Origin of the sequence: Pseudomonas soli, assembly GCF_021283165.2 — a bacterium.
Taxonomy (GTDB): domain Bacteria; phylum Pseudomonadota; class Gammaproteobacteria; order Pseudomonadales; family Pseudomonadaceae; genus Aquipseudomonas; species Aquipseudomonas soli.
Genome location: NZ_CP128543.1, coordinates 1294907 through 1519212, shown reverse-complemented (window position 1 = coordinate 1519212; position 224306 = coordinate 1294907). Strand labels below are relative to the sequence as shown.

Annotated in this window: 233 protein-coding genes, 6 tRNA genes and 3 pseudogenes (1 of these 242 cut by a window edge); 103 read left to right on the top strand and 139 right to left on the bottom strand. The window is 62.3% G+C overall.

What is annotated here, in order from left to right:
• The 5 genes in view from LU688_RS07115 to phnC are tightly spaced (at most 8 nt apart) and all read right to left on the bottom strand, a layout consistent with a single transcriptional unit that may run on beyond the window.
• A protein-coding gene (locus LU688_RS07115) for a LysR family transcriptional regulator (RefSeq protein ID WP_010466239.1) crosses the window boundary here: on the bottom strand, nt 1-626 show its 5' portion. It extends 244 nt beyond the left edge of the window; the window shows 626 of its 870 coding nt (coding positions 1-626); it begins with the start codon at nt 624-626; the stop codon falls past the left edge of the window.
• Complete coding sequence (gene ptxD, locus LU688_RS07110) at nt 620-1630, bottom strand: phosphonate dehydrogenase PtxD (RefSeq protein WP_094867759.1); 1011 nt, start codon at nt 1628-1630, stop codon at nt 620-622. Before ptxD ends, LU688_RS07115 begins: the two co-directional genes overlap by 7 nt.
• An 8-nt stretch (nt 1631-1638) precedes the next feature.
• Nucleotides 1639-2466 carry a phosphonate ABC transporter, permease protein PhnE gene (phnE, locus tag LU688_RS07105; RefSeq protein WP_003118430.1) on the bottom strand — a complete coding sequence of 276 codons (828 nt, stop codon included), beginning with the start codon at nt 2464-2466 and terminating at the stop codon, nt 1639-1641.
• Between the two features lie 8 nt (nt 2467-2474).
• On the bottom strand, nt 2475-3338 hold the full coding sequence (gene phnD / locus LU688_RS07100; RefSeq protein WP_070087027.1) for a phosphate/phosphite/phosphonate ABC transporter substrate-binding protein: 864 nt from the start codon (nt 3336-3338) through the stop codon (nt 2475-2477).
• Nucleotides 3335-4162, bottom strand: coding sequence for a phosphonate ABC transporter ATP-binding protein (gene phnC, locus LU688_RS07095; RefSeq protein WP_070087028.1), 828 nt, complete (start codon nt 4160-4162; stop codon nt 3335-3337). Before phnC ends, phnD begins: the two co-directional genes overlap by 4 nt.
• A gap of 427 nt (nt 4163-4589) precedes the next feature.
• On the opposite strand from phnC, the gene LU688_RS07090 reads away from it, so the two are divergent.
• The 8 genes and pseudogenes from LU688_RS07090 (at nt 4590) to LU688_RS07060 (ending at nt 11763) form a co-directional block, all read left to right on the top strand.
• Nucleotides 4590-4826 (top strand): hypothetical protein, encoded by a 237-nt coding sequence (locus tag LU688_RS07090; RefSeq protein WP_070087029.1) that lies wholly within the window; start codon nt 4590-4592, stop codon nt 4824-4826.
• A 58-nt stretch (nt 4827-4884) separates the two neighbouring features.
• Nucleotides 4885-5319, top strand: a complete 435-nt coding sequence (locus LU688_RS07085) for a LexA family protein (RefSeq protein WP_070087030.1) — start codon at nt 4885-4887, stop codon at nt 5317-5319.
• A pseudogene (locus LU688_RS27765) lies at nt 5300-5431 on the top strand (Y-family DNA polymerase); the annotation flags it as partial. The gene LU688_RS07085 and the pseudogene LU688_RS27765, both read left to right, overlap by 20 nt.
• Nucleotides 5432-5550: 119 nt before the next feature.
• On the top strand, nt 5551-6708 hold the full coding sequence (locus LU688_RS07080) for a tyrosine-type recombinase/integrase (RefSeq protein WP_028692960.1): 1158 nt from the start codon (nt 5551-5553) through the stop codon (nt 6706-6708).
• A 10-nt stretch (nt 6709-6718) separates the two neighbouring features.
• The gene (locus LU688_RS07075; protein WP_070087031.1) at nt 6719-8326 is read left to right on the top strand and encodes a site-specific integrase; all 1608 of its coding nucleotides are present in this window, start codon (nt 6719-6721) and stop codon (nt 8324-8326) included.
• Between the two features lie 161 nt (nt 8327-8487).
• Nucleotides 8488-9471 (top strand): IS5 family transposase, encoded by a 984-nt coding sequence (locus tag LU688_RS07070; protein ID WP_061552510.1) that lies wholly within the window; start codon nt 8488-8490, stop codon nt 9469-9471.
• Between the two features lie 143 nt (nt 9472-9614).
• Nucleotides 9615-11354 (top strand): tyrosine-type recombinase/integrase, encoded by a 1740-nt coding sequence (locus LU688_RS07065; RefSeq protein WP_223271185.1) that lies wholly within the window; start codon nt 9615-9617, stop codon nt 11352-11354.
• Complete coding sequence (locus LU688_RS07060) at nt 11347-11763, top strand: TetR family transcriptional regulator (RefSeq protein WP_079384160.1); 417 nt, start codon at nt 11347-11349, stop codon at nt 11761-11763. The genes LU688_RS07065 and LU688_RS07060 overlap by 8 nt, the downstream gene beginning before the upstream one ends.
• Before the next feature lie 89 nt (nt 11764-11852).
• Here the strand turns inward: LU688_RS07060 and LU688_RS07055 are convergent, their stop codons facing one another.
• Genes LU688_RS07055 through LU688_RS07040 form a run of 4 tightly spaced genes read right to left on the bottom strand, consistent with a single transcriptional unit; the run spans nt 11853 to nt 15573 of the window.
• Nucleotides 11853-12815: an SdiA-regulated domain-containing protein gene (locus LU688_RS07055; RefSeq protein ID WP_028692954.1), complete on the bottom strand. Its 963-nt coding sequence runs from the start codon at nt 12813-12815 to the stop codon at nt 11853-11855.
• A 45-nt stretch (nt 12816-12860) separates the two neighbouring features.
• Nucleotides 12861-13214 carry a TraR/DksA family transcriptional regulator gene (locus LU688_RS07050; protein WP_028692953.1) on the bottom strand — a complete coding sequence of 118 codons (354 nt, stop codon included), beginning with the start codon at nt 13212-13214 and terminating at the stop codon, nt 12861-12863.
• 5 nt (nt 13215-13219) lie between these two features.
• Nucleotides 13220-14071, bottom strand: coding sequence for a universal stress protein (locus tag LU688_RS07045; RefSeq protein ID WP_028692952.1), 852 nt, complete (start codon nt 14069-14071; stop codon nt 13220-13222).
• Between the two features lie 14 nt (nt 14072-14085).
• Entirely contained in the window at nt 14086-15573 is a 1488-nt protein-coding gene (locus tag LU688_RS07040; protein WP_028692951.1) for a SulP family inorganic anion transporter, read from the bottom strand.
• 448 nt (nt 15574-16021) lie between these two features.
• Here LU688_RS07040 and umuC (LU688_RS07035) point away from each other — a divergent pair.
• The 23 genes and pseudogenes from umuC (LU688_RS07035) to LU688_RS06925 form a co-directional block, all read left to right on the top strand.
• Nucleotides 16022-17189, top strand: a pseudogene (gene umuC, locus LU688_RS07035) (translesion error-prone DNA polymerase V subunit UmuC); the annotation flags it as partial.
• Nucleotides 17190-17322: 133 nt separating this feature from the next.
• Complete coding sequence (locus LU688_RS07030; RefSeq protein ID WP_023628656.1) at nt 17323-18429, top strand: SEC-C domain-containing protein; 1107 nt, start codon at nt 17323-17325, stop codon at nt 18427-18429.
• 263 nt (nt 18430-18692) lie between these two features.
• Complete coding sequence (locus LU688_RS07025) at nt 18693-19388, top strand: hypothetical protein (protein ID WP_028690565.1); 696 nt, start codon at nt 18693-18695, stop codon at nt 19386-19388.
• A gap of 10 nt (nt 19389-19398) precedes the next feature.
• Nucleotides 19399-20157 (top strand): TIGR03759 family integrating conjugative element protein, encoded by a 759-nt coding sequence (locus LU688_RS07020; protein ID WP_023628657.1) that lies wholly within the window; start codon nt 19399-19401, stop codon nt 20155-20157.
• Entirely contained in the window at nt 20142-20702 is a 561-nt protein-coding gene (locus tag LU688_RS07015; protein ID WP_023628658.1) for a lysozyme family protein, read from the top strand. Before LU688_RS07020 ends, LU688_RS07015 begins: the two co-directional genes overlap by 16 nt.
• A complete protein-coding gene (locus tag LU688_RS07010; RefSeq protein WP_051555665.1) occupies nt 20699-21229 on the top strand; it encodes an integrating conjugative element protein in 531 nt (176 codons plus the stop codon). Before LU688_RS07015 ends, LU688_RS07010 begins: the two co-directional genes overlap by 4 nt.
• A gap of 83 nt (nt 21230-21312) precedes the next feature.
• The gene (locus tag LU688_RS07005) at nt 21313-21483 is read left to right on the top strand and encodes a hypothetical protein (protein ID WP_152955717.1); all 171 of its coding nucleotides are present in this window, start codon (nt 21313-21315) and stop codon (nt 21481-21483) included.
• A 1-nt stretch (nt 21484) separates the two neighbouring features.
• Nucleotides 21485-23701: a type IV conjugative transfer system coupling protein TraD gene (traD, locus tag LU688_RS07000; protein ID WP_028690567.1), complete on the top strand. Its 2217-nt coding sequence runs from the start codon at nt 21485-21487 to the stop codon at nt 23699-23701.
• Between the two features lie 10 nt (nt 23702-23711).
• Nucleotides 23712-24461, top strand: coding sequence for a TIGR03747 family integrating conjugative element membrane protein (locus tag LU688_RS06995; protein WP_023628661.1), 750 nt, complete (start codon nt 23712-23714; stop codon nt 24459-24461).
• Nucleotides 24462-24472: 11 nt separating this feature from the next.
• On the top strand, nt 24473-25942 hold the full coding sequence (locus LU688_RS06990; protein WP_023628662.1) for a UvrD-helicase domain-containing protein: 1470 nt from the start codon (nt 24473-24475) through the stop codon (nt 25940-25942).
• 18 nt (nt 25943-25960) lie between these two features.
• A complete protein-coding gene (locus LU688_RS06985) occupies nt 25961-26269 on the top strand; it encodes a DUF4177 domain-containing protein (RefSeq protein WP_023628663.1) in 309 nt (102 codons plus the stop codon).
• Between the two features lie 503 nt (nt 26270-26772).
• Entirely contained in the window at nt 26773-27090 is a 318-nt protein-coding gene (locus LU688_RS06980; RefSeq protein WP_232888110.1) for an integrative conjugative element protein, RAQPRD family, read from the top strand.
• Nucleotides 27091-27092: 2 nt separating this feature from the next.
• Nucleotides 27093-27326: a TIGR03758 family integrating conjugative element protein gene (locus LU688_RS06975; RefSeq protein ID WP_371040110.1), complete on the top strand. Its 234-nt coding sequence runs from the start codon at nt 27093-27095 to the stop codon at nt 27324-27326.
• A gap of 66 nt (nt 27327-27392) precedes the next feature.
• Nucleotides 27393-27692 (top strand): TIGR03745 family integrating conjugative element membrane protein, encoded by a 300-nt coding sequence (locus LU688_RS06970; RefSeq protein ID WP_230852930.1) that lies wholly within the window; start codon nt 27393-27395, stop codon nt 27690-27692.
• A gap of 13 nt (nt 27693-27705) precedes the next feature.
• Complete coding sequence (locus tag LU688_RS06965) at nt 27706-28089, top strand: TIGR03750 family conjugal transfer protein (protein ID WP_023628668.1); 384 nt, start codon at nt 27706-27708, stop codon at nt 28087-28089.
• Between the two features lie 8 nt (nt 28090-28097).
• The gene (locus tag LU688_RS06960) at nt 28098-28748 is read left to right on the top strand and encodes a PFL_4703 family integrating conjugative element protein (RefSeq protein WP_023628669.1); all 651 of its coding nucleotides are present in this window, start codon (nt 28098-28100) and stop codon (nt 28746-28748) included.
• Nucleotides 28745-29641 (top strand): TIGR03749 family integrating conjugative element protein, encoded by an 897-nt coding sequence (locus tag LU688_RS06955; RefSeq protein WP_023628670.1) that lies wholly within the window; start codon nt 28745-28747, stop codon nt 29639-29641. Before LU688_RS06960 ends, LU688_RS06955 begins: the two co-directional genes overlap by 4 nt.
• Nucleotides 29622-31121: a TIGR03752 family integrating conjugative element protein gene (locus LU688_RS06950; protein WP_023628671.1), complete on the top strand. Its 1500-nt coding sequence runs from the start codon at nt 29622-29624 to the stop codon at nt 31119-31121. Before LU688_RS06955 ends, LU688_RS06950 begins: the two co-directional genes overlap by 20 nt.
• Nucleotides 31099-31548 carry a TIGR03751 family conjugal transfer lipoprotein gene (locus tag LU688_RS06945; protein ID WP_023628672.1) on the top strand — a complete coding sequence of 150 codons (450 nt, stop codon included), beginning with the start codon at nt 31099-31101 and terminating at the stop codon, nt 31546-31548. The genes LU688_RS06950 and LU688_RS06945 overlap by 23 nt, the downstream gene beginning before the upstream one ends.
• A complete protein-coding gene (locus LU688_RS06940) occupies nt 31548-34541 on the top strand; it encodes a conjugative transfer ATPase (protein ID WP_371858383.1) in 2994 nt (997 codons plus the stop codon). The genes LU688_RS06945 and LU688_RS06940 overlap by 1 nt, the downstream gene beginning before the upstream one ends.
• The gene (locus LU688_RS06935) at nt 34538-34843 is read left to right on the top strand and encodes a hypothetical protein (RefSeq protein WP_023628673.1); all 306 of its coding nucleotides are present in this window, start codon (nt 34538-34540) and stop codon (nt 34841-34843) included. The genes LU688_RS06940 and LU688_RS06935 overlap by 4 nt, the downstream gene beginning before the upstream one ends.
• Entirely contained in the window at nt 34836-35480 is a 645-nt protein-coding gene (locus LU688_RS06930; protein WP_052062247.1) for a DsbA family protein, read from the top strand. The genes LU688_RS06935 and LU688_RS06930 overlap by 8 nt, the downstream gene beginning before the upstream one ends.
• Nucleotides 35481-35488: 8 nt before the next feature.
• On the top strand, nt 35489-35812 hold the full coding sequence (locus tag LU688_RS06925; protein WP_023628675.1) for a hypothetical protein: 324 nt from the start codon (nt 35489-35491) through the stop codon (nt 35810-35812).
• A gap of 316 nt (nt 35813-36128) precedes the next feature.
• Here LU688_RS06925 and LU688_RS06920 read toward each other — a convergent pair whose 3' ends face one another.
• Nucleotides 36129-36353: a hypothetical protein gene (locus LU688_RS06920; protein ID WP_038705586.1), complete on the bottom strand. Its 225-nt coding sequence runs from the start codon at nt 36351-36353 to the stop codon at nt 36129-36131.
• Nucleotides 36354-36420: 67 nt separating this feature from the next.
• Nucleotides 36421-36702 (bottom strand): hypothetical protein, encoded by a 282-nt coding sequence (locus LU688_RS06915; RefSeq protein ID WP_023628677.1) that lies wholly within the window; start codon nt 36700-36702, stop codon nt 36421-36423.
• Nucleotides 36703-36894: 192 nt separating this feature from the next.
• Between LU688_RS06915 and LU688_RS06910 the strand changes: the two genes are divergently transcribed.
• Genes LU688_RS06910 through LU688_RS06890 form a run of 5 tightly spaced genes read left to right on the top strand, consistent with a single transcriptional unit; the run spans nt 36895 to nt 41516 of the window.
• Nucleotides 36895-37314: a TIGR03757 family integrating conjugative element protein gene (locus LU688_RS06910; protein ID WP_023628678.1), complete on the top strand. Its 420-nt coding sequence runs from the start codon at nt 36895-36897 to the stop codon at nt 37312-37314.
• The gene (locus LU688_RS06905; protein WP_038707443.1) at nt 37314-38249 is read left to right on the top strand and encodes a TIGR03756 family integrating conjugative element protein; all 936 of its coding nucleotides are present in this window, start codon (nt 37314-37316) and stop codon (nt 38247-38249) included. The genes LU688_RS06910 and LU688_RS06905 overlap by 1 nt, the downstream gene beginning before the upstream one ends.
• 20 nt (nt 38250-38269) lie before the next feature.
• On the top strand, nt 38270-39631 hold the full coding sequence (locus tag LU688_RS06900; RefSeq protein ID WP_023628680.1) for an integrating conjugative element protein: 1362 nt from the start codon (nt 38270-38272) through the stop codon (nt 39629-39631).
• A 2-nt stretch (nt 39632-39633) separates the two neighbouring features.
• Complete coding sequence (locus LU688_RS06895) at nt 39634-39990, top strand: hypothetical protein (RefSeq protein ID WP_023628681.1); 357 nt, start codon at nt 39634-39636, stop codon at nt 39988-39990.
• Complete coding sequence (locus tag LU688_RS06890) at nt 39987-41516, top strand: conjugal transfer protein TraG N-terminal domain-containing protein (protein ID WP_023628682.1); 1530 nt, start codon at nt 39987-39989, stop codon at nt 41514-41516. The genes LU688_RS06895 and LU688_RS06890 overlap by 4 nt, the downstream gene beginning before the upstream one ends.
• A 39-nt stretch (nt 41517-41555) precedes the next feature.
• On the opposite strand, the gene LU688_RS06885 is transcribed toward LU688_RS06890, so the two are convergent.
• Nucleotides 41556-41906 (bottom strand): hypothetical protein, encoded by a 351-nt coding sequence (locus LU688_RS06885; RefSeq protein ID WP_023628683.1) that lies wholly within the window; start codon nt 41904-41906, stop codon nt 41556-41558.
• A gap of 113 nt (nt 41907-42019) precedes the next feature.
• Between LU688_RS06885 and LU688_RS06880 the strand changes: the two genes are divergently transcribed.
• From LU688_RS06880 to LU688_RS06860, 5 genes are all read left to right on the top strand, one after another.
• A complete protein-coding gene (locus LU688_RS06880) occupies nt 42020-42301 on the top strand; it encodes a type II toxin-antitoxin system ParD family antitoxin (RefSeq protein WP_070086529.1) in 282 nt (93 codons plus the stop codon).
• Entirely contained in the window at nt 42228-42659 is a 432-nt protein-coding gene (locus tag LU688_RS06875; RefSeq protein WP_306277862.1) for a type II toxin-antitoxin system RelE/ParE family toxin, read from the top strand. The genes LU688_RS06880 and LU688_RS06875 overlap by 74 nt, the downstream gene beginning before the upstream one ends.
• Nucleotides 42660-42772: 113 nt before the next feature.
• Complete coding sequence (locus LU688_RS06870; protein WP_023628686.1) at nt 42773-43720, top strand: hypothetical protein; 948 nt, start codon at nt 42773-42775, stop codon at nt 43718-43720.
• A gap of 94 nt (nt 43721-43814) precedes the next feature.
• The gene (mobH, locus tag LU688_RS06865; RefSeq protein WP_028690576.1) at nt 43815-45710 is read left to right on the top strand and encodes a MobH family relaxase; all 1896 of its coding nucleotides are present in this window, start codon (nt 43815-43817) and stop codon (nt 45708-45710) included.
• The gene (locus LU688_RS06860) at nt 45707-46960 is read left to right on the top strand and encodes a site-specific integrase (RefSeq protein ID WP_023628688.1); all 1254 of its coding nucleotides are present in this window, start codon (nt 45707-45709) and stop codon (nt 46958-46960) included. The genes mobH and LU688_RS06860 overlap by 4 nt, the downstream gene beginning before the upstream one ends.
• A 338-nt stretch (nt 46961-47298) precedes the next feature.
• On the opposite strand, the gene LU688_RS06855 is transcribed toward LU688_RS06860, so the two are convergent.
• The 18 genes from LU688_RS06855 to LU688_RS06770 all read right to left on the bottom strand — a co-directional run bounded on the left by LU688_RS06855 (nt 47299) and on the right by LU688_RS06770 (nt 60880).
• A tRNA-Lys gene (locus tag LU688_RS06855) sits at nt 47299-47374 on the bottom strand.
• Between the two features lie 61 nt (nt 47375-47435).
• Entirely contained in the window at nt 47436-48110 is a 675-nt protein-coding gene (queC, locus tag LU688_RS06850; protein ID WP_050704481.1) for a 7-cyano-7-deazaguanine synthase QueC, read from the bottom strand.
• 10 nt (nt 48111-48120) lie between these two features.
• Nucleotides 48121-48768, bottom strand: a complete 648-nt coding sequence (gene queE, locus LU688_RS06845) for a 7-carboxy-7-deazaguanine synthase QueE (RefSeq protein ID WP_094010354.1) — start codon at nt 48766-48768, stop codon at nt 48121-48123.
• Between the two features lie 160 nt (nt 48769-48928).
• Nucleotides 48929-49738 (bottom strand): tol-pal system protein YbgF, encoded by an 810-nt coding sequence (ybgF, locus tag LU688_RS06840; protein ID WP_023628691.1) that lies wholly within the window; start codon nt 49736-49738, stop codon nt 48929-48931.
• A gap of 6 nt (nt 49739-49744) precedes the next feature.
• On the bottom strand, nt 49745-50242 hold the full coding sequence (pal, locus tag LU688_RS06835) for a peptidoglycan-associated lipoprotein Pal (protein ID WP_008090230.1): 498 nt from the start codon (nt 50240-50242) through the stop codon (nt 49745-49747).
• A gap of 54 nt (nt 50243-50296) precedes the next feature.
• A complete protein-coding gene (gene tolB / locus LU688_RS06830) occupies nt 50297-51547 on the bottom strand; it encodes a Tol-Pal system beta propeller repeat protein TolB (protein WP_201754910.1) in 1251 nt (416 codons plus the stop codon).
• A 47-nt stretch (nt 51548-51594) separates the two neighbouring features.
• Nucleotides 51595-52671: a cell envelope integrity protein TolA gene (gene tolA, locus LU688_RS06825; RefSeq protein ID WP_094010089.1), complete on the bottom strand. Its 1077-nt coding sequence runs from the start codon at nt 52669-52671 to the stop codon at nt 51595-51597.
• Nucleotides 52671-53123: a protein TolR gene (tolR, locus tag LU688_RS06820; protein ID WP_023628694.1), complete on the bottom strand. Its 453-nt coding sequence runs from the start codon at nt 53121-53123 to the stop codon at nt 52671-52673. The genes tolA and tolR overlap by 1 nt, the downstream gene beginning before the upstream one ends.
• A gap of 14 nt (nt 53124-53137) precedes the next feature.
• Complete coding sequence (gene tolQ / locus LU688_RS06815) at nt 53138-53833, bottom strand: protein TolQ (protein WP_023628695.1); 696 nt, start codon at nt 53831-53833, stop codon at nt 53138-53140.
• 2 nt (nt 53834-53835) lie between these two features.
• Complete coding sequence (ybgC, locus tag LU688_RS06810) at nt 53836-54288, bottom strand: tol-pal system-associated acyl-CoA thioesterase (protein WP_023628696.1); 453 nt, start codon at nt 54286-54288, stop codon at nt 53836-53838.
• A gap of 125 nt (nt 54289-54413) precedes the next feature.
• Nucleotides 54414-55460 carry a Holliday junction branch migration DNA helicase RuvB gene (gene ruvB, locus LU688_RS06805; RefSeq protein WP_023628697.1) on the bottom strand — a complete coding sequence of 349 codons (1047 nt, stop codon included), beginning with the start codon at nt 55458-55460 and terminating at the stop codon, nt 54414-54416.
• Nucleotides 55457-56074 carry a Holliday junction branch migration protein RuvA gene (gene ruvA / locus LU688_RS06800; protein WP_023628698.1) on the bottom strand — a complete coding sequence of 206 codons (618 nt, stop codon included), beginning with the start codon at nt 56072-56074 and terminating at the stop codon, nt 55457-55459. The genes ruvB and ruvA overlap by 4 nt, the downstream gene beginning before the upstream one ends.
• Before the next feature lie 108 nt (nt 56075-56182).
• Nucleotides 56183-56707: a crossover junction endodeoxyribonuclease RuvC gene (gene ruvC, locus LU688_RS06795; RefSeq protein ID WP_023628699.1), complete on the bottom strand. Its 525-nt coding sequence runs from the start codon at nt 56705-56707 to the stop codon at nt 56183-56185.
• A gap of 133 nt (nt 56708-56840) precedes the next feature.
• Nucleotides 56841-57593 (bottom strand): YebC/PmpR family DNA-binding transcriptional regulator, encoded by a 753-nt coding sequence (locus LU688_RS06790; RefSeq protein ID WP_023628700.1) that lies wholly within the window; start codon nt 57591-57593, stop codon nt 56841-56843.
• Nucleotides 57594-57703: 110 nt separating this feature from the next.
• Nucleotides 57704-59479 carry an aspartate--tRNA ligase gene (aspS, locus tag LU688_RS06785; RefSeq protein ID WP_094010090.1) on the bottom strand — a complete coding sequence of 592 codons (1776 nt, stop codon included), beginning with the start codon at nt 59477-59479 and terminating at the stop codon, nt 57704-57706.
• Nucleotides 59480-59573: 94 nt separating this feature from the next.
• Nucleotides 59574-59795: an FmdB family zinc ribbon protein gene (locus LU688_RS06780; RefSeq protein WP_046856766.1), complete on the bottom strand. Its 222-nt coding sequence runs from the start codon at nt 59793-59795 to the stop codon at nt 59574-59576.
• 88 nt (nt 59796-59883) lie between these two features.
• Nucleotides 59884-60210 carry a ribbon-helix-helix domain-containing protein gene (locus LU688_RS06775; RefSeq protein WP_052062246.1) on the bottom strand — a complete coding sequence of 109 codons (327 nt, stop codon included), beginning with the start codon at nt 60208-60210 and terminating at the stop codon, nt 59884-59886.
• Between the two features lie 196 nt (nt 60211-60406).
• Nucleotides 60407-60880, bottom strand: coding sequence for a Dps family protein (locus LU688_RS06770; protein WP_028690591.1), 474 nt, complete (start codon nt 60878-60880; stop codon nt 60407-60409).
• Between the two features lie 280 nt (nt 60881-61160).
• Here LU688_RS06770 and LU688_RS06765 point away from each other — a divergent pair, with 280 nt between their 5' ends.
• Nucleotides 61161-61754 (top strand): cold-shock protein, encoded by a 594-nt coding sequence (locus LU688_RS06765; protein ID WP_023628702.1) that lies wholly within the window; start codon nt 61161-61163, stop codon nt 61752-61754.
• A gap of 19 nt (nt 61755-61773) precedes the next feature.
• On the opposite strand, the gene LU688_RS06760 is transcribed toward LU688_RS06765, so the two are convergent.
• Entirely contained in the window at nt 61774-61986 is a 213-nt protein-coding gene (locus LU688_RS06760) for a SlyX family protein (RefSeq protein WP_232888061.1), read from the bottom strand.
• Nucleotides 61987-61988: 2 nt separating this feature from the next.
• Complete coding sequence (locus tag LU688_RS06755) at nt 61989-62408, bottom strand: HIT family protein (protein ID WP_104444364.1); 420 nt, start codon at nt 62406-62408, stop codon at nt 61989-61991.
• 762 nt (nt 62409-63170) lie between these two features.
• On the opposite strand from LU688_RS06755, the gene LU688_RS06750 reads away from it, so the two are divergent.
• The 3 genes from LU688_RS06750 (at nt 63171) to LU688_RS06740 (ending at nt 67322) form a co-directional block, all read left to right on the top strand.
• Nucleotides 63171-64475, top strand: a complete 1305-nt coding sequence (locus LU688_RS06750; protein WP_094010092.1) for an OprD family porin — start codon at nt 63171-63173, stop codon at nt 64473-64475.
• 156 nt (nt 64476-64631) lie between these two features.
• The gene (locus LU688_RS06745; protein WP_038705582.1) at nt 64632-66347 is read left to right on the top strand and encodes a proline--tRNA ligase; all 1716 of its coding nucleotides are present in this window, start codon (nt 64632-64634) and stop codon (nt 66345-66347) included.
• A 21-nt stretch (nt 66348-66368) separates the two neighbouring features.
• Complete coding sequence (locus tag LU688_RS06740) at nt 66369-67322, top strand: hypothetical protein (protein ID WP_031314425.1); 954 nt, start codon at nt 66369-66371, stop codon at nt 67320-67322.
• Nucleotides 67323-67357: 35 nt separating this feature from the next.
• Here the strand turns inward: LU688_RS06740 and dinB are convergent, their stop codons facing one another.
• Nucleotides 67358-68416 carry a DNA polymerase IV gene (gene dinB / locus LU688_RS06735; RefSeq protein ID WP_167335925.1) on the bottom strand — a complete coding sequence of 353 codons (1059 nt, stop codon included), beginning with the start codon at nt 68414-68416 and terminating at the stop codon, nt 67358-67360.
• Nucleotides 68417-68626: 210 nt separating this feature from the next.
• On the opposite strand from dinB, the gene LU688_RS06730 reads away from it, so the two are divergent.
• The 5 genes from LU688_RS06730 (at nt 68627) to LU688_RS06710 (ending at nt 73299) form a co-directional block, all read left to right on the top strand.
• A tRNA-Met gene (locus LU688_RS06730) sits at nt 68627-68703 on the top strand.
• 136 nt (nt 68704-68839) lie between these two features.
• Nucleotides 68840-68916, top strand: a tRNA-Met gene (locus tag LU688_RS06725).
• A gap of 123 nt (nt 68917-69039) precedes the next feature.
• Nucleotides 69040-69116, top strand: a tRNA-Met gene (locus LU688_RS06720).
• A 248-nt stretch (nt 69117-69364) separates the two neighbouring features.
• Nucleotides 69365-72007 carry a bifunctional lysylphosphatidylglycerol flippase/synthetase MprF gene (mprF, locus tag LU688_RS06715; protein WP_160290797.1) on the top strand — a complete coding sequence of 881 codons (2643 nt, stop codon included), beginning with the start codon at nt 69365-69367 and terminating at the stop codon, nt 72005-72007.
• Entirely contained in the window at nt 72007-73299 is a 1293-nt protein-coding gene (locus tag LU688_RS06710; protein WP_094010095.1) for a virulence factor family protein, read from the top strand. The genes mprF and LU688_RS06710 overlap by 1 nt, the downstream gene beginning before the upstream one ends.
• Nucleotides 73300-73401: 102 nt before the next feature.
• Here the strand turns inward: LU688_RS06710 and LU688_RS06705 are convergent, their stop codons facing one another.
• Nucleotides 73402-75312 carry a potassium transporter Kup gene (locus LU688_RS06705; RefSeq protein WP_023631037.1) on the bottom strand — a complete coding sequence of 637 codons (1911 nt, stop codon included), beginning with the start codon at nt 75310-75312 and terminating at the stop codon, nt 73402-73404.
• 235 nt (nt 75313-75547) lie between these two features.
• Here LU688_RS06705 and rimO point away from each other — a divergent pair, with 235 nt between their 5' ends.
• The 5 genes from rimO (at nt 75548) to tsaA (ending at nt 79466) form a co-directional block, all read left to right on the top strand.
• Nucleotides 75548-76879 carry a 30S ribosomal protein S12 methylthiotransferase RimO gene (rimO, locus tag LU688_RS06700; protein ID WP_031315328.1) on the top strand — a complete coding sequence of 444 codons (1332 nt, stop codon included), beginning with the start codon at nt 75548-75550 and terminating at the stop codon, nt 76877-76879.
• An 85-nt stretch (nt 76880-76964) separates the two neighbouring features.
• The gene (locus tag LU688_RS06695; RefSeq protein WP_160290798.1) at nt 76965-77423 is read left to right on the top strand and encodes a GNAT family N-acetyltransferase; all 459 of its coding nucleotides are present in this window, start codon (nt 76965-76967) and stop codon (nt 77421-77423) included.
• Nucleotides 77424-77544: 121 nt separating this feature from the next.
• A complete protein-coding gene (locus LU688_RS06690; protein ID WP_160290799.1) occupies nt 77545-78255 on the top strand; it encodes an rRNA pseudouridine synthase in 711 nt (236 codons plus the stop codon).
• A gap of 50 nt (nt 78256-78305) precedes the next feature.
• Complete coding sequence (locus LU688_RS06685; protein WP_094010097.1) at nt 78306-78767, top strand: YehS family protein; 462 nt, start codon at nt 78306-78308, stop codon at nt 78765-78767.
• A gap of 6 nt (nt 78768-78773) precedes the next feature.
• Nucleotides 78774-79466, top strand: a complete 693-nt coding sequence (gene tsaA / locus LU688_RS06680; protein ID WP_094010098.1) for a tRNA (N6-threonylcarbamoyladenosine(37)-N6)-methyltransferase TrmO — start codon at nt 78774-78776, stop codon at nt 79464-79466.
• Nucleotides 79467-79544: 78 nt separating this feature from the next.
• Here the strand turns inward: tsaA and fpr are convergent, their stop codons facing one another.
• Nucleotides 79545-80324, bottom strand: coding sequence for a ferredoxin-NADP reductase (gene fpr / locus LU688_RS06675; RefSeq protein WP_011535180.1), 780 nt, complete (start codon nt 80322-80324; stop codon nt 79545-79547).
• 120 nt (nt 80325-80444) lie between these two features.
• Between fpr and finR the strand changes: the two genes are divergently transcribed.
• Nucleotides 80445-81371 carry a LysR family transcriptional regulator FinR gene (gene finR, locus LU688_RS06670; RefSeq protein WP_023631043.1) on the top strand — a complete coding sequence of 309 codons (927 nt, stop codon included), beginning with the start codon at nt 80445-80447 and terminating at the stop codon, nt 81369-81371.
• A 3-nt stretch (nt 81372-81374) separates the two neighbouring features.
• On the opposite strand, the gene LU688_RS06665 is transcribed toward finR, so the two are convergent.
• The 3 genes from LU688_RS06665 to LU688_RS06655 all read right to left on the bottom strand — a co-directional run bounded on the left by LU688_RS06665 (nt 81375) and on the right by LU688_RS06655 (nt 83436).
• On the bottom strand, nt 81375-81740 hold the full coding sequence (locus LU688_RS06665; protein ID WP_023631044.1) for a diacylglycerol kinase: 366 nt from the start codon (nt 81738-81740) through the stop codon (nt 81375-81377).
• A 77-nt stretch (nt 81741-81817) separates the two neighbouring features.
• The gene (gene erdR / locus LU688_RS06660; protein ID WP_023631045.1) at nt 81818-82468 is read right to left on the bottom strand and encodes a response regulator transcription factor ErdR; all 651 of its coding nucleotides are present in this window, start codon (nt 82466-82468) and stop codon (nt 81818-81820) included.
• Between the two features lie 257 nt (nt 82469-82725).
• A complete protein-coding gene (locus LU688_RS06655; RefSeq protein ID WP_094010099.1) occupies nt 82726-83436 on the bottom strand; it encodes a tRNA-uridine aminocarboxypropyltransferase in 711 nt (236 codons plus the stop codon).
• A gap of 214 nt (nt 83437-83650) precedes the next feature.
• Between LU688_RS06655 and LU688_RS06650 the strand changes: the two genes are divergently transcribed.
• Nucleotides 83651-84070, top strand: a complete 420-nt coding sequence (locus LU688_RS06650) for a quorum-sensing-regulated virulence factor family protein (protein WP_023631047.1) — start codon at nt 83651-83653, stop codon at nt 84068-84070.
• Nucleotide 84071: 1 nt separating this feature from the next.
• On the opposite strand, the gene LU688_RS06645 is transcribed toward LU688_RS06650, so the two are convergent.
• Nucleotides 84072-84278, bottom strand: a complete 207-nt coding sequence (locus LU688_RS06645; protein WP_031315330.1) for a hypothetical protein — start codon at nt 84276-84278, stop codon at nt 84072-84074.
• A 304-nt stretch (nt 84279-84582) separates the two neighbouring features.
• Between LU688_RS06645 and LU688_RS06640 the strand changes: the two genes are divergently transcribed.
• A complete protein-coding gene (locus tag LU688_RS06640) occupies nt 84583-85701 on the top strand; it encodes an LOG family protein (RefSeq protein ID WP_160290800.1) in 1119 nt (372 codons plus the stop codon).
• A 69-nt stretch (nt 85702-85770) separates the two neighbouring features.
• Here LU688_RS06640 and recX read toward each other — a convergent pair whose 3' ends face one another.
• The 25 genes from recX to LU688_RS06515 all read right to left on the bottom strand — a co-directional run bounded on the left by recX (nt 85771) and on the right by LU688_RS06515 (nt 104324).
• On the bottom strand, nt 85771-86241 hold the full coding sequence (gene recX, locus LU688_RS06635; protein WP_094010101.1) for a recombination regulator RecX: 471 nt from the start codon (nt 86239-86241) through the stop codon (nt 85771-85773).
• A 9-nt stretch (nt 86242-86250) separates the two neighbouring features.
• The gene (gene recA / locus LU688_RS06630) at nt 86251-87327 is read right to left on the bottom strand and encodes a recombinase RecA (RefSeq protein ID WP_028690616.1); all 1077 of its coding nucleotides are present in this window, start codon (nt 87325-87327) and stop codon (nt 86251-86253) included.
• Nucleotides 87328-87431: 104 nt separating this feature from the next.
• Nucleotides 87432-87914 carry a CinA family protein gene (locus tag LU688_RS06625; protein ID WP_038705579.1) on the bottom strand — a complete coding sequence of 161 codons (483 nt, stop codon included), beginning with the start codon at nt 87912-87914 and terminating at the stop codon, nt 87432-87434.
• Between the two features lie 59 nt (nt 87915-87973).
• Complete coding sequence (locus LU688_RS06620) at nt 87974-88435, bottom strand: lysis system i-spanin subunit Rz (protein ID WP_232888111.1); 462 nt, start codon at nt 88433-88435, stop codon at nt 87974-87976.
• Nucleotides 88436-88467: 32 nt separating this feature from the next.
• Nucleotides 88468-89019: a glycoside hydrolase family 19 protein gene (locus LU688_RS06615; RefSeq protein WP_094010102.1), complete on the bottom strand. Its 552-nt coding sequence runs from the start codon at nt 89017-89019 to the stop codon at nt 88468-88470.
• Entirely contained in the window at nt 89006-89215 is a 210-nt protein-coding gene (locus LU688_RS06610; RefSeq protein ID WP_023632757.1) for a Com family DNA-binding transcriptional regulator, read from the bottom strand. Before LU688_RS06610 ends, LU688_RS06615 begins: the two co-directional genes overlap by 14 nt.
• A gap of 93 nt (nt 89216-89308) precedes the next feature.
• On the bottom strand, nt 89309-90343 hold the full coding sequence (locus LU688_RS06605) for a phage late control D family protein (RefSeq protein WP_094010103.1): 1035 nt from the start codon (nt 90341-90343) through the stop codon (nt 89309-89311).
• Between the two features lie 16 nt (nt 90344-90359).
• A complete protein-coding gene (locus tag LU688_RS06600) occupies nt 90360-90566 on the bottom strand; it encodes a tail protein X (RefSeq protein WP_023628890.1) in 207 nt (68 codons plus the stop codon).
• Nucleotides 90541-91386: a phage tail protein gene (locus LU688_RS06595; RefSeq protein ID WP_094010104.1), complete on the bottom strand. Its 846-nt coding sequence runs from the start codon at nt 91384-91386 to the stop codon at nt 90541-90543. The genes LU688_RS06600 and LU688_RS06595 overlap by 26 nt, the downstream gene beginning before the upstream one ends.
• An 11-nt stretch (nt 91387-91397) precedes the next feature.
• Nucleotides 91398-93152 (bottom strand): hypothetical protein, encoded by a 1755-nt coding sequence (locus LU688_RS06590; RefSeq protein WP_143067512.1) that lies wholly within the window; start codon nt 93150-93152, stop codon nt 91398-91400.
• A gap of 336 nt (nt 93153-93488) precedes the next feature.
• Nucleotides 93489-93791 (bottom strand): phage tail assembly protein, encoded by a 303-nt coding sequence (locus tag LU688_RS06585; protein ID WP_094010106.1) that lies wholly within the window; start codon nt 93789-93791, stop codon nt 93489-93491.
• A gap of 12 nt (nt 93792-93803) precedes the next feature.
• Nucleotides 93804-94313 carry a phage major tail tube protein gene (locus LU688_RS06580; RefSeq protein ID WP_023628885.1) on the bottom strand — a complete coding sequence of 170 codons (510 nt, stop codon included), beginning with the start codon at nt 94311-94313 and terminating at the stop codon, nt 93804-93806.
• Between the two features lie 13 nt (nt 94314-94326).
• On the bottom strand, nt 94327-95493 hold the full coding sequence (locus LU688_RS06575) for a phage tail sheath subtilisin-like domain-containing protein (protein ID WP_232888062.1): 1167 nt from the start codon (nt 95491-95493) through the stop codon (nt 94327-94329).
• Between the two features lie 102 nt (nt 95494-95595).
• Entirely contained in the window at nt 95596-96303 is a 708-nt protein-coding gene (locus LU688_RS06570) for a tail fiber assembly protein (RefSeq protein WP_094010108.1), read from the bottom strand.
• 8 nt (nt 96304-96311) lie between these two features.
• Entirely contained in the window at nt 96312-97946 is a 1635-nt protein-coding gene (locus tag LU688_RS06565; RefSeq protein ID WP_094010109.1) for a phage tail-collar fiber domain-containing protein, read from the bottom strand.
• The gene (locus LU688_RS06560) at nt 97939-98547 is read right to left on the bottom strand and encodes a phage tail protein I (protein WP_094010110.1); all 609 of its coding nucleotides are present in this window, start codon (nt 98545-98547) and stop codon (nt 97939-97941) included. The genes LU688_RS06565 and LU688_RS06560 overlap by 8 nt, the downstream gene beginning before the upstream one ends.
• 1 nt (nt 98548) lies before the next feature.
• Nucleotides 98549-99430 carry a baseplate assembly protein gene (locus LU688_RS06555; RefSeq protein WP_094010111.1) on the bottom strand — a complete coding sequence of 294 codons (882 nt, stop codon included), beginning with the start codon at nt 99428-99430 and terminating at the stop codon, nt 98549-98551.
• Complete coding sequence (locus LU688_RS06550; RefSeq protein ID WP_094010112.1) at nt 99427-99753, bottom strand: GPW/gp25 family protein; 327 nt, start codon at nt 99751-99753, stop codon at nt 99427-99429. Before LU688_RS06550 ends, LU688_RS06555 begins: the two co-directional genes overlap by 4 nt.
• A 176-nt stretch (nt 99754-99929) precedes the next feature.
• On the bottom strand, nt 99930-100574 hold the full coding sequence (locus tag LU688_RS06545; RefSeq protein ID WP_094010113.1) for a hypothetical protein: 645 nt from the start codon (nt 100572-100574) through the stop codon (nt 99930-99932).
• A gap of 19 nt (nt 100575-100593) precedes the next feature.
• Nucleotides 100594-101154 carry a phage baseplate assembly protein V gene (locus tag LU688_RS06540; protein WP_038705573.1) on the bottom strand — a complete coding sequence of 187 codons (561 nt, stop codon included), beginning with the start codon at nt 101152-101154 and terminating at the stop codon, nt 100594-100596.
• A complete protein-coding gene (locus LU688_RS06535) occupies nt 101151-101648 on the bottom strand; it encodes a hypothetical protein (protein ID WP_094010114.1) in 498 nt (165 codons plus the stop codon). The genes LU688_RS06540 and LU688_RS06535 overlap by 4 nt, the downstream gene beginning before the upstream one ends.
• 62 nt (nt 101649-101710) lie before the next feature.
• The gene (locus LU688_RS06530; protein ID WP_232888063.1) at nt 101711-102541 is read right to left on the bottom strand and encodes a putidacin L1 family lectin-like bacteriocin; all 831 of its coding nucleotides are present in this window, start codon (nt 102539-102541) and stop codon (nt 101711-101713) included.
• Between the two features lie 10 nt (nt 102542-102551).
• Nucleotides 102552-102740, bottom strand: coding sequence for a Com family DNA-binding transcriptional regulator (locus tag LU688_RS06525; protein ID WP_023631957.1), 189 nt, complete (start codon nt 102738-102740; stop codon nt 102552-102554).
• A gap of 24 nt (nt 102741-102764) precedes the next feature.
• A complete protein-coding gene (locus LU688_RS06520) occupies nt 102765-103112 on the bottom strand; it encodes a phage holin family protein (RefSeq protein ID WP_038705571.1) in 348 nt (115 codons plus the stop codon).
• Nucleotides 103113-103577: 465 nt separating this feature from the next.
• Nucleotides 103578-104324, bottom strand: coding sequence for a LexA family transcriptional regulator (locus tag LU688_RS06515; protein ID WP_046856822.1), 747 nt, complete (start codon nt 104322-104324; stop codon nt 103578-103580).
• 113 nt (nt 104325-104437) lie between these two features.
• Between LU688_RS06515 and LU688_RS06510 the strand changes: the two genes are divergently transcribed.
• Nucleotides 104438-104641: a hypothetical protein gene (locus LU688_RS06510; RefSeq protein WP_094010115.1), complete on the top strand. Its 204-nt coding sequence runs from the start codon at nt 104438-104440 to the stop codon at nt 104639-104641.
• Nucleotides 104642-104947: 306 nt separating this feature from the next.
• On the opposite strand, the gene umuC (LU688_RS06505) is transcribed toward LU688_RS06510, so the two are convergent.
• Together umuC (LU688_RS06505) and LU688_RS06500 are read right to left on the bottom strand one after the other, a co-directional pair.
• On the bottom strand, nt 104948-106219 hold the full coding sequence (umuC, locus tag LU688_RS06505; protein ID WP_232888064.1) for a translesion error-prone DNA polymerase V subunit UmuC: 1272 nt from the start codon (nt 106217-106219) through the stop codon (nt 104948-104950).
• Entirely contained in the window at nt 106209-106637 is a 429-nt protein-coding gene (locus tag LU688_RS06500; protein ID WP_050704511.1) for a LexA family protein, read from the bottom strand. The genes umuC (LU688_RS06505) and LU688_RS06500 overlap by 11 nt, the downstream gene beginning before the upstream one ends.
• A 106-nt stretch (nt 106638-106743) precedes the next feature.
• Here LU688_RS06500 and LU688_RS06495 point away from each other — a divergent pair.
• Nucleotides 106744-107439 (top strand): annotated as a pseudogene (locus LU688_RS06495) (SOS response-associated peptidase family protein).
• Nucleotides 107440-108050: 611 nt separating this feature from the next.
• On the opposite strand, the gene LU688_RS06490 reads toward LU688_RS06495, so the two are convergent.
• The gene (locus tag LU688_RS06490) at nt 108051-108845 is read right to left on the bottom strand and encodes a DNA adenine methylase (RefSeq protein ID WP_232888065.1); all 795 of its coding nucleotides are present in this window, start codon (nt 108843-108845) and stop codon (nt 108051-108053) included.
• Between the two features lie 179 nt (nt 108846-109024).
• On the opposite strand from LU688_RS06490, the gene LU688_RS06485 reads away from it, so the two are divergent.
• Complete coding sequence (locus LU688_RS06485; protein ID WP_232888066.1) at nt 109025-109600, top strand: hypothetical protein; 576 nt, start codon at nt 109025-109027, stop codon at nt 109598-109600.
• A gap of 38 nt (nt 109601-109638) precedes the next feature.
• On the opposite strand, the gene LU688_RS27895 is transcribed toward LU688_RS06485, so the two are convergent.
• From LU688_RS27895 to LU688_RS06320, 33 genes are all read right to left on the bottom strand, one after another.
• On the bottom strand, nt 109639-109863 hold the full coding sequence (locus LU688_RS27895) for a hypothetical protein (RefSeq protein ID WP_434784945.1): 225 nt from the start codon (nt 109861-109863) through the stop codon (nt 109639-109641).
• Between the two features lie 270 nt (nt 109864-110133).
• Nucleotides 110134-110685, bottom strand: a complete 552-nt coding sequence (locus tag LU688_RS06475; RefSeq protein WP_232888068.1) for a glycoside hydrolase family 19 protein — start codon at nt 110683-110685, stop codon at nt 110134-110136.
• A 23-nt stretch (nt 110686-110708) separates the two neighbouring features.
• On the bottom strand, nt 110709-111773 hold the full coding sequence (locus LU688_RS06470) for a phage late control D family protein (RefSeq protein WP_232888069.1): 1065 nt from the start codon (nt 111771-111773) through the stop codon (nt 110709-110711).
• 57 nt (nt 111774-111830) lie between these two features.
• Nucleotides 111831-112037 carry a tail protein X gene (locus tag LU688_RS06465; protein ID WP_186713635.1) on the bottom strand — a complete coding sequence of 69 codons (207 nt, stop codon included), beginning with the start codon at nt 112035-112037 and terminating at the stop codon, nt 111831-111833.
• Nucleotides 112012-112854 carry a phage tail protein gene (locus tag LU688_RS06460; RefSeq protein ID WP_232888070.1) on the bottom strand — a complete coding sequence of 281 codons (843 nt, stop codon included), beginning with the start codon at nt 112852-112854 and terminating at the stop codon, nt 112012-112014. Before LU688_RS06460 ends, LU688_RS06465 begins: the two co-directional genes overlap by 26 nt.
• Before the next feature lie 9 nt (nt 112855-112863).
• Nucleotides 112864-115470, bottom strand: a complete 2607-nt coding sequence (locus tag LU688_RS06455) for a phage tail tape measure protein (protein ID WP_232888071.1) — start codon at nt 115468-115470, stop codon at nt 112864-112866.
• A 131-nt stretch (nt 115471-115601) separates the two neighbouring features.
• The gene (locus LU688_RS06450; protein WP_232888072.1) at nt 115602-115898 is read right to left on the bottom strand and encodes a phage tail assembly protein; all 297 of its coding nucleotides are present in this window, start codon (nt 115896-115898) and stop codon (nt 115602-115604) included.
• A gap of 27 nt (nt 115899-115925) precedes the next feature.
• Nucleotides 115926-116435: a phage major tail tube protein gene (locus LU688_RS06445; RefSeq protein WP_232888073.1), complete on the bottom strand. Its 510-nt coding sequence runs from the start codon at nt 116433-116435 to the stop codon at nt 115926-115928.
• A gap of 12 nt (nt 116436-116447) precedes the next feature.
• Entirely contained in the window at nt 116448-117614 is a 1167-nt protein-coding gene (locus tag LU688_RS06440) for a phage tail sheath subtilisin-like domain-containing protein (RefSeq protein ID WP_232888074.1), read from the bottom strand.
• Nucleotides 117615-117688: 74 nt separating this feature from the next.
• Nucleotides 117689-118096 carry a tail fiber assembly protein gene (locus LU688_RS06435; protein ID WP_232888075.1) on the bottom strand — a complete coding sequence of 136 codons (408 nt, stop codon included), beginning with the start codon at nt 118094-118096 and terminating at the stop codon, nt 117689-117691.
• Nucleotides 118096-119715, bottom strand: coding sequence for a phage tail protein (locus tag LU688_RS06430; RefSeq protein ID WP_232888076.1), 1620 nt, complete (start codon nt 119713-119715; stop codon nt 118096-118098). Before LU688_RS06430 ends, LU688_RS06435 begins: the two co-directional genes overlap by 1 nt.
• Complete coding sequence (locus LU688_RS06425; protein WP_232888077.1) at nt 119712-120317, bottom strand: phage tail protein I; 606 nt, start codon at nt 120315-120317, stop codon at nt 119712-119714. The genes LU688_RS06430 and LU688_RS06425 overlap by 4 nt, the downstream gene beginning before the upstream one ends.
• A 1-nt stretch (nt 120318) precedes the next feature.
• On the bottom strand, nt 120319-121200 hold the full coding sequence (locus LU688_RS06420; protein WP_232888078.1) for a baseplate assembly protein: 882 nt from the start codon (nt 121198-121200) through the stop codon (nt 120319-120321).
• On the bottom strand, nt 121197-121523 hold the full coding sequence (locus tag LU688_RS06415; RefSeq protein WP_197865800.1) for a GPW/gp25 family protein: 327 nt from the start codon (nt 121521-121523) through the stop codon (nt 121197-121199). Before LU688_RS06415 ends, LU688_RS06420 begins: the two co-directional genes overlap by 4 nt.
• Nucleotides 121524-121525: 2 nt before the next feature.
• On the bottom strand, nt 121526-121741 hold the full coding sequence (locus LU688_RS06410; protein ID WP_232888079.1) for a hypothetical protein: 216 nt from the start codon (nt 121739-121741) through the stop codon (nt 121526-121528).
• 44 nt (nt 121742-121785) lie between these two features.
• The gene (locus LU688_RS06405; protein ID WP_232888080.1) at nt 121786-122367 is read right to left on the bottom strand and encodes a phage baseplate assembly protein V; all 582 of its coding nucleotides are present in this window, start codon (nt 122365-122367) and stop codon (nt 121786-121788) included.
• Nucleotides 122364-122879 carry a hypothetical protein gene (locus tag LU688_RS06400; protein WP_232888081.1) on the bottom strand — a complete coding sequence of 172 codons (516 nt, stop codon included), beginning with the start codon at nt 122877-122879 and terminating at the stop codon, nt 122364-122366. Before LU688_RS06400 ends, LU688_RS06405 begins: the two co-directional genes overlap by 4 nt.
• Nucleotides 122872-123534: a hypothetical protein gene (locus LU688_RS06395; RefSeq protein ID WP_232888082.1), complete on the bottom strand. Its 663-nt coding sequence runs from the start codon at nt 123532-123534 to the stop codon at nt 122872-122874. The genes LU688_RS06400 and LU688_RS06395 overlap by 8 nt, the downstream gene beginning before the upstream one ends.
• Nucleotides 123531-123851, bottom strand: a complete 321-nt coding sequence (locus LU688_RS06390) for a head-tail joining protein (protein ID WP_232888083.1) — start codon at nt 123849-123851, stop codon at nt 123531-123533. Before LU688_RS06390 ends, LU688_RS06395 begins: the two co-directional genes overlap by 4 nt.
• A gap of 2 nt (nt 123852-123853) precedes the next feature.
• Nucleotides 123854-124033: a hypothetical protein gene (locus LU688_RS06385; RefSeq protein ID WP_232888084.1), complete on the bottom strand. Its 180-nt coding sequence runs from the start codon at nt 124031-124033 to the stop codon at nt 123854-123856.
• Between the two features lies 1 nt (nt 124034).
• Nucleotides 124035-125066, bottom strand: coding sequence for a major capsid protein (locus LU688_RS06380; protein WP_232888085.1), 1032 nt, complete (start codon nt 125064-125066; stop codon nt 124035-124037).
• A gap of 10 nt (nt 125067-125076) precedes the next feature.
• The gene (locus LU688_RS06375; protein WP_232888086.1) at nt 125077-125427 is read right to left on the bottom strand and encodes a head decoration protein; all 351 of its coding nucleotides are present in this window, start codon (nt 125425-125427) and stop codon (nt 125077-125079) included.
• A gap of 13 nt (nt 125428-125440) precedes the next feature.
• Nucleotides 125441-126661: a S49 family peptidase gene (locus LU688_RS06370; protein WP_232888087.1), complete on the bottom strand. Its 1221-nt coding sequence runs from the start codon at nt 126659-126661 to the stop codon at nt 125441-125443.
• A 2-nt stretch (nt 126662-126663) separates the two neighbouring features.
• Nucleotides 126664-128271, bottom strand: coding sequence for a phage portal protein (locus LU688_RS06365; RefSeq protein ID WP_232888088.1), 1608 nt, complete (start codon nt 128269-128271; stop codon nt 126664-126666).
• A gap of 2 nt (nt 128272-128273) precedes the next feature.
• Nucleotides 128274-128489 carry a hypothetical protein gene (locus LU688_RS06360; protein ID WP_232888089.1) on the bottom strand — a complete coding sequence of 72 codons (216 nt, stop codon included), beginning with the start codon at nt 128487-128489 and terminating at the stop codon, nt 128274-128276.
• 11 nt (nt 128490-128500) lie between these two features.
• A complete protein-coding gene (locus LU688_RS06355; protein WP_353511531.1) occupies nt 128501-130432 on the bottom strand; it encodes a phage terminase large subunit family protein in 1932 nt (643 codons plus the stop codon).
• 4 nt (nt 130433-130436) lie between these two features.
• The gene (locus LU688_RS06350; protein ID WP_232888090.1) at nt 130437-130958 is read right to left on the bottom strand and encodes a DUF1441 family protein; all 522 of its coding nucleotides are present in this window, start codon (nt 130956-130958) and stop codon (nt 130437-130439) included.
• 136 nt (nt 130959-131094) lie between these two features.
• Nucleotides 131095-131442, bottom strand: a complete 348-nt coding sequence (locus LU688_RS06345; protein ID WP_232888091.1) for a phage holin family protein — start codon at nt 131440-131442, stop codon at nt 131095-131097.
• Between the two features lie 207 nt (nt 131443-131649).
• The gene (locus LU688_RS06340) at nt 131650-132198 is read right to left on the bottom strand and encodes a hypothetical protein (RefSeq protein WP_232888092.1); all 549 of its coding nucleotides are present in this window, start codon (nt 132196-132198) and stop codon (nt 131650-131652) included.
• A 325-nt stretch (nt 132199-132523) separates the two neighbouring features.
• Nucleotides 132524-135274: a bifunctional DNA primase/polymerase gene (locus tag LU688_RS06335; RefSeq protein ID WP_232888093.1), complete on the bottom strand. Its 2751-nt coding sequence runs from the start codon at nt 135272-135274 to the stop codon at nt 132524-132526.
• Complete coding sequence (locus tag LU688_RS06330) at nt 135271-135474, bottom strand: TraR/DksA C4-type zinc finger protein (protein WP_046856368.1); 204 nt, start codon at nt 135472-135474, stop codon at nt 135271-135273. Before LU688_RS06330 ends, LU688_RS06335 begins: the two co-directional genes overlap by 4 nt.
• Nucleotides 135467-135955, bottom strand: a complete 489-nt coding sequence (locus LU688_RS06325) for a phage regulatory CII family protein (protein WP_197865784.1) — start codon at nt 135953-135955, stop codon at nt 135467-135469. The genes LU688_RS06330 and LU688_RS06325 overlap by 8 nt, the downstream gene beginning before the upstream one ends.
• A gap of 215 nt (nt 135956-136170) precedes the next feature.
• Complete coding sequence (locus LU688_RS06320) at nt 136171-136395, bottom strand: transcriptional regulator (RefSeq protein ID WP_232888094.1); 225 nt, start codon at nt 136393-136395, stop codon at nt 136171-136173.
• Nucleotides 136396-136492: 97 nt separating this feature from the next.
• Here LU688_RS06320 and LU688_RS06315 point away from each other — a divergent pair, with 97 nt between their 5' ends.
• The 11 genes from LU688_RS06315 (at nt 136493) to LU688_RS06260 (ending at nt 144409) form a co-directional block, all read left to right on the top strand.
• Entirely contained in the window at nt 136493-137197 is a 705-nt protein-coding gene (locus LU688_RS06315) for a LexA family transcriptional regulator (protein WP_197865782.1), read from the top strand.
• 301 nt (nt 137198-137498) lie between these two features.
• Entirely contained in the window at nt 137499-138008 is a 510-nt protein-coding gene (locus tag LU688_RS06310) for a hypothetical protein (protein ID WP_232888095.1), read from the top strand.
• On the top strand, nt 138005-138250 hold the full coding sequence (locus LU688_RS06305) for a pyocin activator PrtN family protein (RefSeq protein ID WP_232888096.1): 246 nt from the start codon (nt 138005-138007) through the stop codon (nt 138248-138250). The genes LU688_RS06310 and LU688_RS06305 overlap by 4 nt, the downstream gene beginning before the upstream one ends.
• A gap of 85 nt (nt 138251-138335) precedes the next feature.
• Nucleotides 138336-138836, top strand: a complete 501-nt coding sequence (locus LU688_RS06300; RefSeq protein WP_232888097.1) for a hypothetical protein — start codon at nt 138336-138338, stop codon at nt 138834-138836.
• Entirely contained in the window at nt 138833-140512 is a 1680-nt protein-coding gene (locus tag LU688_RS06295) for a DNA cytosine methyltransferase (protein ID WP_232888098.1), read from the top strand. The genes LU688_RS06300 and LU688_RS06295 overlap by 4 nt, the downstream gene beginning before the upstream one ends.
• Entirely contained in the window at nt 140512-141561 is a 1050-nt protein-coding gene (locus tag LU688_RS06290; protein ID WP_232888099.1) for a phosphoadenosine phosphosulfate reductase domain-containing protein, read from the top strand. Before LU688_RS06295 ends, LU688_RS06290 begins: the two co-directional genes overlap by 1 nt.
• 285 nt (nt 141562-141846) lie before the next feature.
• Nucleotides 141847-142047 (top strand): hypothetical protein, encoded by a 201-nt coding sequence (locus LU688_RS06285; protein WP_232888100.1) that lies wholly within the window; start codon nt 141847-141849, stop codon nt 142045-142047.
• Nucleotides 142044-142229 (top strand): hypothetical protein, encoded by a 186-nt coding sequence (locus LU688_RS06280; RefSeq protein ID WP_232888101.1) that lies wholly within the window; start codon nt 142044-142046, stop codon nt 142227-142229. The genes LU688_RS06285 and LU688_RS06280 overlap by 4 nt, the downstream gene beginning before the upstream one ends.
• The gene (locus tag LU688_RS06275) at nt 142226-142789 is read left to right on the top strand and encodes a DUF551 domain-containing protein (RefSeq protein ID WP_232888102.1); all 564 of its coding nucleotides are present in this window, start codon (nt 142226-142228) and stop codon (nt 142787-142789) included. Before LU688_RS06280 ends, LU688_RS06275 begins: the two co-directional genes overlap by 4 nt.
• A gap of 190 nt (nt 142790-142979) precedes the next feature.
• Nucleotides 142980-143174 (top strand): excisionase family protein, encoded by a 195-nt coding sequence (gene xisR / locus LU688_RS06265; protein ID WP_182323024.1) that lies wholly within the window; start codon nt 142980-142982, stop codon nt 143172-143174.
• Complete coding sequence (locus tag LU688_RS06260) at nt 143144-144409, top strand: site-specific integrase (protein WP_232888104.1); 1266 nt, start codon at nt 143144-143146, stop codon at nt 144407-144409. Before xisR ends, LU688_RS06260 begins: the two co-directional genes overlap by 31 nt.
• A 186-nt stretch (nt 144410-144595) precedes the next feature.
• Here the strand turns inward: LU688_RS06260 and LU688_RS06255 are convergent, their stop codons facing one another.
• Both LU688_RS06255 and LU688_RS06250 read right to left on the bottom strand, forming a co-directional pair.
• Entirely contained in the window at nt 144596-144907 is a 312-nt protein-coding gene (locus LU688_RS06255) for an STAS-like domain-containing protein (protein ID WP_232888105.1), read from the bottom strand.
• Between the two features lie 88 nt (nt 144908-144995).
• Nucleotides 144996-145985 carry an ATP-binding protein gene (locus LU688_RS06250; protein WP_232888106.1) on the bottom strand — a complete coding sequence of 330 codons (990 nt, stop codon included), beginning with the start codon at nt 145983-145985 and terminating at the stop codon, nt 144996-144998.
• Nucleotides 145986-146330: 345 nt separating this feature from the next.
• Between LU688_RS06250 and mutS the strand changes: the two genes are divergently transcribed.
• Both mutS and fdxA read left to right on the top strand, forming a co-directional pair.
• Nucleotides 146331-148904, top strand: coding sequence for a DNA mismatch repair protein MutS (mutS, locus tag LU688_RS06245; RefSeq protein WP_232888113.1), 2574 nt, complete (start codon nt 146331-146333; stop codon nt 148902-148904).
• Nucleotides 148905-149043: 139 nt separating this feature from the next.
• Nucleotides 149044-149367, top strand: coding sequence for a ferredoxin FdxA (gene fdxA / locus LU688_RS06240; RefSeq protein ID WP_023629582.1), 324 nt, complete (start codon nt 149044-149046; stop codon nt 149365-149367).
• A 440-nt stretch (nt 149368-149807) separates the two neighbouring features.
• On the opposite strand, the gene LU688_RS06235 is transcribed toward fdxA, so the two are convergent.
• Complete coding sequence (locus LU688_RS06235; RefSeq protein ID WP_094010117.1) at nt 149808-150434, bottom strand: Pr6Pr family membrane protein; 627 nt, start codon at nt 150432-150434, stop codon at nt 149808-149810.
• On the bottom strand, nt 150434-150655 hold the full coding sequence (locus LU688_RS06230) for a VF530 family protein (RefSeq protein ID WP_046856826.1): 222 nt from the start codon (nt 150653-150655) through the stop codon (nt 150434-150436). Before LU688_RS06230 ends, LU688_RS06235 begins: the two co-directional genes overlap by 1 nt.
• Nucleotides 150656-150848: 193 nt before the next feature.
• Between LU688_RS06230 and LU688_RS06225 the strand changes: the two genes are divergently transcribed.
• The 7 genes from LU688_RS06225 (at nt 150849) to cmoB (ending at nt 161847) form a co-directional block, all read left to right on the top strand.
• Nucleotides 150849-152891 (top strand): TonB-dependent receptor, encoded by a 2043-nt coding sequence (locus tag LU688_RS06225; RefSeq protein WP_232888107.1) that lies wholly within the window; start codon nt 150849-150851, stop codon nt 152889-152891.
• A gap of 245 nt (nt 152892-153136) precedes the next feature.
• A complete protein-coding gene (locus LU688_RS06220; protein WP_094010119.1) occupies nt 153137-154483 on the top strand; it encodes a carbohydrate porin in 1347 nt (448 codons plus the stop codon).
• Between the two features lie 31 nt (nt 154484-154514).
• Nucleotides 154515-156926, top strand: a complete 2412-nt coding sequence (locus tag LU688_RS06215) for a glucose/quinate/shikimate family membrane-bound PQQ-dependent dehydrogenase (protein ID WP_094010120.1) — start codon at nt 154515-154517, stop codon at nt 156924-156926.
• 153 nt (nt 156927-157079) lie between these two features.
• Nucleotides 157080-159500 carry an endopeptidase La gene (gene lon, locus LU688_RS06210; protein WP_038705567.1) on the top strand — a complete coding sequence of 807 codons (2421 nt, stop codon included), beginning with the start codon at nt 157080-157082 and terminating at the stop codon, nt 159498-159500.
• A gap of 168 nt (nt 159501-159668) precedes the next feature.
• A complete protein-coding gene (locus LU688_RS06205) occupies nt 159669-160061 on the top strand; it encodes a protease inhibitor I42 family protein (protein ID WP_023631860.1) in 393 nt (130 codons plus the stop codon).
• Between the two features lie 89 nt (nt 160062-160150).
• Nucleotides 160151-160894, top strand: coding sequence for a carboxy-S-adenosyl-L-methionine synthase CmoA (gene cmoA / locus LU688_RS06200; RefSeq protein WP_094010121.1), 744 nt, complete (start codon nt 160151-160153; stop codon nt 160892-160894).
• Complete coding sequence (gene cmoB, locus LU688_RS06195) at nt 160891-161847, top strand: tRNA 5-methoxyuridine(34)/uridine 5-oxyacetic acid(34) synthase CmoB (protein ID WP_038705566.1); 957 nt, start codon at nt 160891-160893, stop codon at nt 161845-161847. Before cmoA ends, cmoB begins: the two co-directional genes overlap by 4 nt.
• A 70-nt stretch (nt 161848-161917) precedes the next feature.
• Here cmoB and LU688_RS06190 read toward each other — a convergent pair whose 3' ends face one another.
• Entirely contained in the window at nt 161918-162121 is a 204-nt protein-coding gene (locus LU688_RS06190) for a hypothetical protein (protein WP_094010122.1), read from the bottom strand.
• Between the two features lie 276 nt (nt 162122-162397).
• Here LU688_RS06190 and LU688_RS06185 point away from each other — a divergent pair, with 276 nt between their 5' ends.
• Together LU688_RS06185 and LU688_RS06180 are read left to right on the top strand one after the other, a co-directional pair.
• Entirely contained in the window at nt 162398-163072 is a 675-nt protein-coding gene (locus tag LU688_RS06185) for a heavy metal response regulator transcription factor (protein ID WP_023631995.1), read from the top strand.
• Nucleotides 163069-164454 (top strand): heavy metal sensor histidine kinase, encoded by a 1386-nt coding sequence (locus tag LU688_RS06180; protein ID WP_094010123.1) that lies wholly within the window; start codon nt 163069-163071, stop codon nt 164452-164454. Before LU688_RS06185 ends, LU688_RS06180 begins: the two co-directional genes overlap by 4 nt.
• Before the next feature lie 128 nt (nt 164455-164582).
• Here the strand turns inward: LU688_RS06180 and pdxJ are convergent, their stop codons facing one another.
• The 10 genes from pdxJ to rpoE form a co-directional block, all read right to left on the bottom strand.
• Nucleotides 164583-165305, bottom strand: a complete 723-nt coding sequence (gene pdxJ / locus LU688_RS06175; protein WP_201754923.1) for a pyridoxine 5'-phosphate synthase — start codon at nt 165303-165305, stop codon at nt 164583-164585.
• A gap of 62 nt (nt 165306-165367) precedes the next feature.
• Nucleotides 165368-166051, bottom strand: coding sequence for a DNA repair protein RecO (gene recO, locus LU688_RS06170; RefSeq protein WP_104444404.1), 684 nt, complete (start codon nt 166049-166051; stop codon nt 165368-165370).
• Nucleotides 166052-166186: 135 nt separating this feature from the next.
• Nucleotides 166187-167089, bottom strand: a complete 903-nt coding sequence (gene era, locus LU688_RS06165) for a GTPase Era (protein ID WP_031315023.1) — start codon at nt 167087-167089, stop codon at nt 166187-166189.
• Nucleotides 167082-167771, bottom strand: a complete 690-nt coding sequence (gene rnc / locus LU688_RS06160; RefSeq protein WP_023630413.1) for a ribonuclease III — start codon at nt 167769-167771, stop codon at nt 167082-167084. Before rnc ends, era begins: the two co-directional genes overlap by 8 nt.
• A 160-nt stretch (nt 167772-167931) precedes the next feature.
• The gene (gene lepB / locus LU688_RS06155; RefSeq protein WP_094010125.1) at nt 167932-168786 is read right to left on the bottom strand and encodes a signal peptidase I; all 855 of its coding nucleotides are present in this window, start codon (nt 168784-168786) and stop codon (nt 167932-167934) included.
• 5 nt (nt 168787-168791) lie between these two features.
• Complete coding sequence (gene lepA, locus LU688_RS06150; protein WP_038705563.1) at nt 168792-170591, bottom strand: translation elongation factor 4; 1800 nt, start codon at nt 170589-170591, stop codon at nt 168792-168794.
• 201 nt (nt 170592-170792) lie between these two features.
• A complete protein-coding gene (locus LU688_RS06145; protein ID WP_371041504.1) occupies nt 170793-172199 on the bottom strand; it encodes a DegQ family serine endoprotease in 1407 nt (468 codons plus the stop codon).
• Between the two features lie 201 nt (nt 172200-172400).
• On the bottom strand, nt 172401-173366 hold the full coding sequence (locus LU688_RS06140; RefSeq protein ID WP_094010127.1) for a MucB/RseB C-terminal domain-containing protein: 966 nt from the start codon (nt 173364-173366) through the stop codon (nt 172401-172403).
• Between the two features lie 12 nt (nt 173367-173378).
• Nucleotides 173379-173969, bottom strand: a complete 591-nt coding sequence (locus tag LU688_RS06135; protein WP_094010128.1) for a sigma-E factor negative regulatory protein — start codon at nt 173967-173969, stop codon at nt 173379-173381.
• 31 nt (nt 173970-174000) lie between these two features.
• Nucleotides 174001-174582, bottom strand: a complete 582-nt coding sequence (rpoE, locus tag LU688_RS06130; protein ID WP_010220971.1) for an RNA polymerase sigma factor RpoE/AlgU — start codon at nt 174580-174582, stop codon at nt 174001-174003.
• Between the two features lie 436 nt (nt 174583-175018).
• Here rpoE and nadB point away from each other — a divergent pair, with 436 nt between their 5' ends.
• Nucleotides 175019-176632 carry an L-aspartate oxidase gene (nadB, locus tag LU688_RS06125; protein ID WP_094010129.1) on the top strand — a complete coding sequence of 538 codons (1614 nt, stop codon included), beginning with the start codon at nt 175019-175021 and terminating at the stop codon, nt 176630-176632.
• A gap of 89 nt (nt 176633-176721) precedes the next feature.
• Here nadB and LU688_RS06120 read toward each other — a convergent pair whose 3' ends face one another.
• The gene (locus LU688_RS06120; RefSeq protein WP_160290802.1) at nt 176722-177684 is read right to left on the bottom strand and encodes an NAD(P)H-quinone oxidoreductase; all 963 of its coding nucleotides are present in this window, start codon (nt 177682-177684) and stop codon (nt 176722-176724) included.
• Between the two features lie 144 nt (nt 177685-177828).
• Here LU688_RS06120 and LU688_RS06115 point away from each other — a divergent pair, with 144 nt between their 5' ends.
• Nucleotides 177829-179910 carry a carboxy terminal-processing peptidase gene (locus LU688_RS06115; protein ID WP_031314804.1) on the top strand — a complete coding sequence of 694 codons (2082 nt, stop codon included), beginning with the start codon at nt 177829-177831 and terminating at the stop codon, nt 179908-179910.
• A gap of 108 nt (nt 179911-180018) precedes the next feature.
• Entirely contained in the window at nt 180019-181776 is a 1758-nt protein-coding gene (locus tag LU688_RS06110) for a bifunctional diguanylate cyclase/phosphodiesterase (protein WP_094010131.1), read from the top strand.
• A 55-nt stretch (nt 181777-181831) separates the two neighbouring features.
• Here LU688_RS06110 and LU688_RS06105 read toward each other — a convergent pair whose 3' ends face one another.
• From LU688_RS06105 to LU688_RS06050, 12 genes are all read right to left on the bottom strand, one after another.
• Entirely contained in the window at nt 181832-182200 is a 369-nt protein-coding gene (locus tag LU688_RS06105) for a hypothetical protein (RefSeq protein WP_023629774.1), read from the bottom strand.
• On the bottom strand, nt 182197-182541 hold the full coding sequence (locus tag LU688_RS06100; RefSeq protein ID WP_038705561.1) for a helix-turn-helix domain-containing protein: 345 nt from the start codon (nt 182539-182541) through the stop codon (nt 182197-182199). The genes LU688_RS06105 and LU688_RS06100 overlap by 4 nt, the downstream gene beginning before the upstream one ends.
• Nucleotides 182542-182631: 90 nt before the next feature.
• Entirely contained in the window at nt 182632-183072 is a 441-nt protein-coding gene (locus LU688_RS06095; RefSeq protein ID WP_160290804.1) for a YkvA family protein, read from the bottom strand.
• A gap of 281 nt (nt 183073-183353) precedes the next feature.
• Nucleotides 183354-184076 (bottom strand): BamJ family beta-barrel-assembly machinery protein, encoded by a 723-nt coding sequence (gene bamJ / locus LU688_RS06090; protein WP_038705560.1) that lies wholly within the window; start codon nt 184074-184076, stop codon nt 183354-183356.
• 284 nt (nt 184077-184360) lie between these two features.
• Nucleotides 184361-185365 (bottom strand): response regulator, encoded by a 1005-nt coding sequence (locus LU688_RS06085; protein ID WP_038705559.1) that lies wholly within the window; start codon nt 185363-185365, stop codon nt 184361-184363.
• 51 nt (nt 185366-185416) lie between these two features.
• On the bottom strand, nt 185417-186430 hold the full coding sequence (locus LU688_RS06080) for a chemotaxis response regulator protein-glutamate methylesterase (RefSeq protein ID WP_038705558.1): 1014 nt from the start codon (nt 186428-186430) through the stop codon (nt 185417-185419).
• Nucleotides 186427-188727, bottom strand: coding sequence for a hybrid sensor histidine kinase/response regulator (locus LU688_RS06075; protein WP_160290805.1), 2301 nt, complete (start codon nt 188725-188727; stop codon nt 186427-186429). The genes LU688_RS06080 and LU688_RS06075 overlap by 4 nt, the downstream gene beginning before the upstream one ends.
• On the bottom strand, nt 188724-189389 hold the full coding sequence (locus LU688_RS06070) for a chemotaxis protein CheW (protein ID WP_232888108.1): 666 nt from the start codon (nt 189387-189389) through the stop codon (nt 188724-188726). The genes LU688_RS06075 and LU688_RS06070 overlap by 4 nt, the downstream gene beginning before the upstream one ends.
• The gene (locus LU688_RS06065) at nt 189386-190633 is read right to left on the bottom strand and encodes a CheR family methyltransferase (protein WP_094010134.1); all 1248 of its coding nucleotides are present in this window, start codon (nt 190631-190633) and stop codon (nt 189386-189388) included. Before LU688_RS06065 ends, LU688_RS06070 begins: the two co-directional genes overlap by 4 nt.
• Nucleotides 190630-191151 carry a chemotaxis protein CheW gene (locus tag LU688_RS06060; protein ID WP_160290806.1) on the bottom strand — a complete coding sequence of 174 codons (522 nt, stop codon included), beginning with the start codon at nt 191149-191151 and terminating at the stop codon, nt 190630-190632. Before LU688_RS06060 ends, LU688_RS06065 begins: the two co-directional genes overlap by 4 nt.
• 5 nt (nt 191152-191156) lie before the next feature.
• Nucleotides 191157-192779 carry a methyl-accepting chemotaxis protein gene (locus LU688_RS06055; RefSeq protein WP_038705554.1) on the bottom strand — a complete coding sequence of 541 codons (1623 nt, stop codon included), beginning with the start codon at nt 192777-192779 and terminating at the stop codon, nt 191157-191159.
• 128 nt (nt 192780-192907) lie between these two features.
• Complete coding sequence (locus LU688_RS06050; protein ID WP_160290807.1) at nt 192908-193591, bottom strand: tellurite resistance TerB family protein; 684 nt, start codon at nt 193589-193591, stop codon at nt 192908-192910.
• A gap of 183 nt (nt 193592-193774) precedes the next feature.
• On the opposite strand from LU688_RS06050, the gene LU688_RS06045 reads away from it, so the two are divergent.
• The 3 genes from LU688_RS06045 (at nt 193775) to LU688_RS06035 (ending at nt 195917) form a co-directional block, all read left to right on the top strand.
• Complete coding sequence (locus LU688_RS06045; RefSeq protein WP_038705552.1) at nt 193775-195199, top strand: gamma-aminobutyraldehyde dehydrogenase; 1425 nt, start codon at nt 193775-193777, stop codon at nt 195197-195199.
• A gap of 137 nt (nt 195200-195336) precedes the next feature.
• Nucleotides 195337-195588 (top strand): type II toxin-antitoxin system HicA family toxin, encoded by a 252-nt coding sequence (locus tag LU688_RS06040; RefSeq protein ID WP_094010357.1) that lies wholly within the window; start codon nt 195337-195339, stop codon nt 195586-195588.
• Complete coding sequence (locus LU688_RS06035) at nt 195585-195917, top strand: type II toxin-antitoxin system HicB family antitoxin (RefSeq protein ID WP_023631076.1); 333 nt, start codon at nt 195585-195587, stop codon at nt 195915-195917. Before LU688_RS06040 ends, LU688_RS06035 begins: the two co-directional genes overlap by 4 nt.
• Before the next feature lies 1 nt (nt 195918).
• Here the strand turns inward: LU688_RS06035 and LU688_RS06030 are convergent, their stop codons facing one another.
• From LU688_RS06030 to LU688_RS06020, 3 genes are all read right to left on the bottom strand, one after another.
• Nucleotides 195919-197025, bottom strand: a complete 1107-nt coding sequence (locus LU688_RS06030) for an NADH:flavin oxidoreductase/NADH oxidase (RefSeq protein ID WP_094010137.1) — start codon at nt 197023-197025, stop codon at nt 195919-195921.
• Nucleotides 197026-197104: 79 nt separating this feature from the next.
• Nucleotides 197105-197917 (bottom strand): type I methionyl aminopeptidase, encoded by an 813-nt coding sequence (map, locus tag LU688_RS06025; protein WP_094010138.1) that lies wholly within the window; start codon nt 197915-197917, stop codon nt 197105-197107.
• The gene (locus tag LU688_RS06020) at nt 197914-198117 is read right to left on the bottom strand and encodes a ParD-like family protein (protein WP_023632596.1); all 204 of its coding nucleotides are present in this window, start codon (nt 198115-198117) and stop codon (nt 197914-197916) included. Before LU688_RS06020 ends, map begins: the two co-directional genes overlap by 4 nt.
• A 289-nt stretch (nt 198118-198406) precedes the next feature.
• On the opposite strand from LU688_RS06020, the gene LU688_RS06015 reads away from it, so the two are divergent.
• The 6 genes from LU688_RS06015 (at nt 198407) to LU688_RS05990 (ending at nt 209959) form a co-directional block, all read left to right on the top strand.
• The gene (locus LU688_RS06015) at nt 198407-202384 is read left to right on the top strand and encodes a bifunctional nitrate reductase/sulfite reductase flavoprotein subunit alpha (protein ID WP_160290808.1); all 3978 of its coding nucleotides are present in this window, start codon (nt 198407-198409) and stop codon (nt 202382-202384) included.
• 273 nt (nt 202385-202657) lie between these two features.
• On the top strand, nt 202658-205210 hold the full coding sequence (nirB, locus tag LU688_RS06010) for a nitrite reductase large subunit NirB (RefSeq protein ID WP_094010140.1): 2553 nt from the start codon (nt 202658-202660) through the stop codon (nt 205208-205210).
• Nucleotides 205210-205572 carry a nitrite reductase small subunit NirD gene (gene nirD, locus LU688_RS06005; RefSeq protein WP_094010141.1) on the top strand — a complete coding sequence of 121 codons (363 nt, stop codon included), beginning with the start codon at nt 205210-205212 and terminating at the stop codon, nt 205570-205572. The genes nirB and nirD overlap by 1 nt, the downstream gene beginning before the upstream one ends.
• 58 nt (nt 205573-205630) lie before the next feature.
• Entirely contained in the window at nt 205631-206563 is a 933-nt protein-coding gene (pcaQ, locus tag LU688_RS06000; RefSeq protein ID WP_038705547.1) for a pca operon transcription factor PcaQ, read from the top strand.
• A gap of 61 nt (nt 206564-206624) precedes the next feature.
• Entirely contained in the window at nt 206625-207317 is a 693-nt protein-coding gene (locus LU688_RS05995) for a DUF1266 domain-containing protein (protein WP_038705546.1), read from the top strand.
• Nucleotides 207314-209959 carry a DUF805 domain-containing protein gene (locus LU688_RS05990; RefSeq protein ID WP_160290809.1) on the top strand — a complete coding sequence of 882 codons (2646 nt, stop codon included), beginning with the start codon at nt 207314-207316 and terminating at the stop codon, nt 209957-209959. The genes LU688_RS05995 and LU688_RS05990 overlap by 4 nt, the downstream gene beginning before the upstream one ends.
• Here the strand turns inward: LU688_RS05990 and LU688_RS05985 are convergent.
• From LU688_RS05985 to LU688_RS05975, 3 genes are all read right to left on the bottom strand, one after another.
• Nucleotides 209953-211659 (bottom strand): molecular chaperone HscC, encoded by a 1707-nt coding sequence (locus LU688_RS05985; RefSeq protein ID WP_094010143.1) that lies wholly within the window; start codon nt 211657-211659, stop codon nt 209953-209955. The genes LU688_RS05990 and LU688_RS05985 overlap by 7 nt on opposite strands.
• Before the next feature lie 157 nt (nt 211660-211816).
• Nucleotides 211817-211893: transfer RNA gene (locus LU688_RS05980), tRNA-Asp, on the bottom strand.
• A gap of 13 nt (nt 211894-211906) precedes the next feature.
• Nucleotides 211907-211982 (bottom strand) — tRNA-Val (locus tag LU688_RS05975).
• A gap of 216 nt (nt 211983-212198) precedes the next feature.
• Here LU688_RS05975 and rdgC point away from each other — a divergent pair.
• Entirely contained in the window at nt 212199-213119 is a 921-nt protein-coding gene (gene rdgC / locus LU688_RS05970; RefSeq protein ID WP_023631647.1) for a recombination-associated protein RdgC, read from the top strand.
• A gap of 4 nt (nt 213120-213123) precedes the next feature.
• Here the strand turns inward: rdgC and LU688_RS05965 are convergent, their stop codons facing one another.
• A complete protein-coding gene (locus tag LU688_RS05965; protein WP_094010144.1) occupies nt 213124-213576 on the bottom strand; it encodes a protein YgfX in 453 nt (150 codons plus the stop codon).
• Complete coding sequence (locus LU688_RS05960; protein WP_023631750.1) at nt 213560-213814, bottom strand: FAD assembly factor SdhE; 255 nt, start codon at nt 213812-213814, stop codon at nt 213560-213562. The genes LU688_RS05965 and LU688_RS05960 overlap by 17 nt, the downstream gene beginning before the upstream one ends.
• Nucleotides 213815-213947: 133 nt before the next feature.
• Between LU688_RS05960 and ygfZ the strand changes: the two genes are divergently transcribed.
• Nucleotides 213948-214889, top strand: coding sequence for a CAF17-like 4Fe-4S cluster assembly/insertion protein YgfZ (gene ygfZ / locus LU688_RS05955; RefSeq protein WP_094010145.1), 942 nt, complete (start codon nt 213948-213950; stop codon nt 214887-214889).
• 55 nt (nt 214890-214944) lie between these two features.
• The gene (locus LU688_RS05950) at nt 214945-215751 is read left to right on the top strand and encodes an HDOD domain-containing protein (protein ID WP_023632685.1); all 807 of its coding nucleotides are present in this window, start codon (nt 214945-214947) and stop codon (nt 215749-215751) included.
• 43 nt (nt 215752-215794) lie between these two features.
• Here LU688_RS05950 and LU688_RS05945 read toward each other — a convergent pair whose 3' ends face one another.
• Nucleotides 215795-217174 carry a sensor histidine kinase gene (locus LU688_RS05945; protein WP_094010146.1) on the bottom strand — a complete coding sequence of 460 codons (1380 nt, stop codon included), beginning with the start codon at nt 217172-217174 and terminating at the stop codon, nt 215795-215797.
• Nucleotides 217167-217838 (bottom strand): response regulator, encoded by a 672-nt coding sequence (locus tag LU688_RS05940; protein WP_038705540.1) that lies wholly within the window; start codon nt 217836-217838, stop codon nt 217167-217169. The genes LU688_RS05945 and LU688_RS05940 overlap by 8 nt, the downstream gene beginning before the upstream one ends.
• Before the next feature lie 200 nt (nt 217839-218038).
• On the opposite strand from LU688_RS05940, the gene LU688_RS05935 reads away from it, so the two are divergent.
• The 5 genes from LU688_RS05935 (at nt 218039) to LU688_RS05915 (ending at nt 223495) form a co-directional block, all read left to right on the top strand.
• Nucleotides 218039-219328 (top strand): OprD family porin, encoded by a 1290-nt coding sequence (locus LU688_RS05935; protein ID WP_038705539.1) that lies wholly within the window; start codon nt 218039-218041, stop codon nt 219326-219328.
• A 31-nt stretch (nt 219329-219359) separates the two neighbouring features.
• Nucleotides 219360-220340 carry a Bug family tripartite tricarboxylate transporter substrate binding protein gene (locus LU688_RS05930; protein ID WP_160290810.1) on the top strand — a complete coding sequence of 327 codons (981 nt, stop codon included), beginning with the start codon at nt 219360-219362 and terminating at the stop codon, nt 220338-220340.
• Between the two features lie 160 nt (nt 220341-220500).
• On the top strand, nt 220501-220959 hold the full coding sequence (locus LU688_RS05925; RefSeq protein ID WP_023632081.1) for a tripartite tricarboxylate transporter TctB family protein: 459 nt from the start codon (nt 220501-220503) through the stop codon (nt 220957-220959).
• 3 nt (nt 220960-220962) lie between these two features.
• Nucleotides 220963-222477: a tripartite tricarboxylate transporter permease gene (locus LU688_RS05920; protein ID WP_094010148.1), complete on the top strand. Its 1515-nt coding sequence runs from the start codon at nt 220963-220965 to the stop codon at nt 222475-222477.
• The gene (locus LU688_RS05915) at nt 222470-223495 is read left to right on the top strand and encodes an AbrB family transcriptional regulator (RefSeq protein ID WP_038705536.1); all 1026 of its coding nucleotides are present in this window, start codon (nt 222470-222472) and stop codon (nt 223493-223495) included. Before LU688_RS05920 ends, LU688_RS05915 begins: the two co-directional genes overlap by 8 nt.
• Before the next feature lie 33 nt (nt 223496-223528).
• Here the strand turns inward: LU688_RS05915 and ung are convergent, their stop codons facing one another.
• Nucleotides 223529-224221, bottom strand: coding sequence for a uracil-DNA glycosylase (gene ung, locus LU688_RS05910; RefSeq protein ID WP_094010149.1), 693 nt, complete (start codon nt 224219-224221; stop codon nt 223529-223531).
• Between the last annotated feature and the right edge of the window lie 85 nt (nt 224222-224306).

The window sequence follows — 224306 nt, the reverse complement described above, 5'->3', positions numbered from 1 at the left end:
ACGCCCAGTTCGCCAAAGTATTCGGTCAGAAGCCGTCCGGTACCGCTACCCGGTTCACCTCCCAGCATCGGCAGGTCCACCAGACGATCACGTTCTATGCACCCTGCTTCAGCCAGCGCATGGTCGGGGCTGACGATAAGCACCAGCGGCTCGACCCGCCAGAGGCGGTGTTCGAAGTCGGGGTGAGGTAGCCACCATTCCATGATCGCGGCGTCGAGCTGGCCCGCCAGTAGCTGGTCGGCCACATCCGGGTTGGCGGCGATGCGCAGATCCACCTCGCCCCTCTCATTTGCGGTCGTCAGATAGTTGCGCACGAATGGCTGGAGAAGGTAGGTGCCGATGTTGGAGCTGGCCCCGACGCGCTCACGATTGCCATGCAGGGCTTCTAGCGCCCGGGCGTGCATGTCGAGCAAGGCGGTCGCATGCGGCATGAAGGCCAGCGCCCGTGTGGTAGGCTGGCAGCCGCTACGACTGCGCTGCACCAGCGTTACGCCGACCTGCTCTTCAAGCTTCTGCAAGTGCTGCGACACCGTCGGCTGGGCCAGCCCCAACGCCCTCGCCGCGCTCTGAAAACTGCCTGTTTGAACGATCGCTACCAGGCTCTTCAGCCAGACCGGATTCAACATGCGGCAGGCTCGGCCTTGGGCAGACGGTTCGCAGCGTTGATTGGGCGCGCACCTGCCAATACCTGGATGATGTTCTGCGCTGCACAACGTTCAATCTCCAGGCGCACCGCGCGCACTGCCGACCCTATGTGCGGAGTGAACAGCGTATTCGGATGCGCGAGCAGCGCAGGATCGATCAGCCGCGGCCGGTCCGCGCGAGCCCAGTCTTCCATTTCGAATACATCCGCCGCATACCCGCCGAGCTGGCCTCGCTCAAGCGCCGCGAGCACGGCGGCTTCATCCACTACCGAACCACGACAGGGGTTTACAAGCAGAGCGCCCGGCCGTACGAGGGCAAGCAGCTCGGCGTTGACCAGATGCTGGGTATCGGCATTCAAGGGAAGCGCCAGCAGGATGAAGTCCGAGCTGGCGAAGAGTTCGCTGCACGCCACCTGGCGCAGGCCGAGCCGTTGCTCGGTTTGTGTATCCAGAGCCTTCGCCTCGTGGTACTGCAGGGTCGCGCCCCATCCCTGCAAGCGATCAGCCATGGCCAGTCCGATGGCGCCCATGCCAAGGATGCCGACCGTAGCGTTATCCAGCCCCGTGCCGTAGAACTGTGGTTGCCAGCCCTGGAACTCGCCAGAGCGGACGAACGCATCTGCTGCCCGCAGATGCCGCCCCAGCCCCACCGCCAGTCCGATCGCCAGCTCGGCAGTCGGGACGGTCAACAGATCAGGCACGAAGGTCAGCCAGACCCCGCGGGCAGTACAGGCGTCCACATCGAAATTGTCGAAGCCCTTGAGCGCGCAGCCGACTACACGCAGCTCAGGGCAGGCTTGAAGAAAGTCTGCATCGACCCGATCGGGCATGAACACCATCATCGCCTGAGCATCGCGGCAGCGGCGCAGAATTTCCTCGCGCGTCAGCGTGCTGTCGGTCTGGTTGGTCATCAGCTCGCAATGTGGCGCCAGCAGTTGCAGGATCTCATCGTGTACTCGGTGAGTTATAACGAGTTTCGGCAGCATGGTTTGTCCTATTTGAAATGTTTGCGCAGCACGCCACTGAAGGCGTCTACTAGCGTGACCATGGCCAGGATGACCAGCAGGATTGCTGCAACCTCCTGGTACTGCATGATGCGCAGCGAGCCCATGAGTTCGAAGCCGATACCGCCGGCGCCAACCATGCCCATCACGGTGGAGGCGCGAAAGTTGTATTCCCAGCGGTAGATCGCCACGTCGGCGAACTGCGGCGTCACCTGTGGCAAAACCGCGTGCAGCAGCACTTGCATCGGCGTAGCCCCCGCCGCCCGAGCGGCTTCCACCGGCGCTTCGTCGACGTGCTCGATGGCCTCGGCGAAGAACTTGCCGACCATGCCGACCGAATGCAGACCCAGGGCAAGCACGCCCGGCAAGGCGCCGAACCCTACGGCTGCAACGAAGATGATGCCCATGATCAGCTCCGGCACCGACCGCAGGGCATTGAGCAGCACCCGGGCAACACCGAACACAAGGGGGTGCGGCGCCGTATTGCGCGCTGCAACGAAGGCCACCACCAGCGAGAACACCACTGCGATGGCCGTACCGGCGATGCTCATCGCCAAGGTGTCGATCAAGGGGCGAATCCAGCTTCGATAGCCCGAAAAGTCTGGCGGCATGGCCTCGCCTGCCAGGGTCGCGATGGAGGGCAGCCCGTTCAGCAGCGTGGTGGCATCGAGCAGCCCCACGTACCAGCAGGCCAACAGCACCACTCCGAATACAATCGCCACCTGCCCCAGCTGGCGCCACCAACCGAGGCCAAAGCCTCGAAGGATGTGCTCGCGTTGCTCTGCAGGCAGCGCCTGCACGTCGTAATGAGAAGACATATCGGTGCTCACATCGTGGCGAAGTCGAGGCCGAGCAGCGATCCCATGTTGCGGATCACATCGTAGTCGGCGTCGGTGATTGGCGCGAAGGCCTCGGCCTTGAAGTTGCGCAGCACTTCGGGATCGTCGATACCGACGAATACATCCCGCACCTTGGTTTTCAGCTCGGGGCTCAGGTTCGAACGCATCGCCCAGGGGTACTGGGGGTATTCGCCGCTGTAACCAAGTACTTTCACCTTGCTCGGATCGATCAGGCCACGTTCGGCTGCGTGATTGAAAATTACCTCCGACAGCCCACCCGCATCGGCGTTGCCGTTCGCCACGTTGACGGCAACGGCGTCATGCGTGCCCACAAAATGTTGTTCGTAGTCCTGCCCACCCGTCAAATCGGCCGTCTCAAGAAGCACGGTTTTGGGAATCAAATGGCTGGACGTCGATGCCCGGTCACCATAGGCCATTCTCTTGCCCTTAAGGTCGGCATACTCATTCACGCCTGACGCCACATTGGCGATAATCACCGAGCGATAGGTCGGCTTGCCGTCGATGACCATGGCAGCGAAGGGCTCGATGTCGCTTTTGCTTTTGGCCATGACGTAGGACAGCGGACCGAAATACGCCAGGTCGATACGGCCAAAGCGCAGCGCCTCAATCATCGAGGAATAGTCGGTGGTTACGATCAGCTGCACCTTCTTGTCCAGATGCTCTTCCAGATAATCCTTCAGCGGCTGGTTACGCTTGATCAGCTCGGAGGCGTTTTCGTCCGGCAGCAGGGCAACCTTTAGCACATCCGGATCGGCATCGGCCGCTAGGGCGGACAAACTTGAAACAGCGGACAGCAAGCAAGTCAATAAGAGCGCGGATAAGCGTTTCATCGGGACATCTCCTGTGAAGGTTCGAGCATGACAGGTGGTTCAGCCGGAGCATTCGCTGGCTGAGTCGTAGAGCGGCCTGCATAGATGCGCTCAAGCTGCGCATCGGTGAGTTCCGAGGGCGCGGCATCGAAAACGATCTGAGAATCGGCCAGCCCGACGACGCGATCGGCGAAGCGGCGGGCATATTCGAGTTGATGCAGCGAAACGATGGCGGTGATGCCGTCTTCCTTGCAGATGTCGCGCAGCAATCCGAGAACACGGACCGAAGTGGCCGGGTCGAGACTGGCTACCGGCTCATCGGCCAGAATGATCGCCGGCTGTTGCGCTAGCGCACGCGCGATGCCTACCCGCTGCTGCTGGCCACCGGACAGTTTGTCCACCCGGCTTAGCGCCTTGTCTGCCAGACCGACCCGAGCGAGGCAACTGAGCGCAATCTCCTGATCGGCACGCGGCAGAGGAAACAGCGAGCGGAGCGTGTTGTGAAAGGCCAGCCGACCGGTCAGCACATTAGCCAGTGCGCTTTGACGTTCGATTAGCTGGTGGTGCTGAAAGATCATGGCGGTACGCCGACGATGCTGACGCAAGGCCGAGCCGCTGCCGAGTTCACCGAGTTCGCTGGTGACACTGCCGCCAGTGGGCGTGACGAGTCGATTGAGACTACGGAGCAAGGTCGACTTGCCTGCGCCCGAGAGACCAAGCAGCACGGTGAACTCACCACGCCGAAATGCAATCGAGGTATCGCGTAGGGCTGTCACGCCGCCTGGATAGACGACGCTCAACCGGTCGACCCGCAGCACGGCGTCCTGTATCGGATGGGGCGTCATTTGTTCACCTTTCGCAATATTGCTGGCCGCACAATTGCGGTTCGCGATGCAAAGGGTAGAAATTCCTTGTTACCGCACTGCTTCTAAAGGATGACATTTCGATGAATACTTCGAATCTGCCGTAGCGGGGCGGCAAGCGAAGCCGTGGAAGAACGGGCGCAACGTAGCGTCTTTCTTCACGCGGGATACAGGAGGCTTTGATTGATACTGCTGCGGATTCGCTACAGTAACGTTGGGCCAGAACGTAATGCCATCCAAGCAAGAGAGCGCACACTAGGGAAACTCTGAAGAAGACTTCCAGATTTTGGCAAAATACCCGGATTCCACCCACCGAGTTTCCCGATGAAGCAGATGACCTTCGCCGACGCCGAGTACGCCGCGTCGGATTGGTTCTGCAGCTTCTAATCAAGCTTCGCCAGGACAAGCCATGGCGACGACATTGATCGAGGAGCTGGCCATTTGGGATGTAGAGATTGAGCAGCTGACCTCGGCCGGCGACATAGCATTCCGCTATGGCGCGCTCCGTGCGCATCTCGACACCCTCTATCGCCTTGATCTCATTGACGACGCGGAGCGCCGGGAAAGACAGGAGCTGGCCGACGCCGCTTATGCTTATGCAATCGATACGGCGCTGAGCCCTGGATCCGGAGACCGAATGCTCTAGAAATTTGAGTGCCGGGCGCGTTACTGTATATGCGTACAGTTACAGTGAAGTGCCGTTTATGCGTCTCCGAAGGTGTACCGACGTCGAAACAAACATTCTGGTAAGCGTCCTTTCCGGAACGGTCCAGGGAGGCTTCCCAAGCCCTGCTGCGGACTACTACGAACCACCGATATCGCTCGACGTGCTGCTGAACCTCCGAGCCCCTCATATCTGGTTGGCCGAGACCGAAGGCGACAGCATGTCCGGTATTGGCATCTACCACGGCACATTGCTCGTGATCGACCGGTCACTCGACGCAGAGGTGGGCGACATCGTCGTCGTTTATGTGAACAACCAGCCGATCGTTAAGCGATTAGATCTGGTCAACGGCTGCAAGGTCTTGTCTTCGGAGAATCCCCTGTACCCCCCTATCACTGTCGGTGAGTTCGAAGAGGTCGACACCTTCGGCATCGTCATCTGGAGTTTCAACCGTCATGGTCGACGTAGCCGGTAAACCCCGCCCCTCCTTTGCGCTTATCGACTGTAATAACTGCTTTGCCTCGGTGGAGGTGCTTTTCCGGCCAGAGCTTAGGGGACGGCCTGTCGTCGTTTTATCCAATAACGATCTGAGGGGTGGGAATCGTTAGTAAATCCTGTAGAGTCCGCGCCACCTTCTGAACCCCTCTGGAACAGCAGTTTCCAGGCTTCATAAGGCAATCCATTGGAAGTGTTTTAGGGCAGCGGCATGAGGCTGGTATTCGCAACAAAAGACCTAGCATTAGCAGGTCGATCCTTTGAAGGCTTTCCGTTGCTGATTGGGTCAGAGGGATGGCCAGTCGAGCCAGCTCAATCCTTCCTTTGGCACACGCTTATCGAGTCAGGTGAGGCCCTAAGCGATTTGACTTGGGAAGCCTATGGACGGCGTCTGTATGATTACTTTGCCTTCCTGGAAGCCAATGGATTGGGCTGGGACGAGGAAAGCCCGGCTCACGGTCTGAGTGCTCTGTCGAGGTACAGGGATTGGTCGAGCGGAGAATTAGCACTTGATCCCGGCACGGTGAACAATCGTCTGGCCTTGATCGTGAGGTTCTACCGATGGGCTAAGCAGCGCAACCTGATAACTGTGCTGCCCTTCGGTGAGAAAAGGGTAAGAGTTGCCCAACATTCCGGTCTTCTCAGTCATATCGCTCTGCCCGGAGCCGAGAGCACGAAAGTTTCGGTGATGGTTCGCGACCGAAAGCGCTTGACCAAATTCCTGACCAAGGATCAAGTCAAGGTATGCCTTGCCCTGGATACCGATCCAAGCCACCAGATATTGTTCCACCTCATGGTGCGTACCGGCCTTCGCTCCTGTGAAGCGAGGTCTTTTCCTCTCAAATATGTGTTCAACCCCAGGTTGAAGAAGGGACTGCGCCCAAGGCAAATGATCAGTGTTGCTCTTGATCCTTCAGACATGCATATCAAGTACGACCGGCCTAGAACTATCGACGTGCCATGGTCGTTGATGGAGAGCATGTGGTCTTACTCCCTTCACCAACGAGAGGTTCGTAAGTCCAATGGTGATGGACGTGTTACCGCGCTGCTGCTGACTAATGAAGGCAGGCATTATTCAAAAGATTCCGTAGTGGACGTTATGAAGTCCTATGAAAGAAAGTGCGGTTTCTATGTTCGGGCCCACATGCTACGCCACACCTATGGGACTTATACCTTGCTTGCTCTTCGAAAAAGCAAAGAGTTTGAAGGTGAGCCATTGTTGTATGTCCGAGATAGGCTGGGGCATTCAGATGTGCAAACAACTATGATCTATTTGCATCTCATAAACCAGCTTGAAGCCCAATCCGTCCTTGCTCACGAGGACGAAATTGACATGATGTTTATGACTGATTCGGTTTCGCGTATTTGAGGTAGCACCATTGGCTCGGCAAAAAAGCTACAAGGCGGTTATGCGGTCGGTTACAAAAGGATTCGAGGCTGTCGAAGATGATATCAAGATTGACCTGCCGAGAAACCCGAGAAACCACAGGCAACTCGATCATACGAAATATTTAGGCTTGGGCTTCGACGCTTGGGCAATTCAAAGTCTTCACGTTATCAAAGCTTTGCTACAAGGAGGAAACTTCTCAGTGACGACCTTGATTGGTTACTCTACGAACGGGCTGAGATTTTTTATAAATTTCTTGAGTGGAGGTTCGGTCAAGTCGCCACCTGCAACGCCAAACAGTCTTACCAAAAGCCACTTGGATCGATACATCTCTTGGCTGAGGCTAAAATACCCTAACGGCTCGACAGCCAAGAATTACTATACTAGCTTCAAGTCGTTAGTTGTTGTTTTGGCTGAATATGGATTTATTGAAGTTAATCTTGACGATCTTTTGCCCCTCAATCCATTTCCTAATAATTCGCAGAGCACTAAAGATGCAGATCCGCTCACCTTGGGTGAAATGCAAAGGCTGATTGGCGCTTTGAAGTCAGATCTTATTGCCATCCATAAGGGTACATTCCTTGGAAATGGCGCGGAGGCGATGGCTGTATTGCTACTAATTACTGCGGCAAGGTCTGGAATCAATACTACGCCGCTCTTGGAGATGAAAAGGGATGCCCTACAGCCTCACCCATTTATTCCTAATCTCAGGTTGATTACTACCGTCAAACGTCGAGGTAAAGGCGCACAGAGCAAAACAATCCGTCAGACTAATCTGCTAGATGAGTACAGTGCTATTCCCCTGGATGGGGTGGCAGTCCTCAATAAGGCGCTGGAGATTTCTAAGCCACTCGTAGCACTGGCACCTGATGAAATATCTTCATGTGTGTGGTTATATCGCTCGGGCCAGCCTGGCCGCTCGAACGACATCGTTACCCTTACACCCGGTGCTTTATATGTCACGGCAAAAAGCATTTGTGAGCGTCATGCGCTTCAGGATGATCAAGGCAATCGGCTAAATGTCACGCTTAGTCGGCTGCGAAAGACTATGGAAAGCCGTTTGTGGAAACTGAGCGGTGGCGACATTATAGAAGTTTCCTCCGTTATGGGTCATACCCCTGGTGTCGCCGATAATCACTATTTGAAAATCAACGATGAGATCAAGGTCGACGGGGCGACATTTGTTGGGGAGGCTTTTCCGGACAAACTACGTGGCATAAACGTTATACCAACCCCACCAGGCGGCTGCAAAGATAGCCTTTACGGTAGTCTGGCACCAAAGGATGGCGTCAATCATTGTTCTGAATTCATCCACTGCCTCGGTTGCCCTAGCTATGCAATTGTAGGCACCTTGGAGGACTTATACCGGCTGTTCAGCTACCAACAATTCTTGTATGCAGAAGTCGAATACTTTCTCACGGACGAGTGGGGCGCATGGCGCAAGCGTCAGTTTGACTATATTCGATTGATAGATGATTTCACCCAGAAGTTTGATCTTGCATTGGTTTCGCAAGCAAGGGCTCAGGCTGAGTCATCTCCGCACTTGTTCTGGGCTAAAAAAATCGAGTTCATGAAGAAAAAATTGGGCGGCGAAATTTGAGCATAAGAACCACGAATGCGGTGTTAAAGGCATATGATGTCCTCATCGCACAGCCAGTTTCAGCGAATGGTCTAAGGATTCTCCGATCAAGTCAGCACAGGCCATCTGACCTGTGCTGAAATAGCCCTCCGTCCAACTGCCCTCTACAAGCCCGCCATCCCATGAGCCAGATGAGCTTTTCCGATTTCGAGTACGCCGGTAAGCGCAAGCAAACCCGTCGCGAGCGTTTCCTGGCCGAGATGGAACAGGTGGTGCCGTGGAGCGGGTTGGTGGCGTTGATCGAGCCGCATTACCCTAAGGCTGGCGGTGGCCGCAAGCCGTATCCACTGGAAACCATGCTGCGCATTCACCTGTTGCAGAACTGGTTCTCGTTGAGTGATCCAGCCATGGAAGAGGCGCTGTACGAGATTACTTCGATGCGCCAGTTTGCTCGTCTGACGCTCAGCGCTCCGATCCCCGAAGACACGACGATCATGAACTTCCGGCACCTGCTGGAGAAGCATCAGTTGGCGGCGGGCATTTTGGAAACCATAAACAATTATCTGCGAGACAAGGGCCTGTCGTTGCGCCAGGGCACCATTGTCGACGCTACTATCATCCACGCACCCAGTTCGACCAAGAACAAGGAAGGCAAACGCGATCCTGAAATGCACCAGACGAAGAAAGGCAACCAGTACTTCTTCGGCATGAAAGCGCATATCGGAGCCGACGCAGAATCGGGCCTGGTACATCATGTCCATGGCACAGCCGCCAACGTGGCTGACGTGACGGAAGTTGCCCATCTGTTGCACGGTGGCGAGAACGTTGTCTGTGCTGACGCCGGTTACACCGGCGTAGAGAAACGGCCTGAGCACGACGGTCGGCAAGTGATCTGGCAGATCGCTGCGCGACGCAGCACCTACAAGCATTTGAGCAAACGCAGTGCGCTGTACAAGGCCAGGCGCAAGATCGAGAAGGCCAAAGCCCAGGTACGTGCGAAGGTCGAACATCCGTTTCGGGTGATCAAGCGTCAGTTCGGTTATGTGAAGACCCGCTTCCGTGGCCTGGCCAAGAATACGGCGCAATTGACCACACTGTTCGCGCTGTCGAATCTGTGGATGGTGCGCCGGCAATTATTGCCTGCTGCGGGAGAGGTGCGCCCGTGAGGGCAGAAAACCAAGGCTATGCCTTGGTTTTCCAATAATCAGCGGCTGAAAATCGGGGTTTTCGGCATCTCCAAGCCGTCCATTTGCGGCTGGTGGGTAACTTGTTCGGAGAATCCCTAAGTCCCGCAGAGCGGGATGCAATCGTGATCAGCGCTATCGTTAATGAAGATGGAGAAACCTTCGTTCTTAGCAGGTTTGGCGATGCACAGTGGGATCTTCGCCCGTTTTTTGATCAGGCCAATATTGCTCATTCTTATAAATTCATCAACTGGGATATGGGCATGCCTCGGGCGCTTATTGATGACTGCAAAGCTGTTGCTTATGCTTGGTTTAAAAGAGGAATGCCTAGATCCAAACCTCCTATCGCACGGGGCATTACTACTTTCGCCGTCGTCAGCGTGATGCCTTTTGTTCGCTGGTTAAACAATCTAGGAGTTTCAAGCTTTGCAGATGTCCGTCCGATCCATGTCAGCAATTACGTTCATCATTGCAAATATGAATTGAAGTTAAGGCCTCTCCCGCTGTATGGGCGATTACGGGTTATTGATTTTCTTTGGGTGTTTTCTGTCGACACGATGTTTCCCATTCAGAGTTATCCTTGGGGTAATTCGACATTGTGGCGGATTTGTGGGGTCGCGAATGTAAAAGGGTTGGGTGCTGCCACTAAAAACGTCGGGCGAACAGATATCATTCCTCATGATGAACAATCTAGGATTTTCAACTATTGCGAAAGCATTGTCCGGGAGATGAAGGCCGAATTGGCAGTCAATGGTATTGGATATCATCCTAGTGATGAACGGATGGCAATTCGTTGCAGAGATGCTGTTCTGTATATAGTTTCAATCACTAGCGGCATGCGCAATGACGAGGCAATTGGAATTGAGGTTGGCGCTTGGCGCAAAGAGTTAAGAAATGGAATTAATTTTTGCTGGGTGACCACAGTCGAGCACAAGACAGGTAAAGGCCAAGTCGAATATCTTGTGCCAGAACTAACGATTGAAGCTTTAAGTCTTTTGGCAAAATATTCAGCACCCATCAGAAAAGAGCTGGATGAAGAGATTAGACAGCTTGCAAGCAATCGGGATTTTTCGTATTCAACTGAACATCTCCTTAGGCTCGAAAAAGCCCGAAAAGACGCGAATAAACTATTTTTGGGACGAAACACACAAGGAGGGAAAGTTCAGGAAAGCCATCATGTTGAGGCTCTCAGCGGGCAAGCATCCAATGCTGCGTTTGACCGTATAGCTAAAGCCGCTGGAAGCGATTGGCCGTTGAGGACGCATCAATGCAGGCGAACATATGCAAGATGCTTTGTAGAATCCCGTATGGGCCGCACTTCATTGATCTACCTCAAATGGCAGTTCAAACACAGCAGCATGAGTATGACCCAACTCTATGCATCCAATCCGCAGCAAGACCTGACTCTCTTTGATGAGATCTTCCAGCAGATGACAGAGTTTAAAATTGACCTGATCGAATCATGGCTCGATGATCAGCCACTGGCAGGGGGCGCTGGCGAAAAGATTGTGGAATTGCGGGCAATTCCAATCAAGGATAGAGCTGCTTTGCTTGCCCAGACCGCCCCACATGCCAACATTCGTGCGACTGGACACGGCTGGTGCATCGCCACAGAGCGGGGCTGCGGAGGTGCTGGTCTATACGAAGCCACACGGTGTCCAGGGTGCAAAAATTCGGTGATCGATGAAGTCTTCGCCAGCACTTGGCAGGACATCTACATTCAACAGCGAGAGCTGATAAAAATTGAGGATGCAGGCCCGGCTGTTAGGCAGCGCGCAGAACGCGACTTGCAGGTTGCACTAGATGTAATTACCAGCCTTGGCCTTTCTCCAGTTGAGGAAATGGAGGAGGCGGCAAATGACTAGACAGGCGGTGGGCCCTGACTCTCCTATTCGCTCCAGGTCGAAGACACTCGCCGCGCTCAACAAGGTCGTCGACGATCTCATTGCTGGTGACGGAAAGCTTTCCATCACATCCGTTGCCCGTGCCGCAGGTGTGACTCCGGGACTCATCCATAACACTTACCCAAGCATAGCGGAAAGGATTCGCAACATCGTTGGCAAGTCGGTGCGAGCCCAGCGAGACTCTAAGCATCAAGCGTTGATGAGCGAGAAAGAAAAGAACAGGGTGCTCCGTGCAGAGAATGATCAGCTTTTAGCGGAGGTAGCTCGGCTGGCTTCGGTTAACCAGCGACTAATATTCGAGATGATTCAGCTGAAGGCGGTTGCCAACGGTAAGGTCACCGCACTCCCTCTGAAACCAGGGCCCAACTAGGCCCTGATGGGGAACCCGCAGAATTCGTAAAAATCGCACGCTAACAGTTCAAGCGTCCCGGCCACGCCTGACTGTAGCTTGTTGACTGGTCAGTCTGTCTCGCGGGTAAAGCGATAGAACAAGTTCGGCTCGCTGACCACGTACAAATACCCTTCATCGTCGATGGTTACGCCTTCGGCTTGGGGTATGCCTTTCAGCAAACCAGCAAACCCCCTCGCCAAGGAGCGGAAACTCACCACCTTGCCCTCATCGGTGATTTCAATCAGCAGTTTCGACTCGTCGCTGAGCAATATCAGGTGGCCACTCTGTTGATCGAAGACGACCGAAGACAAGTCAGTGGCAAATACCTTGTCCTTTACCAAGTTGGACAGGTCGCGCACGTGCAGGGAAAAACCTCCTGCCAGGCTGGCACGAAGGCCGCCCACTTCCAGCAATTGGCGAGGGTCACGCTCCTTGGTCACAAACAAGCGATCACCTTTCAGGTCGTAGGCGAGCCCTTCAAGGCCTTTGTTGTCCGCCTTGCCAAGTGCCAAGGTCAGAGCTGGATACTGGTCTCGGCTCAATGAGCGACCGGGAGAAAGCTTACTGCCTTCGGCGAGGGGGACATCCACGATAACAAGGCTCTGCCGGCGCTCCTCGGCGATTACCAGTTGGCCGTTGCCGGCATAGGACACCGCCTCCACATCGTGGAAACCGTCCAGGCTATAGCGCCTTTCCACGTCACCGTCACGACTGAGGGCCAATAGTTCGTTTGGGCCGTTGGTAACCGCCCATAGCAGGTTCAGGTCAGGGTCGAAGGTCAGGCCCGAAAGGTTGTTGTCCACACCGGGAACCGGCTTAGCATCGAGCTCAACCCGATAGTCAGGCAGCCACACAGAGCGCTCCTGCCAATCGTCGGTGTGCCAGTGGGTCTTGATCCAGAAGTACAACCGATCATCAAGGTGATGGGTGCGGACTTGGAATACGGTAAGCAATACAAAGCACAGCAGTGCCCACATCCAGGCACTTGTTTTCTGTGTTCGGCCCAACCAGTTTTTAGCCATCAAATACATTAGAAGCCTCGTTAATTGGGACTGACGTCACGAGCTGTCATGGTTTCAATCCGACTCGGCGCGGCTCGCACAGGTGATGCACAACGGCGTGGCCGGATCGAATTCCAGGCGGCCCGAGGCGATCAACTCGCCGCATTGGTTACACCAGCCATACTCGCCCTCGTGCCAACGCTTGAGGGCCAGCTGGAGGCGGACGCGTTCATGCTGCGCCCGACTGCGGATGGCATCGTTCATCGCTTGCTGCTGGAGTGCGTCCATCCTCGACAGACGCCCTACCTTGCTTTGATCCAACTCCACCGATTGCGAGCGAGACTCAGCGTCTTCCAGCAACCGATCCAGCTCGGCAGCCCGCTGTTCCAGTAGGGTCTTGAAATGGGCAAGATCGAGGGCGTCGTCCATGGCCGTTAGCGCAGCAGCAACAGTGGGCCAGTGGTGGTGCGCAGCATGCTGGTCGTGGTGCTGCCGACCAGAAACTGACGGATGCGCGAATGACCGTAGGCCCCCATCACCAGCAGGTCGATGCCGTGCTCTTTCTGATAGGCGTGCAAGGTAGGCTCTATCTCGCCGTTCAGGGTCTCGGCGCGAACAGTGAATCCGACGTTGAGCAGCACTTTCTGCGCCCAGTCCAGCTGCGCGGACGATTCGTCGTTCACTGGCCCAACCATCACCAGGTGGATCGGCAGCCCCTTCAGCAGGGGGCTGGCCGCCAGCATCTCCACACCCTTGCGGGTAGTAGCGCTGCCATCGAAGGCCAGCATCGCGCTCTCGGGCTTTTGGAAGTTGGCCGGGGTGACCAGGATTGGCCGGTGCATGATACGAATCACGCTCTCCAGCTGGCTTCCGACATGCTGACTCAGACCGCCGCTAGACTCGCCTTGGCGACCGATGACCAATAGGCGCGTTTCGCTTTCCAGCTCTTGCAGGTTTTCCAGCAGATCGCCATGACGTTGCTTGGACTCCGGCGCGGTCACACCATCCGTCATGGCCCGCTCTTTCGCGGCCGTTAACATGATCCGCCCCTGCTCCAGGGCCAACTTACCGCGCTGTTCATCCAGGGAAGCAAGCTCATCGAGCAGATGCTCGCGGCTGCCAAGGCCGATATTGCCACTCAAGTCGGCCGCAACAGGGTACTGGCGCTGATCCAGCACATGCAAGAAGGTCAGCGGGGCTTCCAGGCTCAGACTGGCCCAGGCTGCGTAGTCGCACACAGCTGGAGCCGAGGTGGAACCGTCGATACAGGCAATTACTTGGGTCATCGTTGTTCTCCTTCTCAGTGGCCCATGAGTTGATCAATGGCGTCGGGTTTATCGTGAACTCCGAATCGATCCACGATAGTGGCGCTCGCTTCGTTGAGACCTAACACTTCAACTTCGGTGCCTTCGCGGCGGAACTTGATAACCACCTTGTCCAGGGCAGCAACTGCGGTGATATCCCAGAAGTGGGCGCGATTCAGGTCGATGGTTACCTTGTTCAGGGCTTCTTTGAAGTCGAAGGCCGCGACGAACTTGTCTGCCGAGCTGAAGAACACCTGGCCAGTGACGTTATAGCTACGATGCTCGCCGGATTCGTCCAGCGAAGAACTGATCGCCATGTAATGGCCAACCTTGTTGGCGAAGAACATCGCGGCCAGCAGCACGCCGGCCAACACGCCGAAGGCAAGGTTGTGGGTGGCCACCACGACCACAACGGTGACGACCATGACAATGTTGGTCGACAACGGGTGCTTCTTCAGGTTGCGCAGCGAATCCCAACTGAAGGTGCCGATGGACACCATGATCATCACTGCCACCAGCGCAGCCATCGGGATCTGCTTCAGCCAGTCGCCGAGGAACACCACCATCAGCAGCAGGAATACACCTGCGGCCAGGGAGGACAGACGAGAACGACCGCCGGATTTCACGTTGATGATCGACTGACCAATCATCGCGCAGCCGGCCATACCGCCGATCAGACCCGAAGCAATGTTGGCCACGCCCTGGCCCTTGCACTCGCGGTTCTTGTCGCTGGGGGTGTCGGTCAGGTCGTCGACAATAGTCGCGGTCATCATCGACTCCAGCAGACCGACCACGGCCAGCGCTGCCGAGTAAGGGAAGATGATGGCCAACGTCTCGAACGTCAGCGGCACGTCAGGCCAGAGAAAGATTGGCAGCGTATCCGGCAGTTCCCCCATATCACCGACCGTGCGGATATCCAGCCCAACCGACATGGCGACTGCGGTCAGCACGATGATGCACACCAGTGGCGATGGGATGAGCTTGCCGATCCTGGGGATATAGGGAAATAGGTAGATGATGCCGAGGCCTGCGGCTGTCATGGCGTAGACGTGCCAGGTGACATTGGTCAGCTCGGGCAGCTGAGCCATGAAAATCAGGATCGCCAGTGCATTGACGAAGCCGGTCACCACCGAGCGCGAAACGAAGCGCATCAGCGAGCCGAGCTTCAGGTAGCCAGCACCAATTTGCAACACGCCACACAGCAGCGTGGCGGCCAGCAGATATTCAAGACCATGGTTCTTGACCAGGGTCACCATCAGCAGTGCCATGGCCCCTGTCGCGGCTGAAATCATGCCTGGGCGGCCACCGACAAAGGCGATCACCACGGCGATACAGAATGAGGCGTAGAGACCAACTTTGGGGTCGACGCCCGCAATGATAGAGAAAGCGATGGCTTCAGGGATCAGCGCAAGTGCGACGACGATCCCCGCGAGCACGTCGCCACGGACGTTGGAAAACCACGTTTGTTTGAGTGTTTGTAGCATCAGAATATCCAAAGCAATGCACCGCACGCATGCCAGGAAAATGGCGAGCGCGTCGATACGAATTCAAATTGTGAGGATTATTTTGCTGTGCGCTTTGGGTGTAAGAACCGGGCATACAGCAGTACGCAGCCGCCAGCGAAACTGGCGGAGGCGAGGTTGTTGCGAGGGGGCGTAGCGCTAAGGCGGCGTAGGCTGCCAGTAGAGCGTTTGGAGTACAGTCATGCTGGTGTTCCTGTAGCTCAAGGGGTATGCGGAGCCAAAAGTATACAGTGAAGCTATCGTCGATTGCGATCCGCCGCCCTGCTTTGCGAAGCCACGTCTGAAATAGGCTTAGTCGAGGAGTATCGCCATCAGGAACGAAGGAAAATAATCAAAAAAATGTTAGGGAGTTAATTTGCTTATAAATCAATATCTTACACTCAACTAACTGTTAGGGTCATTCAGATATAACGACGGCTGTGTAATCGCCAGGTCATACGACGCCAAGCCGTACGTGAAGATGGGCGAGCCCTATTTCCAGGCCAAGGAGAAGTTGCGGCGGCATGGCATCGTGGCATTTTCGTCCAACTATGCGCTGTATGGCGACATGAGCGAGCGGGTTATGTCGCTGATCGAATCGATGGTGCCTGCGGCCGAGGTCTACTCGATCGATAAAATGCTTCGCTGATCTCACTGGCGTGCAGGGGAGTCTGACCCAATTCGGCCGGGAGGTACGCGCCAAGGTGCTGCGCTGCACTGGCATCCCTGTCGGTGTGGGGATCGCCCGAACCAAGACTCTGGCGAAGCTCGCCAACCACACCGCGAAGCGGCTGCAGGCGCATACGGGTGGGGTGGTCGACATCACTGATGATTTCAAGCGCGACTGGGTACTGCGCAACACTGAGGTGAAAGAGGTCTGGGGCATTGGCCGGCGGATGACGGCACACCTCGAGGCGATGGGCATCTGCAGGGCCATGGACCTAGCGAAGGCAGATCCGCGGATGCTGCGTGACAAGTTCAGCGTGGTGGTGGAAAAGACAGCGCGCGAGCTCGCCGGCACGCCGTGCCTCGAACTGGATGAGGCTGATCCGCCGAAGAAGGAGATCTGCTGCAGCCGGATGTTCGGTAAGAAAATGACCGAACTGACACCAATCAAGCAGGCGGTAGCGACCTATGCAGCGCGAGCAGCCGAAAAGCTGCGCGCCCAGGGATCGGTGTGCAAGCGCATGCGAGTGTCGATCCGCACAGGCATGTTCAATCCCAACGAACTGCATTTGGCGAAAGGGGCGCTGGTTGAACTGCCTTACCCCACGAGCGACACTCTATTGCTCACGCGGGCAGCGACTGAGGCTGTGGAGAAGGTCTACCAGGACGGGTACCGCTACAGCAAAGCCGAGGTGCTGCTGCTCGATCTACGGCAACCAGGTGAATTCACTGACGATCTGTTCGCGTCAACGCAGCCAGTTGCCTGCGATCGCCTGATGTCGGTTATGGATGGCATAAACCTTCGGTACGGCAAAGGCACACTGAGGTCTGCCAACGTCCCCCGAAGCCCAGAGTGGGGTATGCGTCGAGAGCTCTTGAGCCAGTCGTTCACAACAAGGTTGGATGAGCTGTGGCGGGTTTACTGTAAGTGAATAACTAGTTAAGGTCTGGGAGAGCACACGCGCATACTTAATTGGCATTGCCAACTGGATAAATTAGCATCCAGTGTATATGCTCTCAAAAAATTCATCACCAACACGGCATACTAGATCAATAAGGAATTCCATGAAACTTCCAGGGCGAAATGAACGTTGCTGGTGCAAATCTGGGAAGAAGTTTAAACACTGCCACCTAGACATTGATCGCCAACCACCTGTAGCAGCACACACTGTCTTGCAAACCCTTGGCTCTTTCAAGAAAAATAAAAAATGTAGCGTACCGCAATCATTGCAGCACGAGTGCTCAGGCGGGATAATAAATGCCCACACCGTCTCAAAAAGCTCATCTCTGAAGGCGATAGCTAGAAACGGGCACGTATTAAAAATATCGATAGAACTAAAAGTTAATATCCCGCCAAAAATAAAATTGAGCGAGGTGGGTATAAATAGCGCCTCGACTTTTACAGGCTTCTGTGCCAGCCATGATAAAAAATTATTCTCAACAATCGAAGACCAACCGTTCAAGCCTGTACCATCACACTGCTTCCTGATTATGTACAGAGGCATTTCCAGAGAGATCTTCAGCAAAGAGTACGCCTCAAAAACCTTTGATTTCATGAGGATCCTAGACAGGGGAAAGAGCCTGGCTGAACAGGTCGTAATCCAGAATGCATCAGCCTTACTCGGGAATAATAACTCCTTAACAACAAGCGACCTAAAACACATAAAATCAAAGCTAGACACTATGTTAGTCACGGGCGACTACAGCGACTTAAACTACGCCGTATTCACACTTGAATCCCCACCACCGATAATGGGAAGTGCTATAGTTGGCCCGACATTCGACTTTGATGGATATGAAGCCCAGAAGATAACAAGCATTCCTGGCGACATGCCGGACTACATGACCATTAATTCATTCGCTAGTGACGGCAAAGGCTTCATTGTTTTATCCTGGCTTTCAGAACACTCTTTGACCTGCAACAAACTGATAAGACAATTCTTGGACAAGAAACTAACAGCCGACAGCCTGGCGGCCTTTATGGTGTTACTAATAGAGAACTTCTACATTTCACCAAGCTGGTGGGAATCACTGGATAACGGCACACAAGCCCTGATAAAAAATATGTACTCGCAAGGTGTAGAAACCCACACCGATGGCAACTCGATAAACATCGACCGCCCACTGCACTTCCCTGCAATAATAAATGTATCAATGAACCCCACGCTTTAGATCCAGCCATCATAAACTGAGCAGATGGAACCCGCGGCTGCCAGGACTTTGAAGGATCGGCGTATTCCATGATGCTCATTGTGAGCGCACGAGGGCGGCAGAGGGCGCTGGACTGTACGAGGGGCTTTTCAGTCCCGGCGCTCGCCAACAGAGGGTTTGCCCTTCGACATCGATCGAGAAATTCCACGCCGGCGGGCTAAGTATTTTCTGCTGAATCAGGATCATGGTTGCGCGAGGGTGTACTCGGCTTCGAGAGGACACCCATGAAACTGCCGATCCGAAAACACCTGCCCCTTGCTATGGGCCTGCTCATCCTGGGCGCCATCATCGCGTTCCAGCAGTACCAGCTGTCGACTCTGTCTCGCGCCGTGAATGGAGCAGCAGAAAAAGTCTCGATCGATGCACTCCAGAACAGGGTGAGCGCGATCGACGATCGGCTCGACAATGTGTCAGGCAAACCCCTGGTCACGATGGAAGACTTCCGTATAAGCCAGCAAGCGCTCTCGAGCCGGATCGATGCTGTGCAGGCCACAGCATCGCAGGCCCACGAGGCTGCAGCTGAAGCCACTCGCTCTTCCGCGACTGCGGGCGATCTCCTAGTACTGAAAGCCGACCTTGAGTCGCTCGACGGCAAACTGCAGAAAATGAGCAAGCCTCAGGCTCAGGCGACTGCACCAGCCCCCAAAACCTCCTCCAAACCGAAGGCGAAGCCCGCACCGGTTAAAGCCCCACCAATCCCGCAAGATCCTCCGCCCTTTCAGATGGTCGGCCTCGAATACCGAGGCGGAGAGCGTTTCCTGTCTGTTGCCCCCACTGGTAGCACGCGGCTGAGCCAGATCTACCTGATTCGGCCTGGCGAAGTGGTCAGCGGCAGCAACTGGCGCCTCAGGGCTGTAGATGAACGGACCGCAACCTTCGACGCCGGCGGAACAACCCGAACCCTGAGCATCCAGCCATGAGTAAAGCACCATGAATCTACCGATCGTTCGAGCCATCGCCTGCGCCTGCGCGTTTACCGCAATTGGCATTGAGGCCGCGCCGCTTCCTTCCGCCGCTGGAGGGGCCGCCTCCAGTGTTCAACAGCTCACCAGCGAAAGCACCCTGTCCCAGAACAAGCTCGATGATAGAGCCGCGCAGGAGTGGGGACTGACCCCCAAGGAGTACGAACGATATCAAGAGGTAATGCAGGGACCCCGGGGGGTGTATTCGCCAGGGCTTGACCCTCTCACCGCGCTGGGAATCGAGGCCCGATCAGAGAGCGAACGACGCCGGTTCGCCGAGCTGCAGGTCCAAGCAGAGCGCCAACGAGTCGATCGGGAGCTCGCCTACCAGCGAGCCTACGACGAGGCGTACCAGCGCATGTTCCCAGGCATCAAAGCCATTGAGATTTCGACCACCCCTTCGGGCCAGGCCGGATCCGGGAGCGGCCCAGCTCTGGAGGGCAACGGGCGCATGGCACTCTTCGTCAAAGACGACTGCCTACCCTGTATCAACCAGGTCAAACGGCTGCAGGCGTCACAGACGCCGTTTGATCTGTATTTCGTCGGCAGCCAGCAAGACGATGAAAGGATCCGCCGCTGGGCAATTCTCGCGGGTATTGACCCGTCCAGCGTTAAAAGCCGTCTGATCACACTGAATCATGACCAGGGCCGCTGGGTTCGCCTCGGGCTCGGTGGCTCGCTGCCAGCCGCCGTAACACAGGTGAATGGATCATGGCGTCGTCAGTGAGCGGGTGGCGGCTCTACGTTCTGTCGGTGGTTCTGCTCGCCGGCAACGCATGGGGTGTAGAAGATCCGCCAGCAGCTTACAAGGCGATCGGCATCAGACACGGGGTCCCGCCCGTTGTGCTCTATTCGGTGGCACTGCAGGAAAGCGGGACGCGATTGCGCGGGCAGCTTGTGCCGTGGCCCTGGACGTTGAATGTTGCCGGAACCGGCTACCGCTTCGCCACACGAGCAGACGCTTGCCAAGCTCTGATGATAGCGATTGTTAAGGCTGGACCCGCTCGAGTCGACGTGGGGCTGGGACAAACAAATATTCGCTTCAACGGGCATCGCTACCGCTATCCCTGCGAAGGCCTGGATCCATACAAGAACCTGGCGGTGACCGCTCAGATCCTGGCTGAACAAAAGGCTAAGGGTGGAACCTGGATCGATGCTGCGGGGCGGTATCACCGCCCTGCCGGGGGGGCGCCGGCCGCGAAGTACCGTAGCTATTTCACGAAACATCTTAGCCGGGTCACCGGCATCAAATTCGAGGTAGTGACCCCATGACATATCCCCACGCCCGGCGATCACACGCCGTGCAGGCCCTGGCCCTCGCGATCGTGAGCAGCCTGGCTCTGCCCTGCAATGCTGATCAGCAAGCGGTGCTCACCGTGGTGGAGGACCGTGGCGGCTCATCCGCACTGTCCTACTACCAAGACATTGATCCCGAGCCTACGCACACCACCCCAGTTGTGACTGGCGTCCGGGCGGGCGGGGCATTTCCGGTGTCGACTCCAGAACTGAGCCCCGGCCCAGTACATGGACGAGTGATCAACGCAGCAGGTCTGCAGCCGATGTTCATCGTTGGGGATGATCCAACGTCGCAGGCCTGGCTCAAGCAGAAGCTGTCGGCACTTCAAGGCCTGCAGGCAGTAGGCCTTGCTGTGAATGTCAGCAACGCTGCACGACTGCAAGAGATCCGCCGCTGGGCACCTGGGTTGCAGGTGATGCCTGTACCTGCCAGCGATATTGCTGGTCGCCTGGGGCTGCAGCACTACCCGGTGCTGATCACAGCTACAACCCTTCAGCAGTGAGAACCGGGATGCGCCCAACACGACTATCGCCAGTGTTCACACTGATCATCAGCCATCCCCTACACCGGCCCGGCCGGGAGCAAATGATTGAGCAGGTTCGCCATGTGAGCGAGCTGTACGGTGCTCGCTTGACAGGAATCTCCGAGCTCAACGAACACGCATTCGCCCAGCGCCTGGCCGAACGGCTGACACCGGACCAGGTTGAGCAAGCGCGTGCGGAAGTCGACGCCATGACATACACCGCGAGGACCTGAGATGGCGACATACACCCTTGAATCTCTGCTCCGGCCGCCGGTAGAGCTTTTCACTACTGCGGTCTGCTATGTGGCAGCTTCGCTTTGCATTTGCGCGCCCTGGGCTTTTGCGCTGACCCCACTATTTGGAATTGTCGCCGCGCTGGGTTTTATCTACCTGGGCACCATTCGGCTGCTGCAGGCGCGGAGGGTCCTAAGGTATCAGGCGAACCTCAGGCGACTTCCCCACTACACCATGACCAGCGCTGAAATGCCGATCAGCAACGAGCGCCTGTTCATCGGACGCGGGTTCCGGTGGACTCAGAAGCACACACAGCGCCTGGCCGACACCTACCTCCCTCAGTTCGCGGCATACGTCGAACCGACGAACCTTTATGAACGGGCGCGCTGGCTGGAGGAACGCCTAGAGTTCGCCCCCTTCCCACTGAAACTGATCACAAAACTCACTGGTTGGGATTCCAACTGGAACCCCGCTCGGCCTCTCCCACCAGTGGGTGGCCTGCCCAGATTGCACGGGATCGAACCAGATGAGCAGAATGTCAGTCTCCCTCTGGGTGAGCGCGTGGGCCACACACTGGTCCTGGGCACCACACGGGTAGGCAAGACTCGCCTGGCGGAAGTGTTCATCACCCAGGACATTCGCCGAACGCATCGCCGCGGGCCGCGAGTCCGCATGGGGCGACGGAGCCAAACCTCCCATCGATGGAGCCGGCGCCGGCGAGTAGAGGAACAGGCCGACCACGAGGTCGTGATCGTTTTCGATCCGAAGGGCGATGCCGACCTGCTCAAGCGCATGTACGTCGAGTGCAAGCGCGCCGGGCGCCTCGACGAGTTCTACGTGTTTCATCTGGGATGGCCGGATATCTCCGCTCGCTACAACGCCATCGGCCGCTTCGGCCGAATCAGCGAGGTGGCCACTCGCATCGCTGGTCAGCTCTCCGGCGAGGGTAACTCTGCAGCATTTCGGGAGTTCGCTTGGCGGTTCGTCAATATCATCGCCCAGTCGCTTGTCGCGCTCGGCCGTCGCCCTGACTACGAGCAGATCCGCCGGCACGTCATCAATATCGACGAGCTGTTCATTGAGTACGCACAGAAGTACTTCGCTGAACATGATCCGAAGGCCTGGCAAACCATTGTCGAGCTTGAAGGCAAGATCGATCGCAAGAACCTGTCTTTCGCCATGAAAGACCGCCCGCTGCGCGTGGTGGCCATCGACATGTACCTGACCCAGAAGCGCATCAACGATTCGGTTATGGATGGCCTGCGCAGCGCTGTCCGCTACGACAAGACCTATTTCGACAAGATCGTCGCATCGTTGCTGCCACTCCTGGAAAAGCTCACCACTGGGCGTATCGCTGAACTGCTTGCCCCCGACTACCTGGACCTCGCCGATGAGCGTCCCATCTTCGACTGGATGCAAGTGATCCGAAAACGCGCCGTGGTATATGTTGGCCTCGATGCACTATCCGACACCGAAGTCAGTGCGGCCGTGGGCAACTCGATGTTCAGTGACTTGGTCTCTGTTGCAGGCCACATTTACAAGCACGGCATCGACGACGGCCTGCCGGGGCATATGGCTGGGGGCAAGGTACGCATCAACCTCCACGCTGACGAGTTCAACGAGCTCATCGGGGACGAATTCATCCCGATGGTGAATAAGGCCGGTGGTGCCGGCATCCAGGTCACCGCCTACACCCAGACGATGAGTGACATCGAAGCGAAGATCGGCTCGAAGGCGAAAGCCGGCCAGGTGATCGGTAACTTCAACAACCTATTCATGTTGCGTGTTCGAGAAACCGCGACCGCTGAGCTGCTGACCAACCAGCTACCAAAAGTGCAGATCTACAACAGCACGCCGGCGAGCAGCGCGAACGACTCGGTCAACGGCAAAACCGCGTTCACCTCAAGCTCGCACGACCAGGTGCAGCTGGCGAGTGTGCCGATGATTGAGCCGGCCCACGTGGTGGGACTGCCGAAGGGACAGGCCTTCGCGCTCATCGAAGGTGGGAATCTGTGGAAAATCCGCATGCCGCTCCCCGCGAACGACCCAGATGAGGTCATGCCCGGCAACCTGCAGGAGCTGGCCGCCGGCATGCGGCGATCGGCAGCGTCCTCGAACGATTGGTGGGAAGCCCCTGGCTATCAAGAGCTGAAATCAGCTTTGCCCGAAGACCTGGTTGAAGATTTCCGCCAGGTGGCCACCGATGATGCAGCTTGAGGTGTAGCCAATGGCAGATGACGTATCAAAGAAGGCCGAACAGCAGCAAGAGCGACAGGAATCGCTGTTCAGCAAGATCTTCTGGTTCCCGATTACCTTCATCGGCGTAATGTTCAGCTCGCTGTTCCTCGCCATCGTGGTCGACTGGGTATGCCTGTACTTCTTCTGGCCAGAGGCCGGGTGGCGGCACGGTCAGCAAATGCTGGTCAGCGAGGTCGGCTGGTTGTCCAAGGGGCTGGTCCATAGCGCTGTCGTCCAAGAACCCGGGCGCACCGCGACCTGGCTGGTCACTGAAGCTTACGACTGGCTGGTCGTGAAGACCGGGATGCTTAGCTGGGTCCAGAGCATGGAGTCGATCGCTCAAGCCGGTCCCCGTAACGAGCTGGACATGCGCTATTGGGCCGCGCAGAGCGTCACAACGGTACAGAACTATGCCCTGGCTGCCCTCTTTACCGTCCTGGTGTTTTGCGTCCGCCTGGTCGTGCTGCTGATGACGGTACCGCTTTTTGCCATGGCTGCACTCACAGGCCTGGTCGACGGGCTGGTGCGGCGAGACCTCCGTAAATTTGGTGCCGGCCGAGAGTCCAGCTACCTGTACCACAAGGCCCGGGCAACGATGTTGCCGTTGGCCATTTTCCCCTGGACTTTCTACTTGGCGCTCCCGATCAGCATCAGCCCACTGCTGGTACTACTCCCCTGCGCTGCCTTACTCGGGGTGTCCGTGAGCATTACGGCCGCGAGCTTCAAGAAGTATTTGTGAGGAAGAGAACGATGCAATGGACACACGAGCAGTCGCCAATCATCCAGTCGGAAGCCCCGAAACTCCTTATCCAGGCCGGCGCTGGCAGTGGCAAGACCACAACGCTGGTGGGCTACGCGCAACACCACACCCGTCTGCGGATTCTCTATCTCTGTTACAACAAGTCGGTCGAGATCGCCGCGCGTGGCCGATTTCCGCGCAACGTGGTGAACAAAACTGCGCACGGCCTGGCCTACGCCGTCTATGGCACACAGTTCAGCCATAAGCAGACCAACAACTTGCGACTGACCGATATCGCCCGAGCGCTTGATACGCAGGACTGGGAGCTGGTCAGGGACGTGCTAACCACCCTCAACAACTATATGGCCAGCGCCGACGACCTGATCGAGCGCTGCCACTTTCCACGGTTCCGTGACCGCCCGATGCTTACCTCCGCCCAGGAGCGCTACCTGAACCAGGCGCTGGTAGCAGCGATGAGCATCTGGAAGCGCATGACTGACCTGCAGGACACAGCGGTGCAGATCACGCATGACGGATACCTGAAGCTGTACCAGTTGAGCAAACCCGACCTGAGCCAGCGCTTCGACTGTGTCCTGCTCGATGAGGGACAGGACGTAAACCCCGTCATCGCTGACATTGTGCGCATTCAGCGTATTCGCAAGGTGGCCGTGGGTGATCGTCATCAGCAGATCTATCGCTTTCGAGGGGCGGAAGACGCTCTAAATGCCAGCTGGATGGCCGGGGCGGAGAAGCACTACCTGACCCAGAGCTTCAGATTTGGGCCTGCAGTCGCCCATGTCGCCAACATCATCCTGTCCTACAAGGGAGAAACCAGGAAGCTGCAGGGACTGGGCGAGAAGACATTGGTGAAGAAGGCGTTGCCGGCCGGGCTGCCGCACAGGACATACATTCATCGGACCGTTATCGGGGTGATTGAAAACGCACTGTGCCTGGTCACCGAGAAGCCCAAAATCTACTGGGTTGGCGGCATTGACAGCTATTCAGTACGCGACCTCGAGGATCTGTTCTATTTCAGTCGCCAACAGCGCGATCTGGTCCAGAACAAAAAGCTGCTCCGTGACTACCGAGACTATGGCCAGTACGTGGAAATCGCCGAGGTTAGCCAGGACAGCGAGATGATCCGGTCCATCAAGATCATCAACATGTATCCGGATCTGCCTCAGCGAATCTTGGCCCTGCGCTCATGCACCGTGGACCAAGAGCTGGATGCAACTATCACCCTCACCTCTGCCCACAAGTCGAAAGGCCTGGAGTGGGACTTCGTCGGGCTCTTCGACGACTTCACGTCGGACCCGCTCTCACCTGACATCGATCCAGGTCGACGAGATGATGAGTTGAACCTCCTGTACGTTGCCGTCACCCGGGCGATGAAGATCCTCGCCATCAACAGTCTGGTGCTGTCCATCATGGAACGCTACGTGGACGCTCTCGCCCCAGGAGCGCGTCAAGCGCGCGGCTGATTAAATAAAGGAGTCACTATGAGCAAGAAATTCGAACACCGCGCTGACTATGTCGCTATTCCATTCAAAAACGCGACTAGCGGCGCTTGGATATTTAAGAGCACAGAACAGACGCTTGAGCCCGATGTTGCGTCTCTTTTGGCAGAAGAGGAGCAACTGCAGAAGAAGATGCTCGAGCTCGGAGCCCAAGGCTGGGAACTCGTCAGCACCCAGCCAGTGTGCCGGGGCGAGATCAAAGTGGGCAATCAAAATGCCCAGGCCTGGTCCTACGGGTTCCCAATGCCGGTCGGATATCTGCTCTTTTTCAAGCGCGAGTCAGTAGCCTGACCAATCAGGCGCTTTAGGCTTCATGATCATGCCCTGGAAGGAGGGCCAACATGGCGTTGGCCCTCCTGACCATCTCGACCAGCTCCACTGAGCTCACCTCTCGTCGGTGCTGAAGCATCTCGGCGGCCAAAACCGCTTTGTCGTAGCAACCTTCATCTCGGAAACGGGCACCCAGAAAGTCCGATACCCAAGCTTCAAACACCGGCGAGTTGGTGGTTTTCCGCGGCATAAGACTCCCCCACAGATCAGTTTTTCCCGTATGCCTACTCCTTGGCTTAACTTCGGCTCATTGTAATCGGTCTGGGCCGTTCAATCGCCCTACCAAAGTGGATCAATCCACTTCACCAAAGCGTGACCGGCTTAGAGAAAAAATTCTACGGACCTCAGATAAGTATTTCTTGAGGCGCCCCTCCACCTGGTCTCGGCATTCTGACGCCCACAGTCAGTTGCCCCAGAGCCCAGCCGTGAACAAGCCATCCCTCCTCCTTGTATCTCCTCGCCGAATCCTGCTTGGCGCGCTGATCAGCGTCAGCGGCGGCTTTTCACTAATACCGAGCGCTCAGGCGGCCGGTGCATCAGAACAGGCCAACATCGAGGTGATGATCCGGCAGCTGAACGCGCTGGAGGACTCGGCGCGGCGCAGCGCCACGATCGCCAGCGAACCTGGCCAGCGCTACTACTTCGACTATGAACGTCTGGCTGGCGACATCCAGCGCGTTCGCCAGGGCCTGCAAGAATACCTGACCCCAAGTCGCGCACGGCCGCGAGATCCGGCAGAGCTGGCTGGGAAATACACCCTCACCGGCGGGCGGATGCCATGAGCATGAGCGGCACTCAAGTCGCAGCTTTCAACGCTGCAAGCGGGGTCACCCCCCAGGCCAGCACCGTGCTGTTCGTAGGCACCGTCATCGCACTGTCGACCCTGTGGGGTGCCTGGGCGCTGTACAGCATCTACCGGGGCTGGGCGACTCAGAACATCGACAGAAACATTGCAGCCGCGTCGACCGTCAAGGTCATCGTCCTGCTGCTGATCCTCGCCACACTCGTTCTCAGCTAGCCAAGGAGCTAACCGATGTCTATCCGCACCATCACCAAGTCACTCACCGGCGCCGCCGCATTGATTATGGGCCTGCACCCAATCATTGCCGCTGCCGCATTACCAGGAGCACAAGCCCCAACACGCGGCGAGGGAACCAGCTGGCTGCAAACCATCCAGAACTACGGTTACGACGGTTTCATGCTGATCGGTCTCTTCCTGCTCGGAGCCATGATGGTGGGGGTCGCCTCCCATGCCTACGGCGTTTACCACGATATCCATGAGGGCAAGAAAAAGTGGCGAGACCTGGGGCTCACCGCTGTGGTCGGGATCTGCCTGATCGGCGTCGGCATCTTCATGGTCACCAAAGCTACTGGCGTCCTCTAACTGGTGATGCGATATGGCTGAGACCACTTACCTGAAGGATGGAACGCTCGATTTCCTTCCCCACAACCTTAATAGGCAGCCCATCGTCATGGGAGGTCTCACTGCGGATGAAATGTGGGGAACGGTCGGTGCTTGTGGAGGGGCCGGCGTGATTCTGGGCATCCCCGTGTCGTTCTTGTTCGGCAACCCAGCTCTCTTCATCGCTTGCGCTCTTGTAGGTGGAGCTCTGGGCTTGACCGTGGCAAGCCGGATCCTCCGGAAGATGAAACGCGGCCGCCCGGATACATGGTTTTACCGCCAGCTCCAGTTCTACAAGGCTCAACACCTCCCCTTCCTCGGTGGCCCCCAGTTGGTCATCCGGAAGGGAGCGTGGACATGCCGTCGTACAGGAAAGTAGGAATCTTCATGAGTTTTCGAAAACGAGTGGATGCTCAGCAAGCACACATTCTCAGCTTGCGAATCGCGGTAATTGTGCTGGGCGCAGTCAGCCTGTTCGCGTTTTACGGCTGGCACAAAGCCCCCGAAGACCTGACCGTGCATGTGCCGCCGGACCTCCGCTCCGGCAGTACTCGCAAATGGTGGGAGGTGCCACCAGAAAACGTGTATGCCTTCGGGTTCTATATCTTCCAGCAGATGCAGCGCTGGGAGAAGAACGGGGACGACGACTACCAAGACAACATCGAGCGTCTGGCGTCCTACGTGACCCCTGGCTGCAAGGAGTACCTGCAGAAAGACTACGAGATGCGCCGTAACGCCGGTGAGCTGCGCCGCCGTGAACGGAATGTCTCAGAAATCCCGGGCCACGGGTTGACCGACCCTGGCGTGCTACGCGTGGAAGAAATCGGAATCAACGATTGGACAGTCAATCTGGATCTACTCGCTGACGAGTCGGTGAACGGCGAGCGGGTCAAGCGTGCAATGACGCGTTATCCACTGTCCATCGTCCGGGCCGACGTCAATCCAGAGAAAAATCCGTTCGGGTTGATGTGGAACTGCTATGCGTCCAACCCGCAGCGCATCGAGGTTGATCTGCAAGCAGCCGGGGTGAAACCATGAATCTGCGCGCGTGCCTCCTTGTTCTGGGCCTCTCTGCAGTTGCCAATGTGAAAGCGGTAGAGCTGCTGCTGTGGGACCGTATCCCCATGGCAATCCCGCTAATTGTCGGTCAAGAGCGCATTGTGTTCGTCGACCAGAACGTGCGGGTAGGCATGCCTCCGCAGCTTGTTGGCCAACTGCGGGTCCAGAGCACTGGCGGCGCCGTCTACCTGCTGGCCAGCCAAGAAATTCCACCGACCAGGCTGCAACTGCAGAATGTGGCCACTGGCGAGATCATGCTGGTGGATATTGCCGCGACACCAGCGGCAGAGGGCCAAGCCAAGCTCGAACCCGCGAAGATCGTCGCCGGCGCGGCCCCTTCTACCTACTACGGCGATACCACCTCGACGCGAGCTCCGACGAAGCGATCCGCGACGTCGGAGGAGGAGGAGGAGGATGTTCCGCCGGCACCGCGACATGAGACACCTGCGCCGGTGGCCCTGACCCGCTATGCGGCGCAAATGCTGTACGCCCCACTCCGGACCGTTGAGCCTGTCGCCGGCATCAGCCAGGTGCGTGTTGATCGAGCCCTGGACCTCAGCACCTTGTTGCCGGTATTACCGGTGGAAGCATCGGTGCTGGGGGCTTGGCGCCTCGACAACAGCTATGTCACGGCAGTCAAACTCAGAAACCTGAGTGCCCAGCAGTTGACGATGAATGCAACAGAGCTGATGGGCAACTTCTCCACGGCGACATTCCAGCACCCGTACCTCGGAGCTCGTGGAAATGCCAGCGATACCACCACGCTTTACCTGGTCACACAAGGAAAGGGGCTGAAAGAGGCCCTGCTGCCGTCTTCGGTCAGCCAAATTGATCCGAAAGCAGGAGGGCGCCGTGGGCAGTCTGAAAAGTAATCCACTCCTCAAGTACCTGCTCATCCCCGTGCTGATCGGCGCGCTCATCATCGTGTTCAAGGGGGGGAGTAAAAAAGAGGAGCCGAAGGCTCCTGAAGATAAACCGATCATCATCGGAGGCGACACCGCACGCAAGCTAGGGGTGGACGGTGATACTCCGGCCGACACCCTCCGCACGGTGGTCGCTGAAAGTCGGGAGGTGAAAGACCAGATCGCGAAGGTGCTGACCGACAACAAGGAACTGAAGGACCAGAATGCAGAGCTCCAGCTCCGGCTTTCGCGCATAGATCAGAATGTCGACAACAAGCTGAATGATGCGAAGGGCGAGCTGCAGGAGCAGGTGAAGAACCAAAGCGTGGGCCTGTTGGACCAGTTCCAGCGTCAGTTGGATAACCTATCGCAGAACCCAAATGCCGCTGGGCAGGACCTCCCCATTGGGCTCGGAGTGATGCCAGGTGACGGCGCGGGTTTCGACAAAGGGACGAAGTCCAATGGACTCGTATGGGTTGAACCCACCGATGCCACTGCCTTGGACGCTAGCGGTAAACCCCTTCAGCCCGGCTCCGCCCAGACGGCCAGTAGCTTCAATTTTCCCACCAGCTTTGGGAGCACCCTGGACAAAGGCCAAACAGTTCTCAGCGCGACGGCCCAGAACGTCGGCGCTGATTTGTCTCCCCAGGATGCCCGCAAGCAAGTACGCAAAGCCTATACCTTGCCCCAGAACTCGACCTTGATGGGGTCGGTGGCCATGTCGGCGCTCATTGGCCGCGTACCGATCGATGGAACAGTCAATGATCCCTTCCCTTTCAAGGTCCTGATCGGTCCGGACAACCTCACCGCAAACGGCATCGAGATACCTGACGTCGTCGGTGCTGTTGCCAGCGGTACCGCATCAGGCGACTGGACATTGTCCTGCGTGCGCGGGCAAGTCCGGAGCCTGACGTTCGTCTTCGCAGATGGCACGGTCCGATCGTTCCCTGCCCCGGCAGAAGAGGCCAACGGCAGCCAGAACAACAACCAGAACAGCAGCAACGGTAACGGGCAGCCAGCGATCCAGGGCGGACTCGGCTGGATCAGCGACTCCTACGGCATTCCTTGCATCTCCGGCGAGCGCCGATCCAACGCCAAGGAGTACTTGACCAACCAGTCCCTGGTGACGGCCGCGGGCGCCGGCATCGCCAAACTGTTGAAGGCTGATGAGCAAAATAGCTCCACTACCTTCAGCAGCGGAGGAACTTCATTCGGGACCACGGGCTCCTCGGGGAACTCCGCCATGGGCGCGATTCTGACCGGTGGGGTCAGCGACATCCGCTCCTGGATGAACAAGCTCTACGGCGAAGCTTTCGCCGCCGTGTACGTACAGCCCGGGGCGAAGGTCGCCGTCCACTTGGACCAGCAGCTCGCCATCGACTACGAGATCAAAGGCCGCAAGGTCGATTACAACGCCGGAGCCAACCATGTATCCGCAAACCTTGACTAAGCCCCGCCTGCAGGCCGGCGCCTGGCTCGTGCTCGCCCTCATTCTAGGCGGATGCACGACTGACAAAGACGAGCTGCTCCCCCACGGGGAAGCCAACATGATGGACGTGTGGCAACACGGCACGTCTGGCGGGAGCTCTGGCAGTTCCAACAGCAGAATGTTGCTGGATGCGCGCCAAGAGCTGCGCCGACCGCTCGATGAGGCTCAGGTGGCCCGCCAACAGGCAAGTGCTGACGCCTTCAACCGCACGCCCCAGAACGAAATTTACAGCCAGTTCAAGCGCCTCCCGAACCCTGATCTGGTGATGTACGTGTTCCCACACCTGGCTGGTACGGATCCAGTCCCAGTCCCGGGGTACACCACGGTGTTCCCGATGTATCAACGCGTGCAGTACGCCATGCCAGGCGAGCGGACGGAGGAGTACTGATGCAGTTCATAAGCAAATTGCTGGGCAAAGGCCCTGCAACGCCTATCGAGCCCGTGCTCGGCCAGCCGACAACCGATACCGACCTTGTCGACGACTATCCCGCAACAGCCAGTACTGTCATCAACGAAGAAGACCGCCAGGCTGCGAATGACCGGTACATAGCTCGCCTGGAGTCCATGGGCATCCCTTCACCCATCGACTGGCAAAACCCTAAACGTCGGCCGGCGACAAAAACTGACGTGGCGAGGATATACGAGGTCAACCCGTCGTTCGTGGACATGCTGCCATGGGCAGAATACCTGCCCGAGGAAGAGGCCATGCTCCTCGAGGATGGCATTTCCAGGGCGGCGTTTTTCGAGTTGATCCCGATCGGGACCGAGGGACGCTCCGACGACTGGCTTCAACAAGCTCGCGATGCGTTGCAAGGTGTCCTGCAGGACAGTTTCGACGAACTCGAGAGCTCTCACTGGGTAGTGCAGCTTTATGCCCAGGACGAAACGGACTGGACCGACTACCTGCAAAAACTCCAGGCCTACGTCCAGCCCCGGGCTGAGAACACGGATTTCACCAAGCTCTACCTCGCGCTGTTCCGCCACCACCTCGAGTCTATCTCCAAGCCAGGTGGATTGTTCGTCGACACGGCAGTCAGCAACCTCCCGTGGCGTGGTCAGACACGGAAAGTCCGCCTGGTGGTGTATCGCCGAGTAAAGAAACAGGACGTCGTGGTGCGCGGCCAGGAGCCTGCCGCCTACCTCAAAGCGATCTGCGACCGTCTTAAAGGATCCCTGGCCAACGCCGGCGTGACAACCAAACGCATGGATGGCCATGCGATCAAGCGTTGGCTCGTAGGCTGGTTCAATCCACACCCAGATCACCTGGGGTCGACTGAGCGCGATATCCGACGTTTCTACGAAGAGGTGTGCCAGCCAGCCCGCGAGTTGCAAGAGGGTGAGCTGCCGGTGGCGAGCGGCACCGACTTCTCGGAGAACTTGTTCTACAGAGAACCGCGCTCGGATATCGACAGCGGTCTCTGGTCGTTCGACGGCATGCCGCACCGGGTTGTGATGCTGGATCGCCTGAAAAATGCCCCCCTCACTGGGCATCTGACCGGTGAGACCAAGCAGGCCGACTCATTGAACTCGCTGTTCGACCGGCTGCCGGAGGATACCGTGTTGTGCATCACCATGGTGCCGACCCCGCAGGATCTGCTGGAAGGGCATCTCGAACAGCTATCCAGGAAGGCTATCGGGGATACCCAGGCGTCCAGTCACACCCGGGATGACGTTGAAACGGCGCGGTCCCTTCTCGGACGAAAGCACAAGCTCTACCGGGGAAGTGTCGCGTTTTTCCTCCGTGGTCAGAATAAAGCCGTGCTCGAGGAGCGCACGACTAGCTTGTGCAACGTGCTCCTCGGCGCCGGCATGCAACCAGTCCAGTCACAGGACGAGGTAGCTCCTCTAAACAGCTACCTGCGCTGGTTGCCATGCAACTTCGACCCGAATGAAAACCGCGCCTTGGATTGGTACACCCAGCTTATGTTCACCCAGCACATCGCCAATCTGGCTCCAGTCTGGGGGCGCTCCACTGGCACAGGTAACCCGGGCTTCACCCTTTCCAATCGAGGGGGGGCAGCGCTGACCTTCGATCCGCTGAACAAGCTCGACCGACAAATGAACGCGCACTTGTTCTTGTTCGGCCCCACCGGCGCGGGTAAATCTGCCACAGCCAACTACCTGATCATGCAGGCCATTGCGCTCTACCGCCCTCGACTCTTCATCATCGAGGCCGGCAACAGCTTCGGCCTGCTGGGCGATTTCGCCAAGCGGCTTGGCCTGACCGTCAACCGGGTACGGCTCGCTCCGGGTAGCGGCGTGAGCCTCGCCCCGTTCGTCGACGCCGTGCAGCTCGTAAAAAACAAGGACCAGGTCAAGGTCTTGGATGCCTCGGACGTGGATGCATCGGACCAGCACCTGACCGACGCACTGGCGGGGATGGAGGACGAACAGAGGGACATCCTGGGCGAGCTGGAGATCACAGCCCGCCTGATGATCACTGGCGGCGAATCGAAGGAGGATGCGCGACTCACTCGGGCCGACCGCAGTGCCATCCGGCAGTGCATCATCAACGCCGCCGAGCTGTGCGTAAGTAAAAACCGTCCGGTGTTGACTGAAGACATCAGCGCAGCGCTGCAGGCGATGGCCAGCGACGACAAGCTCCCTGAAAGCCGGCGCAACCGGTTCATGGAGATGGCCGAGGCCATGGGGATGTTCACCATGGGCACCGAGGCTGAGATGTTCAACCGTCCTGGTACCGCCTGGCCGGAAGCTGACATCACAATCGTCGACTTGGCCACCTACGCTCGTGAGGGCTATCAAGCCCAGATGGCCATCGCCTACATCTCCCTGCTGAACACCATCAACAACATCGCAGAGCGGGACCAGTTCAAAGGCCGACCACTCATTGCCTTCACCGACGAAGGCCACATCCCATTGAAGGTGCCACTGCTCTCCCCGTATTCGGTGAAGATCACCAAGATGTGGCGAAAACTAGGTGCCTGGTACTGGATGGCAACCCAGAACGTTGACGACATCCCTCCAGAAGCATCCGCCCTGCTGAACATGATCGAGTGGTGGATCTGCTTGAACATGCCGCCTGACGAGGTGGAGAAAATCGCGCGTTTTCGTGAGCTCACGCCGGCGCAGAAGACGATGATGCTCTCGGCACGAAAGGAAAACGGCAAGTTCACCGAGGGCATCGTCCTGGCCAAGCGGATCGAGATGCTGTTCCGTGTGGTGCCACCCAGCCTGTGCCTTGCTCTGGCCATGACCGAGCCAGAAGAAAAGCGGCAGCGTTACGAAACCATGCAGGCGCTCGGCTGCGATGAGCTACACGCAGCACTGCAGGTGGCCGCGGACCTGGACCACAAACGCGGTATCACTCCCTATCCCATCACCTTACCCGAATCAAAGAAGGCCGTGGAGCGCGTGGCATGAGAGTCATGAATACCCTGACCCAGAACATCATTGATAGCCTGACCCAGCTGCTCAAAGAGCCCGGGCACGACACACTCCAGTCATTGTCGGTTTGCGCACCAGTGCTCATTGACGAGCTGCAACAGATCAAAAATAACGCCCTCGATCGTCGCGACATCATTCCGCTGGTTCAGTCCGTGTTGGATGAGTGGCTGAAGGAGCACCCTCAGCCTGACGGAGCCATTCACGATCTACAGGCCGCCCTGCAGAAGCTCGGCCAGCCTGAGGTCCCCCCTCATGCTCGGGGGGATGAGCATGCGTAAGAACAGGCTCAAACTCATCGTGGTCGGCATCATCGCGATCACTGGCCTCGGCGCTGGCTGGCTGCTGGCAAAGAACAACAGCGCACGCCCCGCCGATGAGACCTGGTATTTCGGTCCGTCCAGTGCCCGCTGGGTGATCACGGAGTACGCCGATCTGGAATGCCCATACTGCAGGGCATACACGCCACAACTGAAGCGATGGGTGAGCGAGCAAGAGAACGTGAAGCTCGCTTGGCATCACTTCCCTCTCGATAGTCATGGCCCTGCAGCAGTATCAGAGGCAAGGCTCGTTCAATGCGCGGGTTCATTGGGCGGGGCTTCGGCGTTCTGGGAAGCGATCGACCAGGTCCTGCTGCGCACACGTGGCAATGGCCAGGGGCTCGCTGATGAGTTGGAGGTACCTGGCATCTCTGCAGAAGGTCTTTCCACTTGCGCGAGGACAAGACTGGATATCCGAGCAGCCATTGAACAGCAATTGGCTGTGGCCAAGGGCCGGGGCATTGCCGCTACCCCTACGATCGAGGTCACCGACAGTTTGACGGGGCACAGCATGCGCCTGGAAGGTCCCGTGGATAGCGCCACACTGCTGTCGGTCGTGGATGACCTCGCAGCCCAGGCCACTGCGAGCAAGGAGTAGCCAGGGTAATGATCAAGATCACGGTCTCCCGCATCGACAATAATGACGAAGAAAGCAATCTACCAAGCAGGTTCTTCCCAAGCGCAGGCTCTGGCCATGGATGGTTTCAGCTTGAGTCGACCGGGGAAGAATTCCCCTCACACGATGAGCTGAGCTGGGCTCTCCAGGAGTGGAACGACGACTGCGTGCTCATGGACTATGACGCGACCACAGGCAAAGGTCGGTTCGTAATAGTCGACTGGTATGCCCCAGCGCCCGGGACCGTGATCGAGCTGCAGCTCGATATGAACCTGGAAGAACTTGATCCAGGTGACGAGGAATGGTTCGACTAGTTCACATTCTTGTAACGACCTGAGATCCGAGGGGAACGGACTTCCCTTCGCCCAGTCTCTGTCGGTGTGATTGTGGAGGTGAACGGGATGATGGAACTACAAGGTTTCGCCAGTAGACACAGCTTTTTGAGTGTTCAACTTGAAAAGCTCTATCAGCAGCTATCCGACTCACACGATGCCGTCGGCTTGTCGGCCTCCGTGACGCAACTCAACAACGATATTTGTGAACTGCAGCGGGATGTCATGGAGGCAGTAATACTTCGAAACCGATCATCCGCCGCAGTGACTTGGGCATCAGCGACCGGATACCCACAACTCACTCACGCTCTCGACGATCATGAGGATCTGGAGGAAGTGTGATGGTCAGCGTGAAACTACCGGTGAGACCCTGACGCAGTTCCTGAGGCATCCAATAGGCAAACTGCACCAGCCACGCGCCATCCTGCAGGCGATGGGTCTCCTGCCGAAACTTCTCAACCGATGCCTCATCAATCCCAAGAATGGCCGCCACTTCTTGGTTGGTGGGTATGGCGTCCTTCACCAGCCTGCCTCCTTGCGTCAAACCGGTATAGAAAATACTCCAGTGCCACCTGAGCGCCATCAACCGCTTATCGGTTGGCGAGTTTATCGCTCTCAATCCAAGAATGAGCGCGTTTAAGGGCCCAGGTCATCGCAGCCGTCATAGTCTGCCCTTTGCAGTCCATATGGCCCTCTTCGAGCAAAAGCTTTCCATCCAGAGCATAGATACCGAGAAATAGCTGAGTCAGGTGCTCGCGAGAGACCCGCACCTGAATGTTAATGAGGGAGCCGTCGGCCATCCGCTCATCGAAGTTCCTGAAGTGCAGATCGGGATCCGCCCACTCCCAGAATACTTGTCCTCTTTTGCGCATGTCCGTTCCAGTGTAAGTGCTGATCCGGGCAGTATGGAGTCACCTCAACGAGTCTGCCAGACCGAAAACGCCTCGCTTACGCCCGTGTGGGGATTCACCGAGAAATCCAAGTACCGTCAGATATCTATTTCCTACTGCGCCTGGCGGGCCGATCCGTTTTCCTGTACCCGTCCCCACTTCAGGTGCAGCCTCATGTTCAATATCCCCCCGCCTTCATCGCGAGTGATCCCGTTGTTCGTCGCCGCGCTGGCCACCGGTACCGCGCATGCCGAGACCTGGGCCATCACAGACGCGGCGCACCCACTCACCTCCGTACCGGCAGATGTGCGTGTCATCAAGCTCGATGATCAACAGCGCATCGAGGAGCAGTTGTCCAGGAAGCTACCACCCAACCCGCACCAAGCCGCGCTCGCCGCTAGGCAACTAATGGGCACGCCGGCCGGAGCTGCCCTTATGCAACAGCTAGCTGCCGCTCAGCAGGGCAATGCCGATGCCTGGAGTGTTGGGGTCTCGAAGGTGCCGGCAGTCGTTGTCGATCGCCGGTTTGTGATCTACGGCCAACCCGACGTGGCTGCTGCCATTCAGGCAATCAACCAGGCAAGGGGACGATGATGAGACGAATCTCGCGACTCACCTTGGCTGGGCTTCTAACCTCGGCGCTACCTTTCTCAGCCTACGCGGCCATCAGCTCAGCGGCGATTCTCGCCTCCACCACCTCGCCTACCTGCTTGGAATACAAAGTAGTCGGCATCTGCTACTGGCTGCTCTGCACACCCGTTGGCTGCACGGTCAAAACCTCAACCAAAGTCCGGCACTACATTCCGGACGCAGTGGTATCCGCCTATGCCAACACAGGGGGGAATCCGTGGACAGAGGTAAGCCCCATGGGGGCGCCGAATGCGACGGCGCAAGCCGGTAATGATGGGACTACCAACCACAACGCCGAGAACAACATCACCAAGTTCAAGGAGGCTGACGTCATCGGCCACCCTGGAGCTGCGGTATTCAGCCGATTTGTAAGCTCTTTTGGCTATTCCTGCCACGGCGCGACGACCCCCTACGTGCCCTACATGCTCAGCACCCTGGACACCCTCGCATGGCGGTACGGGGTTCCCGAATCCGTCTATCCAGAGGCCCTGATCCCCGGCATGCGGGAGGTCGGTGGACTTCTCTCGGCCGACATGTGGGGGAGCGTCTACCCACGGAGCGGGTTCATCCACCAGGTCGACGACTTCAAGGCCGGTGCAGTCATCGCCCAGCGTGCCGGTGACATCACGACGCGGGTAGGACAACCCCACGTATACCTGCCTATGCGCTCCCTGCCGGAGCCTGGCTACTGGCCTGCCGGGGAACTGAAAGAAGGTGATGCCAGCACAGGCAAGTGGCAGGAGCTGACGCCAACCATCAGCCCTACCTGCGCCGTGTTCCCCTCCCCTGGCCCGAATGCCGATGCAGTCGACGAAGCCTATGCCTGGGCCCTGTGGCGGCCCTATTCATGCTGCCAGCGCAAAGGCCAGACCTTCCTGGGAAGCACTGACTTCCAATGAGATAAGACCTGGAGAGCTATATGAACAAATTTACCATCGCCATCATTCTCGCTACTGGCATGGGCAGTACCTGGTGTATGGCTGAGGCCGCCGACCCAATCAAGGTGGAGTCCCAGGGCAGCGTGATCGGGGACGACGTGCTCTACAGTATCGGCGGCGGCAGCGCTGTCCAGATGGGCAGCGCTGGCCAGATGGAAAGCATCACCGTCGGCGCCGGCTGGCAGAACAACCTGGTCTGCGGAAACATGGACCTCAGCAACACCCTGCAGAACCAGCTGAACGGCGCAACACAGGGCTTCCAACAGATCATGGGCAGCGTCATCCAGAACGCGACCGGCGCTGTCACGTCGTTGCCGGCACTGATCCTGCAGCGGGCAAATCCCGCCCTCTACAACCTGCTGACCAACGGGATCCTGCAGGCGCGCCTCGACTACGACCGATCGAAGGGAACCTGCAGGGCGATGGCCGAACGGATGGCCGACATTGCCGGCGGCCAGATGGGGTGGGGCAAGGTTGCCGAAGGTCAGAAGATGGGGCAAGCCCTGGCATCGAGCAACGATGCCGTGGCAGTGGTCGACAAGGTCGAGCAAGCACCAGGATCGAACGGCGTGACTTGGGTCGGCGGTAAACAGGCCGGTGGCAATGGGCAGCAGCCCATCAAAGTGGTTGGGGATGTTGCCAAAGCAGGCTACAACCTCCTCAACAATCGCGCAGCTCAGGACACCTCGAGCATCCCGCAGTCCAGCTGCTCCAATGGACTGGTATGCGGCAGTTGGGAGTCTCCGGCCGAAGCCGCCCAGTTCGCAAACCGGGTCCTGGGTGAACAGCAGCTACAGACCTGTGAAGGATGCACGACTACATCGACTCCGGGTGTGGGCTTGACCCCGCTGATCCAGGAAACATACGACAAGAAGCTCGCGGCCCTGCAGGAGCTCTTGAAGCCCGGGACCCAGATCACCTCCGAGAAGCTGCGTGAAGCAAGCAGTGACTCCCTCCCCATTACCCGCGGCGTAGTTACTGCCCTTCGTGACGAGCGGGATCAGGCGGTGTTGGCCTCCCGCCTGGCATCCGAGGTCGCCTTGGCTGATGTCCTGGAGAAAGGTCTGCTGCTGCAGCGCATGCTGATTACAGGCAGCAAGGAACCCAACGTGAATGCGAACAAGCTCGCCGTTGAGGCCACACTCGGCCAGGTCGACACGCTTCAGCAACTCATCACCAACCTCAAGACCGAGCTCGACATGCGGCAGCAGCTCGCCAACAACTCTCCGATGAAGATCATCGAGCGCAGCAAGTCGCGCGCCGAAAGTTCCCGCTCGATCTACGAAGCGGCGCCTGAACAGGATCGCCTGATTCAGCTGCAGAAGCCTGCCGGCAAGGAGTGACCATGGCGGAAGATGTCGAGAAAAAAGCCCACCCCCTCAAAGTCCTCCTGGGAGGCGTGTTATTGAGCGTGGTGATGCTGTTGCTGAGCGTGTTGCTCGGCGTCATCGCGGTCAATCATCTGGGCGTGTTCGACACCTGGTTGAAGTGGCGTGAGGGCAATTACCTGCCACTGTTGCTATGGCGACTCGCCCTCTATGGCAGCATCGTCTTCGCGTGGGTGAAGCTCAAGGCGCGTCTGCCTGGGAGCGACGAAGATCAGTCGTCCAAGGGGGTTCAGCGGATCGAGTTCCTGGTACTCCTGTTGTTCGTGATCATCGAGATCTCGAAGGCGCCAATCACCTGGTCGGAGGTCCTATGACGCTCTATACGAACGACTACCTCGAGTATTACCTCACCCTGGTAGGGTGGATCATCAACAACGGGATCTGGGACATGATTTCGGACACGGGCCTTTTCGCCCTGCCCTTTATCATCATCGTGGCCCGTGAGTGGATCAAAGTCCGAGGAGAAGGCGCTGACGAGGGCAACAAGGGGGTGCTGTCCCTGGCTCGCATTGAAACCCAGCTGTACGTTGGGTATGTGGTTGTTTCACTGTGTGCTGTGCCAGCCATCTCCGTGGGATTTGACACTCTGCAGTTCGACCAGGCGCGAGGGAAGCAGTGCCAGGTACTGACGCCGGCGCCCTCGGAGACAGGCTGGAACACCACCTTCAGCTCGTTGGCCGGCAAGAGCGCGAAGGTGCCGGTGTGGTGGGCGCTCGTACACGCGCTGTCCAAGGGGTTGAATAGCGGCGCTGTTGCAGCAATCCCCTGCGGTACAGATCTCAGGCAAATGCGCATGGAGGTCGACGCGATGAGGATCGGCAATCCTCTGCTCGCGCAGGAGGTGGCAGACTTCACCCATGATTGCTTCGGCCCTTCCCGCGCGCGCCTGTTCATGCGTCAGCCCGACATTGGGTCGATCGCCAAAGACCAGAAGGCCCTACAGGACCTGAACTGGATCGGGTCCCACTACCTGCTGAACACGGCTGGTTACTACGACACGGATTACTCCAGAACACCCCGTACATCCTGGCCGTATGACACGAAACGAGATGATGGCATGCCCCAGGTTACCGGTGGTGGTGGGTATCCCACTTGCAAACAGTGGTGGTCTGACGGGAACATCGGCCTGCGGGACCGACTGAAAGCCCAAGTCGATCCTAGTTTGCTGAACCAGTTCCTCGGGTGGGCAAAGTGGCTGTCCCAGGAGGAAGTCACCGACTCGATGATTCGCCAGCTCGTGTCGCCTTCTAGCCAGGTCAACGGCGACGTCTACACCGATTATGGTGGACAGGTCGATGGAACCGTCTGGAACGGCCTTGCACGTGCAGGCGGAACATTGGGGGTCGCCGTCGGGTCGCTGGCCTTCTTCCCGGCGATGGACATGGTGCGCCAAGCCTTACCGATGGTAGTGGCCTTCCTCAAGATGGCCATGGTCATCAGCATTCCACTGGTGCTGATAATCGGTGCGTATCAACTGAAAGTTGCCATGACCATGTCAGTAACAATGTTCGCGTTAATATTTGTAGACTTTTGGTTCCAACTGGCAAGATGGGTCGACAGCACAATCATCGACGTTTTGTATGGTTCGGGCTCACCACACCTATCCTTTGATCCAGTGATGGGCTTGAACACCACCACTCAAGACGCGATTCTGAACTTCGTCATGGGTTCGATGTTCATCATCCTCCCGACCTTCTGGATAGTTGCTCTCGGCTGGGCTGGAGTGCAAACAGGGACGATCCTTAACGGTCTAACCAAAGGAACCGACGCTGTAGGAAAAGCTGGCAGCGAAGGGGGACAAATGGCTCAGAAGGCAGTGAAGTCAATCGGTGGGCAGTAGCGTTGATAAAAGCTTGGTCCTTTACTGAGACCAAGCTTTTCAAGGAAGATCCCGATCAAGACCGTCAGTACGCTCGCCCCACATATTGAGAGGGCAGCCCATAACTCCGTCCCGACCATAGGGGGCTTCTTTATCCTCGGAGAACATATCAACCTTATCCAGGTCAGCTTTGGAAAGTGCGTACAGGCCGAGAGCAAGTGAAATGACCGTCAGCAGCACCGACATAAGCCAGCTTATCGAGTTGGCTAAAATGAGCGCAATTACCATGGCGAGGACTACCCGCTTAACCCAACGGACTGTCGGATTCAAGTCATGCATGCAGAAGCGCGCCACACCTCCCAGGGCCCGGCCTAAGCGGAAGGCAATCGAGTGTTTGGCGGCTGCAGTCATGATTCAATCTCCTTGCCCTATGAGAGCATCTTGCCATCAGATATACGACAGCTTTGGCATTTTCGCAAGGGGTATGGCATAAAACGCCATCACCACTCATCAGGTTCACATCCATGGCCACCCACAATGTCGTCGTTCCACAGCCAATGGAGCAGTCCATTGATGACCTAGTCAGCACGGGTCGTTACCAGAACTTCAGCGAGGTCGTGCGTGCAGGCATCCGGATGCTGCTTGAGCATGAAGCAGCTGAGGCAGCCAGACTCGAAGCGCTGCGCAACGCAACATCAGTGGGCATCATGCAGGTCGAAGCAGGCCAATACGATGAAATCGATCCGGCCAATCTGGCAGCCTACCTCAATAATCTTGGAAGACTGGCGGGCGAAAAGCATGAGTAGGGCCATGGTTCGCATGTCCCCCCAGGCATGCATCGACATCGCCGATACGCTTCGCTTCACTGAGGTGAGGCTCGGTCAGTCCGTCAGGAGTCGGTATCAAGACCTGCTACAGCAGACGTTCCTCGCCCTAGCTGAACAGCCGACGCCGGTAGACAGCAAAATGCGTGATGAGCTTTCCCCGGGCCTTCGTAGCCTGCATCTGTCATTCAACGTGCTGCAGATGACTGACGGCCGCGTGATTAGACCTCGACATATCGTGTTCTACCGAGCTGGGACAGATCAAATCGTTGAGATACTACGAGTCCTCCACGATGCTATGGAGGTCGCACAGAATTTGAAACACCTGCATCAGCAGTAAAGGGTAAATGGCTCAACAGAAAATGGGCTTGAATGGATAATGGAATGGATCACAAGGGTAAAAGCCTTACCTGAAAGGGCCCAAAAACTGAAAGGGCGTCAAGGAGTTAGTCGATGAGTTTCTTAGGGAAAATGGTCCGCCTTGCGACGGTACACCCCCCGTTCATAAACAGCATGAGCAAGGACTTTAGAGACGAAGCAAATGCAGCTTTCGCCGCAAAGCTTAAACGTAGCAAGTTATACATGATCGGGGCTAGGCCACGGACAGAGTTTGGCGATGTACGAATCGTCGACACAGTAAATGACATTGCCCGGATAGAAATTAAGTTAGCAGGAGAGACAGTTGACTGGGGCTATATTAATCTGCAAGCAAATGTACCCCTTGGGGGAGCGGTACATGCGGCCTGGGACGACCAAATAATTCAGATCGGACACAACCGTCCAGGTCCTGGTGAGAAGATGCACTCACACACCTGGTATACCCCCGATTCAGTATACTGGGAAAAATCTAGGGGGAACCCAAACTTACAAGGATTCAACAATCACGCCATTGTTTGCAACTACGACCTACTTTATGTTGGGATAGCAAACAAGCAGGATAGTTTCGAGCGACTGCTAAATAAAGCTCATCAAGGTCGTGTTGAGATCCTTACAGAAGAACAGATTCGCTACCCAACCCCATCGAATCGAGTTTCAGACGAAATCGTATTATTCTTCTTCGACATTGATCCACTTATTATTCAGACATGGGCGCCTGAGGATGAAATGGATGACATGGTTTTGGATATTAATAGCTCGCGCACTATAGCAGATGCCGAAAAAGCATTTGTTAGCCTACTGAAACCCGAGTACAACAATGTTCAATTCAAAGAGTATCCAAGAGGAAAGGATGGCCTTTACGGTTCGGGCTTCAACGTCTATCAATACGTAATATTTGAAAATTTCACTTTTAACACACCATCTGGAACGTTTAATGGCTCAAGAAACGAATTTGGGCTGGGTAGCTCCGGGCACACCATCGTCGTAGAGGGGGACAACGTGACCCTCTACCCTCCCGAATGATGGCCATCTGCCAAGAAATCCGTTCCCCTCGGAATTCGCTTTACCGTTGATGCCATCTTGGCATTAAGAGAAAAGCCCGCTCCATGCACACCCCATGGAGCACCCTATGCAACTCCTCTCCTGGTTGAGCCGCAAACCGGCTAAACCAACACCAGAAGCCTCACCACAGGGCTTCCATCTGCCGGCGAAGGCTACTGCTCTCCTGCAGAGCCCACTCCGTCAGCAGCTCCTGGAGAACATCTGGCGCCGGGCTTCGCTCTCACGAGCTCAGTTCAATACCCTCTACCTTAAACCGCTCGAGCGCTACGCTGAGCTGGTGCAGCTGCTCCCTGCCTCTGAAAACCATCACCATGCCCACCTTGGCGGACTCCTGGACCACGGCCTGGAGATCGTGGCCTATGCCCTAAAGATCCGGCAGACGCACCTTCTGCCAATAGGCGCTCCACCGGAGTCCCAATCCGCTCAAGCAGAAGCCTGGACTGCAGCGGCCGCCTACGGCGCGTTGCTACACGACTTGGGGAAGATCGCTGTTGACCTCCGCGTCGAGCTCGAAGATGGCCGCGCATGGCACCCATGGCACGGCCCGATCAACCGCCCCTACCGGTTCAAGTATGTGAAAGGTAGGGAGTACCAACTGCACGGGGCTGCTTCAGCTCTTGTGTACATGCAAGTCCTGGACACCGGAATCCTGGACTGGCTCAGCGGTTTCCCTGAATTATGGAAGCAACTGATCTACCTTCTCGCCGGCCAGTACGAGCACGCCGGCATCCTCGGCGAAATGGTGATCCAGGCGGATAAAGCTTCCGTTGCCCAGCAACTGGGAGGCAATCCTGAACGCGCGCTGGCGGCCCCAAAGCAATCGCTGCAGCGACAACTGGCCGACGGTCTGCGATTCCTGGTGCGAGAAAAACTCAAGCTCAATCAGCCAGATGGACCGGCAGATGGTTGGCTGACGCAAGATGCGCTTTGGCTGGTGAGTAAGCCAGCAGCAGACCAGCTCCGGGCATACTTGCTGACCCAGGGTATTGAGGGAGTGCCAACCTCCAATGCTCCGTTCTTCAACATGCTGCAGGACCAGGCAATCATCCAGACCAATGCCCAGGATAAGGCGATCTGGAAAGCCACCATCGATAACGGCCGCGGTTGGAAGAACAGCTTCACCTTCTTAAAGGTCTCGCCGGTACTCGTCTGGCCGAATCCGGACGAACGCCCCCCTCTATACGGTGGCAGCCTCACCCTGGACCAGGAACCGGAGACAGTCGCGCAGGCGGGCACCAGTGCGGAAACCGTCTGTGCGGTACCGGATGAGCCAGTCGCCCCCTCGGGCGATGCAACTCAACCGCCGGCACGACCTCGAGCCCTAGTCCAGCCAACTCCAACCGAAGGGATCCGATCATCTGAGCGCGAAGAATTACTGTCACTGTATAGTAATATCACTGCGCCATCAGAAGAGCTAAGTGCTAGCCCAGGCTCAGCAGCCGCCTCCCCTCCTCAGCAAGGACTCGAAGAGGTAGAGCCGGCTGACGATTCTCTAGCAGCCACAGCAAGGAATGCTGCAATAAAAGATGTCACCACCATGCCTACGAGTAGTTCGCTGGGAGGAGCTTTCATCGCCTGGCTCAAAGCCGGGGTCGCCTCCCACAAATTGATCATCAACGATACCAAGGCCCTGATTCACACCGTCGACGACACAGCAATGCTCGTTACCCCTGGGATCTTCAAGCGATATGTGCTTGAGCACCCGGAGCTTGAGAGGATCGTCGGTAAACCGGGGACAGCGGCCTGGCAGCATGTACAACGCGCATTTGAGAAAGAGAAGAGCCACCAGAAAACCAGCAAGCAGCTGAACATCTGGACCTACGATGTAGTAGGCCCACGGAAGACCACGCAGCTGAGGGGCTACTTGCTTCTTGATCCGAAGCTGATCTTTGCTGAGCAGCCCCTGAACAACCCAAGCTTGCGACGAGTGACGGAAGGGGCCGCTGAATGACGCCCCAGAAATTGCTCCGGGAATACCTCGTCGATCACGACCTCCGGCCTGCCAGCGCGAAAATCTACGGCGCGGCAATGAAGAAGCTGGAAAAGAACTTCGGTAACGCTGTTGATGTGGAGACCATCGATCGACGGGACGTCCTTGCCTTAAGGAACAAGCTGATTGAAGGAGGTCTGTCGAAGCGCAGCTGGAACACTTACTCCAATCACCTCCGAACAATATGGGGGTACGGCATCGAGTACGGGATTCTTCCCAACACCGATGTGAACCCATTCAAGAAGACGACGGTAATTGCACCGAAGCGACAGAGCAAAATCATTGCCGGCGAAGCGATCGTCCGTGCAAGGCGGTGGCTCAGAAGTCTTGCTGACCAGGAGGAGTCGACTGGGGACCGGGCCAGAATCACACCAGCGTGGTTCTGGCTGGCAACTTTCGAGATGTTCTACTACACCGGCATACGGCTGAATGCACTGCTATGCATCCGGCTCAAGGATGTGGACTGGGATCGACGGCTGGTTCTCGTCCGCGGCGAAACCGAAAAAACACACCGCGAGTTTCGCATTCCCATCATGGATGGGCTAGCGCCGCACATTCAGCGCCTCGTCGATGAAGCTCGTCGAGCGGGCTTTGCCGCCGATGACCAGCTGTTCAACGTCAATCGTTTCTCCCGCCATTACAAGCGGCATGAAATGAACTCGGACCAGGTCGAGGCGATGTACAAGAAGCTGATCATCAGGCTCGGGGTGCGGATGACTCCGCACCGGTTCAGGCACACGCTTGCAACCGATCTGATGAAGCAGCCGGAAAGAAACATCCACCTGACCAAGAACCTGCTGAACCATTCGAACATCGCAACCACTATGAGCTACATCGAAGCCGACTATGACCACATGCGAGACGTACTGCACGAGCGCAGCATGCAGCAGGGGGCATTGAGGCTTGTACGTCGGGTGGATGAATGTAGTGCACCAAATTCGCGTCCTGGTGAAAGCGGTACCCGCACAGAGCCTGGTCGACGAATAACGATCGAAGAAGATGATCAAGGAGGTGGCTGCTCGGCACCAGAACGTCTGCTGATTGAGTTCAGGCAGAGCTGTGCCAGTGCTTTGCTACCGCCCGAAGATCTCTTTCAACCAAGCCTTCTGTTCAGCCTGATGGCATCGACAACAGGGTCTACACCTTTTGCTCGATCTCATTCTGCTGTCGCAGGCACTGTGTACAACGCCCGTGCCTCCCCGAAGTTCTGAACCGACGAATGGCAATGAGCCACTACATGGTTAGCTGAAGCAGGGCAGATAGCACATAACTGTTCCAGGTCACTGGTGCTAGGAAACTGGCGCCATGCCTTTGGCTGCGCGTGTTTTGGAGACGTCGCGAAGCGAGGTTTCGCGGAGGTGAGCAGCCCGCAAATCCCCTAAGTCATTGAGTTTTTTGGCCCAGGAACGAAAAAGCCCGCCATAAGTGGCGGGCTATTCCATATTGACATCACGCCGAAGCGAGCCTAAGGTTCGCTCCAGACGGCTGCAAGACTAGACATGGCTGTGGCAAGCCCCCCTCTCTAGCACTCACGAACCGCTGTGAATAATGGTGGGTCGTGTAGGATTCGAACCTACGACCAATTGGTTAAAAGCCAACTGCTCTACCAACTGAGCTAACGACCCGTTGGATGGCGCGTATATTACTGATTTCTCAGAAGAATTCAACACCCAATCGCAACTTTTTTCAAAAATACCGAGTGGGGTCCTCTACGCCGGCGGCCTTGAATCCATCAGCGCGCAAGCGGCAGCTGTCGCACTTGCCGCAAGCACGCCCGTCATCATCGGCCTGGTAGCAAGAAACGGTCAGACTGTAGTCCACGCCACGGGCGATACCCGCCTGGACGATCTGCGCCTTGCTCAGGTTCTGCAGTGGCGCCTGAATACGGAAGCCCTGCCCTTCCACCCCGGCCTTGGTAGCCAGGTTGGCCATGCGCTCGAAGGCCTCGACGAACTCCGGGCGGCAGTCCGGGTAGCCGGAATAGTCCACGGCGTTGACGCCGATGAAGATGTCACGAGCTTCAAGCACTTCCGCCCAGCCCAGCGCCAGAGACAGGAACACGGTGTTGCGAGCCGGCACGTAGGTGACCGGGATCCCTTCGCTCGGCGCCTCAGGCACATCGATGCTGCTGTCGGTCAGGGCCGAGCCACCGATGCCATCGAGGTTCAGGCCGATCACCTTGTGCTCGACCACGCCCAGGTCACGGGCAACCCGTGCCGCGGCGTTGAGCTCGGCGCGATGGCGCTGGCCGTAGTCGAAGCTCATGGTGTAGCACTGGTAGCCGTCGGCCTTGGCCATGGCTACCACAGTGGCCGAATCCAGGCCACCGGACAGCAGGATTACCGCGCGTTTGTCAGTCATGTCTTTCTCCTCAGCGTCCAGGTTCGTCGTTCCACAGCAGCTTGTGCAGCTGCAGCTGGAAGCGCACGGGCAGGTTGTCGGCGACGATCCAGTCGGCCAGGTCGGTGGCGCTCACCTGATGGTGGCTGGGCGAAAACAGCACTTCACCGGCGCGCTCGGCCAGGTTGTACTGGATCAGCTTGGAAACCGCCCAATCGTAGTCCTCGCGAGAACAGATGACGAACTTGACCTGATCGTTGCCGGTCAGCAGCTCGATATTCTCGTAGCGATTGCGGTGAGACTCCTCGGAGCCTGGAGTCTTGAGATCGACCACACGGCTGACCCTTGTGTCGACACCACTTATATCGAGGGCGCCACTGGTCTCCAGCGACACTTCATAACCGGCGTCGCACAGCTGTTGCAGCAGAGGCAGCGCGTTGGGCTGTGCCAATGGCTCGCCGCCGGTCACGCAAACATAGCGCGGTTTGAAGCCGGCCACCTGCTCTAGGATGGACTCGAGGGTGCGGATAGTGCCGCCATTGAATGCATAGGCACTGTCACAGTACTGGCAGCGCAGGGGGCAACCGGTCAGGCGCACGAAAACCGTGGGCAGCCCGGCCGTTCGCGTTTCACCCTGCAACGAGTAAAACACTTCGGTGATGCGTAATGTGTCTTGCATGATCGCCACGGGCGTGACAGCTGAACAGGCTGTCCGCCTCCGTCAGGCACTGTCGCGGACTCGACAAAGCGTTATCCGCGGCAGCGTGTTTACGAAAAAAGGGCCGTGATTCTAACGAAAAAACCCGCGACAAGCGCGGGTTTCTTCTTCAACGGATCGTTCAAAGCTTTTGCAGGTCGCGTTGCGCCAGTTGCGCGGCGGAAGTGCCGGGGTACTGGGTGATGACCTGCTGCAGGATACCCTTGACCTTGTCGGTGTGGCCCATGCGGCGCTCGACGTCGGCCAGCTTGTACAGCGAATCCGGCACCTTGCTGTGTTTCGGGTACTTCTGGCCGACCTCGGCGAACGCCTGGCTGGCGCCTTGCAGGTCGCCCTTGGCCAGGTTGACCTCGCCAAGCCAGTACTGGGCATTGCCGGCGTACTGACTGTTGGGGTATTTGCGCAGGAAGGCGTTGAAGGCCTGGCTGGCCTTGTCGAAGTCCTTCTGCTTGATCAGGTCGAAAGCGGCGTCGTAATACAGCTTCTCTTTCGCCGGATCGCCCGGCTCGCTGCTCGCGGCCGGTGGCTGCGCGGCATTGGCGCCGGCGGCCGCACCCGTGGCTGCGCTGTTCGCGCCACCGGTGGAAGAATTGTCTGGAGTCGCGGCAGGCGCGGCACCGCTGCTGATGCGGCGGTCGAGATCCTGGTAGCGCTCGAGGTTTTCCTGCTTCATGCGCGACACATCGTTCTGCAGCTCTTCGATGATGCCCTGCTGGCGGGAAATCTGGTCCTGCATCTGCTGCAGCTGCATGAACAGCTGGCCATTAGCAGAAGCAGGGGCCGAAGCCCCTGCTCCGGCATAGGCGCCGCTCGTGCCATAACCCGCGGGTGGATAACCACCCGCGTTGTCATCTACTACGGGAACCGCAGCCCACGCCGAAAGGGGCAGGCTGAGTGCGAGGACGGTTACAGCACGACGGCACATACGCATAGGAACTTACTTACGCAGTTCTACGCGACGGTTCTGAGCCCAGGACTGCTCGTCGTTGCCGGTGGCAACTGGACGCTCTTCGCCGTAGGAAACCAGTTCCAGTTGAGCAGGGGAAACGCCCTGCAGAACCAGGTAGCGCTGAACGGCCTTGGCACGACGCTCACCCAGAGCCATGTTGTACTCGCGGGTGCCGCGCTCGTCGGTGTTGCCTTCCAGGACAACGCGGTTGCCGTTGGACTTCAGGTCCTTGGCGTGAACGTCCAGAGCGCGCATGGCTTCTGGCTTCAGGTCCGAGCTGTCGTATTCGAAGTAGAAGGTGGTGATTGCGCGCAGGGCGGCTTCTTCGCTCAGGGAACCGTCGACAGCGCCAGTGTTGGCACCGTAGCCAGCGTTCGGATCAACAGCGCCTTCACCAGCGTTGTCGCCGCCTTTCGAGGAGCAACCTACAGCTACAGCCATGGCCAGAGCCAGCGCAGCGAATTTACCAAACTTCAGCATTTCCATCGTGAAACTCCTAATGAAACCCCAGTGTGTTAAGCAAAACGTGTTACGCCGCAATCAGTTCAGGTAAGGGGACCAGGACGGTTCTCTGACTTCGCCTTGAGCGGTAGGAAGCGGGAGCCTCACGCGGCCGTTAAGCGACACGAGCATCAAGACTCCCCGGCCCTGCTGGCGGGTGGCGTAGATTAGCATGGTGCCGTTTGGCGCAACAGTGGGAGACTCATCAAGACTGGTCTCGGAGAGAATCTTTACACTTCCACGTTGCAGGTCCTGCGCGGCCACCTTGAAGTTGGTGAAACCCTGCTGGCGATGGATCATCACCAGGGTCTTTTCGTCCGCCGAAAGTTTCGGGTTGGCGTTGTAGTTACCCACGAATGTCACGCGCTCGGCACCACCACCACCGACCGACTGTTTGTAGATCTGCGGCTTGCCGCCACGGTCGGAGGTGAAGTACAGGGTGTTGCCATCCTTGCCCCAGAACGGCTCGGTATTGATACCTGGGCCGGCGGTGACACGGCTGATCTGGCGCGAAGCCACGTTCATCACATAGATGTCCGGGTTGCCGTCTTTCGACAGCACGAACGCCAGGCGGGTGCCGTCAGGCGACCAGGCGGGAGCGCCGTTCAGGCCTTCGAAGTTGGTGATCTGCTCGCGGCGACCGGTGTCGATGTGCTGGATGAAGATGCGCGGGCGCTTCTGCTCGAACGAGACATAGGCGATACGCTTGCCATCCGGCGCGAAACGTGGCGACAGGATCGGTTCACGCGACTGCAGCAGGGTTACTGCACGGGCACCGTCGTAGTCCGAACGCTGCAGGGTGTAGCGGGTGTTATTGGTCGAGAAGCGCTCGGCGGTCACGTACAGCATGCGGGTGGAGAACGCACCCTTGATGCCGGTGAGCTTCTCGAACGACTGGTCGGCGATGTAGTGCGACATGTCGCGTAGCTGGTCGACGCCACCGGCCACGCTGCCGGTCAGGACCTGCTGCTCGGTGGCGACATTGAACAGGGCGTACTGCACCTGCAGGCGACCACCAGCCGGCACGATGCTGCCGACCATGACGTACTGGGCGCCCAGCGCTTTCCAATCACGGAAGATCACTTCGCTGGCCTGGCTTGGCTGGCTGATCATGTTCTGCCGCGGGATCGGCGCGTAGTAGCCGGAGTTGCGCAGGTCGTTGCCGATGATATCGGCCATGTCTTCCGGCAGCACGCTGCCGCCCTGGACACCGAACGGCACTACCGCAATTGGCGTTGCCCGGTCGCTACCGCTTGTGACCAGGATGTTCTTTTCCTCTGCCATCGCCATGCCTGCCACACAGCAGAGCAAGACCAGGAGTCCTCTCAGACGTTTAATCACAACGCTAGATCCTCAGGTGTAAATGTCATCTTGAATGAACGATACGGATTGAAATCGCTCGGCTTCAAGCCCTGCATCTCGGTCAACCGACCAATGTTCTTAACTGCGGCCACGGCCGAGCTATCGAACGGACCGTCACCACTGGACTTGGCCACACTCACGTTGGTGATGGTGCCGTCCGGCAGCATGTTGATCTGCAGAACTACCGTCATGCCCTTGCGCGCGGATGGCGGACGCGCCCAACCTTCGGCCGCGCGCATGCGAATCAAATCGTCGAAGTCGCCGGCCACCTGGTCACCCTGCTCGTCGGCCAGCGCCTGCTGCCGTTCGGTGGTGTCGGACAACAGCTCGGCGAGTGCCTGGGCCTTCTTGTCTTCCGCCGCCTTGCGGGCCGCTTCCTGTGCCTTTTTCTTCTGGGCGTCTGCAGCGGCCTTTTTCTTGGCCTCTTCAGCTGCCTTCTTCTTCGCGTCCTCGGCCGCCGCTTTCTTCTTGGCGTCCTCGGCTGCTTTTTTCTTCGCGTCTTCGGCGGCTTTCTTCTTCGCCTCTTCCGCGGCCTGTTTCTTGGCTTCTTCCTCGGCCTTCTTCTTGGCTTCGTCCTCAGCCTTCTTCTTGGCGATGTCGGCCTGCTGTTTCTCGGCGGCCTTTTTCGCTTCCTCGGCTTTCTTGGCCTCGGCGGCTTTCTTCTGCTCGGCGGCCTTCGCGGCGTCTTCGGCTTTCTTCGCCTCGGCGGCTTCGCGAGCCTCCTCGGCCTTTTGAGCGGCGTCGGCTTTCTTTTGTTCCGCGGCCTTCACGGCCTCCTGCTCGACCTTCTTCTGCTCCAGCTGTTCGACCTCGGTCTGGCGCGAGGCGGTTTTCTTCGCCTCCCCGGCAATCTTCTGATTGGTCTGGGTGGTCGCCTGACTCTTGGACTTGAGCTGGTACAGCGTGGCCTGGACGATAGGCTTGGAGGGCGGCAGCTCGGGCGTCATGGCAAAGCTGACGAACAGCATGCCGAACACCAGCACGTGCAGCGCAATGGCCCAGACACTGGGCCAGAAGTAGCTTTCCGAGGCGGATGGCTCTCGCTGTTGCATCAGGGCGCCTCGGTAATCAGGCCAACGTTACCGACACCGGCCTTCTGCAACCCGCCCATGGCGCCCATCACCGCACCGTAGTCGACAGCCTTGTCGCCACGGATGAAGACCTGGGTCTGCTTGCCCTGGTCACGACCGGCGGCGATGATCTTGGTCACCGCGCTGGTCATTTCCGGCAAGGTCATGGCCTTGTCCATCTGCTTGTCGGTGTCGACTTCGCTGCCGAGGTTCCAATAGTAGGTCTTGTCGGCCTTGATCGAGATGGTCAGGACCTGGACGTTGTTGTCCTGCGGCAGGGCTTCGCTGGAAACCTTGGGCAGGTCCACCTTCACGCCCTGGTTGAGCATCGGGGCGGTCACCATGAAGATAACCAGTAGCACCAGCATCACGTCGATGTAGGGCACCACGTTCATCTCGGCGACCGGCTTGCGTTTGTGGCGAACTCGGGCCATGGGTTTCTACCTGATCACTCTTCGCTGGTGTGTACTTTGCGGTGCAGGATCGCCTGGAACTCGTCGGCGAACGTGTAGTAGCGCCCGATCAGCACTTCACTGCGCGCGGCAAAACGGTTGTAGGCGATAACAGCCGGGATCGCGGCGAACAGGCCGATCGCAGTGGCGATCAGCGCCTCGGCAATGCCCGGGGCCACGGTGGCCAGGGTGGCTTGCTGGGCGCTGGCCAGGCCACGGAAGGAGTTCATGATGCCCCATACGGTACCGAACAGACCGATGTACGGGCTGGTGGAACCGACAGTGGCCAGGAACGGCAGGCTCTGCTCGAGCTTTTCTTCCTCGCGGGAGATGGCCACGCGCATGGCACGCCCTACCCCTTCCATGACCGCGTCCGGGTCGACACCTGGTTGCTGGCGCAGGCGCGAGAATTCCTTGAAGCCGGCACGGAAGACCTGCTCGACACCCGAGTCCGGGTCAGGGTTGCTGCCCGCCTGGCGGTACAGCTTGGACAGGTCGATGCCCGACCAGAAGCGCTCTTCGAAAGCGTCCAGTGCACGACGACCGGCGCGCAGCATGGTGCTGCGCTGGAAGATCATGATCCAAGAGGTCACCGAGGCTGCCACGAGGGTCAGCATTACCAGCTGAACCACGACACTGGCATTGGCGACCAGGCTCCACATGGAGGTATGGTCGACGACGTTTGCTTCCACGCTTATTCTCCTGCGTTCGATTGAGTACCCGTGCCGTCCGCCAGGAAGGCGTCGCGCAGTTCTGGGGGAATGGCCCGGGGTTTGAAAGTGTCGGCGCGCACGGCGGCCACCAGGAACTGCCCCTCGCAGAGCAGCACTTCATCCTTTGCTCGCCACACCTGCTGCACGAAGCGCAGGCTGGCACGATTCAATTCAAGTACTTGCGCGGTTACCCGCAGCTCGTCGTCCAGGCGGGCCGGCGCGTGATAGCGCGCCTCGCTGGAATGGACCACGAACAGCAAGTTGTCCTGCGCCAGCTGGGCCTGGGAGAACCCCAGGTGACGCAGCCGCTCGGTGCGTGCGCGCTCCATGAATTTGAGGTAGTTGACGTAATACACCACGCCACCGGCGTCGGTATCCTCGTAATAGACGCGACAGCGGTGTGCGAACGGTTCCAGCCCATTTTGCGCGCGCATACTCTAGTGCTTACTCCTGTGCTTGCCAATCCGCTGCGGCAACTGTTTTTGCATCGATAATGTCGTATTGCCAGCGAGCCCTGGGCATGCCAGCGGTAGGACCGCAAAAATGCCGATTCGATCTGTCATTCGTCGTCTTGCGCGGCATATTCGCCACCCTCGCAGAAACGCCCGGGAATGTTGAGGCCGAAGTGCAGGTAGGCATGCCGGGTGACCACGCGCCCACGAGGGGTGCGCATGATATAGCCTTGCTGAATAAGGTAAGGTTCGAGCACGTCTTCGATGGTGTGGCGCTCCTCGCCGATCGCCGCGGCAATATTGTCGAGCCCCACCGGACCACCGTCGAACTTCTCGATCATGGTAAGCAGTAGACGCCGGTCAGAGTGATCGAAGCCACGCTCGTCGACATCCAGCAGGTTCAACGCCATGTCCGCGACCGCCTTGGTGATCTCACCCTTGCCACGCACTTCGGCAAAGTCGCGCACCCGCCGTAGCAGGCGATTGGCGATCCGCGGGGTGCCACGCGCCCGGCGGGCGATCTCGAATGCGCCTTTGTCGTCCATGGGCAAGCCGAGGATGCCGGCCGAACGGCTGACGATGGTCGCCAGGTCCCTGTCGCTGTAGAACTCCAGGCGCTGGACGATACCGAAGCGGTCACGCAGCGGGTTGGTCAGCATCCCGGCACGCGTGGTGGCGCCGACCAAGGTAAACGGAGGTAGGTCGAGCTTGATGGAGCGCGCAGCCGGGCCCTCGCCGATCATGATATCCAGCTGGAAGTCTTCCATCGCCGGATAGAGCACCTCCTCGACCACCGGCGACAAGCGATGGATCTCGTCGATGAACAGCACGTCATGCGGCTCGAGATTGGTCAGCATCGCTGCCAGGTCACCGGGCCGCTCGAGAATCGGGCCGGAGGTGCTCTTGACCGACACGCCCATCTCGTGGGCGATAATGTTGGCCAACGTGGTCTTGCCCAGACCCGGAGGACCGAAGATCAGAGTGTGATCAAGTGATTCGCTGCGCCCGCGCGCGGCCTGGATGAACAGCGACATCTGCTCGCGCACCACCGGCTGGCCGATGTACTCGTCCAGGCTCAGCGGGCGGATCGCACGATCCTGGACCTCTTCGCGGTCGCGTCCGGAGGCGGCGATCAGGCGGTCGGTCTCGATCACTTGGTAATCATCCCTTTGAGGCTGCGACGGATCAGTTCCTCACTGCTGAGGCTGGCCTTGCCCTCGATGGCGGCAATCGCCTTGCTGGCTTCCTGCGGCTTGTAACCGAGTGACACCAGGGCGCTGACCGCATCGGCCTCGGCGTTGGAAACACTGGCCACCGGCACCGGGCCGTCGGACACCAGGGCGAACATGGCCGGCGAGGTTTCCCAGGCCTTGAAGCGGTCCTTGAGCTCGACCAACAGGCGCTCGGCAGTTTTCTTGCCCACACCGGGCACTCGCACCAGAGCCGAGGCATCCTGGGCCTGGACGCAGCGCACCAGTTCGTCGGCCTCGAGCCCCGACATCAGCGCCAGCGCCAGTTTCGGGCCAACGCCATTCAGGCGGATCAGCTCACGGAACAGCTCGCGCTCGCGCTTTTCGAAGAAGCCGTACAACAGATGAGCGTCTTCACGCACCACCAGATGGGTGTGCAGGGTGACGGTCTCGCCCAGCTTGGGCAGGCGGTACAGCGTGGTCATCGGCACTTCGAGCTCATAGCCCAGGCCGTTGACGTCGATAATCAGGTGCGGCGGCTGTTTTTCCGCCAGGGTGCCACGCAAACGTCCAATCACGTTCCGATCCTTCCTCTCGGGCGCCGGTCGAAAACCGGTCCACCCTATCAGCAAATGCGCCGGGAGAGTGCTTCACCCGGACAAAATGTGTATCACCGCATGAAGCGGTTACAGACGCAAGCGTCCGCCACGGCGCCGGGCTGTCGCCAACCCGTGGGGGATAAGGCTGGAGCGGGTATGGGCATGGCACAAGGCGATGGCCAGGGCGTCGGAGGCGTCGATCTGCGGTTTCTGGGTCAGCTTGAGCAGGTGCATGACCATCATCATCACCTGCTCCTTGTTGGCGCCGCCGGTGCCGGCCACGGCCTGCTTGACCTGGCTGGCGGTGTATTCGGCGATCTCAAGGCCCGCCTCGGCGGCGGCGACGATGGCCGCCCCCCGGGCCTGGCCAAGCTTGAGCGCCGAATCGGCGTTGCGCGCCATGAACACCCGCTCGATGCCCATGGTCACCGGCTCATGTTGGCGGATTATCTCGCTGACACCGCGAAAGACGATCTGCAGACGCTCGTGCAGCTCACCGCCGCCAGTGCGTATACAGCCCGACGCCACGTACTCGCAGCCACGGGCAGTCTGGCGGACCACGCCAAAACCGGTGATGCGCGAGCCGGGATCGATACCAAGAATGAGAGTCATAGCGCCTACAAAGGTGTGCGAATTTGCCGGCCTTATCGCGGGAAAAGCCCGCCCCCACAAAGACTACACCGCAATCTGGCGCAGGCCTTGTGGGAGCGGGCTTGCCCCGCGCTACAGCCGATAGCCGAAACGATCAGCCCAGCGTTTCCATGATCTCATCGGAGATCTGTGCGTTGGAGTAGACGTTCTGCACGTCATCCAGGTCCTCGAGCATGTCGATCAGCTTGAGCACCTTCTCCGCACCGTCCTGGTCCAGCTCGGCGCTGGTGGTCGGCTGCATCACGATCTCGGCGTCGGACGCCTTGAAGCCGGCCTCTTCCAGGGCGTTGCGCACGGCATAGAAGCTGTTGAACGAGGTGAACACGTCAAAGGAGCCGTCGTCGTTGACCACCACATCGTCGGCATCGGCCTCCATCGCGGCTTCCATCAGCGCATCCTCGTCCACGTTCAACTCGGCAGCGAAGCTGATCTGCCCCTTGCGCTCGAACAGGTAGGCCACCGAACCGTCGGTACCGAGGTTGCCGCCGCACTTGGTGAAGGCATGCCGCACGGCCGCGGCAGTACGGTTGCGGTTGTCGGTCATGGCTTCGACCATGATCGCCACGCCGCCCGGGCCGTAACCCTCGTAGCTGAGCTCTTCGACGTTGTCGCTTTCGTTGGTGCCGGCACCGCGGGCCACGGCGCGATCGATGATGTCGCGGCTCATGTTGGCACCCAGGGCCTTGTCCAGCGCCAGGCGCAGGCGCGGGTTGGACGCCGGATCACCACCACCTTGCTTGGCAGCGACGGTCAGTTCGCGGATCCACTTGGTGAAGATCTTGCCTCTCTTGGCATCCTGGCGTTCTTTGCGGTGCTTGATGTTCGCCCACTTGGAATGACCGGCCATAACGACTCCAAATCCTTGAAACAGAAACAGGTTCCGCCCCGAAGGGCGGAACGTGAAGAATCCTGCGCCTCAAGCGCGGGGGCACCCCGTTACCGGGGCACCCCGATCGATCACTCGACCTTGGTCTGCTCGCGCAGACGGATGTGCAGCTCACGCAGGGCCTTGGCGTCGACCAGGCCCGGGGCCTGGGTCATGACGCACGCGGCGCTCTGGGTTTTCGGGAAGGCGATCACTTCACGGATCGACTGCGCGCCGGTCATCAGCATGACCAGGCGGTCCAGGCCGAAGGCCAGGCCACCGTGAGGCGGTGCGCCGAACTTCAGGGCGTCGAGGAGGAAGCCGAACTTCTCTTCCTGTTCCGCCGCCTCGATACCCAGCAGGCGGAACACCGCCTGTTGCATTTCCTTGCGGTGGATACGGATCGAACCGCCGCCCAACTCGGTGCCGTTGAGCACCATGTCGTAGGCACGCGACAGCGCGGCGGCCGGATTGGCCTCCAGCTCCTCGGGGGTGCACTTCGGCGCGGTGAACGGGTGGTGCAGCGCGGTGAAGCTGCCGTCTTCGTTCTCTTCGAACATCGGGAAGTCGACGACCCACATCGGTGCCCACTGGCAGGTCAGCAGCTCGAAGTCATGACCCAGGCGGATACGCAGCGCGCCCAGGGCTTCGCTGACGATCTTGGCCTTGTCGGCGCCGAAGAACACGATGTCGCCATCGACGGCGCCAACGCGGTCGAGGATGGTGTTGAGGTTGGCCTCGGGGATGTTCTTGACGATCGGCGACTGCAGACCCTCGACACCCTTGGCGCGCTCGTTGACCTTGATGTAGGCCAGGCCCTTGGCACCGTAGATGCCGACGAACTTGGTGTACTCGTCGATCTTGCTGCGCGGCATGCTGGCGCCGCCCGGCAGGCGCAGCGCGGTGACGCGGCACTTCGGATCGTTGGCAGGGCCGGCGAAGACCTTGAAGTCGACATCCTTGAGCTGGTCGGCAACATCGATCAGTTCCAGCGGGATACGCAGGTCCGGCTTGTCGGAGCCGTAGCGGCGCATGGCCTCTTCGTAGGTCATGTGCGGGAAGTCACCGAACTCCAGGTCCAGGACTTCCTTGAACAGCTTGCGGATCATGCTCTCGGTGAGGCCCATGATCTCGGACTCGTCGAGGAAGCTGGTCTCGATGTCGATCTGGGTGAATTCCGGCTGGCGGTCGGCACGCAGGTCTTCGTCGCGGAAGCACTTGGCGATCTGGTAGTAGCGGTCGAAGCCGGCGACCATCAGCAGCTGCTTGAACAGCTGTGGCGACTGCGGCAGTGCAAAGAAGCTGCCGGCGTGGGTACGGCTTGGCACCAGGTAGTCACGGGCGCCTTCCGGCGTGGCGCGGGTGAGGATCGGCGTCTCGACGTCGAGGAAGCCGTTCTCGTCGAGGAAGCGACGGATGCTGCTGGTGATGCGCGAACGCAGGCGCAGCTTGTCGGCCATTTCCGGGCGACGCAGGTCGATGAAGCGGTAGCGCAGGCGGGTTTCTTCGCCCACGTCGGAGTATTCGTTCAGCGGGAACGGCGGCGTTTCCGCCTCGTTGAGCACGGTCAGCTGGTAACCGAGGATCTCGATGGCGCCGGAGGCCATGTTGGCGTTCACCGCGCCATCCGGGCGCTTGCGTACCTTGCCGGTGATCTGCACGACGTATTCGCTGCGCACACGGTCGGCGGCGGCGAAGGTTTCGGCGCGATCCGGGTCGAACACGACCTGGGCCATGCCTTCGCGGTCACGGATATCGAGGAAAATCACCCCGCCGTGGTCGCGGCGACGATGGACCCAGCCGCAGAGGGTGACTTCCTGGCCGTCCAGGGACTCGTTCAGTTGGCCGCAATAATGGCTGCGCATCATGGTCGTGGTTTCGCTTCTCGTGATTCGTATGTTCGGTGGAGGTCTTGGCCGCCCAAGGGGCTAATACTGCAAGACCTGGTCGGTGCAATTCAACTCAGTCGGCCTTGTCGCCGCCTGCCAGATTCTTTTTTGCCCCGGTCTTGAAGTCGGTCTCGTACCAGCCGTTGCCGCTCAGGCGGAAGCCGGGGACCGACAGCTGCTTCTTCAATGCCGGCGCCTGGCATGCCGGGCAATCGGTCAGCGGCGCGGCACTGATCTTCTGCAACACCTCCATGCGGTGTTCGCAGGATGCACATTGATAGTCGTAAAGGGGCATGGCGTCTCTCGTCAACCACATCGCACGCTGCCCAAGGCAGCAAAGAGCGGGATTATATATGGTTAAGGAGTGCTGTGCAGCCCGGCGATCAGTGTACGTCCCGCCCCTCCTGCAACCAGGTGACGCAGATCACCCGGACCAACCCACTGAAATTCCTTACCCCGCCATGGCGCAGGTGCACCTCGCGGTCCACATAGGACAGCACCGCGCTCACCGAACAGCGGTTGGCCTGGGCGATGCGCTCCAGGATGCGCCAGTACACCACCTCCAGACGCAGGCAGGTGGCGAAACCGTTGAGCCGCACCGAGCGTGACACAGGCCCCGCCTGCGCCATGTCGAAGTCCCGCCTGAACGGATCGACCCGGGGGCTGCCCGCACCCTGCCTGTGCCTCGCATTGCCGTCGATACCACGCATCGGATTGTCCACCGCACCGCTCCATCATCTCGAAACCACACCCCCGCCCGCCTTGCGAACGGATCCATGTGTTTCATGAAGCGCCACCCGATCATGCCGATAGCAGCGGCAAAGCCTTCCCCGCAAACGCGCAGGCCCGATACCTATGAAGGCATCGGGCCTGGCTTAGTTGGACCAAACGACGGTCAAGCGGTAATCAGTTCCCGTCGAGCAGGACGCGCAGCATCCATGCCGTTTTTTCGTGCACCTGCATGCGCTGGGTCAGCAGGTCGGCGGTCGGCTCGTCGCTGACCTTGTCCACCACCGGGAAGATGCTGCGAGCGGTACGCACCACGGCCTCCTGCCCCTGCACCAACTGGCGGATCATCTCTTCGGCAGGCGGCACGCCCTCCTCTTCCTTGATCGAAGAGTGGCGAGCATAAAAGGCATAGGAACCCGGCGCCGGGAAGCCCAGGGCACGGATACGCTCGGCGATCGAATCGACCGCCAGGGCAAGCTCGTTGTATTGCTCCTCGAACATCAGGTGCAGGGTGCGGAACGACGGACCGGTGACGTTCCAATGGAAGTTGTGGGTTTTCAGATACAGCACATAGGTATCCGACAACAGGCGGGACAAGCCATCGACGATGGACTTGCGATCTTCTTCACTGATACCGATATCGATTGCCATGAAGCTCCCCTTTCCATAAGGCTTGATCATCAAGCGGGCAGCAAACACTCTAACAAGAGTTGGTTACCGGCGCATGCGGCACAAGGCTGCACTGACAGCCGTCGGCGCCAATCGGTTTGAGAAGCCCCCGCCTTTGCTGTTAAATAGGCAGTGTGCCACCCGTGCGGATTGTCAGTGCCGGGTGCATAGGCTGGCCCGTCACGTTTTCGCGCCTACAGTTCACGCGCACCGTGCGACCAGCTCATCCTGTGATCGGCCTTATCAACGTGAGCCAAACCCAATGTTCAAGATCGTCCATCTGGTGACGGGCGTGGCGGCTTTGCTGCTATCGCTCATACCCACCTTGAAAACTGACGCGACACCCTTCCTGCAGCAACCCGAGGCCGTCTACCTGGCGCTGCTCGGCCTGCTCAACCTGGTGATTGCCCCGGTACTGCCACAGTACTACAAAGGCATGCGCCAGCAGCTGCAACACGCCACCAGCATCCTGCTGGTCGTGGCCGTGGTCCTGCAGACCCTCACCCTGCTGGCCCGGCCGGAGCTTGGCAACCTGCCAGCACTGGCCTGTGCCTTCCTCGCCAGCGTGCTGCACCTGGTGGCTGGCTTCGTTCGCGGCACGCGAAAGGCCCGCGCCAGCCAGGGTAATCCCACGGAGGCCGGCCAGCGCGATACCGGCACAGTGAAGTGGTTCAACACCTCCAAGGGCTTCGGGTTCATCTCCCGCGACTCCGGTGACGATATCTTCGTGCACTTTCGCGCCATCCGCGGCGAGGGCCACCGGGTGCTGGTCGAAGGCCAGCGCGTGGAGTTCTCGGTGATGCACCGCGACAAAGGCCTGCAGGCCGAAGACGTGGTCGCCGTCGCGCGCCGCTGAACCCGTGCCGCCGCCGTGCTCAATAGTGAGGCGGCGGCGCTTCTTCTTCCCCGCCGCCCTGCTGGCCAGCCATCTCCTCGTAGCGTTTGATCAGCTCCGCCACCTGCAATTGCAGGCGCTCGATCACTCGACTCTGCTCGACAATCACATCATTTAGCGCTTGCAAGCTGTCATCCTGAAACGCCTGGCGGGTCTCCAGCTCGATCATGCGCATTTCCAGTTCCTGCGACATCCTCAAGCCTCCTTGAAGCTCTCACCCAGCAGCGCACGCACTTGCTGGCGAATATCATCGAGCTGCTCCTGGGTGTAGCCGATGGCCGCCACCTTGCCCCAGACCGGGGCGGGCCAGGCGGCATCACCACGGTGGCGCACGATCACATGCATATGCAGCTGGCTGACCACATTGCCCAGGGCTGCGACGTTCATCTTGTCGGCGGCAAAGGCATCCTTCAACGCCTCGGCCAGGGCGCTCGTCTCGACCCACAACTGCTGCTGATCCGCTTCCTCGAGCTCGAACACTTCAGTGATATCGGCGCGACGCGGCACCAGGATGAACCACGGGTAGTTGGCATCCTTGCTCAGCAGCAGGCGGCACAGCGGCAGGTCGCCCAATACCAGGGAATCCTCCTGCAGACGCGAATCGAGAGTGAACACGGCAAACCTCCTTACTAGCGATACAGCCCTTCCAACCGGCCGGGCACAGGGGCGCAAGGATACTCTGCTTCGGCATCTGCCACACCCGCCGACGCCGATTCGAACCATTTGTAGCACGCGAATGACAACATCGACGCCCCGCTTCGGTAACACAGCGCTACTTTTCGCACCAAAATGATGCCGCTCGTCAGACCTCCACCACACATCCGTCACATAAAACAGCCAGGATAAACAATCGTCGGTAACACCTTGACTTGGAAGGCAGCTTCACACACATACGCCAGAGACCGCCGTGAACTGCCACCGAAGCGGTCGCAGCCCGTGTTTTCGGAGGTTTTCCGGCTACAGGCAGGGTCTTTGTGAAAATTTCATCAAAGGTTCGTGATTTTGAGCATGCTTGTTGCATTCGTTACACGCCAAGTCGGCACGCTACCTGCACTGCAGGGTGAATGCGACAAATAACAACAGCGGCATCGGATAAACCAGGGAGTTTCACAAGCCGTACTTTGTATTTATACAAACATGACGGTTTCGAGACAGCGCTGGCGTTGTACGCCTCTATAAAACGGGCGTGATTTGCGACATGGAGACAACTGACAGCGACATGGCCATAAAGTTACCGAAAGGTTGTTTCTGCCCATATCGCCAAGAATAGTCCGCGTGATATACATTTTCGCCGACATAACAAGAAAGAGCCGGCCCTATAACTAAAACACTTGGGTGCGGCGGTACTCTTCCTAAAAACCAAAGGAGCAAATCACGATGCGCGTGATGAAGTGGAGCATGATCGCCCTGGCCGTAGCGGCAGGGACTTCGCAGATGGCTGTCGCCTCTTCGCAGGATGAGTCGAAAGGTTTCGTAGAAGACAGCAAGCTGAACGTCAAGATGCGTAACCTGTACTTCAGCCGTGACTATCGCAACACCGAGTCGGCCGGCAACAAACTCGCCGGCCTGCGCCACGACCAGCGCGAATGGGGTCAAGGCTTCATCGGCACCTTCGAGTCGGGCTTCACCCAAGGCACCGTGGGTGTAGGCGTCGACGCCATCGGCCTGCTGGGCATCAAGCTTGACAGCGGCCGCGGCTACTCGGGCACCGGCCTATTCCCTACCGGATCCGACCAGCGCTCCCAGGATGACTACTCCAAGGGTGGCGCCGCCGTTAAATTCCGTATTTCCGACACCGTCCTGAAGGTCGGCGACCAATTTACCGCCCTGCCGGTGTTCGCCACCGATGACAGCCGCCTGCTGCCCGAAACCGCGCAAGGCGCATTGCTCACCAGCAATGAAATCAAAGGCCTGACCCTGCATGCGGGCCGCTTCAAGAGCATGAGAGCCCAAGCGGAAACCGACCGCGACAGTATCAGTGACGGTCTGGGTCGCCGCGGCCTGAAGGAAGCAGACGTCTTCGGTGGCTCCTACGCCTTCACCGACAGCCTGTCGACCAGCCTCTATTACTCCAAGGTCGAAGACTACTGGCGCAAGTACTACGCCAATGTCAACTGGGCATTGCCGATCTCGGACAAGCAAGGCCTGGTGTTCGACTTCAACATCTATGACACCAAAGGCGAAGGCGACAACCTGTACCGCGCCACCGCCGACGGCGACAAACTCGACAACCGCGCCTACAGCTTCTCCGGTGCGTACAATATCGGTGCCCACACCTTTACCCTGGCTTACCAGAAAGTCACCGGTGATGGCGAATATGCCTATGGCATCGACGGTGGCGGCAGTATCTTCCTGGCCAACTCGGTAGCCCGTTCGGACTTCAACGCCGAAGGCGAAAAATCCTGGCAGGTCCGCTACGACCTGAACTTCGCCGAGTTCGGCGTACCAGGCCTGACCTTCATGACCCGCTACGTCCGCGGCACCGGCGCCCACACTGCCGACACCAACGACGGCAAGGAATGGGAACGCGACGTGGACATCAAGTACGTCCTGCAGGAAGGCCCGGCCAAGGATCTGAGCTTCCGTGTCCGCCAGGCTACCTATCGTTCCTCCGACGCGGTCTACTCCAACTCGCTGGACGAACTGCGCCTGATCGTCGAGTACCCACTGAGCATCCTGTAAACCCAGGTTTGCGACGCCCCAAGATGAAGAAGCCCGGCGATCGCCGGGCTTTTTCTTGGCTGACAGAACCGCGCCAGTGCTGCATTCTGTACGCTTTCGTTTCGCCCCCGTACAATGCGGGGTCATTTCACATTCAGGCAATCGACACGGCTCACCATGCGCACCAGTCAATATTTGCTCGCCACCCAGAAAGAAACCCCGGCCGATGCAGTGGTCATCAGCCACCAGCTCATGCTGCGTGCCGGCATGATCCGCAAGCTGGCCTCCGGCCTGTACACCTGGTTGCCAATGGGCCTGCGGGTAATGCGCAAGGTCGAAGCCGTGGTACGCGAGGAAATGACCGCCGCCGGCGCCCTCGAGGTGCTGATGCCGAGCATCCAGCCGGCTGAACTGTGGCAGGAATCCGGCCGCTGGGAGCAGTACGGCCCCGAGCTGCTGCGCCTGAAAGACCGCCACCAGCGCGAATTCTGCGTCGGCCCGACCCACGAAGAGGTCATTACCGACCTTGCGCGCAACGAGCTGTCCAGCTACAAGCAGCTGCCGCTGAACATGTTCCAGATCCAGACCAAGTTCCGCGACGAGATCCGTCCGCGCTTCGGCCTGATGCGCGGCCGCGAGTTCATCATGAAGGACGCCTACTCCTTCCATGCCGACCAGGCTTCCCTGCAGGAAACCTACGACCGCATGCACCTGGCGTACTCCAACATCTTCACCCGCCTGGGCCTGGACTTCCGTCCGGTGCAGGCCGACACCGGTTCGATCGGTGGCAGCTACTCCCACGAATTCCACGTGCTCGCCTCCTCCGGTGAAGACGACGTGATCTTCAGCGACAGCTCCGATTACGCCGCCAACATCGAGAAAGCCGAAGCCATTCCCCGCGAAACCGTGCGCCCGGCGCCGACTGAAGAGTTGCGCCTGGTCGACACCCCGAACGCCAAGACCATCGCGCAACTGGTGGAAAACTTCGGCCTGGCGATCGAGAAAACCGTAAAAACCCTGATCGTGCACGGTGCCGAGGAAGGCAAGCTGGTCGCGCTGATCGTCCGTGGCGACCACGAGCTCAACGAAATCAAGGCCACCAAGCTGGAGCAGGTCGCCGACCCGCTGGTGATGGCCACCGACGCCGAGCTGCGTGCCGCCATCGGTGCCGGCGCAGGCTCCCTCGGCCCGCTGAATCTGCCGCTGGAGTGCATCATCGACCGCTCGGTCGCCCTGATGAGCGACTTCGGCATCGGCGCCAACATCGACGACAAGCACTACTTCGGCGTGAACTGGGAACGCGACCTGCCGGTTCCACAGGTCGCTGACCTGCGCAACGTGGTCGAGGGCGACCCGAGCCCGGACGGCCAGGGTACCCTGGTGATCAAGCGCGGCATCGAAGTCGGCCACATCTTCCAGCTCGGCACCAAGTACAGCGAAGCACTCAAGTGCCAGGTGCTGGGTGAGAACGGCAAGCCTGTAGTCCTGTCGATGGGTTGCTACGGCATCGGCGTGTCCCGCGTGGTCGCCGCCGCCATCGAGCAAAACCACGACGACAAGGGCATCATCTGGAATGACGCCCTGGCCCCGTTCCAGATCGCCCTGGTGCCGCTGCGCTACGAAACCGATGTGGTCCGTGAGGCTACCGACAAGCTTTACGCCGAACTGACCGCCGCAGGTTTCGAAGTCCTGCTGGACGACCGCGACAAGAAGACCAGCCCCGGCATCAAGTTCGCCGACATGGAGCTGATCGGCATCCCACACCGCATCGTCGTCAGCGACCGCGGCCTGGCCGATGGCAACCTGGAGTACAAGCACCGCACCGAGTCGGAGGCCCAGGCACTGCCGCTCAATGAAGTGCTGACCTTCCTGCAGGCCCGCATCCGCCGCTGATAACCCGTTACGCGAGTGATCATGTCCAAGCGAAGTACCTACACCCTGGGGGGCGCCGCACTGTGCGGCGCCCTGCTCCTCGGCGGCTGCGCCAACCAGATGTCCCAGCGCAGCGATCATGAGGAGCGCGTCGAGCGCAAACTGCTCGAGCACAGTCTGCAGATCGATGTCGGCGAGCCGAAGGTGATGGAGCTTCCGCAGCGGCGCGTGCGCATTCATGAGCTCAAGCGTTTCGAAGTCACCGAGTTCGAAGTCACCCGCCGCTACGACCGCTACACCCCTTACCAACCCTGGCGGGAGATCTACGAGATCCCGCTGGGCGCGGTGGCTGTGGTGGCGGGCATCAGCGCCAACGTGGCCAATGTGTTCGCTTTGGGCAACCTGCCGGACAGCATCACCCACGACTGGCTCAGCTATGGCGTGGCGGGCGTCAACCCGTTCATGAACGTACCGTCCAACGGCCGTGCCCAGCAGAACCTGGCGGGCATCGACGAAGTCGAGAAAGGTAAGCGCGAAGAGTCCATCAGCCTGCCGTGGAACGAGCGCCTGGTCGAGGTCAAGGCTGGCAAGATGACCCACGAGCTGACCACCGACAAGCATGGCGTACTGCGCCTGAACCTGCTCGACAGCCCGTTCTCCGAGCAGAACCTCAACCATATCGGCACCCTGCACCTGCAGGTGGTGGATGAGGAAAACCAGGTACGAGGCGATGCCAGCTTGCTGGTCAGCGGCAATTTGCGTGGCAAGTTGCTCGAGGCCCACGAGCTGATTTTCGATGACCTCGAGGACGACGATGTCGGCCAGTGGGTACATCGGGTCAAGCGCCTGTCGGAACTGGGCCTGGAAGAAGAGGCCAGCGAACTCGAACAGAGCCTGATCGAACTGACGCGCAACGATCCTGAGCTGCAGCAGGAGTTTCTGCAGGCACTGACAAAGGCCACCGGGCGACTGGTTGCCGATCCGGGCGTGCAGTAAAACGAGAAGGGGCCGCTTGTGCGGCCCCTTCTTCTTTATATGTCCCGAAACAACTCCAACTGCTCAAGCGCCCCACGCAGGTCCCGCAGCCTCACCCCTACTCCCAGCAACCGCACCGGCTTGCCACCTCGGGCAAACGCCTGGCTGAGCAACTGCCGGTAGCTCTCCAGGTCTCGCCCCGCCCCCGCCTGCTCCAGCGTGGTCTGGCTGAAGTCATGGAACTTGACCTTGACGAAAGGCTTGTCGGGCCGATAGCTGCTATCCATGCGCGCAATCCGCTCATTCAGACTGGCGAGCAGGTCAGGCAGCTTCTCCAGGCAACTGCTCAGGTCAGGCAAGTCATGGTCGTAGGTGTTCTCGACACTGACCGACTGCCGCCGACTGTCGTTGTGCACCGCACGCTCGTCGATCCCTCGCGCCAGCCCCCACAAGCGCTCGCCGAAGCTGCCAAATTCGCGCACCAGCGCCAGCCTCGACCAGTCGCGCAATGACAGGCAAGTATCGATCCCCAATCGCGAAAGCTTATCCGCCGTCACCTTGCCAACGCCATGCAAGCGGGCAACCGGCAAAGCCGCGACAAATTCCTCCACTTGGTCAGGGGTAATGACGAACAATCCATTGGGCTTGCGCCAATCGCTGGCGATCTTGGCCAGGAACTTGTTCGGCGCCACGCCTGCGGACACCGTGATATGCAGTTGTTGGGCGACCCGACGACGAATGTCCTCGGCAATCCGCGTGGCGCTGCCGGCAAACCATTGGCTGTCACTGACATCCAGGTAAGCCTCGTCCAGCGACAGCGGTTCGATCAGCTCGGTGTAGTCCCGGAAGATCGCGTGAATCTCGCGGGACGCCTCACGGTAAGCCTCGAAACGCGGCTTGACGATTTCCAGGTCGGGGCACAGTTTCATGGCATGCCCCGATGCCATCGCCGAACGCACGCCATAGGCGCGCGCCTCGTAGTTGCAGGTGGCGATCACGCCACGCTGACCTGGCTGCCCACCCACCGCCATGGGGCGACCGACCAGGCGCGGGTCATCGCGCATCTCGATGGCGGCGTAGAAGCAGTCACAATCAATGTGGATGATCTTGCGCAAGGACATGGATGACAGCCACTACTGTAAATTCATACAGATATTACCGTACCGCCAACGGACGAGACAGCCTGGACCGGACAATCGGCCTGCAAGCCCCGTCGCCACTGCGCTGCGGCGCGATCTGGCACGCTAAGGGTTTGAACGAAAAAGGTTTTTCTTGAGGAAATGCTTGACAGGCAAGGGAAAATCCGTAGAATTCGATCTCACAGGCGCGGGATGGAGCAGCCTGGTAGCTCGTCGGGCTCATAACCCGAAGGTCGTCGGTTCAAATCCGGCTCCCGCAACCAGATTCAAGAAAAGGCCACTGTTCATACAGTGGCCTTTTTTATTGCCTCTATATTCACACCGAAAGAAAAACCCACGAAAAATCAAGTAGTAACGCTTGACAGCGGTTGGGAAATCCGTAGAATTCGATTCCACAGGCGCGGGATGGAGCAGCCTGGTAGCTCGTCGGGCTCATAACCCGAAGGTCGTCGGTTCAAATCCGGCTCCCGCAACCAGATTCAAGAAAAGGCCACTGTTCACGCAGTGGCCTTTTTTATTGGCCGCAGTTTTCCAATCGCAACCAAAGTCATATCAAGCCTTGACAAGCCATGGCAAATGCGTAGAATTCGCCCCTCTGACGCGGGATGGAGCAGCCTGGTAGCTCGTCGGGCTCATAACCCGAAGGTCGTCGGTTCAAATCCGGCTCCCGCAACCATATTCGTCAGAACAAACCCCGCCTGTCGCAAGACAGTGCGGGGTTTGTTGCATTCAGCCCCTACCCTTTCGATTCCTCCTCGCCAAGCCCTGGTTCCAGCCCTTGTAGACGGCTGAATGAACTATCTTTAACTATCCTGAAACAGATTAAGCCGCCGGCGCGGAGTAATATTCGGATACGTTTTTCCAAAGGGACTTTCACTTGGCCGCACCTTGCCTTCACCTCGCGCGCTGCGCACGAGGCACTCCATGACCGCCCCCACTCCCGAGCCCCAGGCACCGTTGACCACGGCCTTGCCGGCGGCGGCGCAGCGCCTGCCCTGGCTGGAACGCCTGAGCAAGTACCGTCAGCCGCTGGGTTTGGCGCTGACATTGCTGTTGTTCGCCATGGGCCTGATTGCCTGCCGCCATCTGTTGAGCGAACTGGATATCTACGCCCTGCATGATGCGATGCTCAGCGTACCGACCCAGTCGCTGCTCGGCGCGCTGCTGGCCACGCTGGTCGGCTTCGTGATCCTGCTCGGTTACGAATGGTCGGCCAGCCGCTATGCCGCCGTGCAACTACCACCCCGCACTCTGGTGCTCGGTGGCTTCAGCGCCTTCGCCATTGGCAACGCGATAGGCCTGTCGATGCTGTCGGGTGGCTCGGTGCGTTATCGCCTCTATGCCCGTCAAGGCTTGGGCGCCGCAGAGGTCGCGCGCATGACGGTGTTCGCCAGCCTTTCGCTGGGCTGCGCGCTGCCGCCGCTGGCGGCACTGGCCACCCTGAGCGACCTGCCGGCAGCGGCAACGGCGCTGCGCTTGCCTGCGCCGCTGCTGGGCGGGATTGCCATCGCCGTGCTGGTCGCGGCGGTCGCCCTGGTCATGGGCCTGTACCGCCGTCGCCTGCCTGAGCAGCCGCTGGCCGACAACCTGCTGGTGCAGTTCGGGCGCCGCACCCTGCGCCTGCCAGGCGCGCGCCTGACTGCGTTGCAACTGCTGATCACCGCCCTGGATGTCGCCGCCGCGGCCACCGTGCTTTATTTGCTGCTGCCCGAAGCCCCACCCTTTGGCGCGTTCGTGTTGGTCTACCTGCTTGCCCTCGCCGCCGGGGTGCTGAGCCACGTGCCGGGTGGCGTCGGGGTGTTCGAGGCGATCCTGCTGGCCGCGTTCGCCAACCAGCTGGGCGCGGCGCCACTGGCGGCCGCCCTGCTGTTGTACCGGCTGATCTACGTGGTGCTGCCGTTGCTCGTGGCCTGCGTACTGCTGCTGGCCAACGAAGCCCGCCGGCTGATGGTCGCCCAGCAGGCGATCCGCGCAGCCTCGGGCCTGGCCGCGCCGGTGCTGGCGATCCTGGTGTTCCTTTCCGGCGTGGTGCTGCTGTTCTCCGGCGCTACCCCGGAGATCGACAGCCGTCTGGAGCACATGGGCTTCCTGATCCCACACCGCCTGATCGATGCCTCGCACTTCGGCGCCAGCCTGATCGGCGTGCTCTGCCTGCTGCTCGCCCAGGGCCTGCGCCGGCGCCTGTCGGCTGCCTGGCTGCTGACCACCGTGCTGCTGCTGGTGGGCGCGGTGCTGTCGCTGCTCAAGGGCTTCGACTGGGAAGAAGCCAGCCTGATGTGCTTCACCGCTGCTCTGCTCGCCCTGTTCCGCCGCTCGTTCTACCGTCCCAGCCGCCTGCTGGAGCTGCCGTTCTCGCCGGTGTACCTGGTGGCCAGCGCCTGCGTGGTCGGCGCCTCGGTATGGCTGCTGCTGTTCGCCTACCAGGACGTGCCCTACACCCACAAGCTGTGGTGGCAGTTCACCCTTGATGCCGATGCGCCGCGGGGCTTGCGCGCCGCGCTGGGCAGCGCCGTGCTGCTGGTGATCGTCGCCCTGACCTGGCTGCTGCGCACCGCCCGGCCCGTGATCCATCTGCCCAGCGAAGACGAGCTGCAGCGCGCCAATCGCATCCTGCTCGCCTCCGACCAGCCCGATGGCGGGCTGGCCCTGACCGGTGACAAGGCGCTGCTGTTCCACCCCAACGACAACGCCTTCCTGATGTATGCCCGTCGCGGCCGCAGCCTGGTAGCCCTGTACGACCCGATCGGCCCGGCCCAGGAACGCGCCGAAATGATCTGGCAGTTCCGCGACCTGTGCGACCTGCACCATGCCCGCCCGGTGTTCTACCAGGTGCGTGCGGAGAACCTGCCTTTCTACATGGACATCGGCCTGACCGCGATCAAGCTCGGCGAGGAAGCGCGGGTCGACCTGCGCCGCTTCGATATCGATGCCAAGGGCAAGGAGATGAAGGACCTGCGCTACACCTGGAACCGCGGCGGCCGCGACGGCCTGGCCCTGGAGATCCATGAGCCTGGTCACGCCCCGCTGGAGGCACTCAAGGAGATCTCCGACGCTTGGCTGAGCGGCAAGAACGTGCGCGAAAAAGGTTTCTCCCTCGGCCGCTTCAGCCCCGAGTACCTGCAGCATTTCCGTATCGCGCTGATCCGCTTCCAGGGCCGCCCGGTGGCCTTCGCCAACCTGCTGGAGACCCACAGCAACGAGCTGGCCAGCCTCGACCTGATGCGCGCGCATCCGGAAGCTCCGAAGCTGACCATGGAGTTCATGATGGTCGGTCTGATCCTGCACTACAAAAGCCACGACTACGGCCGCTTCAGCCTGGGCATGGTCCCCCTTTCAGGCTTGCAGCCGCGGCGTGGCGCCCCCTTGACCCAGCGCCTGGGCTCGATGGTGTTCCAGCGCGGCGAACAGCTCTACAACTTCCAGGGCCTGCGGCGCTTCAAGGACAAGTTCCAGCCGGACTGGGAACCCCGCTACATGGCCGTGCCAGCCGGGCTCGACCCGTTGGTGGCACTGGCTGACACCGCCGCCCTGATCGCTGGCGGCCTGACTGGATTGGTGAAACGTTGATGATCCGACGCTATTGGCTGTACGTACTGATTCCTCTGTTGCTGGCCGTGCTGGCCGGTGGCGCGGCCTTCTGGCTGTGGACCCGCCCGGCCCCCGAGGCACGTCTGGAGCACCTCACGCTCGACGACGGCAGCGCCCTGACCCGCGCCACTCCCGGCGTGCATGCCAAGGCCTGGGTGGCCATCGGCGTGCCCCAGGACCAGGCCCTGACCGACAAGCAACTGCTCGACCTCAGCCAGGCCGGCGAGGCCCAGCTGGTGCAGGTGGTCCTGCCGCCGGCCGACTGCGCCAAGCAGCAGGCCGCGATGGACCAGGCCCTCGCTCGACTGGCCGACAAACCGACCCTGGTTGCCGGTATCGGCCCAGGCGCCGCCCAGGCCTGGCGCTGGCTGGCCGCGCAAGGCGACGACAAGGCACGAGCCATCTCGGTGGATTTCACCGTCGAGCAGCCCGGCTGCCAGGCCGCCTTGCCCAAGTCCGCCGCCCATGGCCACTGGAATGTGGCCTGGAACGACAACCCGGATGACGCCAGCGCCGCCTTCGTGCGCGACCAGGCCAACGCCGAGACCAGCATCGCCGACTACGACATCCACCTGCCCCAGGTACTCAAGGCGCAGTTGACCCAGGCCCTGGTCGGTCACGATGGCAACGCCCTGGCCATCCCGGTGGTGGAAGTCCCGGCCGGGCAGACCACCGACACCGTCACCCTGTTCCTTTCCGGCGACGGCGGCTGGCGCGACCTGGACCGCGATGTAGCGGGCGAGATGGCCAAGCTTGGCTACCCGGTGGTCGGCATCGACACCCTGCGCTATTACTGGCAGCACAAGACCCCGGAGCAAAGCGCCGCCGATCTCTCCGAGCTGATGCAGCACTACCGCCAGAAATGGGGTACCAAGCGTTTCGTGCTGACCGGCTACTCGTTCGGCGCCGACGTGCTGCCGGCTATCTATAACCGCCTGTCCGCAGACGACCAGAAGCGCATCGATGCGGTGATCCTGCTGGCATTCGCCCGCAGTGGCAGTTTCGAGATCGAGGTGGAAGGCTGGCTCGGCAAGGAAGGCCAGGAAGCCCCAACCGGGCCGGAGATGGCCAGGTTGCCGGCGGCGAAGGTGGTGTGCATCTATGGCGTGGAAGAGACTGACGAGAGCGGCTGCACCGACAAGACCGCCGTGGGTGAGCGCATGAAACTGCCTGGCGGCCACCACTTCGACGAAAACTACCCGGCGCTGGCCAAGCGTCTGATCGGTGAGATCGAGACCCGCCAGGGAAAGGCCAACGTCGCTGAGAAATGATAGGGAAAGGGGCCGCTTTACGGCCCATCGCGGGGCAAGCCCGCTCCCACAAGGATCACACAAGCCTTGTGGGAGCGGGCTTGCCCCGCGTTGTTTGTGCCATCAGATCTCGACCTGCGTCCCCAACTCGATCACCCGATTGAGTGGCAGGTTGAAGAACCGCAGGTTGCCGTTGGCATTCTTCAGCAGGAACGCGAACAGGTTCCCGCGCCAGCGCGACATCCCCTCCAGGCGCGAGGCGATCACCGTCTCCCGGCTGAGGAAATAGGTGGTGCGCATCGGGCTGAAGTCCAGCTCATCCAGGTGACACAACTTCAGCGCCGCCGGTACGTCCGGTTCGTCCATGAAGCCAAAGTGCAGCAGCACCCGGAAGAACCCGTCACCATAGGCCTCCACCTCGAAACGCTCATGCTCCGGCACCCGCGGCCGGTCCTCGCTGACCACCGTCAGCAGCACCACCTGGCTGTGCAGCACCTGGTTATGCAGCATGTTGTGCAGCAGCGCGTGGGGAACGGCATCGGAGCGCGCGGTCAGGAACACCGCAGTGCCCTCGACCCGATGCGGCGGCTGCACGCGGATGCTGCTGATGAACAGCGGCAACGGCAACGCGCCTTCATCGATGCGTTCGACCAGGATCTGCTTGCCACGCTTCCAGGTACTCATCAACACGAACAGCACGATACCCGCCAGTACCGGGAAAGCGCCGCCCTGCACGATCTTCGGCACGTTGGCGGCGAAGAACAGCCCGTCGACGAACAGGAAGCCCAGCAGCAGCGGTACCGCCAATACCGGCGGCCACTTCCACAGCAGCAGCATGACCGCCGAGACCAGGATGGTGGTCATCAGCATGGTGCCGGTCACTGCCACGCCGTAGGCCGCCGCCAGGGCGCCGGAGGACTCGAAGCCGATCACCAGCAGCACCACGCCGACCATCAACGCCCAGTTCACCGCGCCGATATAGATCTGCCCCTGCTCGTCGCTGGAGGTGTGCTGGATCTGCATGCGCGGCACATAGCCCAGCTGGATGGCCTGGCGAGTCAGCGAGAAGGCCCCCGAAATCACCGCCTGGGAGGCGATCACCGTGGCCATCGTCGCCAGGCCCACCAGCGGCAGCAACGCCCAGGATGGCGCCAGCAGGTAGAACGGGTTGCGTGCCGCCTCGGGGTTCTGCAACAGCATGGCGCCCTGGCCGAAGTAGTTGAGCACCAGCGCCGGCAGCACCAGGGCGAACCAGGCGCGGGCAATAGGTTTGCGGCCGAAGTGGCCCATATCGGCGTACAGCGCCTCGGCGCCGGTCAGCGCCAGCACCACCGCACCAAGGATGGCCACGCCCATGCCGGGGTGGACGATGAAGAAGTTCAAGGCCCAACCCGGGTTGAACGCCTTCAGCACCTCCGGGCTCTGCGAGATCCCATGCACGCCCAGCGCTGCCAGCACCAGGAACCAGGCGACCATGATCGGGCCGAAGGCCTTGCCGATCTTCTCGGTGCCATGCTTCTGCACCAGAAACAGCGCCACCAGCACCACCAGCGCAATCGGCACCACCCAGTGATCGATACCCTCGAACGCCAGGCCCATGCCCTCCACCGCCGACAGCACCGACACCGCCGGGGTGATCATGCTGTCGCCGTAGAACAGCGAGGCGCCGATCAGGCCGCAGCCGACCATCAGCATGCGCAGCCGCGGATACTGCGCCGTGGCCCGCCGCGCCAGCGCGGTCAGGGCCATGGTGCCGCCCTCGCCCTGGTTGTCGGCACGCAGGATGAACATCACGTACTTGAACGAAACCACCCACAGCAGCGACCAGAGGATCAACGACAGGATGCCCAGCACCCCGTCATGGTTGACCTGTACGCCATAACCGCCGGTAAAGACCTCTTTGAGGGTGTACAGCGGGCTGGTGCCGATATCGCCATAAACCACCCCAACGGCCGCCACGAGCAGGCCCAGCGGTCGTGCCGCTCCCTGCTTCCCCGCGTGCCCGCCTTCGGCATGACTGCTTGCCTGAACCATCGACCACTCCCGCAGACGGCCTGTTAGACCGGTTGAATGCCTACCCGCGCCGGACCCTCCCGGATACCCCGGCGCAACGGCGCGAAGCATAGCGCAGCGTTCGTCGTATTTCTGCTGGTAAAGCGACCTTGTGCTCGCTAGAATTGCGCACTTTTTGATCAGAGGCGCCGAAAGCGCCCGCCAGGATCGCCCCCGTTACCGACCGGGCGACCTGTATTCAATACCGAGGTTAGCCATGTCCACCACTCCCGCCACCCCAAAGGTCGGCTTCGTCTCCCTGGGTTGCCCCAAGGCCCTGGTCGATTCCGAGCGCATCCTGACCCAGCTGCGCATGGAAGGCTATGAAGTCGTGCCTACCTACGAGGATGCCGACGTGGTGGTGGTCAACACCTGCGGCTTCATCGACAGCGCCAAGGCCGAGTCGCTGGAAGTGATCGGCGAAGCCATCAAGGAAAACGGCAAGGTCATCGTCACCGGCTGCATGGGTGTCGAGGAAGGCAGCATCCGTGACGTGCACCCCAGCGTGCTGTCGGTCACCGGCCCGCAGCAGTACGAGCAGGTGGTCAATGCCGTGCACGAAGTAGTGCCACCGCGCCAGGACCACAACCCGCTGATCGACCTCGTGCCGCCCCAGGGCGTCAAGCTGACCCCGCGTCACTACGCCTACCTGAAGATTTCCGAAGGCTGCAACCACAGCTGCAGCTTCTGCATCATCCCGTCGATGCGCGGCAAGCTGGTCAGCCGCCCGGTCGGCGAAGTCCTGAGCGAGGCCGAGCGCCTGGTCAAGGCCGGCGTCAAGGAGATCCTGGTGATCTCCCAGGACACCAGCGCCTACGGCGTGGACGTCAAGTACAAGACCGACTTCTGGAACGGCCGCCCGGTCAAGACCCGCATGCTCGAGCTGTGCGAGGCGCTGAGCAGCCTGGGTGCCTGGGTGCGTCTGCACTATGTCTACCCGTACCCGAACGTCGACGACGTGATTCCGCTGATGGCCGCCGGCAAGATCCTGCCGTACCTGGACATCCCGTTCCAGCACGCCAGCCCCAAGGTGCTCAAGTCGATGAAGCGCCCGGCCTTCGAAGACCGCACCCTGGCGCGCATCAAGAACTGGCGCGAACAGTGCCCTGAGCTGGTAATCCGCTCGACCTTCATCGTCGGTTTCCCCGGCGAAACCGAGGAAGACTTCCAGTACCTGCTCGACTGGCTGACCGAAGCCCAGCTCGACCGCGTCGGCTGCTTCCAGTACTCGCCGGTCGAAGGCGCCCCGGCCAACGACCTGGGCCTGGAAGAGGTGCCGGACGACGTCAAGCAGGATCGCTGGGACCGCTTCATGGCCCACCAGCAGGCCATCAGCACTGCTCGCCTGCAACTGCGTATCGGCAAGGAAATCGAGGTGTTGATCGATGAGGTCGAGGAGCAGGGCTCGGTGGGCCGCAGCTTCTTCGACGCGCCGGAGATCGACGGCAGCGTGTTCATCGACGGCGACCACGGCTTCAAGCCGGGCGACAAGGTCCGCTGCCGCATCGTCGACGCCGACGAGTACGACATGTGGGCCGAGCCCATTTGAGCGAAACTCGCCTGAAAATACCCCGCCAGCTGGCGGGGTATTTTTTTGCATCTATGTTTTCCTCAATGGCACCGAGGATCACAGGATGTCGCCCATCGTCACGCTGCACACGCCTCATCTGAGCGATTATCCCGAGCTGGTCCGGGTGTGGGAGGCGTCGGTGCGGGCCACCCACGATTTTCTCCCCGAGGGCTACATCGTGCTGTTGCGCGAACACGTGCTGCGCAAGTACCTGGATGCCGTGATGCTGGTCTGCTGCAAGGACAGCAAGCGGCGCATCCTCGGCTTTGCCGGGGTGGCCAACGGCCGGGTGGACATGCTCTTCGTCGCGCCCGAACATCGTGGCCAGGGCATCGGGCGGCGCCTGCTCCGCCACGCAGTGCACGAATTGAACGCCGAGCGCCTGGACGTCAACGAACAGAACCCGCAAGCCCTGGGTTTCTACCTGCATGAAGGCTTCGAGATCTATGGCCGCTCGGAAACCGACGGCCTAGGGCAGCCCTATCCCCTACTACATATGAGGCTTGTTCGTACAACGTCCTAGTACGCAAGCCCAGGAAACCACTACCCCGCTCCGAAATGGCGCAAATGACATCGATTTGCAGCCGCTACCTCGCCCAGGCAGGTACAATGAAGGCTTTCCCTACCGCGTGATGCCCGTGTCCATGTCCGAACCCATTCGTCTCTCCAAACGCCTCATTGAACAGCTTAGCTGTTCCCGCCGCGAGGCCGAACTGTACATCGAGGGTGGCTGGGTCACGGTCGATGGCGTGGTGGTCGAACAACCCCAGTTCAAAATCACCGAACAGCAGGTCGAGCTGCTGCCGGGCGCTCGTGCCGATTCCCTCGAACCGGTCACCCTGTTGCTCAACCAGCAGGCCGGACAAAACAGCGCAAGCGCCCTGGCCAGCATCAGCATGGCCAGCCTCAGCGAAGCGCACCGCGAGGGCGTGCGTCCGTTGCATGGACATTTCGCCCGACAGGCCTGCATCGTCCCGCTGCTGCCCGGCGCCAGTGGCCTGCAGCTGTTCACCCAGGACTGGCGGGTAACCCGCAAGCTCGAGGCCGACCTGCGCCGCATGGAGCAGGAATACATCGTCCAGGTCAGTGGTGAAGCCAAACCCGGCGCCCTCGAGCGCCTGGCCCGTGGCGTGGAGCGCAAGGGTGTCGAACTGCCGAAGGCCAAGGCCAGCTGGCAGAACGAGCAACACTTGCGCATCGTGCTGAAGAACCCACAACCGGGCTTGATCGAACAGCTTTGCGAAACCGCCGGCCTCAAGGTGCTGGCGATGCGCCGCATCCGCCTTGGCGGGGTGTCGATGGGCAAGCTGCCGCTGGGCCAATGGCGCTACGTGGCCGCTACAGAACGCTTCTAGCATTACCGCCGCGCAATGACTGACGCGGCAACAGAACAGGATTCGCTGCAATGAACCACAACGATGTACTGCGCAGCCTGCGCTACATGCTCAAGGCCAACGACCAGAAAATGGCCGAGATCATTAAGCTCTCGGGCCTCGAGGTTTCCGTCGAGGCCATCGCCACCTATGTAAAAAAGGAAGAGGAACCCGGCTTCGTGCGTTGCCCGGAAAAGGTCATGGCGCACTTCCTCGACGGCCTGGTGATTCACCGTCGAGGCCGCGACGACAGCCGCCCGCCGCAGCCGATCGAAGTGCCGGTGACCAACAACACCGTGCTCAAGAAGCTGCGGGTGGCCTTCGAGCTGAAGGAGGACGACCTGCACGCGGTGCTCAAGTCCGTCGACTTCCCGGTGTCCAAACCGGAGCTGAGTGCGCTGTTCCGCAAGGTCGGCCATGACAACTATCGCCCCTGCGGCGACCAGTTGCTGCGCAACTTCCTCAAGGGCCTGACCCTTCGCGTGCGCGGCTGAGCCAGGATGCAGCATACCGTCTCGCCGGTCGGCATCGTTCGCTCCTGTTTCAAGGAGAAGTTCGCCATCCCGCGCCAGCCCCAGCTGGCGCCGGCCGCCCGTGGCGTGCTGGAGCTGCTGCCGCCCTTTGACCAGGGCGATGCCGTCGAAGGCCTGGAACAGGTCAGCCATGTGTGGTTGCTGTTCCTGTTCCACCAGGCATTGGAAGACAGGCCACGCCTGAAGGTGCGCCCACCGCGCCTGGGCGGCAACAAGAGCATGGGGGTGTTCGCCACCCGTGCTACCCATCGGCCCAACGGCATCGGCCAGTCGGTGGTACGTCTGGAGGGAGTCGAACCGGGGCGCCTGCTGCTGTCGGGGATCGATCTGCTGGACGGCACCCCGGTGCTGGATATCAAGCCTTATGTGCCGTATGCGGACAGCGTCACCGAGGCATCGAACCTGATGGCCAGTGAGGCACCGGAGCCGATCAGCGTGCAATGGAGCGAGGGCGCACTGCCTCAGGCCCACACCCACGCACTGCGCCTGGGCGAACCGCTGGTCGAGCTGATCGAACAGTGCCTGGCCCAGGACCCACGACCTGCCTACCAGGTGCCGCCGCCCGAGCGGGTATATGGGGTGAAGTTCTGGGATGTGCAGGTGCGATGGCATTATGCGCAACCGGATGTGATCCGGGTGCTGGAGGTGGCCCCGGAGTGATGTAGCGTCGATAAGGCGCACATGCCAGGCATAAAAAAACGCAGGCCAAGCCTGCGTTTTTCTTTCAAGCCGCTGGCTTTACTTCTCGACGAACGCTCGCTCGATCAGGTAATCACCCGGCTCGCGCATGCGTGGGGAGATCTTCAGGCCAAAGCTATCCAGCACTTCACTGGTTTCATCGAGCATGCTCGGGCTACCGCAAATCATCGCGCGGTCGTCCTGCGGGTTGATCGGTGGCAGGCCGATATCGCTGAACAGCTTGCCGCTGCGCATCAGATCGGTCAGGCGGCCCTGATTCTCGAACGGCTCACGGGTCACGGTCGGGTAGTAGATAAGCTTGTCGCGCACGGACTCACCGAAAAACTCATTCTGCGGCAGGTGTTCGGTGATGAACTCGCGGTAGGCCACTTCGTTCACGTAGCGAACGCCGTGTACCAAGATCACCTTCTCGAAACGCTCGTAGGTTTCCGGGTCCTGGATAACGCTCATGAAGGGCGCCAGGCCAGTGCCTGTACTCAACAGGTACAGGTGCTTGCCCGGGTTCAGATCATCCAGCACCAGGGTGCCAGTGGGCTTCTTGCTGATGATGATCTCGTCGCCTTCCTTCAGGTGCTGCAGCTGGGAGGTCAACGGACCATCCGGCACCTTGATGCTGAAGAACTCCAGGTGTTCTTCCCAGTTCGGCGAGGCGATGGAGTAGGCGCGCATGAGCGGACGGCCGCTGTCCTGCTGAAGGCCGATCATCACGAACTGACCGTTCTCGAAGCGCAGGCCCGGATCACGGGTGCACTTGAAGCTGAACAGGGTGTCGTTCCAGTGGTGCACACTGAGGACACGTTCGTGGTTCATGTTGCTCATCGATGGGGCTCCTGAAGGAAAACGCGGCGCGCGCAAGACGCGCAGTTGCGCGATAGTTTAGGGGCAGCGACAATATCTGTTAACTGAATTATCAAGATATGTGTTATCGGTTATATAGATATGCGATTCACACTTCGTCAGCTCCAGGTCTTTGTCGCCGTCGCCCAGCACCAGAGTGTGTCCAGGGCTGCGGGCGTACTGGCCTTGTCGCAATCGGCAGCGAGCACCTCGATCACCGAACTGGAGCGCCAGTCCAGCTGCCAGTTGTTCGACCGTGCCGGTAAACGCCTGAGCCTCAATGCCCTGGGCCATCAACTGTTGCCCCAGGCCGTGGCCCTGCTCGACCAGGCCAAGGAAATCGAAGACCTGCTCAACGGCAAGTCGGGGTTCGGCTCGCTGGCGGTCGGCGCCACCCTGACCATTGGCAACTACCTGGCCACCTTGCTGATCGGCAGCTTCATGCAGGTGCACCCGGAAAGCCAGGTCAAGCTGCACGTACAGAACACTGCGCATATCGTGCAACAGGTTGCCCATTACGAAATTGACCTGGGTCTAATCGAAGGCGACTGCAACCACCCCGATCTGGAGGTGCAGCCCTGGGTAGAGGATGAGCTGGTGGTGTTCTGCGCGCCGCAGCATCCGCTGGCCAAGGCCGGTCATGCAGATATCGAGCAGCTCTCCCATGAAGCCTGGATCCTGCGCGAACAGGGCTCAGGCACGCGCCTGACCTTCGACCAGGCCATGCGCCATCATCGAGCCAACCTGAACATCCGCCTGGAACTGGAACACACCGAAGCAATCAAGCGGGCGGTGGAGTCGGGCCTGGGTATCGGCTGTATCTCGCGCCTGGCGCTGCGCGACGCCTTCCGCCGCGGCAGTCTGGTGCCGGTGGAGACGCCGGCGCTGGACCTGTCGCGGCAGTTTTATTTCATCTGGCACAAGCAGAAGTACCAGACCTCGGCCATGCGCGAGTTCCTCGAGCTATGCCGCAGTTTCACCGCTGGCGTGCAGCGCAGCGACGAGATCGTGCTGCCGCCGATCGCCTGAGCGTCAGCCGAGCAGGATCACGCCCCAGACCAGCGCGACCATGCTCATGGCCACCAGTTGAGCGGCGCTGCCCATGTCCTTGGCGTTCTTGGACAGCGGATGACGGTCAAGAGAGATGCGGTCAATGGCCGCCTCAACCGCCGAATTGAGTAACTCGACGATCAGCCCCAGCAAGCATACAGCGATCAGGATCGCCCGTTCGGCACGGCTCACCGGCAGCCAAAAGGCTGTGGGGATCAACAACACGTTGACCAGAACCAGCTGGCGGAACGCGGCTTCACCCTTGAACGCGGCGCGCAGGCCGTCCAGCGAGTAGCCGGCGGCATTGAAGATACGTTTGAGACCGGTCTGGCCCTTGAATGGCGACATGTGTGTCAGTCACTTCACCGAAAAAAGGCCAGCAGGCTAGTTCAACCGCAGTCAAAAAAGCGTGAAGGCGCAGGGATTTAGCTGGCCGAAACCGATTCAAGTTGTTGCAACAACAGCGCGGCCTGGGTCCGGGTGCGCACGCCGAGCTTGCGGAAGATCGCCGTGACGTGGGCCTTGATGGTCGCCTCCGACACACTCAGCTCATAGGCAATCTGCTTGTTCAGCAAGCCTTCACAGACCATGGTCAGCACGCGGAACTGCTGCGGGGTGAGGCTGGCCAGACCTTCGCTGGCGGCTTTGGCCTCGGCAGACACATCGACCTTCTCGAACGCCTGCGGCGGCCACCAGACATCGCCGTCGAGCACATTGCGCACGGCTTCCTGGATCTTGCTCAGCTCGCTGGACTTGGGGATGAAACCGCTGGCGCCGAATTCGCGGGACTTTACCACGACCGCCGCCTCTTCCTGCGCCGAAACCATCACCACCGGGATCTGCGGGTATTGGCCACGCAGCAGCACCAGCCCGGAGAAACCATAGGCACCGGGCATGTTCAAGTCCAGCAGGACCAAGTCCCAGTCGGCTTTTTCAGTCAGGCTGGTTTCCAGTTCGGCGATGCTCGCCACCTCGACCAAGCGCACATCCGGGCCCAGGCCGAGGGTAACGGCCTGGCGCAGTGCGCTGCGAAACAGCGGGTGGTCATCGGCAATCAGGATTTCGTATGTGGCCATCGATCTAGGGATCCTGTTCTGTACCAGGCGCAGGGGGTACGGGAGACGCCTGGCGGGCAACTCATGGCGCGAACGGCAGGGCCGCCGGCCGGGATGGCACGGCGAAGTCCGGGGTAACAGCAGCTTCGTCGTGCCCGAAGCGGCGCCAAGGATGCCGAGCACGCCCCGGGTGGTCAAGCCAATTGCCCGGTCGTCCCCGCCTACCCTGGCTGCCAGCCCCGACAGTATGTACCAATCCGCCGCGCCTGCCCCTTGGACTATAGGAAGGTATGCAAACGCTGGTGAACCTCGTCCTGCTCATCCAGCGCCAGGCGCCGCTTGCCGCTGAGGTAGTGCAGGCTGAACACATCCAGGTAGGCATCCAGGGCCTGTGAGGCCTGGCTGTCGCCGGCCAGCTCAAGACACATGGCGGCGACTTCGGCGGTACAGAAGTGATCGTCACGCTTGGAGCGGCGCAGGCGGTAGCGCGACATCTGCTCGGCCTGCAGGCTCAACACCGGGAAACGGTCGAGGTAGGGGCTCTTGCGGAACATCTTGCGCGCCTCGGTCCAGGTGGCGTCGAGCAGGATGAACAGCGGGCGCTTGCCCGGTTCACGCACCACCTCGCTGACCACACGGTCCTCTTTGACGAACTCGCCGGGGAAGACGATGTAAGGCTGCCAGCGCGGATCGTCCAGCAACGCCAGCAGGCCTTCGTCCACCGAAGTACGCAGCCAGCCGAAGGCTGAAGTGTCCTCGATCACGTCGGCAATCAGCCAACCCGTGTTGGTCGGCTTCAGTGGCTCGGTGTCATGCATCAGCAGGCACATGCCGGCGTCTGCCGGCACCCGCGGTTTCCACGCGCACAGGCAGTGCGTGGCGATCACCCGGCAATCCGGGCAGCGCTCGGCTCGCGAGCCGCGGGCGACAAAGGGTTTGATGCTGCGCGCCAGGCGCTCGGCGCGCAGCCGCGCTACCGCGTGGCTCATGGCTGCAGGCCTTGGCAGGAAGATGGAATGGGCACGACGACGACTCGGTAAAAACAAAATGCGAGTCTACCAGAGCGTACGTCATTTGCCGTGCAGCCCCTACGGCCGCTCCTTTATAATCAGCGGCTCAGGCGGCCGGGGAACCCCAGCAGTTTCATGGAACGCCGCCCGCCGGCGCAGGTCAAAGCGCCAGTCATCGAACCAGGAGAGATTCATGCTGCGTCTTATCGTCCCGACCCTGAGCCTGTTGCTCGCCCTGCCCCTGGCCGCCCAGGCTGCTTCCAAGCAGGAATACGAGCTGACCCAGATGCTGCAGAAGGTCGCCAAGGAAAGCAGCATCGGTACCCCGCGGGCCATCAACGAAGACATCCTCGATCAGGGTTATACCGTCGAAGGCAAGGCGCTGGTCAATCACCTGAGCGTGCGCCAGGAGCATGCGCAGAGAATGCAGGCCAACCCAGCGCAGGTGCGCAGCCAGCTGGGTGACAGCGTGTGCCGTAACAATGGTTACCGCCAGTTGATGTCCAAGGGCGCCGTGATGGTCTACCGTTTCACCGTGTACAAGACCAACCAACCGGTCATGGACCAGGCGTTCGACGCTGCCAGCTGCGCAGCTGGCAACAAGAAAAAGTGATTCAGGCACCCTGATCGCTGCCTCTGGCGCGCCGCTGCTCATCATCGGCGCGCAACTCCGCCAACAGTGCCAGCAGGTAAGGCGAGTGCCCCTCGCCCCCCTGCAGCCGACGCAAGCACTCCCCCTCCAGGCTCAGGTGATGAACCTTCGCCTCGCGCTCGAGCAACTGCAACAGTTGCCCGTCCACCTCGATCACCAGCCGGTGCATACCGCCACCTCGCTGCATCACTCTTCCGCCTCCAGTTAACCAAAGCGCTGCCATCATCGGATCCAGTCTGACAGGCGGTATTGCACGCCTGTGGCGGCACGAGTGCGCCCCAGCGTCTAGATTGATAACGAGTACCCATAACAACGACAACGCGATGGAACTGCCACTGCAACAATGGCCTTGAAGGCCTACTGCAACGCTCGGGGGGCACACTCGAGCCACAGCAGCCAGCGACACACGCAGTGTCGCGGCCGGGACCTGCCATCGACCCGGTCAGAGGTTTTGCTGCAGAAGGAGACGTTGAATGCCTTACCAATCGAACGAGCTGCTGTTCAACCATTTCAGGGACCACGGCATCGACCTGAGCAAAATCGACGAGCAACTGCAACTGGTTGCCCCGAACAGCCCCAACCTGCCGCTGTACCGCGACATGCTGCTGACCGTGCTGCGCATGGCCCACGACGACCGCAACCGCTGGAACGCCAAGATCACCCTGCAGGCCCTGCGTGAACTCGACCATTCGTTCCGCACTCTCGAGCATTACAAGGGGCGACGCAAAGTTACCGTGTTCGGCTCGGCACGAACGCCGTTGGAGCACCCCATGTATGCGCTGGCTCGGGAGCTCGGCGCAACGCTGGCACGTTCCGACCTGATGGTGATCACCGGCGCCGGAGGCGGCATCATGGCCGCCGCCCACGAAGGCGCCGGCAGCGATCACAGCCTGGGTTTCAACATCACCTTGCCCTTCGAGCAACATGCCAATGCCACCGTCAATGGCACCGAGAAGCTGCTGCCGTTCCATTTCTTCTTCATTCGCAAGCTGTTCTTCGTCAAGGAGGCCGATGCGCTGGTGCTCTGCCCGGGAGGCTTCGGCACCCTTGATGAGGCGCTGGAAGTGCTGACCCTGATCCAGACCGGCAAGAGCCCGCTGGTTCCGGTGGTGCTGCTCGACTCGCCCGGCGGTAGTTTCTGGCAGGACGCCCTGGCCTTCATCAGCCGCCAGCTGGAAGAAAACCGCTACATCCTGCCCAGCGACCTCAAACTGGTGCGCCTGGTGCACAGTGCCGACGAGGCGGTGGAGGAAATCAACCAGTTCTACAGCAATTACCACTCCAGCCGATGGTTGAAGAACCAGTTCGTCATCCGCATGCATCACCCCTTGAGCGAGGCCGCGCTGCATGACGTGGAGGAAGGTTTTGCCGACCTGCGCCTGAGCGGCAGGTATCACCAGCAGCCTGACAGTGGCGCGGAGCATGAAGAAGGCAACTTCAGCCACCTGACACGCCTGACCTTCGCCTTCAACGGCCGTGACCAGGGTCGCCTGCGCGAACTGGTGGACTTCATCAACCTGTCGGAGAACTGGGCCAAACCCCAGCCAATGCACACCACCCAACGAGCGCGTGAGGCCTTGCGAGTGAACTGAACGCAAAATGGCCCACATGGCTGGCCCCGGTCGGGGTCAGCCATGTGGGCCATCAATGCTGGTCACGCTTCAATAATCGTCAAGATCGCGCCCGCTAAGCAGCCGGCCGATCATTTCCATGGAAAACCCACGGTAGGCAAGAAAGCGCGTTTGCTGTGCGCGGCTGCGTGGTTCATGGGGAAGTTGCCCCGAGAACTTGCGCTGCCACACCTCTTTCAACCGCAACGCCCAGTCCACTTCGCTGTCACGCAGTGCCTGGTCGATATCGCCACGGTCCAGACCTCGCTGACCAAGCTCCTCACGGATACGCCCAGGGCCATAGCCTGAGCCGGAACGATAGCGTATGAAGCTTTCAAGGTAGCGGGCCTCGCTGAGGAGCCCCTCCTCGGCAAGCCGATCGAGCGCAGGCTCGATCAACTCATCGGTAGCACCGCGTTGACGCAACTTGCGGGTCAGCTCCACGCGACCATGCTCGCGGCGTGCGAGCAGGTCCATGGCTGTCCGCCGAACGGCGACGGGGGTGTCGAGTACGACAGACATGGAGGCAGATCAATAACCGGCGTCGGCGTCAGCCAGATCATCGGCATCGGCTTCGGCAGCACCGGCCTTGGCGGCCGCTGCTGCAGCGGCGGCGGCACCGGCGGTCAGCAGCTTGTCGCGAATCTGCTTCTCGATCTCGCTACCAATGGCCGGGTTCTCTTGCAGGTACTTGGCCGCGTTGGCCTTGCCCTGACCGATCTTGTTTCCCTGGTAGCTGTACCAGGCACCGGATTTTTCAACCAAGCCCTGGGAAACACCCAGGTCGATGATTTCGCCGTTGCGGTAAATACCCTTGCCGTAGAGAATCTGGAACTCGGCCTGGCGGAACGGCGGCGAGACCTTGTTCTTGACGATCTTGACGCGGGTTTCGCTACCAACCACCTCATCACCTTCCTTGACCGCGCCGGTACGGCGAATGTCCAGGCGCACGGAGGCGTAGAACTTCAGGGCGTTACCGCCGGTGGTGGTTTCCGGGCTACCGAACATCACGCCGATCTTCATACGGATCTGGTTGATGAAGATGACCAGGCAGTTGGCGTTCTTGATGTTACCGGTGATCTTGCGCAGCGCCTGGGACATCAGGCGGGCCTGCAGGCCGACGTGCATGTCGCCCATCTCGCCTTCGATCTCGGCCTTGGGCACCAGCGCGGCCACGGAGTCGACGATGATCACGTCGACGGCGTTGGAGCGCACCAGCATGTCGGTGATTTCCAGGGCCTGCTCGCCGGTGTCCGGCTGCGAGACCAACAGGTCGTCGACGTTGACACCCAGCTTGCCGGCGTACTCAGGATCCAGGGCGTGCTCGGCGTCGACGAAGGCGCAGGTGGCGCCGTTCTTCTGGGCTTCGGCGATGACCGACAGGGTCAGCGTGGTTTTACCCGAAGACTCCGGGCCGTAGATCTCGACGATACGGCCTTTCGGCAGGCCACCAATGCCCAGGGCGATGTCCAGGCCCAGGGAACCGGTGGAGATGGCGGGGATCGCTTGGCGCTCGTGGTCGCCCATGCGCATGACCGCGCCTTTGCCGAATTGGCGTTCGATCTGACCCAGGGCCGCAGCCAAGGCGCGCTTCTTGTTGTCGTCCATTGAAATCCTCACGTGTTCGACGTGGCCCTGACGGCCGGAATAACTGTATAAGTAGCCAGTATTATTCCACAGGGATTCGTTTCCGCAAACCCCCGTCGGGCGAATTACTCCGCGCCAAGCTGTAACAAGCCGTCTAACGCGGCGATCACCGTCTGTCGCCGCACCGCTTCGCGGTCACCGTCGAAGTGGCGCCGCTCGCTGCTCACGTGGTCGCCGTCGGCCCAGGCCAGCCACACCGTGCCCACCGGCTTGGCCGCTGAACCGCCGTCGGGGCCGGCCACGCCGCTGACCGCGACCGCAAAGCGCGCGCCGCTGGCAGCCCGGGCGCCGCGTACCATGGCCTCGACCACCTCCTGGCTGACCGCGCCCACCTCGGCGAACAACGCTTCGGGTACATCTAGCTGGCGGGTTTTCTGGGCATTCGAGTAGGTGACGTAGCCGGCCTCGAACCAGGCCGAACTGCCGGGGATACGGGTGATGGCCTCGGCGATGCCGCCACCGGTGCAGGACTCGGCGGTGGTCACCTGGGCATTGAAGCGCCGCAGGTGTTCACCCAGGCGGGTGGAGAGAACAGTGATCGGGTCCATGGTGGGCTCCTGGCAAGACTGCGCCCTACCCTACCACTCCCGCCCCTTCTGGCAAGCGCTCAGGGGGCCAGTGCACGGATATACGCCTGACACGCCCGCAAGGCGATCAGTCCACGGTCGCCCTCGTCGGTGATGGCGACAATTCGTCGAGCATGCGCCGGGTCAAGTCGGGCGCGTACGGGGCCATGATCCACGCCGCCGGCGCCGGTGGCGGCAGGCACTGGGGCACAGGAGGTGTCGCGCTCGACCAGGACCGACAGGCGCAGATCGGCAGTAGCAAGGCGGTCACGCAGGCGAGCCTGAGCGTGCTGGGCATCGGTCAACTCCTGGAAATGTTTCGCTTCATTGTCGTGCAGGCGTTGTTCGAGGCCCTGGCGCTGCTCGCGCTCGGCCAGCAGCATGCCGTGCAGCGCCTCGGCCTGGTCCAGGCGCTGCTGCACCAGAGCTTGTTCCTGTGTGGCCAGCTGGCGACCAAGGCGCCAGCCCTGCGCCTGCCAGGCCACGGCAGCAGACAACACCATCAGCCCGATGCACACCGCCAGTTGCAGGCGGCTCAGCACAACACCTCCCGCGCCCGCGCCCACAGTTCGAGGCGTTCGGACAAACCGTTCAGGCCGCCATTGATATGCCGGGTGATGCGGTTGAACTCACCCTGGTCGGCCAGGGCGTTGAGCCCACGCGAGTGCCAGAACCAGGCCGCCGATTCGCAGGCCCAGCGCGGCTGCTCGAGCATCTGCGGTTGCGCCAGTAGGCGCTCGTCACCGAACAACGCACGGCTACAGGCCTGGTAGTTGTTACGCCCGGTCACCTGGATCAGGCCACGGCCACAGTAGCGCTGGCCATCGCCGTCAGCTTCGGGCGTATTGCCCAGGCGCAGGGCCAGGATGCCGGTGTCGTAGCGGGCCAGGTACTTGTCGTTGCCCAGCTCTTTCACATAGCGCAATTGGCCGGACTCATGGCCGACCTGGGCCAGGAACGCGGCAATGCGCTTAGGGTGGTCGATCTCCCAGTTGGCCATGGCCGTGTTCAGCGCCGGCAAGAAAGTGGCGACGCGCGCGCCGGCAAGTGGGTAGATCTGCTTGAGTTGCTGTTCAGTGAGCGGCATCGGCGCATTCTCCATTGCGATCGGATCGAACGGCAGCCAATGCCGCCAGTGGCTCGCTCATGGGCGATGGCTCGAAGCGCGCGGCTTTCACATGATTCAAGGTACGGCAGCGGCCGCACTTGATCTGGAGCTCGGAAACCGGGGTGATGCGGGCCAGCAGCTTGCGGCACTGGCCACAGCGAAGGTCGATGAACATATGACGGTGATCCTGAAGCGCGATTGAGTAGCAAGAAGCGACTATAGGAAGCGCGTTTGCCCGCAGGCACCGGGAAACCGTCTCCACCACGCCTCAGGCATTGAGCGTCCCCACCCGCCTGGGCGCGGAGCCCTTGGCCCTGGCCTTGCCCTGGCGCCCACCATTGCATTGCACGGTGGTGCGCCAGCCACTGCTGGTGAACACCTGCTCGACCGACTCGATCAGGTAAAGGCCATCGAGCCCGGCGAGGAAGCCTTGGACATCGATGGCGCGCTCGGCGAACAGGTCGGTGCGCCCAGGCATGTCGAGGCGCACGCTGGCAGTGTCGCGGTTGAAGCTGGCCAGGCGGGCACGGGCGGCCTGTTCCGCCGCCGCCCGGTTGGGGTACAGGTGACGGTCGGTGTAGACCGGCTGCAGGCCGTCGGGGGCATCGCCATTGACCAGCTCCACCGCCTGCAGGCGCCCGCTGGCGCTGTCCTGGTGGCGGGTCCTGACGGCCTTGTGGGTGCTCTTGTCGGCCAGGCGGAACTGCCACTGGCTGACCTGGTTGCGTGTAATGCCCACCACGTCCAGCGGCTTGCCGCTGGCGCTATGTCCACCCTGGCGCGGCAGCACCAGCAGCTGCCCATTGGCGAGCTTGGCGGTGCAGTCGTGCAGGCGCGCCAGGCGGGTGACAAAGTTGAAGTCCGACTCGCTGTACTGGTCGATCCGCGGCACCTGCACGGCCACCGGGCACACCGCCTGCCAACCGTTGCGGGCACCGATCTCGGCGACGATGCCCTGCAGCGTCGTATTCTCCCAACTGCCGCTGCGGATGGTCTTGCCGCTGCCACGCAGGTCGCTGGCCTTGCCGCGGATCACCAGGGTGTCTGGCGGGCCCGACAGCTCGACCTCATCGACGGTGTAGCGACCCAGGCGGCTCAAAGGCTGGCCGGCGTAGCCCAGGTGCACCTCCAGCAGCGCGCCCCTGGCCGGCAGCGCCACGTTGCCGTCACGGGCATCGATGCGCAGTTCGAATTCGTCCGACTCGAGGCCAGGTTTATCAGTGGTGCGCAGCAGCAGCAGACGGTCGTTGATCAGGTTGGTGATGTCATTGCCGTCGGCGGTGATACGGAATTGGGGTTGCACGATTGAGGCTCCGATGTCAGTCCCACAGTTGCAAGGTTTCGCTCGTCGTCATCGGCAGTTCCGGCAACAGGATCCTCACCCCGGCGCGAAACGGCTGCGCCTCGTCCGCCAGCCCCTGGTTGGCATCCAGCACGGCCTCGACCGTGCCGGAAAGATGGCCGTAATAGTGCTGGCAGAGAGTATCGAGCAGGTCGCCCTCAGACGTTGTGCAGGTCTTGGCCATAGCTCACGAACTCCAGTGAAAATCCTTGTTTGCGCGGAATGCCGCCAGCCAGCAGGACACTCTGCTCTTCCTCGATGCTGGTCAGGCACCAGGTACCGAGCACCTCGCCGTAGCCAGTGGTCAACGACAGTGGCAGCAACTGGCGGCCAATGCTGCGCAGTGTCTGCAACTGGCCAAGGCCACCCTTGAAACCGGGGAAGATCGCCCCTCGAATGCTGATGGTCTCTTCACCCAGGCTCACCGCCTGCTGCGCGGTGTCGCGGCTCAGCCGCTCCTGGCCGGCCCAACGGAAACGAGTCTGCCGGCGCAACTGGTCGAAGGCGGCGGTGTCGAGGTTGAAGTAGTAAGGCGCCGCGCCCGCCTTGAGCGGTTGCAGCACCAGCAGGTGCGGGAACGGCTTTATAGCTTCGGCAGCCGGCGTCGCCTCAGGCGCGAAGCCCAGTGTCGACAGCATGCCGTTGACGGCCGAGGGTAACTCCTTTACCAACCGCTTTATGGCGGTGCCGGCCTTGGCGATATGCCCGGCGAAGGTATCGATGCGATCACGTACCTGGCGTACCACGGCCAGCGTCTGCTCATACCTGGCCGCTACCTTGGCAACCCGAGACTGGGCATTCGTGATCGCGCGCATCGTGCGCTGGAGTTTGGCGGCGATGAACGGGCCAACCACTGGCAGCCCCTCCAGCACGACGACCGCGCCCTGTACATGGCCGATCGCGTCGTTCATCGGATCAAGCATGGCGCCGGCATGCCGACGCCCTGCTTCTCCTGCCTTGACCAGGGCGTGCAGCGTGGCTTGCAGCTGCTCCATATAGGTCATGGATCCTCCTGTCAGAATGGATTGGGATGATCGGCCAGCTGTGCGTTGTAGGCCTGCCTTTGCAGGTCCTGCATGACACGTCGGACCGCCTCTTCGAGTTGCTGGGTGAGCTGGTTGGGTGCGTCCACGCTGCCCTGCACGGTGATAGGCATGTTCGCGGTGAACGTGAGCTGCTGGCTGACGGGCTGCGTGGCCAAGCCTTGGCTATGCACCGGGCGCGGCCCTGCATCGGGCAGCGCCAGCGGCCCAGCAGGTACGCTGGTTTCCTGAGGTTTGAACTCGGCGGCGCGCTCGGAGAAATACTTGCCCACAGGTGCACCAATCAGCACTCCAGGCCCTATCGCCAGCGGCACCTCGACACCACCAGCGGGGCGCGCATCGACTGCCGCCCGAGGCTTGGAATGCGCCACCTGCGATGGCGCCAGTAATTGTCTGGCAATCCGTGTGCCGACCTGCCCATCGAGCACCTCGCCCTTCGGAGCGAGGGTGATCTGCCGCGGATCGCCCAGGGAAATTGCTTGCCGGGGACTCTTGCGAAGTTCGTCAGAGGCGCTAAAGAATGTCTTTCCAGCCCATCCCCCGATCACACCACCGATCTTGTCGCCAACCATGTTGCCGATCAGCATCGCAACTGGCGGACCGACAACGCCACTGAGAAGCATCCCCCCCAGCACCGTACCCACCGCTCCGCCAATCGCACCACCATAACCCGCCCCCTTCTCCTCGGGCGTCTTGGCCGTGGCATAGGTGTATGCCCCCTTTACCCCGGCCTCCAGCCAAGGCAGCTTGCCAGCCGCCTTGAAAGCTCCCGTCAGCCTGGCCCAACGCCCAGGTGGTGGATTGATACCGGAAGGTGACGGTCCGGCATCCGCCCCTAGCGGATAAGGTTCGTCCAGACCAACCCCACGTCCGGGACGGCGTAAACGGCCACGATGCTTGTAGGCTGCAGCCCCCACGCCTATCCCCAGGGCGCTGGCCAAGGTGCCCCACGATGTACTCGACGCCGATGGCGGCGCAGCGTCTGCTGACGGCGTCGACTGCCCGTTGCCTACGCCCGCCACGGAAGCACTGTGCGCTGCGCTGTCGGGCCTGGCCATCAGCTCCTTGCCCACCACACCGCCAACCTTGTCGCCGGCAAAGCCGAGCATCATCGAGGCCGTAGGGGCGCCCAGCTTGAGGCCCGCGCCCAATATGGCCCCTGACACGGCCCCCAGGAAACCACCGGCGGCGGCACCCTCCCCCTCCCCCCTCTGCTCCGGAGTGGAAGCCGTGGTCGCCGTAAACACCAACTTCGTCAACGCATCCAGCCCAGCCATGCCGGTAGCCGACTTCCCGGCCTGTAGCGCCTGCGCCCAACGCCCTGGTCCATCACTCCGCGGCAGCGGGGCCGGCATCGCGTCCGCGCCAAGCGGGTAATCCTCGCTGCCTGGCGCACCATCGGTACTGCCAATGACCAAGGCTGGCAGGTACAGGGTACCCGGACGGACAGATGCGCTGCCCTGGGCGGCGCCAGGTTGTCCATTGCTGTCAGTCGAGCCGACCAGCCCATTTCGAGCCTTGCCAATCGCCGCCTGAGCCTGTGCGACTCCCTTCGCCGCCAGGTAACCACCGCCCGCGATCAGGAGCGACGAGGCGACATCGCGCGCCGCCTGGCCGACCAGGGGCAGTAACTCAGGCCCCGGCTGGGTCGACCGGGCGCCCTGGGAGCGCTCCAGAAGTGCCTTGTGCTGCTGAAGCAGCCCGACCTGCTGTTGCTGTACTTTCAAGGACTCGGCCTGCGTATCCTCGCCCTGTAGCGCCATCGCCCCTTGCGGGGGCGGGGCAGTGCTTCCCCCGCCGCCGACTTCGGCAAGCCGCTGAGTCCTTCCCAGCTCTCTCATGGGTACCGTGCGGCCAGGTAGCCCTTCCAACGACCCCGCATGTTCCGGGACGGTTACACCGACTGCGCCAAGCGCTGTCGTTGATCTGTTCGCCATCCGTGTCTCCCCTTTCAATCCGCCAGCCACCAGACCATGTCGCTGAACGACATGGTCATGATCTCACTGGCAGAAAAGTTCAGCTCCTTGGCCAGCCGCCTGGCGGCGGCCTTCTGCCGCGCAGGGTCAAACCTCGTCGTCCTGCACCAGGCGAAAGTAGCCCGTCTGCAGGCGGCTGTAATCCTTCAGGGCCAGGCCCTCGAGGTCCTTGACGCCAACCTCGGCGAGTGAAGCGAACAAGTTCAGTTCGCGCTGCTCGTCGTCAGCCACGCCACCAGCCTGTGCGTTGCGGATGTCTCGCACGGTCGGCGCGCGTAGAGACAGGCTATCGACCTGCACGCCATTGGTTTCGCTGGGGCGCGACAGGCGCACGGTCACGCGCTCGGCGTTGACGGTCAGCCATTGCGGCAGTTTCTTCGCTTGAGCCATCGAGCGTTCTCCTTAAAGACCCAGGGCGGCGCGCTGGGCGGCCAGCTGGTCGACACCGTCGATCACCCGCTTCATGCCCAGGGCGTCGATTTCGTAGACCAGGCGGCCATCGACTTCGAGCTTGTAGTAGGTAACGGCGACGCTGTGCTTGATTTCAGCCTTGTCGCCGGACTTCCAGTCGCCCATGTCGATCTCTTTCAGCGAACCGCGCAGGGTGACGATGACCGGGTTGATCTTGCCCTTGAGGCCCTTGAAGGCACCGCGGAAGGTGCCGTTGAAGGCGGTGCCGTCGGCCAGGCCGAAGAACTTCAGCGACTCGCGGCGCACGCCGGTGGTGGTGAAGGCGGCTTCTTGCTTCTCCATGCCCTGGTCCATCTCGACCGGCATGTCCATGCCGCCGGGGCGGTGCTCTTCCATCTTCAGGGTGAGCTTGGGCAGGGTCAGGCTGGGCACGTCGCCCTGGAAGCTGACGCCATCGACGAACAGGTTCAGGTTGGCCAGTGTTTCGGGAATCATTGCCATGTAGGTGCGCTCCTTAAGCGGCGGAATCGAGGACTTCGGTCAGCCACTGGTTGGTGACTTCGACGCGGAAATTGGGGTTTTCGGCAGGCGGCACATCGGTGAAGCGGATGTTCCAGTACACCTTGCCCTGCTCCAGCTGGCTGGCGGTGTTCAGCTCCGGATCGGCGAAGACCTCGAAGTTGATGATCGCGCCCTGGTTCTTCAGATCGCGCATGAAGGCCTGCAGGCCCTCGGTGACGTCCTTGACGTAGGTGGCGGTGATGGAACGGTCGACCGCCCACTTGTGGCCGTAGAGGATCGCGTCCATGACGATGTCCATGGTGCGCACGCGGGTGACGAAGGCCCATTTCGGGTCGCTCGACAGGGTGCGGTTGCCCCACAGGCGGAAGCCGTCGTCGCGGATGATGGTGGCGATGTTGGCGTTGTTCAGCAGGTTGGCGCGGCAGGTGTCGTCGCCATCGAGGAACTCCACGGCGCGGGTGGTGCCGGTGATGCCGACGAACTCCTTGTTCGACGGCGAGGCCCAGAAGCCGTACTCACGGTCGGTGTAGGCGAACAGGCCGGCGACCCAGGCCGACGCCGGTGCATCGACGGTGGCCTGGGCCTCGTTGTCCCAATAGCGCACGCCGGGGTCGACCATGAAGGCCCGCTTGGCGCCAAACTGCTTGGCGTAGGCAAGCACTTGCTCTTCGGTGGTGTTGGGACCATCCAGGATGGCGATCCCACGCAGTTTGTCGGCCAGGGTCACCAGGGCTGTGGCGATGGTGTCGACCGAGCTGTAGCCCGGTACTATCAGCAAGCGCGGCTGAGCGTTGAATCGGCTCTTGCCATCGAGCAACGCTTGCAGGCCGGTACGCTTGCCGTTGATACCGACGGTACCGATGATCGCCGAGATCTGTTCGGCGGTGTCATCCAGCTTGGCCACGCCACAGGCGACGATAACCGCCTTGGCGCGAGCGAAGACGGCGCGGCAGGCCTTGGTGATGGCGGCATTGCCACCGAACGCAGCCACTGCTTCGCGCTCGCTGGTGATGAGCATCAGATCATTGGCCTTTGCGGTGACGCCCGGGCCTTCGGTGAAGGTATCGATCAGGCCGATGATCGAGGACGAAGGCAACGCGATGTTGCGGGCACCCGTGTCGACATTGGTCACGGTGACGCCGTGGAAGAATCCACTCATGTAGGTTTGCTCCAGGTTCAGGTGTGAAAAGGCCCTGCGCGTGCAGGGCCTGGAAGGGGTGGATCGGTGTAGGAAAACACCCGGCGCTGCGGGCGCTCAGATTTAGGCGACTTCTTCGAAGCCTTGGCTGATCAGCCAGTCGGCAGCCGCCGTCTCGTCAGGGCAGGACGGCCAACTTTCGGCAGTTGGCGCTGTGTCCGAGAGGTCCAACCGGTTCAGTTCGATCCGGTAGCGTTTCCAGGCTGTCAACGCCGTTGCTTCGGCATCTGTTGCCATTTCCAGCGCAACGGCGTCCTGCAAGGTGGAAATGCGCAGCGTGGCATATCGGACCAACAGTGCCTGCTTGTGGGCGCCCGATTGGCGTAGCGCCTTGCCTCTGGCCACGTGGTCGATAACCCAGGCACTGCCGTTCCAGATGTCGAAGTCCGAGGTCGGTGCTTGCAGCGTGAAGTCTTCAGGCAGCTCGCCCAGCCTGGACCAGGCCTGCGCCTCACCGTCGGCGGTGCGATACACCGTTACGCCTCGATGATCGACCACTTGGTCCCAGTGCTTGCCGTCTTGCGTGACGATGGCGGCGAAACCGGCCTTCAACTCAGGCGGTTGTATGGAATAGCTATGGGCCGGTATCAGCCAGATTCCGGGTTCGAGCGGGCTGGGATCGGCCGCGCAGGCTCCGAGAAACTCACCACTGGCAGGGTCGACGTTGCACACCAGGGGGGCAACGACACCGGCCTGTTGCCACCAAGCGGCGGCGACAGCTTGGTAGAACTGCACCGCAGCCACTGCGCCTTGATTGATTTGATCGGTCATGGGCACTCTCAATATTTGATACAGGCCAGATAGGCCCGGTTGAACGGCCTGGATTCGTTGCCGCCGCTGACGCTGGTGACGAAGCTGTGGGCATGGGCCGGCGCCGTGTCGGTGTTGACTGCGTTCACGCCATCGCCCATCTCATCACCGAGCACGGCGTTACCGCCACTGGTGACCATTGCCGCAGCGATACGTTCTCTCACCAGCAGGGACACGTGCGCGTGGGCGCCTGCGGCCGAAGTGGCCCCGGAGTGGGCGTGCTCGAGGTTCTGGCTGGCCTGGTCGGTGAACAACGCCCGACCAGGGTCAACATTGCGGCCGTCCGACCAACCACGGTCGAAATAGCCACGGTCGTCAGGCAGGTTGAACGTCGTCGAGCCATCACCGGCGCCAAACTGGGTACCGATGACCGCGAACAAGCGCGCATAGGTCACGCGCGAAACCGCAGCACCGTTACGCTTCAGCCAACCCGCTGGTGGCACGCTCATCGCGAAGTGGGCGACATGGCCGGCAGTCAGGCCAGCAATGGCATTGACCTGCTCGATGGTGGCCTTCTTCGACAGCTCGTTGACCATCGTGGCAGCAAAGTTCGGATCGTTGCCGATCGCGGCCGCCAGTTCGTTGAGCTGGTCCAGCGCGGCCGGTGCCGAACCAACCAGGGCCGCAACCGCCTGCGCTACGGCATTCGAGGTTTCCGCCCGGGTGAAGACTTCGTTCTTGGTATAGGCGTCGGTGATGCCGTAATCCGCCACGGTGGTCGGATTGCCCGCCGAAACCACACGACCATACTTATCGACCTGCACGCTCCGATACGTACCCTCAGCTACACCAGTGCGGCCAAACGCCATCTCGAACGCCAGGGCCGTCACACCCAATGTGATCGTTGCATCGGTGACCAGCTGCCAACCGCTGTCGCCATTGACCGTGCCCTTCTCCACCAGCACCAGCAAGCCAGGTGTGACCTTGGCATCGGTATTGGCATCGCTGCTGCGAACCCAGGCACTTGCACCGACCTGGTACAAGCCGTTGTCCTTGGCTGCTGCCTGATTTTTCACCAGTACCCGGGCCCCAGCCAGCAGCGCGACCCCATCAATGGTCTGCAACCCATTCAAAGTGATGGGACCGGTGGTGGCAGCCTGCACCGAATACTTGAAGTCCTGCCTGGCCAGCTCCTCAGTGACCCATTCACGGGTAGCGAGGACAACCGCAGGATCGATCTTCAGCTGTACCAGGCTGGCGGTGCTGACGATCAGGTTCAGGCGTACCACCTGGGTACGGCCCGAGCCCTGGCTAAGCAGCGGTTTGTAGGTGGGTGCGCAGTTGGCCACGGCGACCATGTCGCCGTCAGCGTCGTACAACGCGACTTCGCGGATCCAACGCCCTCCTACTTCTGCGGGGATGACCTGCTCGGCGACGATCACCGAACTGTCCTTGTCGTCCACCTTGAGCTGATTCAGCGGTGCGCGACGCCATTCGTTGATCAGGCTGGTCTGGGTGGCATTAGGCGTGGGGTCGAGGCCATTGGCGTCGCCCACCCCCATCTGGGTGATTTTCCACGGAATGCCCAAGGCATCCGCGTTGGCCTGCTTTGCCGCGCCCACTTTGGTGAGGATGGCGTAGAACTGTGAATTCTGGTCAACCATGTGCAATGTCCAAGGTATCGATTGTGTGTTCCCGGCCACCGCGTCCGATCGCACCGCTGACGATGAGGTCAGGGGGCGCCGGTGGGTAGACGTCGAGTTCATCGCCGTCCTGCAACGCGCAGCCCAGGTAGAAGGCGCCACGGCTTTCGAGGCTGATCACCAGGCCGGTCAGGTGGCGGCTGACCGGTCGGGCATCGTCGATCTGCGACGACAGTTCGTTGTATGTTTCTTCGCTGATGCCGGCGTCAGTTACCCCGAGTTTCAAGGCAAATGTTCCTGGCACCCCGGCAGGCTGCGTCTGCCACCACTCCTCGACTTCGATCAGGTAGCCGAACGGCTCGACCACCCGCCTGAGAGCGCCGAGGGTGCCCTTGTGGGCGTGGACGAAGAACGCCGAGCGGATCACCGAGCGTTTGATCGACTCGCTCCAGCGGTCGTCCCAGCGATCCACCGACCAGGCCCAGGCCAGCTGGTACAACAGGTGCGCCGGGCAGGTATCCGGGTTGTAGAGGGTACGCAGGCTGACCTTGAGGTCTTCGTCTGCAGCCGCCTGCAGAGCGTATTCCAGTGGCGTATGGTTGAGCGGCAAGAGCGTATCCATGTCAGCCACCGCGCTTGAGGTCGATGCCGGTGCACCAGGCTGCTTGTGCCTTGGTGGGGCGAATATCGGTCCAGTTCACCAGTTCGACCCGGCTCACGCCCTCGATGTGCAACTGTGCGTCGACACCGGAGCGGGCTACCTCGACGCCCAATCGTCGCCGTGGGTTGACCCACAGCTCCAGGCGCCGTCGGCATTCGTCGAGTATCGTTTCGTACTCCGGGCCACTGTCAGCCATGTGCAGCACCGCCTCGACGCGATAGGGCAAGATCTCTGCACTGCGCACGTTGACCCGATCAGCAACCGGGCGGATATCGTCGTCGTTGAGGTAGTTGGCGACTTGCGCCAGCAGTGGCGGGCCGGCCATACCATTACCGTCCAGACTCAGTACCGTGACGTCTACCACCGCAGGCGACGGGCTTTCGGCGGTGGCGTCGGCGACCCGTCCCGAGGCGTTGCGGGCATGGAGGATGTAACTGTTGCGCGGGCCGGCCGTGGTCAGCCCCTCGTATACCAGTTGCACCCTTTCGCGTAGCGCGTCGTCGGACTCGAGGAGGAGCTCGGTCGGCGGGATCGTGTTCGGGTTCGCGGCCCGGATAACCAGGCGTTGCAGGCTGACATTGGCTGCCAGCTGGTCGAGGTCGCCTTCCTTGGCGTAGGCCAACAGCAAAGCCTTGGCCGCGTCGTTGACCCGCGCCCGATTGAGCAACTTGCGGTAAGCGCCAACCTCCAGCAGCTTGATCACTGGATCGCTTTCTAGTTTGGCGGTCCAGCGATTGCCCATATGGGCGCGAAAGCTGGCAAGGTCCTCCAGATACAGAGCCTCGAAGTCGAGATCTTCGAGCAGTTGAGGAACGGGCAATTTCGACAGGTCGACCTGGCTCATACAGTCACCTCCACCAGGGCGTCATCGCCTAGATAACGGCCGCTCAGGGCCAGGCTGACCTGGCCGTCGAGCACGGCTACGACCTTGACCCGCTCCAGCTTCAGGCGCGGCTCCCAACGCCCCAGGGCGCGGGCCACTTCGGCCTGCACTGCGCTCTTCCAGCCTTCGTTGACCGGCAGGTCGACGTAGCGGCGCAGCTGGCTGCCGTACTCCGGGCGCATGCGCCGGCTGCCCAGCGGCGTGGTGAGGATGTCTTCGATGGATTGACGCAGGTGGGCCACGCCCGACAGGGGCAATCCCGTGCGGCGGTCCATGCCGATCATGACGCACCGTCGGTCACGGGCATGGCCCGTGGAAAGGTAGGCATAGTGTTCTCCTTGATGAGAAGGCCAGTTGCGGCCTTGGGCTGTCCAGAAACCACACGGCCTTCACGCAACAGCTACCGGACCGCAGGATCTGGTGCGCGGGCGGCGCATTGACTGCATGCCCGCCGCGGGAGTCAGTTGGTAACCAGCAAATCCAGACTGGTAGCGTCACACGCATTGCTGACCTTCCTGTCAATCACCAGATAGAGCATCGAGGTGGTGGACACCTCGACGTCGCTTGCCTTGATGACAGCGCTGCCGCCGTTGGCCAGATTGCCCGACTGCAACACGCTGTCCCCGAGATTGAGTGACCATGTGATGCCATCGCCACAAGCGTTGTGCAGGTCGTTCACACGGCCAAGCACGTTGATCTTGCCGGCGATCGGGCTGGCCCAGCGCACGATGCTCTGGCTTTCGGCTCCCGGATGGGTCGCCACCTCACCTTGCTTGAAGACGAAACTGCCACCAGAGCCGGTGAACGTGAAACTCTTCTTGATAACACTCACGTAGGCACCCGTTGCATCGTCCCGCCAGCAGGTGACGTTGGCGCCGCTGCAGGAGTCTGCAACGAAGGTCGGCATCGGGGTGTAGTTGGCCGCGGCATTGACGGCGGTCTTGTTCTGCATGAACGACCAGGGCGAATCGGGTGCTGCATTCTGCGTCGCGATGTACATGTCCCGGGCCAGGTTCCACGACTGGGCAGTTACCGCCCAGGCAGCGGGAGCCATGACGCTACACAGCAGGGTGAGCGCGACTAGAGTGGGTTTGAATTTTTTCATGGTCTGATCAGATCCTTGTTCAGTGCTTGTGATTGGCGGTGTTGCCGGCCGTATCGATGATCCGGCCACCGCCGTTGATGTCACCGCTGACCGTCAGCGGGCCATTGATGGCGACCGTGCCGGTCAGGGTGATCGACGCAGCGTCGAGGGTGATGGCTTTGTCGCTGACCACCACGGTGCTGGCGCCGACCTTGACCGTGGCCTGGCCGCTGGGCAGCTGGATGTCATAGCGCTTGGCCTGCCAGTCGTAGATCAGCGAGCCGCCGTCGTCGAAGCGCCAGACCTCGACATGGTCGCGGTTGTCCGGCGCCGTGCCGGCATTGCCGTATAACCCCGGGACGAAGGTGCCCAGTGCTGGTTCGCCGCTGGCGCTGATCAGCACCCCCTGCTCGTCCAGGCTCGGTACTCGCCAGTGGCGGGCCTTGCCGGCAGCCTGGGCATGCCAGCGCACCCAGGCGCTGGTCCAGCCGCCGCCGTCGGACACCCGCACCCGGGCTGCGGCCAAGTCGACCGCGACCACCCGACAGGGGATCACCAGGCTGGCCAGCATGCGGTCGTGCATGGCACTGGCGTAGCTCATGCCAGATCCTCCGGTGACAGGTATTTGTCCTGGTTGCCGGGCCCGGTGTCCGGGGCAAATCCCAGCATCAGACTGCTCGCCGGCTGGTCGGGCCAAGGCCACTGGACAGTGCCCAACAGGATGGGTTGTTCCCATTGCACCCGCCAGGTGGAGCCCTCGGCTTCGGCGAAGATGTCCCGTGCGCCCTCTACGTAATCGAGCCCCCAGGATTGCTGGCGCAGCACATCGATCATCTGCGCCGCCAGCACACCGGCCTGCGTCCGTGCCTGCGCGGGGGTGCCCTGGGCGGTGACGCGGGCCTCGAAGGTCGCCATCAGCAATGAGCGACCGTCACGCAACGCCTCGTCGCCACGCATGCGCAACACGCCATGCACCAAGGCCGGCAGGGGCGGCTCGGTAATGTCGTCGCCCTCCGTGGCGACCGTGGCGAAGGCCGGCAACGCCGCCCGCAGGATGGTGGTGACGGCCGCGTACAACTGGGCCAGTTCGCTCATGCGCGTGCTCCTTGAACGATCGGTTCGGCGAAGGCCGGGCCCGCAAAGGCCCGGCACGCGACTCAGAAGTGCCAGGTCCAGATGTCGATCGGCTTCTGGTCAGGGTTGATCTTGCGGATATGGCGATAGGTCGGCTGGAAGCCGAAGCGCGCCCACACCGGTTTCTCGTCGAGAATGGCGATGCTGCCGTTGGCCTGCAGGCGCAGCACCGCGCTGGCATGGCCGCCGGTGTGCGAATGCCACAGCACCGCGTTGCCGGCACCGTAAACCACCAGGTTGCCGTCACCCTGGAACACCGCGCGCACCGCGCCCTTGCCTTGGGTACCGGCGTTCCAGGTGGCCGCGCCGTTCGGGCCATAGGCCACGAGATTACCGTCACCCTGGAACACCAACTTGCTGGCGCCCGCGCCGTACACCACGCCCTGTACCAGCTCGGAGCCAGGTGCCAGCAGCAGCGAGTCGATCGCGCCAGGCACCAGCGGGATGGCAGGCGTACCGTTCCACAGCGCCAGCGAGTCGACCAGCACGATATTGCCGTCGTCTTGCAGCACCAGGTGGGTACGGTTCCACTGGTCTTTGCTGGTGAAGGTGCTGTTGTCAGTCAGCCACACCCGACGTCGCGAGTAGTCGTCGAGGAACGCGCCGTACTGCACGTAGAAGGCCATCGGGGCTTTCTTGTTGCGCAGGGGAATGGTCGAGCTGAAGGGTTGCTGTTCATTGGCGACCCAGACGGTGGCGCCACCATCTTGGATCACCAAATTGCCATCGCCCTGCAGCAGCAGCTTGAAGCGCTGGTTGGGCGATAGCAGGTACTGGCCTGCCGACAGGGTCTGGTAAGCGGGCAGCACCGAAGTACCGACGCCGTTGAAAGGAATGCGGGTACGACCTGCCATGGTGTTTCTCCTACTGAATCGATTGAAGGGGAGCCGGGCTCTGCGGCCCGTCCTGATCGCTCGTCGGCACGTTGTCGAGGCCCGTGGCCTTCATGTGGTTCAAGGTCGCGCACCGCGAACACTTGATCTGGACCAGCGCCGGTCCGCCGATGCGTGCCAGCAAGCGGTTGCATTTACCGCAGCGAAACTCGTTGAACATCGCCACTCTTCCTTGTTAACGCGTTCATTCTTCATCCTGGCGCACGGTTGCAGGCTGCTCGTCCAACCCCAGCCGCCGAGCGGCCCAGCGCTCGTAAAGGCCGATGGCCACGTCGGCGCCGGCCATGGCGGTAAGGCAGCCGAAGGCGCTGGCACTCCAGATCGACATGCCACTGGCGTAGAGCAGCATGACCGTCGACACCCCGCAGACCATGCAGGCCCCGGAGCGCAGCGCCAGCCGCCTGAGCAGCCCCCAGCCGCGGGCGCCAGCCTTGTCGGCGCGCCACATCTCGCCGGAAAGACCGCCCAGCAATGCCAGGACGATCACCAGCCAGAGCGGCATTTCCAGCAACGTCTGTTGCTCGTTCGTCACTGTCCTGTCTCCTGTGTGATGCCCGCCAGCGGCATGCTGGCGGGGCGTTGTTTATCGTTTGACTCGGCATTCCAGAAAGCCCGCGTCGCAGGCTTTCCAGTAATGCGCTGTCTAACCGCCGGCCACGACTGGTGACGCCGTGCGGTTGCGCTTCAAATTGGTGACTCCGACCGCGGCCGCCTGCCCGCCGGATAACTGATCGTGGTGCTTTACGCTGCACACCCGGGCCAGTTGCCAACCCTCTGAACAGTCGAGGCCTGTTCATCGCTGCCTGTGTAACAACCGGTTGCTGACCGGCTTGAGACACAGATTATGCATGTATGCATATGCAGTCAATGCATTTTCAGAAATATTTATGCATTGGAATTTGCCGAAATGCATGAAGGCCTTACCGGATGCGGTGTGTAGGGCTTTTCTGAGGGCGAAAAAAAACCCGCCGAGGCGGGTTTTTATCGATGGTCGGTATCAACGAGCGTACATGCCCCACCAGAAGACATGCCCGAGGAGGCTGATCTGTTCTTCCTGCATTTGCTGGAAGCTGTAGTCCTCGTCAGGGTGTTCGTCGCGGTTGAAGCTGCGCAGGCGAATGCCGGTAGGCAGGCGGTACACCTGCTTCACCCGCAACTGGCCGTTGTGGTTGATGGCATAAAGGTCACCGTCGATGATGTCACCGATGGTACATTTTCCGGTGTTGACCCCGACCGTGGCGCCGTCGCGCAGCACCGGCAACATGCTGTTGCCACGCACCGTCACGCACTTGGCATGGTCAAACTGCACGCCATTGTGGCGCAGGCTGCGTTTGCCGAAACGCAAGCGAGCATTCTCGCTTTCCTCGATGACGAATCTTCCTGATCCTGCTGCCAACTCGACCTCACGAAGAAAAGGCACGGACACCTCGTCGTCCTCGACGGGTGTTTCATCGTCCCACAAGCTAATGTCGCTCAGGGCCGCATGGCCTTGAGTGAGAGGGGCCGCGTCACGGGATTCGCCCAGTTCGACACGGCCGCGCAACTGGTCGGTGCTCACGCCGAAGTACTCGGCGATCTTCGAGACATGCTTGTCCGAAGGATCGACGATCTTCTCGCTGAGAATCCGCGACAGGGTGGATTGAGGCACGCCCGTGCGCCGATGCAGCTCTGTGGGGGACAGGCCGTGGCGGGCGAGCAGTTCTCTGAGTACGGAGGCTACGTTGCGTTTTTGCATAATGCGCATAATGCATCCGTGGCAGCGCAAATGCAATGGCCAGGCAAGCGCAAAACAAAGGTTGCCCCTCTCCCCGGGCCATCGCTATCGTCGCGCTTTCTCACCATGGATCGGAAAACGGCATGGACCTTTCGCCGCGACGCCGCTGGCCCACCTGCCTGCTTGTCGGGTTGATCATTGCGTTGATGGCGGCCCTGAATATCCAGGACTGGCCGTCCCTTGAACGGCCACGACGGGTCTTTAGCCGAGGTTTCGTGATGTTCTGCGTGCTGGTGGTGATCATGGAACTGATTCTCCTCAACCAGTTCTTCGGCCAACCGGGCTGAGGTCAACGCCTGACAGCCCGCGCAGATTTGCCCCCCCCATCCAACCTGCGCCCACCGAAAAAAGCCTGTACCATTGACGGTTTCGAAATTTGCCACCAGACCACCCGCTGTAAGGCCCTGAATGTCTGATCTCTCCGCACACACCCCGATTGTGCTGGAGTATTGACGAGAAAATGCGCCCAAGCCCCATACGCAAAGGGCTTGGGCGCTTTTCTCTACCTGCCGGTGAATAGTTCAAATGGCATAGAGGGGCATGGAATGGCGCTCAGTTTGCCCCCTTTTTGCCCCATGATCTGGACTGCCTTCCTACCGGACTCGCCATAGCTGATCGATCCGCGTGGTGTACGAACGACTCATCATCTCACGCCGCATCCCCCAGTCAGGGGTGTCGGGGACGCTGGCCGTACGCATCGTCCCTCGACCGTACTTGCCGTTGATTTCGTCCAGCATCGACATCAACCGATCGCAAGCTGCCGGCTGCGTCACGGCGAACAGATCATCGCTGAACTCCCCCGGCTGACGCAGATCCATTAGCAGAACCTCGGCCTTGCTATAGCGGAAACCCGAGCGGTAGACCTGCGCTGCCGCTTCGGTGGCGGCCCTGGTGAGCAGCAGCGTGTCATTGGTTGGATATGGCAGTTCGACCAAGGCGCCCTTGGCATACTTAGCTTCATCTGGATTGAACATCCCGGTACGAATGCTGACACGCATGCGCTTGCATACCGATCCCTGGGCACGCAGCTTCTCCGCCGCTCGCGCCGTGTAGGTGGCCACCGCCTGCTTGATCGGCGCCAGCTCCGTCAGCCGCTTGCCAAACATCCGACTGCAGCAGATCTCCTGCTTCGGCGGGTCTGCTTCATCCAGCTCGAGGCAGGGTGTGCCGGCGAGCTCGCGGGCGGTCTTTTCCACCACCACGCTGAACTTGTCGCGCAGCATCCGCGGGTCTGCCTTCGCCAGGTCCATAGCCGTGTGGATGCCCATTGCCTCGAGGTGCGCCGTCATTCGCCGGCCAATGCCCCACACCTCTTTCACCTCCGTGTTGCGCAGCACCCAGTCGCGCTTGAAGTCTTCGGTGATATCGACCACCCCACCCGTATGCGCCTGCAGGCGCTTCGCGGTGTGATTGGCGAGCTTTGCCAGAGTCTTGGTGCGGGCGATCCCTACACCGACGGGGATGCCAGTACAGCGCAGCACCTTGGCGCGCACCTCCCGGCCGAACTGGGTCAGGCTTCCCTGCACGCCAGTCAGGTCAGCGAAGCATTCATCGATCGAATAGACCTCAGCCGCCGGCACCATCGACTCAATCAGCGACATGACCCGCTCGCTCATGTCGCCATACAGCGCATAGTTGGACGAGAACGCCACGATGCCATGCCGCCGCAGCTTCTCCTTGGCCTGGAAATAGGGCTCGCCCATCTTCACGTACGGCTTGGCGTCGTATGACCTGGCGATCACACAGCCGTCGTTGTTGCTCAGCACCACGATGGGCGTTTTGGCCAGATCCGGCCGGAACACGCGCTCGCAGCTCGCGTAGAACGAGTTGCAGTCGATCAGCGCGAACACCTGGTCACTGGGCATGGTCGCGCACGCTGTAGCGAACCACACCCCAGATTACCAGGTCGTCGCCTTCCATGACGTGCCGCGGCGGGTAGGCGGGATTCTCCGATTGCAGAATCAGCACGCCGTCGCGCCGGTACAGGCGCTTGCACACGGGCTCGGCGTTGATCGCAGCGATGACGATGTCGCCGTGCTCGGCCTCTTTGCTGCGGTCTACGATAAGAAGGTCGCCCGAGAAGATCCCGGCGCCCTGCATGCTGTCGCCCTCCACCTGCACCAGGTACACATGCGGGGCACGCAGGTCGAACAGCTCGTCGAGGGAGATATGGCGCTCCAGGTGATCCGCCGCCGGCGAAGGGAACCCGGCCGGCACACGGAACGAATACACCGGCAGCAGCGCAGGGCCGCCCGTCGGCGCGCCCAGGAAGGTGATGGTCATGGCAGATCAACTCAAATGAATGGCTGTATATTCATACAGTAAACTGTCAGCCCATTCTGACGTCAATGCGCGGACGCAAGGCAGCCGACAAACGAGCGAGGTGGTTATGTGCGGGAGGTACTCGATCTACGAGAGCATGGACGACTACCTGCGGCAGTTGGCTCTCGATCTGGTGGTCATCAACGGGTACGACCATGAGCGGATCAACCGGTACAACGTGGCGCCTTCTACCCGTGTAGAGCTGATAAGGCCAGTGCCTGGAGGGTTGAGCGTCGATTGAGTGAAATGGGGGTGGTCGCCATTCTGGGCGAAGGGGAAGCGGCCCGACCCGATCAATGCGCGGGCCGAGACGGTGATGACGGGGAAGTTCTTCAAATCGCTTTGGCCGAATGGCCGAGCCTTGGCGCCGGCCAATGGCTGGTTCGAGTGGATACCCGATCCTGCGGACCCGAAGCGCAAGCAGCCTTACTACATCCAGGCTGCGGACGAGGCCCCGCTGTTCTTCGCGGCGCTGGCTGAAGTCCACCCGGGGCTCGAGCCAGACGAGCGCAATGGCTTTGTGATCATCACCGCAGCAGCTGACCAAGGCCTCGTCGATATACACGACCGCAAGCCCCTGGTGCTGAGCCCTGAGTTAGCTCGTGAATGGATCAACCCAGACACCTCGATCAAACGCACTGCAGAAATCGTCACCTCAGGTTGCCGACCAGCAGGCGTCTTCAAGTGGCACGCGGTCAGTAAGCAGGTAGGGAATGTGCGTAATCAGGGTGAAGATCTGGTACGGGCTATAACTGACGGATGAGCCGCCCCACCGCTATCCCCGTATCTCTAGAGGTCAGGTGGGCGTGAAATTTGTGGTCGCATGCAGCATTCGAATAACGATCCTATCAAACTCATAACCACCCGAACTAATCATTCAAAACAGAATTGAAAACGGAATGCACCGGCGCACCGAAACAGAAAGCTTCGTCGTAGGGACCAGAGGAATCAACACGAACAAAATGCTTAGCATAACGAATTATTGATTTAACGAATTCAACAATTAAAGAATTCACGAATTCGTGAAAACAACAAATCGACATCGCAACAAACCAACATTCACCGCATATTCAAATGAACAAAAACGCTTTTGCGCAAAAACGTAAAAACACATAAACGCTAAGCAGCACGGGCCTTCCAGCCTCAGCAGTGACTGCTGCGCGACTGGCAATTATTTCTACCGCCCAGTTGACAGCACCTATTTTTTGCAGTTTAAATTCACCCTCTCAGATCAACCGCAAGTCACACCCAGCGCTCACAGCAGCGTTGGGCGGACTCGCTTAACCTGGAGTTTATTATGAGCCTGATTGTTGTTGCACAACTTGTATTAGTGTTGGCGATTGAGCTGGTCAGACTTGCGCAAATGCTTGTTGCTTAGAACAACTGCCCGAGCCCTTCGGGCTGCCAATTCATGATCACCAGCTCACCAGTAACATCGGCCTTTCCCTGCCGCTGGTTGGTGTTGCTGTAGCGGATGTCCAGGTATTCAAAGTGGAAGCCTTCGAACGCCCGCCGGATTTCCGGGTGGTCGTTGATGCTAACCATCACCCTGCCCTTGCAGCTCCGCATGAAGTCAGCCATGCGCTCGTACTCCTTGAACGGGAAGTCGACGCCGTAGCCGGCGGTCTGCCAGTAAGGCGGGTCCATGTAGAAGAACGTGTGCGCTCGATCATAGCGCTCGGCACAATCGTGCCAGGACAGGTTTTCGACGTAGGTGCCGGCCAGGCGCTGCCATGCGGCCGAGAGGTTCTCCTCGATGCGCAGCAGGTTGATGGCCGGCCCGGTGGTGGCGGTACCGAACGTCTGCCCGGTGACCTTGCCGCCGAAGGCGTGCTGCTGCAGGTAGAAGAAACGGGCTGCACGCTGGATGTCGGTTAGCGTCTCGGGGCGGGTCATCTTCTGCCACTCGAAGATCTGGCGCGAGCTGAGCGCCCACTTGAACTGGCGAACGAACTCCTCGAGGTGGTTCTGCACCACCCGGTACAGCGTCACCAGGTCGCCGTTGAGGTCGTTGAGCACCTCCACCGGAGCGGCTTGGGGACGCATGAAGTACAACGCGGCACCGCCAGCGAAGACTTCGACATAGCATTCATGAGGGGGAAAGAGGGGGATCAAGCGGTCGGCCAGGCGGCGTTTGCCGCCCATCCAGGGGATGATAGGAGAGGTCATAGTTTAGCAAGTCTTTACTGTATGGATAAACAGGTGATAGGCTCGCCACGCTTTGTGCACAAGGCAGGGGCCGCGGCTGGACTTGCAGGAAGGGTCTGCGGGTTTGGCGGGTCTGGCTGGATGTTGGCGCATCCAGCCGGCTCGCCCCTTTTTCAACTTTTAAAAAATGGATTTGGATTATGAGCGCGAGAGATTTTGCAGCGAAACTTAGAGCTGAGATCCAGGAGCTTTCAGAGAAAGGGCAAGAATCTATTCAGTGCGAGACCCTAACCTCAGCATTAGATCATTTCATTCAATCAAACCCGGCCGAATCCGATGCTATTCAAATCGAGCGATTCAAGGCAGACCTCCAGAAAAATATTGAAATTGAAAAGCACAATAACTCTGCCAGCCTTGAGTCATTTAAATCAATTATCGCGAGCGGGCAAAACGCGATAAAAACAACTTTACTCCTAAACGGAGGTGCCGCAGTAGCACTTCTGGCATTTATTGGAAAATTATCAGAATCTAACCAAAGCAAAATTCCAGAATTTGCTTTATCCCTGACGATCTTCGTAGTTGCCGCACTTTGCTCGGGCATTTCATCCGGAACAACGTACATATCCCAATCACTTTACGATACCGACGGAAAGTGGCACGAGCGATTTGCAGACTTATTTCGATACATAGCAATCACTGCAGGTGCAGCGTCCTTGGCGCTTTTCGCCTACGGTATTTACAATTCATACCACTCTTTTATATCCCTAGCGAGATAGTATCGCCCGCACATAATCTTGGCATGCTCGCAAACGTATTATTCCTCTATCGCCTTCATCTGTGATGCCGATAATTCGTCGAGCATGCGCTGGGTCAAGTTGGGTGCGTAGCGCTCCAGCCACCACGCCTCCGGTGCTGGCGGGCGCTCGCACCCCACCGTCACAACCCTGGGCGGCAACGGTTCCGGCGTCGACCAGGACTGACAACCGCAAGTCAGCAGTAGCAAGCCGGTCGCGCAGGCGAGCCTGAGCTTGTTGGGCATCGTTCATCTCCTTCCAGTGTGTTTTGTCCTGCAGCTGCAGGCGGTCTTCCAGAGCTCTCCTGGCCGCCTGCTGGATCTGCAACTGATCGAGGGCAGCGCCGACAGCAGCCTCTCGCTCTCGGCTGTGCGCCAAGTCCTTCTCCGCGAGCTGCCGCTCATACCCCGCCGCCTGTGTCTCGAGCTCATCGGCCTGCCACGCCCAGGCTAGGCGCGCCCCCACGGCAGCGCCGAACACAAGGGACAGCAGCACCCATCGCGCACCGAGCGACATCAGATCAGCACCTGCTCGGCGCGCCTGTAGATCGCCAAGCGATCCTCCAGGCCATTCAGGCCGCCGTTAATGCGGCGCGTGATGGCTTCGAACGCCGACGGCCCCTTGTCGGCCAGCGAGTTAAGGCCCGCCTGGTGCCAGAACCACCCGGCCGAGTCAGCAGCATGCTCGGGGCGCTCGAGGAGTTCCGGGTGGGCCAGCAGGTTCAGGCCCAGGGCCTCGCCGCAGCACTTGTAGTTGTCGTGGCCAGTGATCTGAATCAGGCCTCGGCCGCGGTACTTCTGGCCGTCACCGTCGGCCTCGGGCGTGTTGCCCAGGCGGGCGGCGAGCTTGCCGGTGTCGTACCTGCTCAGGTACTGATCGCTGCCCAGCTCGCGGACGTAACGCAGCTGGCCAGATTCGTGGCCGACCTGGGCGAGCCAAGCACGCTTGCGAAAGGGAGTGACGATCCCCCACTTCACCATCGCCGCGTTCAAGACAGGAAGAAAAACGCCGGCTTGAGTGCCGGCGTTGGGAAGGATCTGCTGCAGCTGCTTGAGAGTGACTGTCATCTTAAATCTCCTGTTATGGCCGCTCAGGCCGGGTTGACTGCGACCACCTTCAGTGGCTTGTCGGATTTCGATTTCTTGCCCTTGCCTTTGGCCTTGGCCTTGGCCTTGCCCTTCTTCCCGCCGTTGCACTCCACCGCGGTGGACCAGCCCGAGGCATCGAACGTCTGCTCAACGCTGTCGACCAGGTACTGCCCATCCAGCCCATCCTTGAAGCCCTGGGCGTTGATTACCCGCTCAGCGAAGAGATCAGTTCGCCCAGCCATCTGCAGGCGCACGCCGGCCGTGCTGCGGTTGAATGCCGCGAGCTTGGCTTTGGCCGCCTGCTGGGCGGCCGACTTGTTCGGGTAGATGTGTCGATCGGTGTGCACGCCTGGCAGGCCGGTAGGTGCGTCCTCGTTGCTCAGCTCGATGACGGCCAGCGCTCCAGTGTTCTTGTCCTGGTGCGTTGTCTTCACCGCCGCCTGCGCGTTGCGATCGCCAAGTCGGAACTGCCACCGACTCACGTCCGCCGGAGTGATGGTGACCGTGCCAAAGGCTTTGCCGCTGGCACTCAGGCTGGCTTCGCGGGGCATGACCAGCAGCTTGCCGTCGGCCACCTTCGCCGTGCAGTCGTACTGCTTGGCCAGGCGGGTGATGAAGTTGAAGTCGGATTCGTTGCGCTGGTCGACGCGATCAACCTTCGTCTGCACTGGGCAGACCGGCGTCCAGCCATTGCGCGCGGCGATGTCGCGGACGATCTGAGACAGGGGCACGCCTTCCCAACTGCCACTGCGTGTGGTCTTGCCGGTGCCGCGCATGTCGCTGGCCTTGCCACGGATCACCATGGTGCGGGGCGGCGCCGAGACCTCGATCTCGTCGACGGTGTATCGGCCCAAGCGAGCCAACGGCTGGCCAACGTAGCCCAGGTGGACCTCGATCCGGGCGCCTCGGGCGGGCAGCGCCACCGCGGCGTCGCGGTCATCAATTCGCAGCTCGAACTCGTCGGAGTCCATGCCGGGCTTGTCGGTGGTTCTCAGTAGGATCAACCGGTCGTTGATCAGCGTCGTGATGTCCCTGCCATCAGCGACGATGCGGAAAGTGGGTTGCATAGCCCCTCCAGAATGAAAGAGCCCCGCACTGGGCGGGGCTCGGTGTGTGGCGGTGGGTCATCCCCACAGCTCGATGGTCTCGATCGACGGCGCTGCCAGCTCGGGGAGCACGATGATCACCCCGGCGCGGTAGGGCTGCGGCTCATCCGCCAACCCAGGGTTCTCCTGCAGCACCAGCTCGACGGTGCCGTTGAGGTGCCCGTAATGCTGGTAGCACAGCGTGTCCAGCAGATCCCCGTCAGACGTTCTGCATGTCATTGCCATAACTCACGAACTCCAGTGAGAAACCCTGCTTGCGCGGAATGCCGCCGGCCAGCAGCGCGCCTTGCTCTTCGTCCAGGCTGGTCAAACACCAGGTGCCCAGCACGTCGCCGTAACCGGTCACCAGGCTGACCGGCTGCAGCCGGCGGACGATCGTGCGCAGCGCATCCAGCTGCTTGATCCCGCCCCTGCTGGTGAAGATCACCCCCTTGAGCGTGATCTTGTCCTCGCCCTGCCCGACCGCCTGCTGCGCAATGGTTCGCGTCAGGCGCTCTTGGCCGGCCCAGCGCGCCGACGTCTGGCGGCGCAGTTCGTCGAAAGCCGCAGTATCCAAGTTGAAGTAGTACGGCTGCTGCTTGGCATCGAGCGGCTGCAGAATCAGCAGGTGCGGGAAAGGCTTGATGGCATCAGCTGCCGGCGTGGCCAGCGGCGCGAGCGCACTGGTCGGCAGGATGTTGGCCAGCGTAGGGCTTGCCTGCCCAGCGATGCGGCTGATCGCCGCCGAGGCCCTGCCGGCCTGCTCCTTCAGGGAGCCGATGCGGTCTTGCACCGCTGCCGCTCCGCTAACCACCTGGCTATAGGTTGATGCGACCTGCCCCACCGAGGACTGGGCCGCGTTGATGGCTCGCATCGTGCGCTGCAGCTTCTGGCCGAGGGCCGGGCCAAGGACTGGCAGCCCCTCAAGCTCCGAAGCGGCTCCGGTCATGTCACCGACAGCACCGGTCAGCGGGCCGAGCATACCGTCGAGGCTGGTACGGCCAGCCTCCCCCGCCGCAATCAACGACGACAGCGTCGATTGCATGGACGCCATGTAGGCCATGGCACCTCCTTAAACGTGAGGTTGATCGAAGAGCTGACCAGCGGCCTGGCGCGCCAGGCTTTCCCGTGACCAGGTTTCCCAGCTATTGCGGATCATCCCCTCGAGCGAGCGGAACACCTGCTGCGGATCCTTGACGTCACCCTGAACCGTGATCGGCATGTTGGGCATGTAGGAGAACTGCTGGTCGACCTTGGGCGGGTCTGCTTTCGGCTTGGCCTGCTCGAGCGCCTGGGCCACGACGGGCGCCGTGGGAGCGGGCGCTGCGGCGGCGATCGATCGCGCGACATCCCCTGGCGCGGCTTTGTCCTTGTCGGCCTTCGCCACCTGCTCGTCCTCGCCGAACAGCTTCTTGCCCAGCCAGCCGCCCAGGCCTTCACCGCCGAGGCCGCCGATCGCAGCGCCGATGGCACCACCAATCGCCGTGCCCAACACCGGCACAACAGAACCGAGCGCCGCACCTGCAGCACCGCCCGCCAGCGCGCCGGCTAACCCACCCGCCGCACTGCCGTAGCCCTCGGCCTTCTCGTCCTGGGTTTTCGCGTTCATGGCCGTCTCGACCACGGTCATGCCCGCATCGAGCACCTTCCCGCCTGGGAGCCTGCCGACCACCTTCGACACCTTGCCGACTGCGCCCATCATCCGGCCTATGCGCCCGACCTCGGCTGCAGCCGTCGCAGCACCTGCGGCCGCCACACCTGTCGCAGCGCCTGCTCGAGCGACTCGGCCGATAGCCCCCGTAGGAGCAGATCGACGCGGCGTAGGCCCACCCCGGCCCCTGCGCTGCCGGCGGCGCCGTCGACTACCCGGCTCACCCACGCCGGCCGATGAGCCAAACCCGCCGAGGTCCTTGGCGTTGACGACAAACACACGCTGCGGCTCGCTCGTGAGGCCACCACGATCATCGTTCGCAGCACCCGCACCAAACACCTTGCCTAGCGCGCCGAGGCCTGCGTCGACCACCGGATTGCCCGTCTCCGGCATCTCCCCCTCGCCACCGGCGCCACGCCCCATCCTGCGGCCACGTGCGAGGTTGAACACCCCACGCCCGATCCTGAGCGCGCTGCGGGCCGTGAGGAACGCCATGACCGCCGCAGCAACGCCCGAAATGCCTATTACCAACCCAGGCAGCTTGTCCGACAGATAGGTGATGCCATGAGCAGTCTTGGTCAGCCCTGTCGCCAGCAGATCAGTGGCCGGGCGGATCGCATCGCCAATGCTGCGCATCGAGTCGTCCACGGCCTGGCCCAGCTCGCTCCACTGTTGCTTGGACGTTTCCCGACGCTCGGCCAGGTTCTTGTCGAGGATGCCCCCTACCTTTTTCGCATCAGCCGAATCGGCCTTGAGGGTGTTGTACAGCCCCCGGTTCTGCGCATAGGCCGTGAGTGCCGCCTTGACTTGCATGTCGGCGAACACATCACCGGTGCGCAGGCTTCTTTCCAGCGCCTCGAGCGACGCCTTGACCTTCTCCGGGTTAGCCTCCTTATCGATGTTGGCCTGGGCGTCCTTCATCGCCTGGGCCTTCTTCGGGTCGGTCTTCTCGACGTACTGCATGGCCAGGCCCATGGACGCCTCAATGACGTTCATGCCCTTTTGCAGCCCGGTGTTCAGCGACTTCTGGTAGTCAATCCCGGCCTTTGCATAGTTCTTCTGGATATCACCGGCGCCGATCTTCTCAATCCAGTTCTTGAAGTTGTTCGCCGCCTCATCGGCGCTGCCAGCGGTCTTCATCTGCACCTGCAGCATCGAGCCCAGCGAAGTGACCGCATCCAGCCCGGTGACGCCGCTCTTCTCCATGCCAGCCAGCAGCTGCGGGAACCACTTGGCCATGTCGGACGCTTCGAAGCTGCCCGCCTGGCCTTGGTACGCGATGGCCTCCAACGCCTGCTGCATGACCTTGGGGTCGGTGATCTTGGCGTTCTGCTGCAACGCCATGATCATCGACGCCGTGTCGACGCCCGAGGCGCCTTGACCGACGGCGAACTTGGCGGCCACAGGTGCATAGGCCTGCGCCTTGTCCACCTCCATGCCGGCGCCGACCAATTGGTTCACCAGATCCGCGACATCGTTGCGCGTCATACCGCTATCACGTGCAGCACTGCGCACCGACTGGCTCAGCAAAGTTTCTTGCGGCTTGTTAGCGATATCCGACTTGATCGCAATGTCCCGGATGATCGCTTGATAATCCGCACTGATCTTCGTCGGGATCGCAGCCAGACCGGCGCCGACCACCGTGGCACCGATGTTGGACTTGAGCGACGACTTACCCGCATCGATCTGCTGCCGACCTTTGTGCTGCAGATCTGCAGCTTTTGCCTCGCGCCCGAGTCGCTGGTATTCCTTGGACAGCCGGCCGACCTCGACGCCCTGTTTCTTCAGCGCAGCGAGATTGCCATCGAGGCGCCGCAGCAACCCGGAGGCTGCGGCCGAGCCGCTGTCGTGCGCCTTCTTCCATTCCTCCCGGAGCTTGATCGTCTCGCCGATGGTGTTCTTCAACACCTTTGCGCGGCTGCCGCTCTCCTCGAGCTTTTTGATATGACCCTTGGCAGTGCCGAATGCCGAACCAAGCGACGCAGCAACGGCCCCACCGATTTCCAGCGCGATCGCCAGCTTTGCCATGCGCTACCCTCCTGCAGGCTCAATCCGTGAGCCACCAGACGATGTCCATCCACGACATCGCCGAAATCTCGACCGCCGAAAAACCCAGCTCCTTCGCCAGCTGCTTGGCCAGCCGCTTCTGGGATAGCGGGTCAAAGTTCGTCGTCTTGCACCAAGCGAAAATAGCCGGCCTGCAGGCGGGTGTAGTCCTTCAGGGTCAGGCCTTCCAGGTCCTTCACACCGACCTCAGCGAGCGAAGCGAACAGGTTCAGTTCACGTTGCTCGTCATTACCGTTGGTGAGCTGCTGTGCAGCACGAATGTCGCGCACCGTCGGCGCCCGCAAGCTCAGCTTGTCCACCTGCACGCCATTGCACTCGGCGGGCTTGCTCAAGGTGACGATGACGCGGTCGGCATCAACCTGCAGGTAAGCGGGGATTTTCTTGCTCATGGGGTGTTGTCCTTGTCTGAGAATGCGTTAGAGGCCCAGGGCCTGGCGTTGCTGGGCGAGCTGGTCGACGCCATCGATCACGCGCTTCATGCCCAGCGCATCGATCTCGTAGATCAGGCGGCCATCGACTTCGAGCTTGTAGTAGGTGACGGCGACGTTGTGCTTGATCTCGGCCTTGTCGCCCGGCTTCCAGTCGCCCATGTCGACCTCCTTCAGCGCGCCGCGCAGGGTGACGATCACCGGGGTGATCTTGCCCTTGAGGCCCTTGAAGGCGCCGCGGAAGGTGCCGTTGAAGGCGGTGCCGTCGGCCAGGCCGAAGAACTTCAGCGCCTCCCGGCGAATGCCAGTGGTGGTGAAGGCGGCTTCTTGCTTCTCCATGCCCTGCTCCATCTCGATCGGCATATCCATGCCGCCCGGGCGGTGCTCTTCCATCTTCAGGGTGAGCTTGGGCAGGGTCAGGCTGGGCACGTCGCCCTGGAAGCTGACGCCGTCAACGAACAGGTTCAGGTTGGCCAGGGTTTCGGGAATCATCGCCATGGGGTTCGCTCCTTATGCGTTGGCGTCGAGGACTTCGGTCAGCCACTGGTTGGTGACCTCGACACGGAAGTTAGGGTTTTCGGCAGGCGGGACATCGGTGAAGCGGATGTTCCAATACACCTTGCCCTGCTCCAGCTGGCTCGCGGTGTTCAGCTCGGGGTCGGCGAACACCTCGAAGTTGATGATCGCGCCCTGGTTCTTCAGGTCGCGCATGAACGCCTGCAGGCCCTCGGTCACGTCCTTGACATAGGTGGCCGTGATCGAGCGGTCGACGGCCCACTTATGGCCGTAGAGGATCGCGTCCATGACGATGTCCATGGTCCGCACGCGGGTGACGAAGGCCCACTTCGGATCGCTGGACAGCGTGCGGTTGCCCCACAGTCGGTAGCCGTCGTCGCGGATGATCGTGGCGATGTTGGCGTTGTTCAGCAGGTTGGCGCGGCAGGTCTCGTCGCCGTCGAGGAACTCGATCGGTCGCGAGGTGCCGGTGATGCCGACGAACTCTTTGTTCGACGGCGAGGCCCAGAAGCCGTACTCGCGGTCGGTCCAGGCGAACAGGCCGGCGACCCAGGCCGAGCTGGGGGCATTCACCGTCGTGCTTGCGTCGGTGTCCCAGTACTGCACGCCGGGATCGACCAGGAACGCGCGCTTGGCGCCGAACTCGCCGGCATAGGCCGTAGCCGCTTCGTCGGTGGTATTCGGTCCGTCGAGGATGGCGATACCGCGCAGCTTGTCGGCCAGCGCCACCAGGGCGGTACCGACGGCCTGGGTGGCGCTGTGCTTGGGCGCGATCAGCAGCCGTGGCTGTGCGTTGAACCGGCTCTTGCCGTCGAGCAGGGCCTGCAGGCCGGTGCGCTGACCGCCCGCCTTGGTCCCGCCGATGATCGCCGAAGTCTGCTCTGCGGCGTCCTCGACCTTGGCCACGCCGCACGCGAGGATGACCGCCTTGGCGCGGGTGTAGACGGCACGGCAGGCCTTGGTAATCGCCGCGCCCTCGCCGAACGCTGACACCGCCTCGCGCTCGCTGGTGATCAGCACCAGGTCATTGGCCTTGGCCGTGGCGCCTGGACCTTCGGTGAAGGTGTCTACCAGGCCGATGATCGAGGACGACGGCAGCGCAATGTTGCGCGCACCGGTGTCGACGTTCGTTACGGTAACGCCGTGAAAGAAACCGCTCATACACTCTCCAGAAATGAAAAGGCCCCGCGAATGCGAGGCCAGTTAGCAAACAGGTGGGAAACGCGCAGGGGGCGCTATGCAGAGCCGTCAGGTATGGACGGCCAGGCAATCGCGACGGGATAGCCGTCTTGTTGCTCAATGCGGTTCAAGTCGACCCGGTATTGCTTCCATGCAACCAGCGCCTCGGCCTCAGCCTCGGTCGGAGCCCCCAGGTCCGCAGCGTCTTGCAACGGTGCAATACGAAGAGCCGCCACAGCCAACAACTGATCACGCCGAGCCAACGCGGCAACGCGTAGTTCGTCATCGGTCGGCGGCAGCTCTTCAGGCGCGGCCGAGGACACCAGCGACAGTGCGCCGTCCTTGATTGACACGGTGAGCCCGTCGCACATTCCGGCAATCGCTTCTCGATATTGCTCGGTAGTGATCTGGATCGAGTCCGGTAACGGGTCGGAAGAAACCCCGCCATTGGCCGCATATGGCATCAGTAAATTCTCATGTAGTAAGTGACCCCGACGTTTTTCGGTCGGGTTTCATTGCCGATCCGCGGCGTACCGTTAACACCGTCAGTCACGACCGGCGTCTTGGTTGCGTTCACCGCGCCATTGACCCAGATGTCGAACGCCGCACCACCGGAGCCGTTTCCAGTACCTGCGGGTAACGTGAAGCCTTGCAGTTGGTCGGCCTCGACTGTGCCGACAGACCCGGCGCGCAAGAAGCGCCTCTCTGTGTTGATCAGCCTGACGACCGAGTTGTGCAGCAAACTGCCGGGCAAGTTGACGATCGCGTAGGCATCGAGCAGAGGCGCTGACCCGGAAACAACTTCTCCGGTCAGCAGGCTGTCGTTGTAGGAGTCAGCAGCTGTCAGGCGGATGTAGCGATAGGCCTTGCCCTTGGGTGGCGCCAGCCCGCCGCTTGCGCCGTCGAACACGGGGATCGGAACCCCGATGGGCTGGAACGCCCATGGATCGCCGAGGGCAGTGTCAACCTGGGACTTGGTGTAGGCATCGGTGATCCCATAGCCGCCGAGCGTCGTGGCTTTGGCGGCCTTTCCGTTTAGCGCGGTATCGGCCTGGGTCTTGGTGTAGGCGTCGGTGATGCCGTAGCCGCTGAGCGTCGTGGCGGTGGAGGCCTTGCCGTTCAGCGCAGCGTCGACCTGGGTCTTGGTGTAGGCGTCCGCAATTCCGTAGCCGGCCAGGGTCGTCGCCTTGTCGGCCTTGCTGGTTGGCGTGAAGTTGCCGGAGTGCCACAGCTCGCGCGTACTCCCCCACTCGCTAGGCCCCTTGGTCGAACGAACGAAAATCTGCGGCTCTGCGCCTGCGAACTTGAAGCCCAGCTGCGCAGCTTGGGTCTCCACGGTGTAAGGGAAGTGCAGCACCGACACATAGTTAGCAAGCGTCGTCGCGCCCGACGTGTAGGCATGAAAGCCACCAGGCAGTGCAACGTTGTCGATTTCTGACACCGCAGTCGTCTTGCCAGCCAGGCCGTAACTACCGGACTTGATCGCGTCGGTGATGCCGTAACCGTCGAGCGTCGTCGGGTTGGAGCCCACAATCACAACCCCGCGTTCGCTGATCGTGACTTTCGTGTATGTGCCGGCCGGGCGGGTTGCGGGCAGAACTTCGACAATCCGGGTATCGACGTATTCCCGTGTCGCCAGCACGACCGCAGGATCGATCTTGAGCTGAATATTGGCCGTGCTGGTCACAACGATGTTCAGCCGCACTACCTGGGTCTTGCCCGTGCCCTGTGCAAGCAGGGGCTTGAAGCTCGGCGCGCAGTTGGCGACCGCCACCAAATCACCCGCAGCGTCGTACAGACCGATTTCGCGAATCCACCAGCCGCCGACGTCGGGCGGAATGACCTGCTCAGCGATGATGATGCTGGCATTGCCTGGGTCAACCTTGACCTGATTGAGCGCCGCCCGGCGCCGCTCGTTGATCAGCTTGGTTTGCGTACGCGAGGGCACCGGGTCGCCTCCATTGGCATCCCCTACCCCCATCTGCGCGAAGGTCCAGGGCACGCCCAGGGCGTTCGCGTTGGCCTGCTTGGCTTCCCCCACCGCCGTGAGGATCGCGAAAAACTGGCTGTTCTGGTCAGTCATGAGTAAACGTCCAGGTATTCGATTTGATGATCACGGCCGACATGGCCGTAAGTGCCGCTGACCTCAATGTCGCGCGAGGCCGGCGGATAAATGTCGATGCTTTCGCCTTCGACCAGGCTCGCGCCGAGGCGCAGGTAACCAGCGCTGGACAGTGCTATGGCAAGGCCAATGAGCTGCCGGCTGACCGGCTTGGCGTCATCGATCAGGCGCACAAGCTCGTCGTACATTTCTTCAGTGATACCCTGATCGAGCACGCCGACTTGCAGTGCAAAAGTGCCTGGCACGCCTTCGGGGACGCCTTGCCACCACTCGCGAACTTCGATCAGGTAGCCCAGCGGCTCGACCACCCGACGCAGCGCGCCGATCGTGCCCTTGTGCGCATGCACGAAGAACGCGGAGCGGATCACCGACCGCTTGACCGCCTCTGACCAGGTGTCGTCCCAGCGGTCCACCGACCAGGCCCAGGCCAACTGGTACAGCAAGTGCGCCGGGCAGGTGTCAGGGTTGTACAGGGTCCGCAGTGGGATATCGGTCAGCTCGTCCGTGGCGACCTCGACGGCGCGTTCCAGCTGGCTGCTGTTCACGGGGAGCAGGCTTTTCATGTCAGCCACCCCATGCAACGTCGATCCCCTCGCACCACGCCGCCTGTTCCTTGGTAGGGCGGATGTCCGTCCACCCCACCAGCTCCACGCGACTCACACCGTCGATGTGCAACTGCGCATCGATCCCGGACCGCGAGACCTCCAGGCCCAGCCGGCGGCGGGGGTTCACCCAGGCCTGCAGCCGAGCCTTGCATGCCGCCAGGATGGCTTCGTTCTCCGGTCCTGTGCCGGCCTTGTACAGCACGGCCTCGACTCGGTACGGCAAGATCTCGGCGGACTGAACCGTGAGCCGATCGCCCACCGGGCGCACGTCGTCGTCGCTCAGGTGTGCGCTCACGGTCTCAAGCAGCTCCGGCGGGGCCACGCCTCTGCCCTCCAAGTCCAGCACCGTGACTACCACCACAGCCGGGGCCGGGCTTTCGGCTGTCGCGTCCGCCACCCGCCCGGAGGCGTTGCGGGCATGCAGGATGTAGCTGTTGCGAGGGCCTGCGGTGGTCAGCCCCTCATAGACCAGCTGCACGCGTTCACGTAGCGCATCGTCCACCTCGAGGACGCGCTCGACCGGAGGCACTGCATTGAGATCCTCGGCCTGCACCACCAGCCGCTGCAGGTTCACATTGGCGGCCAGCTGGTCCAGGTCAGCGCCGCGGGCATAGGCCAGCATCAGGGCCTTGGCCGCGTCGTTGACCCGCGCCCGGTTCTGCATGCGCCGGTAGGCGCCCAGCTCGAGGAGCTTGGTGATCGGGTCGCTCTCGAGCAGCGCATCCCATTTGTCCCCCATATACTGGCGAAAACGCTGCAACTCCTCGCCGTACACCCCTTCGAAATCAAGGCTCTCCAGCACCTGCGGCGCCGGGAGCTGCGATAGATCCACTGCACTCATGCACTCACCTCCAAGACTGCGCTGTCACCCAGGTACGTGCCGGTCAACTGCAGGTCGATCTTGCCGTCGATGACCGCAAGCACCCGCACCCGCTCCAGCTGCAGCCGCGGTTCCCAACGGCCCAGTGCACGGGCAACCTCGGCCTGCACCGCACTTTTCCAGCCTTCGTTCACCGGCAGGTCGACGTAGCGGCGCAACTGGCAACCGTACTCAGGACGCATCCGGCGACTGCCCACCGTGGTAGTGAGGATGTCCTCGATGGACTGCCGCAGATGCCCCAGGCCGGAGACTGACTGGCCCGTTCGACGATCCATGCCGATCACGGTCAGGCTTCCTTGAAGTCGGACCGGTTGCGCATGTAGGCCAGGCCCACCGCGTCCTCGCCGCTGATCGTGACCTGGCCCCGCACCACCTCAAGCTCCACCCAGTCGGGCAGGATCAACTTGCGGCGGGTGTACTCCTGATCGATGAAGGTCACCGGCCCGTGCGGTACCGGCGCCGCTTCGCTGCCCTCTTCAGGCTCTTTCTGTGTTCTGGCCATGCTTTCCTCCAGGCATGAAAAAGCCCGCACTAGGCGGGCTGTGGTCAGTGTTTGTGGTTTGCCGTGTTGCCGGCGGTGTCGATGATCCTGCCCCCGCCGTTGATGTCGCCCGTGACCATCAGTGTTCCGTTGACCGTGACCGCGCCGGTCAGCGTGATCGTGTCGGCCTGGGCGGTGATGCTCGAGGACTGGGCCGTGATGGCGTCGTCTGTCAGCACTGCCTGGGAGGCTCCAACCTTCACCGTAACCGTGCCGCTGGGCAGCTCGATCGTGTAGCTCTTGGCCTGCCAGTCGTAGACCAGGGAGCCACCGTCGTCGAAACGCCAGACCTCGACATGGTCGCGGTTGTCCGGCGCCGGGCCGGCGTTGCCGTACAGCCCTGGAACGAACGTGCCCTGGGCAGGTTCGCCACTGGGACTGATCAGAGCGCCCTGCTCGTCCAGGCTTGGCGCCCGCCAGTGGCGAGCCTTGCCGGCGGCCTGGCTGTGCCAGCGCACCCAGGCGCTGGTCCAGCCGCTGCCGTCCGACACGCGCACCATCGCGGCGGCCAGGTCGACGGCGACCACTCGGCAGGGGATCACCAGGCAGGCCAGCATCCGGTCGTGCATCGCGGATGCGTAGCTCATGACAGATCCTCCGGGCTGGCGGGCTCAGCGTCGGGGCCGACCTTCAGCACCAGCGAGCCGGGCGGCTGGATTGGCCAGGGCCACTCCTCCTCGCCGAGGTAGATGATCTGCGTCCACTCGACGACCCAGACCGCCATGTTGTCTAACTCGGGGCGACTCCAGTCCCGCTCCGCCCGGACGAACTGTGCGGGCTCGACTTCAATGCCCCAGGTCTGCAGCCGTAGCAGCACGGCCAACTGCGCAGCGATGAACGCCACGACATGCAGATGATCTTCGTCCTCGACGCCAACAATGGGCCGTGCCTCGAAGCGAGCCTCAACCGCCACTTCCCCGGTGCCAGGGTCACGCTCTGCAGCGTCGAACCCCGCGAGCTCGATCACCACCGCCGGCACATCAACGACGGTGAGCATTCCGGGCATCGTGCCCACATAGTGCAGACCCGGTATCGCCTGCGTGATGGCTTCTTCCATCGCCGCGTACACCCTGGCTAGGGGGATTGGATCGTCAGCCATTTCCGACCCTCCGTGTAAGCTTGACCATCTCGAAGTTCAACTCCTGCTCCATCACCACCAGCAGGCGCTGGTGGGCCTTGTTCGTCCATGACTCGAAGTGAGGCCTGACGTCCTCCAGCGAGATCTTGGCCTTGGCCAGGGGGAAGCGACTGTCGTTCTCGGCGATCCAGCCTGAGCTGGCCCCACCTGCCTTGGAGACCTCGCTGTCGGGGTAATCGCTGGGGTCAAAGTGCTTGCTGGCCGTGCGGATCCAGATATCGGCCTTGCTGCCGTACACCTGGCGATAGAACGCACCTTGATAGCGGCGCCCTGCCACAGAGACACCCGCACGGGTCTGCCGTGGCCGCCCCGCACGGCTGGCCTCGATCGGATTGAGACCGAACCACAGCTTGCCCTGGCCATTGCTACCGGCCTTGTAGGCCCGCAGGCGCTGCCGCACGGCCTTGATGGCAATGCGCTCCTGCTGGCCCACCGAGCGGGCAACGCGACCCTGCAGCCAGCGCAGGGTCTTGTTGATGGCTCTGCGCTCCGCTGCGGCGATAGCCTTGGGCACCAGCCCGGCGAACTGCTCGAACCCCTTGACCTGCCGGGGGTTGGCCTGCAGCGTAATCAGGCCTGTGCTGCCGGACTGCTTGTAATAGCTGCCAACGCTCATTTCACCTCCCGCAGGGCAAAGTTGATCCAGCCGCTCCCATCCGGCTCGCGCTTGGCGATGACGTACCGTCCACCGCCATCTGCCGGGGCGAGATCACACACCAGGTGCAGCCCCTCCCTGATGCCATTGGCCTGGGCTACGCGCACCGAGAACACGGGCTGCCGCAAGCCGGTGTTGATCGTACCGACCCGTGGTTGCTGCCACGGTACCGACATGAACCCTTGCACCGGCTCAGCGAAGCCCTCGATCTCGACCTCGTCGCCCAACTCCTCGAGCAGGGATTCGTCCATATCCGATATCGCCGCACGGAAGGACATAATCAGTCACCTTCTTCCAGCTCGTCTTTCGGCAACTGCCCACGACGTGCGATCTTGCCTTCGCCCACCAGAGTCTCGGCAACCTCCTTGCTCGGCGGGGCATAAACCTCACCCGAGCAAATCACCTTGTTGCCGTCCTGCAAGCACCCATCGACGACCACGTACTCGATTTTCGCGGCCATGTCACACCACCTTGGCGAAGAGGAAAGCGTTCGGCTCCAGCAGGCCAGCCAGCGGTGCGGCCTGAACCTTCAGCCAGCGCTGGCTCGGCTCTTGGGTGACCCAGCTTTTGGGGAAGCGGGCCGCTTCGACCATGCCGCTCTCGATGGCCTCCATATCCTGAATCGCCGCATAGAGCATCGCGTTGCGCGTCCCGGTGGACCCCAGGATCAAGCCGCCGGCAGGTACCAGGGGCTTCTCGCCGTCCTCGCCGTCCGCCAGATACCACTCGTCATAGGCGTAGAGATCAACGCCTGGGTCATTGAGGTAGCCCAAGTAGGTCACCCCATCCGGCAGCAGCTCGGGCTTGATGATGCCGAGGTCGACACGACGGTTGTTCAGTTGCTTGAGCACCGTATCGTTGCTGTGGAAAGCGTCTTGAGCCTCAGCGCTCAACACCGCTATGTTTGCTGAACGGCCCGAGTCCTTGGCGATCAGGCGTCGCCACTGACGCATGTTGGCGATCGGATCGGAGTCGCTGGTGTTCCAGCGACCGGTGGCCAGCGTGACCTTGTGCGTGTCCTCCATGCGGAAGTCGATGGTGTCATCCACACCGTCGCCGACAACACGAATGCGCCCGGTGGTCAGCGCTTGGGCGCACATCCACTCTTCCCGACGGGTGATCTCGCTGTCGAGTTCAAGCAAATCCCGGCCGAGCCGCTCGCCTGCACGCTCAAGTGGCGTGCGGGTCGAGAACGGGGTCTCACCCGCACCACGCTTCAAGATCAGCTCGGCACGGGTAACGCGCTTTGGCTGAATGTAGGGCGGCTTGTAGGTCGAAGAGCTGATCCCGCCACGCTGCGAGACACTGCCTGGCAGGGTGGGGTGAACGAACGGTGCCATTTTGCGTTGTCCCTTCACGATGTCGATCGTCACCGTTTCGGTACCAAAAGTCTCGGGGGCGCCGGCATTGAAGAAGGTGTCCATCAGGAAGCGACGCGGCGTCGGCATCTGCTCGATGGCTTCCATCATGGTCAGGGTGTCAAAGATATCCATTGGAGCTCCGTTATCGAATGAAGATGCTGAGAGGACGCAGAGCGGCCTTTGCGGCAGCGAGGGTCAGCCCTTCGCCAAAGGTGAGTTGGCTGCCCAGCACCTGGCCGGTCAGGCGGATCGGCGTGCTCTTGGCACCGTCGGTGGTGTCGACGTCCTGGTCGAGGATCGCGCAGGGCGCCTGCGAGCCGTCCTCGGCCGCCGCCTTGCACAGCACGTACTCATGACTGGCCGTGATCTGGCCCAGCACCGCGCCAGCGGTCAGCTTCTGGCCGGCGGCGATCAGGCCGGTATCCATCACGATGGGGAAGTCGCCCGCCGAGAGCTGGCTCGGCAGGTAGGAACTGCAGGTAGGGTTTGGCATTGGAACCTCCTAGTTAGCGGCGCGTGGCGCCTGCAACGATTGCGTTGACGGCGGCCTTGCGCTCACCCTCCTTGCCGCCGGCTGGTGGGGCGGTACCGGTAACGCCTTGGGCGTCGCTCTTGATACCGGCCAGCGAGATACCGCGATCCTGCGAAGCCTTGAGCAGCGACAGGGCGGTGGCCTCCACCGAACTGCCATCGTCGATGGCAGCGCCGATCTCCTTCTCGAAACCTTTCACCGCCAGCGCGTTGATGCCCTTGATGCGGTCACGTTCGGCCGTGGTGGCCTCGGTACGGATCGCCGTGGTGTCCACCTGCTCGGCCTGGGCGATCTCGATGGTGTTGGGGTCAGTGCCCGCCGCAATCGCGGTGCGCAGTTCTGCCGTGGTCTTGACGGTGGTCATGGTGTGTATCCTTGGGGGGGTGATGGCCGGCTTGGCCAGTTCGGTGATCAGGGATTCCAGCGAGCCCGTGCGGTGGGCCAGGCCGTGCTTGACGGCGTCCGCACCGACGCGGATGCCGCCGTGATCGCCCATCTCGGGCACCTTCTCGGCAGCCACGCCGAGGTTGCGAGCAACCTTGCTCACGAAGACTTCGGCCATTGCGTCGATGGTCTCGCCCACCTTGGCGCGCCCTTCTTCGGTACCAAGGTCGGGGCGCTTGTTCGGCGCGTTGCGGCTGACAATCTGATAGCGGGCTCGCCCGGCCTTCTTGTCGTCCTCGACTACAGCCTCGACGACAACGCCAATGCTGCCGGCCAGGCTGGTCTCATCGACGACGATTTCGCCAGCCGCCGAGGCGATCCAATAGGCCGCGCTCGCGCCCATCCCACCGATGTACGCCACGATGCGCTTGCGGGCACGGCCTGCGTAGATCATCTCGGCCAGCTCGTTGATGCCCGAGGCGACGCCACCAGGGCTGTCGATGTTCAGCACGATGGACTTGACCTTGGGGTCGTCCAGGGCACGCTGAATGTCGGTCGCCAGGACCTGGGTGCTGGTGGCACCGCTGATCTCGGTGAACAGGTTTGCGTAGCGGAAGATCGGCCCGGTGACTGGCACCACCGCCACGTTGCCGCGCATCGTGACGCGGCGGCTCTCTTCCAGCCGCTCGCCGCGCTTGGTCGCCAGCGCCACCGGATCGCCCATGCGGTCGGAGATGGTCAGCAGGTTGTCCAAGGCGTCGGGCATCATCAGCCAGGGCTGCGAGGCAGCCAGCTCAAGTGCTCGAGGCATTTCTAGTCCTCTTTGGGTTCGGGGTCTGGCGGGTTTTCAAGGCCACCCTTGGGCAAGGCCTGCATGCTGTGCTGCCGCCGGTAGGCGACTTCGCGGGTTCGCTGCCGGATCACCTGCTGCCAGGGCTCGCCGGTCATGGCCGCGGTCTCCAGCGTCTCGTTGCTGACGCCGATCTCGATGCGCTTGCCGGCGGCGTTGGCCTCCTTCAGCTCGTCGATCGCGCCGCGCGCCGGGCCAATCCAGAGCGCCTGGCAATACGCTTTGCGCTTGGCGGGCTCGCTGTACCCGGGCAGGTTGATCAGCCCCCTGGCCACGGCTTCGTCGATAATCAGCTCGCGGCTTGGCTGGCAGAAGTCACAGGCCAGCCACCAGCGGCGCAGGCTGTAGAAGCGCCAGGCCTGGAGCATGGCGGCACGGGCGGCGCTGTAGCTGCTGCTGTAGTGCAACAGCAGCTCCTCCAGCGGCAGCTCCAGCGCGGCACCGATCTCCTTCACCACCGCGGTGAAGAACGGGTCGAACTGAGCGTTGGGCCGGCCGGGGTTGGCCACCATCGGCTCTTCACCCACACCGAGGTCGACAATGGCCCCCTCGCCCAGCGCGAGCACACCGTCGGAGGTGTCATCGCCGCCGGGCTTCTCTTCGCTGAGTGCCGACATCGGCAGGTTGCCGGGGTTGAAGCCTTCGCTCTTCTTGATGAAGACGGTGAACATCGCCGAGATCACCGCCGCCATCAGCTCGGCGCTGCTGTAGCGCTCCAGCTTCTGCAGCGGCTCCAGCACCGGAGACAGGTACGGTGCCCCGCGCTTCTGTCCGGGCCGCTCTTTGTCAGCCATGACATGCAGCACACGGCGCCGCCCGGTCTCGGCGCCGAACACCGGCAACCGCTCCCACTGCAGCGTCTTGCCCTGCAGGTGCTCGCCGGGGTAACCGGTGCACACGTGATAAGCCACCGGCGCGCCCAGGCCGTCGAACTCGACACCCTCTACCAGGTCGACCCGGTCTAGGCCGCTGTTGGGGTTGCCGACACGGTCAGACTCGATCAACTGCAACCGCGTACTGAAGAGGCAGCCGGGCCGCTCCTGGTCTGGGCTGGCGACGAACACATCACCCGCCACCATCGACGACACCAACACCAGCGCCTGGAGCTGATAGTGGTTGAGCGTCGCTTCTGCGTCACACTCACGCGGGTCATCGGCATACAAGGACCACAACCGATCCAGCTGGCCATTGAGCTGCTCGGCTTCTTCTTCGGTGATACCCAGCGCTTCATGATCAACCTGCGCCCGGCAGACCAGCCCCGTTCCCACCACGTTGGTGCGCAGCCGCGTGATCGCCGCGCGGGCCACCAGGTGGTTGCGCATGGCATCGCGGGAACGCGCCACCAGCGTGCGGCGCTCGCTCTGATTGAAGTCGCGCCGGGGGCTGCCGAGACCAGGCAGCCAGCTGGCCATGCTTCGAAGTACCCGCGACGCTCCGCGCCAGCGGGTTTCAACCCCACCGCCGCCGCCCTGCGCTGAGATCTGCTGGTCATCGACCGATGCCCTGGCCACCCGAATGGCTTCGGCCATCAATTGCTCGGCAGCCGATTCCCGTTTGCTGAACGGCCACATGGTCAAATCCCCGCGTACGAAACGCGGTTGCGGCCACGGCCCAAGAGAGCGGCCTGCTCTCGGGCGACCTCGTCGGCGTACTGCTTTTCCAGCATCCGTAGACTGCTGAGTTCGGCCAGCTGGACCTCGCGATCCTGCCGGCGCAGCCGCTGGCCATTCTTCAGGACGCGCGAGATCGCCGCCCGGACCTCGTCGAGGCGTTTTTGTGCTTCAGTCATGGTGACCTCGGTTATTGGACGCGGCTCCGCGTGCCCCGGCCGCGCGTGACAGCCCGGCGAGGAACCGGCGCCACCGCCTGTTCAGTTGTGAAGAGGGTGGGCTGCAGCAGCTGCTGCTCCAGCTGGTCCCATTCGTGATCACGCAGCAGGTGCGTCTTGAGGCTGCGAGCCGCATGCAAGGCGTACACCTCGCAATCCAGCGCCTCGTTGCGCCGGCCGGCTTTCTTTTGCCAGACCATCTTGCTGGGGTTGCGTGGGTGCGGAGCCAGGACCTCGTTGGTTACCTGCTCGTAGTAGTCCGAGCGGATCTCGCTGTACCAGTGCATGCGCCCTGGTCCCGAACCTTTAAGCTTCATCCGGCCATCGATCAGCGTCTTGGCCTTGTGGGTGCCGACGATGAACACCCGCAGGCCATACTTCGAGGCCTTGGTGTTGTCCTGGCTGGTGTCCGCCGACTGGGCCGGCTTGGTGAAGATCTCCCGATCCCGGCTGTCGATGGAGGCGCCCTTGATCGCCATGATGTTGAAGCGTTGGCGATCCCGAACGTAGGTGTACACCGCGTCGCTAGTGTTACCGTCAGAGCTGTCGATGCTCACCGCCGACACGGCGATCTGGGCGCCGCTGTCGGTCGGGATCGGCGTGGCGATCATCTTGTCCAGCTCGGTCCACACCGGGTCGTGGGGATCGATAGGGTTGCCGGGGAGCTCGCCCCAGTACAACCGCCAGGACTCCTCCCCGCGTCCCCAGCCCGTGAACAGCACCGCGAGGCGATCGCCCTGGACGTCAACACCGACCGTCACCAGCAGCACACCCTTTGGCGCAGTGAGTTCGGCATAAGGCTCGGCGCGCTTCTCCAGCTCGTCGGTCTTGGGCGCGTCGCTCTTGTACTCGTAGCTTTCACCCATAGAGCTGTTGGTGAAGGCGATCATCGGGCCGATGTTGCCCTGCCGCTGGGCGTACTCGGCCTGCAGCTTCTTCTCCATCAGCACTTCGAAACGAGAGCCGGGGAACGTGGCATACAGCTCGTTGATGATGTAGCCGGCAATACCGCGGAACTCGGCCGTCGCCTCCCAGCGGCAGCGAGGGTCACCCAGGTTGGCGTTCTTCTGGTGGTCATCCCAGATCTCGCCGCAGTGTGGGCAAGCGTAATACGCCGTCTCCGGACGGCGCTTGCCGTACACCTCATGGAAGTAGTGCTCGTCCTCGTCGCAGTGCAAATGCTCGAAGCTCGGCGTATGCAACTGTCCGCATCCATGGCAGGGGATCAGGCCCACGCGCTTGTCTGAAAGCTCAAGCTCGGCATCGATCGCCGACAGGCCCTTGATGGTGGGGGTGCCGCCGATGATGATCTTCGATCGCAAGAACGTCTTCAGACGCTCCTTGGCGAGCTTGATGCTGTCCCCTTGCCCCCGCAGGTTCAGGTTGCAGTCGTCGGGCTCCTCGATCGCGACCCGTGGTACCGGCGTCGATTTCACACTGGCCGGGCTGTTGGAGCCGACCATCTTCAGGAACCCGCCCGGAAACCGCTTGAAGTCCTGCCGCTGCTGCAGCTTGCGGCTGCGCAGGTCGACCTTTTTACGCAGGCGCTTGGTGGCCTGGATCATCGGCTCGAGCTTCTCGGCGACGTACTGCTTGGCCGCTTCGGCTTTGGGGAACAGCACCAGGATGGGTGACGGATCGAGATCTATCCACTTGCCCAGGGCGTTGCCCAGCACGCCCGAGGTCCAGGCCACCTGAGCCGACTTGCGCGCCACAATTTCGGTGACGTTTGGATCGTCCAGCGCCTCGAGCGGGCCACCCGGCCAGATCAGGTGCGGCGTTTTGTCGAACCGGTATTTACCTGGTGCTGCCGACTCTTCGGGAGCCAGCCAGCGGAACCGGTCAGCCCATTCGATGATGGACATGCGTGGCGGCGGCGCCCACTTGCGGCAGACGCGGCGCATCGCCTTAGTCGCCGTCTTCTTCAGAGCCCTCCTCGTCGTCTGGCTCGTCAGGATCCCCGGCGAGATCGTCGTCCTCGTCATACGCGGACAACCTCCTCAGTATGGATTCGATGGGATCGCGGATCAGCTGGTTGTCCACCGGCACGCCGTACTTGGCGGTCAGCGTCATCGCCAGCTCATCAGGGAAGGTGTTCAGCAACTCGATCTTGGCGGCGGTGATCACCGCCTCGAAGCGCTCGACCATTTCGGCCTCGACCACCACCTCGCCCAGCTCCCTAGCGAGCGCGATCTCTTCGCGGTCGCCGCGCAGCCTGTCAAGCCGGTCCCGTGAGGATTCCTTCTTGCCGTTCAACGAGGCCTGGCGCATCAGCCATTCGATCACCGCCTGGGTGTCGTACTGGTTTTCGTTGCCGCGCCCCACGCCGAACTCGTTCACCGGCATGCCTTCGTTCTGCCACCGGCTCAATGTGCGCTCGTCGCGTCCCACGATCTCGCTGAGTTCAAGCTTGCTGACTGTCCTTCCCATCGCTAAGTCCTTGAAAAGACGGACATCCCTGCCAGATTCTCAGCTGCAGGGAAACCGCGAGTCTGCGCACCCGTGTAGGGGGCGGCCCAGGGGGAGGACCCAGAAATTCGCCCCCCACCCCCTGCCCCAGACCGGGTCACTGGCCTGCCTCGCTGCCTGCTGACTGCACCTGGGCCAGCCCCAGCCGCTTGGCGGCCCAGCGCTCGTACAGGTTAATCGCCACGTCCGCGCCGGCCATCGCGGTGAGGCAACCAATCGCTGCCGATGCCCATACCGACATACCACTGGCGTACAACAGCATGTTGGTCGACAACCCGCAGGTGACGCAGGCACCCGACCGCAAGGCCAGCCGGCGAACCAGCCCCCAACCGCGAGCGCCCGCCTTGTCCGCCCGCCACATTTCTCCCGACACACCGCCGACCAGGGACAGTACGATCACCATCCAGATTGGCAGTTCGGCTAACGCTTGTTGCTCACTGTTCATGCAGGCCTCAATTGGCAAAGCACGGCGCCGAAAAAAGAAAACCCCGCCAAATGGCAGGGTTCTCAATGCACCGACAGGTCGGAGCGGTTGCACAGCACAGTGCTTGTGGGGGAAGCGCCTAAGCGCACTTTTCATATCGTGACGCCTTTTTACATGCCACCGGAAAAACCGAAAAGGGGCTATTATCGGTACGCCACAATGTGGGCGCTATGTAACATCCATGTTGCAGGCAAGTTGCATAGCGACCCGACGAACGGTAGGCAAGCGTACCCGCCCCGCCCTTGCCCCCAGGATGGCCAGCACCTGCAAGTGCAGCGCTTTCACCCAGTTGCGATAGGTGCGATCCGCGTCTTCGGCAAGCCCTACTTCGCGCATTTGCTCTCGCACAGTCACGCCGTGGAGGTAGCGCAGCTCGGCCAGCTTGGCCAACGTGGCGCCACGAGCATCACGCCGCGCCAGTTCCGCTACTGCAGCGTCAACCTCGGCGGCGGAATGGTCGAGGCCTGCACCGGACACCAAAATACGCGCCCCCGACGATCCTGTGCGCGGTGCCGCCCCCTTCCATTGCATGATCGTGCCCATCTGGCTGCCCAAGCTCGCCTCAAGCCCCACCCTCCCACGCTGCTCGCCCCAGTGGCGCATCAGTTCGCTCACCAGGCGTAGTCGCTCGGCCGGGTCGATCAGTACTGCCATATCCATCTGGTGCTGCGCCAATCGCACCAGGAGCTGAAGGCGCAATCCATGGTCAATCGTCATCGCCATCCCTCCGTAAACAGCACCCAACACACTTTTTGCCAACCCAACACAGACCCAACACACTCAAAGCTCAATGAATTCATAGGATTATTAGTAGATGTGTTGAGTGTGTTGGGTTTGTTGAGTTTTTCAGGGCTCGTATGAAGTCTGCTTTGGTCCTTGTCACCTCCCCAATAAATGACGCGCCTGCGCGCGCGCGTACGCAAACCCAACACACCCACCGCACAACCCCGCAGCGCCGCCAAGTTCAAAGCCTCACGCTGTGTTGGCATCCCGAAATCAATGCAACACAGGCCCAACACACCCAACACACATATCGGCGTATTCATGCTGCGAGCCCCTTCACGTGGTCCCAAGCATCGACGTTCCAGCCCGCCAGCCTTGCCCGAGCGCGCCATTCGACGACGTTCTTGCCCAGCTCGGCCGACTTCAAGGAAGGGGGCAGGGAGGGATCACCATCACTCGGGAAGAAGAACGCCGCGAACCGCCGGTTGTTTCCATCCGTCCAAGGGATAGCCCGTGTCTTCTCTACCGTCGCACTGATCATCAGCGAGAACTTCGTCTGGCTCATGGAGTGTTCCTTGTTGCGCGAGCACCACTCGATAAAGAGGGCATAGACGTCGCTGGTGAGGCAACAACCCCACAGGCCGTGCCCCAGCTCTCCGGTGCGCCACAACGCGAGGAAGGTCTGCCAAGCTGTGCGACTCAGTGCGACCAAACGTTGCCGTGCCTCAGTCTCGGGCGGACGAGTGCGCTGGTCGAAGTCCCTCAAATCGACAGCCAACAACCAACCGTACAAGGCCGCAACCCCACCGTTGGCCAACTCATAGCTGATCGCCTTTTGCCTCGCGACAGGCAACGTCTCCATGGGCCACATCACCAGCATCCGTCGGTCGGCGTCGCTGATCGGCCAAGGCATGATTTCGTTGCTCAGGAAGACCGCGTTCATGTGGTTGGCCTCCTCCCAACCGTTGATGAACTTGGACTCCATACGCACCGTCTTGCCAGTGATCATGTGCTTGATCTTGCCGACCTGGTTGTACCGCTGATCCCTACTGACAACTTCCTCGAACACTGCCCAGAGCTTGCGGCTCTGCCAGGCGTTAAAGCTGCCTTCCAACTGTGTCTGCCCTACCGTCGCGGCATACTGCCCGTAGAGCTGACCGAAGACGTCGGCGAACAACAGACTCTTGCCCGACCCCTCCATGATCGAGTGCATCAAAACAGCGGTATCCATCTTGGCGCCCATGTGCTGGAGCGGGTAAGCGAGCCATCTCACCAGCCATTCCAGCGCCTGCTCGTCGTGGTTGCAAAGGAACGAAATCAGCCATCTTAGGTTCTCGCATGCAGCATCATCCCGCACCGGCTCCAGGGGCAGTCCTTCAAAGGTATTGATGTAGACGTTCGGGTCCTTGGTCATCGTCGGGTCGAACACGATGTGGTCGACGTCAACCACCCGCCGCTCTCGACAGTTCAGCCACCACTTGTACTCATCTCCCAATGCCATCTTCACGGCGCCCTCTGGGATCCGACGCTTCTTTTCCCGGTCCCAGACATCCTTGGTCCCGTCGATGTAGACGTAGCGCTCGATGGGATCTAGCTTCAACGCCCCACCTTTCTTACTTGACAGGCGTCGCGCCTCATCGAGCTCCTGTGCCTGCTCAGGGGCAATCAGCTTTCTGTCGGGCCGCTCCAGCCATACCTTGGCCAACGGCTTACCCACCAGGGCTTCGAAAGCCGACTTCTTCATCGGCTTCGCCTTGTCCATGTCCCAGACTTGCGTGGTCCCTTCTATCAGCGCGAACCGCCGCAGTGCGCCTTCAATATCCGGCGCGCTTCCCCCTTCCCCCCCGTCGGCCGAGAAGGCGGCCGGGCTGGCCTCGATTGGGTCGGGGGCAGATCCGTCAGTGTCAACGCCCGCAGCGCTTTGGTCGGCCTGCTCGGCAACAGATGGGGTGCGGGGAAGCTCACCCAGCGGCGGGGGTACCGGCGGGCGCGATTTGGCATCGATACCAAGGATCTGCGCTGCCGCTCTGGTAGCTGCCCTCTGATCGCCGTCGTGCATCAGAATGCAGAACACGTCGAAGGCATCATTCTTGTGTCCGTTCGCCAGCGGGTCCGACGTGTGATGGGAAAAGAGCTTTCCGTCGGTGATAGTCACCCCAGGCATGCCAGAGCTGCTGTGCGGGCTCAGCCACTTCCCGTCGATACGCTTGTAGCCATGCGCCTCGATCATCGTGGCGATGTCATGGATGCGGTTGAATTCCGGGATGACCTCGGGGAGCTTGTCACCAGATCGGGCAGCAGTTGGTGATGGCCTTGGCGTTGGGCGAGCCGCGGGCATAGCCGGCTTCGGCCGCCACGGGCAAACGGCCTCCCCTTTGGGCTTGAACTCGTCCCAGCCCTGCCAGATCGCCAGCAGTTCGGGCGGTAGCTCCAGCAAGCCGTCGTCGTTTGGCTCAGTGCGCCATGTGTAGGGCTTACCCGTGCCAGGGTGGATGGAAGGCGGCAGCACATCCTGCACCAGGCCGCCCCGCAGCTCAAAGACGGTCACTTTCTTGAAGGGCTCAGCAGCCAATCGGAAAGCCGCTTCGCGGTCGGCATCTTCCGCGTATACAGCTGCTTGGACCTGCGCCATTAGTCCCTTGTAGATGGTGCCATCGGGGTCGTTCTTGTTGGGCCAAACCAAGGCGTGGCGACTCAGTTCCACACCCTCGGGGACTCGGAACATCACACGGAAACGTTCAGGGTTACCCACGGAGGTCGGGTATGCGTCTGCGAGGGCGTCCACGTCGAGCCCCAGCGTCTGCTGCATGACCTGCCGCGTCAGTTCGACGTCATCAACGTCCAACGAGCAGACGCGACTAGGCCCGAGCACCACCCCTAGATTGTGACTCGGGCGCTTCGTCCAGAACGCTTCGGCATCAGCGGCAAGAGTGAAGTAGCGACCGGGCTGGTTCCAACCTTTACCCTTCGGCCCCTTCTCGCCTGGCTCGATCGGAACCAGGGCCAGGTTGAAGGTTTCAATGTAACGCCGCGCCCAATCAGCTGTGGTAGGAGTTGGGCGCCCGCTCATCTCCGGCGCTCCCGCAACCCCTGGCAGTCGACGCAGGTTTCGCAACCCGCGACCGACTGCTGACGGGCCAACGGAATCGGCTCGTCGCAATCCTCACAGAACTGCGCGCTCGGCTTTTCAGGAAGGCGCGCAAGGCGCTGCAACGACAGCTGCAGGAAGTACTCAGCATGATCGTTGGCGAAATCAACGGCGTCAGCCATGAGCTTCGTCCTCCATGGCCTGGCGGGCGCCCGCCATGATCGCGAGCACCTGACGGATCACGTCCATCCCTCGCTTCTCAAGATCCATCACCTCGGCAAGCGTCCATACATTGTCGGCTGCACCGTCGTGCAGACTGCCCACGAACTGACTGGACTCATCCAAGAGTTTGGCTACAGCTTGCAGTGCTTCGTTGGTGGCAGGCACTGGCTCTGGCCGGTACCAGACCGCCCCCGCCGGACGAACCAGGGCATCGAGCAGCCGCGGGTCTGAGGTCCACTGGACGATTTCTTCCAGCTCATCAGGGGTCGGCCAGCGGCGCTCCTCGTTGTGGTGGAGCTTCTTCTGCAGCGTGTCCACCTCAAGGCCCATATCGAAGGCCAACTTGGTGATACCGCCGTGATAGTCACGACCTGCGCGGTAGAGCGCCTGCCGCAATGTGAGGACCGGACCTGCGCCCGGCAATAGATCAACTCGACTCATAACCGTAAATCCTCGGTTTACGGCCTAGTCACAGGGTTAGGTAAGACCTATCCTACGACCACGACCTGTGTGCTGTGCCTTGCGTGCTGTGCGGGCATGGCATGCGGTAATAGTCGTCCGGCTGTACTTGTGAGAGAGGGTGCCGGACGACGGGAGTGATGGTGCTCTGTACTGTCATAGCTGGGCCGGGAGGTCAGAGTCCTGGCTCAGCGTTCTTACTGCTTTGCTTGCCGCAAATAAGCCCAGTCGATGTCTGGCCGAAGCGATTCACAACGAATCTCCCCTCCCGTTTCCCGATCTAGGCTGACTGCCAGCCCCGCGCTCGCGCGACGATTTCCGTAGGCCACTTGTTTCAACTGGCCGACTGACGTCCCGCATTGCTGCGCTAGAGCGTCGAGCCCCTCCTTGTCCATCTTCTTCAAATACTCGCTAAGCGTCATAGACACCTCCATTGGCAGCGAGATTAGCAATTGCTAATTACAAGAGCAATAGCAACGCGTAATTTACTGTTTGCTAACGGAAAGCAATCATCGCCGCATGGACATAAATGAAAGGCGCATCGCCTACCTCCGCAAGATCATGGGCACCCTGAGCCAGAAGGATTTCGCCGAAGCTCACGACCTGGATGCCTCATACCTGTCGCAGTTGCTCAATGGCCACCGCAAGCTGGGGGAAAAGGCAGCGCACAATCTCGAGCTCAAGATCGGGCTTGCAGCAGGGACGCTGACAGCACCTCCCCTGGAGGAACCCATCAATGCCCCACCAACAAACGTGGTTCGCCTGCCCACACGACAGGCCAAGGACAAGAACTTCGTTGTGATTCCGCACCTAGATATCGCGGCATCAATGGGGCACGGCAAGGCAGCCCCGGAAATGCACATTGAAGTCATCCGCGACATGACGGTTCACCTCGACTGGCTCAGAATGCAAGGCCTCAGCTTCTCCAACATCGATAACCTCGCCATCATTACCGGCGATGGAGACAGCATGTCGGGCACCTTCGCCGACGGCGATGCACTGTTGGTCGACCGCGGCATCTCCGAGGTCAAAACAGATGCCATCTATGTGTTCACTCTCGACGGTGATCTCTACATAAAACGGCTTCAGCGCATGACCGGCGGACTGCTGCGGATGATTTCCGATAATCCGATCTATCCACCGATCGTCATCGACGAGTCAATGATCGAACGTATGCACATCCAAGCTCGCGTCCTGCTGGCCTGGAACGCAAAGAAGCTCTAATCCAGCTGGCACTGCAATCTACCGGCAATCGGACGGAGTGCAGTCACGCCAAAACAATTTAGCATTTGCTATTGCCCAAACATTTAGCCTTTGCTAATTTTCGCTTCGTGTCACCTCTCTCAAATCAAGGACACGGACGAATGAAGCCAGCACAGCACAACGGATCGGTAGCGGTCCTCATCCACCCCACCGCCTGCAGCAGCCTCGCCAAGATACAGGCGTTTCAGCGCCGCACCGGCCTGCAAGTAGTCGTCTCCACTGACGGAAAGGCCCACGCCATCCCCTGTGCGGGAGGTGCAGCATGAGCGAGTTCAGCATTCCCCTGAGCCGAGTCATGGGCCTGGAGCGCACCCTTGAAGCCGGCGGCAGCTCCAAATGCACCCTGCGCCGCCCGGAGACCACCCTCGACGCACGGATCACCGTCGAGAACGACAACACCACCCACCATATCAAGGTGGAAATGGGAGAGCTGACCAGCTCGATGACCCTCCCCCGGAAGCTGGTGACCAAATGGCAATCGTTGCGGGACTTCCTGCAGGACCTGGCCAACGGCCGGGCTGACAGCGGCGCCATGTCGGAAGAAGCCCTTGCTCTCTTGGAGGCCCAGGACAGCATCGACCAAGTGCTGCTGGACGGCCAAATCGCCTACGTCATCAACACCGTCAACCGAGCGCTCCCTCTGGGCGCGGTCGTGACCAACGACCAAGGCGAGATTTGCGCCGCAGTCACCGGTTCCAGCAAAGAGCACCTTGTCGGCGCCCTGCGCGCGAAGCTCCAGCCCGGCCAAGAGGGGCTTGGGGAGTGCGCATGAGCACGCTGGAACAACTGCGCAGCGAATGGACTACCCCGTGCCCAACACTGACCGCTGTAAGGGAGCGCTACTTCCCTCACATCAGGTCCGACCGGCGGTTCAGGGAGCTGATTAACAAGGGCGCGATCAAGCTGAAGCTGAGCAAGCTGCACAACTCAGCGAAGGCACAGCATGTCGTCTACCTGCAGAACCTCGCTCTGTACCTCGACCAGCAAGCAGAGCACGCCTCGCATACCGCTTGATCTAGGCGGCCCCGGCCATCAGGGGCACTTGGCCCACCACCGACTCTGACACTTACCGGTGGCGGGCCTTTTCGGAGCACAGCACATGCAACCGCACCAACTTGTCCTCGCCATGGGCATCATTTGGCTTGTCACCTTGATCGTCGCGCCATACCTGTTCTCGAAGGCGCGCAGCCGTGCCTTCAACCGCGGCGTAGAGATAGGCAAGGAACACCATAGAGCCGACCTCAAACTGCAGCTCAAGACTCTCCGAGAGGAACTGGACGAGACTCGCATCCAGACCGAGGCAGACCAGCGCAAGCACCATCTGGCCGTAGCTGCGCTTAAGCGGACCATCACGGAGCTCGAAGATCGGATCATGTCCTACACCGGCATGCCCGTGACCAGGGCCGACTACGACCTGATGATCAAAGCTGTCGAGACGCTGGCCCTGGCTGAGAAAACGTGGAAGGCCGTCCAAGGAACTGAGCCATGGTGCAACCGCGCCTTGCAGCAGCGACAGGACATTCAGGCCCTCGCAGTACGCGTGCACCATCAACTGCGTAGCACACCGGCCAGCGCTGCAACAGCGGGGGCCGCAGCATGACACTGCGCAAGCACACACTGAAGCACTTCCACATGTGCTGCGGCCTGGGCGGGGGGGCGAAAGGGTTCAATCGTTCTAAGCCTATCGTTGGCAACCTGCAGGCCGACTGGCAGTGCATCGGCGGCGTCGACGTTGACCCGGCCGGCCTGGCCGACTTCGAGCGCCTGTCGGGCGTCAAGGGCACCCTGATCGATCTGTTCACCCGCGACCAATACACCCGCTTCCACGGCAAGGAACCGCCACCTGGGTGGCGCGAGGCTACGCCGGAAGACATCCGCCGCGCAGCTGGTGGCCAGCGCCCCGACGCGGTGTTCATAAGCTCCCCGTGCAAGGGCGCTAGCGGGCTGCTGTCGGAAACGATGAGCCAAACACCTCGCTACCAGGCCCTCAACGAGCTGACCCTGCGCTGCATCTGGCTGTTCTGCGAAGCGTGGGCCGACGATCCGGTACCGCTGCTGGTGTTTGAGAACGTGCCGCGCCTCGCCACCCGTGGGCGGCACCTGCTGGATCAGATCAACAGCCTACTGGCCCAGTTTGGCTACGCCGTCGCCGAGACCACGCACGATTGCGGAGTTATCGGCGGCCTGGCCCAAAGCCGCAAGCGGTTCCTGCTTGTCGCACGCCATGTAGAGAAAGTACCGCCGTTCCTTTACGAACCAGAGAAGAAGTCCCTGCGAGCCGTGGGCGACATTCTCGGCCGCATGCCCCTGGCCGGGGACGTCGAGGCAGCAGGCCCAATGCACCGCGTGCCGGCACTGCAATGGAAGACCTGGGTACGCCTCGCCCTGGTCGAAGCCGGCAAGGATTGGCGCAGCCTGAATGATCTGGCGATCGAGGACGGCTACTTGCGCGACTTTGTGATCGTCCCCGAGGCCTATTCCGGCTACCTGGGAGTGAACGCCTGGGAGAAATCCGTAGGAACTGTGGCCGGCAAGTCCCGACCAACCAATGGCGCGTTCTCGGTAGCAGACCCACGCGCCAAAACCGGCGCGCTGCAGTACCAGCAGTACGGCGTTCGCCGCTGGGAAGACACCAGCGGCGCGGTGATCGGTGTGAAAAGCCCCGGCCAGGGAACGTTCAGCGTTGCCGATCCGCGTAGAGCGGGCGCTGGCTTCGGCAAGTACCAGGTCACTCCGTATGACAGCCCTGCGGGGACCGTCATAGCTGGCAGCACGACTGGCCAAGGCGCTTTTGCCGTGCAGGACCCACGCCCCGGTATGCGCCGCACCAAGGGTGATGCCTACCTCACCGGCGGGCATTACGGCGTTGTGCCATGGAACGGTCCGGCCGGCGCCGTATCCGCCAGCGCTATGCATGACAATGGCCGCTGGAGCGTGGCCGACCCGCGATTACCCGCGGCCAATGACCGCCTGGCCTGCGTGATCGAGTCACTAGATGGGACATGGCACCGCCCTTTCACTACCTTCGAGCTGGCCGCGATCCAGAGCCTGGTGGAGCCGGAGGAACAACTTGAGCTGGACGGCCTGAGCGATCAAGCGTGGCGCGAGCGCATCGGCAACGCCGTGCCTCCGCACGCTGCAGAGGCCGTAGCGGATGTGATGGGTACCACTTTGCTGCTGGTCGCCCTGGGCGAAACCTTCGTGCTGAGCAGCATGCCGATTTGGGTACGCCCCATCGCCGTCGGCCTGAGCGTGGCTCAGCGGGAGGCCGCTTGATGAACAGCGCATCAAGCCTGGCCCCAGGCTACGCCGTCGATCTTCTCGCTGGAAATCAGTTCAACATCGTCAGCGTGTCGGGCGGCAAGGACAGCACCGCAACCCTGCTGCTCGCGCGAGCACTGGAAGTACCCAATCTCAGCGGGGTCTTCGCCGACACCGGCAATGAACATGAGACGACGCTTGAGTATGTCGATTACCTGGTCTCGGCCACCGGAATTTCAATCCGCACAGTGCGGGCCGACTTCACCCAGCAGATCGCCCGCAAGCGCGAGTTCATAAACACGAAGTGGCGCGAGCAAGGCGTCGCCGAAAGCATCATCGAAAGCGCACTGCAGGTGTTGCAGCCCACTGGCGTGCCATTCCTTGACCTCTGCCTCTGGAAAGGCCGGTTCCCTTCCCGAAAGGCGCAGTTTTGCACCGAAGAGCTTAAACGCAACGTCATAGTAGAACAGGTGATACTCCCGCTAATCGAAGGCAGGAACATGGTCCTGTCATGGCAGGGAGTGCGCCGCGAGGAGTCGGACGTCCGACGCTACCTACCCGAACTGGACGAGGTAGGGGGCGGACTCTACAACTACCGCCCGATTCTCGACTGGCCGGTAGAGGCCGTGTTCGAAGCACACAAGTACCAAGGCATCAAACCCAATCCCCTCTACAGCCAGGGCATGGGGCGAGTTGGATGCATGCCATGCATCAACTGTCGCAAAGGTGAACTGCGAGAGATCGCAGCTCGCTTCCCCGAGCACATCGAGCGAATCGCTCACTGGGAGGACCTGGTCCGCCGGGCTAGCAAGCGTGGCGGGGCGACGTTCTTTGCGGCCGCGAATGCCAAGCATCAGCGAGGCCCAACTGAGGGCATGACCCCGGCCGAGCTCGTTGCCATCGCCAACATCCACCAAACAGTCGAGTGGTCCCGCACCACACGTGGAGGGATCCAGTACGACCTAATCGCCAGCGATGGAGAAGCAGACAGTTCAGCCTGCTCCAGCGCCTACGGCCTCTGCGACAGCAGCTGGGCGCACGAAAGCCCCCTGGAGGCAGCATGAGCACTAACCGCCATGATTGGTACATGAGCGACGGCGACGACGGCGGCCTGTATCACTGCAGGAAGTGCAGGCGCACCCACCAAGGCACTGTCCCTAGAACCCACGGCTGCCCAGTGTCCGACGCCGAACACAACGCAGCCGCTTGGCTCGGCCAGGCCGGGCTGTATCGCACTCGCTTAGAAGCCGTGCACAACTGCGAGCAGTCGGTCACTCCGGTTTCCCCCAACGAGTTATTCGAACTAGCCAGCAAACAGGTCGCCACTCAACTGAAGAGGGGGCGCAAGCGTGCCTAACCCAACCCGCACCTGGCAGCTGGTCAGCCTGATCCTGGCCTGCGCGCTGGTCGCAGCCCTGATCCAGCTCCTCCGGCCAGCCCCCGTTAACACCCAGAAAGGCACGTCACCGACTGTAAACAACTTCACCGGCTACGAGCACCTGGCCCTGAGCCCAAACGCCCGCCGCGCGCAAGAGAGGTATTCGATGTGACTACCCCACAGACCTACACCCCGACCACCCGGCCGCGCCATGGCATGCAGCCCATGATGCGTCCCGCCATGTCGTTCATCTGCGACATCTGCGGCACGGCTCGCGTGAAGGGTAACCACGACCAGTGCTCCAAGACCCGCCAGGCAGCTGGCTTCATCATCAGCCGGAGGGCTACGGCATGACCATCGACCTCACCAATCTGAAGGCTCTTGCCACCGCTGCTGCTGCCAACCAATACGACGGCGTGACCCTGAATGACTATGGCACGGCAGTGGCGCCCGCGACGGTGCTGGGCCTGATCGCCGAGATCGAGCGCCACCGCCTGGTGAACACCGAGGGCTGCAAGCCCGAGAGCAGCATCCTGCTCGCCGGCCTCCCATGCGCCGGTGCAGCGTCTTGCCGCAGCCTCGACAAGGCGGAGGGCGAGCAGCCCGACCTCAACACCTCTCCTGCCCAGGCAACTGTGCCGCCCGCACGCCGCGAGATCAAAAAAGCTGAAGACGAGTCGGCAAAACGCAATGAGAGCAGCAGCCAATGGATTAAGTGTACTGAACGACTACCGGGCGCCGAGCTGGATGGCATGGCAGTAATCGTTACCATCACGGATCCCAAAGGGCGACGAATCTCGGATTGCGCCGTATGGAACAAAGGCAGCCGCAGTCGGAAGGGGCACTTTGAATTCTGGGGCAACAAGGTAATTGAATGGCAGCCTCTCCCGGCGCCGGCGAGACGTCAGCCATGAGCCAAACAACCATCAGGCCTCGCATGGCCATCCACGGCCTCGATCTGCCTGCCATCTGTGATGTCTACGGCAATGGCAGATCAACCCGGCGACACGCCAACTGCAGCCAGATCCGCCAGCAGCGTGAGAGCAGCAAATGGGAGACGTACATGGCAAACGTGGCCGCAAAACGAAAGCTGGGGAGACGCGCATGAGCACTCCGCGCTGGGTAATGATCAAACGCGCCGCCGAGCTCACCGGCTACAGCGTCGACGCCATCGAGCACAAGGTAAAGAACGGAACATGGCCACAGGGTCGGATCTGGCGAAAAGCCCCCGACGGTCGCATCGCAATCAATATGGTGGAATACGACAAGTGGGCCGAGAGCGCACCTCAAGTGGCCTAGAGGCCGAGCTGGCCAAGCACACAGGCATCGAGATACACGGCGGCAACCTGCGGATCGCCTTTATGTGGCGCCGCATCCGCTGCCGTGAGTCCCTTGGCCTGCCGGTGACCAAAGCCAACATTAAACATGCCGCCCTACTTAGGGCGGCGATTCTTCACGAAATCAAGACCAACACCTTTGAGTATGGGCGCCACTTCCCGAACTCGAAGCATGCTGGGAACTACAGCAGCGCGAAGGACGAGCGCCTGGAGGCGCTGGCAGAACGCTACAAGCCGCTGAAGGCCATCGACATCACTCCCATGACCGAGGAGAAGTACTCCTACGCCATCGACATATGCGTCGACTTGGTGGGCAAGGATCGACTCGCAGGCATCCTGCTGCCCGAGGATATCCACCGACTCCGAGCACAACTGGTCGAGACCCGCGCACCATCGACCGCCAACCACTACTTGGCCACCTTCGCCGGCTTCCTCACCTGGTGTGAAAGCAACAAGTATTGCGTGGCAGGGCTCGCAGCTGCGTGCACACGCTTTGCTATGAGCGAGAAAGAGCCGGATCCACTGACGCACGAGGAGTTCGACCTGATCGTCACGAAAGGTTGCCTGCACCCTCAAGATGTCGCGGCAACCACGCTTGCCGTCTACACCGGCCTGCGGCCCGGTGAACTCTGCGCGCTGGCCGTGGAAGACATCGACCTGCAGGCTGGGAAGATCGAAGTAACCAGGGCGATCACTGCCAACGGCACATTCAAGCTCCCTAAGACAGGCAAGCCCCGCACGGTGCTCCTGATGGAGCCCGCGATCGAGGCCTGCAGAACACTGATCGCAATCGTGGAAAAGCACCCCAAGCGGGACATTCGCGTGTACCACAACCGGCATGAGTGGAGAGATGAGTCGGTAACCCCGCTCCTATCCCCGAGCACGCAGGCAAGGAAGAGGGTGATCAATGAGTGGTTCGTCTCAACCGCCTGGAACACGAAATGGGCAGGAATTCAGCGTCGCGCTGGCATCCGGCCAAGGCGCCCGTATCAGACACGTCACACCTATGCCTGCTGGTGCCTCACGGCAAGGGGCAACCTAGCATTCATCGCGAAGCAGATGGGGCACAAGGACTTCACAATGCTGGTCGAGGTATACGCAAAATGGATGGATGATGAATCGCCTACCGAGCTGGCTAGAATTTGGGATGGCATTCAACGAGTAGCAACTGCGAAAAAAGGAGCTATTGAAAGGTGAAGATTTCGGCTCACCAGGTCGCCGTCGCGGCTTTGCCGCTAGGCGACCTGGTGAGCGATTTTGCATGAAGAACCAGCCTTGATATCTATTAGAACCCATGTCAAGAAAATTTATCAAGCCTGATCTCAGCCATTCAATCGCCCACAAAAAAGCCCCTACAGTGAGGGGCTTTTTTGTAACGGGGATTCAGGCGATTGCGCGCTCTGATTCTCTCTGATGAACCCTGTCATTGACGACAAATTTGATAATGGACTTGACGTCATCTGAGCAGTTCTTGAACGTCATCGAGGACAAGATTATCCGGCCGTGCTTGAGAATCAAGCCGCCAATCAGCTCATCCACGAATGACTGTGTAGCATCCTTACCAGAAAAATCGATCGCAATCTTGGATCCGTTTCCGATGCACCCTTCGATTTCCTGTCGAAATGGTGCGGCAGAGGCTCTCATCCCCAGCGTTCCTATGGACTCTCGCCCAGTCGCTAGATTGATCGTTTGCATGACGCTTCCCTCGGCAATGTCAGCGTACCTCGTATCGTACGCTTCAGAATAAAATTCGTTTTCTGCAACCTACCCCCTCGCTTGAGGGCTAGTCAAAATTGATTTCGTCACCTACATCATCCTCCACTGCAGGCAGCAGTGATGGGATGTCGACTTGCGGTAACTGATCACGGTTACAGTGGAAAGAAATCGCAACTCCTTTCCATGGGCACTCAATCAAGCTACTGCTTTGGTCGTGCCCAAAATCCGTACGCAGCCAGGCATCCCCACTGGCTACTACTAAAAATCCACCAGCCGCCCCAGCAATTTTAGCTGTAGTCGTCAAACCTACCCCTTGATTTTGGCTATCAGTCTCATAGCCAACCAGAGGTCCGCGGTTACAGCTCACTCGCTCTTTCAAAGCTGCCTGAATCGCTGCGCAATCTGTCTGCTCAGCCAGCTCAGGATGTCGCTTCAGCGTCGCGAGGAACCCACAACCATTGTCGACAATGGCCAACCGTACCACACCATTCGAGCGAAAATGTTGACACGCAACCCAAACTGACGACCCAAAATTCCCCTCTTTCCTCGCATGAGACAATGCATTCTCAAGCAATTCTTTAAGAGAATACTCAATTGGACGACGGCAAGCCTCCATCAGTGGGTCAGCATTTTCTGCCGTCTGGCCGATCATAGCCTGCACCAGTCGAGAGGCGATCGCTTCTGACTGCCCGTCTACCACCCTCTGCAGCTCGACGCAGCTATCAGGCTCACCCTCTGGATTTCTCCCGCTCTCAACATCGACACCCTCGACACTGAGACCTTGAAAGAAATCCATTCGGACGAAATATTTGATCATGTCCTTCGGCATGAAGCGAACGTGGAACGTTCTCCCTACCGGCTGACATTCCAAGGTAGCCCTAAGCACTGCTAACCCCAGAGGATCAATAAAGCAGAGCTCCGAAGCATCCAAAGTCACATTGTCAGTACCTGCATTGAGACTAGCGCAGAAACGAAAAAGTGCCTCAGGGTCTGACTCGCTCAGCGATTTCGGGAAATGGATGGCATCATCCGACAAGCTCATATTCATTCCCCACACGCTTGCAAATCCTTGCGAAATTTTTTGGCGATCGACTATATCGATTCGCCATCACCGTTTCAAGAAGCCTTCCAATGGTGAGTGGCTACGCCGACAAGCGGCCCTAGTAAGTCGAACCAAGGCTCAACCCGGAAAACCCCAGCCCAGCAAGCCACCACCGAGTGCTGGCCCCTGGCTGTCCGTGTTAACCTTGCAGGTATTGCCAAGCAAACGGGTCACACACCTCACTAGCGGGTGACGGGCTGTGAGCTTGATGGGCTGTAGAGGCATCTCCTGCAAAGCAATTGCCCCTAATTTGCCCCACACACATACTGCGAACCACCTAAGCTATTGATGAATAAAGCAATTTCTGACTTTTCCGCACACACCCCGATGATGCAGCAATACTGGAAGCTGAAAAACCAGCACCCGGACCAGCTGATGTTCTACCGCATGGGCGACTTCTACGAGATCTTCTACGAAGATGCAAAGAAAGCCGCAAAGCTGCTGGATATCACCCTGACCGCCCGCGGGCAGTCGGCGGGCCAGTCGATTCCCATGTGCGGGATTCCGTTCCACTCGCTCGAAGGCTACCTGGCCAAGCTGGTCAAGCTCGGCGAGTCGGTGGTGATCTGCGAGCAGATCGGCGACCCGGCTACCAGCAAGGGCCCGGTGGAGCGCCAGGTGGTGCGCATCATCACCCCGGGCACGATCAGCGACGAGGCGTTGCTCGATGAGCGTCGCGACAACCTGATTGCCGCCTTGCTCGGCGATGAGCGGCTGTTCGGCCTGGCGGTGCTGGACATCACCAGCGGCAATTTCACCGTGCAGGAGATCAAGGGCTGGGAGAACCTGCTGGCCGAGCTCGAGCGCATCAACCCGGTGGAGCTGCTGATCCCGGATGACTGGCCACAGGGCCTGCCAGCGGAGAAGCGCCGTGGCGCCCGGCGCCGCGCCCCGTGGGACTTCGACCGTGATTCGGCACGCAAGAGCCTTTGCCAGCAGTTCGCCACCCAGGACCTCAAGGGCTTTGGCTGCGACAAGCTGACCCTGGCCATTGGCGCCGCCGGCTGCCTGCTGAGCTACGCCAAGGAAACCCAGCGCACCGCACTGCCCCACCTGCGCAGCCTGCGTCACGAGCGCCTGGACGACACCGTCATCCTCGATGCCGCCAGCCGCCGCAACCTGGAGCTGGACATCAACCTGGCCGGTGGCCGCGACAACACCCTGCAATCGGTGATCGACCGCTGCCAGACCGCCATGGCCAGCCGCCTGCTGACCCGCTGGCTGAACCGTCCGCTGCGCGACCTGAAGGTGCTCAAGGCACGCCAGGACTCGATCCGCTGCCTGCTCGACGGCTACCGCTTCGAAAAGCTGCAGCCGCAGCTCAAGGAAATCGGCGACATCGAGCGGATTCTCGCGCGTATCGGCCTGCGCAACGCCCGCCCGCGTGACCTGGCACGCCTGCGCGACGCCCTTGGCGCACTGCCCGAGCTGCAGAACGCCATGGCCGAGCTGGAGGCTCCGCACCTGGCGCGCCTGGCGGCGATCACCGGCACCTACCCGGAGCTGGCCGGCCTGCTGGAGCGGGCTATCATCGACAACCCGCCGGCGGTGATCCGCGACGGTGGCGTGCTCAAGACCGGCTACGACAGCGAACTGGACGAACTGCTGTCGATCAGCGAGAACGCCGGCCAGTTCCTCATCGACCTGGAAGCCCGTGAGAAGGCCCGCACGGGCCTGGCCAACCTCAAGGTCGGCTACAACCGCGTGCATGGCTATTTCATCGAGCTGCCGACCAAGCAGGCCGAACAGGCTCCCGCCGACTATATCCGCCGGCAGACGCTCAAAGGCGCTGAACGCTTCATCACCCCCGAGCTGAAGACGTTCGAGGACAAGGCGCTGTCGGCCAAGAGCCGTGCCCTGGCTCGCGAGAAGATGCTCTACGATGCCTTGCTCGAAACGTTGATCGGGCACCTGGCGCCACTGCAGGACAGCGCCGCGGCGCTGGCCGAGCTGGATGTGCTGAGCAACCTGGGCGAACGCGCCCTGAACCTGGACCTGAACTGCCCAAGCTTCGTCGACGAGCCGTGCCTGCGCATCGAGCAGGGCCGCCACCCGGTGGTCGAGCAGGTGTTGACCACGCCGTTCGTGGCCAACGACCTGGGCCTTGACGACAGCACGCGCATGCTGATCATCACCGGCCCGAACATGGGCGGTAAGTCCACCTACATGCGCCAGACCGCGCTGATCGTGCTGCTGGCGCATATCGGCAGCTTCGTCCCGGCAGCCGCCTGCGAACTGTCGCCGGTGGACCGTATCTTCACCCGTATCGGCTCCAGCGACGACCTGGCCGGCGGGCGCTCGACCTTCATGGTCGAGATGAGCGAAACCGCCAACATCCTGCACAACGCCACCGACCGCAGCCTGGTGCTGATGGACGAAGTCGGCCGCGGCACCAGTACCTTCGATGGCCTGTCGCTGGCCTGGGCCGCCGCCGAACGCCTGGCCCAACTGCGCGCCTACACATTGTTCGCCACCCACTACTTCGAACTGACCGTGCTGCCGGACAGCGAGCCGCTGGTGGCCAACGTGCACTTGAATGCTACCGAGCACAATGAACGCATCGTGTTCCTGCACCATGTGCTGCCGGGCCCCGCAAGCCAGAGCTACGGCCTGGCCGTGGCGCAACTGGCGGGCGTGCCGGCGGCGGTGATCCAGCGGGCCCGCGAGCACCTGGGCCGGCTGGAGACCACCAGCCTGCCCCATGAAGCGCCAGTTACAACGCCGCGGGACAATATGCCCCACGTGCCCCACCAGAGCGACTTGTTCGCCAGCCTGCCACACCCGGCCATCGAGAAGCTGGGCAAGCTGGACCTGGATGACATGACGCCGCGCCAAGCTATCGAAATGCTATATCAACTGAAAAACCTGTTATAACGGCCCACCGCGCAAGCTGGTAGAATCCGGCGCGGTTTGCGAAGGCTGCAGGTTATTAGCCTGGTCTGCAGCCAGCACCGTGAACCGCGCTGCCCTGGAAGGAAGGGCAAGCTGCCGTCGCCTGAGGAGAGAATTAGAAATGACCTTCGTCGTCACCGACAACTGCATCAAATGCAAGTACACCGACTGCGTGGAAGTCTGTCCGGTGGACTGCTTCTACGAAGGCCCGAACTTCCTGGTGATTCACCCGGATGAATGCATCGACTGTGCGCTGTGCGAGCCTGAGTGCCCGGCCCAGGCGATTTTCTCGGAAGACGAAGTGCCGTCCGGCATGGAGAACTTCATCGAGCTGAACGCCGAGCTGGCCGAGATCTGGCCGAACATCACCGAAAAGAAAGACGCCCTGGCGGACGCCGAAGAGTGGGATGGCAAGCCTGGCAAGATCGCTGATCTTGAGCGCTGACAGCGCCCAGGTACGAAAAAGGCCCGCGAGGGCCTTTTTTCATTTTCAGCAGGCAAAAAAAGGGGCGGTTTGACCCGCCCACATTTTTTCCGTAGTCCCTGTATGTCCCAATCATCATCCTGATGAATCGCGTCCCGCGATGTCCTTGGCCATCATCCTTGATAGCCTGTGTCAGTCCGTAGACACAGTTCGAATACTAGCGATTCCCCGCCTTGCTACAAGCAGCGAATATCTCAGGATGATTCAGGCGAAACATCTTCTGATATTTATAAAAATTATATATTTCATGCACTTAGAAAAAGTATGCCATTAGAAACGACATTGATTTACTGATCCCTACAGCGATCACTTACATGATGAGTAAGCGAATGCTTACACGCGATACTACGAGGGTGGCGAAATAAACACTTTTGCTGAGGGTGTCATGGACTCCTCCCTCCTCAATGCCGCCCTCGCCAACGGTCAAGCCCCAGCAGTACCAGCCCGATGGCCCAGAACCCTGCCAGCACCCCCACCGCATTCGTCAGCACCTGCCCATAGCCAAGCCGCGCCACGTCGACGAACGGATAGGGATAGACGCCGATCTCATGCCCGCGCAGCAGCACGAAGGCAAAATACAGCATCGGATACAGCGCCCAGGCTGCCAGATGCCAGAGCCGCAGCCGCCCCTTAGGTACCTCGAACCACCAGTACAGGATGAACAGCAGCGGCATCACGTCGTGCAGCAACTCGTCCGCCAGCCACTGCCAGCCCTGGGGTTGCCATAGGTGTCGCAGCAATAGGCTATACGCCAGCGCCACCAGCACGATACTGGCCGCAACGCACGAGCTGATCGCCGGGGAAAGAAACCAGCGCCTGGCCGCCGAATCACGACCAAACGCGGCATGGCTCAGCACCGTGGCCACCAGCGTATTGCTGAGCACGGTGAAATAGCAGAACAGGTTGACCATCCCGCCGATCAGGCTGGCCTGTTCCTGCCAACGTGCCAGCAGTACCAGGTACAGCTGGATCGCCAATCCCGCCCAGCCAAGAACGGCCGCCAGGGCAAGCCAAGGCCGGCGCGGCATCAGCCTTTGCGCTGCAGCTTCACGTAAAGCTGCTCGACCTTCTCCCGGGCCCAGGGGGTCTTGCGCAGGAAGGTCAGGCTCGACTTGATCGTCGGGTCGCTTTTGAAGCAGCGGATATCGATGCGTTCGGCCAGGCCCTGCCACTGATAGTGCGCCACCAGCTCGGTGAGGATCTGTTCGAGGGTCTTGCCGTGCAGCGCGTTATGGTTGGCCGTGCTCATGCAGTGCTCCAGGTTCGGGAAGGTGCGCACCTTACACGAGTGTAGCGAGCGGGTGGGATCGAGGTTGCTTGGCCCGCCACAGCCCGGCTGAAGACGATGCAAAAACCACTGGCAAGCACGGAAAGCCTTGTGCTGAAATAGTTATGTTATATTGTAACAACACAAAGAATCTGCCAAGGAACGCCACATCCCCATGCGTCACATGCCGCTGCACCTCTCCCCCCTTGCCGTCGCGCTCTGGCTGGCCTCGACTTCCAGCCAGGCGGTGGAACTGCAACCCCAGGTAATTACCGCCAACCCATTGGGCAACGCCCAGCTGGCCGCCCCCACCACCGTCCTTGAAGGCGATAACCTGCTGCAGCAGCAACAGGGCAGCCTCGGCGAGACCCTCAACAAACAGCCTGGTGTTGCCTCCACCTGGTTCGGCCCCGGCGCCAGCCGCCCGGTGATCCGCGGCCTGGACGGTGACCGCATTCGCATCCTGCGCAACGGCGTCGGCGCCCTGGATGCCTCGTCGCTGTCCTACGACCACGCCGTGCCGCTGGACCCGGTGACCGTCGAGCGGGTCGAGATCGTCCGCGGCCCGGCCGCCCTGCTCTATGGCGGCAACGCCATTGGCGGGGTGGTCAACACCTTCGACAACCGCATCCCCGACGCGCCCATCGACGGCATCCATGGCGCCGGCGAGCTGCGCTACGGCGGTGCCGACACCACACGCAGCAGTGCCGGCAAACTGGAGGCCGGCAACGGCACCTTCGCCCTGCACCTGGATGCCAACAGTCGCCAGTTCAACGACCTGCGCATCCCCGGCTATGCCCGCAGCTCGAAGGTGCGCGACGCCGACGAGCCCGGTAGCAAGCACCGCCTGAAGAACAGCGACGGACGCCAGGACGGCGGTGCGATAGGCGGTTCCTATCATTGGGATCACGGCTATACCGGCCTGTCCTACAGCCGCTATGACAGCAACTACGGCTCGGTAGCCGAGCCCGGCGTGCGCCTGGACATGCAGCAGGACCACTACGGCTTCGCCTCGGAGCTGCGCGATCTCGACGGACCATTCAGCTCGGTGAAGGTCGATGCCGGCTACACCGACTACCAGCACCGTGAAATCGAAAGCGGTGAAGTGCACACTACCTTCAAGAACAAGGGCTACGAAGCACGCATCGAAGCCTGCCACCAGCCGCTGGGCCCGGTCGAGGGCGTGATCGGTGCACAGGTCAGCCGCAACGAGTTCTCCGCACTGGGCGAGGAAGCCTTTGTCCCGCACACCGATACCGACAGCCTGGCGCTGTTCCTGCTCGAGCAATGGCAGGCCACCGAGCGCCTGAACCTGAGCCTGGGCGCGCGCATGGAACATACCCGGGTCGATCCGGATGCCAAGGGCAACGAAACATTTGCAGGAGCCGATAGCGCCAGCAGCTTCAATGCCTTCAGTCTGTCATCGGGCGCGGTGTACCAGCTCGACCCGGTCTGGTCGCTGGCCGCCAACCTCGGCTATACCGAGCGCGCGCCGACCTTCTACGAGCTGTATGCCAACGGCGCCCATGTGGCGACCGGCGCCTACGAGATCGGTGACCCGAACCTGAACAAGGAAAAAGCCATCTCCGGCGACCTGGCCCTGCGCTTCGACAACGGCACCCACAAGGGCAGCGTCGGTGTGTTCTACAGCCATTTTCGCAACTACATCGGCCTGATCGGCACCGGCAACCTGCGTGAAGGGCATGATCACGACCATGGCGACGATCATGACCATGATCACGATCACGGTGATATCCCCGAGTATGCCTACCAGGGTGTGCGCGCACGCTTCTACGGTATCGAGGCCCAGGACCGCTGGAAGTTGCTGGAGAATCGCTACGGCAGCTTCGCCCTGGAACTGTCCGGCGACTACACCCGGGCCAAGAACCTCGACAGCGGCGAGCCGCTGCCACGTATCGCACCACTGCGCCTGAACAGCGGCCTAGTCTGGGAACTGGATCGCTGGCAGGCTCGGGTCGATGTGCAGCATGCCGCGTCGCAACGGCGCAAACCGGCCAACGAAACCGGCACCGACGGCTACACCACCCTCGGCGCAAGCGTGGGGTATCGCTTCGACATCGGCCAGAGTGAATGGCTGGCGTTCGTGCGCGGCGAGAACCTCACCGACCAGACCGTGCGCTATGCCAGCTCGATCCTGCGCGATATCGCGCCGGCGCCGGGGCGTAGTGTGCAGGTTGGCTTGCGCACCTCGTTCTGACCTTATCGCAGGGTAAGCCCTCTCCCACTGTGGGGTGGGCTACCCGGCGAGGGCCGATGGACTGTTACCCCATCAGCAACAATCCCCTGCGACATTTTGTCTTTTTTTCTTACAACTTCCCCTATATCCTCCCCGCCGCAAGCTGAATCGCTTCACTCGATACCCATCGCAGCCATTTCCCTTCGAAGACCTCGCACTTCGTTGCGCTTGCCGTTTCCTCAACAATCAAAAGATAGCGCTATCTCATGCTCCAGCTGTCCAATACCCGCTACTCCGGCCTCGCCCTCGCCACCCTGCTCGGTGCCCTTTCCCCTACCACCAGTGCTGGCGAAATGTTCGCCAAGGACTCGAAGTGGATGCTCGGCGACTGGGGCGGTACCCGCAGTGAACTGCTGGAAAAGGGCTACGACTTCACCCTTGGCTACACCGGCGAGATGGGCAGCAATCTGCACGGCGGCTACAGTCACGACCGCGCCGCACGCTACAGTGACCAGTTCACCTTCGGCGTGAACATGGACCTGCAGAAGATCCTCGGCTGGCACGACACCGAGGTGCAGCTGACCGTCACCGAACGTCACGGCAACAACATCAGCAACGACCGCATCAACGACCCGCGCGTCGGCGGCTTCACCTCGGCCCAGGAAGTCTGGGGCCGTGGCCAGACCTGGCGTCTGACCCAGATGTGGATCAAGCAGAAGTACTTCGATGGCGCGCTGGACGTGAAATTCGGCCGCTTCGGCGAGGGCGAGGACTTCAACAGCTTCCCCTGCGACTTCCAGAACTTGGCGTTCTGCGGCTCGCAGGTGGGCAACTGGGTGGGCGGCATCTGGTACAACTGGCCGGTCAGCCAGTGGGCCCTGCGCGTGCGCTACAACCTCGATGACGCGCTCTACGCCCAGGTCGGGGTGTTCGAGCAGAACCCCTCGAACCTCGAGAGCGGCAACGGTTTCAAGCTCAGCGGCAGTGGCACCCAGGGCGCGGTGATGCCGATCGAACTGGTCTGGAGCCCGCGGGTCAATGGCCTGAAAGGGGAATATCGCGTCGGCTACTACTACAGTAATGCCAAGGCACAGGATGTACTCAAGGACAGCAACGGTACGCCCGCCGCCATCAGCGGCGCCGCCTATCGCAGCAGCTCGAGCAAGCACGGCCTGTGGCTCGGCGCCCAGCAGCAGGTGACCGCGCTGGCCTCCGACCAGTCCCGCGGCCTGAGCCTGTTCGCCAACGCCACGGTGCACGACAAGAAGACCAATGCCATCGACAACTATGTGCAGGCAGGTGTGGTTTACAAAGGGCCGTTCGATGCCCGCGCCAAGGACGACATCGGTTTCGCCCTGGCCCGCGTGCACGTCAACCCCGGCTATCGCAAGAACGCCCGCCTCAGCAACCAGGCCAACGGCCTGGACGACTACGACAATCCCGGCTTCCTGCCCGTGCAGGACACCGAGTACAGCGCTGAACTCTATTACGGCATCCACCTGGCCGACTGGCTCACCGTACGCCCGAACCTGCAGTACATCCGCCATCCGGGCGGGGTGTCGCGGGTCGACGACGCGTTGATCGGCGGCCTGAAGATCCAGAGCAGTTTCTAACCCGACCCTTTCACACTACGGAGAACAGACGATGAGCACTGACGGTGCCAAGAATGGAACCCGCTGGCTACCGCGCCTGATGGGCGTGCTGCTGCTACTGATGGGCCTGGCCCTGCTGGCCGGCGGCATCAAGCTGAGCCAGCTGGGCGGCTCGCTTTACTACCTGATTGCCGGTATCGGCTTCGCCCTGTCCGGCATCCTGCTGCTGGCCAAGCGGCGCATCGCCCTGGGCCTGTATGGCCTGGTACTGCTGGGCAGCACCGCCTGGGCTCTGCTGGAAGTGGGCCTGGACTGGTGGCAGCTGGTGCCGCGCCTGGCCATCTGGTTCGCCATCGGCGTGGTCCTGCTGCTGCCGTGGGCGCGCCGCCCGCTGGTCGGCCCTGCGTCCAAGGTCAACACCGCCCTGCTCAGCGTCGCCGTGGTCGCCTCCGGCGCCACTGCCGTGGCCAGCCAGTTCACTCACCCGGGCGAAATCCGTGGCGAGTTCACCCGCGACAACAGCGAGATGGGCAGCGCCGCCCCGGCCATGCCCGACGGTGAATGGCAGGCCTACGGCCGCACCGAGCACGGCGACCGCTACTCGCCGCTGCGCCAGATCACCCCGCAGAACGCCTACCGCCTGGAAGAGGCCTGGCGTATCCGCACCGGCGACCTGCCGACCGAGAACGACCCGGTGGAGCTGACCAACCAGAACACGCCGCTGAAGGTCAACGGCATGCTCTACGCCTGCACCGCCCACAGCCGCCTGCTGGCGCTGGACCCGGACACCGGCGCCGAGATCTGGCGCTTTGATCCGCAGGTCAAGAGCCCCACCGGCACTTTCAAGGGCTTCGCCCACATGACCTGCCGCGGCGTCTCGTACTATGACGAGAACAACTACGTCAGCCGTGATGGCAGCCCCGCGCCGAAGATCACCGACGCAGGCCAGGCCGTGGCCCAGGCCTGCCCGCGCCGCCTCTACCTGCCCACCGCCGACGCCCGCCTGATCGCCATCAACGCCGACAATGGCAAGGTCTGCGAAGGCTTCGCCAACCAGGGCGTGATCGACCTGACCCGTGGCATCGGCCCGTTCACCGCCGGTGGTTACTACTCCACTTCCCCGGCCGCGATCACCCGCAGCCTGGTGATCATCGGTGGCCACGTCACCGACAATGAGTCGACCAACGAGCCGTCCGGCGTGATCCGCGCCTACGACGTGCACGACGGCCACCTGGTGTGGAACTGGGACAGCAACAACCCCGACGACACCAAGCCCCTGGCCGACGGCAAGTTCTACAGCCGCAACTCGGCCAACATGTGGTCGATCGCCAGCGTCGACGAAGACCTCGGCATGATCTACCTGCCGCTGGGCAACCAGACCCCTGACCAGTGGGGCGCCGACCGCACCCCGGGCGCCGAGAAGTACAGCGCCGGCATCGTCGCCCTGGACCTGGCCACCGGCAAGGCGCGCTGGAACTACCAGTTCACCCACCACGACCTGTGGGACATGGACGTCGGCAGCCAGCCCACCCTGGTGCACCTGAAGACCGACGACGGCGTCAAGCCGGCGGTCATCGTGCCGACCAAGCAAGGCAGCCTGTACGTGCTCGACCGCCGCGACGGCACGCCGATCGTGCCGATCCGCGAGATCCCGGTACCCCAAGGCGCGGTCAAGGGCGACCATACCGCGCCGACCCAGGCCCGTTCCGACCTCAACCTGCTCGGCCCTGACCTGACCGAACAGGCCATGTGGGGCGCCACGCCGTTCGACCAGATGCTCTGCCGCATCCAGTTCCGCAGCCTGCGCTACGAAGGCCAGTACACCCCGCCGTCCGAGCAGGGCAGCCTGGTCTACCCAGGCAACGTCGGCGTGTTCAACTGGGGCAGCGTCTCGGTCGACCCGGTGCGCCAGATCCTCTTCACCTCGCCGAACTACATGGCTTTCGTGTCGAAGATGGTCCCACGCGAGCAGGTCGCCGAAGGCAGCAAGCGCGAAAGCGAGACCAGCGGCGTGCAGCCGAACACCGGTGCGCCGTACGCCGTGACCATGCACCCGTTCATGTCGCCACTGGGCATTCCGTGCCAGGCGCCGGCCTGGGGCTACGTGGCAGCCATCGACCTGTTCACCAACAAAGTGGTGTGGAAACACAAGAACGGCACCACCCGTGACAGCACCCCGGTGCCGATCGGCATGCCGGTGGGCGTGCCAAGCATGGGTGGCTCGATCGTCACTGCCGGCGGCGTCGGCTTCCTCAGCGGCACCCTGGACCAGTACCTGCGCGCCTACGACGTGAAGAACGGCCAGGAGCTGTGGAAGGCTCGCCTGCCGGCCGGCGGCCAGGCCACGCCGATGAGCTACACCGGCAAGGATGGCAAGCAGTACGTGCTGGTAACCGCCGGCGGCCATGGCTCGCTCGGTACGAAAATGGGCGACTACATCATCGCTTACAAATTGGCTGAGTAAGCGTCACGCCTGTCGCGGGGCAAGCCCGCTCCCATCGAGGGAGCGGGCTTGCCCCGCTATTGTTTCCCCCGCAGTTCTCCCCCCTTCGTCTACCATTGAAACCTGCCAACCACCGCCCCATCTAAGCACCATAGCCATTCACGCAGGTGCCCCATGAGCGACCAGCAGGATTTCCCGGAACACCCCGACGAACACAGCGAAGTCGAACATCTCGATCCCTCGACCGCACCCGGTCACCATCTCGCCCTGCCCGGCCAGCAGCTGCCGGACAAGGTCTACGTGATCCCGATCCACAACCGCCCGTTCTTCCCCGCGCAAGTGCTGCCGGTGATCGTCAATGAAGAACCTTGGGCCGAAACCCTCGACTTGGTCGCCAAGACCCCGCACCACTCCCTGGCGCTGTTCTTCATGGACACCCCGCCGGAAGACCACCGCCACTTCGACACCAAGGCCCTGCCCGAATACGGCACCCTGGTGAAGGTGCACCACGCCAGCCGCGAAGGCGGCAAGCTGCAGTTCGTCGCCCAGGGCCTGACCCGCGTGCGCATCCGCACCTGGCTCAAGCACCACCGCCCGCCCTACCTGGTGGAGGTCGACTACCCACGCCAGCCGGCGGAGCCCACCGACGAGGTGAAAGCCTACGGCATGGCCCTGATCAACGCGATCAAGGAGCTGCTGCCGCTCAACCCGCTGTACAGCGAAGAGCTAAAGAACTACCTCAACCGCTTCAGCCCCAACGATCCGTCACCACTGACCGACTTCGCCGCCGCCCTCACTTCGGCCACTGGCAACCAGCTGCAGGAAGTGCTCGATTGCGTGCCCATGCTCAAGCGCATGGAAAAGGTCCTGCCGATGCTGCGCAAGGAGGTCGAGGTCGCCCGCCTGCAGAACGAGATCTCCGCCGAGGTAAACCGCCAGATCGGCGAGCACCAACGCGAATTCTTCCTCAAGGAACAGCTCAAGGTCATCCAGCAGGAGCTGGGCCTGACCAAGGACGACCGCAGCGCCGACGTGGAGCAGTTCCAGCAGCGCCTGGCGGGCAAGACCCTGCCCGAGCAGGCGAAAAAACGTATCGACGAAGAGATGGGCAAGCTGGCGATCCTCGAGACCGGCTCGCCGGAGTATGCCGTCACCCGCAACTACCTGGAGTGGGCCACCGCCCTGCCCTGGGGTGTGTACGGCAAGGACAAGCTCGACCTCAAGCACGCGCGCAAGGTACTCGACCGCCACCACGCCGGGCTCGACGACATCAAGGAACGCATCCTCGAGTTCCTCGCCGTCGGCGCCTGGAAGGGTGAGATCAGCGGCTCCATCGTGCTGCTGGTGGGCCCGCCCGGGGTGGGCAAGACCAGCATCGGCAAGTCCATCGCCGAATCCCTGGGCCGGCCGTTCTACCGGTTCAGCGTCGGCGGCATGCGCGACGAGGCCGAGATCAAGGGCCACCGCCGCACCTACATCGGCGCCCAGCCGGGCAAGCTGGTGCAGGCGCTGAAGGAGGTCGAGGTGATGAACCCGGTGATCATGCTCGACGAGATCGACAAGATGGGCCAGAGCTACCAGGGCGACCCAGCCTCGGCGCTGCTGGAAACCCTCGACCCGGAACAGAACGTCGACTTCCTCGACCACTACCTGGACCTGCGCCTGGACCTGTCCAAGGTGCTGTTCGTCTGCACCGCCAACACCCTGGACTCGATCCCCGGCCCCTTGCTCGATCGCATGGAAGTGATCCGCCTGTCCGGCTATATCACCGAAGAAAAGCTGGCCATCGCCAAGCGCCACCTGTGGCCCAAGCAGCTGGACAAGGCCGGCGTGGCCAAGACCAGCCTGAGCATCAACGACGCCGCGCTGCGTGCGGTGATCGAGGGCTATGCCCGCGAAGCCGGGGTGCGTCAGCTGGAGAAACAGCTGGGCAAGCTGGTGCGCAAGTCGGTGGTCAAACTGCTGGAAGACCCGGACGCCAAGCTCAAGATCGCCGCCAAGGACCTCGAGCCCGCCCTGGGCATGCCGGTGTTCCGCAGCGAGCAGGTGCTGGCCGGTAAGGGTGTTATCACCGGTCTTGCCTGGACCAGCATGGGCGGCGCCACCCTGCCGATCGAGGCCACGCATATCCACAGCCTCAACCGCGGCCTCAAGCTCACCGGGCAGTTGGGTGACGTGATGAAGGAATCGGCAGAGATCGCCTACAGCTATATCAGTTCGAACCTCAAGCAGTTCGGTGGCACCCCCGGCTACTTCAACGAGGCGTTCATCCACCTGCACGTGCCCGAGGGCGCCACGCCCAAGGACGGCCCCAGCGCCGGTGTGACCATGGCCAGCGCCCTGCTGTCGCTGGCCCGCGACCAGGCGCCGAAGAAAGGCGTGGCCATGACCGGCGAGCTGACCCTGACCGGCCAGGTGCTGCCGATCGGCGGGGTGCGCGAGAAAGTGATCGCCGCGCGGCGCCAGAAGATCTTCGAGCTGATCCTGCCGGAGGCCAACCGTGGCGATTTCGAAGAATTGCCTGACTACCTGAAGGAAGGGCTGAGCGTGCACTTTGCCAAGCGCTTTGCCGACGTGGCGAAAGTATTGTTCTAAAGAGGACGGGGCCGCGTTGCGGCCCTATCGCCGGCAAGCCGGCTCCCACAAAGTGCAGGATGTATCCTACTTGTGGGAGCCGGCTTGCCGGCGATAGGGCGCGCGTAGACCACACAAACTTGCGACAGCTTCGGTTATCCTCAGGCCATTCCAGCTTCAGGAGCCAACATGACCCTCCCTCGCCTGCTCGTTCCCGCCGCCCTGGCCCTGCTCACCGCTTGCGCCCAGCAACCGCAACGCACCGTCGAACTGGACGGCGAAAGCGAATGCCCAAAGCGCCTGCAGGTCGGCCAGACCCTGACCCTCACCCTGCCCAGCAACCCCACCACCGGCTACCGCTGGCTGCTGCAGAACCCGGCTTCGGAGATCCTGCGCAGCCTTGGCCCCGAGGTATACAGTTCTCCGGAGCAAGCTGGCATCGTCGGCAGCGGTGGCCTGTCCAGCTGGCGCTTCCAGGCCAAGGCCGCCGGCGAGGGCCATCTGATCCTGGTCTACCAGCAGCCCTGGGCCCCGGAAGTACGTCCGGTACAGACCTTCGATTGCGCCATTCGGGTCAACTGAGCGAACGGCGCCGGTCAGCCAGTCATGCAAGCTTGCCGTGGTTTGGCTAGAATGCCGCCCCTGTAGATTGCCAGCCGCCTGGACCCACCGTGAGCAAACAACCCGACCGCCTATTCGCCCAACCCCTGGAGCAGGTGCCCGACTTCGTCTTCAACGAAGACGTGGTGCAGGTGTTCCCGGACATGATCAAGCGTTCGGTGCCCGGTTACCCGACCATCGTCGAGAACCTCGGCGTGCTGGCCGCGCGCTTCGCCCAGCCGGGCTCCGCACTGTACGACCTCGGCGCCTCGCTGGGCGCGGTGACCCAGGCGCTGCGTCGCCACGTGCGCGCGGACGGCTGCCGGGTGATCGCGGTGGATAACTCCGCGGCCATGGTCGAGCGCTGCCGCCAGTACCTCACCGCCCAGGACTCGATGTTCCAGGAGTTGCTGCCGGTGCAGGTGCTGGAGGCCGATATTCTCGCCCTGCCCTTCGAGCCGGCCTCTGTGGTGGCGATGAACTTCACCCTGCAGTTCGTCGCTCCCGAACAGCGCCTGGACCTGCTTGCCCGCATCCGCCAGGCACTTTTGCCGGGCGGCGCGTTGATTCTCTCGGAGAAACTGCGCTTCACCGACGCCCAGGAGCAGGAACTGCTCAACGAACTGCACCTGGACTTCAAGCGTGCCAATGGCTACAGCGAACTGGAAATCGCCCAGAAGCGCAGCGCCATCGAGAACGTGATGAAACCCGACACCCTGGAAACCCATGAAGCGCGCCTGCGCGCCGCCGGCTTCTCCAAGGTCGTGCCCTGGTTCCAATGCCTCAACTTCGCCTCGCTGATAGCCCTGCCATGATCGATCTGTCCCCCCTTGTCCGCCGCCTGGCGGGCACCCCCCTTGCCACCTGGTCCCAAGGCCTGCAGGCGCAACTCGAGAGCAAGCTGGAAAAAGGCCACGGCGACCTCGATCGCTGGCGCGGCGCCCTCGACGCACTGCCGCAGCTGACCCCGAGCGAAGTCGACCTGGTCGACGGCCTGCGCCTGGACTGCGACTGCGACGACGCCACCCGCGCGCAGATGCGCCAGGCGCTGATGGGCCTGTCGCCCTGGCGCAAGGGCCCGTTCGACCTGTTCGGCGTGCATGTCGATACCGAATGGCGCTCGGACTGGAAATGGTCGCGGGTCGGCCCGCACCTGGACCTCAAGGGCAAGCGCGTACTCGACGTGGGGTGCGGCAACGGCTACTACCAGTGGCGCATGCTCGGCGCCGGCGCCGACATGGTCATCGGCGTCGACCCCAACTGGTTGTTCTTCTGCCAGTTCCAGGCCGTGCAGCAATACCTGCCGGACTTGCCGGCGTGGCACCTGCCGTTCGCCCTCGAAGAGCTGCCGGCCAACCTCGAAGGTTTCGACACCGTGTTCTCCATGGGCGTGTTCTACCACCGCCGCTCGCCCATCGAGCACCTGCTGGCGCTCAAGGATTGCCTGGTCAAGGGTGGCGAGCTGGTGCTGGAAACCCTGGTGATCGAGGGCGACGAAAACCAGGTGCTGGTACCCGAGGACCGCTACGCGCAGATGCGCAACGTATGGTTCCTGCCGTCGGTGCCGGCCCTGGAGCGCTGGCTGCGCCGCGCCGGTTTCAGCGATGTGCGCTGTGTCGATGTCAGCGTCACCAGCGTCGAGGAACAACGCAGCACCGAGTGGATGCGCTATCAGTCACTGGGCGACTTCCTCGACCCGAACGACCACGGCAGGACCATCGAAGGCCTGCCGGCACCACGCCGCGCCACATTGCTGGCGCGCAAATAAAAAAAGGCGCCCGCTAGGGCGCCGAGGCTCACCTGCGCCGAGGAGCTGTGGCGGCGCAGGCGTGTGGTGCTCAATCCTTGGCCAGCTCGCGGGCCTTCTCTTCTGCCTTGCGCTCGCGCTCGGCCACAGCTTGCTGCTTGTCGCCGTGCAAACGCGCCTGATCCTCGCGGAAGGCTTGCCAGAATTGCTTCGAACGCTCCCCGCCACCCTCGGCGAAAATGCTGGTGCTGCCCAGGGCGAGGATCGCCAGCAGCAGGTACTTGGTCAGGCTCATCGTGCTTGCCTCGTGATAACCGTTTCGACAGGGCCATCATCGCAAGCGGGAGCTAACGCCAAGGTGAGGCAGACATTACAGTCCTGAAATCCCCGCCGTACCGCGTGGGAGCGGGCTTGCCCCGCGATTGCGACAAGCCTGTCGCGCATATGACCCACAGATTACAAATCAGCAATCCTCCTCTTTTCGCCATTCGCATCCAGTAACATTCCCGCCGCTTGACCCTGATGTCACTACAGGGTCGAGAATCGCCCCCTTTCCACACAGAGCCCGACCATGCGCCTACTGATCATCGAGGACGAACCACGCACCGCCGACTACCTGCAACAGGGCCTGCGCGAGAACGGGTATGTGGTCGACTGCGCCTCCAGCGGCACCGATGGTCTGCACTTGGCCCGCCAGCAGCCCTACGATCTGGTGATCCTTGACGTCAACCTGCCCGGGCTCGATGGTTGGGGCGTGCTGCAGCGCCTGCGCGCCGAATCCTCCACGCGGATCATGATGCTCACCGCCCACGGCCGTCTCGCCGATCGCGTCAAGGGGCTGGACCTGGGCGCAGACGACTACCTGCTGAAGCCGTTCGAATTCCCCGAGCTGCTGGCGCGTATCCGCAGCCTGCTGCGGCGCAACGACCAGCGCCTGCAGCCGAGCACCTTGAAGGTCGCCGACCTCGAACTCGATCCGGGCCGCCACCGCGCCTGGCGCGGCGGCCAGCGCATCGACCTGACCGCCAAGGAGTTCGCCCTGCTGCACCTGTTGATGCGCCAGAGCGGCGAGGTGCTGTCACGCACCCAGATCATCTCGCTGGTGTGGGACATGAACTTCGACTGCGACACCAACGTGGTGGAGGTATCGATCCGCCGCCTGCGGGCGAAGATCGACGACCCCTTCGACGACAAGCTGATCCACACCCTGCGCGGCGTCGGCTATGTGCTAGAGGCGCGGACGTGAAGCGCCCCAGCCTGTCGTTGCGCCTGGGCCTGGGCGTCACCCTGCTGGGCGCGGCGCTGGTGCTGCTGCTGGCGTGCCTGGCGGTATTTGCCCTGGACCACGAACTGGATAGCCGGGCGCGCAAGGACCTGACGCGCAAGATGCAGCAAGTCGAGCACAACCTGCGCGTAGACCTGCGAAGCGACGACCTGGGCGCCCGCGCCCACCCATTGCTCGATCTGGTCATGGGCCACGACAACCTCAGCCTCAGTGTGATCGCCATCAATGGCCGTCATCCGGCACTGCTCAGCCTGGGCCCGGCCATGCAGTCCCAGCATTTGCTGAACCTGGAAGCGGACGAGCGGCTGACCTTCCATGCCTGGCGCGACGACGGCGACAATCAGATCCTCACCGCCAGCCGCTTGATGCGCCTGCGCGACGACACCCCGGTCAAGGTGTTGATGTCGCTCAACCGCAGCGACGACAACAGCCTGCTGCAAGCCTATCTGCACTCGACGCTACTGGCCCTGCCGTTGCTGCTGGTGCTGATCGGCATCGCCGCCTGGAAGCTGGTGCAGCGCGGCCTGCGTCCGTTGCGGCACTTCCGCCGGATCGCCGGGCAGGTTTCGGCACAGGACCTTACTCACCGGCTGCCTGATGAGGGCCTGCCCAGCGAGCTGGCCGACCTCGCGCGCGCCATCAACATCATGCTCGACCGGCTCGACCAAGGTGTGCGCCAGCTATCGCAGTTCTCCGACGACCTGGCCCACGAGCTGCGCACGCCCATCGGCAACCTGATGGGCAAGGCCCAGGTGACCCTGGCCCGTGAGCGTGACGGCGACAAGTACCGCGAAGCCCTCGAAGACAGCGTCGAGGAGCTGACCCGCCTCAACCGCATCATCAACGACATGCTGTTCCTCGCCCAGGTCAGCCAGCCGCAGACCCAGGTTGCCCTGGCGCCCCTGACGTTGGCCGACGAAGTGGCGCGGGTGAGTGAACTGTTCGCCTTCAGTGCCGAGCTCAAGGGCATCTCCCTGCACCTGCAAGGCTGGGGCACGGCCCTGGCGGACCGGTTGATGTTCCAGCGGGCGCTATCCAACCTGCTGAGCAATGCGATTCGCCATGCACCGGAGGGCGAGCCGGTTGCCGTAGGCATCGAGCGGCTGGGCAACGAGATTGCCGTGTGGGTGCAGAACCAGGGCAGAGGGATAGAGGAGACCCACCTGCCGCACCTGTTCGAACGCTTTTACCGGGCCGGGGCCGGGCGTTCACGGCTGGAGGGTGGCACCGGGCTGGGGTTGGCGATCGTCAAGTCGATCATGCAATTGCATGGGGGGCGGATCGAGGTCAGGAGCAGCCCTTTGGGCCCTACCCGCTTCACTCTGGTATTTCGAGCGGAGTAAGTGGTTGATGCCAACGGCCTCATCGCCGGCAAGCCGGCTCCCACATGGATCGCACTGGCCTTGAGTGCTGCGCAGTACCTGTGGGAGCCGGCTTGCCGGCGATGAGGCCGGTGCAGACGGTCAGAAAATCACCGCGAAGCGGCGACGATCAGCGCTTTCATCTCGGCCACCGCGGCCTTGAAGCCGACGAACAGCGCATGGGCCACCAGCGCATGGCCGATGTTCAGCTCGTTGATGCCCTTGATCGCGGCCACGGCCTCGACGTTGTGGTAATGCAGGCCATGCCCGGCATTGACGATCAGGCCCTGGCCAACACCAAACGCTACGCCATCGACGATGCGCTTGAGCTCCTCGGCGACTTCGGACGGCGTCTCGGCATCGGCGTAACGGCCGGTGTGCAACTCGATGGCCGGGGCGCCGACACGGCGCGAGGCCTCGATCTGCCGCTCGTCGGCATCGATGAACAGCGACACCTCGGCACCGGTGCGCGACAGGCGCTCGACCGCCGCCTTGATCCGCGCCTCCTGGCCAGCGACGTCGAGGCCGCCTTCGGTGGTCAGTTCCTGACGGGTTTCCGGCACCAGGCAGATATGCGCCGGGCGGATCTTCTCGGCGAAGGCCATCATCTCTTCGGTGACGCCCATCTCGAAGTTCATGCGGGTCTGCAGCACGTCCTTGAGCAGCAGCACATCGCGCTCCTGGATGTGCCGGCGGTCTTCGCGCAGGTGCACGGTGATGCCGTCGGCACCCGCTTCCTCGGCGTCCAGGGCGGCCTTGACCGGATCCGGATAGCGGGTGCCCCGGGCCTGGCGCAGGGTCGCCACGTGGTCGATATTGACACCGAGAAGCATGCGGTTGCTGTGAGTCACGAAGGGGCACTCCTGAAAGTTGAGGGCCACAGCATACGTGCTGCTCAGCGCTTGCGAAACAGTTCCCGGCTGACCAATGGCTTGGGCCCGAGGTGGACCGCCAGTGCCTGGCGCATCAGGCGCTTGGCGGCGAGCAAGGCACCGGGCGCCTCCCAGTCGGCCTGGGCCAGGGCCAGCAGTTCGCCGCCCTTGAACAACCCAGGCTGGAACAGTTCGACCCGCTCGAGGCCGGCGTCCACCTGCAGGCGATAAAGGCCTTCGGCGACCACAGGGCTGTCGTTGACGTCATGTTCAAGCGAGAAGGCGTAACCTAGCTCATCCAGCAGGCGCCATTCGAAGGAGCGCAACAGCGGCTCCAGCGCACGCCCGGCGGCCAGGGCCTGCAAAGTCAGGGTGTAGTGCTCGAACAGTGCCGGGTGCGGCGCCTCGGCGGGCAGCAGGCGCATCAGCAGCTCGTTGAGGTACAGCCCGCTGAACAGCGCGTCACCGTGCAACCAGGCGGCAATGCCGACGGCATCCAGGCGGCCGACGTTCTTCAACTCGCCGCGCCCGCGCAGCTCCACCTCCAGCGGCACGAACGGTCGCACCAGGCTGCCGCCCTTGCCCCGCGCCCGGCGCAGCACGGCGCGTACCTTGCCTTGCGGGGTAAGAAAGTCCACCAGCGCACTGGTTTCCTTGTAGGCGCGGCTGTGCAGCACGTAGGCCGGATGGGGGGTGGGTCGGTCCATCAGCGATTTCTCAACGTCATAAATGACTGTGGGAGCGGCGATGCGGCGGCCCGAATTGCCCCGCGATAGCTGTCGCGGGGAAAGTCGGGCCGCCGCATCACCGCTCCCACAAGAGGTACGGGTCCGGTCGGCGGATTACAGGTCTCCGTAGCCCAGCGAGCGCAGGGCGCGCTCGTCGTCGGACCAGCCGCCTTTGACCTTGACCCACAGGTTGAGCATGACCTTGGAGTCGAACAGCACTTCCATGTCCTTGCGCGCCTCGGAGCCAATGCGCTTGATGCGCTCGCCCTTGTCGCCAATGATGATCTTCTTCTGCCCGTCGCGTTCAACCAGGATCAACGCATGGATGTGCAGCACATGGCCCTGCTGCTTGAACTCCTCGATCTCCACGGTGATCTGGTACGGCAGCTCGGCACCGAGCTGACGCATGATCTTCTCGCGCACCAGCTCGGCGGCAAGGAAACGGCTGCTACGGTCGGTGATCTGGTCTTCCGGGAAGAAGTGATCGTTCTCGGGCAGGTGCTTGGCGATCTGTGCTTCCAGCGCTTCGAGGTTGTGCCCCTGCTGCGCGGAAATCGGCATCACCTCGGCGTTCGGCAGCTGCTCTTGCAGCCACTGCAGGTGCGGGATCAGCTCGGCCTTCTCTTCCATGCGGTCGGTTTTGTTGACCGCGATGATCAGCGGGCCGGTCACGTACTGCACGCGCTCCAGCACCAACTGGTCTTCGTCGGTCCACTTGGTGCGGTCGACCACGAAGATCACCACGTCGACATCCTTCAGGGCTGCCGAGGCGTTGCGGTTCATGTAGCGGTTCAGCGCCTTGTCGTTGGCCTTGTGCATGCCGGGGGTGTCGACGTAGATCGCCTGCACGTCACCCTCGGTCTTGATCCCGAGCATGTTGTGACGGGTGGTCTGCGGCTTGCGCGAGGTGATCGCCAGCTTCTGACCGAGGATGTGGTTGAGCAGCGTGGACTTGCCCACGTTGGGGCGACCGACAATGGCAACATAGCCGCAGCGGGTCGAAGTATTCTCAGTCATTGCCATTCTCCACGCCCAGGGCGATCAATGCGGCGGCGGCGGCGACCTGCTCGGCGATACGCCGGCTCACGCCCTGGCCGCGGCTTTTCTTGTTCAGCAGGACCACTTCGCATTCGACGAAGAAGGTCCGGCAGTGCGGTTCGCCCTGGATATCCACCACTTCGTAACGTGGCAACTCGCAGGCACGCGACTGCAGGAACTCCTGCAGGCGCGTCTTGGGGTCCTTGTTGGTGTCGACCAGGGTCAGGCCATCGAACTCGTCGGTCAGCCAGGCGAGGATTCGCTCGCGCGCGGTCTGCATGTCGGCGTCCTGGTAGATCGCACCGATCAGGGCCTCGAGGGCGTCGGCAAGAATCGACTCGCGACGAAAACCACCGCTTTTCAACTCACCCGAGCCCAGGCGCAGGTATTCGCCCAGGTCGAAGCCGCGGGCCAGCCGCGCCAGGGTCTCGCCCTTGACCAGACGGGCGCGAAGACGCGACAACTGGCCTTCACGCGCCTGCGGGAAGCGCTCGAACAGCGCCTCGCCGACCACGAAGTTGAGGATGGCATCGCCAAGGAACTCCAGGCGCTCGTTATTGCGCCCGGCGTAGCTGCGATGGGTCAGGGCCAGCAGCATCTGGTCCTGGTTCTTGAAGGTGTAGCCGAGCTTGCGCTCCAGGCGTGCAAGGGAACCACTCATGGGGCCACCCCGGCAATGTTCAACGCGTTGTTCAAATCAACATCCTGAAAGACGGTTTGACTGTGGTCAGACGCCGGCAACGGCGAAAGCCTCGCTCCCTGAGAACACAGCCTATGTCAGAAATGCAATCGGCGCCGTCCGTGGACAGCGCCGTCGTTACTCAATGGATCAGCCCGACCCGCGACAGGTTCGGGAAGTGGCTGAGTTTCGGCTCTGGCCAGCTCATCCAGACCGCGAAGGCCTTGCCGACGATGTTCCGGTCCGGAACCATGCCGTGCAGTTCCTTGGGAATGTTCGGATCATCCCAGAAACGGCTGTCGTTGGAGTTGTCGCGGTTGTCACCCATCATGAAGTAGTGACCGGCCGGCACGCTCCATTGCTGGTCCGGCGGCATGCGGTAGCGGGTCATTTCCTTGCGGATCAGGTGCTCGGCTTCACCGAGCTTCTCCTTGTACAGCTCGGCGCTGCCCAGGGTGCCCGGCTCGCTGCCGACCAACTGCTCGGCAATCGCCTGGCCATTGACGAACAGGCGCTTGTCGGCGGTGTAGCGGATCACATCGCCCGGCAGGCCGACCACACGCTTGATGTAGTTGACGTTGGGGTCGCTCGGGTAGCGGAACACCATCACATCCCCGCGCTGCGGATCACCCACCTCGATGACCTTCTTGTCGATCACCGGCAGGCGAATGCCGTAGGAGAACTTGTTCACCAGGATGAAGTCGCCCACTTCCAGCGTCGGCTTCATCGACCCCGACGGGATCTGGAACGGCTCGACCAGGAAGGAGCGCAGCACCAGCACGATGAACAGCACCGGGAAGAACGACTTGCCGTACTCAACCAGCAACGGTTCCTTGTTCAGGCGTTCGACCACGGCCATTTCGGGTTGGCTGACGCTGCCCTGGTAGTTGGCGATCGCCGCACGCCGGCGCGGGGCCAGGAACAGCAGGTCGAGCAGACCCAACAGACCGCAGACGGCAACGGCGATGACGAGCAACAGCGGGAAATTTAGCGACATAGGACCTAGCTATCCAACCTGAGCACAGCGAGGAAGGCTTCCTGTGGAATTTCCACGTTACCCACCTGCTTCATGCGTTTCTTACCGGCCTTCTGCTTCTCCAGCAGCTTCTTCTTACGGCTGACGTCACCGCCGTAGCACTTAGCCAGTACGTTCTTTCTGAGCGCCTTGACGGTTGTCCGCGCGATGATCTGGCCGCCGATAGCTGCCTGGATCGCCACGTCGAACATCTGCCGAGGGATCAGTTCCTTCATCTTTTCGGTCAACGCACGGCCTTTGTAGGCGGCGTTGTCGCGGTGCACGATCAGGGCCAGGGCATCGACCTTGTCGCCGTTGATCAGCACGTCCAGCTTGACCAGGTTGGCCGACTGGTAGCGGTCGAAATGGTAGTCCAGCGACGCGTAGCCGCGGCTGGTGGACTTGAGCCGGTCGAAGAAGTCCAGGACCACTTCGTTCATCGGCATGTCGTAGCGCACCTGCACCTGGCTGCCGAGGAACTGCATGTCGCGCTGCACGCCACGCTTCTCGATGCACAGGGTGATGACGTTGCCCAGGTGCTCCTGCGGAACCAGGATGGTCGCGGTGACGATCGGTTCGCGGAAGTCGGTGACGGACGAGACGTCCGGCAGCTTCGATGGGTTGTCGACGACGATGGTCTCGCCGGTCTTGAGCTCGAGCTCGTAGATCACGCTTGGCGCGGTGGTGATCAGGTCCAGGTCGTATTCGCGCTCCAGGCGCTCCTGGATGATCTCCATGTGCAGCATGCCGAGGAAGCCGCAACGGAAGCCGAAGCCCAGGGCGTCGGAGCTTTCCGGCATGTATTGCAGCGACGAGTCGTTCAGGGTCAGCTTCTGCAGGGCGTCGCGGAAGTCCTCGAAATCGTCGGAGCTGACCGGGAACAGGCCCGCGTAGACCTGCGGCTGGATCTTCTTGAAGCCCGCCAGCATTTCGACTTCCGGGGTGCTGGACAGGGTCAGGGTGTCACCGACCGGCGCGCCGTGAATGTCCTTGATGCTGGCGATGATGAAGCCCACTTCACCGGCTTTCAGATCGGCGGTCTGGGTGTGTTTCGGGGTGAACACGCCGACGCTGTCGACCAGGTGCACCTTGCCGGTGGACTTGACCAGGATCTTGTCGCCTTTCTTCACGCGGCCCTGGCGCACACGCACCAGCGAGACCACGCCCAGGTAGTTGTCGAACCAGGAGTCGATGATCAGTGCCTGCAGCGGTGCATCGATCTCACCGGTCGGTGCGGGAATGGTATGTACCAGGCGCTCGAGCACCTCGTCGACGCCCATGCCGCTCTTGGCACTGCACGCCACGGCGTCGGTAGCGTCGATGCCGATGATCTTCTCGATCTCGTCCTTGACGCGGTCCGGGTCAGCCTGGGGCAGGTCCATCTTGTTCAGCACGGGCATGACTTCCAGGCCCTGCTCGATGGCGGTGTAGCAGTTGGCCACCGACTGCGCCTCGACGCCCTGGCCGGCATCGACCACCAGCAGCGCGCCCTCGCACGCCGCCAGCGAGCGCGAGACTTCATAGGTGAAGTCGACATGGCCGGGGGTGTCGATGAAGTTCAGCTGGTAGGTTTTACCATCCTGCGCCTTGTAGTGCAGCGTGACGCTGTGGGCCTTGATGGTGATACCGCGTTCGCGCTCCAGGTCCATGGAGTCGAGGACCTGGGCTTCCATTTCGCGCGCCGACAGGCCACCGCACATCTGGATGAAACGGTCGGCCAGCGTCGACTTGCCATGGTCGATGTGGGCGATGATGGAGAAATTGCGGATATGACTCAAATCACTCACGGGTCAACACTCGAAAAGGCTGCGAGCCGGACGCCCGCCGAAAAATAGCCGGGAATTGTACCTCAAGCCGCGGGGATATGGGAGATTCCTCTATCGGTCTGTATACAAGCTGCATGGCAGCAGGCCGCCACGGACAGCGGACGCCTGCCCACTCATAGAAAAGGGCAGCCGAAGCTGCCCTTTTCCTACCTTTCATCCAGCTTATTCAGCCAGCTTGAAGGTGATGAAGCTGGCGCGCCCCTGGCGCAGCACGCGCATGGACACTGAACGGTTCTTCGGCAGGTCCTTGGCAATCTCGGTGAACTGCTTGGCCGAGGCAATGGCCTGGTTGTTCAGGTGGCTGATCACATCGCCCGGACGCAGGCCGATCATGGCCGCAGGGCCATCCTGGACTTCCTTGATGACCACACCGCCCTTGAGTTCGAGCGACTTTTTCTGCTCGGCGCTCAGGTCGGCGACAGAGACGCCCAGGCGGTTGCTGCTGCGTTCGGCACTGCCATCGGCACCGGCACCCATGCCGATGTCGGCGTCATCCTCGGGCAATGCGCCGATGGTGACATCCAGGTTCTGACGCTTGCCGTTGCGGATGATCTCGAGCTTGGCTTTCTCGCCATCCTTCAGGCTGCCCACCAGGTGCGGCAGGTCGGCGGACATGACGATCGGCTGGCCATTCATGCTCAGAATGACATCGCCCACCTGCAGGCCGCCCTTGGCTGCCGGCCCGTTCTCCAGGACCTGTGCCACCAGGGCGCCGGCCGGCTTGTCAAGGCCGAAGGATTCGGCCAGATCTTTGTTGACCTCCTGGATCACCACGCCCAGCCAGCCGCGGCTGACCTTGCCGTCTTTCTTCAGCTGGTTCGACACATCGATCGCCACGTCGATCGGGATGGCGAACGACAGCCCCATGAAGCCGCCGGAACGGGTGAAGATCTGCGAGTTGATGCCCACCACCTCGCCTTTCATGTTGAACAGCGGGCCACCGGAGTTCCCCGGGTTGATCGCCACGTCGGTCTGGATGAACGGCACATAGGTGTCGTTAGGCAACGTGCGGCCCTTGGCGCTGACGATACCCTTGGTCACCGAGTGGTCGAAGCCGAACGGCGAACCGATGGCCAGCACCCATTCACCTACCTTGAGCTTTTCCGAATCGCCCAGCTTCACGGTCGGCAGGTTCTTGCCGTCGACCTTGAGCAGAGCCACGTCGGTGCGTGGGTCGGTGCCCACCAGCTTGGCCTGCAGCTCACTGCGGTCGGACAGGCGGACGATGATCTCGTCGGCGTCGGCTACCACATGATTGTTGGTCAGCACGTAACCGTCGCTGGAAATGATGAAGCCAGATCCCAGAGACTGCGCTTCACGCTGGCGATCACCGCGTGGGGAGCGCGGCTGCTGCGGCATGTTGCGCTCGAAAAACTCGCGGAACATCGGCGGCAGGCCTTCGAGGTCGGGCATCTGCCCGGCGGCAACGCGGCGATCCGGCAGTTTCTGCTTGGTACTGATGTTGACCACTGCCGGCGAGGCCTGCTCGACCAAGGTGGTGAAGTCCGGCAGGGACTCTTCGGCCTGGGCGCTGAGCATCTGGCCGAGCATCAGCACGGCAGCGAACATCGATAGGTAGGTTTTCAAGCGTGGTATTGACATACGGCTCCCGTCACAACGAGCGTAGTTAGCAGTAAGGTTCCCGCAGACGCAGGAAAGGCCAGACTCCGAGAAGCCTGACCTATAGAAAATTTGCGGCAGGATTGCAAATGACAATGCCTTAATTTCATGTCAGCTCTGTGTAACAAGAGCTGTCAGAACACTGCGCTGTCATTGCCGCGCCTGGGCATCCTGGGCCCGCATCGACAAGGCGACACGTTCGGCCGTGCCCAGCGGAATCTCGCCAACCACCGTGACCATCACCTTGCCTTTGGGGGTTGTCAGGCGCCGCGATACTGCGACAGTGGGCCCAAGCTGGGCGCGGGTATCGATACCGGACTCGTTGCCGATCGGTTCAAGGAAGACCGAAAAACGGGCCAGACCATCGTCATACATCAGACTGCTGACAGTACTCTTGCGCTCGGGATCGCGCCGTACTGAGCTGTTGACCAGCTCGAAACCCGGCGGCAGCCAATCGGAACGCCATCCGGCAACACCCTCTGAAGTGCCTGGCGCGATCTTATCGACAGGTCGGCAGGCAGCGCCAGCACCAAGGTCGGCGTCGGTCGGCACCGTGTCGGTATCCAGGCGAGTCATCTGGAAACGCTCAAGCAACTGGCCCTTGTCGTTGAGCATCAACGAACGCAGGGGCAGTCCGGTGCGGCGATCAAGGTGCAGTTCGAAGGCATAGCGGTGCTGGTCACGCGGGGTGAGGGAGACAACCACGGCGTCGCGCCCGGCAACGCGTGACTCGCCTGACACGCTCAGGTCGTACCAGCTCATCAGTTTCAAGGGATCAAGCACACGCGCGGCATTATCCGGCGGGGCACTCACACTGGTGACCAGGTTGCCACTGACGCACTGCACCTTGCCATTGACCCGCACGATTTCCTGGGCCGAGCCGTCGAGCTGCAACAGCCGCTCGCTGACCTTGCCATCCTGGACGCGATGCCAGATATCGTGGGAAGAGAAGCTGCCGTTACGCTCGTAAACGAAGGAACCCTGGTAACTCTGCTGCTGCTCGGCCCGTGCCAGCTTGTTCAGCCACTCACTCGCCTCAGGCGAGGAATTGGCGGCCAGGGCCTGCACCGTCAGGCTGCTGCCAAGCAGCAGCGACAGGAGAGGTAGCGCGCGCATGATCCTCCTTACTTAGCGGTTTTCCAGGCTGGCAGCGCGAGCGTAAGGCAGCGCGGTCTCGTTGCCCTTCAGCGCGGACTCCTGGGCATGCTGACGCAGGTAACCTGGCAGCCGCTGATCCCAGCCAGCCTGGTTCTGCAGCACACCGTTGGCCATTGGCCCGGTCGGTTGCTCGTTGCTCTCACTATAGCCTGCCAATACAGCCGGACCTTGCACCTGAGGCATGCTCAGCCCTTGCTGGGCCGGTTGCTGGGCGGCCAACTGGGCTCCGGTGATTTCATCCTGGTTGTACAAGCGCACGCCAGCGAGCACGGCAACAGTCACCGATGCGGCCACGGCCAGGCGGCCGATGCTGCGCCATGGGCCCTGCTTGACCTTGGCCGGGACGGCCTCGTCGGCCAGCGCCGCGGAAACTGCCGAGGCGATGTCCAGCTTGGGCATCAGCAGTTCCTTGTGCATGGCTGCGCGGGCAATCTGGTAGCGCGACCAGGTGGCGCGGGTTTCTGCATCGTCGACCGCGTTCAGCACGCGACGCAGTTCCAGTTCGTCCGCTTCGTTATCCATCACTGCGGACAGCGATTCCTGCAAAGCTTCACGACTCATGGCGGTTCCTCTCTTGGCTGTCGCCGCTGTCTCAGGTTTCCTGCAACAAAGGTTGCAGGGCTTTATCTATGGCCTCCCGAGCGCGGAAAATTCGAGAGCGCACGGTACCCACCGGACATTGCATGACACTGGCAATGTCTTCATAACTCAGTCCATCGAACTCGCGCAGGGTCAGTGCCGTGCGCAAATCTTCCGGCAGTTGCTGGATTGTTCGATGGACAGTGCCTTCGATTTCATCCCGCAACAACGCGCGCTCTGGGGACTCGAGATCCTTGAGGCCATGATCGCCGTCGTAAAACTCCGCATCCTCGGAGCTCACATCACTGTCTGGTGGCCGCCTTCCACGGGATACCAGGTAGTTCTTCGCCGTGTTTATGGCGATGCGGTACAGCCAGGTGTAGAAGGCACTGTCTCCGCGAAAATTCCCAAGCGCACGGTATGCCTTGATGAAGGCTTCCTGCGCCACGTCCTGCGCTTCATGGGTGTCGTGTACGAAACGTACGATCAACCCGAGAATCTTGTGCTGATACTTCAGCACCAACAGATCGAACGCTCGCCTGTCGCCACGCTGCACGCGCTCGACAAGCTGCTGATCCTCTTCCTGGGTTAGCATGAACACTCCTCAATGATCTCGAAGGAGCGTTGCAACAACCATCGTTCAGGCTTGCAACCATAGACTCGGGCTTTGCGCAAAAGTTCTCCCCTCCAAGCAAGTTTCCTACGGCCCTTGGTCGGCTCGCACGGAAGACGCAGCGCGGTTACGGCCGGCTACGTCGATAATCAGGATTCATTACGCAGGTGCCAGCCCAGAATAGGACTGGTGCCTTGCGTCGCCGCGGCAATCTTTGGCGTAAGGGCAGCCTGTATAGGATTTCCAGGCATATCGGAAAGTTCCCAGAAAGATCGCCACTCACCCGCAAGTGCCATTGGAAATCAGGCGCCCGGGACTGCTATAAAGGCAACCCGATCCGGTTTCACGATAGTTTCACATTGCCATCGGCGCCCGACTATTGTGCCGTGCCCCCCCCAAAGATTACTAGTGTCCCGACATGAGCCAACAATTCCAACATGATGTCCTGGTGATCGGTAGCGGTGCCGCCGGTCTCAGCCTGGCACTGAACCTTCCCGGCCACCTGCGCATCGCCGTGCTGAGCAAGGGCGACCTGGCCAACGGTTCGACCTTCTGGGCCCAAGGCGGCGTCGCCGCAGTGCTCGATGACACCGATACCGTACAGTCGCATGTCGAGGATACCCTCAATGCCGGAGGTGGCTTGTGTCATGAGGATGCAGTGCGTTTCACCGTCGAGCACAGCCGCGAAGCCATCCAGTGGCTGATCGAGCAGGGTGTGCCGTTCACCCGTGACGAACACTACAGCGTCGACGACGGCGGTTTCGAGTTCCACCTGACCCGCGAGGGCGGCCACAGCCACCGGCGCATCATCCATGCCGCCGACGCCACCGGCGCCGCGATCTTCACTACCTTGCTGGAGCAGGCGCGCAAGCGGCCGAACATCCAGTTGCTGGAACAGCGCGTGGCCGTCGACCTGATCACCGAGCGGCGCCTGGGCCTGGATGGAGATCGCTGCCTTGGCGCCTACGTCCTGGACCGTAACACCGGCGAGGTGGACACCTTCGGCGCCCGTTTCACCGTGCTGGCCACCGGCGGCGCGGCCAAGGTGTACCTCTATACCAGCAATCCCGACGGTGCTTGCGGCGACGGCATCGCCATGGCCTGGCGCGCCGGCTGCCGGGTGGCAAATCTTGAGTTCAACCAATTCCACCCGACCTGCCTGTACCATCCGCAGGCCAAGAGTTTCCTGATCACCGAGGCCCTGCGCGGCGAGGGTGCGCTGCTGCGCCTGCCCAACGGCGAGCGCTTCATGCCGCGCTTCGACCCACGTGAAGAGCTGGCGCCACGGGATATCGTTGCCCGCGCCATCGACCACGAGATGAAGCGCCTGGGGGTGGACTGCGTCTACCTGGACATCAGCCACAAGCCGGCCGACTTCATCAAGAATCACTTCCCGACAGTCTACGAACGCTGCCTGGCGTTCGGTATCGACATCACCCGTCAGGCTATCCCGGTGGTACCGGCAGCCCATTACACCTGTGGTGGGGTAATGATCGACGAGCATGGCCACAGCGACGTGCCCGGCCTGTACGCCATCGGCGAAACAAGCTTCACCGGCCTGCATGGCGCCAACCGCATGGCCAGCAACTCGCTGCTTGAATGCTTCGTCTACGGTCGCGCTGCCGCCGCCGACATCGAGGCGCGCCTGGACCAGGTCGCCATGCCCCGTGCCCTGCCCTGCTGGGATGCCAGCCAGGTCACCGATTCGGACGAGGACGTGATCATCGCGCACAACTGGGACGAACTGCGGCGTTTCATGTGGGACTATGTCGGCATCGTGCGCACCAGCAAACGCCTGCAACGGGCCGAGCACCGGGTGCGCATGTTGCTGGACGAAATCGACGAGTTCTACAGCAACTACAAGGTCAGCCGTGACCTGATCGAGCTGCGCAACCTGGCGCAGGTGGCCGAGTTGATGATCCGCTCGGCCATGCAACGCAAGGAAAGCCGGGGCCTGCATTACACCTTGGATTATCCGGGGATGCTACCGGAGGCCAAGGACACGATCCTGGTACCAGCGAACCACGAGTAAGACCTGGACCGGCATGGGACCGGGCTAGCCGCGAAGAGAACAGCCTCTGTATCGACCTCGCGGCGCCGGCCCGCTCCCACGAACCGCCATCAAGCCAATGCTGGATCGATCACCAGCACCAGCTTCCCGGAAACCTGGTTGCTTGCCAGCTCCGCATACGCAGCTTCGGCAAATTCACCCGGATAGGTGTCGACCAGCTGTGGCGACAGTCGCCCCTCGCTGAACAACGGCCACACCTGCTGGCGCAATTCGCGCAACAATTCGGCCTTGAACCCGTCATCACGGTTGCGCAGCGTGGACCCGGTGATTTCCAGGCGCTTGCCCAACACCAGCGCCAAATCCAGCTCGACCTTGCGCCCGCCCATCAGGCCAATGATCACCCAACGCCCGTCTAGGGCCAGCAGTTGAAGGTTGAGCGACGCATAGCTGGCACCCACCGGGTCCAGAATCACATCGAATGGACCGAGCTGCTTCAGGTCGTCGAGGTTGCCATTACGCACCACGCCACCCGCAGCCCCCAGCGACTCACAGTAGGCCAGGCGCTCCGGCGAGCCGACGCTGACCCACACCGGGCTGCCGAATGCCTTGCACAGCTGGATGGCCGCAGAGCCCACGCCACTGGCGCCGGCATGCACCAGTACCTTCTCGCCAGCCTTCAATGCCCCCAGCTGGAAGATGTTCAGCCAGGCCGTGGCATACACCTCTGGAATCGCAGCGGCCTCGTGCAGGCTCAACCCTTCGGGCACCGGCAGCACATGACGGGCGTCGACCACCACCTCCTCGGCCATGCCGCCGCCGGCGAGCAATGCACAGACCCGATCGCCCACGCGCCAATCGGCACCGGCTCCAACTTCCTCGACCACGCCGGCGCATTCCAGGCCCAGGTAAAGGCTCGCACCGGGCGGTGGCGGATACAGCCCTGCGCGCTGCAGCAGGTCGGCGCGGTTCAGGCCCGCGGCGGCCACACGGATACGTACCTGCCCGGCATCGCATGCCGGGCGCTCGGCCTCGACCCACGCCACATGTCCGTCAACGCCTTGCAATGCCTTCACAGTGCCTCCATAGTTGAATCATATGACCGAGCCTGGGCACGCCAAGTCCCAGGCTTTTTGCAGTATGCGTCCGGCTCCGATGGAACCGGCGAACGGATAAGACGGCCTACTATGCGTGATCAATTGCCTCCACGTCGAATCAGCATGAAGCATTTCCTCCCCAGCACCGCCCTCGCCCTCATGATCGGCCTGGGCAGCCTCACGCTCGGTGGCAATGCGGCCGCCGCCAACAAGTGGGACAGCCTGCAGCCAGACCGCGACGAAGTAGTCGCCAGCCTCAACATCGTCGAGCTGCTCAAGCGCCACCACTACAGCAAGCCGCCGCTGGACGACGCCCGTTCGGTCATCATCTATGACAGCTACATCAAGCTGCTCGACCCTTCGCGCAGCTACTTCACTGCCGCCGACATCGCCGAATTCGACAAATGGAAGACCCAGTTCGACGACTTCCTGAAAAGCGGCAACCTCGAGCCGGGCTTCACCATCTACAAGCGCTACCTTGACCGCGTGAAATCGCGCCTGGACTTCGCCCTGGCGGAGCTGGCCAAGGGTGCCGACAAGATCGACTTCACGGTGAAGGAAGACCTGCTGGTCGACCGCAAGGATGCCCCGTGGATGAAGAACCAGGCCGAGCTCGACGACCTGTGGCGCAAGCGCGTCAAGGACGAAGTGCTGCGCCAGAAGATCGCCGGCAAGGATCCCAAGCAGATCCAGGAAACCCTGACCAAGCGCTACAAGAACCAGCTGGCGCGCCTGGACCAGACCCGCGCGGAAGACATCTTCCAGGCCTATATCAACACCTTCGCCCAGTCCTACGACCCGCACACCAACTACCTGTCGCCGGACAACGCCGAGAACTTCGACATCAACATGAGCCTGTCGCTCGAAGGCATCGGCGCGGTGCTGCAGAGCGACAACGACCAGGTCAAGATCGTACGCCTGGTGCCGGCCGGCCCTGCCGCCAAGACCAAGCAGGTGGCGCCGGCCGACAAGATCATCGGCGTCGCCCAGGGCAACAAGGAAATGGTCGACGTGGTCGGCTGGCGTCTTGACGAAGTGGTCAAGCTGATCCGCGGCCCGAAAGGCTCGGTGGTGCGCCTGGAGGTCATCCCGGCCAGCAACGCGCCGAACGACCAGACCAGCAAGATCGTCTCGATCACCCGCGAAGCGGTCAAGCTCGAGGAGCAGGCGGCGAAGAAGTCGGTGCTCAAGCTCAAGCAGGATGGCCGCGACTACAAGCTCGGCATCATCGAGATCCCGGCCTTCTATCTGGACTTCAAGGCCTACCGCGCTGGTGATCCGGATTACAAGAGCACCACCCGCGACGTGAAGAAGCTGCTCACCGAGCTGCAGAAAGAGAAAGTCGACGGCGTGGTCATCGACCTGCGCAACAACGGTGGCGGCTCGCTGCAGGAAGCCACCGAGCTGACCAGCCTGTTCATCGAGAAGGGCCCGACCGTGCTGGTGCGCAACAGCGACGGGCGCGTCGACGTGCTCGAAGACGAGAACCCCGGCGCCTTCTACAAAGGCCCGCTGGCACTGCTGGTCAACCGCCTGTCGGCGTCCGCCTCGGAAATTTTCGCCGGGGCCATGCAGGACTACCACCGTGCGCTGATCATTGGTGGCCAGACCTTCGGCAAAGGCACCGTGCAAACCATCCAGCCGCTCAACCATGGCGAACTCAAGCTGACGCTGGCCAAGTTCTACCGGGTTTCCGGGCAGAGCACCCAGCACCAGGGCGTGCTGCCGGACATCGCCTACCCGTCGATCATCGACACCAAGGAGATCGGCGAAAGCGCGCTGCCTGAAGCCATGCCGTGGGACACCATCCGTCCAGTGGTCAAGCCTGCCTCCGATCCGTTCAAACCGTTCCTGACGCAGCTCAAGGCGCAGCATGAGGCGCGCAGCGACAAGGATGCCGAGTTCGTCTATATCCGCGACCGCCTGGCACTGACCCAGAAGCTGATGAACGAGAAGACCGTCAGCCTCAACGAGCAGCAACGTCGCGCTCGCCACGACGAGATCGAAGCCAAACAGCTGGCGCTTGAGAACATCCGACGCAAGGCCAAGGGCGAAGAGCCGCTCAAGGAACTGAAAAAAGAGGACGAGGACGCCCTGCCCGCCGAGCCGGACGACACCAAGCCCGAGGACGATGCCTACCTGTCCGAGACCGGTCGCATCCTGCTCGACTACCTGAGCCTCAGCACCTCGGTGGCCAAGCACTGAAATGATGGCAAAATAATGTGAGCTGTCATCAAACAGTCACCGGACTGTCGTGAAATAGAAGGGCCGAACGTGCAAGCGTCCGGCCCTTTTCAATTCAGGAAGCAGTCCATGACCGTCACCGAACAGCTCAGCGCATTGAGTGCCATCCTGGCTCAACGCAGCATCCACTGTCTGTTCCAACCCATCGTCTGCCTTTCCGAACGGCGCATCCTCGGCTATGAGGCCCTGAGTCGCGGCCCCTCCAACAGCCCCTTGCACTCGCCCCTGAACCTGTTCGCCATCGCCCGCCAGGCCGGTCGCCTGGGTGAACTGGAGGTGCTGTGCCGGGAAACCGCCTGCCGACGCTTCAGCGAGCTGAACCTTGGGGGCCAGCTGTTTCTCAACGTCTCGCCCGAATCCCTGGTGGAACCCAATTACCCTTCCGGGCGCACTCTGCAGATGCTCGAACAGGTCGGCCTGTCCCCCAGCCGGGTGGTCATCGAACTGACCGAGCAGACCCCCACCGAAGACTTCCAACTGCTGTACAACGCCCTGCACCACTACCGCGACATGGGTTTTTCCATCGCTCTGGATGACCTGGGTGCCGGGTACTCCAGCCTGCGGCTGTGGTCGGAATTGCGCCCGGATTATGTAAAGATCGACCGACATTTCATCGACAGCATCCACCAGGACCCACTCAAGCGTGAGTTCGTCGGTTCGATCCTGCAGATCGCCCGTGCTTCCCGTGCCCAGGTGATCGCGGAAGGTATCGAGCTGGCCGAGGAACTGGCGATACTGGGCGACATGGGGGTGGATCTGGTCCAGGGCTACCTGCTGGGGCGCCCCCAGGAGTTTCCCCCAGGTGACAGCATCGGCCCGTTGCCCCCGGCGATGGATACGAACGTGGCACTGGACGAAGACAGCAGCGATCTCAGCGCGCTACTCATCCTGCAACCCTCGGTCACGCGCGATACCACCATTCAGCACGTGCTCGAGGCGTTCCACCGCCAGGCCAACCTCAATTCGCTCGCGGTGCTGGACGAGCGTGGCAAACCCTGTGGCATCGTCCACCGCTATTCACTAGCCGAGGCCCTGCTAAAGCCCTTCGGCACCGACCTTTTCGCCCGCAAACCAATCAGCCGATTGATGAGCCAGGATTTTCTCGCCGTCGAGCGCAGCCAGTCGCTGCAGCAAGTCAGCCGGCTGCTTACCAGCCGCGCCCGCCAGCGCATCGAGGAAGATTTCATCATCACCCAGAGTGGGCGCTACGTGGGGCTGGGGCGAGTGATCGACGTACTCAAGCTGATCACCGAACAGAAGATCCAGCAGGCAAGGCACGCCAACCCACTCACTTTGCTGCCGGGCAACGTGCCGATCCAGCAGTGCCTGGCGCGCTTGCTGCTGCAACGGCGCGAGGCCGCCGTATGCTACGTGGACATCGACAACTTCAAACCCTTCAACGATATCTATGGCTATGCCCGTGGCGACGAAGTGCTGTTGTGCCTGGCACAGTGCCTGAGCGACTGCGTCGATCCAAGCAGGGATTTCGTCGGCCATATCGGTGGGGATGATTTCATGCTGGTATTGGGATCGGCAGACTGGCGAGCTCGTATTGAACTGCTGGTAGAGGCCTTCGTTCGGGACTGTCGACGCTTCTATCGTGGTGAACACCTGGAAGCCGGATGCTTCGTCGCTCACAACAGGCAAGGTCAACATGAAACGTTCGAGTTGCTGTCCTTGTCGATCGGGGTGGTTTGGCTCGAACCGGGAAGCTGCGCAGGGATGGATGCCGGCCAGCTGGCCGAGCTTGCCTCACAAGCGAAAAGAAAGGCCAAGGAAATCGGTGGCGCGAGCCTGAGCCTGATCGATACGACAGTACTGGAGTAACCCCCTGGCAGGCTCCGGCAACCGCTACCACGTCAGGTAGCTCCCTCCTCCGGTTTCAAGCCTCTTCTGGATAGCGGTACTCGAACACCCGCACCACTTCCGAGGCATGCCAGGACGCAGCCTCCATGCCGTCCACCGGACCGGAAAACCGTCCCAGGCGCTCGACACACTCGAAAAACCCGGTGCGTGGCAGGCGGCTGGCGCCTTGGCTGATCACCAGCGAACTGCGCAGCGGCTGCTCGGCGCGGGCGTCGAGCACCGCCAGGTACTCAAGGGCCGCGGTCAAGGTCTGCATGGCGGGGCTGGGCAATTGCAAACGCTCGAGCAGTGCCCGGTAGGTCAGCAGATGGCGTTGCCGGCGGGCCAGGTCGAGCTCGCTCAGCAGGCCCTGCCATTGCTGACGGCTGATCCTGACCTGGCTCATGACGGCTCGCTCCAGCCGGCCACGCCCAGGTGCCACGCCAGGCTGCGCAGAATGGCCGCGTCGGGGCGGCGCTCGCCAGACTCGATCATGGCCAGGTATGCCGGGCTGATGCCGACACTGCGTGCCAGCTGCTCCGGCGCCAGCCCCTTGGCCTGACGCAAGGACGCCAGCTCATCCAGTGAGGACAGGCTGGCGCTTGGTTGAGTGCTGGCAACATTGCTGTCGGTGACGGGTGCGCTGGCCGGTGCCTGGCCTGCGGCCGCGAGCAACGCCTGATACTGCTCCCAGGGAACCACTGCGTACTCGGGCTGACCGTCCCGGCTGATGACCTGAATACCCATACAACCCCCTTGACGTTGGATTACGGCATGTAATCCGTAGGCATAACCCTTATGCCAATTATATTACCAACCTCGGGGGTCTGTGCGGAATCAGCTGCCAGGCCTTTCCAGGCGCAGTGCTTCAGCGGTATCCGGCAGCCGTTCGACCACGCGCAGCCGCTCCGGCGCCTGGCTGTCGCGCCAGTCCTTGAAGCGGCCCAGCTCATCAGCCACGGTCTTGAGCACCCAGCCCAGCACGGCGATGTCATCGAGTAGGCCGACACCCAGCAGCCAGTCGGGGATGGCATCCAGTGGGCTGACGAAGTAGAGCAGCCCGGCGACGATGGTCAACAGTGCCTTGGGGCTGACAGCGCGGTACTCGCCACGCCACCAGGCCAGGCAAAGCGCCTGCATCAGGCGCAGGTCCTCGCGCAGCTGGCCCAGCTTCGGCCCTTTGCGGGCCACTGCGAACAGCAATGCCGGCAGCCGGCCACGGCTGAGCAAGCGTTCGGCAAGGGGCAGGAAGCGGGCGAAATTCCAGGGTGCGCTCATGGGGCCTCCAGGGGAGCCAGAGGTTATCCACATTTATTGTGGATAACCTTGTGAACAGGGCGGCATTGACGCCGCGTGGTGCCCACCGGGCAAGGGCCGGGTACGAATCGGGCGTTTTTTACACAACCGTTTCAACCGCGCAAACGTTTTGCGACAAAGGCACCTATATTCAGGCCGGGCACTGCTTGCGACAGTGAATGACGCCAACGGTTCGCGTCAAGCACTGCTGAAAACGACGACGCCCCGTCGAAACGGGGCGTCTTCATGCAACACGACGGCTATTACTTGGCCGGTGCTTCGCCAGCCTTGGCCGGGTCTTTGATGGCCAGCAGTTCCAGGTCGAACACCAGGACCGAGTTGGCCGGAATCAGCGGGCTCGGGCTCTGGGCGCCGTAGGCCAGTTCAGCCGGGATGTACAGCTTGTACTTCTCGCCGACATGCATCAGTTGCAGGCCTTCGACCCAACCCGGGATCACGCCGCTGACCGGCAGGTCGATCGGGCTGCCGCGCTCGACGGAGCTGTCGAATACCTTGCCGTCGGTCAGCTTGCCCTCGTAGTGGACAGTGACGACGTCGGTCGGCTTGGGTTGCGGGCCATCGGCCTTTTTCACCACTTCATACTGCAGGCCCGAGGCGGTGGTGATCACGCCAGGTTTCTTGCCGTTTTCCTCAAGGAATTTCTTGCCGGCGGCGGCTGCTTCCTCGCTGGCCTTGGTCAGGCGTTCTTCGGCGCGCTTCTGCAAGGCGGTGAAGGCTTCGACCAGCTCTTCGTCCTTGATGCGCTGTTCCTTCTTGCCAACAGCGTCCTCGATGCCTTGGGCGACGGCTTTCGAGTCGAGGTCGTCCATGCCTTCCTGGGCCAGGCTCTTGCCCATGTTCAGGCCGATACCGTAGGAGGCCTTCTGTGCTGGGGTCTTCAGCTCGACGCTGCTGGTCTGGGCGTCGCAACCGGCGAGGACCAGGCCTACCAGGGCAACCGCGGCCGCCAAACGATGCTGTTTCATGTAATTTCCTTGTTCATGCGCCATGAGGGCAATCAGGGTAAAGCCGCGAGCTTAGCAGGCGGCCGCGACCAATGGCTACCGGCATAAGAGCGGGTTGGGGACTGGAAGTTCCTGGGTGAAAGGTTGTTCATGGTCGCACAGGCAGCCTTTGGCCAGTATTCACGCTGTTTCATGAGTCGTAGCACGCTTTTGCAGGTGAGGCTCCAGTCTTGCAATTGCTGTCGCGGCCTCTCGCCGGCAAGCCGGCTCCCACAGAAAACACCGTTGCCCTTTCAGCAACTGACTCAGGCGATCCCGACCTGATTGCGCCCACTGTTCTTGGCCTGGTACAGCCCCTTGTCCGCCGCCGAGATCAGCTGTCGGCAATGGCTGCCGACACTCGGGGTCAGGGTCGCCAGGCCGATGCTCACGGTCAGGTGCGACGCCGCCTCGGGCACGGTATGGGCGATCTTCAGGCCCATGATGGTCTGGCGCAGTTTTTCGGCCACCAGGCGCGCGCCGCCGGGCGAAGTGTTGGGCAGCACCAGGGCGAACTCCTCACCGCCATAACGCGCCGGCAGGTCGGTGGGACGCGAGCAGCAGCCACGGATGGCCTCGGCCACCTGGCGCAGGGCCTCGTCGCCGGCCAGGTGGCCGAAACTGTCGTTGAACGCCTTGAAATAGTCGACATCGATCATCAACAGCGACAACTGCTGCTGCTCGCGAATCGCCCGGCGCCATTCCAGCTCCAGGTATTCGTCGAAGTGACGACGGTTGGATAACCCGGTCAGGCCGTCCGAGTTCATCAGCCGCTGCAGCATCAGGTTGGTGTCGAGCAACTGCTGCTGGCTTACGCGCAGCGCGCGGTAGGCCTCGTCGCGCTGCAACAGGGTGAGGTAGGAGCGCGAGTGGTAGCGGATACGCGCCACCAGCTCGATGGTATCCGGCAACTTGACCAGGTAGTCGTTGGCCCCGGCGGCGAAGGCCGCGCTCTTGACCAGCGGATCCTCCTTGGTGGACAGGACGATGATCGGAATGTCCTGGGTGGCCGGGTTGTTGCGGTATTCGCGCACCAGGGTCAGGCCATCAAGGCCCGGCATGATCAGGTCCTGGAGGATTACCGTGGGCTTGATGCGCATGGCCTGGGCCACCGCCTGGTGCGGGTCGGCGCAGAAGTGGAAGTCGATGTTCTCTTCGTGGGCGAGGCCACGGCGCACCGCTTCGCCGATCATGGCCTGATCATCGACCAGCAGGACCATCGCCGCACTTTCGTTGATGGTCGTGAAACCTTCGATCGGTAGATCATTCATGCGTAATCACCCATCCACTGCCGGCCACGCGGCGCGACTCAATACATATCGTCATTTCGGAAAGATTTCCATCAGTCGTCCGGCGATTCGCTCCAGCGGACGTATTTCCACCGCCGCGTCGATCGCCGCAGCGGCCTTGGGCATGCCGTACACCGCGCTGCTCTGCTGGTCCTGGGCGATGGTCAGGAAGCCCTGCTGGCGCATCAGCTTCAGGCCCTGGGCGCCGTCGCGCCCCATGCCGGTGAGCAGCACGCCCACCGCATCGCCGGACCAGCAGCGCGCCACGCTCTCGAAGAACACATCGATCGAGGGGCGGTAGATTTCGTTGACGGGCTCGGCAGTGTAGGCCAGCTCGCCATTCTTAAGGAGGCGGATATGGTGGTTGGTGCCGGCCAGCAGCACCTGCCCCGGCTGTGGCGGCTCACCCTCGCGGGCCAGGCGCACCGGCAGGCCGGAGGCGCTGCTGAGCCACTCGGCCATGCCGGCGGCGAAAACCTGGTCGACATGCTGGACCAGCACGATGGCCGCCGGAAAACTGCGCGGCAGCCCCTTGAGCAGTACTTCCAAAGCGGCAGGCCCACCCGCGGACGAGCCGATGGCGACCAGTGCGCGGCGCTGCGAGGCCTCGCGCAGCGGCACGCTAACCGCCCGAGGCGCGCTGGGCCGCTGCTGGCCGATCAGCCAGCCGATGTTGAGGATCTTGCGCAACAGTGGCGCGGCCGCCTCGCGTGCATCACCCGCGCCCAATGCCGGGGTGTCGACCACATCCAGGGCGCCATGGCCCATGGCCTCGAAGACCCGGTGCACATTCTGCTTGCGGTCCACGGTGACGATGACGATGGCGCAGGGGGTTTCGGCCATGATGCGCCGGGTCGCCTCCACGCCGTCCATGACCGGCATGATCAGGTCCATGAGGATCAGATCCGGCGTCTGCTCGGCGCACAGGCGCACCGCCTCGGCGCCGTTGCCGGCGACCCAGATCACCTGGTGCGCGGGCTCGAATGCCAACGCCCGGCGCAGGGCCTCGACGGCCATGGGCATGTCGTTGACAATGGCGATTCTCATCCCTGGGCACCTCCGATCAGCTCCTCGACCGCATCCAGCAACGCATCGTCGTGGAAGCTGGCCTTGGCCAAATAATAGTCGGCACCGGCATCCAGTCCACGACGCCGGTCTTCTTCGCGATCCTTATAGGACACCACCATCACCGGCAACGATTGCAGGCGGTTGTCGCGCCGCACCAGGGTGACCAGCTCGATCCCGTCCATGCGCGGCATGTCGATGTCAGTGATCAACAGGTCGAAATCATCGCTGCGCAGCGCGTTCCAGCCGTCCATGCCATCCACGGCCACCGCCACTTCGTAGCCGCGGTGACCCAGCAGCTTGCGTTGCAGTTCGCGCACGGTGAGCGAGTCGTCGACCACCAGGATGCGCTTGCGCACCGCACCCTTGACGCCCCGCCCACCGCGCTCGATACGCTCCAGGCGGCCGGTGCTGAGCAGCTTGTCCACCGAGCGCAGCAAGTCCTCGACATCGACGATCAGCACCACCGAACCGTCGTCGAGCAAGGCGCCAGCGGAGATGTCCTGGACTTTGCCCAGGCGCGGGTCCAGCGGCATCACCACCAGCACCCGCTCGCCGATCAGCCGCTCGACGGCCACCCCATAGAGCTGCTCGCGCTCGCGGATCACCACCACCCGCAGGCTCTGTTCGTCGCCCTGGGCCGCCGGCCGGTTGAGCAGCTGGCTGGCGGCCACCAAGCCGATGTGTCGCCCTTCGTGCCAGAAGTGCTGCCGCCCTTCAATCTGCACGATGGCCTCGGCCGCCACGTCGACGGTGCGCTCGATATGCGCCAGCGGGAAGGCGTAGGCCTCGCCGCCCACCTCGACGACCAGGCTGCGAACCACCGACAAGGTCAACGGTACTTCCACATGGAAGCAACATCCCTGGCCGGCCACCTGGGTCAACTCGATGGAGCCGCGCAGCTCACGGACCATGTGCTGCACCGCATCCAGGCCGACACCGCGCCCGGACACTTCGGTGACCGTGTCGCGCAGGCTGAACCCCGGCAGGAACAGGAAGGTCAGCAGCTCGGCCTCGCTCATCTGCGCCACCGTCTCGGCCGGCGACAATGCGCGCTCGACGATACTCTCGAGCAAGCGCTGCAGATCGATACCGGCACCGTCGTCGGACAGTTCCAGAATCAGCAGCCCGGCCTGGTGCGAGGCGCGCAGGCGCACGGTGCCCTCGCTCGGTTTACCGGCCAGCAGGCGCTGCTCGGGCAGTTCGATGCCATGATCGACCGCGTTGCGCAGCAGGTGCGTCAGCGGCGCCTCGAGCTTTTCCAGCACGTCACGGTCGACCTGGGTCTTCTCGCCCTCGATCAACAGGCGCACCGGCTTGCCCAGCGAGCGCCCGAGGTCGCGGACCATCCGGCTCTGGCCGGTGAGCACATCGGCGAACGGACGCATGCGACAGGCCAGCGCCGTGTCGTACAGCAGTTGCGCGCGCTGGCTGGCCTGCCAACCGAACTCGTCGAGATCGGCCGCCTGCTGCAAGAGGATCTGCTGGGTTTCAGCCAGCAACTGCTGGGTCTGGGCCAGCGCTTCCAGCACCTCCGGCCCCTGCCCGCTCTCTTCCAGCTGGGCCTTCAGGCCATCGAGGCCGCGCATGCCCTGGCCATGCATGCGCTTCAGGCGCTGCAGGGTGGCCAGGTAGGGTTTCAGCCGCTGGGTCTCGACCAGCGACTTGCTCGACAGATCCAGCAGGCTGTTAAGACGGTCGGCGGTCACCCGCAAGACCCGCTCGCCCCCCTCGCCACCGCGCTTGCCGGCCTTGCGGGCTGGCACGGGTTCAGCTTCGGGTTCAAGCTCCGGCGGGGCCTGGAGCGTTGGCTCGGGTTCCGGCCGCGCCGCCAAGGCAGCGGGCGGCGCGCCTGGAACGCCAGCCTGCGCGATCACCGGCACGGGCGCAGAAGGGTCGAGCAGTGCTGTCATCTGTGCCAGGAACACCGCCACGGCGGCGTCGCCACCCTGATCTCCAGGGGTCGCGATGCGCATCAACAGGTCAGTGCCCTGCAACAAGGCGTCGATATGCTCCGGACGCAGCAGCAGGCGACCTTCCTGGGCGGCCACCAGGCAGTCTTCCATGACGTGGGCGACGCTGACCCCGGCATCGATACCGACAATCCGCGCAGCACCCTTGAGCGAGTGCGCCGCACGCATGCAGGCCTCGAGCTGGTCGGGTTGCGCAGGGTTGCGCTCCAGCGCCATCAAGCCGGCGCTGAGCACCTGGGTCTGGGTCTCGGCCTCCAGGCTGAACAGCTCGAGCAGCGACGCATCGCGCATTTGCTCCGGGGTCATGACAGGCTCCGCTTCACGGCTGACATCAAGTGTTGTTCATCCAGCACTCGCACACTGCGCCCTCGCCACTGCAACACGGCGGCGGTGAAATGCGCAGCATCGCGGCCGTGGTCCTGGCCCGCAAGGTCAAGACGATGGATGCCGTCGATCTCGTCCACCGGCACCACCACCGGCCCACCCTCGGCCGCCAGGATCAGCATGCGCGGCATGCTCCGCCCGGTGCGCTCCGCGCCCGACTGCGTCGGCACGCCCAGCAGGTCGGCGAGCGACAGGCAAGGCACCAGCGCACCGCGCACATTGGCGACACCCTGCAGCACCCGCGAGCGCTGGTGCGGCAACGAGTGCACCGGCTGCGCCGGGGCGATCTCGGCAAGGCAGGCGGTGGCCAGGGCCAGCCACTCCTCGCCGAGGCGGAACAGCAGCATCGAGCGGCCGACCGCGCATTCCCCCACGATGGCCGTTTCGACCTGTTCGTCCTGGACCAGCGCATAGCGATCCAGCAAGCGCGTGGCCGCGTCGGCATACACCTCGCAATTGCGGCAGTGCACATGCCGCCCCAGCAACGGGCACTGTTTGTCGCCATGCACGCCGATGCGGTTCCAGCAATCGTCGATGGGCTGGTCGTCATTGGCGATCAGTTGCATATGGTATCCGCCGCTCATCGTTCAGACTCCCTGCCGGCCCGGGCGGCACGCTCCTGCAGGCGCCGGGCACCGGCCTCGTCCCCCTGCGCAGCCAGCAGCATGGCCAGGTGCATCAGTGCCTCAGGGTGCTGCGGCTCGAGGTAGAGCGCCTTGCGATAATGGGTGATGGCCTGCGCGGCATCGCCTTCGGTGTCACTGAGCAACCCCAGCCAGTAATAGACCTGCGCCTTGGGGGCGAACTGGCGCAGATAGCGCTCGCAGTCCGCCCTGGCCTGCCGGTTTTCACCGGCATTGGCCTGCCGGGCAATGAGGGCCAGCAACTGCGCTTCGTCTTGCGCCGGTACCGGCGTCGCTGGCACCGCGCTCGACCTGGCGACGCGGGGCGGCAGTGCCACGACACGTGGCGGCAGCGGCGCAGCGACCGGCTGGCGCGCAACCGGCAACGGCTTGGCAACAGGCCGTGGGGCATCATCCTGGCGCACGTAGGCGAATGACTGGGCAATCCCCAGCGGGCGCATGCCCAGGCGCGCCAGCAGGCTGCCCTCGGCGGGGCCGATGAACAGCACGCCCTGGGCGTGGATCAGGCGCTTGAGTACCTCGAACACCCGCTGCTGGGTCGGAACATCGAAGTAGATCAGCAAGTTGCGACAGAACACGAAATCGTATAGCCCTTCACGCGCTTTGAGCGCCGGGTCGAGCACGTTGCCCGCCTGCAGGCTGACTTGCTGGCGCACCCGCTCATCCAGGCGATGGGTATCGCCGCTTGGGCTGAAGTGCCGCTCGCGAAAGGCCAGCTCGCTGCCGCGAAAGGAGTTGCGCCCGTACAGCGCCTGCTCGCCCTTGGCCACCGAACTGGGGCTGATATCAATGCCATCGACGCGGAAAGCGCCCGGGCTCAGGCCAGCGTCGAGCAAGGCCATGGCGATCGAGTAGGGTTCCTCGCCCGTCGAGCACGGCAGGCTGAGGATGCGCAGGGGCCGTGCGCCGGCAAGTTCTGCCGCACGCTTGTGCGCCAGCCCCGCCAGCGCGGTGAAGGATTCTGGGTAGCGGAAAAACCAGGTCTCCGGAACGATGACCGCCTCGATCAGGGCCTGCTGCTCATCGCCGGACTGCTGCAAACGCAGCCAGTAGTCATCGAGATCCGCAGCCTGCACGAGCGTGCAGCGCTGGCGCAGGGCGCGCTCGACCATCGCTGCGCCGACCGACTCCACATCCAGCCCGATACGTTCCTGCAGGAAACGGAAGAAACGTTGCTCGCTCATGCTGGCTCCTGCCCGGGCCCGCCGGGGTACAGCAGCTCACGCACCGCGTCCGACAACAGGTCGTTCACCTGGATGCGCTGCAACAAACCGCGGGCGTCCTGGCGGACCGGCCCGAGGTAGCGCGCGTCGGCATTGTCCAGGCCGTATGGCTGGAATTCCTCGGGGGCACAGCGCAGCGTATCGGTGGCCTGCTCCAGGACAAGCCCCAGCTGCAGGTCAGGGCGGCGCGAGTCGGCACGGTAGTGCACCAGTACCATCCGCGTACTGCTGCGCGACTGTGCCGGCACACCGAAGCTCAGCGCCGACAGGTCGATCACCGGTACCAGCACACCACGGTGGGCGAGCACCCCGGCCACCCATCCCGGCGCCTGGGCAATGGGCTTGAGGGTACGGCACGGCAGCACTTCGATCACTTCGCGCACGTCCAGGGCGAAGCGCTGGTCGGCGATGCGAAATTGCAGGTACAGCACGCCCTTGCCGGCTGATTCGCGATCCTCGCGAGGGGACGGTTCGTTCATCGTCGTCAGACTTTGAACCGCGAAACACCGCCACGCAGCCCGGCGGCTACCTGGCTCAGTTCGTCGATGGCGAAACTGGCCTGGCGCAGCGATTCCACGGTCTGGGTACTGGCATCGCTGAGCTGGGCCAGTGCCTGGTTGATCTGCTCGGCGCCGGTGGCCTGGGCCTGCATGCCCTCGTTGACCATCAGCACCCGCGGCGCCAGCGCCTGCACCTGATGGATTATCTGACTGAGCTGCTCGCCCACCTGCTGCACCTCGAACATGCCGCGGCGCACCTCCTCGGAGAACTTGTCCATGCCCATCACCCCGGCCGACACTGCGGACTGGATCTCGCGCACCATCTGTTCGATGTCGTAGGTGGCCACGGCGGTCTGGTCGGCAAGGCGGCGTACTTCGGTGGCGACCACGGCGAAACCGCGACCGTACTCACCGGCTTTTTCCGCCTCGATGGCGGCGTTGAGCGACAGCAGGTTGGTCTGGTCGGCGACCTTGACGATGGTCACCACCATCTGCGTGATGTTGCTGGCCTTCTCGTTGAGGATCGCCAGCTTGGCGTTGACCAGGTCGGCGGCGCCCATCACCTGGTGCATGGTCTCCTCCATGCGCGCCAGGCCCTGCTGGCCGGCACCGGCAAGGCTCGAGGCCTGGTCGGCCGACGAGGTGACTTCGGTCATGGTGCGCACCAGGTCCCGCGAGGTCGCGGCGATTTCCCGCGAGGTGGCGCCGATCTCGGTGGTGGTGGCGGCCGTCTCGGTGGCGGTGGCCTGTTGCTGCTTGGAGGTGGCGGCGATCTCGGTGACCGAGGTGGTCACCTGCACCGACGAACGCTGGGCCTGCGACACCAGATTGGCCAGGGATTCGGCCATTTCGTTGAAGCCGCCCTCGATCGCGCCGAACTCATCCTTGCGGTCCAGGCTCAGGCGCATGCTCAGGTCGCCCGAACGCAGGCCGTCGAGGGCGTGCACGATGCGCTGCATGGGGGCGGTGATCGCGCGCATCAGCAGCAGGCCGCAAACGCCGGCGGCGACGATTGCCAGCAGCAGCGAGACGATCATGCTGCCTTTGGCGGTGGCCACGGCGCTGACGATTTCATTGGTGGCGTTGTCGGCCGACTCCCGGTTGCGCTCGATCACTTCGTTCAGGTGCAGGCGCCCTTCTCTCCAGGCGGGCGTCAGCACCTCGGCGATCAACCGCTGGGCTTCGGCGTAGTTCTTCTGGCGATAGGTTTCCAGGACCTGGTCGACAATCTTGACGTAAGCCTCTTCCTGGCGCGTGAAATCGTCGAACGCGGCCTGGTCGGCCGGGTCGCGGATAGTGCCCTGGTAGCTGGCCATATGCTGCTTCAAACGGTCGTCGAAACTCTTGAACAACTCGGCATCGGTGGTGGTGAACTCGCGGTGGTTCGACAAGCCGACCAGTTGCTGGCTGGTGACATAGCTGTCGACCCAGGCGCTGCGGATCATCGAGCTGTAGTAGAGCCCGGGAATGCTGTCGGACCCTACCGCCTCCTCGCTGGACTCGATCGCCACCAGCCGCGAGTAGGCGGCCACGATCATCAGCAGCATGATGGCGATGATCACGGCGAAACTTGCCAGGATCCGTTGGCGCAAGGTCCAGTTCTTCACATTCAGCCCTCAGGAATTCGATACGAGCGGGAAAAATCGCCGAAGTATAGCCCAGGCGTCCTACGTATTTGCGGCTGAATGCTGCTGTACTCAGGCCTCCGTGCCCATTGATATGGCCAATTGCAGGCTCATTGACCCGCGGCAAGCCTAACCTGGTTCTCCAACTCCAGGCGCAAGGCAGGGTCCAGGCGCAACTGGCGCGCCAGTTCGTCGAGGTAGGCGCGCTCCATGAAGTTCTCCTGGTCGACCATCATCACGCTGGCCAGGTACATCTCGGCAGCCATTTCCGGGGTCTGCGCGGCGCGGGCCACTTCGGCCGGATCCAGCGGCTTGTTCAGTTCAGCGTGCAGCCATTGCTGCAACTCGCGGTCGCTGTCCAGGCGAGTGAACTCGCCTTCAATCAGAGCCCGCTCACGGTCATCGATATGGCCGTCGGACTTGGCTGCCGCCACCAGCGCCCGCAACACGGCCTGGCTGTGCTGCTCGACCTGGGCCGGGGGCAGGCGATCCAGCGTCTGCGGCTGCTGATCGCCGGCGCCCTGGCGGACCTGCCAGTTGCCATAGGCCTTGTAGGCCAGCACCCCGAGCGCGGCCAGGCCGCCGTAGGTCAGTGCCTTGCCGCCATACCTGCGGGCCTTCTTGTTGCCCAGCAGCAAGCCCATGGCGCCCGCTGCCAATGCGCCACCGCCGGCACCAGACAACAGGCTGCCAATGTTCCCCGAACCTTTGTCGCTGAGGCTCTTGCCCTGCTGGTTCTGCAGCAGAGATTGACCGGCTTTCAAGAGCTGATCGAGCAGACCACGCGTGTTCATCTGACACACCTCGCAAACATTCGACGTTGAGAAGGCCCCAGAGTAGGCCGGCAAGCTGAAGCCTCGCTTAACGCATTTGCATCCAGATGTTGCCCACTCTCGTTTGTCGGTACGGCCAGTCGCTTCTAGTCTGTAGCGTCATTGCGGCGCAGTGCGCTCGAGGCCCATAAGGAGAACCGCTCCATGCAAACCCGAATGCTGATCAACGGTCACCTGGTGAACGGCGAAGGCCCGGCCTGGACCGTGCTCGACCCGGCCAAGGGCAGCGCCCTGGCGCAGATCAACGAAGCCACCGAAGCCCAGGTAGACACCGCCGTGCGCGCCGCCGACCAAGCCTTCCAGCACTGGTCGCAGACCACCCCGAAGGAACGCGCCAGCGCTTTGCTGGCGATTGCCGAGGTCATCGAACGACACGCCGAGGAACTGGCCCGGCTGGAGTCGGACAACTGCGGCAAGCCCTATGCCGCGGCGCTCGGCGACGAGATCCCGGCCATTGCCGACGTGTTCCGCTACTTCGCCGGCGCGGCACGCTGCCTGGGTGGCCTGGCGGCGGGCGAGTACCTGCCCGGGCACACCTCGATGATCCGCCGCGACCCGCTGGGCGTGGTCGCCTCCATCGCGCCGTGGAATTACCCGCTGATGATGCTGGCCTGGAAGATCGCCCCCGCGTTGGCTGCCGGCAACACCGTGGTCATCAAGCCATCGGAGTTGACCCCGCTGACGGCCCTGCGCCTTGGCGAGCTGGTCCGTGAGCTGCTGCCGGCCGGCGTGCTCAATATCCTTTTCGGCCGTGGCCAGACCGTCGGCACCCCACTGGTCACCCATGCCAAGGTGCGCATGGTGTCGCTGACCGGCTCCATCCCCACCGGCGCGCACATCATTGGCGCCACCGCCGACAGCGTGAAGCGCATGCACATGGAACTGGGCGGCAAGGCGCCGGTGCTGGTATTCGACGATGCCGACCTCGACGCGGCCATCGACGGCATCCGCACCTTCGGCTTCTACAACGCAGGGCAGGACTGCACCGCCGCCTGCCGGCTGTACGTGCAGGACGGCATCTACGAACGCTTCGTCGAACGCCTGGGCGCGGCGGTTGCGAGCATCAAGCCAGGCCCGCAGCAGGCGGCCGACACCGAACTCGGCCCGTTGATCAGCGCCCAGCATCGCGACAAGGTCGCCGGCCTGGTGAACCGTGCCATCGCCCAGCCGCACATTCGCCTGGTCACCGGTGGCAAGGCACTGCCCGGTGATGGCTTCTTCTTCGCACCGACCGTGCTGGCCGATGCGCTGCAGGACGACGAAATCGTCCGCCACGAGGTATTCGGCCCGGTGGTGTCGGTCACCCGCTTCAGCGACGAAGCCCAGGCGCTGGAATGGGCCAACGACTCGGAGTACGGCCTGGCCTCGTCGGTGTGGACCCGTGACAGCGGACGCGCCCACCGCCTCGCCGCACGGCTGCAATATGGCTGCACCTGGGTCAACACGCATTTCATGCTGGTCAGCGAGATGCCGCACGGCGGGCAGAAGCATTCCGGCTATGGCAAGGACATGTCGATGTACGGGTTGGAGGACTACACCTGTGTGCGCCATGTGATGTTCAAGCACTGATGCACGACTAGCCGGTGGGGGAAACACTCACCGGCTTTTTTCCTGCAAAGCAACGCGATTTTTCCTACCTATTGCCTGAACTACACCCTACCGCCGATCTATTGAGTTAAATGGCGCTGGTATCACAGACTGATACCATGAATAGTCAACGTGCGTTACTCGAACTTGTCTTCAACAAGCTCGTTCCCCGAACGCTGGACTGGTCGCGCCTGGAATCCCTGCTGGTCTCGCTCGGTGCCCGGGTTGTCGAGGGTAGAGGCTCGCGTGTGCGCTTCGAACTCAACGGTGAGGTTGCGACCTTTCATCGCCCTCACCCCGATCGGCACGCCAAACCCTATCAGGTGCGCGATGCCCGCCAGTTCCTGGAGCAGGCAGGAGTTACACCATGAATGTGATGAATTACCGCGGCTACTCGGCGCGCATTGAATACAGTGACGAAGACCAGTTGCTGATCGGCCATGTCGCCGGGATCCGCGACGTGATCGGCTTCCATGGCGAGTCGATCAGTGAATTGCGCCAGGCGTTCGAGGAAGCTGTCGACGACTACCTCGAAACCTGTCGGCGCCTGGGGCGTGAACCGCAGAAAACCTACTCCGGCAAACTCAGCCTGCGCCTGGAGCCTACTCTCCACGCCAGCGTGGCGGCCAAGGCCGAGCTGGCGCAGAAGAGCATCAACCAGTGGGTCAGCGACATCCTCAGCCAAGCCGCCTGCAGCTGAGTCAGTCGCGCAAGTCCGATTCGTGGATCGGGTTGGCCCGGCTTGTCGCGCGTTGGTATTGCGCCGGCCAGGTCGCCTTGTTGCCGCCCAGGTCGTCGTCGGCGTGCAATGGCCAGTAAGGGTCGCGCAACAGTTCGCGGGCAAGGAAGATCACATCGGCCTGGCCGGTACGCAGGATATGCTCGGCCTGGGCTGGCTCGGTGATCATGCCGACGGTGCCGGTGGCGATCTCCGACTCCTTGCGCACCCGCTCGGCGAAACGGGTCTGGTAGCCGGGGCCGGTGGGGATCTCTGCGTTGACCGAGGTCCCTCCCGACGACACGTCGATCAGATCGACACCCAGGGCGCGCAGCCGGCGGGCCAGCTCCACGGTCTCGTCCGGGTTCCAGCCATCCTCCACCCAGTCGGTGGCCGACACCCGCACCAACAGCGGCAGCTCCTGTGGCCAGGCCTGGCGCACCGCTTCGACAACCTGCAAGGTCAGGCGGATACGGTTTTCAAAGCAGCTGCCGTACTCGTCGCGGCGCTGGTTGCTCAGCGGCGAGAGGAACTGGTGCAGCAGGTAGCCGTGGGCGGCGTGGATCTCGACCACCTTGAAGCCGGCCTTCAAGGCCCGCTCGGTGGCGGCAACGAACGCGTCGACGACCTGCTGGATCTCGTCCTTGCTCAGTTCATGGGGGACGGTGTGCTCGGGGTCGAAGGCAATCCTGGAGGGCCCTACCGGCTGCCAGCCGCCGTCTTCGAGCTTGACGCTGCCGTGCTTGCCCAGCCACGGCCTGTGGGTGCTGGCCTTGCGTCCGGCGTGGGCCAGCTGGATGCCGGGAACAGCGCCCTGGGCGGTGATGAAGCGGGTGATGCGCTGCAACGCGGGGATCTGCTCGTCGCTCCACAGGCCGAGGTCTTCTGCTGTGATGCGTCCATCGGCGGTGACCGCGACCGCTTCACTGATCACCAGGCCGGCGCCACCGACAGCGCGGCTGCCCAGGTGAACCAGGTGCCAGTCATTGGCCAGGCCGTCGACGGCGGAGTACTGACACATGGGGGAAACGGCGATACGGTTGGGCAGGGTCAACTGACGCAGGGTGTAGGGTTCGAGCAGCAGGCTCATGGCGCACCTCCCAGGGACTCCAATGGTTGCCGGGCCGGCATTTGTAGTAGGGCGTGGGCCGGTACCGGTAGGTTTCAGCCTAGACCATGGCTCCGAGGGACGTTCGCCCATCGCCCTGCGCCACGCGTTCCTCCTCGCGCAAGGTCAGCACCTCGACGCCGCTCTGCGTCACCGCCACGGTGTGCTCCCATTGCGCCGACAGGCTCCGGTCACGGGTAATCACCGTCCAGCCATCGCGCAAACCGCGGGTCCCACGCCCTCCCTGGTTGATCATCGGCTCTATGGTGAACACCATTCCCGGTTGCAGCTTCATACCCGTGCCACGCTGGCCGTAGTGCAGCACCTCCGGCGCCTCGTGCATCTGCGTGCCGATGCCGTGCCCGCAATATTCGCGCACCACGCTGTAGCCGGCGGCCTCGGCGTGGGCCTGGATGGCGTGGCCGATGTCACCGAGGGTCGCGCCAGGGCGCACCTGCTCGATGCCTTTCCACAGCGCAGCATAGGTAGTGTCCACCAGCCGTCGGGCCTCTTCGCCGATCTGGCCGATGCTGTACATCTTCGACGAATCGGCGATATAGCCGCCCTGCTCCAGGGTGATGTCGACGTTGACGATCGAACCCTCCTTCAACACCTCATCGGCCTTGGGCATGCCATGGCAGACCACATGGTCCACCGACGTGTTCAGGGCAAAGGGAAAACCGTATTGGCCCTTGCTCGCCGGCCGCGCCTTGAGGGTCTGGACGATGAAGGCCTCGGCGCGGTCGTTGATCTGCATGGTGGTCACGCCGGGGCGGATGAAACCGTCGAGGTCGGCGAACACCCGGGCCAGCAACTGGCCGGCACGGCGCATCAATTCGAGCTGGGCGGGGTCCTTGAGGATGACCTTGCTCATTGCAGCAGCTCCTTGAGATTGGCCTGCTCCTGGCGCAGCAACTGGCGCAGCAGTTCCTGGTAGGTGGCCTGCGGGTGCAACTCGGCCAGCATGCCGATACGGATCCAGTGCTCGGCCTGGGCGTTGATCGAGCGCGACAGCGCGGCGCTGGCTACGCGCAGGTCTTCGTGGAGTTCGTCGGCGATCTTGACGATACCCATGTGCGGTTACCTATATATGAAACGTATGCGAATCATATAGCCATAGTTCGACCGATGCCATCCGCTGGTGCGCAGCTCCCCATATCGGTGCGCGTCCCACGCCGGGCGAGCCCACTCACACAGCAACACCGCGCCCTGCATGAAATGGCCCGGGATTTGCTGTTTGCACGGCATCGAGGCCATCAACGCCGATGGTTCTCTCTCCACGACGAAGGCGCCGTGTTGCCCCGCTTGCCACTTGCAGGCCGGGCAGCCGGCGCCTTTGTCGTTTAGTCAGCAGGAGATCGTGATGAGCGGCAGTGAAGTGCGCAGTGTTTGCCCGTATTGCGGGGTCGGGTGCGGCATCGTCATGCACGTGAAGGGGGGCAAGGTGGTCAAGGTCAGCGGCGACAAGCAGCACCCCAGCAACTTCGGGCGCCTGTGCACCAAGGGGTTGACCGCCCATGTGCCGTTGGAGGTCGGGCGCATGGCCCACGCTTTCGTCCGTGACCAGCGCAGCCAGCAACCAGCCCGTCGCCCGCTGGAGACCGCCATCGCCGAGACGGCCAGGCGCCTGCGCACGATCATCGACACCCACGGCGCCGATGCCGTAGCCCTCTATGTCTCCGGGCAGATGTCGCTGGAGGCACAGTACCTGGCCAACAAACTGGCCAAGGGTTTCATCCGCACCCGCCATATCGAGTCCAACTCACGCCTGTGCATGGCCAGCGCCGGTAGCGGCTACAAGCAATCGCTTGGCGCCGACGGCCCGCCCGGCAGCTACCAGGATTTCGAGCGCGCCGAGGTGTTCCTGGTGATCGGCGCGAACATGGCCGACTGTCACCCGATCCTGTTCCTGCGCCTGCTCGACCGGCTCAAGGCCGGTGCCAGGTTGATCGTCGTCGACCCCCGGCGCAGCGCCACCGCCGACAAGGCCGACCTGTTCCTGCAACTGCGCCCGGGTACCGACCTGGCCCTGCTCAATGGCCTGCTGCACCTGCTGCACGCCAATGGCCATACCGACGCGGACTTCATCGCGCGCCACACCGAAGGCTGGGAGGTACTGCCTGCGTTTCTCGAGGACTACACCCCCGCACGCGTCGCGGCCATCACCGGGCTGGCCGAGGCCGATATCCGCGAAGCCGCCCGCCTGATCGGCGCGGCGGGCGAATGGATGAGCTGCTGGACCATGGGCCTGAATCAGAGCATCCACGGCACCTGGCACAGCAATGCCCTGTGCAACCTGCACCTGGCCACCGGCGCCATCTGCCGACCCGGCAGCGGGCCGTTCTCGCTGACCGGCCAACCCAATGCCATGGGCGGCCGCGAGATGGGTTACATGGGACCGGGCCTGCCGGGCCAGCGTTCGGCGCAGGTGGCGGCCGACCGCGCCTTCGTCGAAGCGCAATGGCAACTGCCCCCCGGCACCCTGCGCAGTGAAGGGGGCGAAGGCACCGTGGCGCTGTTCGAGCAACTCAAGCAGGGGGAGGTAAAAGCCTGCTGGATCATCTGCAGCAACCCGGTGGCCAGCGTCGCCAACCGCCAGCAGGTGATCGACGGCCTGCGCCAGGCACAGCTGGTGATCAGCCAGGACGCCTTCCTCGACACCGAGACCAACCGCTACGCCGACATCCTGCTGCCGGCGTCACTGTGGGCCGAGGGCGAAGGGGTGATGATCAACAGCGAGCGCAACCTGACCTTGATGCCCCGCGCCGTCGAGGCGCCCGGCGAAAGCCTCGAGGACTGGCGCCTGATCGCGCGCATCGCCTGTGCCCTGGGTTATGCGCACGCCTTCGACTACCCCGACGCCGAAGCGGTGTTCGATGAGATCCGCCGCTTCCACAACCCCGACACCGGTTACGACCTGCGCGGCATCGCCTATACCGACCTGCGCCAGGGCCCGCAGCAGTGGCCAAGCGCGCCGGGGCGCAAGGACACTCGCAGCCCGCTGCGCTATGTCGCGCCAGACGCCCCACAGACGCCGGTGTTTCCGACGCCCACCGGCAAGGCGCGGTTCTTCGCCCGCCCCTGGCTGCCGCCGGCGGAGCTGCCCGAAGATGCCTTCCCCTTCGTGCTCAACACCGGCCGCGTCCAGCACCAGTGGCACACGCTGACCAAGACCGGCCAGGTACCCAGCCTGAACAAGCTGGAGCCCGGCCCCTTCGTCGAGATCCATCCCGACGACGCCCGGCGCCTGGGCATCGCGCCAAAGGACCAGGTGGCGATCCGCTCGCGCCGTGGCCAGGCCGTACTGCCGGCGCGGCTCAGCGAGCGAGTGCTGCCGGGCAACTGTTTCGCTCCGTTTCACTGGAACGATCTGTACGGCGAGCAACTGGCAATCAACGCGGTGACCTGCGACGCGGTGGACCCAACCTCGCTGCAACCGGCCTTAAAGCATTGTGCCGTGGCCTTGGAAAGGGTCGCTGGCGAGCGCATCGATGTCCTCGAACTGACGCGTGCCTCGGAGCCCATCACCCTGCCCACCGCCACCCTGGCCCGGCTGCTCGGCCTGGAGTCGTTGCCGGCGCCAGTCCTGGCCGAGGACGAGCGCCATTACCTGCAAGGTTTCCTGCTCGGCCTGAGCCAGGCCCACAGCGATGGCGTGCCCTCCCTCCCGCCCAATGCGCCCCTGGCGCCGGGGCGACGCCTGTTCATCGACGGCCTGCTGGCTAGCCTGTACGCCCCGCCCACACCGGCATCTCAAGCAGCGCTCTTGAGCCCTCGCCACCACGTGCTGTGGGCCTCGCAGACCGGCAATAGCGAACAGCTCGCCGAACGCTGCGCCCAGCGCCTGCGCGACGCGGGGCTGGTGGTCGCGCTCAGTTGCATGGAGGCGGTGCGCCCATCCCAACTGCGAGGTGCCGCCAGCCTGCTGCTGATCGCCAGCACCTTCGGCGACGGCGATGCGCCGGACAGCGGCACCGCGTTCTGGCGGGCGCTGCTGGACGACGAAGGCGCCAGTTGCGCCACCCTCCCTTACGCCGTGCTGGCCTTGGGCGATTCAAGCTACGACCAGTTCTGCGGCTTCGGCCGCAAGCTCGACCAACGCCTGGCCGACCTGGGCGCCCAGCGCCTGCTGGATCGGGTCGACTGCGAGCCGGATTGCGAGGCGGCCTTCGGCGCTTGGCTCGATGCCCTGTTGTCCGAGCTTGGCGGTGCCCCGGCGACCACCGCCGCCGCGCCAGTCACCGTCCGCGGCAAACAGCAGCCCTGGCCTGCCACCTTGCGGGAAAACCGCCTGCTCAGCGGCCCGGGTTCAACCAAGGAGACTCGCCAACTGGTCTTCGACCTGTCCGGTAGCGACCTGCGCTATCAACCTGGCGATGCCCTGGGCGTATGGCCGCGCAATTGCCCGGATCTGGTCGACGAGCTGCTCACGCTGATGCAGCTGGAAGGCCAAACCGAGATCGAACTCGAGGGCCATGCCCCAATGCCCCTGCGAACCGCGCTGGAGCGGCACCTGGACATCACCCAGGTCAGCCGCCAGCAGCTCGAAACCTTCAGCCAGCACGCTCCCGACCTGCAACGCCTGCTGCTGCCAGAGTGCAAGGACGAACTCAAGGAATGGTTGTGGGGCCGCCAGCTGGCCGACGTGCTGCGCGAACACCCCCAGGCCTTGCCGCTGGGCAACTGGTTGTCGCTGCTCAAACCCTTGCAGCCGCGCCTGTACTCGATCAGCTCCAGCCCCCGGGCTCATCCCGGCCAGGTGCACCTGACCGTGTCCATCGTGCGCCATGGCGAGCGCAAGGGCGTCTGTTCGAGCTTCCTCGCGGACCGGGCAGCGGCGCTGGAGGTGGGGATATTTGCCCAGCCATCGAAGCACTTCCGCCTGCCCGAGGACGACGGGGTGCCCATCGTCATGATCGGCCCTGGTACCGGTATCGCCCCCTTCCGCGCCTTCCTTGAAGAGCGCGAGGTACGTGGGGCCAAGGGGCGCAACTGGCTGTTCTTCGGTGAGCAGCATGCCGCCTGCGACTTCTATTACCGCGAACAAATGCAGGCCTGGGAGGCCAGCGGGCATGTGCGTCTGAGCACCGCGTTCTCGCGTGACCAGCCGCAAAAGGTCTATGTGCAGCACCGCCTGCTGGAGCACGGCGCCGAGCTGTGGCGCTGGTTGCAGGACGGCGCGCATGTGTATGTCTGTGGCGATGCCCGGTTTATGGCCCGGGACGTGGACGCGGCCTTGCGCCAGCTCGTGGCGGAACATGGTGGCCTGGACAAGACCATGGCAGCGGCGTACGTCGAGGGGTTGGCGCGGGACAAGCGCTACCGGCGAGATGTGTATTGATGCACCACGGTGGTGAGGCTGCACCCTGTTTGTGCGACCGCATCACATGGCCAACTCATGCCCAAAGGTCTCGTGGCACGCTGCAACCCTCTTGGGAGCGGGCTTGCCCCGCGATGACCGGGAGCCTGGCACATTCCCTGCTTCAACCGATGCACAACAGCCCCAACGACCAACGGCGGTCGACAGGGGCCTCACACTGATGAGTACAGGCAAAGGCGCCTGGAGCTTCGGCTCCAGGCGCCTTTTTCGTTTTTCCGTGATCGAGGATCGGCTATGCAGGCAACAGCGAACGAAGCACAACGAGCGCGACTGGTCATCGTCGGCAACGGCATGGTCGGCCATCACTGCGTCGAGCAACTGATCGAGCGCGGCGCCTTGGCGCGCTTCGAACTGCACGTATTCGCCGAGGAGCGTCAGCGCGCCTATGACCGGGTGCACCTCTCGGAATATTTCACCGGCAGTTGCGCCGAAACCCTGGCCCTGTGCGACCGCGACTACTATGCGAGTAACGGCGTGCACCTGCACCTGGGCGAGGCGGTACTGGACATCGATCGCGAACGCCAGGAAGTGATCACCGCCGAAGGCCGCCTCGGCTACGACCAGTTGATCCTGGCCACCGGTTCCTACCCGTTCGTGCCGCCCATCGAAGGGTCCAGCGGCAATGCGCGCCTGGTCTATCGCACCCTTGAAGACCTCGATGCGATCCGAGCCGCCGCCGGCAGCGCCCGCCGTGGGGTGGTGGTCGGCGGCGGCCTGCTCGGCCTCGAAGCCGCCAACGCCCTCAAGTCGCTAGGCCTGCAAGCGCATGTGGTGGAGTTCGCACCGCGCCTGATGCCGGTCCAACTGGATGGCGAGGGCGGCGCGGCGCTCAAGGCGCGCATCGAGGCGCTGGGCGTGGGCGTGCACCTGGCCCGCGCCACCCAGTCGATCAGCGCTGGCGAACACTACCGCTACCGCATGAACTTCGATGGCGGCGAACACCTGGAAACCGACCTGATCGTGTTTTCCGCCGGCATTCGCCCGCAGGATGCCCTGGGCCGCGCCTGCGGCCTGGAGATCGCCCCTCGCGGCGGCGTGGTGATCGACAGTCAGTGCCGCTCCAGCGACCCACGCATCTTCGCCATTGGCGAATGCGCTTCGTGGAACGGCAGTGTGTTCGGCCTGGTCGCTCCGGGATACGCCATGGCGCGTAACCTGGCTGCCCTGGTGATGGGCGAGTCGGCGGGCGAATTCAGCGGCGCCGACATGTCGACCAAGCTCAAGCTGCTGGGTGTGGACGTCGGCTCCATCGGCGATGCCCAGGGCGTCACGCCGGGCGCGCGCAGCTACCGCTTCATCGACGAGGCCAGCGCCTCATACCGGCGCCTGGTGGTCGATGCCAACGGCAAGCGTGTGCTTGGCGCGGTACTGGTGGGTGACAACAGCTACTACGACACCCTGCTGCAATACGCCCAGAACGGCATCAAGCTACCGGCCGACCCGGCCGCGCTGATTCTGCCCCAGGGCAGCGGCGCACCGGCGCTAGGCGCCGATGCCTTGCCCGACAGCGCGACCATCTGCTCGTGCCACAACGTCAGCAAAGGCGCGGTGTGCGCCGCCATCGACGGTGGCTGCAGCGACCTCGCCAGCGTCAAATCCTGCACCAGGGCGGCCAGCGGTTGCGGCGGTTGCGCGGCGCTGCTCAAGCAAGTGTTCGAGCACGAACTGACCGCCCGCGGCGTGACCGTCGACAAGAGCCTTTGCGAACACTTTGCCTACACCCGTCAGGAGCTCTACGGGCTGGTGCGGGTGGAGGGTATCCGCACTTTCAGCGAGCTGCTCGAACGCCATGGCAAAGGCCACGTGGGGTGCGCCATCTGCAAGCCGGCGGTGGGCAACATCCTCGCCTCGTGCTGGAACCAGCCGATCATGGACCCGGCGCTGGTGCCGCTGCAGGACACCAACGACACCTTCATGGCCAACATGCAGAAGAACGGCAGCTACTCGGTGGTGCCGCGCATTCCCGGCGGCGAGATCACCCCGGAAAAACTCATCGTGATCGGCCAGGTGGCAAAGAAGTACGACCTCTATACCAAGATCACCGGCGGCCAGCGCATCGACCTGTTCGGTGCCCAGTTGCACGAGCTGCCGCTGATCTGGGGCGAGCTGATCGCCGCCGGCTTCGAGACCGGGCACGCCTACGGCAAGTCGACACGGACGGTGAAATCCTGCGTCGGCAGCACCTGGTGCCGCTATGGCGTGCAGGACAGCGTGGCCATGGCCTTGCGCCTGGAGGACCGCTACAAGGGCCTGCGCGCGCCGCACAAGCTCAAGTTCGCGGTGTCTGGCTGCACCCGCGAATGCGCCGAGGCGCAAAGCAAGGACATCGGCGTGATTGCCACCGACAAGGGCTGGAACCTGTACGTGTGCGGCAACGGCGGCATGCGCCCGCGCCACGCCGAACTGTTCGCCACCGACCTGGACGACGAGACCCTGGTACGCCTGATCGACCGTGTGCTGATGTTCTACATCCGCACCGCCGACAAACTGCAGCGCACCTCGGTGTGGCGCGAGGGCCTCGAAGGCGGGCTCGACTACCTCAAGCAGGTGGTGATCGACGACAGCCTGGGCCTGGCCCGCGAACTCGAGACGCAGATGCAGCAGGTGGTCGACCGCTACGAATGCGAATGGGCCAACGCATTGGGCGACCCGGAAAAGCTCAAGCGCTTCCGCACCTTCGTCAATGACCAACGCGCCGATCCGGATGTGCACTTCGTGCGCGAGCGCGGCCAACGCCGGCCGGCGGCGCCCCTGCAGCTGATTCCCACCCATGAGGAGACAATGTGATGAACCTGTCCAACACGGCTGTAGCAAGTGAAACCCGCTGGCAGGCGGTGTGCCAGGCCAGTGACCTGGTCGCCGACTCCGGGGTGGTAGTGTGGCATGCAGGCGAGCAGGTCGCGCTGTTCTACCTGCCGGGGCGGGATCGACAGGTCTACGCGCTGGAAAACCGTGATCCGCGCTCCGGCGCCAATATCATCGGGCGCGGGCTGGTGGCCAGTCTGCAGGGCGAACTGGTAGTCGCGGCGCCGCTCTACAAGCAGCATTTTTGCCTGCACGACGGGCGCTGCCTGGAGGACCCGACACAGGCCTTGCGGGTGTGGACGGTGCGCCTGCGCGGCGGCGAAGTCGAACTGGCCCGTAGCTGATGCTCGAACGGAGCAACCAGACGTTGCAGGTCTGGCCCGCGCGGATACACTGCCGGGCATGAACCTCGATACCCGCATCAAGTTCCGCCACCTGCTGTGCTTCCTGGAGATTGCCCGACAGGGCAGCCTAGCCAGGGCCGCCGACGTGCTGGCGATCAGCCAGCCAGCGATCTCCAAGACCCTCAAGGAGCTGGAGGATCTGCTGGAAGCTCGCCTGTTCGAGCGCAGCCACCAAGGCGCCGCCTTGACCCCGGCCGGTACCCGTTTCATGCGCTATGCCGGCCCCAGCGTGCAGGCGCTGCGTGACGGGGTCGGCAGTTTGCGCGGTGAGGCTCGGGCGCCGTCGCAGGTGCGTATTGGCGTGCTGTCGACAGTCGAAGGGCTGCTGATGCCCGAGGTGCTGTGCCGCCTGCACCAGCAGCACGAGGCATTGGTCATCAGCGTGGTGACCGGGGCCAGCGCCCAGCTGCTTGGGCAGTTGCACCTTGGCGAGCTGGAACTGGTGATCGGTCGCATGACCGACAGCCCGCAGATCCAGGGGCTGTCGTTCGAGCATTTGTACAGCGAGTCGATGACCCTGGTGGTGCGACCCGGGCATCCACTGCTGGCGGCCCAGCCTATTGACCACAGGCAGGTCGGTACCTATCCATTGGTGCTGCCACCGCCCGGCACGACCATTCGCCAGCACGCCGACAGCTTGTTCGTGCAATGCGCCATCCCGCTGCCGGCACAACGCCTGGAAACCCTGTCGCTAGCCTTGAGCAGGCGCTACGTGCTGGGCAGCGAGGCGGTCTGGGTGGCCCCGCGCGACGCCGTGCTGATCGACCTCGGGCGGGGCGAACTTGCCGAACTCGACCTGGGCGTGCGCGAACCGGGCGGCTCGGTGGGGATCTGCCGCAATGCCGCCCTGGCACAGAGCCTGCCGGCGCAGTGGGTGTGCGAGGTGCTCCGGGAGGTGGCCGAAGCCTATCGACTCGGCGTATACCCCTGAAAACCGGCCCGCGGTTTCCTATACAATCCACGCCAGTTCCCAGCGCCTCCAGGACCCCTTCATGGACGAAACCGCGCAGCACTGGCTGCATGCCCTCTCCGCCCCCATGGCCGCCCTCAACGGCGCCAGCTACACCGCCCCCGATTACTTCGAAGGCGAAGACCAGACCGATCTGGAACGCTGGTGGGGGATCAGCGACCGTGCCCAGTTGCTGGATATGCTGAACATGGCCGACAACGGCCACGCCACCGAAATGAGCGAAGCCTACTGGCAGTACCAGCGCTGCCTGCCCAGCCAGTGGCAGGCCCTGCTCGACACCCTGCCCCCACGCGAACGCATCCGCCACGAATATGCCGCACGCACCTTCCCCGACTGCGGCCCGGGCGGCACCCGCGCCTGGGACCTGGGGCGCATGAGCTTCCTGCTGCGCGCCGGGGTCAAGAAAGGCCTGATCGATCGCGACGAAAGCCTCTACCTGCACTACCGCCTGGCGCTGCGCGCCCGCCACTACTACAACCGCTGGGATTGCTACCTGGCCGGCTACCTGTTCGGCAAGGCGCTGTGGAATGTCAGCGACAGCAGCGACGAGACCCTGGCCGCCGATCTCGAGCGCCAGGGCAGCGAACACTGGAACCGCTGCATCCTGCTTAACCTGCGTCTCGGCGCCCATGAGCTGCTGGCCGGGCTGCCCTGGGACATGGACCTGCCGGAACCTGCGCGCCCCGCCACCCTGGAAGAGGACTGCTGGTCATGAGTTGCTGGATTCGCCTGGGGATCGAACCGACCCAGGACCTGGACGCCATCCGCCTGGCCTACCGCGGCCGCCTGCCCGCGCACCATCCGGAAACCGACCCGGAAGGTTTCCAGGCCCTGCGTGCGGCATACGAGGAAGCGCTGCGCCTGGCCCGCGAGCAGGAAACCCAGGAGGCCGAGCCAAGGGTCGCCGAGGACACTCCCCATCCGGCGCTGCAGCACTTCCATCGCCTGCTCGAGGAGCCGTCCCTGCGCTTCGACCCACAAGCCTGGCAGGGCTACATCGCCGAGCTGGACGAACTGCCACTGGGCGAACTGGACGACCTCGGCTGGCAGCTGCTGCACACACTGCGCGACTGCGGGCCGCTGTCCCATCACTGCGCGGGTCTGCTGGCCCGGCGCCTGGGCTGGGCCGAGCAGTTGCTGCGCCTGGACAACCCCCACGAAGTGGAAGCCTTCCTCGACCGTCTCGCGCAGCCGGATCCCTTCGATACCGCCTGCATGCGCGACTGGCCAGCCCCGGCGCAAATGGAGAGCCTGTGGTATTTCCGCAGCCTCGAATACTGCTACCAGCACCGTCCATTGTTCGAGTACGAGCAGTTCGCCAGCGTGCATACCTGCCTGGCGATCCCGGACGACCCGGCACTGGTACAGCGCCTGCTGGTGCAGTTCAGCCAGGCCGGCATCGCCAGCCGGACCTTCCACAGCATGCTCCAGGCACAACAGGCGCAAACCCCGGACGATGCCGACCTGCTCTACCTGCTGGCCCGCCAGGCCGATGCCCTGGGGGCCGAGCAACAAGCCCTGGACTGCTGGTTGCGGCTGTACCGCCAACACCAGCATCCACAGGCCGAGCGCTGGCTGATCGACCTCTGTGCCCGCCATCAGCCCCAGCGCCTGCCCCTGCTGATCCAGGCCTTCGACCGCCTGCACACGCCAGCCGGCTGGCCCCAAGACCTTGGCGACCCGGCCCAGGCATGGGGCAGCCCGGGGCAGTCAGCGCAGACCTTGGCGCGCTGGTCCGAAGCCTCGCGCCTGGGGCTGGACGGCATCGCCAGCACCTTCGTCGACTGGCATCTGGACGGTGACGACGAACTGCCCCTGCTGGCCTGGCTGCTGCAGGAGCAGCCGGAGCAGAACCTGCACCGCCTGTATTGGCATGCCTGGGCCCTGCAGCGCGGCGAGGCCGGTTTGCTGCGCCTGGTCCTTGCCCAGCCACCGGCCGAGGACGCCCTCGACGCGCTGATCCTCGAGGGCTTCCAGCGCCAGGCAAGCCAGCAGTTGCATTGGCTCGATCAGGCTCCTGTGGTCCAGGCGCTGACGCAGCTCTGCGCCAGCGATGATCCGGCGGTTACCTTGCCCGAGGCCCTGACCGAAGATGCCATTCGCCCGGTCTGCCGTGAATGGCTGCGGCGCATGCGGGTCTATCCGGCCCATGCCCTGCACACGCTCAACCGTCAGTTCGACATGCGCCGCCTGTTCACCACGCCATTCGCCCTGCAACTGCAGGACCGCCTGGCCGAAGCCGGGGTCCTGTTGCCGCCGATGCCCGAAGGGGAGGCACTGTGGCAGTGGCACCGCCAGCAGCTGTTCATGCTGGCGCTGCTGGAGCAACCTTCACGTTGGCTGGCACTGATCGACCCGGCCTTGCCCGCGCAGCTGCACTACCCGGCCGAGCATCCGTTCGCTCCGACACACGCCCTGCTCGGTCAACTGCTGACCAGCCCCGAAGGCGCCAGTGGGCTGCTCGGCAGCCTGGATATCCGCGACCCGGTACAAGCGCTGATCTCGGCACGCCTGCTGACCTTGCAACAGGTGCTCAACAGCACGCGCCTGCCCAACGCCGCGCAACTGCTGGCTTGCCTGGACAACGACGACGGCGGGCTGCGTACCGATTACGCACTGGGCTACCTGCTGTTCTGCGCAGTGCTGCACCACGATCCGTCGCTGGACGAACCACAACGCTGCGCGTTGCGCGACCGCATGCAGGCGCTGGACCTGCAAGACGACTGGTTCGAAGCGCTACGCCGGGGGCTGCTGGACGGCCAGGCCAAACACCCGCCGGCTGCCGCGATACGCGCGCAAGGCCTCGACAGCCGCACGGTCGACGAGGTACTGGATGCGCTGAACAGCCTGCTGAACACTTGCACCCCACCCAAGACCCGGGTGCTGCGCGCCCTGCAAAAGGTCAAGGACGACCCGGAACAGGACCCCGGCCTGCGCTGCGCGATCATGGCTGTGCTGTCATGGAGCGAACGCCTGCTGCTGGACATGATCAAGGAACCGCCGGCACCGATGTGGGCGTTCTGGAAGCTCAAGAGTCGACTGAACCGCACGGGCCTAGCCGTGCACGTGGCAATCATCGCCTTGGGCGCCAGCCTGATGCTGCATATTCCGGCGATGTTGGTGGCGATCAGCATCCTGTCGATCAGCGGCTTCCTGCGCCGCCTGCGCGACCTCGGCCACGGCGTGCCGGCACTGCTGCTGGTAATGGTGCTGACCCGTGTGTTGCCGTTCTCGTCACTGGTGCTGCTGGGCCTGCCCGGCGACAAGCTGCCAAACCGTTACGGCCCGGTACCGGGCAAAGGGCAGCCGCTGGAGGGCGGCCTGCAGGCCACCCTGCGCCGGCTCAACGCTCAGTAACGCAGCTCGTCGAGCGCCTGGCTCAATGCCTGGCGCTCACGGCTGATCTCGCTGGCCTGCTGCCCGGCCAGCACGGCATTGAAGGCGTCCAGCCAGTTGCCGATCAGCTCGCGCTCGTCGCCCAGGCTCTGCATCCAGGCTCGCTCCAGGCGGGCCAGCAAGGTGCGGTTGGGCAGCGTGTCACGTGGGTGGATCTTCAATTTTGCCAGGCGCTCCTCACTGGCCTGGCGTGCCTGCGCATCCAGCCCGGTGGGGCTGCGGTCGATACTGTGGCTATGCTTCTGGCCGCTCTCGAGGAAGGTCACGTCCACTTCCAGCAGGCCGTTGATGTCGTAGCTGAAGCGCACGTCCAGCGACTGGATCTCGCCGGTCGACTGCAACGGAATCTCGAAACTGTCCACCAGGATGTTGTCCCGCACCCATGGCCGCTCGCCCTGGTACACGGCGATGCGCACGAACTTCTGTTCCGGGTGGCTGCTGTAGAAACGCTGCACCTTGGACGTGGGGATGATCGTGTTGCGCTCGATGATCGGCGAGAAGGCGCCGGTGACATCTTCGCCCCGGGACGAGGCCACGCCGAGGGTATAGGGACAGACATCGGTCAGGATCAGTTCGTCGATGGCCTCGTCGCGGGCCTTGCACGCCGCCTGGCTGGCGGCGCCGAGGGCGACGATGGTATCCGGGTCCAGGTGCCGGTACGGCAGGCGGCCAAACAGCTTGGCCACCAGTTGCTGCACCTGCGGCATGCGCGTGGCGCCGCCGACCAGCACCAGGCTGTCCAGCTCCCGCGGGCTCAAGCGGGCATCGCGCAGGGCCTGTTCGATGGGGGTGCGCACCCGTGCCAGCAAGGGTGCCCAGATCGCCTGCAGCTTCTGCTCGTCCAACTGCCACTCGCGGGGCTGGCCATCCATGCTCCAGGCAAAGGTGCGACTGCCCTCGCCCACCTCGCACTTGAGCTGCTCGATGGCGTCGTGCAGGCTGGCCAGGGCCTGGGGTTCCAGGTCCTCGGCCTTGAGGTTCCAGTCACGCAGGCAGGCCTGCAGCAGCGCCTCGGTGAAATCCTCGCCGCCCAGGTAGTTGTCGCCGGTAGAGGCATGCACCTCGATCAACGGCAGGGCGTACTCCAGTACCGTGACGTCGAAGGTGCCACCACCCAGGTCAAACACCAGGGTGCGCTCGAACTTCTGCTCATGCAGGCCGTAGGCCATCGCGGCGGCGGTGGGTTCGTTGATCAGCCGCTGGACCTTGAGCCCGGCCAGTTCGGCCGCGAACACCGTGCGTTTGCGCTGCTCGTCGCTGAAATAGGCCGGCACCGAGATCACCGCCTCGCTCACCGGGCAGCCCAGATAGGCCTCGGCGTCCTGCTTGAGCGAACCCAGTACCAGCGCTGACAGTTCTTCAGGGGTGAAGCGGTGTTCGCCCAGGGCGTAACGCTTGTCGCTGCCCATGAAGCGCTTGAACGCCGCGGCGCTGCGTTGCGGGTGGGTAGTCAGGCGTGCTCTGGCGGCCTGGCCGACGAGGATGCTGCCATCGTCATCGACGCTGACCACTGACGGCGTCAGCACCTCACCCAGGGCATTGGCGATCAGCCGCGCTTCGCCATCCTGCCAGACGGCGATCAGGCTGTTGGTGGTACCCAGGTCGATTCCCAGCAAGGGAGTGGCGTGTGTCGGAGCGGTAGAGAGGCTGGCATCCTGCATGGTCGGTCTCTTGCTTGCGGTAGGAACCGGCGCAAGGCCTGCTGGCCACTTGCGGCGGACAGGGGGATTCTGACGCAACGCCAGAAACAAAAAAAGCGACCCTAAGGTCGCTTTCTCTGTTGCTTCCGGGTGTTCAGTGGGCCCTGGAAGCTTAATATGGCGCGGCGGACGGGACTCGAACCCGCGACCCCCGGCGTGACAGGCCGGTATTCTAACCGACTGAACTACCGCCGCGCTATACATCGAGTGGTGGGTGATGACGGGATCGAACCGCCGACCCTCTGCTTGTAAGGCAGATGCTCTCCCGGCTGAGCTAATCACCCTTCGTCTCGGTGTGGCGCGCATTCTACGGAGGACCTCCTACCCTGGCAAGCACTTTTTTCAAAAAAAATGAAAAAAATTTCCAGGCCTTTCAAAGACCTAGCCGCGCCGCGATTTTCTTCCTCTATATAGGACTGCTGGCCCTCTGACAGGGTTGGCCTGGAACCGTCGCTCGGAGAATAATGCCCGCCTTATGTATTAAGGAGAGATTCCCCCTCATGTGGTTCAAGAACCTGCTGTCCTATCGCCTGACCCAGGAAGTACCGTTCGAGGCCGAGGCCCTGGAGGCCGCCCTGGCCAGCAAGCCGGCCCGCCCCTGCGCCAGCCAGGAACTGACCACCTACGGTTTCGTCGCACCGTTCGGCAAGGGCGAGGATGCCCCCCTGGTTCACGTCAGTGGCGAATTCATGCTGATCGCCGCACGTAAAGAAGAGCGAATCCTGCCCAGCAGCGTTGTCAACGACGCGGTCAAGGAGAAGGTCGAGGAGATCGAGGCCGAGCAGATGCGCAAGGTCTACAAGAAGGAACGTGACCAGATCAAGGACGAGATCATCCAGGCCTTCCTGCCGCGCGCTTTCATTCGTCGTTCGATGATCTTCGCCGCCATCGCCCCGCGCCTGGGCATGATCCTGGTCAACTCGGCCAGCGCCAAGCGCGCCGAAGACCTGCTGTCGACCCTGCGTGAAGTGATCGGTTCGCTGCCGGTGCGCCCGGCCACCGTGAAGATCGCGCCAAGCGCGACCATGACCGACTGGGTCAAGTCGCAACAGGCCGCCGAAGGCTTCTACGTCCTCGACGAGTGCGAACTGCGTGACACCGCCGAAGACGGCGGCATCGTGCGCTGCAAGCGTCAGGACCTGACCGGCGAGGAAATCCAGCTGCACCTGAGCACCGGCAAGGTGGTCACCCAGCTGGCCCTGGCCTGGCAGGACAAACTGTCGTTCGTGCTCGACGACAAGATGGTGATCAAGCGCCTGAAGTTCGAGGAGCTGCTGCAAGAGCAGGCCGAGCAGGATGGTGGCGACGAGGCCCAGCAACAGTTCGACGCCAGCTTCCTGCTGATGATGATGACCTTCACCGAGTTCCTGCCGGTGCTGTTCGAAGCACTCGGCGGCGAAGAGATCCCGCAGGGGGTCTGACCCTTCAGGCCGGCGCGGCCCAGCGGCGCCGACTGAACTTCAGCCGCACCCGCAGCCTTCGATGCTGTTCCTGCGCCAGGGCATCCTTGGGGATGCACTGGCTCTGGCTGAACCATTGCCCCTTGCGCACGAAGCGCAGCACTACCACCGCGGGCAAGGCAACGCTGTCACGGCACAGGCGCGCTGGCTGCCACCCCCGGGCACGACTGTATATATGCCAGCCACGCGACTCGCGACGCAGGCCGGTGACGGCGCCGGGGTGGGTCAGCAGGATCCGGCGGGGAATGGCCCAGCAGGCGTGGGCAAGGGAGGCAATGACCAGCAGGCCCTTCAGCCAACCGGGCAACGCGACCACAACGCCGACGATGAGTGCCAGCGCCAGGCAGGCGAGATAGGCCGCCAGCAACAGGCGTGAGCCCTGCCAACGGCATTCGAAACAATCACTTGGGCTGGACACGATCCAGAATGATGCGGACCATGCGCTGCAGCTCCGGATCTTCGGACTCGGTACGCTCCATGAACCAGCCGAACATGTCCTGGTCCTCGCAGGTCAGCAGGCGACGGTACAGCTCGCGGTCCGCTTCGCTCAGGCTCGGGTAGACTTCCTGGGTGAACGGTACCAGCAGCACGTCCAGTTCCAGCATGCCGCGACGGCTGTGCCAGAAAAGCCGATTGAGTTCAGTTTGTTCGACCATGGGGCCCTCCTCGAATGGTCGCGCAGTATACCGCGCAGCGAATGAAGCGGCACAAGGCGTTGGTCTACTCACCTACCTATTTTGTTACCGGCGTTCTATGATGGCCGCCAGTCTTTAGCTACCGCGATGACCCATGGCCGATTCCGCTTTCTTCTGTTCCCTCTCCCATGAGGGCATCCTCGCCGTCCGCGGCTCCGACGCCGGCAAGTTCCTGCAGGGTCAAGTCACCTGCAACATCAGCTATCTCAGCGAAGCCCATGCGAGCCTTGGTGCCCGCTGCACGGTCAAGGGCCGCATGCAATCGAGCTTCCGTATCCTGCCCGAGGGCAACGGCTACCTGCTGGCCATGGCCAGCGAGCTGCTCGAGGCGCAGTTGGCCGACCTGAAGAAGTACGCGGTGTTCTCCAAGGCCACGCTGAGCGACGACAGCGCCGCCTGGGCGCGCTTCGGCCTGCAGCGCGGCGACGCGGCCCTGCAGGCGCTGAGCTTGAGCGTGGCGGACGAGGCCGGCGCGACCGCGCGTCATGATGGCCTGATCGCCGTCCGCGCCTCGGCCGGCCGGGTCGAACTGTGGGCGCCTGCCGAGCGGGCAAGCGCTGTGCGTGAGGCCCTCGCCGCCGCGCTGCCGGAGGGCACGCTCAACGACTGGCTGCTCGGCCAGGTGCGCGCGGGCATCGGCCAGGTCATGGGCCCGACCCGCGAGCTGTTCATCCCGCAGATGATCAACCTGCAGGCCGTCGATGGCGTCAGCTTCAAGAAGGGCTGCTACACCGGCCAGGAGATCGTCGCCCGCATGCAGTACCTGGGCAAGCTCAAACGCCGCCAGTATCGCCTGGCGCTGGCCGAGACAGCGGTACCCGAGCCGGGCGCCGAGATCTTCTCGCCAACCCACGGCTCGTCGGTCGGCGAGGTGGTGATAGCCGCCAGCAGCGGCAGCGCCGTCGAACTGCTGGCCGTGCTCAGCGCCGATGCGGTGGTGGACGACAACCTGCATCTGGGCAGCCTCGAAGGCCCGCGCCTGACGCTCCTCGACCTGCCTTACGAACTGGACCGCGACCGGGAAATCCAGCGCTGACCAGCCCGCCCCGGCTTCATGCCGGGGCTGCACCACCTTTGCCGTAGAGAAGTCCATGAACAAGCTGGCCGAGAAGGTCCAAGCGCAATTGCTCGCCGCCATCGACCGGGACGACCTGGTCCTGCCGACGCTTCCGGAAGTTGCCCTGAGCATTCGCGAAGCCGCCGAAGACAGCGAGATCAGCGTGTCCGCCTTGAGCAAGGTGATCGGCCGCGACGCCGCCCTGTCGGCACGCCTGATCAAGGTGGTCAACAGCCCGCTGCTGCGCGCCGCCGTCGAAGTCACCGACCTGCACACCGCGATCACCCGCCTGGGCATCAACTACAGCTGCAACCTGGCCATCGGCCTGGTGATCGAGCAGATCTTCCATGCCCGCGCCCCGGCGGTCGAACACAAATTGCGCGATATCTGGGCCAACAGCCTGGATGTGGCGGGCATCAGCTATGAACTGTGCCGACGCTACACCCAACTCAAGCCCGACCAGGCTACCCTCGGCGGCCTGGTGCACCAGATCGGCGCGTTGCCGGTGCTGATCTATGCCGAAGAGCACAACGAACTGCTGTCCGACCCGATCTGCCTGCATTTCGTGATCGAGCAGATCCAGCCAGTGCTGGGCGACAAGATCCTCAGTGCCTGGGAGTTCCCCGAGCAGCTGGTCAACCTGCCCAGCCAGGTGCAGGACCTGGACCGGCGCACCGACCAGATCGACTACATCGACATCGTCCAGATCGCCCGCTGCATCAGCCAGCGCGAGCGCAGCCGGCCACTGGCCGCCCTGCCCGCCTACCGGCACCTGGGGCTGCCCTATGGCACCGAACTGGATATCGCCGAACTGCTGGATGCGCGGAGCATGTTGCGCTGAATCGACAGGGCTGATCGCGGGGCAAGCCCCGCGACAGCCGACATCAATCCGCGATAAAACTCACCCGCACCTTCAACCCGCCGCGCTCGCCGTCATGCAGGCTGATCTGCGCCAGGTGCGCCCGGCAGATCTCGCCGACGATGGCCAGCCCCAGCCCGCTGCCCTGGGCGCTGCGCCGGTAGAAGCGCTCGAACACCCGCTCACGCTCATCCTGCGGGATCCCCGGCCCATCGTCCTCGACTTCGAGGACCGCCGGCGCCAGGACCCGCAAGACCACGTCGCCACCGGGCGGGGTGTGGGCCAGGGCATTGTCCACCAGGTTGCTGAGCAGCTCGTTGAGCAAGGTTGGTTCGCCCTTGAGCCATACCGGGGCCTCGGCCTCCAGCGCCAGGGCAACGCCGCGGGCATGGGCCAGCGGCGCCATGGCCATGCCCAGCTCGCGGGCCAGCTGGCTCAGGTCCAGGCGCTGGGCACCGCCTTCGGCGATGGCCCGGGCGCCGTTCTCCACACGCGCCAACGACAGCAGCTGGTTAGCCAGGTGGGTGAGTCGGTCCGTGCCCAGGGCTGCCGCCTCCAGGGTCTTGCGCCACTCCTCCGGCTCCCGCGAACGCAGGCCCAGCTCGACCCGCGCCTTGAGCGCCGCCAACGGCGTGCGCAGCTCGTGGGCGGCATCGGCGATGAACTGCGCCTGGCGCTCGAACTGGCCACGCAGCCGCTCGGTGAAATGGTTGAGCGCACGCACCAGCGGCCCCAGTTCACGTTGCACCTGCACCACCGGCAAGGCGCGCAGGTCGTCCGGCTGGCGCTCTTCCACCGCCGTGCGCAAGCGCTCCAGGGGACGCAGCGCGGCGCTCACCGCGAACCACACCATCACCAGCGCGCCGAAGGCCAGCATCCCCAGGCGCAGCAGGGTGTCGGCCATCAGCCCGCGGGCCATGCGCACCCGCGCCTCCTCGGTCTCGGCCACGCGGATCTCGGCCATGCCGTTCATGTTCGGCTCGCTCACCGCCTTGAGAAGGCTGACCACACGCACATCCTGGCCCAGGTAGGTGGCATTGTAGAAACGCGCCAGCGCCGGGTAGTCGTCGGTGCGCGGCGTGCCCGGTGGCGGGGGCGGCAGGTGCTCGTAGCCGGAAATCAGCTTCTGGTTGATGTCCAAAACCTGGTAGTAGATACGCCCGGCGCTGTCATAGGCGAAGGTGTCCAGGGCCACGTAGGGCACATCGGCGCTGAGGGTGCCGTCGCGCTGCGACAGGCCGGCGGCGATGGTCCGCGCCGACGCCAGCAGGGTCCGGTCATAGGCGGTGTCGGCGGCTTCGCGGCCATTCCAGTAGGCGCTCAGGCCGCTGGCCAACATCAGCACCACCAGCAGCAGCGCCAGGTTGCCCAGCAGGCGCCCGCGCAGGCTGCCGTTGTCACGCATCGCGGTGCTCGAGCAGGTAGCCCAGGCCACGGAAGGTGACGATGGCCACCGGGTGACCGTCGAGCTTCTTGCGCAGGCGGTGAATGTAGATCTCGATGGCATCGGGGCTGGCCTCCTCGTCAAGGCCGAACACCTGCGCCGCCAGCTGCTCCTTGCTCATCACCCGGCCGGGGCGGGCGATCAGCGCCTCGAGCACGCTCTGTTCGCGCTGGGTCAAGGTCAGCGGCTCGCCGTCCAGGCCGAAGCGCCGGGTATCCAGGTCATAGACCAGCGGGCCGCAACGCTGCTGGCGCTCGCCGCCGAGCACGCTGCGCCGCAGCAAGGCCTTGACCCTTGCTTCCAGCTCGGTCAGCTCGAAGGGTTTGGCCAGGTAGTCGTCGGCGCCGAGGTTCAGCCCATGCACCCGGTCCTTCACATCGCTGCGGGCGGTGAGCATCAGCACTGGCAACGTCTTGCCGCGGCCGCGCAAACGCGCCAGCACTTCGAAGCCGTCCATGCGCGGCAGGCCGACATCCAGCACCGCCACGGCATAGTCCTCACTGGCCAGGGCCAGGTCGGCGGCCACGCCGTCATGCAGCACGTCCACGGTCAGGCCCTGGCTCTTGAGGGCCTGGGCCACGCTTTCGGCCAGTTGCAGATGGTCTTCGACCAGCAGCACACGCATCGGATTCTCCCTGTTCGGCTGGGCTTTTTGCGCGGAGTGTACCGCCGTGGCGAGTGCTGTGAAGCCCTCGCAACAAACCTTTCACGCTGAAAGGTTAGCGAAAGGTTGGTTACCTAGCATCGCACCACGGCTGCCCCGCGCGCCGCAAAAAGCACCAGCAAGGTGCAAACACATAAGAACAATAAATGGAGTCACCGACGATGCTGTCCACGCAGCCGCAGGCGTACGCGCCTATCCGTTCCCTCGCCGCCCGACCTTCCGCCCTCGCCAGCGCCTTCGCCCTTGCCGGTGTCGCGCCCATGAGCCAGGCCGCCTTCTTCGAAGACAGCACGGCCACCTTCGAAACCCGCAACATGTACTTCAACCGCGACTTCCGCGACGGCACCAGTGCGCAGCAATCCAAGCGCGACGAATGGGCCCAGGGTTTCATGCTCAACTTCGAGTCCGGCTATACCGAAGGCACCGTGGGCTTCGGCCTGGACGCGCTGGGCATGCTCGGGGTCAAGCTCGACTCCAGCAAGGACCGCACCGACACCGGCCTGCTGCCGACCCACGACAACGGCAAGGCTGCCGACGAATACTCCAAGCTCGGCCTGACCGGCAAGGTCAAGGTCTCGCAGACCGAACTGAAGGTCGGCACGCTGATCCCCGAGCTGCCCACGCTGCAGCCCAACGACGGGCGCATCCTGCCGCAGACCTTCGAAGGCGGCCTGGTCACCTCGAAGGAGATCAAAGGCCTGACCTTCACCGGCGCCCGCCTGGAAAAAGCCAAGGACCGCAACGACACCAACTGGGAAGACCTGGCCCTCAACAACAAGAACAGTCGCTTCGGCGGCACTTTCAGCGCCGACCATTTCGACACCGGCGGCCTGGACTACCAGTTCACCGACCGCATCACCGGCAGCTACCACTTCGCCCAGCTCGACGACATTTACCGCCAGCACTTCATCGGCATGCTCGCCACCCAGCCGTGGGGCCCGGGCACCCTGGGCGCCGACCTGCGCCTGGCGATCAGCGACGATGCCGGCGCGGCCAAGGCCGGCAAGATCGACAACACCACCGTCAACGGCATGCTCAGCTACACCCTGGGCGGGCACAAGGTCAGCGGCGCCTGGCAGCAGCTCTCCGGCGACAGCGCCTTCCCCTACGTCGACGGTGCCGACCCCTACCTGGTCAACTTCGTCCAGATCAATGACTTCGCCGGCAGAGACGAGCGCTCCTGGCAGGCACGCTACGACTACAACTTCGCCGCCCTCGGCATCCCCGGCCTGACCTTCATGACCCGCTACATCAGCGGCGACAATGTCAGCCGCGCAGCCGGCGGCGAGGGCAAGGAGTGGGAACGCAACACCGAACTGAAGTACGTGGTACAAAGCGGCCCGTTGAAAAACGTCGCCGTGCGCCTGCGCAACGCCACCTTCCGCTCCAACTTCGCCCGCGACGCGGACGAGGTGCGGCTGCTGGTGAGCTACAGCGTGGCTCTGTGGTAACCCATAACAACAACGCTCACGGAGATAGACGATGACTTTTTCACTGCGCCGCCTCGTCCTGGCCACCGGCTGCCTGCTGCTGGCCGGCAACGCCCTGGCCGCCGAACCCAAACGCCCCGAATGCATCGCCCCGGCCTCGCCCGGCGGAGGTTTCGACCTGACCTGCAAGCTGGTGCAAAGCGCCCTGGTCAACAAGAAGATCCTCAGCAAGCCCATGCGCGTGACCTACATGCCCGGCGGCGTCGGCGCGGTAGCCTACAACGCCGTGGTCGCCCAGCGGCCAGGCGATGCCGGCACCCTGGTGGCCTGGTCCAGCGGCTCGCTGCTGAACCTGGCCCAGGGCAAGTTCGGCCGCTTCGACGAGAACGCAGTGAAATGGCTGGCGGCGGTCGGCACCAGCTATGGCGCCATTGCGGTGAAGAGCGACTCGCCCTACAAGACCCTCGATGACCTGGTCGCGGCCCTGAAGAAGGACCCGAGCAAGGTGGTGATCGGCTCCGGCGGCACCGTCGGCAGCCAGGACTGGATGCAGACCGCGCTGATCGCCAAGGCCGCCGGCATCAACCCGCGCGACCTGCGCTACGTGGCCCTGGAAGGCGGCGGCGAGATCGCCACCGCGCTGCTCGGCGGGCACATCCAGGTGGGTTCCACCGATATTTCCGACTCCATGCCGCACATCCAGAGCGGCAACATGCGCATCCTCGCGGTGTTCTCCGAGAACCGCCTGGACGAGCCGGAGATGAAAGACATCCCCACCGCCAAGGAGCAGGGCTACGACATCGTCTGGCCGGTGGTGCGCGGCTTCTACCTCGGGCCGAAGGTCAGCGACGAGGACTACGCCTGGTGGAAGGCCTCGTTCGACAAGCTGCTGGCCTCGGAGGACTTCGCCAAGCTGCGTGACCAGCGCGAACTGTTCCCGTTCGCCATGACCGGCGAAGAGCTGGACGGCTATGTGAAGAAGCAGGTGGCGGACTACAAGGCGCTGGCCCGGGAATTCGGCCTGATCCAGTAAGCCATGCAGCCTGTACTGGCCTCATCGCCGGCAAGCCGGCTCCCACAGGGCCTGCGCTAGGTTCTGAAGCGACGGACGTCCTGTGGGAGCTGGCTTGCCAGCGATACGGCCAGCACAGATCCCGAGTTGTGCTTCAGCAATCCTTTTCGAGGATTTCTACATGATCCTGCAACGCCTCTTCGCCCTCGTCCTGCTGGCGCTGTGCGCCGTGCTGGCAGTGATGGCCTGGCCCTACCAGGCCGCCTTCTCCTACGAACCGGTGGGCCCGCGCGCCTACCCGCTGCTGATGCTCGGCCTGATGAGCCTGGGCTTGCTGTACCTGGCCATTCGCCCCACGCCCATCGTGCGCAAGGATGATGAGCCGGAACTGGACCGCGAGACCCTGATCAAGATCGCGGCCTGCGTCGGCCTGCTGATCGTCTTCGCCGCCACCTTCGAGGCGCTGGGCTTCATCCTCAGCGCCATCCTGGTCGGCCTGCCCATGGCCCGTTTGTACGGTGGCCGTTGGCTGCACAGCGCCCTCGTGGTGGTGGGCATGAGCATCTTCCTCTACTGGCTGTTCGACCGGGTGATGGACGTCCCCCTGCCCCTCGGCCTGCTCGACGTACTGGAGAACTGACACATGGATACCTTGAGCTACCTGGGCCAGGGCTTCGGCGTCGCCCTGAGCCCGTACAACCTGGTCACCGCCCTGACCGGCACCCTGATCGGCACCGTGGTCGGCCTGCTGCCGGGCCTGGGCCCGATCAACGGCGTGGCCCTGCTGATCCCTATTGCCTTCGCCCTCGGCCTGCCGCCGGAGTCGGCGCTGATCCTGCTGGCCGCCGTGTACCTGGGCTGCGAGTACGGCGGGCGGATCAGCTCGATCCTGCTGAACATCCCGGGCGAAGCCTCCACCGTGATGACCACCCTCGACGGCTACCCCATGGCCCGCCAGGGTCTGGCCGGCGTGGCCCTGTCGCTGTCGGCCTGGAGCTCGTTCATCGGTGCCTTCATCGCCACCTGCGGCATGGTGCTGTTCGCCCCGCTGCTGGCGAAATGGGCAATCGCCTTCGGTCCGGCGGAGTACTTCGTGCTGATGGTGTTCGCCATCGTCGCCCTCGGCGGCATGGCCGGCGACAAACCACTGAAGACGTTCATTGCCGCGCTGATCGGCCTGTTCCTCTCGGCGGTCGGCATCGACGCCAACAGCGGCGTGTACCGCTTCACCGGTGACAGCGTGCACCTGGCCGACGGCATCCAGTTCGTGGTGCTGGTGCTGGGGCTGTTCTCGATCAGCGAGATCCTCCTGCTGCTGGAGAAAACCCACCATGGCCATGTGGCGGTCAAGGCCACCGGGCGCATGCTGTTCAACCTCAAGGAAGCGGCATCGGTATTCTTAGTCAACATTCGCTGTGGCCTGCTCGGCTTCTTCATGGGCGTGTTGCCGGGTGCCGGTGCGACCCTGGCCAGTGCCGTTGCGTACATGACCGAGAAGCGCATCGCCGGCGATAAAGGCAAGTTCGGCAAGGGTGACGCTCGCGGCCTGGCTGCCCCGGAAACCGCCATTGGCGCGTCCTGCTGCGGCGCCCTGGTGCCGATGCTGACTCTGGGCGTGCCAGGCTCGGGCACCACCGCGGTGATGATCGGCGCCCTGACGCTGTACAACATCACTCCCGGCCCGCTATTGTTCGAACAGCAACCGGACATCGTCTGGGGCCTGATCGCCTCGCTGTTCATCGCCAACATCATGCTGGTGATCCTGAACATCCCGATGATCCGCATCTTCACCCGCATCCTTGCCGTGCCGAACTGGGCACTGGTGCCGGTGATCGCGATCATCACCGCGATCGGCGTGTACGCAGTGCATGCCACCACCTTCGACCTGTTCCTGATGGTCGGCATCGGCATCATGGGCTACATCCTGCGCAAGCTGGACTTCCCGCTGTCGCCGATCCTGCTGGGCTTCATCCTCGGCGGTCTGATGGAGCAGAACCTGCGCCGCGCGCTGTCGATCTCCAACGGCGAACTGGGCATCCTCTGGTCGAGCACGATCAGCATGGGCGTGTGGGTGCTGGTGGTGTGCATGCTGAGCCTGCCGCTGCTGCGCATCTGGCGCAAACGTGCCCTGCAGCGCCGGGCAACGGCCGATGCCTGACCGGTCGTTGCCACTGTTCTGGGCCACCGGGCTGGTCGGCCTTGCGGGCGGCTTTGCCGCCAGCAAGGTCGGCTGGCCCTTGCCGTGGATGGTCGGCTCGTTGCTGGCGATCATCCTGGTGCGCTGCCTGACCCCCTGGCAGCTCAGTGAAATCCCCAATGGCCGCAAGTGCGGGCAGTGGATCATCGGCATCGGCATCGGCCTGCACTTCACCCCGGCGGTGATCGAACAGGTGGCCAGCCACTTCGCGCTGATCTTCTTCGGTGCGTTGTTCACCACCCTCTCCAGTGTGATCAGCGTGTGGCTGCTGCGGCGCACCGGTGAAGACCGGGCGACGGCGTTCTTCGCCAGCATGCCGGGCGGCTCGGGCGAGATGGTCAACCTCGGTGCGCGCAATGGCGCGGTGCTCAGCCAGGTGGCCGCGGCGCAGAGCCTGCGGGTTCTGGCGGTGGTGCTGTGCGTGCCGGCGCTGTTCAAACTGCTGCTGGGCGATGGCGTGCCGCTGAACCATGCCGGCAGCGTGAGTTGGGGCTGGCTGGCGTTGATAGCGCCGTTAGGGGTGCTCATGGCACTGCTGTGGCAACGCCTGCGCCAACCCAACCCCTGGCTGTTCGGGCCGTTGCTGGTGGCTGCCGGCGTAAGCCTGGCGGGCAACCTGCAGATAGGCCTGCCCAACGGCGCCAGCCAGATCGGCCAGTGGTTGATCGGCAGTGGCCTGGCCTGCCACTTCAACCGGGCGTTCTTTCGCCGGGCGCCATCGTTCCTGGGGCGCACCCTGCTGGCCACGGCGTTGTGCATGCTGATCGCCGCCGGCGCGGCCTGGGCGCTGAGCCTGCTGACGCACCTGGACCTGCGCTCGCTGACCCTGGGCATGATGCCTGGGGGTATCGCCGAGATGAGCCTGACGGCCGAGACCTTGCAACTGTCGGTGCCGCTGGTAACGGCCCTGCAGGTGATGCGCTTGCTGTTCGTGCTGTTTCTGGCCGAGCCGTTGTTCCGGCAGTGGGCCAGGCACTGAGCAAGATGAGCCGCTTCGCGGCCCTCCTTCAGGTCACAACGGCGGCAACGCCCAATCGATCGGCGCGATGCCGCGCTGCTCGAGGAAGCTGTTGGTGCGGCTGAAATGGCCGCAACCAAAGAACCCACGGTAGGCCGACAACGGCGACGGGTGCACCGACTTGAGTATCAGGTGCTTGCTGGCATCGATCAGCTTCTGCTTGCTCTGCGCATGCGCGCCCCACAGCAGGAACACCACGTTCGGGCACTGCTCGCTGACCACCTGGATGATCCGGTCGGTGAAGAATTCCCAGCCTTTCTTCGCATGCGAAGCCGCATTGGCCCGCTCCACGGTCATGGTGGTGTTGAGCAGCAGCACGCCCTGCTCCGCCCAGCTCTGCAGGTAGCCGTGGCTGGGGATCGGCAGGTTGAGGTCGCGCTGCAGCTCCTTGTAGATATTGACCAGCGACGGCGGCGTGGCGATGCCCGGCTGCACCGAGAAACACAGGCCATGGGCCTGGCCCGGGCCGTGGTACGGGTCCTGGCCGAGGATGACCACCTTGACCTGCTCCAGCGGCGTGGAGTTCAGGGCGTTGAAGATCAGCGGCCCGGGCGGGTAGATCTCCTTGCCGGCGGCGTATTCGCCGCGCAGGAACTCGCGTAGCTGATGCATGTAGGGCTGGTCGAACTCGGCACGCAGCGCGGCTTTCCAGCTGGGCTCGAGTTTGATGCGATCGTCGTCGGTCATGGGGGCATCCAAAAGCAAAGTGCCGCGACACTAGGAAAGCCTGGCCGGCTTGTCAATCGATCCGACCGACGACCGGCAGCTTCGG

Excerpts from the sequence above, each read along its gene's own strand:
- ptxD (WP_094867759.1), bottom strand. The coding sequence starts at position 1,630 with ATGCTGCCGAAACTCGTTATAACTCACCGAGTACACGATGAGATCCTG.
- phnE (WP_003118430.1), bottom strand. The coding sequence starts at position 2,466 with ATGTCTTCTCATTACGACGTGCAGGCGCTGCCTGCAGAGCAACGCGAG.
- phnD (WP_070087027.1), bottom strand. The coding sequence starts at position 3,338 with ATGAAACGCTTATCCGCGCTCTTATTGACTTGCTTGCTGTCCGCTGTT.
- phnC (WP_070087028.1), bottom strand. The coding sequence starts at position 4,162 with ATGACGCCCCATCCGATACAGGACGCCGTGCTGCGGGTCGACCGGTTG.
- LU688_RS07090 (WP_070087029.1), top strand. The coding sequence starts at position 4,590 with ATGGCGACGACATTGATCGAGGAGCTGGCCATTTGGGATGTAGAGATT.
- LU688_RS07085 (WP_070087030.1), top strand. The coding sequence starts at position 4,885 with ATGCGTCTCCGAAGGTGTACCGACGTCGAAACAAACATTCTGGTAAGC.
- LU688_RS07080 (WP_028692960.1), top strand. The coding sequence starts at position 5,551 with ATGAGGCTGGTATTCGCAACAAAAGACCTAGCATTAGCAGGTCGATCC.
- LU688_RS07070 (WP_061552510.1), top strand. The coding sequence starts at position 8,488 with ATGAGCCAGATGAGCTTTTCCGATTTCGAGTACGCCGGTAAGCGCAAG.
- LU688_RS07060 (WP_079384160.1), top strand. The coding sequence starts at position 11,347 with ATGACTAGACAGGCGGTGGGCCCTGACTCTCCTATTCGCTCCAGGTCG.
- LU688_RS07055 (WP_028692954.1), bottom strand. The coding sequence starts at position 12,815 with ATGTATTTGATGGCTAAAAACTGGTTGGGCCGAACACAGAAAACAAGT.
- LU688_RS07050 (WP_028692953.1), bottom strand. The coding sequence starts at position 13,214 with ATGGACGACGCCCTCGATCTTGCCCATTTCAAGACCCTACTGGAACAG.
- LU688_RS07045 (WP_028692952.1), bottom strand. The coding sequence starts at position 14,071 with ATGACCCAAGTAATTGCCTGTATCGACGGTTCCACCTCGGCTCCAGCT.
- LU688_RS07040 (WP_028692951.1), bottom strand. The coding sequence starts at position 15,573 with ATGCTACAAACACTCAAACAAACGTGGTTTTCCAACGTCCGTGGCGAC.
- LU688_RS07030 (WP_023628656.1), top strand. The coding sequence starts at position 17,323 with ATGAAACTTCCAGGGCGAAATGAACGTTGCTGGTGCAAATCTGGGAAG.
- LU688_RS07025 (WP_028690565.1), top strand. The coding sequence starts at position 18,693 with ATGAAACTGCCGATCCGAAAACACCTGCCCCTTGCTATGGGCCTGCTC.
- LU688_RS07020 (WP_023628657.1), top strand. The coding sequence starts at position 19,399 with ATGAATCTACCGATCGTTCGAGCCATCGCCTGCGCCTGCGCGTTTACC.
- LU688_RS07015 (WP_023628658.1), top strand. The coding sequence starts at position 20,142 with ATGGCGTCGTCAGTGAGCGGGTGGCGGCTCTACGTTCTGTCGGTGGTT.
- LU688_RS07010 (WP_051555665.1), top strand. The coding sequence starts at position 20,699 with ATGACATATCCCCACGCCCGGCGATCACACGCCGTGCAGGCCCTGGCC.
- LU688_RS07005 (WP_152955717.1), top strand. The coding sequence starts at position 21,313 with ATGATTGAGCAGGTTCGCCATGTGAGCGAGCTGTACGGTGCTCGCTTG.
- traD (WP_028690567.1), top strand. The coding sequence starts at position 21,485 with ATGGCGACATACACCCTTGAATCTCTGCTCCGGCCGCCGGTAGAGCTT.
- LU688_RS06995 (WP_023628661.1), top strand. The coding sequence starts at position 23,712 with ATGGCAGATGACGTATCAAAGAAGGCCGAACAGCAGCAAGAGCGACAG.
- LU688_RS06990 (WP_023628662.1), top strand. The coding sequence starts at position 24,473 with ATGCAATGGACACACGAGCAGTCGCCAATCATCCAGTCGGAAGCCCCG.
- LU688_RS06985 (WP_023628663.1), top strand. The coding sequence starts at position 25,961 with ATGAGCAAGAAATTCGAACACCGCGCTGACTATGTCGCTATTCCATTC.
- LU688_RS06975 (WP_371040110.1), top strand. The coding sequence starts at position 27,093 with ATGAGCGGCACTCAAGTCGCAGCTTTCAACGCTGCAAGCGGGGTCACC.
- LU688_RS06970 (WP_230852930.1), top strand. The coding sequence starts at position 27,393 with ATGGGCCTGCACCCAATCATTGCCGCTGCCGCATTACCAGGAGCACAA.
- LU688_RS06965 (WP_023628668.1), top strand. The coding sequence starts at position 27,706 with ATGGCTGAGACCACTTACCTGAAGGATGGAACGCTCGATTTCCTTCCC.
- LU688_RS06960 (WP_023628669.1), top strand. The coding sequence starts at position 28,098 with ATGAGTTTTCGAAAACGAGTGGATGCTCAGCAAGCACACATTCTCAGC.
- LU688_RS06955 (WP_023628670.1), top strand. The coding sequence starts at position 28,745 with ATGAATCTGCGCGCGTGCCTCCTTGTTCTGGGCCTCTCTGCAGTTGCC.
- LU688_RS06945 (WP_023628672.1), top strand. The coding sequence starts at position 31,099 with ATGTATCCGCAAACCTTGACTAAGCCCCGCCTGCAGGCCGGCGCCTGG.
- LU688_RS06940 (WP_371858383.1), top strand. The coding sequence starts at position 31,548 with ATGCAGTTCATAAGCAAATTGCTGGGCAAAGGCCCTGCAACGCCTATC.
- LU688_RS06935 (WP_023628673.1), top strand. The coding sequence starts at position 34,538 with ATGAGAGTCATGAATACCCTGACCCAGAACATCATTGATAGCCTGACC.
- LU688_RS06930 (WP_052062247.1), top strand. The coding sequence starts at position 34,836 with ATGCGTAAGAACAGGCTCAAACTCATCGTGGTCGGCATCATCGCGATC.
- LU688_RS06925 (WP_023628675.1), top strand. The coding sequence starts at position 35,489 with ATGATCAAGATCACGGTCTCCCGCATCGACAATAATGACGAAGAAAGC.
- LU688_RS06915 (WP_023628677.1), bottom strand. The coding sequence starts at position 36,702 with ATGCGCAAAAGAGGACAAGTATTCTGGGAGTGGGCGGATCCCGATCTG.
- LU688_RS06910 (WP_023628678.1), top strand. The coding sequence starts at position 36,895 with ATGTTCAATATCCCCCCGCCTTCATCGCGAGTGATCCCGTTGTTCGTC.
- LU688_RS06905 (WP_038707443.1), top strand. The coding sequence starts at position 37,314 with ATGAGACGAATCTCGCGACTCACCTTGGCTGGGCTTCTAACCTCGGCG.
- LU688_RS06900 (WP_023628680.1), top strand. The coding sequence starts at position 38,270 with ATGAACAAATTTACCATCGCCATCATTCTCGCTACTGGCATGGGCAGT.
- LU688_RS06895 (WP_023628681.1), top strand. The coding sequence starts at position 39,634 with ATGGCGGAAGATGTCGAGAAAAAAGCCCACCCCCTCAAAGTCCTCCTG.
- LU688_RS06890 (WP_023628682.1), top strand. The coding sequence starts at position 39,987 with ATGACGCTCTATACGAACGACTACCTCGAGTATTACCTCACCCTGGTA.
- LU688_RS06885 (WP_023628683.1), bottom strand. The coding sequence starts at position 41,906 with ATGACTGCAGCCGCCAAACACTCGATTGCCTTCCGCTTAGGCCGGGCC.
- LU688_RS06880 (WP_070086529.1), top strand. The coding sequence starts at position 42,020 with ATGGCCACCCACAATGTCGTCGTTCCACAGCCAATGGAGCAGTCCATT.
- LU688_RS06875 (WP_306277862.1), top strand. The coding sequence starts at position 42,228 with ATGAAATCGATCCGGCCAATCTGGCAGCCTACCTCAATAATCTTGGAA.
- LU688_RS06870 (WP_023628686.1), top strand. The coding sequence starts at position 42,773 with ATGAGTTTCTTAGGGAAAATGGTCCGCCTTGCGACGGTACACCCCCCG.
- mobH (WP_028690576.1), top strand. The coding sequence starts at position 43,815 with ATGGAGCACCCTATGCAACTCCTCTCCTGGTTGAGCCGCAAACCGGCT.
- LU688_RS06860 (WP_023628688.1), top strand. The coding sequence starts at position 45,707 with ATGACGCCCCAGAAATTGCTCCGGGAATACCTCGTCGATCACGACCTC.
- queC (WP_050704481.1), bottom strand. The coding sequence starts at position 48,110 with ATGACTGACAAACGCGCGGTAATCCTGCTGTCCGGTGGCCTGGATTCG.
- queE (WP_094010354.1), bottom strand. The coding sequence starts at position 48,768 with ATGCAAGACACATTACGCATCACCGAAGTGTTTTACTCGTTGCAGGGT.
- ybgF (WP_023628691.1), bottom strand. The coding sequence starts at position 49,738 with ATGCGTATGTGCCGTCGTGCTGTAACCGTCCTCGCACTCAGCCTGCCC.
- pal (WP_008090230.1), bottom strand. The coding sequence starts at position 50,242 with ATGGAAATGCTGAAGTTTGGTAAATTCGCTGCGCTGGCTCTGGCCATG.
- tolB (WP_201754910.1), bottom strand. The coding sequence starts at position 51,547 with ATGGCGATGGCAGAGGAAAAGAACATCCTGGTCACAAGCGGTAGCGAC.
- tolA (WP_094010089.1), bottom strand. The coding sequence starts at position 52,671 with ATGCAACAGCGAGAGCCATCCGCCTCGGAAAGCTACTTCTGGCCCAGT.
- tolR (WP_023628694.1), bottom strand. The coding sequence starts at position 53,123 with ATGGCCCGAGTTCGCCACAAACGCAAGCCGGTCGCCGAGATGAACGTG.
- ybgC (WP_023628696.1), bottom strand. The coding sequence starts at position 54,288 with ATGCGCGCGCAAAATGGGCTGGAACCGTTCGCACACCGCTGTCGCGTC.
- ruvC (WP_023628699.1), bottom strand. The coding sequence starts at position 56,707 with ATGACTCTCATTCTTGGTATCGATCCCGGCTCGCGCATCACCGGTTTT.
- LU688_RS06790 (WP_023628700.1), bottom strand. The coding sequence starts at position 57,593 with ATGGCCGGTCATTCCAAGTGGGCGAACATCAAGCACCGCAAAGAACGC.
- aspS (WP_094010090.1), bottom strand. The coding sequence starts at position 59,479 with ATGATGCGCAGCCATTATTGCGGCCAACTGAACGAGTCCCTGGACGGC.
- LU688_RS06780 (WP_046856766.1), bottom strand. The coding sequence starts at position 59,795 with ATGCCCCTTTACGACTATCAATGTGCATCCTGCGAACACCGCATGGAG.
- LU688_RS06775 (WP_052062246.1), bottom strand. The coding sequence starts at position 60,210 with ATGCGTGGTATCGACGGCAATGCGAGGCACAGGCAGGGTGCGGGCAGC.
- LU688_RS06770 (WP_028690591.1), bottom strand. The coding sequence starts at position 60,880 with ATGGCAATCGATATCGGTATCAGTGAAGAAGATCGCAAGTCCATCGTC.
- LU688_RS06765 (WP_023628702.1), top strand. The coding sequence starts at position 61,161 with ATGTTCAAGATCGTCCATCTGGTGACGGGCGTGGCGGCTTTGCTGCTA.
- LU688_RS06760 (WP_232888061.1), bottom strand. The coding sequence starts at position 61,986 with ATGTCGCAGGAACTGGAAATGCGCATGATCGAGCTGGAGACCCGCCAG.
- LU688_RS06750 (WP_094010092.1), top strand. The coding sequence starts at position 63,171 with ATGCGCGTGATGAAGTGGAGCATGATCGCCCTGGCCGTAGCGGCAGGG.
- LU688_RS06745 (WP_038705582.1), top strand. The coding sequence starts at position 64,632 with ATGCGCACCAGTCAATATTTGCTCGCCACCCAGAAAGAAACCCCGGCC.
- LU688_RS06740 (WP_031314425.1), top strand. The coding sequence starts at position 66,369 with ATGTCCAAGCGAAGTACCTACACCCTGGGGGGCGCCGCACTGTGCGGC.
- mprF (WP_160290797.1), top strand. The coding sequence starts at position 69,365 with ATGACCGCCCCCACTCCCGAGCCCCAGGCACCGTTGACCACGGCCTTG.
- LU688_RS06710 (WP_094010095.1), top strand. The coding sequence starts at position 72,007 with ATGATCCGACGCTATTGGCTGTACGTACTGATTCCTCTGTTGCTGGCC.
- LU688_RS06705 (WP_023631037.1), bottom strand. The coding sequence starts at position 75,312 with ATGGTTCAGGCAAGCAGTCATGCCGAAGGCGGGCACGCGGGGAAGCAG.
- rimO (WP_031315328.1), top strand. The coding sequence starts at position 75,548 with ATGTCCACCACTCCCGCCACCCCAAAGGTCGGCTTCGTCTCCCTGGGT.
- LU688_RS06695 (WP_160290798.1), top strand. The coding sequence starts at position 76,965 with ATGTCGCCCATCGTCACGCTGCACACGCCTCATCTGAGCGATTATCCC.
- LU688_RS06690 (WP_160290799.1), top strand. The coding sequence starts at position 77,545 with ATGTCCGAACCCATTCGTCTCTCCAAACGCCTCATTGAACAGCTTAGC.
- LU688_RS06685 (WP_094010097.1), top strand. The coding sequence starts at position 78,306 with ATGAACCACAACGATGTACTGCGCAGCCTGCGCTACATGCTCAAGGCC.
- tsaA (WP_094010098.1), top strand. The coding sequence starts at position 78,774 with ATGCAGCATACCGTCTCGCCGGTCGGCATCGTTCGCTCCTGTTTCAAG.
- fpr (WP_011535180.1), bottom strand. The coding sequence starts at position 80,324 with ATGAGCAACATGAACCACGAACGTGTCCTCAGTGTGCACCACTGGAAC.
- finR (WP_023631043.1), top strand. The coding sequence starts at position 80,445 with ATGCGATTCACACTTCGTCAGCTCCAGGTCTTTGTCGCCGTCGCCCAG.
- LU688_RS06665 (WP_023631044.1), bottom strand. The coding sequence starts at position 81,740 with ATGTCGCCATTCAAGGGCCAGACCGGTCTCAAACGTATCTTCAATGCC.
- erdR (WP_023631045.1), bottom strand. The coding sequence starts at position 82,468 with ATGGCCACATACGAAATCCTGATTGCCGATGACCACCCGCTGTTTCGC.
- LU688_RS06655 (WP_094010099.1), bottom strand. The coding sequence starts at position 83,436 with ATGAGCCACGCGGTAGCGCGGCTGCGCGCCGAGCGCCTGGCGCGCAGC.
- LU688_RS06650 (WP_023631047.1), top strand. The coding sequence starts at position 83,651 with ATGCTGCGTCTTATCGTCCCGACCCTGAGCCTGTTGCTCGCCCTGCCC.
- LU688_RS06645 (WP_031315330.1), bottom strand. The coding sequence starts at position 84,278 with ATGCACCGGCTGGTGATCGAGGTGGACGGGCAACTGTTGCAGTTGCTC.
- LU688_RS06640 (WP_160290800.1), top strand. The coding sequence starts at position 84,583 with ATGCCTTACCAATCGAACGAGCTGCTGTTCAACCATTTCAGGGACCAC.
- recX (WP_094010101.1), bottom strand. The coding sequence starts at position 86,241 with ATGTCTGTCGTACTCGACACCCCCGTCGCCGTTCGGCGGACAGCCATG.
- recA (WP_028690616.1), bottom strand. The coding sequence starts at position 87,327 with ATGGACGACAACAAGAAGCGCGCCTTGGCTGCGGCCCTGGGTCAGATC.
- LU688_RS06625 (WP_038705579.1), bottom strand. The coding sequence starts at position 87,914 with ATGGACCCGATCACTGTTCTCTCCACCCGCCTGGGTGAACACCTGCGG.
- LU688_RS06620 (WP_232888111.1), bottom strand. The coding sequence starts at position 88,435 with ATGGTGTTGTCTGCTGCCGTGGCCTGGCAGGCGCAGGGCTGGCGCCTT.
- LU688_RS06615 (WP_094010102.1), bottom strand. The coding sequence starts at position 89,019 with ATGCCGCTCACTGAACAGCAACTCAAGCAGATCTACCCACTTGCCGGC.
- LU688_RS06610 (WP_023632757.1), bottom strand. The coding sequence starts at position 89,215 with ATGTTCATCGACCTTCGCTGTGGCCAGTGCCGCAAGCTGCTGGCCCGC.
- LU688_RS06600 (WP_023628890.1), bottom strand. The coding sequence starts at position 90,566 with ATGGCCAAGACCTGCACAACGTCTGAGGGCGACCTGCTCGATACTCTC.
- LU688_RS06595 (WP_094010104.1), bottom strand. The coding sequence starts at position 91,386 with ATGACCTATATGGAGCAGCTGCAAGCCACGCTGCACGCCCTGGTCAAG.
- LU688_RS06585 (WP_094010106.1), bottom strand. The coding sequence starts at position 93,791 with ATGGCTCAAGCGAAGAAACTGCCGCAATGGCTGACCGTCAACGCCGAG.
- LU688_RS06580 (WP_023628885.1), bottom strand. The coding sequence starts at position 94,313 with ATGGCAATGATTCCCGAAACACTGGCCAACCTGAACCTGTTCGTCGAT.
- LU688_RS06575 (WP_232888062.1), bottom strand. The coding sequence starts at position 95,493 with ATGAGTGGATTCTTCCACGGCGTCACCGTGACCAATGTCGACACGGGT.
- LU688_RS06570 (WP_094010108.1), bottom strand. The coding sequence starts at position 96,303 with ATGACCGATCAAATCAATCAAGGCGCAGTGGCTGCGGTGCAGTTCTAC.
- LU688_RS06565 (WP_094010109.1), bottom strand. The coding sequence starts at position 97,946 with ATGGTTGACCAGAATTCACAGTTCTACGCCATCCTCACCAAAGTGGGC.
- LU688_RS06560 (WP_094010110.1), bottom strand. The coding sequence starts at position 98,547 with ATGGATACGCTCTTGCCGCTCAACCATACGCCACTGGAATACGCTCTG.
- LU688_RS06555 (WP_094010111.1), bottom strand. The coding sequence starts at position 99,430 with ATGAGCCAGGTCGACCTGTCGAAATTGCCCGTTCCTCAACTGCTCGAA.
- LU688_RS06550 (WP_094010112.1), bottom strand. The coding sequence starts at position 99,753 with ATGATCGGCATGGACCGCCGCACGGGATTGCCCCTGTCGGGCGTGGCC.
- LU688_RS06545 (WP_094010113.1), bottom strand. The coding sequence starts at position 100,574 with ATGAAAAAATTCAAACCCACTCTAGTCGCGCTCACCCTGCTGTGTAGC.
- LU688_RS06540 (WP_038705573.1), bottom strand. The coding sequence starts at position 101,154 with ATGAGCTACGCCAGTGCCATGCACGACCGCATGCTGGCCAGCCTGGTG.
- LU688_RS06535 (WP_094010114.1), bottom strand. The coding sequence starts at position 101,648 with ATGAGCGAACTGGCCCAGTTGTACGCGGCCGTCACCACCATCCTGCGG.
- LU688_RS06530 (WP_232888063.1), bottom strand. The coding sequence starts at position 102,541 with ATGGCAGGTCGTACCCGCATTCCTTTCAACGGCGTCGGTACTTCGGTG.
- LU688_RS06525 (WP_023631957.1), bottom strand. The coding sequence starts at position 102,740 with ATGTTCAACGAGTTTCGCTGCGGTAAATGCAACCGCTTGCTGGCACGC.
- LU688_RS06515 (WP_046856822.1), bottom strand. The coding sequence starts at position 104,324 with ATGCGCATTATGCAAAAACGCAACGTAGCCTCCGTACTCAGAGAACTG.
- LU688_RS06510 (WP_094010115.1), top strand. The coding sequence starts at position 104,438 with ATGGACCTTTCGCCGCGACGCCGCTGGCCCACCTGCCTGCTTGTCGGG.
- umuC (WP_232888064.1), bottom strand. The coding sequence starts at position 106,219 with ATGCCCAGTGACCAGGTGTTCGCGCTGATCGACTGCAACTCGTTCTAC.
- LU688_RS06500 (WP_050704511.1), bottom strand. The coding sequence starts at position 106,637 with ATGACCATCACCTTCCTGGGCGCGCCGACGGGCGGCCCTGCGCTGCTG.
- LU688_RS06490 (WP_232888065.1), bottom strand. The coding sequence starts at position 108,845 with ATGACCTCTCCTATCATCCCCTGGATGGGCGGCAAACGCCGCCTGGCC.
- LU688_RS06485 (WP_232888066.1), top strand. The coding sequence starts at position 109,025 with ATGAGCGCGAGAGATTTTGCAGCGAAACTTAGAGCTGAGATCCAGGAG.
- LU688_RS27895 (WP_434784945.1), bottom strand. The coding sequence starts at position 109,863 with ATGCCCAACAAGCTCAGGCTCGCCTGCGCGACCGGCTTGCTACTGCTG.
- LU688_RS06475 (WP_232888068.1), bottom strand. The coding sequence starts at position 110,685 with ATGACAGTCACTCTCAAGCAGCTGCAGCAGATCCTTCCCAACGCCGGC.
- LU688_RS06470 (WP_232888069.1), bottom strand. The coding sequence starts at position 111,773 with ATGCAACCCACTTTCCGCATCGTCGCTGATGGCAGGGACATCACGACG.
- LU688_RS06465 (WP_186713635.1), bottom strand. The coding sequence starts at position 112,037 with ATGGCAATGACATGCAGAACGTCTGACGGGGATCTGCTGGACACGCTG.
- LU688_RS06460 (WP_232888070.1), bottom strand. The coding sequence starts at position 112,854 with ATGGCCTACATGGCGTCCATGCAATCGACGCTGTCGTCGTTGATTGCG.
- LU688_RS06455 (WP_232888071.1), bottom strand. The coding sequence starts at position 115,470 with ATGGCAAAGCTGGCGATCGCGCTGGAAATCGGTGGGGCCGTTGCTGCG.
- LU688_RS06450 (WP_232888072.1), bottom strand. The coding sequence starts at position 115,898 with ATGAGCAAGAAAATCCCCGCTTACCTGCAGGTTGATGCCGACCGCGTC.
- LU688_RS06445 (WP_232888073.1), bottom strand. The coding sequence starts at position 116,435 with ATGGCGATGATTCCCGAAACCCTGGCCAACCTGAACCTGTTCGTTGAC.
- LU688_RS06440 (WP_232888074.1), bottom strand. The coding sequence starts at position 117,614 with ATGAGCGGTTTCTTTCACGGCGTTACCGTAACGAACGTCGACACCGGT.
- LU688_RS06435 (WP_232888075.1), bottom strand. The coding sequence starts at position 118,096 with ATGCCATATGCGGCCAATGGCGGGGTTTCTTCCGACCCGTTACCGGAC.
- LU688_RS06430 (WP_232888076.1), bottom strand. The coding sequence starts at position 119,715 with ATGACTGACCAGAACAGCCAGTTTTTCGCGATCCTCACGGCGGTGGGG.
- LU688_RS06425 (WP_232888077.1), bottom strand. The coding sequence starts at position 120,317 with ATGAAAAGCCTGCTCCCCGTGAACAGCAGCCAGCTGGAACGCGCCGTC.
- LU688_RS06420 (WP_232888078.1), bottom strand. The coding sequence starts at position 121,200 with ATGAGTGCAGTGGATCTATCGCAGCTCCCGGCGCCGCAGGTGCTGGAG.
- LU688_RS06410 (WP_232888079.1), bottom strand. The coding sequence starts at position 121,741 with ATGGCCAGAACACAGAAAGAGCCTGAAGAGGGCAGCGAAGCGGCGCCG.
- LU688_RS06405 (WP_232888080.1), bottom strand. The coding sequence starts at position 122,367 with ATGAGCTACGCATCCGCGATGCACGACCGGATGCTGGCCTGCCTGGTG.
- LU688_RS06400 (WP_232888081.1), bottom strand. The coding sequence starts at position 122,879 with ATGGCTGACGATCCAATCCCCCTAGCCAGGGTGTACGCGGCGATGGAA.
- LU688_RS06395 (WP_232888082.1), bottom strand. The coding sequence starts at position 123,534 with ATGAGCGTTGGCAGCTATTACAAGCAGTCCGGCAGCACAGGCCTGATT.
- LU688_RS06390 (WP_232888083.1), bottom strand. The coding sequence starts at position 123,851 with ATGTCCTTCCGTGCGGCGATATCGGATATGGACGAATCCCTGCTCGAG.
- LU688_RS06385 (WP_232888084.1), bottom strand. The coding sequence starts at position 124,033 with ATGGCCGCGAAAATCGAGTACGTGGTCGTCGATGGGTGCTTGCAGGAC.
- LU688_RS06380 (WP_232888085.1), bottom strand. The coding sequence starts at position 125,066 with ATGGATATCTTTGACACCCTGACCATGATGGAAGCCATCGAGCAGATG.
- LU688_RS06375 (WP_232888086.1), bottom strand. The coding sequence starts at position 125,427 with ATGCCAAACCCTACCTGCAGTTCCTACCTGCCGAGCCAGCTCTCGGCG.
- LU688_RS06370 (WP_232888087.1), bottom strand. The coding sequence starts at position 126,661 with ATGCCTCGAGCACTTGAGCTGGCTGCCTCGCAGCCCTGGCTGATGATG.
- LU688_RS06365 (WP_232888088.1), bottom strand. The coding sequence starts at position 128,271 with ATGTGGCCGTTCAGCAAACGGGAATCGGCTGCCGAGCAATTGATGGCC.
- LU688_RS06360 (WP_232888089.1), bottom strand. The coding sequence starts at position 128,489 with ATGACTGAAGCACAAAAACGCCTCGACGAGGTCCGGGCGGCGATCTCG.
- LU688_RS06355 (WP_353511531.1), bottom strand. The coding sequence starts at position 130,432 with ATGCGCCGCGTCTGCCGCAAGTGGGCGCCGCCGCCACGCATGTCCATC.
- LU688_RS06350 (WP_232888090.1), bottom strand. The coding sequence starts at position 130,958 with ATGGGAAGGACAGTCAGCAAGCTTGAACTCAGCGAGATCGTGGGACGC.
- LU688_RS06345 (WP_232888091.1), bottom strand. The coding sequence starts at position 131,442 with ATGAACAGTGAGCAACAAGCGTTAGCCGAACTGCCAATCTGGATGGTG.
- LU688_RS06340 (WP_232888092.1), bottom strand. The coding sequence starts at position 132,198 with ATGACGATTGACCATGGATTGCGCCTTCAGCTCCTGGTGCGATTGGCG.
- LU688_RS06335 (WP_232888093.1), bottom strand. The coding sequence starts at position 135,274 with ATGAGCGGGCGCCCAACTCCTACCACAGCTGATTGGGCGCGGCGTTAC.
- LU688_RS06330 (WP_046856368.1), bottom strand. The coding sequence starts at position 135,474 with ATGGCTGACGCCGTTGATTTCGCCAACGATCATGCTGAGTACTTCCTG.
- LU688_RS06325 (WP_197865784.1), bottom strand. The coding sequence starts at position 135,955 with ATGAGTCGAGTTGATCTATTGCCGGGCGCAGGTCCGGTCCTCACATTG.
- LU688_RS06320 (WP_232888094.1), bottom strand. The coding sequence starts at position 136,395 with ATGACGCTTAGCGAGTATTTGAAGAAGATGGACAAGGAGGGGCTCGAC.
- LU688_RS06315 (WP_197865782.1), top strand. The coding sequence starts at position 136,493 with ATGGACATAAATGAAAGGCGCATCGCCTACCTCCGCAAGATCATGGGC.
- LU688_RS06310 (WP_232888095.1), top strand. The coding sequence starts at position 137,499 with ATGAGCGAGTTCAGCATTCCCCTGAGCCGAGTCATGGGCCTGGAGCGC.
- LU688_RS06305 (WP_232888096.1), top strand. The coding sequence starts at position 138,005 with ATGAGCACGCTGGAACAACTGCGCAGCGAATGGACTACCCCGTGCCCA.
- LU688_RS06300 (WP_232888097.1), top strand. The coding sequence starts at position 138,336 with ATGCAACCGCACCAACTTGTCCTCGCCATGGGCATCATTTGGCTTGTC.
- LU688_RS06295 (WP_232888098.1), top strand. The coding sequence starts at position 138,833 with ATGACACTGCGCAAGCACACACTGAAGCACTTCCACATGTGCTGCGGC.
- LU688_RS06290 (WP_232888099.1), top strand. The coding sequence starts at position 140,512 with ATGAACAGCGCATCAAGCCTGGCCCCAGGCTACGCCGTCGATCTTCTC.
- LU688_RS06275 (WP_232888102.1), top strand. The coding sequence starts at position 142,226 with ATGACCATCGACCTCACCAATCTGAAGGCTCTTGCCACCGCTGCTGCT.
- xisR (WP_182323024.1), top strand. The coding sequence starts at position 142,980 with ATGAGCACTCCGCGCTGGGTAATGATCAAACGCGCCGCCGAGCTCACC.
- LU688_RS06255 (WP_232888105.1), bottom strand. The coding sequence starts at position 144,907 with ATGCAAACGATCAATCTAGCGACTGGGCGAGAGTCCATAGGAACGCTG.
- fdxA (WP_023629582.1), top strand. The coding sequence starts at position 149,044 with ATGACCTTCGTCGTCACCGACAACTGCATCAAATGCAAGTACACCGAC.
- LU688_RS06235 (WP_094010117.1), bottom strand. The coding sequence starts at position 150,434 with ATGCCGCGCCGGCCTTGGCTTGCCCTGGCGGCCGTTCTTGGCTGGGCG.
- LU688_RS06230 (WP_046856826.1), bottom strand. The coding sequence starts at position 150,655 with ATGAGCACGGCCAACCATAACGCGCTGCACGGCAAGACCCTCGAACAG.
- LU688_RS06225 (WP_232888107.1), top strand. The coding sequence starts at position 150,849 with ATGCGTCACATGCCGCTGCACCTCTCCCCCCTTGCCGTCGCGCTCTGG.
- LU688_RS06220 (WP_094010119.1), top strand. The coding sequence starts at position 153,137 with ATGCTCCAGCTGTCCAATACCCGCTACTCCGGCCTCGCCCTCGCCACC.
- LU688_RS06215 (WP_094010120.1), top strand. The coding sequence starts at position 154,515 with ATGAGCACTGACGGTGCCAAGAATGGAACCCGCTGGCTACCGCGCCTG.
- lon (WP_038705567.1), top strand. The coding sequence starts at position 157,080 with ATGAGCGACCAGCAGGATTTCCCGGAACACCCCGACGAACACAGCGAA.
- LU688_RS06205 (WP_023631860.1), top strand. The coding sequence starts at position 159,669 with ATGACCCTCCCTCGCCTGCTCGTTCCCGCCGCCCTGGCCCTGCTCACC.
- cmoB (WP_038705566.1), top strand. The coding sequence starts at position 160,891 with ATGATCGATCTGTCCCCCCTTGTCCGCCGCCTGGCGGGCACCCCCCTT.
- LU688_RS06190 (WP_094010122.1), bottom strand. The coding sequence starts at position 162,121 with ATGAGCCTGACCAAGTACCTGCTGCTGGCGATCCTCGCCCTGGGCAGC.
- LU688_RS06185 (WP_023631995.1), top strand. The coding sequence starts at position 162,398 with ATGCGCCTACTGATCATCGAGGACGAACCACGCACCGCCGACTACCTG.
- pdxJ (WP_201754923.1), bottom strand. The coding sequence starts at position 165,305 with ATGCTTCTCGGTGTCAATATCGACCACGTGGCGACCCTGCGCCAGGCC.
- recO (WP_104444404.1), bottom strand. The coding sequence starts at position 166,051 with ATGGACCGACCCACCCCCCATCCGGCCTACGTGCTGCACAGCCGCGCC.
- era (WP_031315023.1), bottom strand. The coding sequence starts at position 167,089 with ATGACTGAGAATACTTCGACCCGCTGCGGCTATGTTGCCATTGTCGGT.
- rnc (WP_023630413.1), bottom strand. The coding sequence starts at position 167,771 with ATGAGTGGTTCCCTTGCACGCCTGGAGCGCAAGCTCGGCTACACCTTC.
- lepB (WP_094010125.1), bottom strand. The coding sequence starts at position 168,786 with ATGTCGCTAAATTTCCCGCTGTTGCTCGTCATCGCCGTTGCCGTCTGC.
- LU688_RS06145 (WP_371041504.1), bottom strand. The coding sequence starts at position 172,199 with ATGTTCGCTGCCGTGCTGATGCTCGGCCAGATGCTCAGCGCCCAGGCC.
- LU688_RS06140 (WP_094010127.1), bottom strand. The coding sequence starts at position 173,366 with ATGCGCGCGCTACCTCTCCTGTCGCTGCTGCTTGGCAGCAGCCTGACG.
- LU688_RS06135 (WP_094010128.1), bottom strand. The coding sequence starts at position 173,969 with ATGAGTCGTGAAGCTTTGCAGGAATCGCTGTCCGCAGTGATGGATAAC.
- rpoE (WP_010220971.1), bottom strand. The coding sequence starts at position 174,582 with ATGCTAACCCAGGAAGAGGATCAGCAGCTTGTCGAGCGCGTGCAGCGT.
- nadB (WP_094010129.1), top strand. The coding sequence starts at position 175,019 with ATGAGCCAACAATTCCAACATGATGTCCTGGTGATCGGTAGCGGTGCC.
- LU688_RS06115 (WP_031314804.1), top strand. The coding sequence starts at position 177,829 with ATGAAGCATTTCCTCCCCAGCACCGCCCTCGCCCTCATGATCGGCCTG.
- LU688_RS06110 (WP_094010131.1), top strand. The coding sequence starts at position 180,019 with ATGACCGTCACCGAACAGCTCAGCGCATTGAGTGCCATCCTGGCTCAA.
- LU688_RS06105 (WP_023629774.1), bottom strand. The coding sequence starts at position 182,200 with ATGAGCCAGGTCAGGATCAGCCGTCAGCAATGGCAGGGCCTGCTGAGC.
- LU688_RS06100 (WP_038705561.1), bottom strand. The coding sequence starts at position 182,541 with ATGGGTATTCAGGTCATCAGCCGGGACGGTCAGCCCGAGTACGCAGTG.
- LU688_RS06095 (WP_160290804.1), bottom strand. The coding sequence starts at position 183,072 with ATGAGCGCACCCTGGAATTTCGCCCGCTTCCTGCCCCTTGCCGAACGC.
- bamJ (WP_038705560.1), bottom strand. The coding sequence starts at position 184,076 with ATGAAACAGCATCGTTTGGCGGCCGCGGTTGCCCTGGTAGGCCTGGTC.
- LU688_RS06085 (WP_038705559.1), bottom strand. The coding sequence starts at position 185,365 with ATGAATGATCTACCGATCGAAGGTTTCACGACCATCAACGAAAGTGCG.
- LU688_RS06080 (WP_038705558.1), bottom strand. The coding sequence starts at position 186,430 with ATGAGAATCGCCATTGTCAACGACATGCCCATGGCCGTCGAGGCCCTG.
- LU688_RS06075 (WP_160290805.1), bottom strand. The coding sequence starts at position 188,727 with ATGACCCCGGAGCAAATGCGCGATGCGTCGCTGCTCGAGCTGTTCAGC.
- LU688_RS06070 (WP_232888108.1), bottom strand. The coding sequence starts at position 189,389 with ATGAGCGGCGGATACCATATGCAACTGATCGCCAATGACGACCAGCCC.
- LU688_RS06065 (WP_094010134.1), bottom strand. The coding sequence starts at position 190,633 with ATGAGCGAGCAACGTTTCTTCCGTTTCCTGCAGGAACGTATCGGGCTG.
- LU688_RS06060 (WP_160290806.1), bottom strand. The coding sequence starts at position 191,151 with ATGAACGAACCGTCCCCTCGCGAGGATCGCGAATCAGCCGGCAAGGGC.
- LU688_RS06050 (WP_160290807.1), bottom strand. The coding sequence starts at position 193,591 with ATGAACACGCGTGGTCTGCTCGATCAGCTCTTGAAAGCCGGTCAATCT.
- LU688_RS06045 (WP_038705552.1), top strand. The coding sequence starts at position 193,775 with ATGCAAACCCGAATGCTGATCAACGGTCACCTGGTGAACGGCGAAGGC.
- LU688_RS06040 (WP_094010357.1), top strand. The coding sequence starts at position 195,337 with ATGAATAGTCAACGTGCGTTACTCGAACTTGTCTTCAACAAGCTCGTT.
- LU688_RS06035 (WP_023631076.1), top strand. The coding sequence starts at position 195,585 with ATGAATGTGATGAATTACCGCGGCTACTCGGCGCGCATTGAATACAGT.
- LU688_RS06030 (WP_094010137.1), bottom strand. The coding sequence starts at position 197,025 with ATGAGCCTGCTGCTCGAACCCTACACCCTGCGTCAGTTGACCCTGCCC.
- map (WP_094010138.1), bottom strand. The coding sequence starts at position 197,917 with ATGAGCAAGGTCATCCTCAAGGACCCCGCCCAGCTCGAATTGATGCGC.
- LU688_RS06020 (WP_023632596.1), bottom strand. The coding sequence starts at position 198,117 with ATGGGTATCGTCAAGATCGCCGACGAACTCCACGAAGACCTGCGCGTA.
- LU688_RS06015 (WP_160290808.1), top strand. The coding sequence starts at position 198,407 with ATGAGCGGCAGTGAAGTGCGCAGTGTTTGCCCGTATTGCGGGGTCGGG.
- nirB (WP_094010140.1), top strand. The coding sequence starts at position 202,658 with ATGCAGGCAACAGCGAACGAAGCACAACGAGCGCGACTGGTCATCGTC.
- nirD (WP_094010141.1), top strand. The coding sequence starts at position 205,210 with ATGAACCTGTCCAACACGGCTGTAGCAAGTGAAACCCGCTGGCAGGCG.
- pcaQ (WP_038705547.1), top strand. The coding sequence starts at position 205,631 with ATGAACCTCGATACCCGCATCAAGTTCCGCCACCTGCTGTGCTTCCTG.
- LU688_RS05995 (WP_038705546.1), top strand. The coding sequence starts at position 206,625 with ATGGACGAAACCGCGCAGCACTGGCTGCATGCCCTCTCCGCCCCCATG.
- LU688_RS05990 (WP_160290809.1), top strand. The coding sequence starts at position 207,314 with ATGAGTTGCTGGATTCGCCTGGGGATCGAACCGACCCAGGACCTGGAC.
- LU688_RS05985 (WP_094010143.1), bottom strand. The coding sequence starts at position 211,659 with ATGCAGGATGCCAGCCTCTCTACCGCTCCGACACACGCCACTCCCTTG.
- rdgC (WP_023631647.1), top strand. The coding sequence starts at position 212,199 with ATGTGGTTCAAGAACCTGCTGTCCTATCGCCTGACCCAGGAAGTACCG.
- LU688_RS05960 (WP_023631750.1), bottom strand. The coding sequence starts at position 213,814 with ATGGTCGAACAAACTGAACTCAATCGGCTTTTCTGGCACAGCCGTCGC.
- ygfZ (WP_094010145.1), top strand. The coding sequence starts at position 213,948 with ATGGCCGATTCCGCTTTCTTCTGTTCCCTCTCCCATGAGGGCATCCTC.
- LU688_RS05950 (WP_023632685.1), top strand. The coding sequence starts at position 214,945 with ATGAACAAGCTGGCCGAGAAGGTCCAAGCGCAATTGCTCGCCGCCATC.
- LU688_RS05945 (WP_094010146.1), bottom strand. The coding sequence starts at position 217,174 with ATGCGTGACAACGGCAGCCTGCGCGGGCGCCTGCTGGGCAACCTGGCG.
- LU688_RS05940 (WP_038705540.1), bottom strand. The coding sequence starts at position 217,838 with ATGCGTGTGCTGCTGGTCGAAGACCATCTGCAACTGGCCGAAAGCGTG.
- LU688_RS05935 (WP_038705539.1), top strand. The coding sequence starts at position 218,039 with ATGCTGTCCACGCAGCCGCAGGCGTACGCGCCTATCCGTTCCCTCGCC.
- LU688_RS05930 (WP_160290810.1), top strand. The coding sequence starts at position 219,360 with ATGACTTTTTCACTGCGCCGCCTCGTCCTGGCCACCGGCTGCCTGCTG.
- LU688_RS05925 (WP_023632081.1), top strand. The coding sequence starts at position 220,501 with ATGATCCTGCAACGCCTCTTCGCCCTCGTCCTGCTGGCGCTGTGCGCC.
- LU688_RS05920 (WP_094010148.1), top strand. The coding sequence starts at position 220,963 with ATGGATACCTTGAGCTACCTGGGCCAGGGCTTCGGCGTCGCCCTGAGC.
- LU688_RS05915 (WP_038705536.1), top strand. The coding sequence starts at position 222,470 with ATGCCTGACCGGTCGTTGCCACTGTTCTGGGCCACCGGGCTGGTCGGC.
- ung (WP_094010149.1), bottom strand. The coding sequence starts at position 224,221 with ATGACCGACGACGATCGCATCAAACTCGAGCCCAGCTGGAAAGCCGCG.